Source organism: Paenibacillus sp. FSL W8-0194 (assembly GCF_037969745.1).
Classification (GTDB): Bacteria; Bacillota; Bacilli; order Paenibacillales; family Paenibacillaceae; genus Paenibacillus_AQ; species Paenibacillus_AQ cookii.
On record NZ_CP150205.1, the window covers coordinates 3064150 to 3294835 of the forward strand.

The 230686-nt window shown below is 53.4% G+C and carries 200 protein-coding genes, 2 pseudogenes and 1 riboswitch (1 of these 203 cut by a window edge); of the genes and pseudogenes, 40 read left to right on the top strand and 162 right to left on the bottom strand.

Annotated features, from left to right (window positions below; translation table 11 throughout):
• Window positions 1–772 carry the 5' portion of a LacI family DNA-binding transcriptional regulator gene (locus MKY58_RS13850; RefSeq protein ID WP_339320794.1) on the bottom strand. It extends 284 nt beyond the left edge of the window, so only the first 772 of its 1056 coding nucleotides appear in the window; its start codon is at window positions 770–772; its stop codon lies off the left edge, out of view.
• 200 nt (window positions 773–972) lie between these two features.
• Here MKY58_RS13850 and MKY58_RS13855 point away from each other — a divergent pair, with 200 nt between their 5' ends.
• Window positions 973–1461 carry a hypothetical protein gene (locus tag MKY58_RS13855; protein ID WP_339320795.1) on the top strand — a complete coding sequence of 163 codons (489 nt, stop codon included), beginning with the start codon at window positions 973–975 and terminating at the stop codon, window positions 1459–1461.
• Between the two features lie 29 nt (window positions 1462–1490).
• Here the strand turns inward: MKY58_RS13855 and MKY58_RS13860 are convergent, their stop codons facing one another.
• From MKY58_RS13860 to thrS, 5 genes are all read right to left on the bottom strand, one after another.
• Window positions 1491–2594, bottom strand: coding sequence for a DNA alkylation repair protein (locus MKY58_RS13860; protein WP_339320796.1), 1104 nt, complete (start codon window positions 2592–2594; stop codon window positions 1491–1493).
• A gap of 103 nt (window positions 2595–2697) precedes the next feature.
• Window positions 2698–4404, bottom strand: coding sequence for a thiamine pyrophosphate-binding protein (locus MKY58_RS13865; RefSeq protein WP_339320797.1), 1707 nt, complete (start codon window positions 4402–4404; stop codon window positions 2698–2700).
• Window positions 4405–4429: 25 nt separating this feature from the next.
• Window positions 4430–4894, bottom strand: a complete 465-nt coding sequence (locus tag MKY58_RS13870) for a DUF1259 domain-containing protein (protein WP_339320798.1) — start codon at window positions 4892–4894, stop codon at window positions 4430–4432.
• Between the two features lie 120 nt (window positions 4895–5014).
• On the bottom strand, window positions 5015–8893 hold the full coding sequence (locus MKY58_RS13875; protein ID WP_339320799.1) for a collagen-like repeat preface domain-containing protein: 3879 nt from the start codon (window positions 8891–8893) through the stop codon (window positions 5015–5017).
• A gap of 183 nt (window positions 8894–9076) precedes the next feature.
• Complete coding sequence (gene thrS, locus MKY58_RS13880) at window positions 9077–10990, bottom strand: threonine--tRNA ligase (RefSeq protein WP_339320800.1); 1914 nt, start codon at window positions 10988–10990, stop codon at window positions 9077–9079.
• Window positions 10991–11266: 276 nt separating this feature from the next.
• Here thrS and MKY58_RS13885 point away from each other — a divergent pair, with 276 nt between their 5' ends.
• Complete coding sequence (locus tag MKY58_RS13885) at window positions 11267–11524, top strand: hypothetical protein (protein ID WP_339320801.1); 258 nt, start codon at window positions 11267–11269, stop codon at window positions 11522–11524.
• Here MKY58_RS13885 and MKY58_RS13890 read toward each other — a convergent pair.
• The 15 genes and pseudogenes from MKY58_RS13890 to MKY58_RS13960 all read right to left on the bottom strand — a co-directional run bounded on the left by MKY58_RS13890 (window position 11503) and on the right by MKY58_RS13960 (window position 28010).
• Window positions 11503–11844 carry a DUF1801 domain-containing protein gene (locus MKY58_RS13890; RefSeq protein ID WP_339320802.1) on the bottom strand — a complete coding sequence of 114 codons (342 nt, stop codon included), beginning with the start codon at window positions 11842–11844 and terminating at the stop codon, window positions 11503–11505. The genes MKY58_RS13885 and MKY58_RS13890 overlap by 22 nt on opposite strands.
• Before the next feature lie 479 nt (window positions 11845–12323).
• Window positions 12324–13601 carry a Gfo/Idh/MocA family oxidoreductase gene (locus tag MKY58_RS13895; RefSeq protein ID WP_339320803.1) on the bottom strand — a complete coding sequence of 426 codons (1278 nt, stop codon included), beginning with the start codon at window positions 13599–13601 and terminating at the stop codon, window positions 12324–12326.
• Window positions 13602–13631: 30 nt separating this feature from the next.
• A complete protein-coding gene (locus MKY58_RS13900) occupies window positions 13632–14519 on the bottom strand; it encodes a carbohydrate ABC transporter permease (protein WP_212951020.1) in 888 nt (295 codons plus the stop codon).
• Window positions 14520–14534: 15 nt separating this feature from the next.
• A complete protein-coding gene (locus MKY58_RS13905) occupies window positions 14535–15425 on the bottom strand; it encodes an ABC transporter permease subunit (RefSeq protein WP_212951018.1) in 891 nt (296 codons plus the stop codon).
• 111 nt (window positions 15426–15536) lie between these two features.
• Entirely contained in the window at window positions 15537–17264 is a 1728-nt protein-coding gene (locus MKY58_RS13910; RefSeq protein WP_339325150.1) for an extracellular solute-binding protein, read from the bottom strand.
• Between the two features lie 163 nt (window positions 17265–17427).
• Window positions 17428–18768, bottom strand: a complete 1341-nt coding sequence (locus MKY58_RS13915) for a response regulator (RefSeq protein WP_339320804.1) — start codon at window positions 18766–18768, stop codon at window positions 17428–17430.
• A complete protein-coding gene (locus tag MKY58_RS13920; protein ID WP_339320805.1) occupies window positions 18753–20513 on the bottom strand; it encodes a histidine kinase in 1761 nt (586 codons plus the stop codon). The genes MKY58_RS13915 and MKY58_RS13920 overlap by 16 nt, the downstream gene beginning before the upstream one ends.
• Window positions 20514–20547: 34 nt before the next feature.
• Window positions 20548–20709, bottom strand: coding sequence for a hypothetical protein (locus MKY58_RS13925; RefSeq protein WP_339320806.1), 162 nt, complete (start codon window positions 20707–20709; stop codon window positions 20548–20550).
• A 62-nt stretch (window positions 20710–20771) separates the two neighbouring features.
• A pseudogene (locus MKY58_RS13930) lies at window positions 20772–20916 on the bottom strand (hypothetical protein); the annotation flags it as partial.
• Window positions 20882–21022, bottom strand: coding sequence for a hypothetical protein (locus tag MKY58_RS13935; protein WP_339320807.1), 141 nt, complete (start codon window positions 21020–21022; stop codon window positions 20882–20884). The pseudogene MKY58_RS13930 and the gene MKY58_RS13935, both read right to left, overlap by 35 nt.
• A gap of 550 nt (window positions 21023–21572) precedes the next feature.
• Window positions 21573–22148: an NADPH-dependent FMN reductase gene (locus MKY58_RS13940; protein WP_339320808.1), complete on the bottom strand. Its 576-nt coding sequence runs from the start codon at window positions 22146–22148 to the stop codon at window positions 21573–21575.
• A 1392-nt stretch (window positions 22149–23540) separates the two neighbouring features.
• Window positions 23541–24047, bottom strand: a complete 507-nt coding sequence (locus tag MKY58_RS13945; RefSeq protein ID WP_339320809.1) for a DinB family protein — start codon at window positions 24045–24047, stop codon at window positions 23541–23543.
• Between the two features lie 69 nt (window positions 24048–24116).
• Window positions 24117–25070: an acetamidase/formamidase family protein gene (locus MKY58_RS13950; RefSeq protein WP_339320810.1), complete on the bottom strand. Its 954-nt coding sequence runs from the start codon at window positions 25068–25070 to the stop codon at window positions 24117–24119.
• 36 nt (window positions 25071–25106) lie between these two features.
• Window positions 25107–26165, bottom strand: coding sequence for a hypothetical protein (locus tag MKY58_RS13955; protein ID WP_339320811.1), 1059 nt, complete (start codon window positions 26163–26165; stop codon window positions 25107–25109).
• 138 nt (window positions 26166–26303) lie between these two features.
• Window positions 26304–28010, bottom strand: a complete 1707-nt coding sequence (locus tag MKY58_RS13960; RefSeq protein WP_339320812.1) for an ABC transporter substrate-binding protein — start codon at window positions 28008–28010, stop codon at window positions 26304–26306.
• 655 nt (window positions 28011–28665) lie between these two features.
• Here MKY58_RS13960 and MKY58_RS13965 point away from each other — a divergent pair.
• Window positions 28666–29376, top strand: coding sequence for a G1 family glutamic endopeptidase (locus MKY58_RS13965; RefSeq protein WP_052147269.1), 711 nt, complete (start codon window positions 28666–28668; stop codon window positions 29374–29376).
• A gap of 102 nt (window positions 29377–29478) precedes the next feature.
• On the opposite strand, the gene MKY58_RS13970 is transcribed toward MKY58_RS13965, so the two are convergent.
• Window positions 29479–30372, bottom strand: coding sequence for an AraC family transcriptional regulator (locus MKY58_RS13970; RefSeq protein ID WP_339320813.1), 894 nt, complete (start codon window positions 30370–30372; stop codon window positions 29479–29481).
• A 124-nt stretch (window positions 30373–30496) separates the two neighbouring features.
• On the opposite strand from MKY58_RS13970, the gene MKY58_RS13975 reads away from it, so the two are divergent.
• Window positions 30497–31546: a Gfo/Idh/MocA family oxidoreductase gene (locus MKY58_RS13975; protein ID WP_339320814.1), complete on the top strand. Its 1050-nt coding sequence runs from the start codon at window positions 30497–30499 to the stop codon at window positions 31544–31546.
• Between the two features lie 59 nt (window positions 31547–31605).
• Here MKY58_RS13975 and MKY58_RS13980 read toward each other — a convergent pair whose 3' ends face one another.
• The 5 genes from MKY58_RS13980 to MKY58_RS14000 all read right to left on the bottom strand — a co-directional run bounded on the left by MKY58_RS13980 (window position 31606) and on the right by MKY58_RS14000 (window position 38566).
• Window positions 31606–33192, bottom strand: a complete 1587-nt coding sequence (locus MKY58_RS13980; protein WP_339320815.1) for a helix-turn-helix domain-containing protein — start codon at window positions 33190–33192, stop codon at window positions 31606–31608.
• A 23-nt stretch (window positions 33193–33215) separates the two neighbouring features.
• Window positions 33216–34967, bottom strand: a complete 1752-nt coding sequence (locus MKY58_RS13985; protein ID WP_339320816.1) for a histidine kinase — start codon at window positions 34965–34967, stop codon at window positions 33216–33218.
• Between the two features lie 148 nt (window positions 34968–35115).
• Window positions 35116–36627: an ABC transporter substrate-binding protein gene (locus MKY58_RS13990; RefSeq protein WP_339325151.1), complete on the bottom strand. Its 1512-nt coding sequence runs from the start codon at window positions 36625–36627 to the stop codon at window positions 35116–35118.
• Between the two features lie 94 nt (window positions 36628–36721).
• Window positions 36722–37612, bottom strand: coding sequence for a carbohydrate ABC transporter permease (locus tag MKY58_RS13995; protein WP_339320817.1), 891 nt, complete (start codon window positions 37610–37612; stop codon window positions 36722–36724).
• A 27-nt stretch (window positions 37613–37639) separates the two neighbouring features.
• Window positions 37640–38566 carry an ABC transporter permease subunit gene (locus MKY58_RS14000; protein WP_212950999.1) on the bottom strand — a complete coding sequence of 309 codons (927 nt, stop codon included), beginning with the start codon at window positions 38564–38566 and terminating at the stop codon, window positions 37640–37642.
• Window positions 38567–38795: 229 nt separating this feature from the next.
• Here MKY58_RS14000 and MKY58_RS14005 point away from each other — a divergent pair, with 229 nt between their 5' ends.
• Together MKY58_RS14005 and MKY58_RS14010 are read left to right on the top strand one after the other, a co-directional pair.
• Complete coding sequence (locus MKY58_RS14005; RefSeq protein ID WP_339320818.1) at window positions 38796–39617, top strand: alkaline phosphatase family protein; 822 nt, start codon at window positions 38796–38798, stop codon at window positions 39615–39617.
• Between the two features lie 19 nt (window positions 39618–39636).
• Window positions 39637–40590: a metallophosphoesterase family protein gene (locus MKY58_RS14010; RefSeq protein ID WP_339320819.1), complete on the top strand. Its 954-nt coding sequence runs from the start codon at window positions 39637–39639 to the stop codon at window positions 40588–40590.
• On the opposite strand, the gene MKY58_RS14015 is transcribed toward MKY58_RS14010, so the two are convergent.
• From MKY58_RS14015 to MKY58_RS14035, 5 genes are all read right to left on the bottom strand, one after another.
• Entirely contained in the window at window positions 40581–41072 is a 492-nt protein-coding gene (locus MKY58_RS14015; RefSeq protein ID WP_339320820.1) for a GNAT family N-acetyltransferase, read from the bottom strand. The genes MKY58_RS14010 and MKY58_RS14015 overlap by 10 nt on opposite strands.
• A 122-nt stretch (window positions 41073–41194) precedes the next feature.
• Window positions 41195–42688, bottom strand: coding sequence for a Na+/H+ antiporter NhaC (gene nhaC, locus MKY58_RS14020; RefSeq protein ID WP_339320821.1), 1494 nt, complete (start codon window positions 42686–42688; stop codon window positions 41195–41197).
• Between the two features lie 33 nt (window positions 42689–42721).
• Window positions 42722–43897, bottom strand: coding sequence for a MalY/PatB family protein (locus tag MKY58_RS14025; protein WP_339320822.1), 1176 nt, complete (start codon window positions 43895–43897; stop codon window positions 42722–42724).
• 11 nt (window positions 43898–43908) lie between these two features.
• Window positions 43909–44583: a PAS domain-containing protein gene (locus MKY58_RS14030; protein WP_339320823.1), complete on the bottom strand. Its 675-nt coding sequence runs from the start codon at window positions 44581–44583 to the stop codon at window positions 43909–43911.
• Between the two features lie 199 nt (window positions 44584–44782).
• Window positions 44783–46174, bottom strand: a complete 1392-nt coding sequence (locus MKY58_RS14035) for an MATE family efflux transporter (RefSeq protein WP_339320824.1) — start codon at window positions 46172–46174, stop codon at window positions 44783–44785.
• A gap of 409 nt (window positions 46175–46583) precedes the next feature.
• On the opposite strand from MKY58_RS14035, the gene MKY58_RS14040 reads away from it, so the two are divergent.
• Window positions 46584–46931 (top strand): VOC family protein, encoded by a 348-nt coding sequence (locus MKY58_RS14040; RefSeq protein ID WP_339320825.1) that lies wholly within the window; start codon window positions 46584–46586, stop codon window positions 46929–46931.
• A gap of 76 nt (window positions 46932–47007) precedes the next feature.
• Here the strand turns inward: MKY58_RS14040 and MKY58_RS14045 are convergent, their stop codons facing one another.
• Entirely contained in the window at window positions 47008–49599 is a 2592-nt protein-coding gene (locus MKY58_RS14045) for a beta-N-acetylglucosaminidase domain-containing protein (protein WP_339320826.1), read from the bottom strand.
• Window positions 49600–49833: 234 nt separating this feature from the next.
• Between MKY58_RS14045 and MKY58_RS14050 the strand changes: the two genes are divergently transcribed.
• Window positions 49834–50907 carry an SPFH domain-containing protein gene (locus MKY58_RS14050; protein ID WP_339320827.1) on the top strand — a complete coding sequence of 358 codons (1074 nt, stop codon included), beginning with the start codon at window positions 49834–49836 and terminating at the stop codon, window positions 50905–50907.
• 12 nt (window positions 50908–50919) lie between these two features.
• Complete coding sequence (locus MKY58_RS14055) at window positions 50920–52017, top strand: hypothetical protein (protein WP_339320828.1); 1098 nt, start codon at window positions 50920–50922, stop codon at window positions 52015–52017.
• Between the two features lie 55 nt (window positions 52018–52072).
• On the opposite strand, the gene MKY58_RS14060 is transcribed toward MKY58_RS14055, so the two are convergent.
• The 12 genes from MKY58_RS14060 to MKY58_RS14115 form a co-directional block, all read right to left on the bottom strand.
• Complete coding sequence (locus tag MKY58_RS14060; RefSeq protein WP_339320829.1) at window positions 52073–53101, bottom strand: LLM class flavin-dependent oxidoreductase; 1029 nt, start codon at window positions 53099–53101, stop codon at window positions 52073–52075.
• A gap of 18 nt (window positions 53102–53119) precedes the next feature.
• Window positions 53120–53356, bottom strand: coding sequence for a DUF896 domain-containing protein (locus tag MKY58_RS14065; protein ID WP_339320830.1), 237 nt, complete (start codon window positions 53354–53356; stop codon window positions 53120–53122).
• Between the two features lie 79 nt (window positions 53357–53435).
• Window positions 53436–53918 (bottom strand): Rrf2 family transcriptional regulator, encoded by a 483-nt coding sequence (locus MKY58_RS14070; protein ID WP_036713701.1) that lies wholly within the window; start codon window positions 53916–53918, stop codon window positions 53436–53438.
• Window positions 53919–54068: 150 nt separating this feature from the next.
• On the bottom strand, window positions 54069–54956 hold the full coding sequence (locus tag MKY58_RS14075) for a DUF3298 domain-containing protein (RefSeq protein ID WP_339320831.1): 888 nt from the start codon (window positions 54954–54956) through the stop codon (window positions 54069–54071).
• The gene (locus MKY58_RS14080; protein ID WP_339320832.1) at window positions 54953–55465 is read right to left on the bottom strand and encodes a sigma-70 family RNA polymerase sigma factor; all 513 of its coding nucleotides are present in this window, start codon (window positions 55463–55465) and stop codon (window positions 54953–54955) included. The genes MKY58_RS14075 and MKY58_RS14080 overlap by 4 nt, the downstream gene beginning before the upstream one ends.
• 115 nt (window positions 55466–55580) lie before the next feature.
• On the bottom strand, window positions 55581–57533 hold the full coding sequence (locus MKY58_RS14085; RefSeq protein WP_339320833.1) for an acyltransferase family protein: 1953 nt from the start codon (window positions 57531–57533) through the stop codon (window positions 55581–55583).
• Between the two features lie 172 nt (window positions 57534–57705).
• Complete coding sequence (locus tag MKY58_RS14090; RefSeq protein ID WP_339320834.1) at window positions 57706–58794, bottom strand: stalk domain-containing protein; 1089 nt, start codon at window positions 58792–58794, stop codon at window positions 57706–57708.
• A gap of 117 nt (window positions 58795–58911) precedes the next feature.
• Window positions 58912–61218 (bottom strand): Ig-like domain-containing protein, encoded by a 2307-nt coding sequence (locus MKY58_RS14095; protein WP_339320835.1) that lies wholly within the window; start codon window positions 61216–61218, stop codon window positions 58912–58914.
• Between the two features lie 255 nt (window positions 61219–61473).
• Complete coding sequence (locus MKY58_RS14100) at window positions 61474–62301, bottom strand: sugar phosphate isomerase/epimerase family protein (protein ID WP_339320836.1); 828 nt, start codon at window positions 62299–62301, stop codon at window positions 61474–61476.
• A gap of 15 nt (window positions 62302–62316) precedes the next feature.
• The gene (locus MKY58_RS14105; protein WP_339320837.1) at window positions 62317–63129 is read right to left on the bottom strand and encodes an arylamine N-acetyltransferase; all 813 of its coding nucleotides are present in this window, start codon (window positions 63127–63129) and stop codon (window positions 62317–62319) included.
• 298 nt (window positions 63130–63427) lie between these two features.
• The gene (locus MKY58_RS14110) at window positions 63428–64171 is read right to left on the bottom strand and encodes an SDR family NAD(P)-dependent oxidoreductase (protein WP_339320838.1); all 744 of its coding nucleotides are present in this window, start codon (window positions 64169–64171) and stop codon (window positions 63428–63430) included.
• Between the two features lie 54 nt (window positions 64172–64225).
• Complete coding sequence (locus tag MKY58_RS14115) at window positions 64226–64984, bottom strand: glucose 1-dehydrogenase (RefSeq protein WP_339320839.1); 759 nt, start codon at window positions 64982–64984, stop codon at window positions 64226–64228.
• A 222-nt stretch (window positions 64985–65206) separates the two neighbouring features.
• Here MKY58_RS14115 and MKY58_RS14120 point away from each other — a divergent pair, with 222 nt between their 5' ends.
• The gene (locus MKY58_RS14120) at window positions 65207–66112 is read left to right on the top strand and encodes a LysR family transcriptional regulator (RefSeq protein WP_339320840.1); all 906 of its coding nucleotides are present in this window, start codon (window positions 65207–65209) and stop codon (window positions 66110–66112) included.
• A 37-nt stretch (window positions 66113–66149) separates the two neighbouring features.
• A complete protein-coding gene (cls, locus tag MKY58_RS14125) occupies window positions 66150–67598 on the top strand; it encodes a cardiolipin synthase (protein ID WP_339320841.1) in 1449 nt (482 codons plus the stop codon).
• A gap of 47 nt (window positions 67599–67645) precedes the next feature.
• On the opposite strand, the gene MKY58_RS14130 is transcribed toward cls, so the two are convergent.
• On the bottom strand, window positions 67646–68890 hold the full coding sequence (locus MKY58_RS14130) for a stalk domain-containing protein (protein ID WP_339320842.1): 1245 nt from the start codon (window positions 68888–68890) through the stop codon (window positions 67646–67648).
• A gap of 223 nt (window positions 68891–69113) precedes the next feature.
• On the opposite strand from MKY58_RS14130, the gene MKY58_RS14135 reads away from it, so the two are divergent.
• A complete protein-coding gene (locus MKY58_RS14135) occupies window positions 69114–69698 on the top strand; it encodes a cupin domain-containing protein (RefSeq protein WP_339320843.1) in 585 nt (194 codons plus the stop codon).
• Between the two features lie 113 nt (window positions 69699–69811).
• Here MKY58_RS14135 and MKY58_RS14140 read toward each other — a convergent pair whose 3' ends face one another.
• The 12 genes from MKY58_RS14140 to MKY58_RS14195 all read right to left on the bottom strand — a co-directional run bounded on the left by MKY58_RS14140 (window position 69812) and on the right by MKY58_RS14195 (window position 80470).
• Window positions 69812–71242: a DHA2 family efflux MFS transporter permease subunit gene (locus MKY58_RS14140; RefSeq protein ID WP_339325152.1), complete on the bottom strand. Its 1431-nt coding sequence runs from the start codon at window positions 71240–71242 to the stop codon at window positions 69812–69814.
• 54 nt (window positions 71243–71296) lie between these two features.
• Window positions 71297–71932 (bottom strand): TetR/AcrR family transcriptional regulator, encoded by a 636-nt coding sequence (locus tag MKY58_RS14145; RefSeq protein WP_339320844.1) that lies wholly within the window; start codon window positions 71930–71932, stop codon window positions 71297–71299.
• A gap of 196 nt (window positions 71933–72128) precedes the next feature.
• Window positions 72129–72452, bottom strand: a complete 324-nt coding sequence (locus MKY58_RS14150) for a 2Fe-2S iron-sulfur cluster-binding protein (protein ID WP_036715632.1) — start codon at window positions 72450–72452, stop codon at window positions 72129–72131.
• A gap of 111 nt (window positions 72453–72563) precedes the next feature.
• Window positions 72564–73571 (bottom strand): LacI family DNA-binding transcriptional regulator, encoded by a 1008-nt coding sequence (locus MKY58_RS14155; protein ID WP_339320845.1) that lies wholly within the window; start codon window positions 73569–73571, stop codon window positions 72564–72566.
• A gap of 199 nt (window positions 73572–73770) precedes the next feature.
• Window positions 73771–75579, bottom strand: coding sequence for an LTA synthase family protein (locus tag MKY58_RS14160; protein ID WP_339320846.1), 1809 nt, complete (start codon window positions 75577–75579; stop codon window positions 73771–73773).
• A 160-nt stretch (window positions 75580–75739) separates the two neighbouring features.
• Window positions 75740–76432 carry a DNA alkylation repair protein gene (locus tag MKY58_RS14165; protein WP_339325153.1) on the bottom strand — a complete coding sequence of 231 codons (693 nt, stop codon included), beginning with the start codon at window positions 76430–76432 and terminating at the stop codon, window positions 75740–75742.
• Window positions 76433–76447: 15 nt separating this feature from the next.
• Entirely contained in the window at window positions 76448–77065 is a 618-nt protein-coding gene (locus MKY58_RS14170) for a DNA-3-methyladenine glycosylase 2 family protein (protein WP_339320847.1), read from the bottom strand.
• Window positions 77066–77100: 35 nt separating this feature from the next.
• Entirely contained in the window at window positions 77101–77919 is an 819-nt protein-coding gene (locus MKY58_RS14175; RefSeq protein ID WP_339320848.1) for a radical SAM protein, read from the bottom strand.
• A 44-nt stretch (window positions 77920–77963) separates the two neighbouring features.
• Entirely contained in the window at window positions 77964–78677 is a 714-nt protein-coding gene (locus MKY58_RS14180) for a 2OG-Fe(II) oxygenase (protein ID WP_339320849.1), read from the bottom strand.
• On the bottom strand, window positions 78670–79224 hold the full coding sequence (locus tag MKY58_RS14185; protein WP_339320850.1) for a methylated-DNA--[protein]-cysteine S-methyltransferase: 555 nt from the start codon (window positions 79222–79224) through the stop codon (window positions 78670–78672). The genes MKY58_RS14180 and MKY58_RS14185 overlap by 8 nt, the downstream gene beginning before the upstream one ends.
• Window positions 79214–79813, bottom strand: coding sequence for a bifunctional transcriptional activator/DNA repair enzyme AdaA (locus MKY58_RS14190; protein ID WP_339325154.1), 600 nt, complete (start codon window positions 79811–79813; stop codon window positions 79214–79216). The genes MKY58_RS14185 and MKY58_RS14190 overlap by 11 nt, the downstream gene beginning before the upstream one ends.
• 132 nt (window positions 79814–79945) lie before the next feature.
• Window positions 79946–80470 (bottom strand): cysteine hydrolase family protein, encoded by a 525-nt coding sequence (locus MKY58_RS14195; protein ID WP_339320851.1) that lies wholly within the window; start codon window positions 80468–80470, stop codon window positions 79946–79948.
• A 172-nt stretch (window positions 80471–80642) separates the two neighbouring features.
• Between MKY58_RS14195 and MKY58_RS14200 the strand changes: the two genes are divergently transcribed.
• Complete coding sequence (locus MKY58_RS14200) at window positions 80643–82130, top strand: spore germination protein (protein WP_339320852.1); 1488 nt, start codon at window positions 80643–80645, stop codon at window positions 82128–82130.
• Between the two features lie 23 nt (window positions 82131–82153).
• Here MKY58_RS14200 and MKY58_RS14205 read toward each other — a convergent pair whose 3' ends face one another.
• Window positions 82154–82522: a hypothetical protein gene (locus MKY58_RS14205; protein ID WP_339320853.1), complete on the bottom strand. Its 369-nt coding sequence runs from the start codon at window positions 82520–82522 to the stop codon at window positions 82154–82156.
• On the opposite strand from MKY58_RS14205, the gene MKY58_RS14210 reads away from it, so the two are divergent.
• Both MKY58_RS14210 and MKY58_RS14215 read left to right on the top strand, forming a co-directional pair.
• The gene (locus MKY58_RS14210) at window positions 82494–83240 is read left to right on the top strand and encodes a GerAB/ArcD/ProY family transporter (RefSeq protein ID WP_339320854.1); all 747 of its coding nucleotides are present in this window, start codon (window positions 82494–82496) and stop codon (window positions 83238–83240) included. The genes MKY58_RS14205 and MKY58_RS14210 overlap by 29 nt on opposite strands.
• Window positions 83230–84342 carry a Ger(x)C family spore germination protein gene (locus tag MKY58_RS14215; RefSeq protein WP_339320855.1) on the top strand — a complete coding sequence of 371 codons (1113 nt, stop codon included), beginning with the start codon at window positions 83230–83232 and terminating at the stop codon, window positions 84340–84342. Before MKY58_RS14210 ends, MKY58_RS14215 begins: the two co-directional genes overlap by 11 nt.
• 159 nt (window positions 84343–84501) lie before the next feature.
• Here MKY58_RS14215 and MKY58_RS14220 read toward each other — a convergent pair whose 3' ends face one another.
• Window positions 84502–85338: a metallophosphoesterase gene (locus tag MKY58_RS14220; RefSeq protein WP_339320856.1), complete on the bottom strand. Its 837-nt coding sequence runs from the start codon at window positions 85336–85338 to the stop codon at window positions 84502–84504.
• A 227-nt stretch (window positions 85339–85565) separates the two neighbouring features.
• On the opposite strand from MKY58_RS14220, the gene MKY58_RS14225 reads away from it, so the two are divergent.
• From MKY58_RS14225 to MKY58_RS14235, 3 genes are read left to right on the top strand one after another with little or no spacing between them, the layout of a single operon-like run.
• Window positions 85566–86582 (top strand): GTP-binding protein, encoded by a 1017-nt coding sequence (locus MKY58_RS14225; protein ID WP_339320857.1) that lies wholly within the window; start codon window positions 85566–85568, stop codon window positions 86580–86582.
• A gap of 25 nt (window positions 86583–86607) precedes the next feature.
• Window positions 86608–87600: a permease gene (locus MKY58_RS14230; RefSeq protein ID WP_339320858.1), complete on the top strand. Its 993-nt coding sequence runs from the start codon at window positions 86608–86610 to the stop codon at window positions 87598–87600.
• Window positions 87601–87620: 20 nt separating this feature from the next.
• Window positions 87621–88496, top strand: coding sequence for a TIGR03943 family protein (locus MKY58_RS14235; protein WP_339320859.1), 876 nt, complete (start codon window positions 87621–87623; stop codon window positions 88494–88496).
• A 63-nt stretch (window positions 88497–88559) separates the two neighbouring features.
• Here MKY58_RS14235 and MKY58_RS14240 read toward each other — a convergent pair whose 3' ends face one another.
• The 13 genes from MKY58_RS14240 to MKY58_RS14300 form a co-directional block, all read right to left on the bottom strand.
• Window positions 88560–89603 (bottom strand): acyl-CoA dehydrogenase, encoded by a 1044-nt coding sequence (locus MKY58_RS14240; RefSeq protein ID WP_339320860.1) that lies wholly within the window; start codon window positions 89601–89603, stop codon window positions 88560–88562.
• Between the two features lie 91 nt (window positions 89604–89694).
• Window positions 89695–90555, bottom strand: coding sequence for a 23S ribosomal RNA methyltransferase Erm (gene erm / locus MKY58_RS14245; protein WP_339320861.1), 861 nt, complete (start codon window positions 90553–90555; stop codon window positions 89695–89697).
• Between the two features lie 499 nt (window positions 90556–91054).
• Window positions 91055–91294: a glutaredoxin family protein gene (locus tag MKY58_RS14250; RefSeq protein ID WP_036709358.1), complete on the bottom strand. Its 240-nt coding sequence runs from the start codon at window positions 91292–91294 to the stop codon at window positions 91055–91057.
• Between the two features lie 15 nt (window positions 91295–91309).
• A complete protein-coding gene (locus tag MKY58_RS14255) occupies window positions 91310–91969 on the bottom strand; it encodes a nitrite reductase (protein WP_339320862.1) in 660 nt (219 codons plus the stop codon).
• A 33-nt stretch (window positions 91970–92002) separates the two neighbouring features.
• Window positions 92003–92827 (bottom strand): hypothetical protein, encoded by an 825-nt coding sequence (locus MKY58_RS14260; RefSeq protein ID WP_339320863.1) that lies wholly within the window; start codon window positions 92825–92827, stop codon window positions 92003–92005.
• A 70-nt stretch (window positions 92828–92897) separates the two neighbouring features.
• Complete coding sequence (locus tag MKY58_RS14265; protein ID WP_339320864.1) at window positions 92898–95336, bottom strand: heavy metal translocating P-type ATPase; 2439 nt, start codon at window positions 95334–95336, stop codon at window positions 92898–92900.
• Window positions 95337–95523: 187 nt separating this feature from the next.
• On the bottom strand, window positions 95524–95853 hold the full coding sequence (locus MKY58_RS14270) for a metal-sensitive transcriptional regulator (protein WP_339325155.1): 330 nt from the start codon (window positions 95851–95853) through the stop codon (window positions 95524–95526).
• A gap of 221 nt (window positions 95854–96074) precedes the next feature.
• A complete protein-coding gene (locus MKY58_RS14275; RefSeq protein WP_339320865.1) occupies window positions 96075–96929 on the bottom strand; it encodes a YitT family protein in 855 nt (284 codons plus the stop codon).
• Between the two features lie 54 nt (window positions 96930–96983).
• Window positions 96984–98204, bottom strand: coding sequence for a cation:proton antiporter (locus MKY58_RS14280; RefSeq protein ID WP_339320866.1), 1221 nt, complete (start codon window positions 98202–98204; stop codon window positions 96984–96986).
• Window positions 98205–98208: 4 nt separating this feature from the next.
• A complete protein-coding gene (locus MKY58_RS14285; protein WP_339325156.1) occupies window positions 98209–98703 on the bottom strand; it encodes a cation:proton antiporter regulatory subunit in 495 nt (164 codons plus the stop codon).
• Between the two features lie 194 nt (window positions 98704–98897).
• Complete coding sequence (locus MKY58_RS14290) at window positions 98898–99251, bottom strand: hypothetical protein (protein ID WP_339320867.1); 354 nt, start codon at window positions 99249–99251, stop codon at window positions 98898–98900.
• Window positions 99252–99439: 188 nt separating this feature from the next.
• Window positions 99440–101179: an assimilatory sulfite reductase (NADPH) hemoprotein subunit gene (cysI, locus tag MKY58_RS14295; protein ID WP_339320868.1), complete on the bottom strand. Its 1740-nt coding sequence runs from the start codon at window positions 101177–101179 to the stop codon at window positions 99440–99442.
• A gap of 63 nt (window positions 101180–101242) precedes the next feature.
• Window positions 101243–103060: an assimilatory sulfite reductase (NADPH) flavoprotein subunit gene (locus tag MKY58_RS14300; protein WP_339320869.1), complete on the bottom strand. Its 1818-nt coding sequence runs from the start codon at window positions 103058–103060 to the stop codon at window positions 101243–101245.
• Between the two features lie 221 nt (window positions 103061–103281).
• Between MKY58_RS14300 and MKY58_RS14305 the strand changes: the two genes are divergently transcribed.
• Both MKY58_RS14305 and MKY58_RS14310 read left to right on the top strand, forming a co-directional pair.
• The gene (locus tag MKY58_RS14305) at window positions 103282–103788 is read left to right on the top strand and encodes a DUF2243 domain-containing protein (RefSeq protein ID WP_339320870.1); all 507 of its coding nucleotides are present in this window, start codon (window positions 103282–103284) and stop codon (window positions 103786–103788) included.
• Window positions 103785–104585: a cytochrome c oxidase assembly protein gene (locus MKY58_RS14310; RefSeq protein ID WP_339320871.1), complete on the top strand. Its 801-nt coding sequence runs from the start codon at window positions 103785–103787 to the stop codon at window positions 104583–104585. Before MKY58_RS14305 ends, MKY58_RS14310 begins: the two co-directional genes overlap by 4 nt.
• 58 nt (window positions 104586–104643) lie before the next feature.
• On the opposite strand, the gene MKY58_RS14315 is transcribed toward MKY58_RS14310, so the two are convergent.
• The 7 genes from MKY58_RS14315 to MKY58_RS14345 form a co-directional block, all read right to left on the bottom strand.
• Window positions 104644–105183, bottom strand: a complete 540-nt coding sequence (locus MKY58_RS14315) for a superoxide dismutase family protein (protein WP_339320872.1) — start codon at window positions 105181–105183, stop codon at window positions 104644–104646.
• Window positions 105184–105312: 129 nt separating this feature from the next.
• The gene (locus MKY58_RS14320; protein WP_339320873.1) at window positions 105313–106560 is read right to left on the bottom strand and encodes an MFS transporter; all 1248 of its coding nucleotides are present in this window, start codon (window positions 106558–106560) and stop codon (window positions 105313–105315) included.
• Between the two features lie 159 nt (window positions 106561–106719).
• On the bottom strand, window positions 106720–107808 hold the full coding sequence (locus MKY58_RS14325; protein ID WP_339320874.1) for a Gfo/Idh/MocA family oxidoreductase: 1089 nt from the start codon (window positions 107806–107808) through the stop codon (window positions 106720–106722).
• 14 nt (window positions 107809–107822) lie between these two features.
• A complete protein-coding gene (locus MKY58_RS14330) occupies window positions 107823–108773 on the bottom strand; it encodes a helix-turn-helix domain-containing protein (protein WP_339320875.1) in 951 nt (316 codons plus the stop codon).
• 46 nt (window positions 108774–108819) lie between these two features.
• A complete protein-coding gene (locus MKY58_RS14335) occupies window positions 108820–109821 on the bottom strand; it encodes a Gfo/Idh/MocA family oxidoreductase (protein WP_339320876.1) in 1002 nt (333 codons plus the stop codon).
• A 188-nt stretch (window positions 109822–110009) separates the two neighbouring features.
• The gene (locus MKY58_RS14340) at window positions 110010–111104 is read right to left on the bottom strand and encodes a Gfo/Idh/MocA family oxidoreductase (RefSeq protein ID WP_339320877.1); all 1095 of its coding nucleotides are present in this window, start codon (window positions 111102–111104) and stop codon (window positions 110010–110012) included.
• A 30-nt stretch (window positions 111105–111134) separates the two neighbouring features.
• Complete coding sequence (locus tag MKY58_RS14345; protein ID WP_339320878.1) at window positions 111135–111881, bottom strand: sugar phosphate isomerase/epimerase family protein; 747 nt, start codon at window positions 111879–111881, stop codon at window positions 111135–111137.
• 121 nt (window positions 111882–112002) lie between these two features.
• On the opposite strand from MKY58_RS14345, the gene MKY58_RS14350 reads away from it, so the two are divergent.
• Window positions 112003–112890 (top strand): AraC family transcriptional regulator, encoded by an 888-nt coding sequence (locus MKY58_RS14350; protein ID WP_052146942.1) that lies wholly within the window; start codon window positions 112003–112005, stop codon window positions 112888–112890.
• An 86-nt stretch (window positions 112891–112976) separates the two neighbouring features.
• On the opposite strand, the gene pcp is transcribed toward MKY58_RS14350, so the two are convergent.
• The 6 genes from pcp to MKY58_RS14380 form a co-directional block, all read right to left on the bottom strand.
• A complete protein-coding gene (gene pcp, locus MKY58_RS14355) occupies window positions 112977–113594 on the bottom strand; it encodes a pyroglutamyl-peptidase I (protein WP_339320879.1) in 618 nt (205 codons plus the stop codon).
• 27 nt (window positions 113595–113621) lie between these two features.
• Window positions 113622–114377 (bottom strand): 5-oxoprolinase subunit PxpA, encoded by a 756-nt coding sequence (locus MKY58_RS14360; RefSeq protein WP_339320880.1) that lies wholly within the window; start codon window positions 114375–114377, stop codon window positions 113622–113624.
• Window positions 114371–115384 (bottom strand): biotin-dependent carboxyltransferase family protein, encoded by a 1014-nt coding sequence (locus MKY58_RS14365; protein ID WP_339320881.1) that lies wholly within the window; start codon window positions 115382–115384, stop codon window positions 114371–114373. Before MKY58_RS14365 ends, MKY58_RS14360 begins: the two co-directional genes overlap by 7 nt.
• Entirely contained in the window at window positions 115381–116094 is a 714-nt protein-coding gene (gene pxpB, locus MKY58_RS14370; protein ID WP_339320882.1) for a 5-oxoprolinase subunit PxpB, read from the bottom strand. The genes MKY58_RS14365 and pxpB overlap by 4 nt, the downstream gene beginning before the upstream one ends.
• Window positions 116095–116230: 136 nt before the next feature.
• Entirely contained in the window at window positions 116231–117067 is an 837-nt protein-coding gene (locus tag MKY58_RS14375) for a YitT family protein (RefSeq protein WP_339320883.1), read from the bottom strand.
• Window positions 117068–117307: 240 nt separating this feature from the next.
• Window positions 117308–118126, bottom strand: a complete 819-nt coding sequence (locus tag MKY58_RS14380; protein ID WP_339320884.1) for a L,D-transpeptidase family protein — start codon at window positions 118124–118126, stop codon at window positions 117308–117310.
• A 301-nt stretch (window positions 118127–118427) separates the two neighbouring features.
• Here MKY58_RS14380 and MKY58_RS14385 point away from each other — a divergent pair, with 301 nt between their 5' ends.
• Both MKY58_RS14385 and MKY58_RS14390 read left to right on the top strand, forming a co-directional pair.
• A complete protein-coding gene (locus tag MKY58_RS14385; RefSeq protein ID WP_036709337.1) occupies window positions 118428–119474 on the top strand; it encodes a permease in 1047 nt (348 codons plus the stop codon).
• 252 nt (window positions 119475–119726) lie between these two features.
• Window positions 119727–120662 carry an alpha/beta fold hydrolase gene (locus MKY58_RS14390; RefSeq protein ID WP_339320885.1) on the top strand — a complete coding sequence of 312 codons (936 nt, stop codon included), beginning with the start codon at window positions 119727–119729 and terminating at the stop codon, window positions 120660–120662.
• 89 nt (window positions 120663–120751) lie between these two features.
• On the opposite strand, the gene MKY58_RS14395 is transcribed toward MKY58_RS14390, so the two are convergent.
• The 16 genes from MKY58_RS14395 to MKY58_RS14470 form a co-directional block, all read right to left on the bottom strand.
• Window positions 120752–122323 (bottom strand): DHA2 family efflux MFS transporter permease subunit, encoded by a 1572-nt coding sequence (locus MKY58_RS14395; RefSeq protein WP_339320886.1) that lies wholly within the window; start codon window positions 122321–122323, stop codon window positions 120752–120754.
• An 83-nt stretch (window positions 122324–122406) separates the two neighbouring features.
• A complete protein-coding gene (locus MKY58_RS14400) occupies window positions 122407–123330 on the bottom strand; it encodes a YafY family protein (protein ID WP_339320887.1) in 924 nt (307 codons plus the stop codon).
• Window positions 123331–123835: 505 nt separating this feature from the next.
• A complete protein-coding gene (locus MKY58_RS14405; RefSeq protein WP_339320888.1) occupies window positions 123836–124036 on the bottom strand; it encodes a hypothetical protein in 201 nt (66 codons plus the stop codon).
• A gap of 147 nt (window positions 124037–124183) precedes the next feature.
• Window positions 124184–124771, bottom strand: a complete 588-nt coding sequence (locus MKY58_RS14410; protein ID WP_339320889.1) for a hypothetical protein — start codon at window positions 124769–124771, stop codon at window positions 124184–124186.
• 311 nt (window positions 124772–125082) lie between these two features.
• Window positions 125083–126516: an MFS transporter gene (locus MKY58_RS14415; RefSeq protein WP_339320890.1), complete on the bottom strand. Its 1434-nt coding sequence runs from the start codon at window positions 126514–126516 to the stop codon at window positions 125083–125085.
• Window positions 126517–127040: 524 nt separating this feature from the next.
• Window positions 127041–127994: a helix-turn-helix domain-containing protein gene (locus tag MKY58_RS14420; RefSeq protein ID WP_339320891.1), complete on the bottom strand. Its 954-nt coding sequence runs from the start codon at window positions 127992–127994 to the stop codon at window positions 127041–127043.
• A gap of 187 nt (window positions 127995–128181) precedes the next feature.
• Window positions 128182–130386 carry a DEAD/DEAH box helicase gene (locus MKY58_RS14425; protein WP_339320892.1) on the bottom strand — a complete coding sequence of 735 codons (2205 nt, stop codon included), beginning with the start codon at window positions 130384–130386 and terminating at the stop codon, window positions 128182–128184.
• On the bottom strand, window positions 130383–131708 hold the full coding sequence (locus MKY58_RS14430) for an ATP-binding protein (protein ID WP_339320893.1): 1326 nt from the start codon (window positions 131706–131708) through the stop codon (window positions 130383–130385). Before MKY58_RS14430 ends, MKY58_RS14425 begins: the two co-directional genes overlap by 4 nt.
• Window positions 131709–131727: 19 nt before the next feature.
• Complete coding sequence (locus MKY58_RS14435) at window positions 131728–133293, bottom strand: TerB N-terminal domain-containing protein (protein WP_339320894.1); 1566 nt, start codon at window positions 133291–133293, stop codon at window positions 131728–131730.
• A gap of 366 nt (window positions 133294–133659) precedes the next feature.
• Window positions 133660–134766: a DUF4179 domain-containing protein gene (locus tag MKY58_RS14440; RefSeq protein ID WP_339320895.1), complete on the bottom strand. Its 1107-nt coding sequence runs from the start codon at window positions 134764–134766 to the stop codon at window positions 133660–133662.
• Entirely contained in the window at window positions 134763–135299 is a 537-nt protein-coding gene (locus tag MKY58_RS14445; protein ID WP_339320896.1) for a sigma-70 family RNA polymerase sigma factor, read from the bottom strand. Before MKY58_RS14445 ends, MKY58_RS14440 begins: the two co-directional genes overlap by 4 nt.
• 171 nt (window positions 135300–135470) lie before the next feature.
• Window positions 135471–135908, bottom strand: coding sequence for an Hsp20/alpha crystallin family protein (locus MKY58_RS14450; protein WP_036709326.1), 438 nt, complete (start codon window positions 135906–135908; stop codon window positions 135471–135473).
• Between the two features lie 75 nt (window positions 135909–135983).
• Window positions 135984–136742: a class I SAM-dependent methyltransferase gene (locus MKY58_RS14455; RefSeq protein ID WP_339320897.1), complete on the bottom strand. Its 759-nt coding sequence runs from the start codon at window positions 136740–136742 to the stop codon at window positions 135984–135986.
• Window positions 136743–136888: 146 nt separating this feature from the next.
• Window positions 136889–137596, bottom strand: a complete 708-nt coding sequence (locus MKY58_RS14460) for a GNAT family N-acetyltransferase (protein WP_339320898.1) — start codon at window positions 137594–137596, stop codon at window positions 136889–136891.
• Window positions 137597–137875: 279 nt separating this feature from the next.
• The gene (locus tag MKY58_RS14465; protein ID WP_339320899.1) at window positions 137876–138928 is read right to left on the bottom strand and encodes an ABC transporter permease; all 1053 of its coding nucleotides are present in this window, start codon (window positions 138926–138928) and stop codon (window positions 137876–137878) included.
• Complete coding sequence (locus MKY58_RS14470; protein WP_339320900.1) at window positions 138925–139650, bottom strand: ABC transporter ATP-binding protein; 726 nt, start codon at window positions 139648–139650, stop codon at window positions 138925–138927. The genes MKY58_RS14465 and MKY58_RS14470 overlap by 4 nt, the downstream gene beginning before the upstream one ends.
• A 158-nt stretch (window positions 139651–139808) precedes the next feature.
• Here MKY58_RS14470 and MKY58_RS14475 point away from each other — a divergent pair, with 158 nt between their 5' ends.
• Window positions 139809–140441 carry a TetR/AcrR family transcriptional regulator gene (locus MKY58_RS14475; RefSeq protein WP_339320901.1) on the top strand — a complete coding sequence of 211 codons (633 nt, stop codon included), beginning with the start codon at window positions 139809–139811 and terminating at the stop codon, window positions 140439–140441.
• Window positions 140442–140453: 12 nt separating this feature from the next.
• Window positions 140454–141056, top strand: coding sequence for a class I SAM-dependent methyltransferase (locus MKY58_RS14480; RefSeq protein ID WP_339320902.1), 603 nt, complete (start codon window positions 140454–140456; stop codon window positions 141054–141056).
• A gap of 100 nt (window positions 141057–141156) precedes the next feature.
• Here the strand turns inward: MKY58_RS14480 and MKY58_RS14485 are convergent, their stop codons facing one another.
• The 7 genes from MKY58_RS14485 to MKY58_RS14515 all read right to left on the bottom strand — a co-directional run bounded on the left by MKY58_RS14485 (window position 141157) and on the right by MKY58_RS14515 (window position 148129).
• A complete protein-coding gene (locus MKY58_RS14485; RefSeq protein WP_339320903.1) occupies window positions 141157–142047 on the bottom strand; it encodes a nucleoside hydrolase in 891 nt (296 codons plus the stop codon).
• Between the two features lie 187 nt (window positions 142048–142234).
• A complete protein-coding gene (gene rbsB, locus MKY58_RS14490) occupies window positions 142235–143152 on the bottom strand; it encodes a ribose ABC transporter substrate-binding protein RbsB (protein WP_036709308.1) in 918 nt (305 codons plus the stop codon).
• 13 nt (window positions 143153–143165) lie between these two features.
• Window positions 143166–144134, bottom strand: a complete 969-nt coding sequence (rbsC, locus tag MKY58_RS14495; RefSeq protein WP_036709305.1) for a ribose ABC transporter permease RbsC — start codon at window positions 144132–144134, stop codon at window positions 143166–143168.
• Window position 144135: 1 nt separating this feature from the next.
• Window positions 144136–145617, bottom strand: coding sequence for a sugar ABC transporter ATP-binding protein (locus tag MKY58_RS14500; protein WP_339320904.1), 1482 nt, complete (start codon window positions 145615–145617; stop codon window positions 144136–144138).
• Window positions 145618–145868: 251 nt separating this feature from the next.
• On the bottom strand, window positions 145869–146267 hold the full coding sequence (rbsD, locus tag MKY58_RS14505) for a D-ribose pyranase (RefSeq protein ID WP_036709301.1): 399 nt from the start codon (window positions 146265–146267) through the stop codon (window positions 145869–145871).
• A gap of 1 nt (window position 146268) precedes the next feature.
• Window positions 146269–147147 carry a ribokinase gene (gene rbsK / locus MKY58_RS14510; RefSeq protein ID WP_339320905.1) on the bottom strand — a complete coding sequence of 293 codons (879 nt, stop codon included), beginning with the start codon at window positions 147145–147147 and terminating at the stop codon, window positions 146269–146271.
• Window positions 147140–148129 carry a LacI family DNA-binding transcriptional regulator gene (locus MKY58_RS14515; protein WP_339320906.1) on the bottom strand — a complete coding sequence of 330 codons (990 nt, stop codon included), beginning with the start codon at window positions 148127–148129 and terminating at the stop codon, window positions 147140–147142. The genes rbsK and MKY58_RS14515 overlap by 8 nt, the downstream gene beginning before the upstream one ends.
• 290 nt (window positions 148130–148419) lie before the next feature.
• Between MKY58_RS14515 and MKY58_RS14520 the strand changes: the two genes are divergently transcribed.
• Entirely contained in the window at window positions 148420–148632 is a 213-nt protein-coding gene (locus tag MKY58_RS14520; protein ID WP_212947582.1) for a DUF6366 family protein, read from the top strand.
• 115 nt (window positions 148633–148747) lie between these two features.
• On the opposite strand, the gene MKY58_RS14525 is transcribed toward MKY58_RS14520, so the two are convergent.
• From MKY58_RS14525 to MKY58_RS14555, 7 genes are all read right to left on the bottom strand, one after another.
• Window positions 148748–149620: an alpha/beta hydrolase gene (locus MKY58_RS14525; protein WP_339320907.1), complete on the bottom strand. Its 873-nt coding sequence runs from the start codon at window positions 149618–149620 to the stop codon at window positions 148748–148750.
• Between the two features lie 24 nt (window positions 149621–149644).
• On the bottom strand, window positions 149645–150196 hold the full coding sequence (locus MKY58_RS14530; RefSeq protein WP_339320908.1) for a PadR family transcriptional regulator: 552 nt from the start codon (window positions 150194–150196) through the stop codon (window positions 149645–149647).
• A gap of 130 nt (window positions 150197–150326) precedes the next feature.
• Entirely contained in the window at window positions 150327–151475 is a 1149-nt protein-coding gene (locus MKY58_RS14535; protein WP_339320909.1) for a hypothetical protein, read from the bottom strand.
• Between the two features lie 11 nt (window positions 151476–151486).
• Entirely contained in the window at window positions 151487–153124 is a 1638-nt protein-coding gene (locus MKY58_RS14540) for an extracellular solute-binding protein (protein WP_339320910.1), read from the bottom strand.
• A 55-nt stretch (window positions 153125–153179) separates the two neighbouring features.
• On the bottom strand, window positions 153180–154076 hold the full coding sequence (locus MKY58_RS14545; RefSeq protein WP_339320911.1) for a carbohydrate ABC transporter permease: 897 nt from the start codon (window positions 154074–154076) through the stop codon (window positions 153180–153182).
• 15 nt (window positions 154077–154091) lie between these two features.
• The gene (locus MKY58_RS14550) at window positions 154092–155003 is read right to left on the bottom strand and encodes an ABC transporter permease subunit (RefSeq protein WP_212947592.1); all 912 of its coding nucleotides are present in this window, start codon (window positions 155001–155003) and stop codon (window positions 154092–154094) included.
• A 329-nt stretch (window positions 155004–155332) separates the two neighbouring features.
• Entirely contained in the window at window positions 155333–155848 is a 516-nt protein-coding gene (locus tag MKY58_RS14555) for a PCYCGC motif-containing (lipo)protein (RefSeq protein ID WP_339320912.1), read from the bottom strand.
• A gap of 205 nt (window positions 155849–156053) precedes the next feature.
• Between MKY58_RS14555 and MKY58_RS14560 the strand changes: the two genes are divergently transcribed.
• The gene (locus tag MKY58_RS14560) at window positions 156054–156425 is read left to right on the top strand and encodes a metalloregulator ArsR/SmtB family transcription factor (protein WP_036709280.1); all 372 of its coding nucleotides are present in this window, start codon (window positions 156054–156056) and stop codon (window positions 156423–156425) included.
• A gap of 224 nt (window positions 156426–156649) precedes the next feature.
• Here MKY58_RS14560 and MKY58_RS14565 read toward each other — a convergent pair whose 3' ends face one another.
• Both MKY58_RS14565 and MKY58_RS14570 read right to left on the bottom strand, forming a co-directional pair.
• Window positions 156650–158326 (bottom strand): multicopper oxidase family protein, encoded by a 1677-nt coding sequence (locus MKY58_RS14565; protein WP_339320913.1) that lies wholly within the window; start codon window positions 158324–158326, stop codon window positions 156650–156652.
• A 525-nt stretch (window positions 158327–158851) separates the two neighbouring features.
• Window positions 158852–159445 (bottom strand): nitroreductase, encoded by a 594-nt coding sequence (locus MKY58_RS14570; RefSeq protein ID WP_339320914.1) that lies wholly within the window; start codon window positions 159443–159445, stop codon window positions 158852–158854.
• Between the two features lie 197 nt (window positions 159446–159642).
• On the opposite strand from MKY58_RS14570, the gene MKY58_RS14575 reads away from it, so the two are divergent.
• Window positions 159643–161085 (top strand): esterase-like activity of phytase family protein, encoded by a 1443-nt coding sequence (locus MKY58_RS14575; RefSeq protein WP_339320915.1) that lies wholly within the window; start codon window positions 159643–159645, stop codon window positions 161083–161085.
• A 121-nt stretch (window positions 161086–161206) separates the two neighbouring features.
• Here MKY58_RS14575 and MKY58_RS14580 read toward each other — a convergent pair whose 3' ends face one another.
• From MKY58_RS14580 to MKY58_RS14645, 14 genes are all read right to left on the bottom strand, one after another.
• On the bottom strand, window positions 161207–164212 hold the full coding sequence (locus tag MKY58_RS14580; protein WP_339320916.1) for a family 78 glycoside hydrolase catalytic domain: 3006 nt from the start codon (window positions 164210–164212) through the stop codon (window positions 161207–161209).
• Between the two features lie 200 nt (window positions 164213–164412).
• Entirely contained in the window at window positions 164413–166638 is a 2226-nt protein-coding gene (locus MKY58_RS14585; RefSeq protein WP_339320917.1) for a heavy metal translocating P-type ATPase, read from the bottom strand.
• Between the two features lie 185 nt (window positions 166639–166823).
• Entirely contained in the window at window positions 166824–167510 is a 687-nt protein-coding gene (locus MKY58_RS14590) for a hypothetical protein (RefSeq protein WP_339320918.1), read from the bottom strand.
• Between the two features lie 111 nt (window positions 167511–167621).
• A complete protein-coding gene (locus MKY58_RS14595) occupies window positions 167622–168011 on the bottom strand; it encodes a rhodanese-like domain-containing protein (protein ID WP_339320919.1) in 390 nt (129 codons plus the stop codon).
• Window positions 168012–168191: 180 nt separating this feature from the next.
• Complete coding sequence (locus tag MKY58_RS14600; protein ID WP_339320920.1) at window positions 168192–169955, bottom strand: ABC transporter ATP-binding protein; 1764 nt, start codon at window positions 169953–169955, stop codon at window positions 168192–168194.
• A 151-nt stretch (window positions 169956–170106) separates the two neighbouring features.
• Window positions 170107–171096 (bottom strand): hypothetical protein, encoded by a 990-nt coding sequence (locus MKY58_RS14605; RefSeq protein ID WP_339320921.1) that lies wholly within the window; start codon window positions 171094–171096, stop codon window positions 170107–170109.
• A 28-nt stretch (window positions 171097–171124) separates the two neighbouring features.
• Window positions 171125–172237: a hypothetical protein gene (locus tag MKY58_RS14610; protein ID WP_339320922.1), complete on the bottom strand. Its 1113-nt coding sequence runs from the start codon at window positions 172235–172237 to the stop codon at window positions 171125–171127.
• Window positions 172238–172395: 158 nt separating this feature from the next.
• On the bottom strand, window positions 172396–173862 hold the full coding sequence (locus tag MKY58_RS14615) for a HAMP domain-containing sensor histidine kinase (RefSeq protein WP_339320923.1): 1467 nt from the start codon (window positions 173860–173862) through the stop codon (window positions 172396–172398).
• 132 nt (window positions 173863–173994) lie between these two features.
• Complete coding sequence (locus MKY58_RS14620; protein WP_339320924.1) at window positions 173995–174969, bottom strand: DUF418 domain-containing protein; 975 nt, start codon at window positions 174967–174969, stop codon at window positions 173995–173997.
• Between the two features lie 19 nt (window positions 174970–174988).
• On the bottom strand, window positions 174989–176917 hold the full coding sequence (locus MKY58_RS14625) for an ABC transporter permease (RefSeq protein WP_339320925.1): 1929 nt from the start codon (window positions 176915–176917) through the stop codon (window positions 174989–174991).
• Window positions 176892–177665: an ABC transporter ATP-binding protein gene (locus tag MKY58_RS14630; RefSeq protein ID WP_339320926.1), complete on the bottom strand. Its 774-nt coding sequence runs from the start codon at window positions 177663–177665 to the stop codon at window positions 176892–176894. The genes MKY58_RS14625 and MKY58_RS14630 overlap by 26 nt, the downstream gene beginning before the upstream one ends.
• 172 nt (window positions 177666–177837) lie before the next feature.
• The gene (locus MKY58_RS14635) at window positions 177838–178827 is read right to left on the bottom strand and encodes a sensor histidine kinase (protein WP_339320927.1); all 990 of its coding nucleotides are present in this window, start codon (window positions 178825–178827) and stop codon (window positions 177838–177840) included.
• Window positions 178828–178829: 2 nt separating this feature from the next.
• Window positions 178830–179531: a response regulator transcription factor gene (locus MKY58_RS14640; RefSeq protein ID WP_339320928.1), complete on the bottom strand. Its 702-nt coding sequence runs from the start codon at window positions 179529–179531 to the stop codon at window positions 178830–178832.
• 167 nt (window positions 179532–179698) lie between these two features.
• On the bottom strand, window positions 179699–180610 hold the full coding sequence (locus MKY58_RS14645) for a LysR family transcriptional regulator (protein ID WP_339320929.1): 912 nt from the start codon (window positions 180608–180610) through the stop codon (window positions 179699–179701).
• A 196-nt stretch (window positions 180611–180806) separates the two neighbouring features.
• Between MKY58_RS14645 and MKY58_RS14650 the strand changes: the two genes are divergently transcribed.
• Entirely contained in the window at window positions 180807–181709 is a 903-nt protein-coding gene (locus MKY58_RS14650; protein WP_339320930.1) for a DMT family transporter, read from the top strand.
• Between the two features lie 202 nt (window positions 181710–181911).
• Here MKY58_RS14650 and nagZ read toward each other — a convergent pair whose 3' ends face one another.
• The 12 genes from nagZ to MKY58_RS14710 all read right to left on the bottom strand — a co-directional run bounded on the left by nagZ (window position 181912) and on the right by MKY58_RS14710 (window position 196681).
• The gene (nagZ, locus tag MKY58_RS14655) at window positions 181912–183243 is read right to left on the bottom strand and encodes a beta-N-acetylhexosaminidase (RefSeq protein WP_339320931.1); all 1332 of its coding nucleotides are present in this window, start codon (window positions 183241–183243) and stop codon (window positions 181912–181914) included.
• Between the two features lie 25 nt (window positions 183244–183268).
• Window positions 183269–184642 (bottom strand): voltage-gated chloride channel family protein, encoded by a 1374-nt coding sequence (locus MKY58_RS14660; protein WP_339325157.1) that lies wholly within the window; start codon window positions 184640–184642, stop codon window positions 183269–183271.
• Between the two features lie 114 nt (window positions 184643–184756).
• A riboswitch (Fluoride riboswitch) is annotated at window positions 184757–184818 on the bottom strand.
• A gap of 93 nt (window positions 184819–184911) precedes the next feature.
• A complete protein-coding gene (locus tag MKY58_RS14665; protein ID WP_339320932.1) occupies window positions 184912–187299 on the bottom strand; it encodes a helix-turn-helix domain-containing protein in 2388 nt (795 codons plus the stop codon).
• A 97-nt stretch (window positions 187300–187396) separates the two neighbouring features.
• Entirely contained in the window at window positions 187397–188275 is an 879-nt protein-coding gene (locus MKY58_RS14670; protein ID WP_339320933.1) for a carbohydrate ABC transporter permease, read from the bottom strand.
• A 12-nt stretch (window positions 188276–188287) separates the two neighbouring features.
• On the bottom strand, window positions 188288–189232 hold the full coding sequence (locus MKY58_RS14675) for a sugar ABC transporter permease (protein ID WP_339325158.1): 945 nt from the start codon (window positions 189230–189232) through the stop codon (window positions 188288–188290).
• A 164-nt stretch (window positions 189233–189396) separates the two neighbouring features.
• Entirely contained in the window at window positions 189397–191019 is a 1623-nt protein-coding gene (locus MKY58_RS14680; RefSeq protein WP_339320934.1) for an ABC transporter substrate-binding protein, read from the bottom strand.
• A gap of 244 nt (window positions 191020–191263) precedes the next feature.
• Window positions 191264–193027: an alpha-L-fucosidase gene (locus MKY58_RS14685; protein ID WP_339320935.1), complete on the bottom strand. Its 1764-nt coding sequence runs from the start codon at window positions 193025–193027 to the stop codon at window positions 191264–191266.
• A gap of 18 nt (window positions 193028–193045) precedes the next feature.
• A complete protein-coding gene (locus MKY58_RS14690) occupies window positions 193046–194233 on the bottom strand; it encodes a glycoside hydrolase family 88 protein (RefSeq protein WP_339320936.1) in 1188 nt (395 codons plus the stop codon).
• Between the two features lie 224 nt (window positions 194234–194457).
• Complete coding sequence (locus MKY58_RS14695) at window positions 194458–194685, bottom strand: sulfurtransferase TusA family protein (RefSeq protein ID WP_339320937.1); 228 nt, start codon at window positions 194683–194685, stop codon at window positions 194458–194460.
• A gap of 66 nt (window positions 194686–194751) precedes the next feature.
• Window positions 194752–195897, bottom strand: coding sequence for an MBL fold metallo-hydrolase (locus MKY58_RS14700; protein WP_339320938.1), 1146 nt, complete (start codon window positions 195895–195897; stop codon window positions 194752–194754).
• Window positions 195898–195915: 18 nt separating this feature from the next.
• A complete protein-coding gene (locus MKY58_RS14705; RefSeq protein ID WP_339320939.1) occupies window positions 195916–196311 on the bottom strand; it encodes a DsrE/DsrF/DrsH-like family protein in 396 nt (131 codons plus the stop codon).
• Between the two features lie 46 nt (window positions 196312–196357).
• Window positions 196358–196681, bottom strand: a complete 324-nt coding sequence (locus tag MKY58_RS14710; protein WP_339320940.1) for a rhodanese-like domain-containing protein — start codon at window positions 196679–196681, stop codon at window positions 196358–196360.
• 283 nt (window positions 196682–196964) lie between these two features.
• Between MKY58_RS14710 and MKY58_RS14715 the strand changes: the two genes are divergently transcribed.
• Window positions 196965–197801 carry a sulfurtransferase gene (locus tag MKY58_RS14715; RefSeq protein WP_339320941.1) on the top strand — a complete coding sequence of 279 codons (837 nt, stop codon included), beginning with the start codon at window positions 196965–196967 and terminating at the stop codon, window positions 197799–197801.
• A 184-nt stretch (window positions 197802–197985) separates the two neighbouring features.
• On the opposite strand, the gene MKY58_RS14720 is transcribed toward MKY58_RS14715, so the two are convergent.
• Together MKY58_RS14720 and MKY58_RS14725 are read right to left on the bottom strand one after the other, a co-directional pair.
• On the bottom strand, window positions 197986–198747 hold the full coding sequence (locus MKY58_RS14720) for an SDR family NAD(P)-dependent oxidoreductase (protein WP_339320942.1): 762 nt from the start codon (window positions 198745–198747) through the stop codon (window positions 197986–197988).
• Window positions 198744–199145: a MerR family transcriptional regulator gene (locus MKY58_RS14725; RefSeq protein ID WP_212947639.1), complete on the bottom strand. Its 402-nt coding sequence runs from the start codon at window positions 199143–199145 to the stop codon at window positions 198744–198746. Before MKY58_RS14725 ends, MKY58_RS14720 begins: the two co-directional genes overlap by 4 nt.
• Before the next feature lie 282 nt (window positions 199146–199427).
• Here MKY58_RS14725 and MKY58_RS14730 point away from each other — a divergent pair, with 282 nt between their 5' ends.
• The 7 genes and pseudogenes from MKY58_RS14730 to MKY58_RS14760 all read left to right on the top strand — a co-directional run bounded on the left by MKY58_RS14730 (window position 199428) and on the right by MKY58_RS14760 (window position 204418).
• Window positions 199428–200024, top strand: a complete 597-nt coding sequence (locus tag MKY58_RS14730) for a TetR/AcrR family transcriptional regulator (protein ID WP_339320943.1) — start codon at window positions 199428–199430, stop codon at window positions 200022–200024.
• A gap of 21 nt (window positions 200025–200045) precedes the next feature.
• Complete coding sequence (locus tag MKY58_RS14735) at window positions 200046–200507, top strand: DUF2269 family protein (RefSeq protein WP_339320944.1); 462 nt, start codon at window positions 200046–200048, stop codon at window positions 200505–200507.
• 36 nt (window positions 200508–200543) lie between these two features.
• Window positions 200544–200978 (top strand): DoxX family protein, encoded by a 435-nt coding sequence (locus MKY58_RS14740; RefSeq protein WP_339320945.1) that lies wholly within the window; start codon window positions 200544–200546, stop codon window positions 200976–200978.
• 32 nt (window positions 200979–201010) lie between these two features.
• Window positions 201011–201202, top strand: a pseudogene (locus tag MKY58_RS14745) (hypothetical protein); the annotation flags it as partial.
• Window positions 201203–201553: 351 nt separating this feature from the next.
• A complete protein-coding gene (locus MKY58_RS14750; RefSeq protein WP_036715464.1) occupies window positions 201554–202252 on the top strand; it encodes a response regulator transcription factor in 699 nt (232 codons plus the stop codon).
• Window positions 202249–203637, top strand: coding sequence for an ATP-binding protein (locus MKY58_RS14755; protein WP_339320946.1), 1389 nt, complete (start codon window positions 202249–202251; stop codon window positions 203635–203637). Before MKY58_RS14750 ends, MKY58_RS14755 begins: the two co-directional genes overlap by 4 nt.
• A 55-nt stretch (window positions 203638–203692) precedes the next feature.
• Window positions 203693–204418, top strand: a complete 726-nt coding sequence (locus tag MKY58_RS14760) for a hypothetical protein (RefSeq protein WP_339320947.1) — start codon at window positions 203693–203695, stop codon at window positions 204416–204418.
• 120 nt (window positions 204419–204538) lie between these two features.
• Here the strand turns inward: MKY58_RS14760 and MKY58_RS14765 are convergent, their stop codons facing one another.
• The 10 genes from MKY58_RS14765 to MKY58_RS14810 all read right to left on the bottom strand — a co-directional run bounded on the left by MKY58_RS14765 (window position 204539) and on the right by MKY58_RS14810 (window position 219987).
• Complete coding sequence (locus MKY58_RS14765; RefSeq protein ID WP_339320948.1) at window positions 204539–205900, bottom strand: extracellular solute-binding protein; 1362 nt, start codon at window positions 205898–205900, stop codon at window positions 204539–204541.
• 50 nt (window positions 205901–205950) lie between these two features.
• A complete protein-coding gene (locus MKY58_RS14770; protein WP_339320949.1) occupies window positions 205951–207309 on the bottom strand; it encodes an extracellular solute-binding protein in 1359 nt (452 codons plus the stop codon).
• A 176-nt stretch (window positions 207310–207485) separates the two neighbouring features.
• Complete coding sequence (locus tag MKY58_RS14775) at window positions 207486–208463, bottom strand: carbohydrate ABC transporter permease (protein ID WP_339320950.1); 978 nt, start codon at window positions 208461–208463, stop codon at window positions 207486–207488.
• 30 nt (window positions 208464–208493) lie between these two features.
• On the bottom strand, window positions 208494–209357 hold the full coding sequence (locus tag MKY58_RS14780; protein ID WP_339320951.1) for a sugar ABC transporter permease: 864 nt from the start codon (window positions 209355–209357) through the stop codon (window positions 208494–208496).
• Entirely contained in the window at window positions 209354–211810 is a 2457-nt protein-coding gene (locus tag MKY58_RS14785; RefSeq protein WP_339325159.1) for a DUF5696 domain-containing protein, read from the bottom strand. The genes MKY58_RS14780 and MKY58_RS14785 overlap by 4 nt, the downstream gene beginning before the upstream one ends.
• Window positions 211810–213963 (bottom strand): YIP1 family protein, encoded by a 2154-nt coding sequence (locus MKY58_RS14790; RefSeq protein WP_339320952.1) that lies wholly within the window; start codon window positions 213961–213963, stop codon window positions 211810–211812. Before MKY58_RS14790 ends, MKY58_RS14785 begins: the two co-directional genes overlap by 1 nt.
• An 18-nt stretch (window positions 213964–213981) precedes the next feature.
• On the bottom strand, window positions 213982–214890 hold the full coding sequence (locus tag MKY58_RS14795) for a carbohydrate ABC transporter permease (protein WP_339320953.1): 909 nt from the start codon (window positions 214888–214890) through the stop codon (window positions 213982–213984).
• Window position 214891: 1 nt separating this feature from the next.
• Window positions 214892–215881 carry a sugar ABC transporter permease gene (locus MKY58_RS14800; RefSeq protein ID WP_339320954.1) on the bottom strand — a complete coding sequence of 330 codons (990 nt, stop codon included), beginning with the start codon at window positions 215879–215881 and terminating at the stop codon, window positions 214892–214894.
• Window positions 215871–218855 (bottom strand): extracellular solute-binding protein, encoded by a 2985-nt coding sequence (locus MKY58_RS14805; RefSeq protein WP_339320955.1) that lies wholly within the window; start codon window positions 218853–218855, stop codon window positions 215871–215873. The genes MKY58_RS14800 and MKY58_RS14805 overlap by 11 nt, the downstream gene beginning before the upstream one ends.
• A gap of 13 nt (window positions 218856–218868) precedes the next feature.
• The gene (locus MKY58_RS14810) at window positions 218869–219987 is read right to left on the bottom strand and encodes an ABC transporter ATP-binding protein (RefSeq protein WP_339320956.1); all 1119 of its coding nucleotides are present in this window, start codon (window positions 219985–219987) and stop codon (window positions 218869–218871) included.
• A gap of 407 nt (window positions 219988–220394) precedes the next feature.
• Between MKY58_RS14810 and MKY58_RS14815 the strand changes: the two genes are divergently transcribed.
• From MKY58_RS14815 to MKY58_RS14825, 3 genes are all read left to right on the top strand, one after another.
• Window positions 220395–221129, top strand: a complete 735-nt coding sequence (locus tag MKY58_RS14815) for a hypothetical protein (RefSeq protein ID WP_339320957.1) — start codon at window positions 220395–220397, stop codon at window positions 221127–221129.
• Window positions 221130–221350: 221 nt separating this feature from the next.
• Window positions 221351–221701 (top strand): DUF2512 family protein, encoded by a 351-nt coding sequence (locus MKY58_RS14820; protein WP_339320958.1) that lies wholly within the window; start codon window positions 221351–221353, stop codon window positions 221699–221701.
• 266 nt (window positions 221702–221967) lie between these two features.
• Complete coding sequence (locus MKY58_RS14825; protein ID WP_339320959.1) at window positions 221968–222822, top strand: manganese catalase family protein; 855 nt, start codon at window positions 221968–221970, stop codon at window positions 222820–222822.
• 170 nt (window positions 222823–222992) lie between these two features.
• Here MKY58_RS14825 and MKY58_RS14830 read toward each other — a convergent pair whose 3' ends face one another.
• From MKY58_RS14830 to MKY58_RS14855, 6 genes are all read right to left on the bottom strand, one after another.
• Window positions 222993–223697, bottom strand: coding sequence for a DUF4274 domain-containing protein (locus MKY58_RS14830; protein WP_339320960.1), 705 nt, complete (start codon window positions 223695–223697; stop codon window positions 222993–222995).
• A gap of 100 nt (window positions 223698–223797) precedes the next feature.
• Window positions 223798–225462, bottom strand: coding sequence for a DUF6138 family protein (locus tag MKY58_RS14835; protein ID WP_339320961.1), 1665 nt, complete (start codon window positions 225460–225462; stop codon window positions 223798–223800).
• Window positions 225463–225657: 195 nt separating this feature from the next.
• On the bottom strand, window positions 225658–226719 hold the full coding sequence (locus tag MKY58_RS14840; protein WP_339320962.1) for a suppressor of fused domain protein: 1062 nt from the start codon (window positions 226717–226719) through the stop codon (window positions 225658–225660).
• 57 nt (window positions 226720–226776) lie between these two features.
• Window positions 226777–228024, bottom strand: a complete 1248-nt coding sequence (locus MKY58_RS14845) for an MFS transporter (protein ID WP_339320963.1) — start codon at window positions 228022–228024, stop codon at window positions 226777–226779.
• A gap of 918 nt (window positions 228025–228942) precedes the next feature.
• On the bottom strand, window positions 228943–229581 hold the full coding sequence (locus MKY58_RS14850) for an RNA ligase family protein (RefSeq protein WP_339320964.1): 639 nt from the start codon (window positions 229579–229581) through the stop codon (window positions 228943–228945).
• A 62-nt stretch (window positions 229582–229643) separates the two neighbouring features.
• A complete protein-coding gene (locus MKY58_RS14855) occupies window positions 229644–230603 on the bottom strand; it encodes an AAA family ATPase (RefSeq protein ID WP_339320965.1) in 960 nt (319 codons plus the stop codon).
• Between the last annotated feature and the right edge of the window lie 83 nt (window positions 230604–230686).

Sequence of the window (230686 nt, forward strand, 5' to 3'; positions counted from 1 at the left end):
CGATGCCCATCCGGTCATTCGCGGCAAAAACGGCATCGATGCTATCGAGATGGCGGGCGAAACGAAAGGCGGCCTCATATCCGCTCGTACGGCTGTAATTGCCCGTTTCAAGCCATTTGGCGGGGATCGCTTCATCCGGATCATCGCCTGGATTGAAAATGCCCGCTTCCGTCATCGCGCGTACGTATCCCTTAAGACGGTCGGCGCTGTTCGAGTATCCGGGCGGACCGTTCAGGAACGCGATACGGCGGTAACCCTCGTCAAGCAGATGCTTCACCGCTTCATAGGCGCCTTGTTCATGATCCGCATCCACTTCAAGAAAATCTTCGCCGGCAAAATGCTGGTTTACCAAACAAAACGGATGGTTCGCCTCCTTCAGCGCCCTTAGCGCTTTCCGCTCCTCCGGCGTATCCGTCGTTCCCAAAAGGATGCACGCGTCGATCTTTTGCGATCGAAACAACTCCGTGTAACCGTTGTCATCGCCGGGCTTGCGAAAAATCAGCAGCATATCGTAACCAAGCTCGCGAACCTGTTCCCCGATCCCGCTTAAAATCTCCGAAAAATAATACGTTGAAAAAATATGTACCTTCGGCACATAAGGAAGCACGACGCCGAGATTGCCGCTTTTTCTGCGGGCAAAGCTTTGGGCGATGGCATTGGGGTAATATCCCAACGTCTCGGCCGCCTTCAGCACTTTCACCCTCGTTTCCTCCTTGATGGGACCCACCCGGTTGAACACGCGGGAAACCGTTGCTTCTGATACGCCCGCCATGTCCGCAACCGCTTTTCGTGTGACGATACGGCATCACCCCCTGCATTCCACAAACAAGTTGTTGATAGTAAATCAAGCTGAAAAACTTTAATGTACGCGCGTACATTATCTCGTATTTTTTTCCAAATTGTCAAGGGAATTGTTTTCAATCGCAACAACCATATCGTTTGCACCGTCTGTTTCTTAAAGGAGGGGTGAACATGATCAAAATGCCCATTGCACTCTTCATATTGCTCTCTTTATTGGGATGCTCGTTCCAAGCCAACAACGGAGGCAAGACGACCGTTCGCGAATTGACCGGCGGCCAGCCGCCTGGAGCCTCGATACAAATCGGGGATAAACTCCACGACACCAAACTCGGCACCTACTGCTGGTCCTCCAAAAACACAAACACGTGCATAGACGCGGTCGGTCCGGCCGAACTCCTAAAAAACAAAAAGCCGGTCAAGGTAAGACCCGGCGCCGAAATCAAATTTGTGATGGATTACGAGCCCCTTCCGAACAAAATCCACCTGGAGCAAATTTCGGAAGGCAAGTACACGGAGATTGCCGTGAAAGAAAATACCTTCCGAGCTCCGACTCAAAAAGGAACCTACTATTATTCATATGGGGTCTGGTGGATGGATGAAAAACGGGAGCATGTTGCCCTTGGGGACGCTTTTTATGTTTTTGCATTGGAAGTCATCTAAATGCTTTGGCCCGTTCATTTCAATCCTAGTCAGGCATTGAGCCATAGAGTGTCTTCCGCGACCTCCTCGCCATTGACGACCAGCACGATGCGATGCTCCCCCGGATAATGGCGTCTTGTCGTCAAATCGGACCAGCCGTGCTTGCGCCGCCCTGTCAGCTCCGAACCGCCTGGGACGGTTTTATCCGATAAGAGGAACAATTTGCGTGGGGTTTGTCCGTTCGCCTTCACAAAATAAATGCCGTATTCGATCCTTAAGCGCGCCTCAGTTCCTTCCCGAATGCAAAGCTCATAATGAATCATACTGTTATCCCCAATGGATGCTTTCTTCGGCTCGACCGTAAGCACTGCCGACTGTACAAGCGTTTTCCCCTCACTGCTGCCGGAATAGCCAAACAGCCTCATGATGTCCGGCTCCGCTTTCCGGATCAACGTCCGGCAGGCATGCCTGACAATCCAATCCGTATCCGGATGGTTCCCGAGCCACGCTTTGGCCAGCCGAATCACGATGTCAGGATGGTCTTTGGCGATATCGTTCAAATTGTTGGCGACGCTCTTGCGGACATAAAGCGATGGATCTTCCTTCAGCTGCTCCAACACCGGCAGCACGGGGGAAGGATCCTTTTTGAATGGCGCAAGCGCTTGTCCCCACGGCAGACGGGGTCTGCAGCCTTCGCTCGCCAAACGTCTGACATGTTCGTTCGGATGTTGCGACCAGATCAGCATTTGGTTCATCATCCGCTGCGGATCGCGCATAATGAACGGTCTGACCGCAAATTCGGACGAGGACCGCTGCGTGAACCGCTCCAACGCCCCCATCGAAAGATCCCAATGTTGCGGATCCTGCCCGTACACTTCGACAAAGTCGGGAAAAAACAGGTACGGAAACCCGGTACATTCCTCGTCGATCGAAAACAACACCTCCAACGCAGCCGGATAAGACGCAGGCAAAAATTCGCCCAAAACGGTCGCGATTCGGCGGATTCTCGCTTTCAGCTCCAGACCCTCCCAATCATCGTCCATGATTGTTGCAACAAAGCCCCCGGCGTGAAAGGCCGGATATGCGGATCTGACCTTCTCTGCGAAATCTCCTAAAAACTCTCGATCGTACATCGCTTTTAACGCTTCAGCCAAAATTTTCTCCCCCGTCGTTCATAGGTTCCGCAAAAATGCGAACACCCGTTTTCGTTTACTATAACAAGAAACAAAACGGGTGTACAGTTTTGGTCTAAGTGAATTATTTTTTCAGTTTTTCCCGCTGCTCCAAATCGTTGCGCATGTTGCGCATGTAATCCGGAGCATCCATCGGGTCGCCCGCCATCAGCTCGATGATGCACATTTTGCTGGCGCATTCTTGTTCAGCGCGGGAGATCGCGTCATCCAGCTCTTGATTGGTTCGAACCGTAACGGCAAAAGCTTCCCCGCCGAAGGCTTCCGCAAGCTTCGTATAGGACCAGTTCGGGATGTTGTTATAGGTTTGGTTTTCGGTCTTTGCGTTCAAATATTTTTCGATCGTATATCCGTCATTGTTGAGCACGAAAATGATCGGCTTGCAGCCGTAATACAGCATGGAACTGATTTCCTGGGCCGTGAGCTGCAAGGAGCCGTCGCCCGTGAAAAGCAGGACCCTGCGCGAAGGGGCCGCAATGCATGCTCCATAGGCTGCAGGCGTGGCGTAACCGATCGATTGCCAAGCTCCCTGCCCGATAAACAGCGTGTCGCCCGGGAGCGAAACCTGACTCATGCCGTAATAAAATGTTCCCGTTTCCGCAATCACGATATCCCCTTCTTTGAGCATCCGTTGAAACCGGGGATAGTAGGAAGCCACCTGAAGCGCATCATCCGGATTGCCTGTAACGGCGTCGTACGGTCCGGGCCCTTTGGTTGGCGTTCCCGGCTGTTTCCACCCGATGTTTTGCAAAGCGAGCAACAGATCCTCCGCCATCACGTTGGGATATTCCGCGAGACCCACTTTAACCTTCGAGGGTTGAATGTCAATAAGCCGGAGCGGGTCCAGTTTGGCCGTAAAATTCGCGGTATTGCCGTCCGCCTCCACGAAGCCGGCTGCGATGACACAATCCGCGTTTTCCACGAGGCTGCGGACGTCCTGACGGCCGAAGGCTCCTCCATACATGCCCATAAAAAGCGGATGCGATTCGTCGAACGCGCTTTTGCCGTACAACGTGGACGCAACCGGCAAATTCAGCGACTCCGCAAGTTTGCGTACGTATGGTTCCCAATGGAACCTCATCGTTTTGACGTCCACTAAAAGGATTGCGTTTTGAGCCTGCATTAACATCCGGGTGATGTGATCGACGGCGGTCTGCAGCGCTTCGGGACTCGAATTGGTTTTCGCCGGGTTGGCTTCTTGGCGCATAACCACCGGCTTGGCGACCAAATCGTCGGCAACGACGAGATACACCGGTTGCTTTTTTTCCTTGGCGATCCGGATGGCATTCGGGATTTCCCGCATGGCATTTTCGGGCGTCAGTACGGCCGTATAGGCCGTGATTTGTTCATACATCTTGCGGAATACGTCATAATTGCCGTCCATTAACGTATGATGCATCAGCTTGTGCTGCTTCTGTGCCGCATCCGGCGGCGAGCCGACGATATGGATCACGGGCACATGCTCGCTGCAGGCGCCGGCAACGGCGTTGCAGGCGCTCATTTCGCCGACGCCAAACGTGGTGATGAGCGCGGACAATCCTCTGATTCTCGCATAAGCATCTGCCGCATATCCGGAGTTCAGCTCATTGCGTCCGTTAATGAATCGCAGTCCGGCGTACCGTTCGATCGCATCCAGCAGAGAGAAATTGTAATCTCCGGGCACGCCGAAAATGTCCGTCAGTCCCTCCTGCTTCAAACAGTCCAAAAGATATTCACCCAACGTTTTTGGCCGCATTGATTCTAGATCTCGGTTGTTGTGCTCTTGTTGTGCCATCGGCGATTTTAGGCTCCTTCCTTTTTTAGTGTCCGGCAGCTGCGTTAATCGCTTCTTTCACCGTCCTGGCCAGCGATTCGGCATCCCCCAGCGCTTGGAAATGCAGAAACAGGATACGCGGCTCTTCGCCGATGAGGTGGTTATGTAAGGCGGATATGTTGATGTTCCCTTTGCGGAGCGCATCGATGACGGGATTCACCTCGTTGCCGAGAAGCGCAAACTCCCCGATCACCGCCGTTTTATCGCCTACCTTTTCAAAGTTCGCGCCGAATGAAAGTTCGATTTCTTCCGGAGATAGCGGCACTCCCAAGTTTGAAACCTTGATATTTTTGCGGGTAATCCCTAATTTGCACACGCCGTTTTCATGCTTCAATTCCGTGTTAAAGACTTTGTCGAATACTTGGCAATCTGGCGTTTCAGCCCCCAGGACGGGGCCCGACGGGACGAGCAGCAAAAATGCAGCAGCCATGAACCAAAAGATTTTTTTCATCTTGTCCATTCCTCCAAGTTTGGGATTTTAGCTTATTGTTTTACGAAAAAGTGCAAAAAATCCCTATTGCTTTTGGCAATAAGGATTTTTTGCTTTTTTGCCTGACTCCCTCAGGGAGGGTCAACTTAATCGTATGATCGTAACATTAGTCGGCGTGGTGGTCGTGAGCGTTGCGGTTGCTAGCACGCCGAACAGCTGAATGCTTATGGTTGCCCCTGCAGGAACAGGCGTAATCACGTTTGTTTGGAAGGAAGTCGTGCCGACTGCGGGCGATATCGTTGAGGCCGGTGCGGCGCTTCCGTTGATTAGTATGCGGGAACTGACCAGCAAAGAAACGTTCAGGTTGATCGAATATGAAATATAATAGTTTCCTGCATTGGCGACGGTAAATGTATTATTGGCCGCATTTATCGTGATGCCTGGTCCGATATCCTGCGCGTTTGGGAACGATACGTTTGTTCCGCCTAAAATTACAGCGATGACGGTGCCGGACGTATTGGCCGCAAATGCGTGATTTTCGGTCACGCTGGTCCCTGTCGCTCCTGTAGCGCCTGTTGCACCTGTCGCGCCTGTTGCTCCTGTTGCTCCTGTTGCTCCTGTCGCGCCTGTTGCTCCTGTGGCACCTGTTAGCCCAGTTGCGCCTGTGGCTCCTGTTGCTCCTGTGTCGCCTGTTGCTCCTGTTGCGCCTGTAGCACCCGTCGCCCCTGTGTCGCCTGTAGCTCCTGTAGCTCCTGTTGCTCCTGTCGCGCCTGTTGCTCCCGTTGCTCCCGTTGCTCCTGTCGCACCTGTTGCGCCCGTCGCCCCTGTGTCGCCTGTAGCTCCTGTGTCGCCTGTTGCTCCTGTTGACCCGGTTGCTCCTGTAGCACCTGTAGCTCCTGTCGCCCCCGTTGCACCTGCCTCGCCCGTAGCTCCCGTCGCTCCTGTAGCTCCCGTCGCACCTGTATCACCCGTCACTCCTGTTGCTCCTGTCTCGCCCGTCGCTCCTGTTGCTCCTGTTGCTCCTGCCTCACCCGTTGCGCCCGTCGCTCCTGTGCCGCCTGTTGCGCCTGTCGCTCCCGTCTCGCCCGTTGCTCCTGTCGCTCCTGTTGCTCCTGTAGCACCCGTCGCTCCTGTAGCGCCTGTAGCGCCTGTTGCGCCCGTCGCTCCTGTGCCGCCTGTTGCGCCTGTCGCTCCCGTCTCGCCCGTTGCTCCTGTCGCTCCTGTCTCGCCCGTGGCACCTGTTGCGCCCGTCGCTCCCGTTGCGCCCGTTGCACCTGTGTCGCCTGTCGCTCCTGTTGCTCCTGTTGCTCCTGCCTCACCCGTTGCGCCCGTCGCTCCCGTTGCACCCGTTTCACCCGTTGCTCCGGTGGCTCCTGTAGCTCCCGTGGCCCCTGTGGCCCCCGTTGCTCCCGTTGCTCCTGTTTCGCCCGTTGCCCCCGTTGCTCCCGTTGCTCCTGTCGCACCCGTTGCTCCCGTTGCTCCCGCTGCGCCTGTCGCTCCTGTGGCACCCGTTGCTCCTGTAGCTCCCGTTGCACCCGTAGCTCCTGTGTCGCCCGTGGCTCCCATTGCTCCTGTGGCCCCCGTTGCTCCTGTCGCTCCTGTGTCGCCTGTCGCTCCTGTAGCCCCCGTCGCTCCTGTTGCTCCTGTAGCTCCCGTCTCGCCCGTTGCCCCCGTTGTTCCTGTCTCACCTGTAGCTCCTGTTGCTCCTGTGTCGCCCGTAGCTCCCGTCGCACCTGTAGCGCCTGTCACTCCTGTAGCTCCCGTTGCTCCCGCATCACCTGTTGCACCTGTAGCACCCGTGGCTCCTGTTGCTCCTGTCTCACCTGTAACTCCTGTTGCTCCTGTGGCACCCGTTGCACCTGTCGCTCCTGTGTCGCCTGTCGCTCCTGTTGCTCCTGTTGCTCCTGTCGCGCCTGTAGCACCTGTTGGCCCGGTTGCACCTGTCTCGCCCGTAGCTCCCGTTGCACCCGTGGCTCCCGTCGCACCTGTAGCGCCCGTTGCTCCTGTCGCTCCTGTCTCGCCCGTAGCGCCTGTTGCGCCCGTTGCACCTGTGTCGCCTGTCGCTCCTGTTGCTCCTGTTGCTCCTGTCGCGCCTGTTGCTCCCGTTGCACCTGTCGCTCCTGTTACGCCCGTCGCCCCTGTGTCGCCTGTAGCTCCTGTGTCGCCTGTTGCTCCTGTTGGCCCGGTTGCTCCTGAAGCACCCGTTGCGCCTGTTGCACCCGTTGCACCTGTCGCTCCTGTTGGCCCGGTTGCACCTGTAGCACCCGTTGCCCCTGTCGCTCCTGTCTCACCTGTAGCTCCTGTTGCTCCTGTGGCACCCGTTAGCCCAGTTGCGCCTGTGGCTCCTGTAGCACCCGTCGCTCCTGTAGCCCCCGTCGCTCCTGTAGCACCTGTTGGCCCGGTTGCTCCTGCCTCGCCCGTTGCTCCCGTCGCTCCCGTTGCACCCGTTTCACCCGTTGCTCCGGTGGCTCCTGTATCACCTGTAGCTCCCGTTGCACCTGTCGCTCCTGTGTCGCCTGTCGCTCCTGTAGCACCCGTCGCTCCTGTCTCACCTGTAGCACCCGTCGCTCCTGTCTCACCTGTAGCTCCTGTTGCTCCTGCTGCTCCTGTGGCTCCCGTGGCTCCTGTTGCTCCTGTGTCGCCTGTCGCTCCTGTAGCCCCCGTCGCTCCTGTAGCACCTGTTGGCCCGGTTGCACCTGTCTCGCCCGTTGCGCCTGTAGTACCCGTCGCTCCCGTTGCCCCTGTCGCACCTGTGTCGCCTGTCGCTCCTGTAGCACCCGTTGCTCCTGTTGCTCCTGTTGCTCCTGCCTCGCCCGTTGCTCCCGTTGCACCCGTGGCTCCCGTCGCTCCTGTCTCGCCCGTGGCGCCTGTGGCACCTGTTGCGCCCTTAGCTCCTGTTGCGCCCGTTGCACCTGTGTCGCCTGTCGCTCCTGTTGCTCCTGTTGCTCCTGCCTCGCCCGTTGCTCCCGTCGCTCCCGTTGCTCCTGTCGTTCCTGTGGCTCCCGTGCCGCCTGTTGCGCCTGTTGCACCTGTAGCACCCATCCCTCCCGTCGCACCCGTTGCTCCCGTTGCGCCTGTAGTACCCGTGGCACCCGTCGCACCCGCATCGCCTGTTGCCCCCGTTGCCCCTGTTGCGCCCCTGGCTCCTGTCTCGCCCGTCGCACCCGTCGCACCCGTTGCGCCCGTCGCACCGGTGGGACCCGTCTCTCCTATAGCTCCCGGCTCTCCCATAGCGCCTGTCGGGCCGGCAACGCCGGCCGCTCCCGTCGGTCCCGTGGCTCCTGCTTCACCCGTCGCGCCCGCTGCAGCCAGAAGCGTATAATCGGGCGAACTTCCCGGTATGCCTGCCGGCGAAGCCGCGTTAGCGATATACGTACTTCCATGAAAAGTAACGATTTGTCCCTGCGGATAAAACCGGCTTTGTTCAGGATCAAACGGCAGAATCCCGTAGAACCCCGCTCCTGTCGGCCCCGTCGGGCCAGTCGCACCAACTTGACCGGGATCGCCTGCCGGTCCGGCAGGCCCGGGTGGGCCAGGAGGACCCGGTGGCCCGGGCGGACCAGATACGCCGATTTCCCCGGGCGTTCCGGTGCCCCCAAGCGCAACCGAGGACAGAATGTCGGATATCGAACGCTGGATTTTCCTGATCAGATCGACCAACGTATCTTTGATTTTCCGTGAGACATGAAGCAGCAGGATCGTGGATAAAAGGTCATCCAGATTCTCCTGGAGGTTAATCAGAATCCCTGCTCCTGAAACCGGCACCGCCTCACACATCGTAATCGCCAGCTCTAGCGTCGATTGCAGACGGGCTTTGTCTCTGACGGGAAAATCGGAATCCGTAACAAAGATTTGAAGAAGCTTTAGCACGTCCTTCAAAGCCGCAATCGATACCGGATTTTGCCTGAGCAGCGCAGGAGGGACCGTTTGAAGCATGCGCAGCAAGAGGCCGATGAGCTTTTCGGTCTGCTGCCGGGTAATCGGAATGACACCGAACCCTTCATTTTCATTCATACTCATTTATCCCCCCCCTTTACGATCGATGCTCCAAAAGCTTGTACGTTCCATGCAGGGTATTTCGAAAACGTTTAAAACCAATCGTTACTCCACCCTATGCCGTTTGCCCAGAAAGGGTGACTCCCCTTTTTCCCGGCACAACCAAAAAAACGCTCCCCCACATGACGTGAAGGAGCAGTGAAATCCTTATTTTTTTGCAGCGATTTCTTCATTAATAATAGAGATGATCTCCGGGATGCTTTTTGCTCCCAGGTCGCCTGCTTCCCTTTTCCGCACGGACACGCCGCCGGAATTTTTTTCGTTTTCGCCGAGAATGAGCATGTAAGGGACCTTCATCATTTCGGCTTCCCGGATTTTATACCCCAACTTTTCGTTCCGGATATCGATTTCGACCCGAATGCCGGCGTCTTCAAGCGATTGTTTGACCTCGAAAGCGTAATCGACGTAGTTCTCCGACACGGGCAGCAGCTTCGCGTGAACGGGGGACAACCACAGCGGGAAGGCTCCGGCGTAATGCTCCGTCAGCATGCCCATGAACCGGTCGATCGAGCCGTACACCGCACGGTGAATGACAACCGGACAGTGTTTCTCGCCATCCTCGCCAACGTAAGTGAGATCGTATTTTCGGGGCATTTGGAAATCCAGCTGAATCGTGCCGCACTGCCAGCTTCGCTTGAGCGCGTCCAAAATGTGAAAATCGATTTTCGGCCCGTAAAACGCGCCGTCCCCCTCATTGATGCGGTAATCGATGCCGCGGCGGTCCAACACGTTTTGCAGCGCCCGCTCCGCTTCTTCCCAGAGCTCATCCGAACCCATCGAGTCCTCCGGACGCGTCGACAGCTCGATTTTGTATTCAAAGCCGAACACTTGATACATGTTGTCGATCAGCTCGATGATGCTGCCGATTTCCTCTTCGATCTGGCTCGGGAGCACGAACAGATGGGCGTCGTCCTGGCAAAACGTCCGTACCCGCAGCATGCCGTTCAGGGCTCCCGAAAATTCATGACGGTGCACCTGTCCGAACTCCGAAATGCGCAAAGGCAGATCGCGGTAGGAACGAAGCTTGTTTTTGAAAATCAGCATATGTCCCGGGCAGTTCATCGGCTTCAGCGCATATTTCGTGTCGTCGACGTTCGTGAAGTACATGTTGTCTTTGTAATGATCCCAGTGTCCCGATTGTTCCCACACCCGCTGGTTCATCATAAGCGGCGTCCGGACTTCGTCGTAGCCCCTTTTCCCCTGCATTTCCCTTGCGAAGTTTTCAAGCTCCGTGCGGATCGTCATCCCTTTCGGCAGGAAAAACGGCATGCCCGGCGCTTCATCCGAAAACATGAACAGCTCCAGCTGCTTGCCCAGCTTGCGGTGATCGCGTTTTTTGGCCTCCTCAAGAAAATGAAGATGCTCTTCCAGCTGTGCTTGCTTCGGAAATGCCGTTCCGTATATGCGCTGCAGCATCTTGTTGTCGGAATTTCCGCGCCAGTAGGCGCCCGAAACGTTCAGCAGCTTGAATGCCTTGATTCGGCCCGTGGATGGCAGATGAGGCCCGCGGCATAAGTCGAAAAATTCTCCTTGGTCGTAAATCGAAATGACCACATCTTCCGGCAGATCGCGGATCAGCTCCAGCTTCAGCGGATCTTCGAGCTCTTCAAAGATTCGGACGGCTTCCTCCCTGCTGACCTCCCGGCGCATGATCGGCAGGTTTTCCTGCACGATGTTAGCCATCTCCTTTTCGATCGCAGCAAGGTCATCCGGCGTTAAAGGCTTCTCGATATCGATGTCGTAGTAGAATCCGTCTTCGATGACCGGACCGATGCCGAGTTTGACCTCCTTTTCGCCATACAGCCGTTTGATCGCCTGCGCCATCAGATGCGCCGTGCTGTGACGGTAGATCTCAAGCCCGTCCCGACTGTCCAGGGTGACGATTTCCACCCGTCCGTCCGCTTTGAGCGCATGGTTCAGGTCGACGGGCTTGCCTTCGATTTTGCCTGCGATCGCTTTTTTCTTCAGTCCGATGCTGATGGATTCGGCGATTTGTTCCACCGTGGTGCCTTGCGGATACCTCCTTATCGAACCGTCTGGCAGCGTTACTTGAATCTCCATTGTTCTGACCTCCATTCCTTTGAATTGGTTTACGTTTGGCGACTTCAAAACTCCATTTATGAACGCAAAAAAACGCATCTCATCCTCAAGGGACGAGTGCGTTCATCTCGTGGTTCCACCCTAATTCAACCTGCCGTCAACCAGCCTCGGCCGCAGGCCAAAGTTGAAATTGCAGGTTCTCATTGGAATCCGTTAACGGGGATCAGGCGGTGCCGCTTACTGCCGCTCCGTGATGCAAAAGCGGGTTCAACGCCACAGCTACAAAGGGGTAACTTCATGCCGTTTTCAGGAGAAGCTTTCAGCCGGAACCTCTCTCTCTGGGCAGCTCGTGCAGGAAGTCATGTCTTTGATCAAAGCCAAATGTTGAATTATGGCTATAATCAAATCACAGACCGAAATAAATGTCAAGCCCTTGATTTCCGTTTGCTCCCAAAAAAAAAGCACCGCAGCTCGTCTGCGATGCAATCTTTGCGTCATATATGTGTTACATATTTGACGCTTTCAAATGATTTTTACAAAGCCGAAGAAGCTTGACCGACCCAGGCTTGCAGCTGCTCCGGATCAAAGCCTTGACCTTGGCGCAGCTTCAACGTTTTTCGTTCCGGCGGACCGTCAAAAAGGCCTTCCGGAAGATCGAGTTCGGTCGCATTAAAAATCGTAAAACTAACGGCATCCTTCGAAGTCGAAATGACCGCCGCATATTTCCCGTTTTTCAAAAAATGGGGCTTTTTGTACTGGATCCGTTCCTGAACGTCCGGAATGGCCTGACGAATAACCTCGCGCAGCCGGGCTGCCAATTCCTTTTGCCACGATTCCTTGATTGCATCAATAAAATCCGATACTTCCTGGCTCATATGATATTCTCCTCTGCTTAGGGAATATAAGTCCGTTCGGACCCTGTTCGTGCACCGAATCTGGATGGTTGCATAACTTCCGGGTTAAATATGCTCCCTCAAATTTGTTTCCATCGCCATGATGTTAGGATCATGACAGGTTTCTTTCCGATCCGACAGCTGACGCAGCTCAATCTCCGCTTCGCCCCGTCCTTTTGGAACGGGAGCCTTTTTCGCCCGCTCCAAGGGCTCAATCGACGCATCAAACGATTTTTTTTCAAAAAAATCATTAGACGATTCCATTTTCAAAGCGTTTTATTTATTTCGAGCAAACAGGACTGTTTCCTGCATCTCCCTGCGCCGTCTGTTCTTAAAAAGTTCCGGATATCCGGATGAAGGTCATTTGGCGCAAAGTCCTTCTTCCTTTGACACGGACGTCCTGGCCAATCCAAAAAAACCTACCGAACGCTTAATGCTCGGCAGGTTTCGATCTAAAAAATTTAATTCGCTTCTTCTTTTGCGCGGTACCTTTCCTTAAACTCCTGAAGACCGATGATCGTCCCTTCGACCCGGGATTGTTCCGCGGCGAATGCCATCAAATGGCTTTGAACCGAGGCATCTGCCGATGTCAAACCTTGGCTAGCGCCGTTTGTGCGCACGAGCTTCAGAAAATCCTTCACGAGGCGCAGATCGCCGCCGCCATGTCCGACGTGACCGCCCATGTCTTCAAAGGAGATGCGTTCGACCTTACCGCTGCCGAAATGGATGATTTCGATTTCGTTTTTCTCCATCGCTCCGCGGATTTCGCCTTTTGTCCCCATCAGCTTGATCGTGCGGCTGATATCTCTCGTGAACGCGCTCATCGTAAAAGCGGCCGTCACCCCGCTCGCAAACTCTAAATTCACGACCTGATGATCGACGACGTCGTTGTCGCAGTGGTACACGCATCTGCCATACGGCCCTTCCTCCAACGCTTTGTAGCGGGCGGCGTAGCTCATATCGTCGCTGATCGCCGACGTCGGCCAATTCGTGTCCTCTGTCAAATAGATATTGGGCGCATAATACAGGCACTCGTCCGCCGCCGGACATCCGTCCAGGCATCGCAGCGGAGCCCCCTCCGGCGCTTCCGAAGCCGTGAAATGGCTCAGCGAACCGAAGGAAGAAACCTTGACGCAATCCGAACCCGCAAGCCACAGCAATATATCCAGGTCGTGGCAGGATTTGGCCAAAATCATCGGGCTGGACTCGTCTTTCCGCCGCCAATTGCCCCGCACGAAGCTATGCGCCTGATGCCAATACCCCACGTTTTCATTGTGCTGGATCGACATCAACCGGCCGATCGCGCCTTTATCGAGGAGCTCTTTGAGCGTGCTGAAAAACGGCGTGTACCGCAAAACGTGGCAAATCGAAAACACGAGTCCGGCCTTGGAAGCCATTTCGCCCATCCGAATGCATTCTTCCGGATCAGGCGACATCGGCTTTTCCAATAACACGTGGTATCCCGCCTGCAGCGCCTTCATCGTCGGCTCGAAATGCTGTTTGTCCTGGGTGCAGATCAGCACCGCATCCGCGAGCTTCGGTTTCGCGAGCAAATCATCCCAATGCTCGAAGCACATCTCCTCCGCCAGACCATGCCTTTCTTTGAAGTTTTCCCTCCGCTGACGGACCGGTTCCGCGACCGCAACGACCTCCAGCTCGGCAGGATGCTGCAGCGCATAGTCCATGTAGTTGATGCCGCGAAGGCCCGCCCCGATTAATGCAACTCTAACCTTTTTCATCCGATAACTCCGCTCCTTAGCCAAATTCGCTTATTCTTTGACGCTTCCGACGGTCATGCCTTTAACAAAATATTTCTGCAAAAACGGATATACGACCATGATCGGCAGCGCCCCCATGAAAATTTGCGCCGTCTGCAGCGTTTTTTCGCTCAGGTTCTCCATCGCTTTGATCTGTTCGATCGATACCGAAGTCATCTGGGAATTGATCGACATGATGAGCGTGGACAAATAGGTTTGCAGCGGATATTTCTCCGGCGAGTTCAAGTACAAAATGCCGTCAAACCAAGAATTCCAATGCCCCACGATCGTGAACAACCCGATGGTCGCGATGGACGGCAAGGACACCGGCAAATATATCCGCCACAAAATTCTCCAGTGCCCCGCGCCGTCGATCGTCGCGGCCTCGTCCAGCTCGCGCGGAATGGTGCGGAAGAAGTTCAGCATCAGCACCATGTTCCACACGTTAAGCGCTCCCGGCAAAATCAAGGCCCAGATAGAGTCGATCAATCCCGTATTTTTGACGATGATATACGTCGGGATCAGCCCGCCGCCAAAAAACATCGTGATCGCGAAAAACCACACATATACCGTCCGGAATTTGAACTGGTCCACCGATTTCGACAGCGGGTACGCCGTCACGAAGCATAAAAACATGTTGACGGCCGTCCCCAGCACCACCCGCTCGACGGATACGCCCAGCGAACGGAAGAACTCGACTTTTTCCCCCAGGTAACGGTAAGCATCGAAGTTGAAGCCGACCGGCCAAAGCTTGACTTCCCCCGCCATGGCCGCCGTATTCGAGCTGAGGGACACCGAGAGGAGGTGAATAAACGGAATAATGCCGAGAAGCGTGATCGCCGTTAGCAGCACCGTATTGAATATGACGAAAATCCTTCTGCTGATCGTAGGTTTATGCATCTCTCTGCCTCCCGTTTAAAAGATCCGATAATTGTTGTATTTGTAAGCCGCGTAATAGGTCACGGACACCAGAACCAGGGAAATGACGGATTTGAACAATCCGACGGCGGCGGCCGGTCCGAACTGCTGGCTGAACATCCCCAGCCTGTAAACGAACGTATCGATGATATCCGCCCCTTCGTAAACGGTCGGGTTATACATGATCAGGATTTGTTCGAAGCCCGCATTCAAAATGCCGCCGAGGCTGAGCACCCCAAGCAAAATTAGGATCGGTGCCATGCCCGGAAGCGTAATGTGGATCATTTGCTTCCATCGTCCCGCACCGTCCACTTCGGCGGCTTCGTAAAGGGTCGCGTTGATGCCGGTAATGGCGGCCAGCATAACGATCATGTTATACCCCATCCCTTTCCAGACGTCGGACCCGATCACGATGCCGCGGAACCACTCGTTATCCAGCATGAACATGATCGGCTTCAGACCCATCGCCGCCAGCAGCCCGTTGACGGGACCGCTCAGCGAAAACAGCTCGATGATGACGCCGCCAAGCACGGTCCAGGACAGGAAAAACGGCAGGAACACGGCCGATTGGATGAACCGGGAAAACCAGCGCTTGGTGACTTCATTGAGCAGCAGCGCAAGGATCAGAGGGACGAGCAGAAACAACACCATTTTAATGACGGCGATCAATACCGTATTCCATAGCACCTGCTTGAAATCCGGCATATTAAAAACGTATTTGAAATTGTCGAACCCGACGAACTTCGAATGAAAAAAGCCGGAAAGCGGCTCGAATTGCTGGAATGCCATCACCAGGCCGGCCATGGGCCCGTAAGCATAAATGAGCGTGACGATCACGCCGGGCAGCAGCATGATATGAAGCAAATATTCCTTTTTCAGCGTTCTCACAGATGGACCTCCCCGTTCAAATCGTAAACGGGAGGAATCGCCGGCATCCATCAGGCTCCTCCTCCCGTTTCATCACATCATTCTGGATTGTCGCAGCATTCGCGCAAGCGATTATTTCGCAGCCTGTTTGCTGTACCAGTCGTTCACCTCTTGGGTGATTTGGTCTCCGCCAAGGGACTTCCAGCTTTGAACGAACTTGTCGAATTCGTCCAGGGAACCGCCCATAATGATTTTCGTGAAAGATTCCTGCATCAGCTTGTCGAGCTGGGCGCCTTTTTCGACTTGCGTTTCCGTCGGCAGGCCGAAGAATTCGTTGTTCACGAAAGCTCCGCTTTCCTTGATCTGCCGGGTCATGCCCCAGCCTCCGTCTTTTGCCGCGCGGCTGAAGTATTGGCCCCAGTTGACGCCTTTGGAGGCTTTTTCCGTGTTGCCTGCCAGATAATCCTGGGCTGCCTTAAAGACGTCTGCAACGTTTTTGTAGTTTTCATCGTCCAGCGTAATTTCCGTCTGCTTCGCATCCAGTGCCTTGTTGACTTCCGTATAGATCGTTTCGATTTGGGCCGGGTTGTAAATCCGCGGATTAAACCAGTTGTATACGTATCCGTTTTCCGCTTTGTTTTGCTCCATGTATTTCTTTTTGCCTTTTTCGATGTAGAAGTTGATCATTTTGATGGCGGCTTCCGGATTTTTCATTTTTTTGTTTACGGCATAAACTTTTCCGCTGCGGATTTTAGGCACCAGCGATTTGCCGGGACCGTCGAGACCCGGAATTTGAATCGCGATCCATTCCGCTTTCGGGTCTTTGTCGACGTTCAGGTTCAGCGGATAGTTCGGATACCACCATTCGCCGTACACGATGCCGACTTTGCCTGCCGTGATGTCTTCGACGGCCTTGTTTTCGTCCTTTAGCGCAAATTCTTTGTCCAAAATGCCGTCCTTGTACCAGGATTGCAGCTTGCCCAGCGCGGTTTTCACTTCCGGCTGAATGAGGCCCGGAATCAGCTTGCCGCTGCTGTCCTTGATCCAGGCGGACTGATTGTCGCCGATCGAAGGATATGCGCCGAAGCCGTTAAAAAATCCTCTCAGGTCGTATGCCCAGAAAAACAGGTTCTTTTGCAGGGATACGCCGTACGTGTCGTTTTGGCCGTTTTGGTCCGGATCGTTTTTCACGAAAGCTTCGGCAACCTTGTCCAGTTCGTCCATCGTTTTCGGCGGCTCCAGCTTCAAGTTTTCGAGCCAGTCTTTGCGAAGCCAGAGCAGCTGCGTCGACAGGAACGGATCTTCGAAAGCCGGAATCGCGAGCAGCTTGCCGTCCTCGGTGAACGTCTTCATGGCAAAACCGCCGTCGGATTCCATGTATTTCTTCAGCTCCGGAGAAGCGTAATCGTTATAAGCTTCGGTCAAATCGGCCAGCATGCCCTGCTTTTTCAGCTTCTCGAAGTTTTTCTGGTCAAGCTCCATAATGTCCGGCAAGTCGGCCGAAGCCATCGCCAGCGAGAACTTTTGCTCGAATTGGCTGGAAGGAACGGTCCACTTGTACTTGACTTCGATGTTCAGCATGTCTTTCAAATCTTTGAGGTAAGCGTTTTGGTCCGGCGTGATGCCTTTCGGCGTCCGCGGGTCTTCCGGAGGGTTGTAGCCGAGCACTTCCGTCACCGTGACGGTTTCGGGATATTTCCCGAGCGGCTCCGGCGGCGCGTCCGTGCTCTTTTTTTCTTCCTTGGAGGACGGGTCTGCAGCCGAGCCTGCCGTATCTTTGCCTTGGCTGGAGCATGCCGTAAATAACGAAAGCGACATCGTGACGAGCAAAATCATTTTCCATGGATTGATTTTTTTCATGTTCAACGCGTTTCCCCCTTTTGTTTATGCTGCGATTTGCAAGTGCTTTATGTGTTTAATTATAAATTTCAGAAGAAAACGCTATCAATTTTGAGTTTTTTACTTCCCTTTCACTTTATTTACCTTTTTAAAAACGATCGCTGCGAAACCGATGATCGGGCTCTCATTTGGCATTGCGGTATTCTTGGGGAGAGATGCCCGTCTTTTTTTTGAAAAAGGTCGTAAAGTAGGATTGCGAATCGAACCCGACGCGGGCAGCGATTTCGTTCAGTTTCAGGTTGGTGTGCATCATCAGATGCACGGCCGCTTCAAGCTTTTTCGATTGGATGTAGTCCAGCAGATTTTGCCCCGTCATCTGTTTGTAGTAGCGCGACAAATACGACGGGTTGAAATGCACTTTCTCCGCGATTGCCGTCAGGGATACGTCCCCGGACAAGTTGGCTTGTATGTAGTTTTGGATCTGGCCGATCACCCAAGATTTCATGTCCTCCTGCTTCAGGAGCGCCGGATCGTCCATGGCTTCCGGTTCGCTGCCGGCATGTTCGATATCGATGACGATCAGGTTTTGGCCGAGGGCAGCCCTGGAACGCAATACGCCCAGCAGCGTGTTGTATTGGCCGGAAACCGTCTCCCAGCATCCGCTTAAATTGCCCGATATGCCAAAAGATACGGATACGCCGATCAGGCTTTCGCATTCGTTCTGCACGAGCTCCAGAATCCCTTTCATATATGACGTAAATCCCCGCCAACGCTGCGGCTCCGAATCCGGCTGGGAAAAACGGGCAAGCAGTTCTTCGTGCGGCTGAAGCAGCCAAACGAGGACGCCTTCATCCAACACGGAGTGTTCGCATGCAATCGAATCGGGCAAATAGTTGCTGAAACCGTTTTGCACCGCCCCGAGCTTGTCCTTCGTATTCGGATCGTCGATTGAATCCAAGCTGCCGACGACAAAAAATGCAGGCTCGCTTACGCGAACTCGGAAGTCCAGTTCTTCATAGCGGGGGTCGGACAGCAATGCGGCCGCGGATTCCCCCTTCAAAAGCCTGCCGACCAGCTCGTTTTTAAGCACGGGAGCGGCGATTTGAAAATGCATTTTCGCCTTTTCTTCCCGGATTCTGCGGCGGTTTTCCTCATCGAGTTTTTGGCAGGCCGCTTTTACCGCCCCAAAGATCGGTTCGATGCCTTCCGTTTTTAAGATGTAATTGTCCGCTCTCTTGCGCAGGGCTTCCTGGACATAATCGAATTCGCTGTAACCGGTCAAAAAAATGATCCGGCAGTGCGGCCAATAATAGGCGATGTCGTCGACAAGCTGCAGCCCGCTTTTTTGGGGCATGCGGATATCGCTGACGAGAATGTCGAGTTTCATTTTTTTGGCGATGTTCAACGCTTCCGCCGCCGAGTAGGCTTTGCAAACATCCAGTTCGAATTCGGTATTTTCCTGGAAAAGCTGAATCAATCCGTTGACGATGACCGGCTCGTCGTCGACGATTAACAATCGGTACATGCTGCTGCCTCCTTCATGTTTTCAAGTACGATGACCAGATCTATTTTTAAGCCGCCATGCCGGCTTCTCGACACCGATAACCCGCTGTCCGGCCCGTATTTAAGCTTGAGACGGTTGTTGACGTTGATGAGTCCCGTGTTTTCCACTGCTTTCGAATCCATGGCGAGTTTGCCGCGCAGCTCCTCAATCATCCCGTCGGTCGCCAAATTTCCGTTGTCTTCGACCGTGACGCGCAGCATCCCTTCCCGGTACGCCGTGCCGATCAACACCTTCCCTTCCATCATGCCGTCCTCGAAAGCGTGCTCGAACACATTTTCGACGATCGGTTGGATGATCAGCCGCGGCACCGTGATCGATGGCGGAATTCCCGTCTCCTCTTCGTATTCGAAGGATACCCGGTTGGCGAAACGGATGCATTGAATGTCGCAATAATCCAGCGCATGGCGGTATTCCTTATAAAACGGAACCTCGTCGGACCCGCTTCTCGTAATGTACTGATAATAGCTTCCAAGCCGCTGGGAAAGCTCCGCCGCGCTGTCGGAATCCCCTACCTTGCACATCATGTAAATATTGAAAAAGCTGTTGTACAAAAAATGCGGATTGATCTGGGACTGGAGCTGTTTCAGCTGGGAATGCTGCAGCGCGATTTTCTGCTCGTAGTTTTCCTCGATCGAATTTTTGAGCCGCCGCGCCATATTGTTGAAGCTGTTGAACACGTAATGGAACTCGTCTTTGGTTTTTGATTCGATCGTAATATTGAGGTTGTCGGTTTCGATCATATGGAACGCTTTGACCAGCTTCGATAACGGCCGATGGATCATCACGTTGACCGAAAAGGAATAAAGGATCATCACGATGATCGCGATAATGAACAGCGTATAGAACCAGGTAATGAATTGGCTTAACGGGCGCGTAAGCTCATTTTGGTTCACGTACATGATCATGGATAAATGCAGGGAGCCGACGGCGCTTCGGGTGATAAAATAATTGACTCCGTTCATTTTTTTGAACTGCGGCGGTTCTTGATCCACGGATTCATCCGCCGTCAGTTTCAAAATCTCCTCCGATTCGTCCGCATTTTCCGCCGTCGTCAGCATCGTTCCGGATTCTTGGCTTCCGAGCAGCACTTCCGATTCAGGATACAATTTCGCGATTTCGTTTAAGGACTGCAGCAGCATGGGCCTCGAGATTTCGATATACGTCACGATGCTGCCGTTGTTTGCGCTTTCAATCAGGAAAATTCGGTTCCCGCTGCGGTAAAAGGAAGGCTTGGGCGTCACTTCGCTCAGCGACGTTATAAGCTTCATTTCCTCATTGGGCGTGCCCGTAACACCCGAGTTCATCGAGATGGTCTTTCGGATGGATTCCACGTATACCCCGCTGTTCACCACGTATTCGCTGGACGCCATGAGCGTAGACAGCCGGTCCCTGACTTGTTCGATCAGCTGCACTTCCTCGTAATCCCCCAGCAGGCTTCCCCGGAAGCTCAGCTTCTGCAGGTCTTTGTCGTTGATCAGCTGCAGCTGCAGATTGCGGATAAAATACATCTCTTTGTCGAGCTGTTTGGAATAAAAGGACGCCCCGGCCTGGGAGGAATTCAGAATGGCGTTTTTCGTGATAGACATGCCTTTGTAGTTCAGCCATATATTCATGGAAATGAGAGGAAGCAAAAATAAGATGAACACGATGACGATTTTTTGATAGACATACCATTTGGACGCTTTGCCCGCCGCTTGCAGCTTCATATGTACCTCCCGCTACTCCCTTGGATGATCGAATCTATTCATCTTTAGTATAATGCTTCGCAAAAAAAGAACCATCCTTTTGGATGATTCTTTTCCCCATGGGCTGATAATAACCGCCAATTGTCTTGAATTTCTGGGTTCCAAGCTTCACAATCTCCAGTTTTTGATTGATTTCAATCGTTTCCTTTGTCCTCATACATAAGCACTCCATTTCATCTTTTAATTGGTGTGCGCCGCCGGAAGGCGGCGTATCCTTATTTAGCTTGCAATTTGTCCTTTATCCGGCTTGATGTTTTGGATATAATCCGCTGCCTTCTGAGCCGCATTCGCAGCCGTACCGCCCGCGCGTAGTATAGTCAGAAGCTTGTTTATGCCCCGGTAAGGCTTTCCGGTGAACCAATTGACTGCATCTTGGCCAGGTTTCCAAGGCTTTCTCCAAGGGCTACACCATTGGCCAGCTGCTCCAAAATTTTCTCGGTTACGATGTCATAAACGGTTATTTTCTTCATCTTGAGGTCCTCCTGAATGGTCTAGGTTTTTTTGCCATCCACATGGGACATGGCCCCTGCAGGGCGTTTTTTTTCGCCTTTTGACGCGGAGCTTGGGAACTGGGTCATAGCTGACTGGTCAAGGGTACAAGCACAAAAAAGCTTTCCAACCACGCTTTCTATAATGGATGGAAAGTTTTTTTGCCCCTTGATCTGGCAGCTCGCCTACTTGGCTTCCAGGCGGATAGAGGGGCGCAGCCGGAGGCTCGGCCGCCTGGAAGTTTAGTAGGCTTGATCCTGTTACCATGTGGATGGCAAAAGAGAAAAAAAATTACAATCAAAAAAAAGAACCGGCACGCGGCCGGTTCTATCCATTCATCTTGGATACATCAATCAAAGGTATTAACTCTTCGGCAGGATCGGCGCACAGCCTGTCCCTCCGGCGGCGAAAGCTCATTGCTTGCTAAACCGTCCGACAACGATGACACTATGACATGAAAAAGCCTGCGCGCTCCAAATCTTAGGATTGGAGTGACGCAGGCTTTTGTATTAGGAAATGCGGTTATCTATCTTACCTGAAACCGTTCATGCCGTTTGCAGCTGCCTTTCGTACAGCCTCTTCCAGCTTCCCGAGCATGCCCTTCAGCCTCTCGTTCAGCTCCTCATCCATAATCTCTCCGCCCCGAAGCTTCTGATTGAGGAAAGGTACCGTGAAAGACCCGCCCTCCACCAAGTCAGCCGTCATCATCCTAAGTGTCATCAGCAGGGACTGATGCGCCTTCTCTCCACCGGTTTCCATCGGCGATCCGCTGACGACAGCGACGGGTTTGTAGACGAACTCTCCGGACGATACCAGCCAGTCGAGCGCATTCTTCAGAACGCCGGGCACGCCATGGGCATATTCGGGGGTGCTGATGATCACGCCGTCCGCCTGACGGATCGTGTCACGAAGCCGTGCCACCGAAGGGGCCGGGTCGTCTCCATCGATATCCGGGTTAAAATGGGGCAGATCTCCGATGCCTTCAAATATCGAAATCTCCATCGTTTCCGGCGCCAGCGGATAGAGGGCGTGAATCAGGCTCGTATTGGACGATTGTCTTCGGAGGCTTCCGGAAATCGCCGTGATCTTTATAGGACTTAAATTCAAGGGCATTCGTCCTTTCTCGATTTGACATTGGCGGGCGACCGCGCTTGCCCCAGTCGTCTATGACCATTGTGGCCGTAATGGAAAATTTGGTCAATACCGCGAAGCGTTTGTATCCTGTTACCATGCGGATGGCAAAAGCGAAAAAAAATGAAATAAAAAAGAACCGGAATCCATCCGGTTCTATCCAAGCAAAATGACTGGCTGATTCAATGTGCGCGACGATGACTACGCTGGGGGATCCGTACACTGCACTGCAGCTCCCCGCCCGGCTCCCGCGGGCCCGACCGCAGACAGAAAAGACTACAACGAGCAGCGGCTGGGATCCCGACAAAATCAGGACGCCGCGCTCCTATATTGCGTAATATGAACAAAGAAAAAAGCCACCAGTTAGTGGCTTCCCTAATAAACATATTTCCCTTCTCTGCAAATCTCCTTCAAAACTCTCCATAAGAATAAAAGAAGTGGCTCATCGGTCTCGCTCTCAAAAGACATTGAACTGTCCCACAAGAGAATCCACCCCTGACCGAATGTACGCAAATCAAATGAATGCATCGATGAAAGTATGTCTATAAAATTCCCCACAGTGAAGAGAGGAACACATTCTTCATACGCTGCTTGTTTCCCGTTATCATAGATGATTATCCAATCATGATTTTCGATGATGATATCCTCGATAAGATAAATTCTGTCCGGATTCTTATTCAAAAGAAAAAATCACCTATTTTAAAATCGTAAAAAATGACATCCAGAATTTTATTCATTAATTCTCTACCTATGGATGTCACTTTTTCAATTGGCAAAACGTCCTGCGCTAATTTCATTCGAAAAATGCCTCCTGCCGCCGGTATAATATGAGGTTAATTCGATATCAGGAAGAATTCCCCTGCTTCACACATTGTTGTTTTTAGAGATGTGCCCATCAACATGCTAATCGGCAATATAAATGGCTGAATAAATATGCTATTTTCCTACACTTTGATGTTGGTTTGCTAATTCTAACATTTTAACTGATCCATTCTCAGGAAAGGCAATACGGATGATCGCTGGCAGAAATACACCAAATGTGCAACAGTGGCCGCGCCGGGGGATCCGACGCTTCAATCCTTAATACAGCAAGCAAAAGTGTTATAGCGCTCCGTGCGGTGGGATCAGCGCCGGACAGGAACATAGAGCGCCTTGGCCGGTAGTGCTGTCCTGCCGGCATATGCGCTCTTGTTATCGGCCGAAGCCCTGCCGCAGCGGTGCGTACGGGCTCTTGGCTGGCGGACCTTTTCGCCAGGTTAGAGCCCGTAGCATGAGCCCTAAATTGTCTATTGTGAATTGAGGGGAATTTCTTTAATGAGATGCGCTGCCTGGTACCCGCGCGGTTTTCGGTACAGTGCTTGGGCGGAGTTACTGTTTGGCATACAAGTAATAAATGTAGTCGGTCATGACGGACGAATTCCCCGTTTGCCGCAGCATCGTGGAGATGTTGCCTTTGTGGTATGTCCCGTGCGTCACGATTTGCATGACGATTTCGGCCAAGCTCGTTTCGCGGCTGCCTGCATACGGATTGTTCAACATGACGCGTTTTTCCAGGTCTTCCTGCGCACGAAGGAAACGGGAGCACGCTTCGGACAGCCGTTTGAATTTCGTTTCCAGTTCCGGCAGCGAGCCGTTTTCAAGTTCCTCCCTGTTGGACCAGGAAGAATTCAGGGCATCCGCCATTTCCGTCCCTTGCAGCGTTTGGAACCAAACGTTGTCGACGATATAAATATGGGCCAGCGTTTTGGCGATGGACGGAAAACTGCTGGCGATCTCTTGCCGGTACAGCTCCTCCGGAATCTCCTTCAGGCGGTCCATGATCCGGGAAACCTCCCACACGTGGTAATCGTACATTTCAATGGCTGGATGCGTCATTATCGATCTCCTCCTTTATCTTGGGTTCATTTTAGCACCCGAAACATGACGGCATACTGTCATAGTTATTCAAGGAGCTGCCGTTTTTTTCGTGATGCGACCATGCGGCAAACAAGCATGCACACCTTTCACGCCGTTAACGATTTGGGTGATTCGAAGATCGATCGCGGAACTGCCGACCGCCATTGCTTCCACGCGATTCAAGCCGTATAATTCGCCCATCAAACCGAGCATGCCGTCCAAGGCTTGAACCGTCGCTTCGTTTAAATCCTCATGAAAACCAAACGTGAGCCAGCCGGACGGCGTGTTCGCCCGCGGATATGTCAGATGCATATCTGGCAAAAGATCTACGGTTACTTCAACCTCTTCCATCGGACATTCGATCGCTTGGCAGCTGACCTCGCCGTCCCCTTGCGCCGCATGCCCGTCGCCAATGACCAGATAAGCTCCGTCGACCGGAATCGGCAAAAAGATCGTACTGCCGCTGACGAGCTCTTTGCAATCGATGTTTCCGCCGCAAAAGCGGGGCGGCCAAGTCGAATGGATCCCCGTCTCTTCCGGCGGCATGCCGACGATGCCCATGAAGGGACGAAGCGGGACCGAATACGTCGCCCCGCCGATTTGGCAGCTTCCTTCCATTTTTTCCGGATCCAATGCCCAGTCCAGCGTTAGTTCCCGTTCATCCGTCAGATGCAGTTTTTGGTTTTGCCAGTTCGGATATTGCCCCGCCGACGTAAAACCGTACCTTCCGGGGACGATCCGCTTAAAGCGGATGGCGAGGGTCATTCCCCGTTTGGCGTGTTCCAGGAAAAAGGGACCGATCAAGGCATGCCCTCGATCAAGCTTATCCCGTCTGGCATAAGGCTTTTTCCGTTCGGCATAAGACTCCCCGACTCCCCAAGCCGCATCCGGGACGGCAAATCGGATCGTATCTCCGGAAGAAACGGTCAGGAGCGGAGGAACCTCTTTCGTGAAACTCCCGATCAGCGCTTTTGAGTTCAAATCCATCTGATGCACAACCATAGGATCGCCTCCAAGGAAGATGATTTTCGGCAAACGCTAAAGCCATTCCACGTCTAAACGGCCGGCAAAACGGATCTTTTCAACCGGGACATGATCTGCCCCGCCGTCCAAAATGGTCCTTACATCTTGAAGCGTATCCCGAAGGGGAATCCACTCCGCTTTTTTCTTGGTAAACGGCTCGGCGATAAAAAACGGCTGGGATAAATAAGCTTCCAAGCGCTCGCCCCGCTTGAACAAAGTCCTTTCGGAACCGGGAAGCTTTTCTTCGCCGCGAAACAGGACCAACGGCCTTAATTCGCGGTAACGGCGCATGAGTTTCCGGGCCTCCTGCTGGATGGATAAATGAAGCGGCTCGAGCTGCGCTCCCTCAAGCATCACCGACGTGGATGCGACGGGATCTATGGCGGGAAAAAGCCCTCTTGTCGTCAGTTCCGCGTCAAAACGCAAAAACGTATCCAGCGGTCCAAACGGCAGCTCTTCGTCCGCCGCATTGCCGCTCACGTCGACGAGGATGGTCGTAACGGGACGTATGCCGGCCGATTTCAGTTTCTCTTCGAGATCGAATATCCCGCCCGACAATACCATGGCGCGATCCGCTCCCAATACGATTTCTTTGCTTTTGGCGCATTGGAGAATCCGCTCATACACTTCGGCGGACGTGTTGCCCACGGCTTCGGCCTCTTGAAGGAGCTCGTCGATCCCTTTTGCATTTGCTTCAGGCTTCCAAAAGACGGTAGCGTAATCCGATGTTTTGAACCTGTAAAAAAGCTCCGCCAACAAGGCCAGCTGCCCGACATTTTGGCGCGCCACCAGACCGATGCTGCCGCCTTGGACCAAAGGAGCCAGTAAATCGATCACTTTGATTCCTGTCTCCAGCATGCCCAAAGGTCTTCCCCGAAGGATGAGTTCATCCATGGTGCATCCTGCAAGCTCCGCAAGTGCCGCAAGCGTCCGGACCTCGGCCCTTCCGACCGGGATTTTGCCTGTGCAAAGGTTGGACACGGTTGCCGGTCTGAGTCCCGCAGATCGTGCCGCCACCGTTAGGTTCGGAATTTTGGCGCGCAGCAGGGACACGTTTAAATAAAGATCTTCCATATTCCACCACCGCCTTACTTTATAGAGTAATTTATTTTCTTTATAAAGTAAATACATTTCTTTACAGTTATCCTCTACATATGAATGCAAACAAAAAAACTGCTCGATGAGCAGTTTTCGGAAGGTTATCAATCCATTTTAGTCATCCACCCACCAACGGATTGCATGGTAAAAGTAACCATTTGCCAGCCTTGCTTCAGGTCGGTCTTTAGCCTCGAATTTAATCCTTTTGTTGATGGCCATAAAAGTATCATATTGATACAAAAAGATGCAGGGCAAGTCGGTAGAAAGAATGCTTGCTGCTTCTTTATATATTTCAGCTCGTTTCTTGGGATTCATTTCTGTGTTCCCCCGACGTAATATTTCATCAAGGTCAGGGTTCTTATACCATAGAAAATTTCCGCCGTTAGGAGGAACGGATTTGGAAGCGAGAAAAATTTCTTGATCGGGATCCAGCGATGTTTGAACTTGGCCCACAAGAACGGCTTCGAATTTCCCTGGATTAAGATGTTGTTCAACCCACTTGGAAAAATCCATCGCTTTTAAATTCACTTCGATTCCGACCGTTCTAAAATATCGTTGTATCATCGCTGCACCGATTTCCTGAAGCTCATGATATTGCAGCTCGAACGAGAAGCGGTGACCGTTTTTAACTAATATCCCGTCTTTACCGGTTTCCCAGCCGTCTTCACGTAGTAATGCAACGGCTTTTTTAGGATCATAAGGATGGGAAACTGCCGAATCGCCTGGATCATACCAAGTTCCGGGCAGGAACGGCGAATTGAGGATTCTTCCTCTGCCGAAGAGTACCTTCTCGATCATCGCTTGGCGGTTCAATGCGTAAACCATTGCCTGCCTCGTTTTTGGCGTGGACCACGGAATCCATCGTTCTTTGAAATGGTCTGGATTATGGTTTAAACCTAAAATTTCATATTGTGGTCCCGGTGCGGCGTAGAACTCAATGTCATCATTATAATACGAAAATAAAATGGGACGAATGGCTTCGGCCGGCACACCGATAATAAAGTCAATTTCACCCTTAGCAAGCGCTTTGACTTGTGCGCCTACATCCGTGTATATTTTGTAAATGACTTTGCTCAAATGCGGTCTAGGTCCCCAATAATCCGGATCGGCTTCGAATAACAAGTATCTGTTCCGTTGGTACCCTCTCCATCTCCATGGCCCGTTCGTAACCGTTTGACGCGGGTCCAGGCCGTATGGATGACGATGTAATTTTTCGGGATGCACATCCTTTAATACATGACAAGGAAGCAGCTCCGTAGCCAGCGCATATTGAAACGGCGAATAGGGTTCACGCAAAATAATCCTAACGGTATGCAAATCCAGCTTTTCCATGTCAACTATTTTTTCGAAATCCATGTTGGCCGGAGAACCTGACAAGGGATTCCTGAGCGTTTCAAAAGTAAATATGACATCATCGGCAGTTACAGGCCTGCCATCGCTCCATCGTGCGTACTCTTTTAACTTCACGGTATATGTTTTTCCGAGATCGGATATTTTTAAAGGCTCTGCAGCAAGGGACCAGGGTTGGACAACCAAATTACCGTTTCGGCTGAAATCATACAATTTGGCAAAAATCCACTGCACGGCATCGCCGGAAGCAACGTCCTGCACATAGATCGGATTCACGCTTACGATGTCTGACAAACCTCCGAAAACGAAAGTTCCGCCATACGCATGGGCCACGACATCATCGCAGTCAGGTTCGGCATGCCTGTCCATTTTCAATTCCTTCATCGCTAAGGACGGATTACGATAGCTTGAAAAGAGGTCCTTGGTGAGTTTGGAAAATAGAGCGGGCAACCTTTTTTTCTTGTTTGTCATATCACCGGGATTCCCCCCCTTCAATAAATAGGCTGCGAGAGAAGCTGTTTGAAATATTATCGGTCTTTTGACGAAAATCCGTGAGAATAAAGTATCCTTCACCGATCAACAGCGCTTGCATCCAACATCCAAGTTTCGAAGAGACGCTACCTGTTTTTGAATACGAATCGCAGGAATCCCACAATCGACATAATGACGATCGCTATAAAAAGCAATACGACAAAGATACTTGACCAATTTATCGACATAACCAAAGGAACCTCCATTCTCACATCGTTCATTAACTTATATAACACGCTATTTCCTTTAAAGTTATAATTATAGATCGCAAGGATTTACACTTTCTGACCCAATTGAAAAAACCAATTAATTCGGAGGCTTGGGCCTGAAAAAAATGTATTTTTGAGCTGTTAGCCGATCCCACCCAATCAAAAAAACCGAATCGAAGAACCACTCTTCGATTCGGCTCTATCACGCCATTTGGAATGATGTGAATACTCCCTCCCCGCGTTCTGGCCCCGGCATTCAATAGCGTTTCATCCAACATGCCATCCAGGTTTGCAAGAAAACAAGCTTTTAATAACCTTCATTCCCCCACGCAATTCTTCTATCAGCACAATATGATAGATTATCCGACATAGAGGTGGTGGAATGATTGAACAAGTTTCATAGAGTGTGCAAAATCGCAAGGTCTGGCAAGCCCCGGTTAAACAGCTTGGGATGGGTTTCCGCCAATTGGAGCGGTTACGCCGTGTCGGGACGAACCAATGCCTTTCATCGCATATCCGCAAAATGGACGGTCCCCGTCGTGCGTCCCAGCTCCCAATCTACTTATTCATCCGCTTGGATCGGGATCGATGGTTTTGGCAATACGGACCTGATTCAAGTCGGAACCGGACATGATTACGTGAATGGAAGAGCCCAGTATTACGCATGGTGGGAAATTCTTCCCGACGTCATGACGCCGATACCTAACCCCGTCCAGCCCGGTGACCGGATGCATGCCGTCATCTCGAAAGTCAGAGGTTCGACTTGGCTTATTTATTTGCGCAATTCATCCCAAAATTGGACGTTCCGAACGACGAAACGTTATACCGGACCGCAATCCTCGGCGGAATGGATCGTCGAGGCGCCGCAGGTTGGGTCAAGCATATCCCGGATGGCCCGGATTTCGACGGTCAGATTTTCATGCTGCCGCTTGAACGGCCGCAGCCCGAAGCTGACGTCGGACGAACTCGGCGTGATGCTTCAAGGAGAGAATGTTACATCGATTCCGACGGCCCCGAACCGCGAGGGGGACGCCTTCCAAGTCAGAAACGCCGTAGGACGCTCATCGGGAAGCTCCACTTTGCAGAAAAGCTCATAGTTGGAATTCTATGTTGTACGGTCTGAGGACCATGCCATAAACCGGCCTACGCATGACGCTTGGCCGGTTTTTTCGTTTTTTTGCCCCTACTCCTTCCAGCCGCTATCCCCTTCCCTTTCTCGTTTGAGAGGGGGTGACCCCCATATACTTTTTATAAAGCTTCGTAAAATAATTCGGGTTCTCGCAGCCGACCTTCGCCGCGATTTCGGTCACCGAATCCTGGGTGGAATCAAGCAATCTCTTGGCCTCCTTGACCCTGCAAATGTTGACGTATTCGATAAACGTGCGGCCGGTCAGCCGCTTGAACAGCTTGCAAAAATAATAGGGGTTCAGATTAACTTGCCCGGCGGCTTGCTCGACGGTAAGTTTTTGGGAAAAACTCGCCTCGACGGTGCGGATCAGTTCCTTGAACCGTTCGCGGTTGGGAAAATAGTCCGTCTCCGGTTTCCATTCGTCCGTCTTCGGCATATACGCCCTGGCTAGCAGCGTAAACAGCAGATGCAACCGAGATTTGACGACCAAAGGATACGCCGGCGGTTTGGCTGCAAGCTCCCCGATAATGTCATGCAGCAGAGGCATGCAGCCGGCAGCCGATTCGTCCCGATCCGACAGTTTGACGGGAAATTGATTCCTCCCCTCCAAATACGGCGCGACAAATTGGGCATGCAGCGGATCGTGAAGCCAATCGTTAAACAAGGAGGCGTTGACGACGACGCAATCGTAATGGACGTCCCCTTCCGCAAGCGAGTAGCCGACGTGCAGGCTTCCGCCGGGAATCAGCAGAACGTCCCCTGCCTGAACGACATAAGGACGGCTGTCGATATGGAAGACCGCGCTTCCTTTTTGCATCGCCAAAAATTCGAAGTGTTCATGCCAATGCAAATATAAAATGGATTCTCCCGGCTGTACGGACGGGCAGCGGTTTTGGAACAGCTGGAACGGATAAGCCGGATTCTCAAGCAGGGTATCCTCCCAAAGTTCCTTCGGATAGGTCATGATTCGATCACCACCACAAAATCGGACTATTATTGCGCAAGAACGTATAGAGCCAACGGCAAAACCGCCAGTTATAATGAAGAATGTTACGATTACTATAGGCCAATTTAGGAGTGATCACAAGATGACAATCAAGCATCGGGTCGTCGTGGCCGGCTGCGGGAGCATGGCGAATACCTGGGTCGATTATGCCCTAAGCAGGGAAGATACGGAAATTGTCGGTTTGGTGGATATCCGTCCGGAATCGGCAGAGGCCATGGCCGAACGCAAAGGCTTGCGATGTCCCGCGTTTACGGATGTAAAAGAGGCCATTACGTCAACCGGAGCCAATCTGGTTTTCGACGTCACCATCCCGTCAAGCCACCATTCGGTCGGGATCGCGGCTCTTGAGCTGGGCTGCCACGTGTTTGCGGAAAAACCCTTGGCAGAGTCGATGCAGGATTGCTTGGACATCGTTCATACGGCGAAACGCACGGGGCGGACGCATGCCGTCATGCAAAACCGCCGCTACGATCCGCGCATCCGCGCATTCCGGAATCTCATTGCGGAGGGGACGATCGGCCGGCCGGGATTTATCGGGGCCGACTTTTTCCTCGGCCCGCATTTCGGCGGATTCCGGGAAGCGATGGCCAGTCCGCTGCTGGTGGATATGGCCATTCATACCTTCGACCAGGCCAGATTCATTTCGGGAGCGGACCCGCTGACCGTATATTGCCATGAATTTAATCCCCCCGGCTCGTGGTACGCGGGGAACGCCATGGCCATCTGCATTTTCGAAATGTCGGACGGGTCCGTATTCGATTACCGCGGCTCCTGGTGCGCCGAGGGAGCTCCAACTTCCTGGGAAGCGGCATGGCGCGTCACCGGGGAACGGGGAACGGCGATGTGGGACGGGCAAGGCGAACCCTTCGCCGAAGTGGTGGCTGACAAGGATCAGACGGGCAAATTCGTGCGGGATTACGAGCGGATTTCCGGCAAAACCGTGGAGATGAAACACACGTTCCATCACGGCTGCCTGGACGAAATGTTCGCCGCATTGGACGAAAACCGCAAACCCGAAACGGACTGCAGCGATAATCTCTACAGCATGGCGATGGTGCTCGCGGCGCTGGAAAGCGCAAAAACCGGAAACAAGGTGCGCATCGCGGAATGGATGAATGCGGTCCATCGTTAGAAAAAGCAAAAAAGGATCCTTGGCCTTCAGCCAAGGTCCTTTTGTCTGTTTTGCCGGCATCACACCGACAGCTGTCTGAACTGCTGCGGCGAAGCGTCATGCACTTTGCGGAACATTTTTGAAAAATGCGAAAAGTTGTGGTAACCCAACGCTTTGGCCACGTCGGAAATCGGCATGGAGGAGTTTGCGATCAAATCTTTGGCCAGCGCCATCCGCTCATGCAAAATGTAGTCCGTAATCGATTCGCCGACTTCGCGTTTGAACAGCCGGGATAAATACGCAGGATTCAAATGCACGTAGCTCGCCAGCTGCTCCCGGGTGATCGGCTCGTTCAAACGCTCTTTAATGTAATACTGGACCCTTTGAATGACGGAGTTGTTCTGATGCAGTTCATGATAAATGATGCCTGCCATATGGAGGGCCGACGCCTCCAGCTGCTCGAGGTTTCTTGGCTGGGCGTTCAGCAGGATTCCTTCCTGCTGCTGGAACAGCTCGTAGGCGGACAACCCGTTTTTATGAAGGATATAATGCACCATCTGCATAAATTCATGGCGGAATCCTTCAAGCTTCGCCAAGGAAAGCCCTTCCATCCCCTTCAACTCCGCGATGCGGCTTCGGATTTCCTTTTGAAGCTCCTCCAGCTTCCCCTGCTCCAAAAGAATCGTCCAGGTCGAGATCCGCGGGATCATCGTTTGGATCGGATCGGGGCCTTGCGATGCAAGGGAATACACTTGATTGGACTTGTTCAAATTGTTGTATTCAAGCTCCAGCAGCTGCTTGTAAGTGTCCGCGACCTCGTACAAACCGGAGCTTCTTCCAATGTAGCAGGAAAGATTGCATCCGAAATATTTATGGCAGTTCTGCACGTATTTTTCGCAGCGGGAACGAAGATCCGCCAATCCATCCTCCCCGGTCTCGCCTACGATGACGACCACGTTCACGCCCTGCTTCGTTTGAATGACCTCGCCGCCTCCGGCAGGCAGCAGCATTTCGGCCGCCCCTTTGCGTACCGCGTATTCCATGATTTCCTCGTCTTTGGTGCTGAACTCGCGCAGCCAGGATTCCACGCTGACGAGAACCGGAAGAAACACGGCATCCTTCAAATCCGACAGCTCATGTTCTTCCAGAATGCCGGCCGCGTTGTCGGGGGTGCACACGATTCTGCCCGAAAACAGGTCATTCCAAAACTTGTCCACGATCAGCGACTTTTTCTTCCGCCACATGTCATAATAGGGCTTGTACTGTTTTCGCAATTGATGCAATTCCCGCTCTTCTTCGATCGAAGCCAGCGCCTTGGATATCGTCTCCTGCAGCACGTCGAATTCGACCGGCTTCAGCAGGTAATCGAACCCGTCCAGCTGGATCGCCCGCTTCATGAAATCGAACGCCGAATGGGCCGTCAGAAAAATCGTCTCCGTTTCGGGCGAGATTTCGTTCACGCGTTCCAGCAGCTCGATCCCCGTTCCTTTCGGCATCTCGATGTCGCAGATCATGATATCGATCGGGGTCCGTTCGAAAACGCGCAAGGCATCCCTCATGTTGTACGCTTCATAGACTTCCGACACCCGCAGTTCCTGCCAATTCACCCCGCTCTTGATTCCCATTACCGCATAGATTTCATCATCGACGATCAATGCCTTATACATCCTTTGCTCCCCCATTTCATTCATCAATATGAAGTAAACTGTTCTACGGTCCGGAATGGAAGTATGATTCTGATTCGGGCCCCGCCGTCCGGGGCGTTATCGAATTCCAAGGATGCTTTTTGCCCGAAAATATGCTTCAGCCGGTACTGCACGTTCGATATGCCCAAATGCTGCCCGTCCCGATTGGCCTTCAAGCCTCCCGATTGAAGCTGGGACAGCACGTCCGCAGAGAAGCCGTTTCCGTTGTCTTGGATGACGATCTCCAATTGGTCCGAACCGATGAAACGGACTTCGATGCCGATATGGAACGGATGATCCATGAAATCAAACCCGTATTTGATCGCATTTTCGATGAACGGCTGGATGAGCAGCGGAGGGATGGCCGCCTTCTCCGCCTGTTCGGCGATGTGAAACGCATAAGTGATGCGCTCCGGGAAACGGACCTGCTGAATTTTGATGTAGCTTTCCATATGCTCCATTTCTTCGGCGATCGTCACGGCAACCTGATGGGTTTTGGTCGTAAAACGGAAATATTTGACCAGATTCATGCACATAAGCTGTATGACGCCGTAATTTTTGATTTCGGCCAAATTGTATACGATGTTGATCGAGTTCAATAAAAAATGAGGGTTGATTTGCAGCTGCAAATGTTTAAGCTCGGCTTTATGGGCTTTGATCTGTTCTTCATATACGCTGATTTTGAGGTCATGGATTTCGGCTGCCATGCCGTTGAACGTTTCGTTGATGATGGCAAACTCCTTCGCCTTCGATGAATGCAGGCGCGTTTCCCAGTCCCCGTGTTTGATCCGCCGCATCCCGCGCACCAGATTGTTCAACGGCTTTAATAAAATATCGTTGAGGTAGACCAAATAAATGATCAGCGTAATCAGTGCCGCAATGGAGATGAGGACGATGACCCTGCGAAAATGATATAAGTTTTTCAGCATCTGGGATTCCGGCACAAACGCGCTCAAGATGACGTCCGTTCCCTGGATGGGATTCATGACGACGACATATTTCCGGTCATCCTTCCGGACGACCTGATAGACCTCGTTTGCCTCGGAAGCGAGCGAAATATCCAGCCTATGCCGCCCGAGGGCCGCCGCGTTGGTGATCAATTCTCCTTGGCGATTGACGAAGCCGGCGAATCCGTCCTCCAAATGGATCAGGTCCAGCGGGATCATCAAATTTTCGAGCTGTACGAAAGCGCCGAGATAAAACCCGTCCCCCGCATCGACCAAACGGATCAGCGCAAATCGGTCCGGACCGTATTCGACCGCCTTCCATTCCCTGAAATATTCGCTTTCGGGACGGACGCTTTTGACCAGCTTTTCGATGGTCGTTTTGATCGATTCCAATTCTTCATAAGACGAGGTTTTGATCGGCGTATGAAACAGATCCTGTTTGTTCACCGAATAGATGAATTGCAGATCGACGCTTTTATCGAACCGGTGATACCTCGTAAGCGTATTCAAAATCCTTGCTTTGGCCAGGTAATACTCGTCCGTATGTTCACGCAGCTGCGAAAACGCAACGATATTCGGGTCTTCCAGGGCGATGTTGTACAAAAAATTCGTTTCTTTGTTCAGTGCCGCTTCGATTTGATGGGAATAAAGAATCATCGAGTTTTTGTTCGAATCGGCCACCTGTTCCCGGATCGTGTTGGAAGCATAATAGTTGTTGTACAGAAGCAGCGCCACGAGCGGAACCGCCACCGTAACGAAACCGATTATCAGCTTGAAGCGTAGCGAATGTTTAATGTTCAGCAGTTTCATCCACTTCCCCGGCTCTTTCAAAAAATAGTAGGATCGATCCCCACCTTTTGAGTATAGTGACATACGGAAAAAAAGGGAATCCCTGACGAAGGACTCCAATCCATAGTCCCGCCTTCGGAAATTCCCGATGTTGCGTCATCCGTTTCTGTTACTTGCTTTGGGTTTTGGCCCATTCGGCAAGCTGTTTTTCCACTTCCGCCTTCACTTTTGCGAAGCCTGCCGCATCGCGTTTTTTCTTCCACTTGGCGATGATCTCTTCCGGATCGGCTGCGCCCGATCTCAAAGTCGATCCGAATTCTTGCTCCACGTTGCTGATCGAGGCCAGCTCCGACTTCACGGGTTCCTGGTTGAACGCAAACCCGAGGGCGATGGAATGCTCCGATCTTTCGTTGAATTTCTTGAACTCTTCCCATTTGTTCGGATCCTCGTTGGCCCAAAGGTACGAATTGAACTGGTTGCCGAACATCCAACCGCCCGGATTCGGATATCCTTGGTTGTCCGCGTTGACGCCTTCCGGATAATCGATCATGTTTTCGGACTTTTTGACGTAATGTTTGCCTTCGATCCCCCAATCCAGCATGTTGAGCAGCTTCGGATCGGTGTAAAGCAAATTCAGGAACATCATCGCCCGCGCAGGGTCCTTGGAAGTCCGCGAGATGCCGAGCATCGCGCCTTGCGCGTCGCCGGTCGTCGTGAACGGCTCCGCCGTTTCCACCTGCACCAGTTCGACGCCCGCGCTTACGCTCATTTCCTTGTCTTTGCCCGGTTTCAACGATTGGGCCACCGCAAACGCCTTGCCTGCTTTAATCATGTTGACGCCTTGGTCCGCGTCGGAAGTCAAAATGTCCTTGTCGAACCAGCCGTTCTGATTCCACTGATGCATCCGTTTGTAGAAGTCGATGAACTTCGGATCTTCGAGCGTATCCACCACTTTCAGTTCCTTGCTTCCCCGCGGAATGGCAAGATTGGCGACGACCCCGTCATAGTTGGCCGCCTCCCAAATATTCGTGAATTTGCTGGATACGATCGGCGTCACGCCGGGTTCGTTCTCTTTGATCGTTTTGAATATCGCTTCCAGGTCTTCCAGGGATTTTACGCCGCTGGTATCGAACTTGTATTTGTCCACCAGCTTTTTGTCGAACAGAAAACCGAACCCTTGTCCGAACTCCTTTTTGGTCGGAAGCGCAAACAGCTTGCCGTCGATTCTCGAACCTTTGATAAAATCTTCGCCGAGAACGCCGGGAATATCTTTGCCGTATTGGGACATGAGCTCGTCGAGCTCCAAGTATTGCCCTTTGGCGGCATCCTTCGCGTAAGAGAACCAGCTGGCCGTAAACATCAGGTCGAACGGTTCGTTCGAAATTTTCATCAGGTTGGTTTTGTCGTCCCAGGACGCCCATTCGATCGGCTTGAGCTCGATCGTGGCATTGATTTTTTCGGTCAAATATTTGCTCATTTCATCCTGCACCAGCTGCAAATCTTTAGGCGCCGTGGCCGGATAGACGAGCGTAATTTTGTAAGGCTTCAGCCCCGCGTCCGAACCGCTTCCCCCTGCCGATGCGGAATCCGCCGGCTTGCCGGAATCCCCTTTGCCGCAGCCTGCCAAAGCCAGCATACTGCTCAGCATGATCATCAGAACCAAATGATAGGCTTTTTTCATGTTCACTGACGTTCCCCTCTCGATAATGGCTTTTGGAATTCATGGAGATGCATCGAAGACGTTTGTCCCACCCCCTCCTGCGTAATAAGGTATATCAACCTTTGACTGCGCCGCTCGTAATCCCGCTGATGTAGTACTTTTGGAAAAACGGGTAAGCGAACAATAAAGGGGCGATCCCGACGACGGCAAGCGCCATGCGGACGGTTTCCTGCGGCATTTTGGCAAGCAGTTCCCCGACCTGGGCCGTGCTGTTGGATTTCATCAAAAGATACTGGATATTCGTCAGCGTTTTGGTCATCAAATACTGGATATTGTACAGCTCCGGCTTGTCGATAAACAGCATGCAGTTGTACCAATCGTTCCAGTAGGACAGCGTATTAAACAGCCCGATCGTCGCCATGATGGGCAGCGAGAGCGGAACGACGATTTTGAAGAAGATTTTGAGCTCGCCCGCGCCGTCGATCGTTGCCGATTCGATGACCGACTCCGGAATGCTCGAAGCGAAAAAGCTTCGCATCAGCAGCACGTTAAACGCGCTCAACAGCAGGTTCGGGATGATCATCGCGAAAATCGTGTTTTTCATGTCGAACATGTTGACATAGGTAATGTACCAGGGCACCATGCCCCCGCCGAACAACATCGTAAAAAAGATATAGAAGGAAAGTGTGCGCCGAAACGGCAGATCCGGCCTCGACAGCGGATACGCAAACATCGCGGTGATCATCAGGCTGACGACCGTCCCGATGAGCGTGCTCACAATCGTGACCCCGTAAGCTTTGGCGATTTCCGAAAAATCGTTGAACAAAAACTGATAGGCCGCAAAGCTGATTGTGCTCGGAAACAAGGAATAGCCGTTTTTCAAAATGGAGTCCTCGCTCGAAATGGACACCATGAACACCAATAAAAAAGGAACCAAGGATGCGATGGTGAATCCCCAAAAAAACAGGTGGATCAAGGCAGGTCCGATGCGTTTCATTATGTTCATTTCCTCACTGTGTCTCCTCTCCCGGTCTTAGAATAAGGCATCCCGTTTGTTGATGCGTCTGACCGCCGCGTTCGCAACCAGGATGAGCACGAAGCAGACGACGGATTGGTAGAATCCCGCGGCCGTGGACATGCCGATATCGCCGGATTGAACCATAGCGCGGTACACGAAGGTATCGATCGTATTCGTTGTCGGAATAAGCGCTCCCGTGTTCATCGGCACCTGGTAGAACAAGCCGAAGTCCGACCGCAAAATGCCGCTGACCGCCAGCAGCGTCATCGTGGTGATGACGGGCAAAATGAGCGGGATGGTGATCCGGGTCATCTGCTTCCACTTGCTTGCGCCGTCGATCGTGGCCGCTTCGTAATATTCCTTGTCGATGCCGATGATGGAAGCGAAGTAGATGATCGACAAATAGCCGACGTTTTTCCATGCATTGACGATGACCAGGATGTACGGCCAGTATTTCGGTTCCCCGTACCAGGAGACGGCTTCCGCCCCGAACCATTTGATCAGCAGCCGGTTGACGAGACCGCTGTCCACGTTCAGGAAGCTGTATACCAGGTAGGCCACGACGACCATCGAAATGATATGGGGCAGCAAAAACGTGCTTTGGTAAAATCGGCTGATCACCTTATCCTTGATCTCGTTGATCAGCAGCGCGACAAAAACCGACAAAACCAAATTCAGCACGATAAAAACGAAGTTGTACAGAAAGGTATTCCGCGTGATGACGTACGCGTTTTCCGAATTGAACAGGAATTTGAAGTTATCGAGTCCCGCCCACTCGCTTCCCCAGATGCCGTCGACGTAATTGTAGTTTTTGAACGCAAGGATCACGCCGTACATCGGGATATAGTTGTTGATGAACAAATATACGACCCCGGGCAGCGTCATCAACAGCAGCCACTTATACTTTTTTAAGCTTCTTCGCAGATATGACGTATTCCTCATGTTCCAGCCCCTTCGCAGCATGTCATGTAAACCTTTTCATCCACATTTTATCTTGCGGTTCGTCCGGTTTACCACCATCTTCGTGACTTTCTGATGCCACGATCATGACTTCTTCCGAACATGCCCGGCGAGTTGGCCAGAAGTTATTGACAGCCTTCGCCGTACTCTATATGCTAGGGGTCATAATAACGCTTTCATTATATTTCATCCGAGGGAGGTATTTCGATTCATGGGCAGCAACGGAATTCAGCGGGTATTTATTTTGGGGATGGACGGGGCCGGAAACTTCATTCAAAACACCGAAACCCCGATCATTGACGCATTTTTGAAAAAAGGGGCGTACACCTACATGGCGCAGGCGCAATCGCCGACGATCAGCGCGGAATGCTGGGGTTCGATCCTTCACGGAGTAACGCCGGAAAAACATCAATTAAATAATGAAGTGGCCGCGACGGCTACGTTCCCTGCCGATTCCCCGTACCCTTCCATCTTCCGTTTGGCGCGGGAAGCGTGGCCCGAAGCGAAGCTGGCCGCCTTCTCCAGCTGGAGACCGATCAACAGCGGAATTATTGAGGAAAATCTAGGGATACATAAGGAATCGCTGCCGGATGCGGAACTTGTCGGCGCCATCGAATCCTACCTGGAACAAAACCGCGACGTGAAGCTGTTGTTCATGCAGCTCGACGAGCCGGATGCGGCAGGGCATAAATTCGGCTACGGCCCGGACTCCAAGCTGTACTTGCAGGCGATCTCCAAAAACGACGAATTGTTCGGACGCGTGCTTGGCGCCATCGAGAGATTGGGTCTGCTGGAGGACAGCCTCATCATACTCCTTACCGACCATGGCGGCGGCGGAGACAACAAGTACAGCCATGGCAGCGACCATCCGATGGATAAAAACGTGTTCTGGGGCTGCGTGGCACCCGGGGTTGAACCCGGCACGGAAGTATCGGGCTTGTATATCGTGGATACGGCTGCCGTGGCTGCGCATGCGCTGGGTCTCAAACGTCCGGAGAGCTGGGATGCCAAACTCCCTTCTTTCCTTCAATGAATAAGGACGGGAATCCGGCATGAGAAAATCACTTCATTTTAATTCGGACGGCAAATTTAAGATCGTTCAGTTTACAGATACGGAATTTTCGCGGGCAAGCGAAGAAGAAACGCGGATGAAGGCAATGATGGAAAGAATCGTGGAAGCGGAGAAGCCTGATCTGGTGGTTTATACCGGGGATGTGATCGCAAGCGGCGGAAGTCCGGATCCGGTACAGGCGTTCAAAGACGCCGTGTCCGTGCCTGAAGAGATGCAGGTGCCGTGGGCCGCCGTGTTCGGGAACCATGATTCCGAGGCGCCGAACATCACGCGCGAACAGCTGCACAACCTTCAGCTCGCCCATCGTTACTGCTACGCGCAGCCCGATCCGCCGAATGTCCAGGGAACCGGAAATTACGTGCTCGAAATTTTGGGGAGAGACCATCAGGCCGCGGCTGCGCTGTATTTTCTCGATTCGGGGAGTTACTCGCCGCTGGAACACCTGCGGTTAGGTTTTTACGATTGGATCCGCAGAAGCCAGATCGCCTGGTATACGGAAACCTCTTACCGGTTGACCGTCAGGAACGGAGGCTCCCCCCTCCCTTCCCTCGGCTTTTTCCATATTCCTCTTCCCGAATACAACGACGTTTGGGATTTTTCGGTATGTTATGGGCAAAAGCTCGACAAATATTGCTGCGCGCCATGGATCAACTCCGGCTTTTTTGCCGCCATGGTGGAAATGGGAGATATCATGGGGACGTTCGTCGGACATGACCACGGAAATGACTTCTGGGGAACGCTGCATGGTATCCGTCTCTGTTACGGACGCACAACCCGCAACGCTTATTTGGGTCAGCCTTTCCTGACGGGAGCGCGGGTCATTGAACTGACGGAAGGGCAGCGGAGCTTCGATACCTGGCTTCATCTTGAAGACGGTTCGCTTATACATGATCAGCCGGAACATCGGCCGGAGGGACGGGCGCTTCAGATCTGACCCTCACCAGGTTGGACCTCGTCTAAAACGTCTAAATCGAGTTCCATTACCAGACCTGGGACGGCGCCCTCGTTATCGATTTCCCCGTTCAACCGGAATCCAATGGCTTCATAAAGACTTTTGGCATGCTCGTTATCGGGATGAATGCTCAGATAGATGGTCTTGCAATCGTATTGCTGTTCGATATAACGAATCATGTGCAGGAGAAATCGTTTGGCGTAACCTTTTCCTTGGAAATTGCGGTCGATCATGAAGCGGTCGAGCCACGCGCTCCGCTGCTTACTGTCCGGCCATCCGTACATGGCAAATCCGATCATCGTATCGTTATCGTACAGGCCGACGGAGACGGCGTTCATCTCGTATAAGCACTCAGCCATCGAAAACGCGTTGCTCTCAATAAAACGCTGCTGTTCGGCTGAAACGGATAACGCTGCGGCATCGCTCCAGTTCTCTTTGGTAATTTCTCGGATGTGTAAACTCATGGGTATCCCTCTTTTCTTTATGTCTTGTCTATATACGAAATAGCCATGGAAAGGTGTCATCTGAACACTCCATGGCTACTTTTTGATCCATTCGTAACATTTATAAGGGCTCGGCTTTCCGGCTATGCTTTTTGCGCTTCGGCCGCATCCTTTTCCTCATACTCTTTCATCATTTCTTTTTGCTGCTCCGGCGACAACTTCGCGATCCCGAATCCGGTGAATCCCCAGATCGTTGCGAAAATGATTCCCGTCCAGCACAGCATCGCCCATGGCAAATACGAAAGCGTTGCTACGCCCAGCGTGCCCGCCATGTAAGCCCCGGCCGCCGTCCAAGGCAGGATCGGTTCGATGATCGTGGCCGAGTCTTCGATCGTCCGTCCCAGGTTTTTCGGATGCAAGCCGCGGCGGATGTAAGCTTCCCGCAGCATTTCGCCCGGCATCAGGATGGAAACCTGACCGTTGCTCGTTACCCCGATCATCGTCAACCCGGTGACGATCGTTGCTACGATGAGGGAACCCGTGGAACGAACGAATTTCAAAATTTTATCGACGATAAGCTCAAGCGATTTGGTAAGCGAAATCGTGCCCGCGAACGTGATTGCGCTGAAACAGATGAGCAGCGTTCCCATCATGGAGTTCATGCCGCCGCGGTTAAGCAGCTTCGGAATGTCGGGAATGACTTTCGCCGCATCGAAACCTTGAGCATGAACCATAGAAATGTCGAATCCGTTGAGCACGGAGCTGACGACGTCATGCAAATTGAAACCTTGGAAAATGAGCGCGTTTGCCATCGCAAATGCGGAAGACAACAGCATGACCGGAAGCGTCGGTTTTTTGCGGATCGAGCCGTACAAAACGATCAATACCGGAATCACGAGCCAGAAGTTCCAATGATAAATCGTGCTGAGCGTATCCATGATCGTGCCGACTTTCTCGGGAATTGCGACCCCTTCGCCGTTCGTGTTCAGGCCCGTAATGACATAGACGATCCCGGCGACGACAAACGATGGCAGCGTCGTATACAAAAGGTGGCCGATATGCTCGTACAGGTTCACTCCCGTGGACAAAGACGCGATATTCGTCGTATCCGACAGCGGAGACAGCTTGTCCCCGAAGTACGCACCGGCCACGACGGCGCCGGCTACGGCAGCCAGGTTGGCATCGAGTCCTGCGCCGACGCCCATAAACGCTACCCCGATCGTGCCCGCCGATCCCCAGGACGTCCCGGTACAGATGGAAACGACGGAGGTCACAAGAAATGCGGTAATCAGCAAAAATTGCGGGTTAATGATTTTCAGTCCGTAATAAATCATCATCGGGATCGTGCCGCCGACCATCCACGCGCCGATCATCAGACCGACGCAGATCAGGATGAGGATCGCCGGCATCGTTTTGGCGATTTTTTGCGAAATGGATTCCAAAATATCGTTGTAGCTGTATCCAAGCTTGATCGCGATGATGCCCGCGACGACCGTTGACGCGATGATCAGCGGCTCGGGCGGCAGCTCGAACATGACGTATCCCAAGCAAAGCAGCAAAACCATGGTGATGATCGGAAGCAAGGCCAGGAATAATGTCGGTTTCTTGATGGTTTTTACTTGTTTCGGCTCAGCCATTTTGTATTCCCCCTGGGTGTGATAAAAATCTGGTTAGTTTTTGCTTAAAGGATAATGTGCCGCCATGCGCTCCAGCGCTTCGCGAAGAAGCGGCCTTGGAGCCGCAACGTTGATGCGCACAAAACCTTCCCCGGCCTGCCCGAAGGATGTTCCGAAGCTGACGCTAACCCTGCTTTGTTCCTCTATCCACTTCACTAAATCGCTTTCATTCCGGATGCATGCCGTACAGTCGACCCACAACAAATACGTGCCTTCCGGTTTCATCACTTTCAACTCCGGCATATGCTCGGCCATAAACGACTCCGTAAACGAAATATTGTCGGTAATATATGCGCGAAGCTCCTGCAGCCAGTCATCGCATGCCGTGTACGCCGTCTCCAAAGCCGGTACCGCAAAAAACGTCGGATTGTGCATTCCGGCTTGCTGCAATCCATCCTTAAACCGTTCCCGCAGCCCGTCATTCGGAATGACGATGTTGGCGATTTCAAGGCTGGCGAGGTTGAAGGTTTTCCCCGGCGAAGTGCAGATGATCGAACGGTCCGCGATCTCCTCCGATAATTTGGCGATGATCGTATGCTCATGGCCTTCGTGGATAAAATCCGCATGAATATCGTCCGACACGATCAGCGCGTCGTATGTGATGCAAAGTTCTGCAAGGCGTTCAAGCTCTTTCCGCGTCCATACCCGGCCCGTCGGATTATGCGGCGACACCAGAAGCACCATTTTTACTCCTTGCTGCATTTGCCGTTCCATATCCTCAAAGTCGATTTCATACCGGCCGTCGACCAGACGAAGCGGGCTTTCCGCAAGCTTTCTGCCGTTGATCGCAACCGCTTTCGCAATCGGCTGATAAGCCGGCGTATGGATCAAAATCCGGTCGTCTTCGTTCGTAAACCTCTGGATCAGGATCGACACCGCCTGGACGATGCGGGGACTGAACACGATCCATTCCTGCGGAACCTGCCAGCCGTAAGCTTTGTCCAGCCAATGCTGCACAGCCTCAAAGTAAGGCGGAAACGGATCCGTATATCCATAAATGCCGTGCCGCGCCGATTCGACCATTTGCTCGACCACCTTCGGCGGCGCCTGCAAATCCATATCCGCTACGGAAAGCGCAATCATATCTTCGCCGTGCGCCTGGGCCATTCCGTCCCATTTGGCGCTGTTCGTTCCGAATCTGCTGATGATTCGATCAAAATCGTATGTCATGCTGTCACCTTCTATTTCAATTTTTGCAAATACCGGTAAACCGTCGGCTCCGAGATCGATAAAGACGCCGCGACTTGCGAAACGCCGCCTTTTAGAAGAAATACGCCTTGGTCGTTCAATTCCTTGACGATTTCGATTTTCTCCTTGGAAGACAGGCGGTCGATCGGAATCGTAATTTTGCCGAGCACGTTCGATATCATATGCTGCAGCAAATCGTCTGCATTGCCCTGCAAATATTCCTTCGATTGCTGCTTGTCCTCCTGGGGAGAATCGATGGCAGCCGGAGGAACCAGCGAACCGCCCTGCAGCACATGCTGCACCCATTCCGCGGCCACCTCCATATGGGTGACGTCGATGTTCAAGCACATCAGGCCAACCAAGGTGCCGCTGTCGTTTTTAATGAAATATGTCGATGACCTGAAGCTTTGCCCCAGCTTGCCGGAAGCTTTGTAATTCGCGATGAATTGCTGCTCGTGGTAGGCTTCGGTTTTAAGCAGCTTCAACACCAGGTCGGTAGAGGCGTCTCCGACTTTCCGCCCGGTAATGTGGCCGTTTTCGATAAAAATAATGGACCGTTCCAAGTCGCTGATATCATGGATGACGACTTCGCATTTCGGGCCGACGATGGCGGCGATAAATGAAGCGATGGGAAAAAACTTCTCAAGGTACTGCCGATTTTCGCTCATGGATCGATTCCGTTCCTTTCTTCCAGCGTTGAAAGATGTGTTTGCATTTAAATTATCGTTATAATAAATTATTATCTTGATAAGATTATATTATATTCATAAAACGGTTTCAATCCCTAAAATGCGAAAAGAAAAAACTCCGCGCGGTTGGCGGAGTTTTTCTGATTGATTAGGCTGATGAGCGGGAAAATAGCCCCCTTTAAATGGCAGCATTTTCGGTCGCATCGCGGTTTTTCGGATCCGTGGCGAACGTTCTGATCCACCGGAAACGGTTCACCTTCACCAAGGCAACGAAGCATTTGAGAATTTGGTCGCATTTAAGGCAAATGAACGTGATCAGCGGCGACAGCTCGAAGACGAAGGCGCAAAGCGCTGAAGCGGGCAGCACGATCAGCCACATGAATATAAAATCGTTGTACAGCACAAATTTTGTATCTCCCCCGCTCCGGACGATGCCGGTGAGTGCAGGCATTTGGTACGCGGTGCCGACGACCGTAATCGACAATACCGTCATGAAGTGGACCGCAAGCACCTTGGCGTCGCTGGAAATCGCGTACAAATCCATCACGTAATCTTTCGTAACGAAAAGCACGAGCCCCGTCGCAAGTCCGATGAATAGGTATAATAGCTGGAGCGTTTTGCTGTACGTTTTGATTTTGGAGACATGCCCTTCTCCGATCGTCTTGCCGATCACGACCGCCGTTGCGCTGGCCGAAGCGTACGTAATGACCGTCACGAGCTGGAATACGGTGGTGGCCACGCTGTTGGCCGCAATCGCCGCTTCCCCCATGTGCCCTAAAATGGCGGACTGGGCCCCCATCGCGCAAGCCCACAGCAAATTCGCCATCAAGATCGGTGAACCGATGCGCAAATACTGGCCGAACAACGGCTTGTCGATCTGGAAAAAATCCTTCAATCGAAGCATCAGCCTGCGATCGAAACGTTTGATGAAAATGACGACGATGACGGTTTCAATGATTCTGGCTGCCAGCGTGGCCGTCGCCGAGCCGCTAACCCCCATGCGCGGAAACCCGAAATGCCCGTAGATCAGCACGTAATTCAAACATACGTTGATGATCAGCGTGGATAAAGACACGATGAATCCGATCCGCACGATTTCGACGCTGCGAAGCGATGCGAGCAGCACATTGGTCACGGCAAAAAACACATAAGAAAAACAAATGATTCTTAAGTAAGCCGCCCCTTCTTCAATGACGCGCGTTTCATTCGTAAAAAGCGACATGCAGCCGTGCGGAAACGCAAACACGAGGATCCACATGACAACGCTGACAAAAAGCGCGATCCGCATGCCGATGCTGGCCGCTTTTTTGACGGCTTCCAGGTTTTTCGCGCCCCAGCTTCTGGCGGACAAAATGACCAGCCCCTCTGACGCGCCCATCACCAGCATTTGCAGAACGAACTGGATCTGATTCGCCAGCGCGACCCCGGACAACGCCGATTCGCTGTAGCCGCCCAGCAGCAAATTATCGGACAGGTTCACGCCGAGCGTAATGATGTTCTGCAGCGCGATCAGCAGCGTTAGCCTAAAAAAGTTTCTGTAGAACGAAGATTCCCGAACCCATAACGCCATAACATTCCTTCTTTTCCTCTGGATTTGACTTGCTTGACTGTCTAAAAGCATACCATAATCAGGCCGCAACGGCGGCTTGAAAATCCAAGCGAAAATCACAAAAAAATTCGGCAAAATTTACAGTCCTCACGGGCCGGGAAAACGCAGCAATCGATTTTCCACAAAGGTATCGGAGTCCGCCTAATCGTTGTTCTACTCGGCAGAAAATGGAAAACCTGCTCATCGGGTGATATAATGAAATACAAGCTCGAACGGATTTCGGACGGTATTTGCATAAGCATTAAGTTGACGCTGAACAACCCGCGTCCGGCAACTTGGTCGTTCGATCCGGAAAATGGGGCACAGAATGGGAAGCCGAGGTTGTCATTGACCGTAAGATCGGGAATAAAATCGATAGGAGGCGCTCGGCATGAAAGTAAAACGGATCGTCACGAATATTGAGGCAACGGATGTTGCGGAAGCCAAACGTTTTTATCAAGATATTCTCGGAATGGAACTATTGATGGATCATGGCTGGATCGCGACATACGGAACTGAGGAAACCATGAGGCCCCAAGTCAGCTTTGCTTCCGAAGGCGGGTCCGGCACCCCTGTCCCGGATCTTTCGATTGAAGTCGATGACGTCGATGAAGCCTGCCGGCGCATGCAGGAGGGCGGGTTCCGGATCGAATACGGACCGGCGGATGAACCATGGGGGGTCCGAAGATTTTATGTCCGCGATCCCTTCGGCCGGCTGTTGAATATTTTGGAGCACTGATGACCCTGCATCCGCAAACGAAAAAAGCACTCTCCCTGCATCCTTGCCGGATGCGGAGAGAGTGCTTTTTCCTATATCACGCGAGCCCCTTCGACGTTCTGACGCTAGGCAGCAGAAGTCCGCTGGTCCGTTCGACATAAATGCGGTTGCCGTACTGTGGAAGCGGAATGCCTTCGAATACGATCCGTTCCCCATCCGCTTCGGCCGGCTTCGATACCGCAATCGGCGCTTCGGCCTGCAACGATGCGAACAGCGCAATGACGTCGCCTTTTTTCACGCGCTCGATTACCACGTTCCCCGACGCTTCCAGACGAATGTCGGACGTCGGCACCTTCTCGGACATTTCCGGATAACGCTCGTCAAACAACTCGAAGCCGTAAATCCGGGTATGTCCGCTTCCTTCGATGCTCATCTGGGTAGGTTCGATGATCTGAAGCCGTACATACCGCGCCTGGACGTCCTGAGGCAAAATGCGATTGATTTCGTCGGCCCGGTTATCCGTCATTTCGTCGATGAGCGTGAAACTTTCGCCGTCTAGGCTGACCAAAATCCGGGCATGTTTCGTGTTCCAGTATTTCGACTCCCTGGCCTCCGGATGTCCGCAATTGATGATGCGATACTGCTTGATCGTCTTCGGCTCTTTCAGGTCGATCGTCAAATGCGGCCGGACCTCGGTCGAACACCATTTGCCGCTTGAGATGGTGCCGTCGATCGTTTTCGACGCATTTTCGTTTTCGTTCGCGCTGCTGGATGCGCTGGCCGTAACGCCCAATGACGATAAAGCGATGTTTTTCCGGTCGTACCCAAGCTCCGGAACAGGCTGCTCCGTTCCCGCTTGGACCGCCGTTTGCACGATCATGTCCGAAATAAACGGCTTGATGGCAAGGGTTCCCACATCCACGGCGAAGTCGAACGGTTTTTCCTCCTTCAATCGGTTCACTTTGCATTCGTCCATGGCAGCCAGCCGTTTGGAGGCCGCCTCGTTATGCTGCTCCATGCCGATCAAATCCCCGCGCCGCATGGCGTTCGCCGCGTGAATGGCATGTTGTCCCGCTTGCGCCATCAGCTTGAACGCGCGCAGGAACGGATCCAACTCTTCCACCAGATTCCGGTTGAGGCACTTCTCCCGGATCCGGTCCGCCGCTTGTTCCATGCGCTCGAACCGGGCAAGCAGCGCCGACGCAGGCCCGGAAATGTCCCGCCCGCTTTTGAAGCCTTCGCGCAAATCGGCGATGTCTTTTTTTGCGTCCCAGGACTCGTCAAAATAAAAATCCCCGCTCGCGCCGCCGTCGTCTTTCAGGTGGCAGCTGTTGGACGCGAAAATTTCCAAATCCTCCGCCACCTCGGGAGCTAGCGCTTTAAATGATGCGGAAAAGCTGCGTTCCGGATCAAAGGCGTCCGTATTCCAGTTGTGATCGGCAATGCAGAACAGCGCCTGCTTGGAAGCTTGCGCCTGGTTCATCGGATTGGCAAAAAAACCGTTGACGTTATCCAGGTCGGGGCTCAGGTTTTCGATTTTGCCCATCAAAATTTTCGAATCGCAATAGTCGTTGACCGGATAATTCCACCATACGGACAGGTTGCGGTCGGATCCGATCCGGCGTTTCGGCGCGTCATACTGCTCCTTCGAAATGTTGGACATCGTGGCCGCTCCCGTCCACATAATTTCGACGTCGTCATGCAGCGTTTCGACGAGCGGTTTGAAATACTCCGTCATGGAAGGTCCCCACGCTTCGCAATACCGGGTTCCGACGGTCAGCAAAGGCCGCACGTCGCCTTTCGGTTTCACGAATTCGCCGTCGATCCGGTTGATGAATTCCGCCTGCTGCTTGCCGTCCGCAGCCCCGACCAGATCGTCGAACAAGACGCCGAATTGACGCACGCCCAAAGCGTACAGCTGCTCCAGCTTCGCGATCGCGGACCGGAAATCATCTTCCGAAGAAAGGTCGATCGAATCCCCGGGATGGATGGTCCACACGAAATTCAAGTTGTTGGCATGTCCCGCCGCGGCAAGTTCGGCGATTTCCTTCGCTTTCTCTTCCGGATAAAGGTCCCGCCAATGCTTGCGATGATACGGGTCGTCCTTCGGCGCGTAAATATAAGAGTTCAGCTTCTGACGCCCGCCGAATTCCATCAGGTCCATCCGGTCCTCATGGCTCCATGGATAGCCGTAAAAACCTTCAATATATCCCCGGTACAAAATCTCCGGATAATCGACGATCCGGCAGGTTTTCAGGCGGCGGTTGTCCGACTGCTCCAGCATTTGCAGCAGCGTCACGACGCCGTAATGAATGCCGTCGGCGTCGCTGCCGACGACCGCGATTTGTCCGCAGCCCTCCTTTTCGCCGATGCACAGGGCATAAGCTTCTTTGCGTTCAGGGAGAACATCGGAAGCGTACTCCGTGGCTGACAGCCGGCCGGCCTGGCTTTTTTCGGCCAAAACGATTTGCGTTTGCCCGTCTTTCAGCCCGTCGGATACGGAATATGTAAATCCTTGGTCGCTTAACGCTTTTTGCAATTTAGGCAGCGTCGATTCCTTCAGCCCGGATAATACGGCGATATGCACTTCTTTCGTCAAAACCGCTTCCCCTCCCGAGGAAACGACCGATTGAGGAACGGGATACAGCTCGTACAATGGTTTCGAAACGTTGCTAGCATTTTTCGTCATGATGTGCTCCCCCAGCTTCTTATATATTCATCATATCTATTATAGCAATCTCTTTCTTGCAAACGCTACCGGTTAAACGGTAGATTTTCATCTTCATGTTCCGCCTAAAGCCCCTTGTATTGGCACCATTCACCATAATTCGGGACAAAATCCCATTTTCTTGGGACGGCTCAGCTATTTTCACGTATAATGAATGGAAGAAGATTGAAGAAGCCGAAATGGAGGACCTAAAGAATGGGATTGTTTTCTTTTATTCGCGGCCAGTTTATTGAAGTCATTGAATGGACCGACAACACCAATGAAATCGTTCATCAGTTTCCGGTATACGACAAAGCGATCAAAATGGGCGCCCAGCTCACGGTTCGCGAGTCCCAAGCCGCCATCTTCCTGAACGAGGGGCAAATCGCCGACGTTTTCGGTCCTGGCAGATACATACTCAGCACGGAGAACATGCCGGTTCTGACGGCATTAAAATCCTGGAAATACGCATTTAACTCGCCGTTTAAGGCCGACGTCTATTTTGTGAATACCCGGAACTTCACCGACCAAAAATGGGGCACCACCAACCCGATCATGATGCGCGATCCGGAATTCGGCGCCATCCGCATGCGCGGTTTCGGAAGCTATGCATTCCGCGTGCAGGATCCGGCGTTGTTTCTGAAGGAAATTTTCGGTGCCCAATCGTCTTTTACGGCCGACCAGATCGGAGGGTACCTGAAATCGGTCATCGTTTCCGGCCTTACCGACCTGATCGGCGAAGCCAAAATCCCGATCATGGATATCGCGCTTCATTACGACGAGCTGAGCGCCGCCGCCCAAACCAAGCTTGAGCCGATATTCAACGGCATGGGGCTGTCGCTCTCGGGATTTTTCATCGAAAACATCTCCCTCCCGGAAGAGGTCGAAAAGATGATCGACCGCAAGTCTTCCATGAATATTGCCGGCAATTTGGACCAATACATGAAGTTCCAGGCAGCCGAGTCGCTTCGGGAAGCGGCAAACAATCCGGACGGCGGGCTTGCCGGAACCGGCGCGGGCCTTGGTGCCGGCATGGCGATGGGCCAAATCTTCGGCCAGACGATGAACATGACTCCCGGACCCGCCGCTCCGTCTCCGTCGGCCCCGCCGGCCCCTTCCGCCGCGGAAACGTCGGAGCCTTGCGGTTCCTGCGGGCACGGGCTGAAACCGAGCGAGAAGTTTTGTCCGGAATGCGGCACGCCGAGACCCGAAAAGAAATTTTGCACGGAATGCGGCGGCGCGCTTGAACCCGGCATGAAATTTTGCCCGAATTGCGGCACGAAGGCGTAAAGGAGGACGAAGATGACGGTAGAAGCACCGATTCGTTTCCCATGTTCAGGATGCGGCGCGCAGATGGTGTTCGATGCCGAAAGCCAGCAGATGAAATGCACGTATTGCGGGCAGCTGGCGCCGATCGATCTTCCTGAAGAATATGAGGAGCCCGTCGAATACGAGCTGGATTTTTCGGACGAAAACGATGAAGACTTAAGGGACTGGGGAACGGAGCAGCAGATCATCAAATGCGAAAGCTGCGGCGCCGAGACACTGATTCCGGTTCAGCAGACGGCGCTCACATGCGCGTTTTGCGGTTCTCCCAAGGTGCTGCCCCAGGGCAGCGACGACAGCATCCGGCCCGAATCCATCATCCCCTTCCATATCACGAAGGAAAAAGCCAACGAGTTGTTCCTGAAATGGAAAAAGAAAAAGTGGTTTGTGCCGAACGCGTTCAAAAGGCAGCATACCTACTCCAACGTGACAGGAATTTACGTGCCCTTCTGGACCTTTGACGCCCAAACGCATTCCGATTACGAGGCTGAAGTCGGGACCCACCATTACCGGACCGAAACGCGGACGCGAACCGTGGACGGTAAAACGGAAACGTATGAGGAGCAGGTTCGTTATACCGTGTGGCATTCGACCAGCGGTTCGTACAGCCAATTTTTCAACGACGTGCTTATCCCTGCTTCCAGCCGCCATGACGACAGGATCATCGAACGGTTCGACGATTTCAGCCTTGAGGATCTGTTGCCGTACAAACCCGAATTTTTGAGCGGCTTCGTGGCCGAACGATATAACGTTTCCCTGCGCGACGGGTGGTCGGAGGCGAGATACCGGATCGACCAAGAGCTCGAAAGCCGGATCAAAAGCAAAATCGGCGGTGACGAAATCCGGAATTTGGAGATCGACACGGGGTATTATGACCAAACGTACAAACATATTTTGCTGCCTTTGTGGAATGCAACGTATACGTTCAAGAATAAAACTTACCATTACATGGTAAACGGCGAGACCGGCAGCGTCAGCGGCAAAGTGCCGCGCAGCGGATGGAAAATTACGTTTTTTATCCTCTTTTGCGCAGCCATTGCCGCGGGCATCATTTGGTATTTCAATCAATCTTAATCAATATAAAAAAAAGACCGGTCAGCGGGAAACATCCCGCGCCGGTCTTTTCGGTTTATGGCTTCATGCCCGTGATTTCCGCCACGATTTCGTACGAACGCAGACGGGCCTTGTGATCGTAAATGGCCGAGTTGATGATCATTTCATCCGCCTGGGTTTCGTCGAGGAACGCCTGCAGCTGGCGTTTGACCTGATCGGGATTGCCGATGATCGCGGTCGTGAGCCTGCTCATGACGATATATTTTTCCTGTTCGGTCCATAAGCCGTCCATCGATTTGACCGGAGGCGGCAGCTGTCCCGGCGTATTCCGGATCATGCTTAAAAATTGCTGCTGGAACGAAGTGGCGATAAACTCCGCTTCCTCCGTCGTATCCGCCGCGAACACATTGACGCCGACCATCGCGTGCGGCCGCTCCAAATCCTCCGATGGCTGGAACCGCTCGCGGTATTGCGTCAGCGCAGGGATCGTATATTCGGGCGAAAAATGGCTCGCGAACGAAAACGGCAATCCCAGCTTTGCGGCGAGCGCGGAACTGAATCCGCTCGAGCCGAGCAGCCAAATCGGCACCTTCTGCCCTTCCCCCGGAAATGCCCTTACGCGTTTGTATCTGGAATTCGGGTCAAAATATGCCCGCAGCTGCTCCAATTGCTCGGGGAATTCCGAGCCGTCGGCGCGCACATCGCGGCGCAGCGCCATGGCGGTTACCTGGTCGGTTCCCGGAGCTCTGCCGAGCCCGAGGTCGATCCGGCCTGGATACATCGCTTCCAGCGTGCCGAACTGTTCGGCGATGACAAGCGGCGCATGGTTGGGCAGCATAATGCCTCCCGACCCCACGCGGATCTTTTCGGTTCCGCCCGCCACATAGCCGATGACGACCGAAGTTGCGGAGCTGCCGATCCCCGGCATGTTATGATGTTCGGCCAGCCAGTAACGGTGATATCCCCAGGCTTCCGCATGCTGGGCGAGGCTCATCGTGTTTTTGAACGCCTCCGACGCCGTGCTGCCCACGGTTACCGGGGCCAGGTCCAAAACGGAGTACGTGATGTCGTTTAGCTTTTTGCTTTGAACACGTGCTGAATCCATGTTCTTCACCTCGATTCATTAATGGAGAAGCTTGCGCAATTCGTTGACTTGGTGCTGCCTTACCTTTTCGGGGGTCACGTCGTTGCCTTCCGGATCCACGATCGTGATCCCTTCAAAGGATTTGAGCACCTGCCCGCGGATTTCGCGCAAATAGTCTTCGCGAAGCACCTGCTGTTCCACGCGCTCCGCGTTCGTTAAGCCGACCTCGCGTTCTTTTTTGGCCAACTCGTTAATGCGCGCCAACGTCGGTATCATTTGCATTCCTTCTTTCTTTTCGCAGCCGGGATCCTTGGATGTCCTTTTGCATTATTATTTTTATTCGCGTATAGCTTTCTTAAATGACCATGGTATCCTGCACCCATGCCTTTAGCGATTCTAGTTTGCCCGCAAAACGTTCCGCCTTCATCTCTTCGGCCAAATCCGCTACGGTTTTTTTCTTCAGAACCGATTTCCAGGCATTTTCGGCCTCTTCCATCAGATCGGACAACAAGCAGCAGCGGTCCTCTTCCCTCAGTTCAAGCATGTCGCACAAAATCCCGCTCGAGGAATAAAGCGTCTGCTGTCCCTCGATCGCAAGATATACGTCGTAAATTCGAATCTCTTCGATCCGTTTCTTCAGCTTGAACCCGCCTTTGATTCCGGGCACGGAAGCGATCAGATCGGCGCTGACGAGCTTGCGCAGCAATTTTTGGAAATAGGTCGCCGAAACGCCAAGCTGTTGGCTGATCGCCTCTCCGGGAAGCACCGCTTTGTCCGGCAGCATATTCAGCAGTAATATGGCATAGACGGATTGCTCAACGCCCGTTTTCATGTGCATGAATAAAGTCACCTTGCCTCATCTTGTATAACATGGATATTGTTTATCCGCTTTATACATTATATACGATCCACCGTGTAAATCAACCCCGTCATCCCTGCACGACCCAAAAACCGGCACGGGGGAAACTCCCCATGCCGGTCTGTATCGCTATTTGATGTAATTACGGCTGACCAAGTCATTTGCAATGGCCTCGGTCGGAATCTCGAATTCCACGGAACCCATATATCCCGGAGCTACTTCGTATTTGTCGAAGACGATGACAAGTTTGCCGTTTTTATTGATGTAGAAGTTCTGATCCTTTTTGATCGCTTTGAATTCATCCGTCGGCAGGACATCGGAAGCGCCGTGCACCCAATAAAATTTGTCCGGATTGTCCTTCATCTGCGACTTCATCTGTTCTTTAATATTGTCGCTGATCAGCCGGATATACTGATCGTCCTTGAACAGCATCGGCAGCGTGATGAGGATCTGGTTCTTTTTGTCGATGGTGTCCAGCTTCAATTGCTCGGAAGAGGAGCCCGCGCTTTCGACGACATAACGCTCGATGGACAGGATTTCGTCCGTATCGGTTTTGATTTCGTAGCCGGCATCGACGTTCAGGTGGCCGCCGCCTTGTTTCTTCAATGCCTCGATTTCGGTTTGGAACTTGTCGAAGAGCGCTTTGTTTTCCTTCATGTATTTTTCGTTCAGCCCGCTCTCCAGCGCCTTATTGTCCAGATTCGTCACGGCGGGTACTTTGATATTCGCGCCGTAGTTTTTTTCTTCAACCACGTATTGTTTCAGCGTCAACACTTGGATGACCCGGTCCATGCCCGGGATGGCCGATAAAGCGTTCGCGACGGCGGGACTGGCATTAATCGTGACCAGGAAAAGCAGCGCCGCGGCGCAAGCGCTGGCAATCCATCGATATTTCACGCGTTTTTGCTTGTGGCTTCGCAAGGATGTATTGATGGCCCGATCCACGATCATGTCCAGCTCGTCCGGAATCGGGATGTCGTCGTACTCTTTTCGCAAATGTTCCATATGTTTGTTCATCTTTGTTTGATCTCCTTTGAGGGTTCGTCATCCATCTTGATCCGCATGACCCGGAGCGCCTGATACAGCCTCGTTTTGACCGTGTTCACGTTTTCGCCCAGCACGGCGGCCACTTCTTCGATTTTCATGTCTTCAAAATATCGCAGCACGATCACGCTTCGGTATTTCTCGGGAAGCTCTTCCAGCGTCCGTGTCAAATCGAAATTCGTATAATCGTCTTCCGCACCGGAAACATGCATTTCGATCGTTTCGTGATCCATCGTCCGTACCTTTTTGTTCCTGCGGAGAAAATCGAGCGCGGTATTGACCACGATGCGGTAAAACCAGCTTTTGACCGCTTCCGGATCCTTCAGTCCGTCGATATGGGTCATCGCTTTATAAATCGAATCCTGCACGATATCGAGCGCATCCTCTTTATTTTTCACGTAACTGTACGCGAGCCTGTACACATTTTCCTTATGCTCTTTAATGCATCGCGTCAGCAGCTTTTCCATTTTCCTGTTCAACATGTCATATTACCCTTCTCTGTTTGGTCGCTGGCGGGGAAGGACGTGATCCCCGTCCCCGCTTTACAGAAGCAAGACGTACGAAGGGGCGCAAAAAGTTTGGCGGTTGCGAAAAAAATTATTTTTTCCGCGCCAGAACGGCCTCCGTAAGCATGGAAGCGTAAAACGACGCACCGCTTCGTTTCAAATGCACGCCGTCGCGGTAGAAATAATCGTCCTTGCCTTCGCTTGCCGAATACCAGTCTACTACCGTCACGTTCCCGAATTCATTGGAAACTTCTGCAATATCCGCATTGACGGCATCCTGCCATTTCCGAGGGACGCGCGTATTCACCAGCAGGATCTGCTTGTCCTCTCCAAGCGATTGCAGCAGGGAGCGCAGTTGCTTTTTGCTAAAAGGCCCGTTGGTGCCGAGCTCGATAATGATCCGGTCCCCGAGCCGCCCCTGTTCTTTTAATCGGGCGACAACATCAGCGGCCTGGCGCATCTGCCGCCCTACTTTGCCATCCACGACGATGCCGGGAAGCTTTTTTTCCAGAAAAGGCGCCGCGTCCAGCATGACCGAATCCCCGATTGCGGTAATGCCTTGGCCGGAAGGTTGCGAAGCGCTCTCTGCCGGGTTTTCTGCCTTTTCCGGCGGCTGGAGTTCAGCAGACTGTTCTTCGTTGACTTGGGACGACGATGCATCCTGTGAAGGGCGGTCCGCAATCTGAGCGTCAACCGGGTGTTCATTTTCATTTTCGGACGCCGATTCCTCATGGGGTTGAACCTGTTCGGCCGGCGCCCCATCCGCTGCGACCAGATGCGCGGCCGGCTCGTGTGTATTCAGGGCAAAACGGCCCCAGGCCGCCGCTACCAAAACCGCCGGGACGATAACGCATAACATGACGGGACGTAAACGCCGTTTCCGGGCAAAAGACGGTTGATTTCGTTTCATATGGAATCCTCCTCTGCGCAGTGGTTCTTCGATATATTGATAGGAACATGCCGCCAGAAAAAAGCTCAAAAACAGCTGGAACAAGATGCGAAGGGCGTTGGCTCCTCCCGTATCGACCTCGGGAGTCGTTAATATAATGACGGGAAAATGCCAAATATAGAGGCTGTAAGATCGGACCCCGATCCAGCGCAAAGGCTTGCAGCCCATCGCTTGGCCGATCCGGCTTGCAGGATGCGCCAGGACCGCGATGACGGCCGCGGAAAGGGCCGCTATGCCAAGCAACCCTCCCCGGTACAGGAAATCGTCATATTCGCCCGTCCGGTAGATGAGTACCGCTAGCGCGACGAGTCCCAGAACACCGGCGATGTCCAGCATGACGCGGGCTCCTGCCGGCACTCTGTCGCTCAGCTTCCGGCTTGGCCAAATCACGGCCAGGGCAGCCCCCATCAGGAGCGCAAAAGCCCGGGTATCCGTTCCGTAATAAACCCGGCTCGGGTCCTCGCCCGGTGTGTAAATGCCGAACATAGCCAGTGCGGAAACGCCGGCCAATGCCGCAATCATGAGCGCCAGTTTGCCGCGCCGGGGAAAGATGTGCATACCTGCAATCAGCAGCAGCGGCCACGCCAGATAAAACTGCTCTTCGATGGCCAGCGACCAAAGATGCCCGATCGGCGAAGGCGGGCCGAAACTTTCGAAGTACGATACTTTATGAAAGATGAGCCACCAATTATTCGCATAAAATACGGAGGATAAAAAAGCTCCCTTTAAGCCTTGCAGTCTCCCGGGCTCGATGCATAACAGCCATAAAGCGACGAACCCCAGCATGGCAAGCATCGCAGGCAGCAGTCTGCGGGCCCTGCGGATCCAAAAATCGATGAGATTCAGCCTGCCCCGGCTTTGCCATTGCTGGATGATTTGATCCGAAATGTGATAACCCGAGATGACGAAAAAGATCCCGACGCCGATAAATCCGCCCTGCGCCCATTTGGCGTTCCAATGATAGGCCATAACGGCGATGACGGAAAATGCCCGTAATCCGTCGAGTCCGGGCATATACCGCTTGCCCTCGGGAGATCTTCGGGGCATCCAACCCCGTGGTTGTCGGTTGCTGTTCACCTTCATGTTGTCGATCATAGCCATTCATCCTAACCTTTCATTTGTTGTTCATAGACAGGACGCCGGGACATATGCGAAAAGTTGGTGGAATTAACTGGAACATCCATTAAATGATAAAAAAGGCATCCCGAACAGAGTTGCCGTCGGAATGCCTTTTGTTTTTGTAACGATTGGACGGGGGTTTGAGAAGTTACCGCTGAATTTCCGCTTTCAGAATTTCGGATACGAATTGAAGAGGAACGTAAAGCTTGTTTTGCTGAAGCACGGGCGCGGCGTTTAATGCTTTTGGAGCCGTTTTGGCGAAAAAGTACGCGTTTTGGCCCACGGTTACGCGCGTAAATTGTGCCCCTTTTCTCAGCTCGGCCGTTTTGGCGGACGGATTCCATTGGAGTTCGTATCCCAATTGCCAAGCTGCGTCACGCAAAGCCACCATCTCGATGCCGTGAGCATTTTTATATTTTGCGGTCTTTTTCAAGTCCAGTTTCCGGGCCGCTTCCGGTTTTGTTTTCAAGCCTGTTTTTCCTTTCAAGTCGAATCGAAACTCCGGCGAGCCGATATCCCCCGGCCCAATGCTGTATTTCGGGAACACGACGACCAGCTCGCCGTTTTCAATATAGAAGGTTTGCTCCTCGATCGTTCCTTTGTAATCCTCCAGGAAGTATTTATCGGGATCTTTTTTCATCTGCGCAAGAATGTCGGCATCAAGTTTCGCCTTGTAATCGTCCCCCAGCAGGTCGGAGAGCGTCACCCGCTCGGCTGCGGCAGCATTTTTCACGTTGTACGTATCGATCCGCGGCATGCTGGTTCCTCCCGTGAACCCTTCGGTAGTCACCACCAACGAAATGATGCCGGCCGGGGTTCCGGTGCCGTCAGACTTCAGGCTGTAGGTCATATACAGCTCGTACGGACGGTATTCGAGATGAGCCGATTTCGCTTTCGCGGCCGCATCTGCGGCACTTTTCTCCCAGTTCGCCAAATCTTTTTGGGCATGCGACAAAATGATGTCGTTCATTTCATCCTGATAGCGCCGGTCCAGCATCCCGGAGAGTTGGGGCACTTGGATGTGAGCCTTCAAATTCCCGTTTGCCGACTTCAATGTTTTCTCCTGTACCTTTACGCCTTTCGCTGCCGGGACTCCCGTTTTCATGTTAACCGCTGCCGGGGCAGGGGCTTGCACGGAAGCCATGGCATGGACCGGCAAACCCGCCGCGCTGATGCCTAGCATAGCCGCACATCCTGCCGCGGTTAACGCAATTTGTTTGATCGTTTTCTTTTTCATATCCTTTTGTCCTCCATCTCTCTATTCAAAGTGTCTTTTACTCGCACTCATGGGCTAGGACGAAGGAGAAGAGGCAAAAAGTTTGGAACAAAATAAAAAAAACGTCTCGCGACGTTTTCAATCTCCCCAGCGGACGGACGCGTCTCCCTTCCGATCATAGGCCTGGGCCCAATAATATCCCGGGGCCGTAATGCGTCTTGGAGCAAAACCGATCTCCCCCGACGGGGACGACACGTTTTCCGAGCTTGCGCTAAAGGAACCCGTGGCGGCAGCCGTGCCGTTGACGTATTTTCCCGCCATGTAGATGAATCTTCCGGATACTTTTGCGCCGCCGATCGCCTCCCCGGTTTTCAAATCCGCCACCTGCAGGGAAACGACCGCTTTAGAACCGTCATATTGCAGCTCCATGCCGGACACGATCAACGGTTTTAAGGAAGTATGTTCCGTTTTCGCTTTGATCGGGTCGCTTGGCGGTCCTTCGTTGCCGGAAGCGTCCACGGCCGTGATTCGATATACGTATTTCGTGTCGGGCAGCAGGCCAACGTCCCGGAAGCTGAGTTTGGTGGACACGCCAGCCAAATGCGCTGCGTCCAGCGGAAAGTTCGTGCTGGTGCCCCGGTAAATGCGGTACTCCTGAACGGCGGCGTTATCCGCGGCCGGACCATAGGCTAGGTCGATGCGCTGATAGTCGAACACGGCTGCCTTCGGCCCTCCCGAAACGGCCGTGGGCGGCTCGGTATCCGGCGGCGCCTGCCAAAAGACCGCCTCGGGTCCCCAGACGGAAGGAAGCCTCCGAAGCGAATCATAATGGTGCACGGCGATACCCCCGAAAGCCGGATTCCCTGCAAAAGCAGCGTACACCTTCTCCAGCTCCGCCTCCATATGCTGCCTTCCTTCCTCGCTAAAGCTGATCGTTTCGGGATCTCCGCCGTCGGCGATGTCTTTCGTTTCCACGCCGATCACGACGGAATACGGTTTCCCGATCTTATTGGCATACTCGATTTCGCCCCGCGCATGTTCGATGATCCCGGCCGTTCCTTCAGCCTGATCGCGATAGTCCATGATGGAGATGTAATCCAGCGTATCCTGCACATGTTCGGAAAGCGGTTTCAAATTACCCTTCCAATCTATATCCGTAGCATCCGCGGAAGTATCGAACCAGCGGGGAATGGCCGCCCCGACATGCAGGGACAGGCCCGAGGCTGTTTTACGGTCCATCAACGCTTGGAGCATATCCAAGTATTGCACCTGTACCGAAGGTTTACTGCTTTTGAAATCAGGCAAGCTGTACGGCTCGGTATCGATGTTGACCCCATCGAACCGTTCATGCTCGTCGGAGGACAAGTTGTAATTCAAGATCTGTTCGAACTCGGCTACCGCCTTCTCCCGATACCTTTCATAAGCCCCGAAATACGGAGGGGTCGTGCCGCCGGCAATCAAAGCCTGAACCCGATAACCGCGTTCATGCGCCCACCCGATAAATTGGCGGACTTCCGCGCGTTTGTCTTCCAGCATGCGAATGCCGTTATAATTGCCTACGGCCACATACCAGGTTCGGATCGGGTCTTGGCCGAACGTGTCCGTATCGGTCGACATCGCATCCAATACCGTCCTTGCGCCCGGGTTCAATATGAGCGGATAGGACTCGTTTTCCCATATCCATAATGCCCGGTCTTGGCTGTATACGTCTTGGGTTACCGTAGAAGACGCGTCTTGTTCCATTTCCGCGGAACCCCCGGCTTTGACGTATACGGTCGGGCTGAACCCGATGTTTCCGTTTACGTCTTCTGCCCTCGCTTCCAAGCTATTCACCCGGCCGGACACGGACCGGGTATCCCAAACCAGCGAATATCCCCTTAGGGACGGATTGGCATCCTCCCACTCCCCGCCATTGATCCTTACCTGAACGCGCGCGATAGCATTTTTGCCGGTAACCCCGACATCAACGGCAATTTCGCCCTCGGCTAACTCCTGCTCCCTGGGACTGATCACCTCGACCCGCGGAACGTTCGCCTGCGGATTGTCCACTCCGATTAGCAGGAACGGAGACCATACCATGTAGCGGGTTGCTACGTCCTTGCCTCTTGCCGCGAGTTCGATCGTACCGTCATGCTTCGAAAGGTCGATATCCGCATACCAGGTGCCCGCCTCCTCTCCTTCCATATGGGCGCTTGCGATCGAATCGCCGTTCATCGCGATTTCGATGTCATATACGCCGCTGTACGTTCCCGTCAAACGGGTGATTCCAGGGCCTAACGGTCCGCCGGCGCCGGGAGGGTCGATCGAAATCTGCGCAGCGGCCGTTGCCGACGAAGGGGGAATGCAGGAGAGTGCCAGAAACACCAACAAAACCAGACAAATTCCGAGTTTGGCCAACCCTTTTTTACGGGTCCGGATCGCTCCTCGTTCCTGCTCGGCTGCCATAAGTTCCTCACTCCTTTTCCCATAATGCAAACGGCGTTGAGACGGCAACTGAAGCCAGCGTGCGTGGTTGCGTTTAAGGCATTTGCCGCAGAATAAAGCGCTTACTTTTTCTTATTTTGGCCGACGCTCCGTTAGAACCGGATCCGACAAAAAAATAAGGAGCGGAACATCAAGTCCCGCACCTTTTCGCAAATACACTTAGACGTTGAATATTTCCAAAGCACGAAGCTCGGGCAAAATCCCGGACAAGCTTCCCTATAAATATTCCTGGACTAATGCTTTTACCCGGTTGATGCCTTCCCACATGTCGCCCGGCCCATCGTACACCAATGTAATCGGGCCCTCATAACCGCTGCTTCTGACCAGATCCATGCATTTCTTGAATTCCTCCTCGTCCGGTCTGCCCTGGCCATCCGTGATCGCTTTCGCATGAATGGATTCGCTTCGCGGGATCGTGGCCCCTAACTCCGCAAGCTTGCCTTCTCCGGCGAAATTGCCGAAATCCGTTGTCAATCCAAGCTCTTCGCCACAAATGTCAAGCAAGGATATGCAATTTGCCGCCGTGGAAGCCAAATCATGAAAATTCTCGGTAACGATTCGGACCTGCTTATCCGAGGCGTATCGGATCAGGCGCTTCAGCTGCGCCGCCGCCAGCCGGACGGCCTCCCCGTCGGCCGGATCCGCATCGCCCGCGATAATGCGAATCCGTTCGGCGCCAAGGGCAGAGGCGACGTCGATCCACTTTTTCATCCATTCCATATCGGCTTCCCTGCGCCGTTCGTCCGGGTTCGTGAGATCTCCGTAATCGGCCAGCAAAGTGTACAAACGGATGCCCGACCGAACGATAGATTCGCGAAGCTTATCAAGGTAAGCGGTGCTTGTCTCCGGAAGATGGAAATGGCAAAGCTCCATCGCCTGAAAACCGTTCTCGCGGAGCAAAGCAGGCAACTCCAGCAGCGAGATCGTTTGCGGCTGCTCATCCATCGCGGTGCCTTGCGTTTTAGCCTCCTCATCCCAATACGTCCAGCGGAGCGGGCCCAAATTCCGGTGCAAGCTCCAAGTCGTCAACGATAAAAACGGCATGCCTATACGCCTCCTTTATGGATGGTTTCCATCCTCTTCTTTCCGATTCAGCACGATTCCAAAATGCTTCAACAACGCTTGATGGTATTCCTCTGCCGATTGCGGTACCCATGATTCCACGCCGCCGGAACCAAAAATCCTGAACTCCTCCCCCGCTACCGTGCTCCTGCCTTCGGGGGTGCGGATAAAGACCATTGCGGATTGCGTAAAGATGGATTCGGGCGCATGTTCGCACCAATAGGAAGCCATCGCGTAATCCTGCAGCAGCTGCGGTTCCTCGGTAAACGAATACAATCGGCACCATTCCCCGTATTTCCATTCGCAAAGCATCCAGCCGAAAAACGGATCCCGATCCAAACGGTACCGTTCGTTTCCTGCCGGCTGCTCGATCCCTTCTGCCAGCAATAACGGGGTTACGGGTACGATGCCCCCGACGCCGACGTCGCATAAATACGGGCGGCCTTCCGCTTCGACCCTCAGCACATGATGCCGCCTCATCGGCGGCGGATTCGGTTCGTCGCGCCAAAACCGAGCGAAATAATGCGTCACTTTAAATCCGATCTCCTCCAGCAGCCATGCAAACAGCGCGTTGAGCTCAAAACAATACCCTCCCCGGCGGCGGGAGACGATTTTATCATGCAGATGTTCAAGCTTCAGCGACAAAGGCACGCCGTTGACGATGTCGAGGTTCTCATAGGGAACATGGTAAATATGGCATTCCTGAAGACGGGCAAGCACGGCCGCGGTCGGTTCGACCGCTCCGTCGTACCCGATCCTGTTCAAATAATCCGCCGCCCGCTTCGAAATGCCGGATACGTTATGATTCATACCGCAAACCGAACCTCCACTTTAATAAAAATATACGACCTACAATACTTTTCCATAAGTATATGACCATCTCCTCCCGGAAAGACAAAAACCAGCCGGGCAAAGATGCCCACGGCCGGTTTTATGTCATGAACCTGGTAATTCGCTTGGCTTGCTTACGACAATGCCGGATAAACAGCAAGAGCCCAAACCCCCGGCTTCAGGGAGGTTTGAGCTCTTTTTCACGTTTTGGCCTTGTTGCTGTGTCTTTCCTAATATTGCGGCTTCAGCAAGGCCGCCCGTTGGACCGGGCCCCGGATTACACCGCCGTATACCCGCCGTCCACCAACAGGCTTGTGCCTGTAATAAACGATGCGTCATCGCTTGCCAGGAACAGGACGGCTTTGGCCACTTCTTCCGGTTTGCCGAGGCGACCCATCGGGTGCAGCCCGACCAGATGCTGGGTGACCGCTTCGGTTCTGCCTTTGATCAGCGGCGTATCGATGTAGCCCGGGCACACCGCATTGACTCGAATGCCTTTGGCTGCATAATCGGCGCCCAGCGTCTGGGTGAGCAGCTTAACGCCGCCTTTGGCGGATGCGTATGCGGTGACGCCCGCTTTGCCGACGTGGCTGTGGATGGAGCCGCAGTTTACGATCGCGCCGCCATGGCCCTGCGCAAGCATTTGTTTGATCGCGTATTTGTCGCAGAGGAACACGCCGGTCAAGTTAATGTCGATCGTGCGCTGCCAGCTGTCGGAGGACAGCAGGTCGGCAGGTCCGTCCTGCGCGATGCCCGCGTTTGCGAACAGCACATCCAGCTTCCCGTATTTCTCAACCGTTTGCTCCACCATGCGAATGACGTCCTGCTCATTCGTTACGTCCGTTTTCACGAACAACGCATCAGATCCCGCTGCATTCAGTTCATCCGCCACCGCTTGACCGCGTTCCGAAAAATCGGCGATCACGACTTTTGCGCCTTCGGCGGCAAACATTCTGACGGCGGCTTCCCCGATGCCGCTTGCTCCGCCGGTAACCACGGCCACTTTATTTTCGAATTTCATTGCTCTCGCTCCCATCTTAGATTCATTTTAAAAACACATGCTCGAATTATTTTCTTACATCGCGGTAGCTCCGCCATCGATCACGAACTCGGCCCCCGTGCAATAGGAAGATTCGTCGGAAGCAAGGAACAGAACCATGTTCGATACTTCCTCGACCAAGCCGAATCGGCCCATTGGAGCCATCCGTTTGCCCAGCTCCGCTGCGGACATTTGGCTCGCCTGCGTCGCATAATCGCCCATCGCCGTATTGATGTAGGCAGGATGGATCGAGTTGACCCTCACGTTGGCCGAAGCGTATTCGACCGCGGCGTCTTTGGTCATGATCCGTACCGCCCCTTTGCTTGCGCCGTAAGCGACGTGCCCCGATGCCCCGGTCAAGCCGGCGATGGAGGAAGCATTGATGACCGAACCGCCATGTTCTTGCTTGGCCATGACCGGCATCACGTGCTTCATGCCGAGGAAAACGCCCGTCACGTTGATCGAAAGCATCCGATTCCACTCATCCAGCCCGATTTCGGCCAGCGGTTTAATGAAATAAATGCCTGCGTTATTGAACAAAATATCGATGGAACCGAACTGCTTAACCGACGCTTCAACGATCCGTTTCCAGTCGTCTTCGCTGCTGACGTCGTGTTTGAAAGCCGCGGCGCTGCCCCCGGCCTGCTCAATTTCCGACGCCGTTTGTGTTACGTTATCCAAATTGATGTCCGTGACGATCACTTTGGCGCCTTCCTGCGCAAAACGCAGCGCCGTCGTTTTCCCGATGCCTGCTCCCGCCCCGGTGATCAGTGCGACTTTTCCTTCCAATCTCATGCGATAACTCCCTTTCCGTCATGGCATTTATCAAAGCTTGTCTCCAAACGAAACCAATGAACGGCCTGAACATGCTGCAGCAATTCTCCAAAAGGATGTACCTCAGGCTTTACTTCTATGTTATCATCGATAAGGGTTCAATAAAATTTAAACATATTTAATTTGACTTAAGGCTAGCTTAAATCATATCCGGATATAAACTTACAAGGATCGGGTTGAAACATGCATATTGAAAAACTGGAGTATTTGGTCGAGGTCGCGAAAACCGGCTCCATCTCGAAAGCCGCCCAGAATCTTCACGTCACCATTTCGGCAGTCAGCCAGTCGATATCGAGCCTTGAAGAGGAATGGGGGGTTGCCGTTCTGAAACGGCAGCGCACGGGAGCCGTCCCCACCGCCGAAGGAGCCGTCATTATTAAAAAAGCGACCGAGCTGCTGCAGAAATACGACGAATTGAAGGAAGCCGCCCAAGGGTATTCCGAGCTGGTCCAAGGACGGCTGCGAATCGCAACGATTCCCGGCCCCATGCTGCTGCTCGAGCAAGCGGTGCTGGATTTCAAGCGAAAATATCCGAAGGTCAAAATCGAGATCGTCGAACAAGGTTCGCAGGATATTATCGACGACGTTTTGAACGACAAAACCGACCTGGGCTTCATCATTCTTTACAAAAACCGGCTGATTGAACATTTGGGGCTCGATTACGACCCGCTGCTCAAAGTCAAAATGGTTGCCGCCACCAGCATCCATTCGCCGCTCGCTTTCCAGAAAACAATTACGCCGGAAGAGCTTAAACGGCAGAACGTTGTGCTGTATAATGATGATTATGTGAAATGGTTTATGGATGATTTTCAGAAAAAATACGGGCCGGCCGATATCGTATACACCACGAACAACCGCGCATTGATCAGCCGCGCGTGCCTCACCCATTCGGCGGTTACGGTCGGGCTTAACTATTCGTTCATTTCCGAACCGATCTCCGACACCGTCATCCTGGATTTTGATTTCCCCCAGCAAAGTCCGGTATTCCTGGGAGTCATTCAGCGGAAGGAACATCATATTTCCGCGATTTCACGGCATTTTTTAGACCGTATCAAACATGATATTTCCGGTTTGCAAAACATGCTGTAAGCCGGAAGTGGCGTTAAAGCAGGAGGACAACGACGCAATGAACTTTTCTTCCCTCATTCTAGGATTGATCTTGTTTCTGAATTTTATTTTCGCTTTGGTCGTCGTGTTTAAGGAGCGCCGCGACCCTGGAGCGACTTGGGCTTGGCTGCTGGTGCTGTCGTTCATCCCGATTGCCGGCTTTTTGCTGTACCTGCTCTTCGCCCAAAACTTCAGGCATGTCCGCTTGTTCCATTGGGACGACCTGAAGAAAATCGGCGTCAAAGAGATTATTTTGGAACAGCTGGAACGCATTCAGATGGGCAACTTCCGTTTCTACAACGAATCGGCCAGCAAATACAGGGATCTCATCTACATGTATTTGAAAAACAACCACTCGATGTTTACCGAAGAAAACGCAGTGGACATCATTACCGACGGACAGGAGAAATTCGATAAGCTGTTCAAAGACATTCACGGGGCAAAAGATTATATCCATATCCAGTATTACATCATCCAAAACGACGTCCTCGGCAAAAAATTGATCAACCTCCTCACGCAAAAAGCACGTGAAGGCGTGAAGGTCAGAGTGCTTTATGACCAGCTGGGCTCGAGAAAGCTGACAAAAAGGTTTTTTCGCGAATTCCGGGCCGCCGGAGGGCTTGCCGAAGCGTTTTTCCCTTCGCGGCTGCGCTTGATCAACTTCCGTTTGAATTACCGCAACCACCGCAAGCTCGTCATCATTGACGGCGAAATCGGTTATGTGGGCGGGTTCAACGTGGGGGACGAATATTTGGGGCTGAATTCGAAGTTCGGCTATTGGCGGGACACCCACTTGCGGATCATCGGATCGGCGGTTTATGCGCTGCAGATTCGGTTTATTTTGGACTGGAACCAAGCCTCGCACCATCACGCCATTACATACTCGCCGAACCTGTTCCCGGAGGTGGCTCCCTGCGGCCGGATCGGCATGCAGATTGTCACGAGCGGACCGGATTCGGAGCTTGAACATATCAAAAACGGATACATAAAAATGATTTCCTCCGCGAAAAAAACGATTCACATCCAGACTCCTTATTTCATTCCGGATGCAAGCGTGCTGGATTCGCTGCGGATTGCCGTCCTGTCGGGCGTTGAAGTCAAAATCATGATTCCGGACAAGCCGGACCATATTTTCGTGTACTGGGCCACATATTCGTATATCGGGGAGCTATTGAAGGTAGGCGCTACCGTTTATCTGTACAATAACGGTTTCATTCATTCCAAAACGATCGTCATCGACGAAGAAATCGCTTCGGTGGGAACGGCCAATATCGATTTTCGCAGCTTTAAGCTGAATTTCGAAGTCAATGCCTTTTTGTATGATGACCGGATTTCGAAAAAATTGACGGAGATGTTCGAAGAGGATTTGCGCGTATCCCGGCAGTTGACGCTTCAGGAATACCAACAGCGCCCGAGATGGATTCGGATCAAGGAAGGCATATCGCGGCTGCTGTCGCCGATTCTGTAAGAAAAAAAAGAGCGGTCCCATGCGGGACGCTCTTTTTTTATAATGATTTATTTCATCTCTATGGACTCATTGATCTTCGCCCAGGCAGGCTGGCCGATCAGCCCCAAGCGCCAGAAAGCGACGCCTTTCAGGTCATACCGTTTGGCCAGGCCGATCTTGGTGTTGACGGTACCTGCGTTTTCGCTGCCGAACGAGATCCCGAGAATAAGCTTGTCTTTGCTGGTTTCCTTCAACGCCAGGCGGATGGCCTCGTCGACCTGCTTCAATGGTTCGGGGCCTTTTTCCTGTTCAAACGCATAAGCCATAATCACCAAATCGTCCGCCAGACCCGATAACGATTTGTAATCATAACCTGCATAGGAACTGTTCAGCGGATGAAGGATAAGCGTCAATTTCAGGCCAGCCGCGCGGGCTTTGGCGGAAAGCTTTTTCACGAATGCGTTGTATTCCGCTTTCACCTTGTTTTTGTCGCCGGTCAAACCAAGCCCTTCCAGATCGAGCGCAATGCCTTTAAACCCTTTTCCCGAGGCCGCTTCCACGATCTGCGAGGTGGTTGTCTCCTGAAGCGCCTGATCTTCCAGGTTTTTCGTCAATTCGCCGCTGGAATCCACGGAGTACACCATCAAATACGGCGACGTTCCTTGCTGCGCGGCATCTTGAAGGATCGATTCCGGCGTGACTTCGCCCGCAGCCTGCGGCCATTTATACTCCTTGCCCTCCATCGTGAATTGTCCGGAAGGATCGATCCGGCTCCAGCCGAAAGCAACCGAATCGAACGACGGGACGTATGCCCGTTCATCGAAAGAAGATAGCGCGTAAAAGCCTAGCGTATACATGTCTTCCTTAGGCGACGTGATCGAAACGGTTTGCGTTTTCTGATCCCAGGCGACCCCGGCCCCGAACTGCTGGCTAAAAAAGCTGAGCGGAATCATCGTGCTGCTGCGGATCGTTTGCGGGGCGTTGGCAAGAGCTACCGATTTCCCGTCGACCAAAGCTTGTTTGCTGCCGATGGTCAACACAACCTGTTTGGAGACCCCGTCCTCTTTTTTCGTAGCCGTGATTTTTTGTTCCTTCTGGTTCCAAGTCACTTGAATGCCAAGCGCTTCGGAGATGGCCCGGAACGGCACCATGGTCGTTCCCTTCAACACGGTCGGCTCCACCGGAAAAGACAGCGGGTATCCGTCGAGCATGATGCTGACCTTGCCTGCCGCCTTGGCCGCATCCGCGGGAATCGCGGAGAAAGAGCCTGCAAGCAAAACGGAGCTTAAAAGAATTTTCCCAATGATCTTCATATTCGGTTCTCCCATGATCTGAAATATAGTTTTGTTTGATTTAATAGAATGCTAGATTCACTATACCATGATCCGGAATACCATTTCCACCCAAAACAGGCAAAGCAGGGTTGTTCTCTGTTGCTTCCGTGATTCAGGGACATTCGCGGAGCCGCTGCATACAATACCCAGTAAATGCCCAATTTACATCGAAGGACGTGAAAATTTTAGCATGATCTCTTATATGGATTTTACATCCCCCTCGGCGCAGTTCTCCTATGATCTGAAAAACAATACATTTTTTCAAAAGGACGCCCGCAATTTCATAAACATGCTTTCGGTCAACCAGTTGAATACCCTGGGAAACGTATCGCTGCTCGATATTTATTTGAGCAAATCAAATGTGGTCGAACCCCATATCCACCAAAACGCCTCTGAACTGGTCTACCTGATTTCAGGCGCAGCCGTCGTCTCCCTGATCAATCCGTTTACGAAGAAACTGATCAACATACCGATAACTCCCGGGCAAGTCGCCAATGTGCCCCAGGGCTGGTGGCATTACGAAATCGCGACGGCGGACAACACGCACATTTTAGCCATTTTTGACGCCCCGGTTCCCGAATTTATCGGAGGGTCCGATCTGCTTCGGCTTACCCCGGCCGAAATTTTTGCCCACACGTACTGCTTGAACGAAGAACAGGTCAAAGCGACGCTGGCCCCGATCCAAGATACGGTGTTCATCGGGCCTCCCAACAACTGCACGCGCAGCCTCCCCCAACGTCAGGTAATCGGGAACCGGGGAATCATCAGCGGACATAGCATGGAATAGTTTAGAAGGATAGCATAAACCTATTGCTAGATTCAACGGACGAATGCTCTGAAGGATCGGTGCCCAAACGATGAAAAACCCCGCAGCCGTGGCTTTGGGGTTTTTGCGCTTATTTAGTCGTGTTTTACCGGAACCCGTTTCATAAACAGGCCGATCACGAAGCCGACCAGAGCGATGATCATGCCGAACTTAAAGGCATGCGATACGCCGGCCGTCAACGCTTCGATCGGATTCCCGCCCGGATGGGTTGTATAATAGCTCTCCTGCCCGGCCGACATGATGCTGACGGCAACCGCCGTGCCGATGGCCCCCGCCACCTGCTGAAGAGTGTTCATGATCGCGGTTCCGTCCGGATAATATTCACGCGGCAGCTGGTTCAAGCCGTTTGTCTGCGCGGGCATCATGATCATTGAAATGCCGATCATCAAGCAGGAATGCAGCACGATGATGAGGAAAGCGGCGGAAGCGGCCGTTACGCCCGAGAAAAACCACAGAGCCGCGGCTGCTACGATAAAACCAGGGAAAACAAGCCACTTCGGACCGTATTTGTCGAACAAACGCCCCATGAGGGGAGACATCAAGCCGTTCACGATTCCCCCGGGAAGCATTATGAGTCCGGCGTAAAACGCCGATTTTCCAAAACCGCCCTGCAGGAACAGCGGCAGCACCAGCATCGACGACAAAATGATCATCATGCTGATAAAGACCATGACGACGCCGACCGAAAACATCGGGTATTTGAATGCCCGCAGGTTGATCATCGGCTGCTTCATCCGCAATTGATGCCAACCGAACAAGACCAGTGCCGCGATACCGATGATCAGGGACGCGACCACCTTCGGGCTCGTCCAGCCTCCGCCTTCTCCGGCGCTGCTGAAGCCGAACACGATGCCGCCGAAGCCGATCGTCGATAAAATGATCGACAACAGATCGATTTTCGGTTTGGTGATGGTCGATACGTTTTGCATGAACAGGATACCGCAAACCAGCGCCAACACGAGAAAAGGCAAAGACAGCCAGAAAATCCAGTGCCAGCTGAGGTTTTCGATCAACAGACCCGCGATCGTCGGGCCGACCGCAGGGGCGAACATGATCACGAGGCCGATGATGCCCATGGCGGCGCCCCGTTTTTCAGCCGGGAAAATAACCAAAATCGTGTTGAACATCAGCGGGAGCATGATGCCCGTCCCCATGGCCTGAACGACGCGAGCGACCAGCAGCACTTCAAAACTCGGCGCCAGCGCCGCAATCAAACAACCGGCGATCGAAAAGATCAGCGCGGTAATAAATAATTGTCTCGTCGTAAACCATTGCAGCAAAAGGCCGGATACCGGCACTAAAATGCCCAGCGTCAGCAAATACCCTGTAGTGAGCCATTGCGCCGTCGGCGGCGAAATGTGCAGCACCTGCATCAAATCGTTTAATGCGACGTTTAATGCCGTCTCGCTGAACATCCCGATAAATCCGCTGATAAGCAGCGCGACCATGATCGGGATGACTTTGAATCGTTTGTCCGAGCTTGCTGCCGTTTGTGTATTTTGCATGGCTGCTTCCACAATCCCTAACCTCCATATGTCTGATTTCTATCTCTATTTATCTCAATCTTCTATTTTATGTCTTTCGCTTCTTGGGGGCGATTGATCCGACCGGCTGAGGTCCAGCAGGCGTTCCACCAGTATCCCCATATACTTGGATGCCGCATGGATCGGTCCGGTATCCTGCTTTGTCATGGCAATGATCAGCGAACCTTCCATCATGGACAAGACGACCGTGGCCGTCTCGGCGGCACGATCCGCATCAAGGCCCGCCGATTGCAGCCGCTGGGACAACATCCCGTGCCACTCATCGATTGTGTTCTGACAAGCTTCCCTAAGCGATACGCTGATGGAACACGTTTCCACTGCATTCCAGAAGCTGAGAGGGGCAAAACCCTCAAAATTCGATTTTTCGGCCTCCTCGGCCATCATTTCGATATGGTATTGGATCGCTTGGGCCGGATGTTCGAATCGTTCGAAAGCCTCCTGCCATTTGCCGGAAACCATTCGCTTAATCTGTTCGATGCATTCCCGCGCAAGCTCTTCTTTCCCTTCCGGAAAATAATAATAGAGCGAGCCTTTGGGGCATTGGCTTTCCTTAATGATTTGGTTCAATCCCGTTCCATGATATCCCTGCGCAGAGAACAGTCTGGTAGCTGTTTTCACGATGGCTTCACGCGAGTTTGCTTTGCCTGCCATGGAAGCGAGGCCTCCTTTCTTCAAAATTATAACGAACGGTCTACATATTATAAGGGATAGAAGGCCTTGATTGTCAACGATTTTCTTTTGCAGAAAATTTTCCGGAGGTTTGCCGGCCGCGTGCTGCCAATAAAAAACGGCTGCCTGCCCATTCGGTGGACAAACAGCCGCTTCATGAATTCATTTGCCATCTCTTTTAATCGAGCGGGCGCTTGCCGGCATCCATGCCGGAACCGGAAACGGTCATGACCGGCTTCACGGTCAGATCGCTATGTACGCGGATTTGGCAGGAAAGCCGCACGTTCGGCTCGTGGATTCCTTTGGTTGCGAGGATCGCTGCCTCCGCTTCGCCCATGGCGCCGGCGTCTCCTTCAAGGATCTCTACGCGGCAGGTCGTGCATCTCGCATTGCCTCCGCAGCGGTGCAGAATGTCGACGCCGTGATCCTCCAGAGCGAGTACCAGCTTTTGTCCGTCCGCCGCTTCAATGGTTCCTTTTCCTTCGACTTGAATCGTTGGCATGTGGAATCGCTTCCTTTCTTTCGTTAGATATTAAGCATCATCCCGAAGGGAATGATACACGAGTCTCTATTATTGCTTGACGGAAGGTATTTTTCAAGTGATGTCAATAAATCAGCTATCGATCCGGTTGTCGACATTCCGGACGGACCCGCGTTGAACCAGTTCAATGCCCAGCTTATAGGTCGCGTTGACCTCTTCCCCGTTAAGCATTTGAAACAGCAAATGCGCCGCTAAGGAACCGGCCTCGTGTTTGGGCTGGCGAATCGTCGTTAGCGGCGGATTCATGTAACCAGCCTGCTCGATGTCGTCGAAGCCGATGATCGAAATGTTGCCGGGAATCGAATACCCGCCTTCCTTCAATGCCGCCAGGCCGCCGATGGCCATTTCGTCGTTCCCGTAAAAAATCGCCGATGGCAATTCGCCCTGCATCATCATCGTCTTGGTGGCGCGATATCCTCCATCCCGCACAAAACCGCCGGTCAGGCGCCACTTCGTCTTCTCGCTTAAATCTCTCTCTTTTAATGCTCGGAGATATCCTTTATAACGTTGGCCATTGTCATACGAGTTTTGCGGGCCGCTGACATAAGCAATGGTTCGATGTCCCAAATCCAGCAAATGGCGCGTGGCGATATAACCGCCTTGTTCGCCGTCCACCAACACGTTCGCCAACCCGTCGCCCGTAAGCTCCCGGTCCATCACGACGATCGGAAAACGTTCCGATGCCGACTCCAGCAAAATTTCGTTCGGAATATTCTGCGCCAATACGATCGCCCCGTCGGCCCTTTTTTCGCGAAGAAATCGGACGGCCGTGGAGTCCTGGGCGCCGATGGAGCTGCAGGCGATCAGATCGTAACCGTTTGCAATCGCCACGTCTTGAATGCTCCGGATGAGCTCCGAATAATAAGGCCCGGAAAGATCGGTCAGGATCAGCATGATCGTGTTGGTGCGGCTCCGTTTCAAATCCATGGCAAAACCGTTTTTGCGGTAGTTCAGCTGCCGGGCTGCCTCAAGGACTTTCTCCTTCGTCTCTTTGCTTACTTTCGGGTCCCCGTTTAATGCATACGAAGCCGTCGAAAGCGCAACCCCCGCCAGCTTCGCCACGTCTTTTATGGTCGCCATTCGACCTCCTCCTTCCCAAATGACTTCGTTATGTATAGATTATGTGATTCATAAAAATGATGCAAAAAAACGCCTACATCCAGGGTTAATGATACCGGACTTAAGCGGTTTTTACAATGAAGTCGGGTTTCCCGACGAATCGCCCGCTCATGACAACAAACCCCGCCGATGCGGCGGGGTTGTCTCTGTCGATTGCAACTTAAAACATGAGATCCTTGGCGTATTGTTCTCCTTCAAGCAAATCGTATTCGACCAAGCGGTAATCGTTTAAGAGCGACCGCTGATCGGGGGTGAGCTGCGATATGATTCCCGAAACGCCGATCAGCACGTTTTTATTGAGCCCAGGTATTTCGGATTGCACCTTTTCGAGCAGTTTGTAATACGGAGGCAGCGCCTGTCCGCTCAGCTTGAACAACGTCGGTCCGATAAACGAAGGGCTGATGGTGCCGACGGAGCTTTTTCCGATATCGAAATTGGCCATATACAAAAGCTTCGTCTCATGCTTCAGCCGCGGATTTTGGTCCCAGCCTGCCTGGGCATAAATTCCGGAAGACAATGCCGGCAGATGGTCGCCCCAAAATACGACGATCGTCGGACGTTTGATGTTCTTTAATTCGCCGCTTAAATAGGCAACGGCTTCGTCGGTCAATTTCGTGTCGTGCACGTACGTCTCCATCTCGTCTTTATATTCCGGCTTCACGCCGCCGACCGTGATCGTGTTCTCGCCATTCAGGCCTTTCGTGAACGGAAAATGGTTTTGCATCGTCACGAGATGCAGAAAGGCAGGCTTATCCGACGATTGAAGCTGGCGAACCGCTTCCTGCATGGCATACTTATCCGTGATATAACCGTTCGGCGTAAACCGTTCCGCTTGCTGCAAATCCTTTTCGCTCGTAAAACGGTCGAAGCCAAGAATCGGATACACCCGATTTCGGTTATAAAACGTATCGTCAAACGGGTGAAGGGCTTTGGTTTCGTACCCTTTTTCTTTTAAAATGCTGACGATCGACGGAAGCGAAGACATTTTGACGATCCGCTGCTGATAAGGAATGGAGCCGTCCTTCAGAAAATACATCGACAAACCGGTTAACGCTTCGAATTCGACGTTGGCCGTATTCCCCCCGAATTCGGGAGAAAGCAAATACCCGGAAGGCGTTGCATGCTCATGCTGATGGATAAACTTCAGCGGATCTTCGCTAAAGGTATAAGTAGGCAGCCGGGTAGGGTCGAAAAAAGCCTCGTCCATGATATACAAAATGTTCGGCTGCTCCGCTGTCGGCTTCGCCGTTCCGCGATCCGGCAGGTTGCGGTATTTGGCGGCGATTTTTTCGATCGCCTCTTTGCTGTACCCTTCGGGCTTTTCCATCAGTTTCTGATTCAGATTGCCCGTAAAAGCATACACAAACCCGTTTTGCGCGTAATTCACCTTCTGGTTCCACGGAATATTTTGATAGTGCATGGAGGTTGCAAACGCGCTTTGCCCGCCGACCATTTGAATGAACCCTGCAATCATCAGGACGGATACCGCCACCATGACAAGGCGCAGAGGCAGCTGAACCTTGAGCTTGGGCAGCTTAAACGCCAAATACGCCAGCGCGGCGACGATGACGACCGCCACGATCACGGCTGCGGGTGAAATCATGCCATGCGTGATTTTGGTCATTTCCTTGGCGTTTTTAACCTGCATCAAATCCCACGGAAATAACGGTTCGCCGGTCGTGCTCAGCTTTTTATAATTGGCCACTGCCAAAATGCAGCATACCAAAAAAGCGAATAACGCGCCGGAATACACATTCGGAATGATCGCCGCAAACGTGAGCAGCACAAAAAAGAAAAACAGGCTCCCGGAAATATAAAGCCAATAAGATTGCGAAATCCAGGCCAGAACCCTTCCCAAACTCAGATTCAGGGATGCCGCCTGCATGATGAAATTCAGGACAAAACCGCCAAAGAACAGGGTGAGCAGCGTCGCTCCCAACCGCTTCGAGGGTTTAAACAATGGTTGCACTCGTATCCTCTCCTTACTTGACTCAGGCGGATATTATACTACATATTTCTTAAAAGCAGATTAAAAAAGAAAAAGACTTGCGCTTCAGATGACTGAAGGTCAGCCTTTACAAAAGGTGCTCCTTACTTTGTGTTTTGATGCATTTCAGCGAATTTGGCGGCTACTTCCGCTTCATCGCTCGGATTTGCTGCCTGGTTTCCGAATCAACGCGCGTCGACTCGATTATTTTTTGCAGCGCTTTGTTGTATGTAAAGTCATCGACCGTGCTGTTTTGCAGATAAGCCATTGTCGGAGCCGGCAGTTTTACGTAACACATCGATAATGCCCAAGCCACGGCCATTCGGACGTAATAAGCTTCGTGGCGGATCCGATCCAGGATGTGCAGCACGCGATCGATATAGGTTTCGTCGATGTAATAATTGAGCAGCATGACCACGCCAAAACGGATGTCGTATGCTTCTTCGGACCGCAAATAAGGCTGAAGAAAATCCCACACCAGCTCTTTGTTCGTTTTAGTGAATTTCAAGCCGGAGCAAAACGTATCGCATACCGACCAATTGTCGATTTTGGGGACAAACGCGGCGACATGCTTCAGCTTTTCAGCCGGTTCCGCCTTTACATGGCCTATTAAAATGCCCTGCAGCATTACCTCTTCAAAAAATTCGCCTGAAGCTTGCTGCAAATAAGACCGCCAGTCCCCGTTTGCAATCCCCTTCGCCAATTTGCGCAGCTCCGGAATACGGACGCCCAGCAAATTGGATATGCCCGGAATGAGGGATGAAGCAAATTTTTGGTATTCAGGTTCGGCCAGCTCCAGCAGCTTTGCTCGAACGACCGCCGTTTCCGTTTCCATCATGAACTTCCATCCTTACCTGTATGATATTTCCCATAAATAGATCGAGGCGACGGAACCATACGGCGAATAACGCCGCCGGTACTCGTCGAACTGCTGTTTGGACAACCCGTCAAGACCGTAGAGCTTTATCATTCCGCGCCGGATCGCCACATCCCCCCAGCTGACCACGTCAGGCCGCTGCATCGCATGAAGCAGCACCATTTCAGCCGTCCACACGCCGATGCCCGGCAGCGCCGTCAAGCGGCGGACAACTTCGGCGTCAGGGAGTTGAACAAGCTCATTCAAGTTAAACTCGCCGTTTCTAATGCTGCTGGCGATGCGATGGATGGATGCCGTTTTTTTCTCCGTCAAACCGCATGCCCTTAACTCCTCCGGAGACTCCATCGCTATAACGACAGGATCGATTCGCCCGAACCGGCGAAGCATCCTTTCCCAGATGGACTGCGCGGCTTTGACCGAAATCAGCTGGCCGACCACCGCCTGGCTTAAAGCTTGAAACAGATCCGGATTCGCGGGACGCTCCACTCTCCCCATCTTCTCCATCGCCGCGCCAAGTATGGGATCCGCGTTCTTTAGTGCTTCCGTTTCCGTCTTGCCGTATTGAAAAAACGCGGCATGTTGGCTCAACATATGCTTGTTCCCCCTCCCATCGCGGCTTTTGTTTATTAGGGTTCAAACCCCTTTTGGCTGAGGAACACTTGATCCTTCGGAAAAGTTCCGATGAACCGTTCATAGACGGTCCGGTATGCGCCGGGATCATACCATTCCTTATGCCCGATTTCCCCGTAAAGCCGCTCGATGCCCAGGCTTCTTGTCCGCTTTCCTCCGCTTCCGTCACCCATAAAATAATCGTCGATGCATATCCGGTCGACAAGGGGGCGTAATTTGGACGGAAAAGCATCCGTGCTCGGAAGTACGGGCGCAATCGTTGCTTGGGCCGGTACGCCGGCTTCCTTCAGAAGCTTCAGCGTCCTCAGCCTCGCTTCGATCGGCGGCGTTCCAGGCGTAAAATGGCGTCTGATGTCTTCCCTGTCCGTTTCCACGGTCATGCTGACCCTGACGCGATCCCCCAATCGAAGCAGCAAGTCGATATCGCGTTTCACGAGGGGACTCCGGGTCTGAACCAGCAAAAAATCCGGCGGCAGCTCCGCCATCGCTTCCAGCAAGGAACGCGTAATCCGTTCCGTCGCCTCCGCCGGTTGGTAGGGGTCGGTGCTCGAGGACATGAAAATCGTGACCGGTCCCCTCTTTTGAGCCCTGGCGAGCTCTTTCCGGAACACGTCCGCAGCGCCATGTTTGACATCCACCCACGTACCCCAAGCCTTTTCACGGAAGGTGGCTACGGGCATTCGCCGGACGTAACAATATGAACAGCCAAACGAGCAGCCCGAATACGGGTTTAACGAATGGCTGTAACCGGAAAGGAAGCCAGTCCCTTTATTCAGCATCGATTTTGGCGTTTTATATTCCAGCGAACAGGTCATGGCTTCTCCCCCCGGGTTCAATTCTCATACCTAAAGTTACCGTTTTATGTCGCATCATGGAAAATGACGCCCAAGCTGTACCTTGTGCCGGCCGTTACGGTGCCAACCCCATGCCGCAGAGAAGCCCGGTAATGTCCCCTTGCTCCTTGAACGGGACGGAAGCTCGTCGGGAAAATGACGCCGGCTCCCCGTTCCAGCTTGATCGCATGCCCACGGCTTTGCGCGCGCGGGCGCTGTTCGACCAAGAGAAACTCGCCGCCTTCATAATCGACATCCTTCCGGTTCAACGTCAGGAGCACCTGAAACGGAAAATATACCTCGCCGTACAAATCCTGATGCAGGCAATTATACCCTCCGGCTTCATATTTCAGAATGAGGGGCGTGGGACGGCGTTGGCCTGCTTCATGGCACTCCTCCAGGAAAGCGGAAAGCGTGCCGGGATACCCCGGCTCCTTGCCCAGCTGCTCCAGCCAGCGGTTGGCGGCAGCCGCCAGCGGCGGATAAAACGCCTCCCGAAGCTGCTGCAGCCGGCTGGGAAGAGGCGACTGAAAATACTTGTATTCCCCGAGCCCAAAACGGTATCTTTTCATATCGATCGTTTTTCTGTACACCTCTTCGGCAGGGTAGGACGCAATGAAGGCCTCGCATTCCTCCGGGGTCAGGACCGGCCGGAAAACGGCGAATCCCTGCTGATCCAAATCCCGGTGGAGAGCGTCCCAGTCCAAAGCCGCAACCCGTTCCGAAACCTCGTTATGCATGATGGGCAACCTCTCGAGTCCGGGAATCCGCGTACGCTTTCTCGATGGACAACAGCCGCGATTTCATCTCGAGCCCGCCGCGAAAGCCGGTTAAGGCTCCGTTTTTGCCGATGACGCGATGGCATGGGACCGACATGAGCACCGGATTGGCCCCGATCGCCGAACCAACGGCCCGAACCGCGGCCGGCTTGCCGATCGCTTCCGCAATGTCCGAATAGGAGCGCGTCTCCCCGTAGGGAATGGAGCGCAGCGCCTCCCAAACCGAACGCTGGAACGGGGTGCCGACCAGGTCGCAGGGAATCGTGAAGCGCACCAGCTTGCCTTCGATGTAATCCGCCAATTCGCTAACATAAGGCGACAGCGCCTTATCGTCCCGGATCAGCTTCGCCGGGCGCATATGTTTTCCCACCCATTCTTCCATTTCCTCATACGGCTTGTTAGCCGAACCTACGTAGCAAAGGCCGCGGGAAGTCGCTGCGAGATGCAGCGTCCAGCCTCCGTGTTCCAATACCGACCAATAAACAGGCCCTATCACTTCATTTTTCATCGAATGCGCCTCCTTGGGTCCATATCCCCGTTTCCATCATCCGTTTTCGATATTCGTAGGGGGTCATGCCGAATGTTCGTTTGAATAGCGAGATGAAATAGGACGGATTCGGAAGCCCGACGCTGCTACCGATCTCGGCTACGGACATGTTGGTTCGGGCGAGCTGCTCGCGCGCCTTATCCAATCGGATGCGTTGCAAATAGGCGACCGGCGTTGCGTTCATGATTTTTTTGAATGTCCGGTGCAAGTGGTACGGGCTCCCATGAAACATCTCCGCCAGCATATTCAGCGTTATTGCGCTGTCGTAATGCCGCTCCATGTACCGGGCGATCGCTTCGACCCACTCGCGGTCCGGCAATCGTTCGCCCGTCGGCTTGCACCGTTTGCACGGCCGGAATTCCTCCCGAATGGCTTCAGCCGCGGTGCGGAAGATCCGAACGTTGGCCCGGTTGGGGACCTTTGACTTGCAGGAAGGCCTGCAAAAAATCCCCGTCGATTTGACCGCGTAAAAAAACTTGAAGTCATAGGACGCGTCATTCCCGATGATCGCCTGCCATTTTTCCTCCGTCAGCGCCTCTTCTTTCGCCATGTTCATATTCGTTCACCCCTTCATCCAAAGTATACCCTCTTTTTCGTCCGGACGAAGGAATAACGGAATAGAAAAGCAAGATTGTGATATTCGAGAATCGTTTCGTTTTTTGGTTGGCACCCTTGGCCAGGTTCAGCAAAATTCGATCTCTGAAGCCTTTTTCACGACGGCAAACTCGCGAAACTGCCGGTTATGCAGGTCAATGATTTCTTGCGCTGTTTGGCCTCCTTGGCCCCATGTGCTGTGGGCATCTTCCACGACGGTTACGTCGTACCCCAGGTCCGCCGCCCCCCTGCTTGTCGCTTTTATGCATATATCGGTCTGGATCCCTGAAATGACAAGGCTGCGGATGCCTTGCTCCTCCAGGATCCGCTGCAGTTCGGTTTCATGGAATGAATTCGGCGTGAATTTCTGGATGACGTCTTCTCCCTCATGGGGCGCGATGGAAGGGTGGATCTCCCAATCCGGAGTCCCCGTTTCGAGCTGCTCGCCCGCCCCTTCGTTATGCTGCACGTAGATGACGGGCACGCCGCAGCTTCGCGCTTTGCTCTGCAAGTCTTGAAGCTTCAACAACAATGCATCCCCGGCATGAACCGGGTCGTTCTCCGGGAACATGCCCCTCTGTACGTCAATCACCAACAACGCTTGCGAATTCATATTGGTTTTCCTCCCGTGGGATTCCATATTTTTCGTGCTGAAGTTCCAGGTCTTCTATCATTTTAACAGGAACATACGTTCCTTACAATATCAACCTAACGCAAAACCTAAGGGAAAGATTCGGATGCATATTCGTCCCTTCCATGGGGAAAATATCCACGAGGTGTTGATTATGGGCGTTTTTCTGAATTTAAGGAAATTTTTCTTCACGCAAGGGAAAAGCTCGGAACAGGTGACCGCCAAACCCGAAAAAAACGAAAAGCCTTCCTTGAACCATATACTGGATCAGTTTAAGGACTGCATCGACTTTCAGCAGCGCACGTATCCCAATTGCCAGATCGATATCGTTTATCTCCCGTTCCTGGTGGGAGCGGAGCCGCTAAAGCGGGATATCATCGATCCCCTTTCCGAAGCCACCGAGGAGGAAGCGGAACAAATCTTTAAGCGTTCCCAATACAAGCTGACGGCCGACGCCAAGGAATGCGTCAAAGGAATCCTGGACGGCCAAGCCGCCATATTTTTTCGGGACCTGGTCTATCTCGTCGATATTTCCGAGCCCGTAGGCCGATCGATCTCCCAATCCGAGACGGAGACGGTCATTTCCGGCCCCCACGACGGCTTCGTGGAAAATCTGTCCCAGAATCTGGGCGTATTGCGTAAAAAAATCAAAAGCACGCATTTAAAAACCATCAAATTTGAGGTCGGGGAAATCGCCAAAACCGACGTGGTATTGGCCTATGTCGACCGTATTGCGGATCAAGACATGGTGGACGACTTAAAAAAACGGATTCAATCGATCGAATTCGATGCCGTCATGGATTCGAACATGCTGATTCAGCTGATCGACGAAAATCCGAACTCCGTATTCCCGCAGTTCATGACGACGGAGCGCCCGGACGCCATCGCTTCCAAGCTGATCGGCGGCCGCATCGTAGGTTTCGTGGACGGAAGCCCGTCCGCATTCGTGTGTCCTACCAATTTTTTTGATTTCTTCTCTTCGCCGGACGATTATTATCAACGCTGGCTGCTGGGGTCTGCCCTGAGGATTTTGCGGTTCATCGGTTTTCTCATGACGATCAGCTTTACCGCGTTCTACGTTTCCGTGACCACCTATCACTATGAAATGATTCCCCATACGATGCTTCTAAACTTGACGGAGTCGCGCGCAAAGGTTCCTTTCCCGCCGCTTATCGAAGCGCTGCTCATGGAAACGACCATCGAGCTGCTTCGCGAAGCCGGCGCAAGGCTCCCGACGAAAGTCGGCCAAACGATCGGCATCGTAGGCGGTATCGTGATCGGGCAAGCCGCGGTTCAGGCCGGGTTCACAAGCAACATTCTCATTATCTCGGTCGCCACATCCGCCATCGCATCGTTCACCATCCCAAGCTATATCATGAGCGCATCCATCCGCCTGATCCGGTTCGGCCTGATCATCATGGCCGGCGTCTTGGGAAATTTGGGGCTCATGATGTGTATCGGCCTTGTGGTGATCCACTTGTCGGGAGTCACCAACCTGGGAACGTCCTACTTGACGCCGCTGTCCCCAATGAACTTTTCCGATTTGCTGGACACGTTCGTTCGCGGACCTTTTTGGGGCCTTAGAAAGCGCCCTTCCATTTCGGATTCCCAAAACAAATCCACCAACAAAATGCGGAAATAAGGGTGAACAAAGTGAAAGAAAAATTAAACGTTTTCCATATCACCCTGCTCATTTTCATGACCGAAATGAACATCACGCTGTTCAGCCTCCCCCGCTTGATCGTCGAAAATATCGGCACGAACGGATGGATCGGCTATTTGGCGTTGTCCGTCATCGCTTCGTTTAATATTTTTCTGTATTGGCTGGTATACCGCATGGGCCGCGGCGCCTCCGTTTTTCAAATCATGGAGAGTGCGCTGCCCAAAGCGGTCATGTATCCGGTCTATTGGGCGCTGGCCATTTTTTGGATATTTACGGCTTCCTTCATCGGAAAAAAATTTTTTTCTTATATTCCAAATGCTGTCGTTCCAGACGACCAATCCGATGTTTATATTCCTGCTTTTCTGTTTCATGGTCTTCGCCCTCTTGATCAAGAATATTTACAATATCAGCAAAACGGCGACTGTATTTTTCTTCATGACCATATGGACGGTAGGGCTCACCGTGTATCAGTTCCAGGATTGGCAGATCGTCCGGTTTTCGCCGCATCTGTTTCAGCTTGCATCCCAAGGTCATTCATTTCGCAACTGGATGGAAGTGTACACCACTTTTATGGGTTACGAGCTCTGCATGTTTCTGTTTCCCCATGTCACCAAAAAGAGCAAATTGTTTCAAGGCGTGTTCATCGGGCACTGGGTGATTACCATTGCCCAGTTAATCGTCATACTGACTGCGTTCGGCTTTTTCAGCTTTCATCAAATCGAGTCGCTTTTATATCCCATCATCGATTTGCTGGATTTCATCGAAATGCCGTTCATTAACCGGATCGAAAACCTCGTGTTCTCGATGTTCGTGTTCGCCAATTTGATCGTGACGGTCATGTACTGTTTTGCCGCCCTGACCGCGATCAAGCAGACATGTCCGAAAGTAAAGCCGAACCGGCTCGAGTTCGTGATCGTGGCCATGGTGTTTTTTATCGGATACATCCCCAAATACTTGGGGCAATCGGAGCAGCTCTTAAGAAAAGTGCTGTACACAGAAACTTACATTGCTTTTGTCGTGCCGGTGGTGCTGATCTGCGTGCTGCTATATCTCAAACTGAAAGGAAAGGTGCCGAACAATGAAAGTTAAGCTCGTTTGCCTTGTCCTTCTCGTGGTGCTGACGGGTTGCACGGACGAGCATATTTTGGAGAAATCCGGATTCATCCGAACGATTGCCTATGATAAGGAGTCTGGTGAGCAAAAAGATTCCATGAGGGTCACGATCAGCATTCCGAAATCGAGTCACCAGGATGCCATCGTATATTCCGTCGTCGCCAAGTCCGATAAAGATGCAAAATCGCATTTTGACCGGCAAAACAACCGGAGGTTGGTCACCGGACAGCTTAGGCAGGTGTTATTCGGGGAAAAACTGGCCAAGGAAGGGATTTGGAAGCACCTCGATTCCTTGCGCAGGGATCCCATGATCGGCTCCAGAATGCACGTCATTATCGCGGAGGAGGACCCTTACCATATCTTGCTTCGCAATGACTACCCGCAGGGACCGACGGCCGGCGAATACATCGATACGCTCATCCGGACGGAAGCCAAAGCAGGCGATATCCCCGATTCCAACCTATATACTTTTTCAAGGGATTATTATGACGAAGGAATCGATCCGGTGACCAACATCATCAGGGAACAAAAGGAAAGCTTGATCATCGACGGCGTCGCCCTTTTTAAAGACGACAAATACGTCGGGAAGGTGGAGCCGAGCGACCGGATGTTTTTCGGGCTTCTTCACCATAACATTCATGCCGGCGATTTATATTTGAATTTGAAAGAAGATCACGATGATGGCGAGCAAGCTTCCCTGCAATTTCTAAGAAGCCGCCGCAAAATTCATGTCATCTCCTCATCCAAGCTGTTGCAGGGAAAACGATTGAAAGTAGACATAGACATTAAGGTTGAAGGTTCGCTCCTCGAGTATATCGGGGACCTGGATATGAAAAAACCAGCGGAGCAGCGCAAGCTGGAAGAAGAGATTCGGAAATCCATCCAAACGAAATGCCGTTCCTTGGTCCGCACGCTGCAGGAAAAACAAACCGATCCGCTCGGGATCGGTCAATATGTGCGCAATTCGCTTCCCGTTGGCGTATGGCATCGACTGGATTGGAGGAAAGTGTACGCGGACGCGGATATTTCGGTCCATGTCCATGTCCGCATCAAGGATTACGGAAAGCTGCAGCATTAGAATAATTTTTCGATACATGCCCTTTGACTACCAAAAAAGCAGAGCCTCGGCTCTGCTTTTTCAAGATATATGAAAGTATAACTTTCGAAGCAATTGTATGATTTTTTCCGAAAGAGCTGCTTTCATCAAACGGTTTCGATTTCCCGCTTCTTGCTACAATTACTTCATCTTGCTTAATGCCGGAACCGTCAGCGCCCGGTCTGTTTCCGTTCCCCGCGCATGCGGATTGGGAGTAAAATGCTTCATATGCCGGTGAAGCACCGCCGCAGCTTCCAGAACCTCCGGCCCGGCGACATCCACGGCCGAAATCCGGATCGCCTCGTTCCCGATCTCCACGATCCGAAAACCCGGCTCATCCAGGCAGGCCGACATTTGCACGAATGACCAGTCGTCCCGCTGCACGATCGAATCCATGTGCGTATGGCCGTTGAAATAAATGCCGATGCCTCTTTTGCGGTTCAGGATGTTCCACATGTCGATGCCCGGATGAATCGAGCCCTTTTCCCGCTCCGAACCGGCCGTCGTTCGGTATACCGGATGATGGCCGAACACAAGCAGCGGCTTTTCCCCGGACGCTTCAACCTTGTCTTCCAGCCATGCCAGCTGTTCGAAATCAAGCCACCCTCCCCAGTCGTTGAAATCCAATTCTTTGGCCGTATCCAGAAAAACCAGCATGGCTTCCTCGGTATCGAGCACGTGATAACGCTGCTGTCCCGTAATCTTCAGCACGTCCTCCCTCGTTTGCCCGTAGAGGTCATGATTGCCGAGCACGTGGACGAATGGTTTATCGGGCCGGCGAAGCATCGCGTACACCTCCTCCAACTCCGACGTTAGTCCAAAGTTGGTCAGGTCTCCAAGCGAAACGTACAAATCCGCATCCAAATTCAAAAACTTATCCAGCACATGCCGATAAAACGCGTCCCGGGCCTCCGCAAGCCCCGGAATCGACCGGTCGATCTCGTGATAGTGCAAATCCCCAAGCAATGCCAATCTCATATGGATCGCTCCCTCCGCTGATCAGGTTCAAGTATTTCTTCCCACTATATTACCGGCCAAGTGTTATGGGTCCATTAAGTTCACGGCCATGGTTTGTAAAAGACAACGGAAGCCTCCGCGAAACAAGTCATTAAATCGTAATCGTTACGTATAAATAAACGAACCTATTTTTTTGCATCCGATCCATGGATCCGTCATATTCATAGAATCGAAAGAGGTGGACGCTTATGCAAACGCCCGTCATCCTGCTCAGCGGTTTTCTCGGAAGCGGCAAAACGACCCTGCTGCTGTCCCTCATCCAAGAAAGCAAACGAAGGGGCCTTCGACCGGGCATCCTGATGAACGAACTGGGGAAACGCGACGTCGACGGCACCATCCTGGAAGAGCATGCCGACATACAAGTGGAGAAGCTTTTGGACGGATGCGTATGCTGCAGCCGCAAAAGCGAGCTTCCGGACAGCCTCGCTCTCCTGCTGGATCAGCAGCCGGACGTGATCTATATCGAACTTACCGGGGTCGCCGATCCGGACGAAATCAAGACGGCATTGCACGGCCCGGAATTTAGGGATTGCTTGAAACTGCATCATACGATTACGCTTCTGGACGCAGAAAACGCCCTTGAATACGCCAGCCGGTTTTCGGCGGATAAACAGCTCGTTCGAACGCTTCGCAAACAGCTGGAAACGGCGGATCTCATCACGGTGAACAAAAGCGACCTGGTATCCCGGGACATGCTCGCCAAAATCGAAAACATGGTCCGAAAGCATAACATGACCGCCAAATTGACGTTTACGACGTACAGCCGGATTCCTCTGCCGGATCTTTTGCAAGGGATATCGCCCAAGAAATCGAATTCGCATGCCCCAACGGTCGCCGGCGCCATCTCCAAGCCTGTGCAGGTTCACTCGGCGCATCCGGACGGACACCGCCATGGCTCCTCGGAAACCTCCGGATCGTTTTCGCGCGTCGGCACGGTCACGTTGACTTTTCCTCGGCAATACCCCGAGCGCAAGTTGTCCCGGGAGTGTTTGGAATCCTTTTTTCAAAGCTGGGGGGACAGCCTCATGAGAGCAAAAGGTCACGTCGCCTTGGATCAAGGCGGGCCGGTCCGGCTCGTTCAGTATGCGGGAGGCCGCACGTCGTGGGAGGATTCGCGTTATCCCGGTTCTCCCTATCTGGTATGCATCGGCATGGATTTAAACGAAACGCAGTTGAAAGAAACATGGGCCGCATTATTCCGTTAAAACCGACAGGAAGGAGCTTTGATCCATGACCGCACTTTCTCCCATGAAAATCATTCCCTTGCTTCTTCCTGCCGCCCTGCTGATCATCCTTGTCGTCATGTGGCTGCCGGAATATCAAGGACTGCTGAACAACGAATATGTCCATACGTTCAAAACGGGTTTCATCGGCATTTTATTGGAGGCCTTGCCGTTTATATTGGCCGGCGCGCTGTTGTCCTCCCTGCTTCAAGTATTTGTTCCCGATGAGGTCATTTCCCGCTGGATTCCAAAAAGGGCGATTCCCGGCATCTTGTTCGCGTGCGTGCTCGGGATCGTGTTCCCGGTTTGCGAATGCGGCATGATTCCGCTCGTGCGCCGCCTGATCCAAAAAGGCATGCCCGTCTATGTCGCGATCGTGTTCATTTTGTCGGGGCCGATTCTAAACCCGGTCGTATACGGAGCAACCTTCATGGCTTTCCGCAATCACCCCGAATTGGCCTACGCCCGGATGGGACTGGCCTTCGCGGCAGCGTTTCTGATCGGGCTGATCGTCTATTGTACGATAAAAAAATCGCCCATGCGCTGGTCGGCACAACGCGAAACGGGCGATATGGCGCACTCCCATGCCGTACGGGGAGGCAGATTGACGTCGGTATTCGTGCATACGTCGGAAGAGTTTTTTGAAATGGGAAAATATCTTCTGATCGGCTGTTTGCTCACCGCGGCGTTGCAGACGTTTATGGTCAGGGACAGCCTTGCCGCCATCGGCGGGCAGCCGCTGGGTTCTTATCTGTTCATGATGGGACTGGCTTTTGCGCTTTCCCTCTGCTCGACTTCGGACGCTTTCGTCGCTTCCACCTTTTTGCATACGTTCCCGGCGGGCTCCCTCGTTGCGTTTATGGTGTTCGGGCCGATGCTTGACTTTAAAAACGCGATGATGCTGATGGCGCTTTTCAAAACTAAATTTGCGCTGTACCTGTTTTTCCTCATCTTCGCCTGCGTGTTTATTGGCTCCGTTTTGTTATCGCCCTGGTTATAAGCTTCAGAGGAGGTGGTCCCGTGAACGATTCCAAAAGCATCCGCCTGCATTACCTGTTTCGGGCAGCGGTTCTGCTGGCGTTCGCCTATTATATATGGCATTTGACGAACGAAAACGCGCTCTCTTATTACGTTGCCCCCGCGCTTGCGCGCTGGATCAAGCTGTGTCCGATCCCCCTGGGCTTGATGGCGCTTAGCCTGATCATCCAGGCCGTGCTGGGCAAAAGCGCCATGCTTTGCAATTGCGACCACCGGCTGCCGGCTTCGCCTCTTGCAAGCGGCGCTTTATACGGGTTGTTCCTGTTCCCGCTCCTCCTCGGATTCGTCCTTCCCGACCGGGCCTTGGGGAGCGCCGCCGCCGTAAAAAAGGGCATGTCCTTTTCCTATAGCGCCGTCGAGCCTGAAAAATCCGTTCGCTTCGAATCGAAGGATCCTTATGCCCGAGAATTTACGGAGCTTGCGAAGATTTTGTACGAACTGCCGGTTATCCCCGTTTATCCCGCCATTTTCTCCGAGACGTTCGGCGCCATCGACATGTACAAAAAACAGTTTGAAGGCAAGGAAATCGCCGTATCCGGCTTCGTGTACCGGGATCAAGCGGGCGAGGACACCGGTCCGTTCGCGGTGAGCCGTTTCCTCGTCCAATGCTGCACGGCGGATGCGACTCCCTTGGGCATTCTGGTCGATCCGGTTCGGCAGCAGCACCTCCCGACAGATACTTGGGTGAAGGTGCAGGGGAAAATCCGCGTGGTTCCGCAGGATGGAAAAGAACTCATCCGGATCGAAGCTTCTTCCATCACGCCGATCGCCCAGCCGGACGCGCCTTATATCTACACCAGCGCCGATTCCGTCGAAACTTGGCACGAGCTGCAAAAGTTTGTAAATAAGGAGAAGTAACTCGCTTTTTTATGGCCTTTCAATCAAGATGGACAAAATAAAAAAACGGCTTTCGCCGTTTTTTTAAGCTCTTAGGAGCGCATGCTGGCAAGCCGTCTGCAGATCCCGCCATGCGCGGTTGATTTCCGTGTCCTCCATGCATGCCGCCAGTCCCAGCAGCGGGAACAGCCGCAGGCCGCAGCCAACCGAAGCTTTGGCCGCCGTGATGCATTCGATGGAGATTCGCTGTTCCATTTCGGGCGTCAGTTTGCCTTTTTGCCCCAGCTCTTCCCAAGATTTGTCCAGCACTCTGTAAAAGGCGTCCTTTTGATGGGCGAATTCCTCTTTCTGCTCCTCCAATTCGCTTAGGACGCGGTCATTGCCCCGCGCTTGCAGGTAGGATTCGGCCGCTTCCAGAAAATGATCCGCGAGCCCCATCGCAACCCCGGCAAACGACGTTTGCGCAAACGGCAAAAACGGATATTTGTACAAAAGCTCGTCCTCATGGGACCGGATCTCGGTGAACGAAAACGTCATTTCGTCCGGAACGAAAGCATCCTCCGCGATCATGCTGTGGCTGCCAGTCGCTTTCAGGCCGAACGTATTCCAATCCTTTTCGATTCGAACCTGGTCGGGACGCATGATCAGGGTAACGATCTCCGGCGCTTCGCCGGAATCCGCCGCCTGCTCCCGCTCAAGCACCGCATTCGCCGTAAAGGTCGTGGCGTACATGGAACCGCTGCAATATTTCCATCTCCCGTTCACGATGTAACCGCCCTCCACCTTTCGTGCCGTCCCCGTCGTCGCGCCGCTGCCTGCAATGACGGCATCGGGTCTCGCGTACACGTTCCGGCCGATTTCGTCCGTCATGAACGGCACGAAATAACCGCCGCCCGCTCCGATCGTGACAAGCCAGCCGAAGCTGCCGTCAATGCGGGCGCATTCCTGAAAAATTCGGATCGCTTCCGGAAGCGGTGTCATTTTCCCCTCCAAATCATCCGCGACGAACAAATGAAACAGCTTTTTATCATATATGTACTGAAGCGCTTCCGGCGTCATGCCGCCTTCCTGCTCCATCCGGTACGATTGCTCGCGGATGCGGCTAATCTCTTGCTGTGTAAATCCCATGCTTCCACCACTTTCGTATGAATGATATCTATTCTATTTTACCATGAACTCCAATTTGAAGCTGTTAAAAAAAGACGGGGAGCCCCCGTCCTCAAAAACAGCCGAACTTCTCTTTTTTGGCCTTCGGCCATCGAAACTTCGGAACATGCCGTACCATCGAGTCAAAAACGATCCCCCATTGATGCTCGGATAAAGATGCCACCGGCAGGTCGCCTCTTGCCCCCAGACTCCGTTTGACATGCTTGATTTGGGGGGCCGTAAATAGGCCTCGCAATGCCAAATCGACGGATAATCCCGGGTTTTTCAGCATATGTTCCGCCATTCCCCAAAAGATTGGATAGTCCTTCATCGGCACGATCGGCTTTGCTTTCCTGCTGATCGCCACCAAAGCGGAATCCACCTTGGGAGGCGGAGCGAAACTTTGTCTTGGAATATCTTTCACGTACCGGATGTCAAACCACATTTTCCAAGCGACGATATACGGATCTTTGGCCGTTTTTGCCGTAAATCTTTTGGCCGCGCCTTTTTCCATCACGATCACGCCTCTTTGGAATCCGCTCGAAGGTTTGCTGAGAAGTTTCTTCAAGATCGGCGTCGTAATAGAGTACGGAATATTCGAAACGACGGTAAAGGGTTCCTTGGGCAGCCGCATGTTCAAAATGTCTTCATGAATGACTTTCGTATTTGGATAGGGAAGGTTTTTTCGTTTCAAAATTTCGACGAACCTGCGATCGATTTCCACGGCCAAAACTCTTCCGGCCTTTTGGTTCAACATAGCCGTCAAAGCTCCCTTTCCTGCGCCCAAATCCAATACGGTATCCTGTTTGCCGACGTTGGCTGCATCTACGATATCCTGAATCGTTTTTTTGTGATGCAGCAAATGCTGCCCGGAAAAATTAGGCGTCTCCCAACTGCATATGTTTGTTCTGCTTTTATCGTTTTTCGAGATCATTAGGCATCTTCCCTTCTTCATGAAAATCACGGGCTTCCGCCTGCGATTCGAAGTAAAGGGATATCACCCCGTCCTTTTTGGACGACGGATCCATTGAAGCCGTCAGCAAATAAGGCCTGCCTCTGGTTCCAAAAAGAAGGAATGCATGCATAAAAAAAGAAAGGCAGAGCGACCCGCCTTTCTTTGCATTTCATATTCAAGAATATGGAATGAAGATTATTAAAAAAGGACAGACTGATCCCGTTTACTCCGTTTCACAAAACAGAGCCTTTGAACGTATTTAATTAACGGTTCAAAGTTGGGATGCGAAGTCTCATGTAATGCGTCATTTTTTAATAATCCTCCTGATTTGTTAAAATTCTTCACTATCTTATCATTTCTTATGCAGTCCGGTCAAACCCGCGGGTTCGTAAAAAACGGTTTAAAAAATAAAATACGGCCGGTTCCCTCCCGATCCGGGGGAAAGCGGCCGCGTTTCCAACGGAACAACATTCCGGACTTAAGCCAGCAATGCCGTTATTTCTTTAAAATGGTCGGCGAACCCGACAAACACCTGATCGTCGATCACGATCGTCGGGACCGTCTGCATCCCGGTGAGTCTCCTTACTTCCTCGGCATATTCTAGATTGTCTTCGCAGTTATATTCGATAAAATCGATCTGGTGATCCTTAAAATACCGCTTCGCTTGGTGGCAGTCGCTGCACGTGGAAATCGTATAAATTTGGACCGATTTTGCCATTTCCATTCACTCCTATCAGGCGTTTGGTGATACCGAAAATCCCGCGGCTTCCCGGATTTTTTCGAGCGTCATGCGGCGGACGAACTTGGCGAATTTTTCTTTTCCCTTGGCATTGGACTTATAGAAGTCGATAACCTTCATGATCGCCGGGATGATCTGTTCTTCTTTCAGTCCTTCCGCTAACAGCTCGGCGATGGCGGTTTTGATTCCTTTCGGCTCTCCGCCCACATAAATGCTGAATGTGTCCTTCATTTTAACGACCCCGATGTCTTTCAGCAGCGGTTCGCTCGTGCCAAGGGCGCAGCCGGCATAAGCAACCTTGATCGGAACCGGCGCCGCCATTCCGGCGATCGCTTGATGAATGGCTTGGGCCGTCGCCAGCCCGGCGTCTTCGGCCCCTTTGCAAAATTGGCAGGCGATCAACCCCTTGACGACGGCTCCCGCGGGACACACTTCCAGTCCGGCCTGCTGCAGCTGCTCTGTCACCTTTTCTTTTTCCTCCGCCGCTATTTCAACGTAAATCTGTCGGAAAGGCGTGATTTCAATATGCGCATCCGGGCCTGCAGCCGATGCAATCACCGTAAGCTGCTCCGGCGTAATGACGTTTCCGCCGACTTGGATCGGCGTGGATACGGCGATTTTCGTTTTCCCCGGCGTTTCTTTCGTCTCCATCATATTTGCTGCTCTCCCTTGCTATCCGCTTCTTTTTTATTTTGCTTCCACGACAAAAGGGACCGTCAAAACTTCGCCTTTGTGTTGAAATTGCCCCCAGATTTTATAGATGCCCGGATGCGGGAACATCGTTTTGAATTCGGCCGCCGGTCCCGTGGCTCCTTCATCCACGGGATGGACGTGAAGGTACTGTTCCGCATCGGCCGATAAGATGACCACGTGCCCGGCTGCGCCGAGGTATGGTTCCAGATCGTCGATGCCCTTCTTTGTATTCGCGTCGCGGACCGTGTAGGTTAACACGGTGTCGCTTTGCGCAAGATCGCTGCTGAGCGAAAGCTCAAACTCCCTGCCGTTCACTTCCCGTACCCTTTCGCTGTCCGGCACTAGCTTGCGGTGACCGGCAGGCGCGCCGTTCACCTCTACCCAGTCGCTCAAATTAACGGCAGCGTCGTCCTCCGTAACAAAATCGACGATCCATTTATATTTGCCGCCATCCGGGAAAGTCGTTCTGACCCTGAATATCCCATGGCCTTCATACTCGGGATGGATATGGGCAAAAAACGACAGGTCCCGGTTGACGATGATCAAATGGATCTGTTTTTCATGGCTTACTTTGAAGCGGCTTATCGGATTCCCGTCCCGATCCGTCGTTACGATTTGGATCTCCGTCTCCTCGCTTGCGTTTGGCGCGCCGTTCGGAAACTCCAAGCGCGCCTTATAATGCCCTGCCATGTTTTGGTGATGGCCGTGACCGCCGTGCTGATGTCCATGGGCTCCATGACTTTTATGCGCCCCGTTGCCGTGATGGTCATGCTGCTGATGCCGGCTGTTTTCATGATTCATGGCATGTTGTTCGCTCATCTTCAATCGCTCCTTTGTATTCGGATGGTTTGCATCATGGGAACTCGCTGCGAATCACGACTTATGCACATCAGTGGCGGATTTTCACCCGCTGCAGCCGGAGCGCGTTCAGCACGACCGACACGGAACTAAGCGCCATCGCCGCACCCGCAATCCAAGGAGCAAGCAGGCCGAGAGCAGCCACCGGAATGCCCAGCGTATTGTACCCGAGTGCCCAGAACAGATTTTGCTTGATGTTGCCCATCGTTTTGCGGCTCATATAAATCGCGTCCGGAATGCTGGACAAATCTCCGCGCATCAGCGTGACGTCCGCGGCTTCCATGGCAACGTCGGTGCCTGTGCCGATCGCCATGCCGATATCCGCCGTCGCAAGCGCCGGAGCGTCATTGATGCCGTCGCCGACCATCGCCACTTTTTTGCCTTGGGCTTGCAGCTTTTTGACCTCTTCGGCTTTTCCTTCCGGAAGGACTTCGGCACGGACGTGATCGATGCCGACTTCCGCCGCGATGGCTTTGGCTGTCCGTTCGTTGTCGCCGGTGATCATGATGACTTCGATCCCCATGTCTTTCAAGCGCTGTACCGCTTCTTTGGATGTTTCCTTAATGGTATCCGCAACCGCAACTAAACCTGCATAGCGGTTGTCGATCGCGGCCAGCATCGCGGTTTTGCCGGATTCCTCCAGGCGGGACATCAACGCGTAAGCATGGGAAGCCTCTACGCCGTGTTTTTCCATCAATCTGCGCGTGCCGACCAGCAGTTTTTTGCCTTCGACCTCCGCTTCGATGCCGTACCCCGGAATGGCTGCAAACGATTGCGTATCCGGCAGCTGAATGCCGCGTTCCTGAATTCCTGCGACGATCGCTTCTGCCAATGGATGTTCCGAGTTTTTCTCGGCGGCGCCGACGAGCCGGAGAAATTCCTGTTCGTCGCCTTCGGCCGCAACGTCGGTCAATTCCGGTTTGCCTTTGGTTACCGTACCGGTTTTATCCAGGATAATGGCGTCGATTTTATGCGTTTGCTCCAAATGTTCGCCGCCCTTGAAGAGAATGCCCAGCTCTGCGGCACGTCCCGAACCGGCCATAATCGATGTCGGCGTTGCGAGACCAAGGGCGCAAGGACATGCGATGACCAGGATCGCGATCGCTTTTTCCAGCGCTTCGGCGAAATTGCCGGGCGTCACGAAGAAATACCAGACAAGGAACGCCGCAATGGCGATGCCGACGACGATCGGAACGAAAATGCCGGATATGACGTCCGCCACCCGCTGGATCGGCGCTTTCGATCCTTGGGCTTCTTCCACGACCTTAATGATCTGGGCCAGAGCCGTTTCTTTCCCGACCTTGGTGGCTTGAACGCGCAGGACGCCGTTTTTGTTCAGGGTCGCGCCGATGACGGCGTCCCCGGATTTTTTCTCGACAGGCAGGCTTTCGCCCGTCAGCATCGATTCGTCCACGGACGATTCGCCTTCGATGACATTGCCGTCGACGGGGATTTTTTCGCCCGGACGGACCATCACAATATCGCCTGCGATCACTTCTTCAACCGGGAGAGTCATCTCCTGACCGTCGCGGATGACCCGGGCGGTTTTGGCCTGAAGCCCCATCAGCGATTTGATCGCTTCGGACGTCCGGCCTTTGGCAAGCACCTCGAACAGCTTACCCATGATGACGAGCGTGATCAAAATGGCGCTTGTTTCGTAGTACATGTTCGGACCGTGGTGCAGGTTGGCGCCCTTTGCGTACCAGTCGATCGTCAGGTACAGGCTGTAGAAGTAGGCGGCCGATGTTCCCAAAGCAACGAGGACGTCCATGTTGGCACTGCCGTTGCGCAGCGCTTTATACGCCCCGACGTAAAACGGCCATCCGATGTAAAACTGTACCGGCGTCGCCAAAACCAACTGAAACCACGGATTCATGAACAGGTCCGGCAGGTAGATCCAAGATGTAAACGAAAAGTGCGCAACCATCGCCCACAACAGCGGGATCGACAGAATGGCCGAAACGATCAATTTTCGTTTTTGCTTCCGGACCGCCCGGTCCCGGGTATCCGCATGTTCTTCCTCATCGCTTTGCGCGACCGCTTTGTAGCCGAGCTGCTTCACTTTCGACTGCATATCCGCGACCGAAACCTCGGCTGGCGAATATTCTACCGTAGCGGTTTCCAGCGCAAAATTGACGGAAGCGTTCGTTACGCCGGGCATCTTGTTCAGCCCTTTCTCGATCCGGTTGGCGCAAGCGGCGCAGGTCATGCCTTCGAGCTTGAACCGGGTGACTTCCTTGACGGTTCCGTAGCCCAGCTTTTTGATCGTCGCTTCGATGGCCTCATCGTTCACCTTATCGGAATCGTAGGTTACGGTTGCCCGTTCCAACGCAAAATTGACGTTGGCGGAGTCTACGCCCTCCATTTTGTTTAAGCCTTTTTCAATCCGGTTGGCGCAGGCTGCGCAGGTCATGCCGGTTATTTGTACGGTTTTCTGTTTTTGCTTTTTAAGAGCTGCTTCCAAAACCATCACTCCCTTACGTGCATCACGTTTAGTGTAACCATTTGAAAATCGTTGATTTACATTCGTTGTCGTTTCCCTTTCTTGACCTTAGTATACCCCACCACCCTATATTGAGTCAATACATTTTTACAATACCCCCCTAGCCTATTTTTGAAACATGTAAAAAGCCGCCTTGCGGCGGCTTATGCTTTTTTTACTTGATTAATTTATTCATCGTCGTCATCAATTCCGTGAGCACATCCTGATCGCCTTCCTGAATCCGCTGAACCACGCAGCTTTTCATGTGATGTTCGAGCAGCAATTTTCCAACGCCGTTCAAAGCGGATTGTACGGAGGCAATTTGGTTCAAAACGTCATCGCAATACGTATCTTTTTCAATCAACCCTTTAATGCCGCGGACCTGGCCTTCAATGCGGTTCAGGCGGCTGATCAAGCTGTTTTTCACCTTATCCGAATGATGGCTTTTCCGCTCCGAATGGTCTCCGGAGCACGCTTCGGCTTTTTCGTTCGTGTTTGGATCCATCATTTCCGGTACCGTATTCATGCATTCGCCTCCTTTACCCTAATAATACTATTATACTCGGCATGCCGCCGGATACAAACCGTTTCATGACGAAATATTGGCCTGCTCTTGCGTGAGAGCTCGTTTGCTTCAAATAGGGGCGAGAAAATCGCGTGAAAAAAAGCAAAGAACCCTGAATCTCGTTTCAGAGCTCTTTGCCGTGACCGCAATAATCCTTCGGTTTACCGCCTGACCTCCCGGACGGCCCGATTGATCCATAAAATTTCGGCTTTCGGATCCGAATGTCGGATGGCCGCTTTAAAACGGGGAATATCCAAAACATGGACGCTGTATTTCAAAACGAACCTCCGGTTCTCATCCCCATATCGTTCTTCGGATAGAACTTCGCCATCCATATTGATTCTCCGGCACACCTCATGGCGGAGTCGATCCGGCTTTGAAGCCATGACCCAGGCCGTTTTCCGAAAGCCCCACAACATCAAGGCCGATGTTTCGTAAGCCGCGATGCAGGCAAGGGCCGAATACAAGGTTCGTTCCCATCCCATCATCGCTCCTGCCAAGACAAGAACGGCTCCATGGCACAAAACGAACAAGCGCTTCGGGCCGAACGAAGCAGACGATCCGAATATCCTTGGCCGGATCCGGTCGCCTTTCTCCAGTCCAAGCGAATCCAGCAGCCCCCCCGATTTAACCGCAAGCCCGGCGCCGATGCCGAGACAAAACCCGCCAGCAAGCGCAGCAACGACCGGTTCGCCGCTAACCGCGGGTAAGGGCGCAAGCAGAAGCGCAGAACCCGAAAACGCAAGCAATCCGGGCAACACGCGGCGAAGCGCGGACGTTTTTCCCATGAACGCATACACCAGCAAAAGCGGAAGGTTGAACAGCAGCAGCAATACTCCGAAATGTCCTTCGGTATGGAACGAAACGAGTGCCGAAATGCCAGTCATCCCGCCTGCAATCATGTCATGGGGATGCAAAAACAATTCCAGGCCGACCGATGCGACAATGCCGCCGACGACGGACTGCATCACCGCATTCCTGCGTAAACCGAAACGAACGGAATTCTTCGAGCGCATCATCTTCCCTCCTTCAAGACTGGGAACATCACGATCCGGTGGCATCCGCAACGCTTAGAGCGCTTCTTCCTTCGGCGCCCGCCTGTCTTTGAATTTGAACCAACGGTTCATAAACGCATAGACATGCGGCGATTGCTTGGTGAGAATCGGGCCGAGAATGGCCAAAATCAGGACGTAGATCGCAGAAAACGGCTGCAAAATATCCATCAGTCCCCCGTCTTTCCCCAAATTGGCCAAAATGATGGAAAACTCCCCTCTCGATAAAATCGTGAGTCCGATATTCGCGGAGGCTTTCGGCGACAAATTCGCCGTACGGCCCGCAAGCATGCCTGCGCTGAAATTTCCGGCGAACGTAATGACGACGGCAGCCAGCGCAAGCCATACCGCATTCCCTCCCAGCGACATCGGATCGATGGATAAGCCGAAGCTGAAGAAAAAGACGGCTCCGAAAAAATCGCGGAACGGCATGATCAAATGCTCGATCCGCTTGGCGTGCTCCGTCTCGGCAAGGACCAGACCGACGAGCAGCGCCCCGATCGCTTCCGCGACGTGAATGGTTTCGGAAAAACCGGCAATCAGAAACAACGCCCCGAAAATGACGAGCCCAAACAATTCATTCGAGCGGATGCGCAGCCACTTGTTCAGCAGCGGGACCGCTTTTCTTCCCAAAATGATGATCGTCAGCATAAAGCCAAGCGACACGAGGGCCGATAACAGGACGCCGCCGATCGAGCTGGAATCGCTTAACACAAAACCGGAAAGAATGGAAATGTACACCGCGAGGAAAATATCTTCGAACATCGTAATGCCCAGAATCATTTCCGTTTCCGGGTTGGCCGTCCTTTTCAGGTCGACCAGCACTTTCGCCACGATAGCGCTCGACGAAATCGTCGTAATGCCGGCAATGACAAGCGCTTCCGCCACAGGGAAACCGCCCAGAAATCCAAGCAGCAGCCCGAGCGTAAAGTTGATGCCGATATAAATCGAACCGCCGACCACGATCGACCGCCCCGACTTGACCAACCGTCCGACCGAAAATTCAAGCCCGAGATAAAAGAGCAGGAACAACACGCCAATTCTTCCCATAAAATCGATAAACGGCGCGCTGTCGATAAAGCGGAAATCGAAATGCCACAGTTCCGTCGCATGGGGGCCAACCGCCATGCCGATTAATATATAAAACGGAATGACCGAAAAACGGAGCTTCGCCGAGATCAGTCCTCCAAGCGCGATAAGTCCGAGCGCCAAGCCGATTTCAAAGATCAAATGGTCCATCCGATCACCCGCTTCCGTTCATCAGGATTTGTTTGAACCGCTTCTGCTGCTCCCTTTCCCCTACCGCCACGACCGTGGCGTCGGCGCTGAGCACCGCGCCCGGACCGGGATTGACCAGCTTCCCTTTATTCTTATCGATCAGCGCGATCACCGACGCGCCGGAGTTTTGCCGGATATGGAGCTCGCCGATGGTTTTGCCGATGCAGCCGAAATGGGATTCGATCCGGTACCATTCGATCGTCAGATCGTCAAATGCCATTTCCACGCTTTCCAGCTGCTTCGGCTTATACACCATGCCTCCGATTAACGCGGCAAGCTGCCTGGCTTCCTGATCCTCCAGCGTCGCCACGAGCTTGCTTTGATCGTCATCCTCCCGCGAAAAATGGTACAGCTCCCGCCTTCCGTCGTCATGGATCACGATGACGATCCGGTCGCCGCTGGCCGTATCCATCTGATATTTCATCCCGATTCCAGGCAAAATAGATTCACGAATTTCCATCATATCATAGCCTCCTGAACGTTCGATATTTAGTTTGAGAAAATATTCACATAATCCGTAACCGAGCAAAATGCCTAGGATGCGGTTCTTTTTTCAGCCGGAAAAATTCGTGGCGTAATCAAAGAAACGCATGAAAAACAGGATCATGCTTGCTATTGAGGGTATAGGAAATAAACCGTTCAATGGAAGGCGTGTTAACCCACGTAACTCGAGGTAAATTTGACGGGTAATAGCAGAAGGTATCTTTTGCGAATGGAAATGGTCGGACGAAAAGGCAGACGGGGTCTAGGAAAACGCAGCAGCAAAAGCAGCGGGATCACGAAAACGACCGGCAGCGCCGAGGCCAGCATGATCAATCGTTGCATCAAAGAGGAATTTTTGCGCAGGACGGGTTTCGTTTGCGGATCAACTCGGCCGTGGACCGTCTCGGTCTCGCTGTTGTAAGCAGTGGATACTTCTTCTTCGAAGGAAACGGGAAAGGCGAGCATCTGAATGCAGCCAAGCAGAACGATAAGCAGCATGCGAAGTCTTTTGGTCAGTGCCGGCATCCTATCCCTCCCTCTTGTGAAAATTTCATATATATCGATTTTACCATAAAAGACAGTGCCGTTTCAAACCACGGGAGCAAAAAGTCGCCAGAAATTTTCGGGAGTTTGTCCATCCGCGGCGACAGAAAAAAACCAATGACCCAAACGCGGAGCCATTGGTTGAATTGGTTATCATGTTACGCGACCCATTAGATCGTGACGCTGTTTTGCTCATGGAATTCCTGCCCGTCGCGGACCTCCTGCACGTAGCCGGCGCGAATGACAAAATCTCCAAAATGCTCCCCAGGCTCCCGATTTTCGGCGTATTGGGCCAGGATCGGACGGAGCGAATCGAGGATTTCCTTTTCCCCGATGTTTTCTTTGTACAGCTTGTTTAAACGGTCTCCGGCGAATCCGCCGCCCAGATACATGTTGTATTTGCCGGGAGCTTTGCCGATAAACGCGATTTCGGCCAAAGCCGGGCGGGCGCAGCCGTTCGGACAGCCGGTCATGCGGATGACGATCTCTTCTTCGCCAAGTCCCGTTTCCGCAAGGATCTCCTCGATTTTGCCAAGCAGCGTAGGAAAATACCGTTCGGACTCGGCCATGGCCAAGCCGCATGTCGGAAGGGCCACGCAAGCCATCGAGTTGCGGCGCAGCGCCGAAAAACGAACGCCGTCCATTAAACGGTACTGCTCGATCAAGGCTTCGATTTTTTTCTTGCTTTGCGTTTTGACGTTGGCAATGATCAGGTTTTGGTTCGGCGTAATCCGGAAATCCCCGTTATGAACTTTGGCGATTTCCCGCAGGCCCGTCATCAGCGGGTAGTCTTCTTCGTCCTTCACCCGCCCGTTTTGGATAAACAACGTAAAATGCCAGCTGCCGCCGCTGCCTTTCACCCAGCCGTATCGGTCCCCGTTGCTGTCGAAGCGGAACGGTCTGGCCTCTTCCAGCTTCCAGCCGAGGCGCGAAGTCAGCTCATCGATGAACCAGCCGATGCCGCGGTCATCGATCGTATATTTGAACCGGGCATGCTTCCGGACGGACCGGTCGCCATAATCGCGCTGGATCGTCACCGTTTTTTCGGCCACGTCGATCACCTGCTCGGGCGTGCAGAAGCCGATGACCTTGGAAACTTGCGGGTACGTCTTCGGATCGCCGTGCGTCATCCCCATCCCGCCGCCGACGGCGACGTTAAAGCCCGTCAAGCGGCCGTTCTCCACGATCGCGATAAAGCCCAGATCCTGCGAAAAGACGTCCACGTCATTGGAAGGCGGCACGGCGATGCCGATCTTGAATTTCCGCGGCAAATACACGCGTCCGTATATCGGTTCCTGCTCTTCCTCGTTTTGGCTTGAAGCGACCTTCTCACCGTCCAGCCAAATTTCGTGGTACGCCGTCGTTTTCGGATCCAGGTGGCGGCTGATGCGGCAAGCCCAGTCGTAAACTTCGGCATGGATTTCCGATTGGTGCGGATTCGGATTGCACATGACGTTGCGGTTGACGTCGCCGCAGGCGGCAAGCGTCGTCAGCAGCGTTTCGTTCACTTCGCGGATCGTGTTTTTCAAGTTCCATTTAAGGATGCCGTGAAACTGGATCGACTGGCGCGTCGTCAGGCGAATCGAACCGCTGGTATATTGCTGGGCGATGCGGTCCAGCACAAGCCATTGCTCCGGCGTGACCACGCCGCCCGAAGCCCGTACCCGCAGCATGAACTGGTAAGCGGGTTCGAGCTTTTGTTTCTGGCGTTCGTTGCGCAAATCCCGGTCGTCCTGCATATAACTGCCGTGGTGCTTCATCAGGCGGTTGTCATCCTCGGGAATCGATCCGGTAATCGGATCATTTAACGTTTCGGTCAGGCTGCCCCGCAAATAGTTGCTGCGGCGCTTAATATCTTCCACGTCGCTGTGCGGGGCGCTGTTTTTCGACAACAGATTATTTTCAGACATCTATCTCGCATCTCCTCTCACGTCTTGTCGCACTGGCTAGCAGGAGCCAAATTACGCTTCCTGTCAGTACACATCCCTCTGATAACGTTTCTCCTGCTGCATCCGATGCAAATAGTCCGCTGCCTCCTCCTGGCTCAGGCCGCCCTCTTTCTCCAGGATCGCCGCGAGGGTGGCATGAACGTCATGGGCCATTTTCTTTTCGTCGCCGCAGACGTACACGTATGCCCCTTCTTGAAGCCATTCGTAAAGCTCCCGGCTTTTTTCGAGCATGCGGTGCTGCACGTAGACTTTTTGATCGGTATCCCGCGAGAAAGCCACGTCCATGCGGGTTAGCACCCCGTCTTTCAGCCAGCGCTGCCACTCGATTTGGTACAGGAAATCCGTGGCGAAATGCTGATCTCCATAGAAGAGCCAGGTTTTCCCCTCCGCGCCGGTCTCTTCGCGTTCGCTCAGAAAGGCCCGGAACGGAGCCACGCCCGTGCCCGGCCCGATCATGATGACCGGTGCGCCTGGATCCGCCGGAAGCTTGAAGTTCGGATTATGCTGAATGTAAACCGGCAGCGTATCACCGGGCTGAAGTCTTTCCGCAAGCTGCGTGGAGCATACCCCGTACCGGTCGCGTCCATGCGCTTCGTATTGAACCGCGCGCACCGTGATATGCACTTCGTCCGGCGTTGCCTTCGGGCTGCTGGAGATGGAGTACAGGCGTGCCGGCAGCTTGCGCAGTACGCTTGTAAAGCTGGCGGCCGGGATGCCCTTCAGCTGGTAATCCTGCACCAAATCAAGCAAATCCCTTTCCTCGATATATCGTTTGAGTTCTTGCTCATGCCCCGGTTCGACCAGCTCCTGAAGTCCCGGATTGGAGGTCAGTTCGGCGAACTGTTTGATCAAAGGTTTCGTCAGCACCGTAATTTCGTAATGCTGCAAAAGCGCTTTCCGCAGCGCAAGCAAATCCCCCTGCTTGTTGACCGTAATGGATTCTTCCGGGTTCCAGCCCATCGCCTCGATCAGATCATCGACTAGCTGGGGATGGTTTTCCGGATAGATGCCGAGACTGTCGCCCGGTTCATATTGGAGCCCGGAACCTTCCAGCGATATTTCCAGGTGCCGGGTTTCGCGGTCGGAGCCGCGTCCGTTCAGGTTGATGTTTTCGAGAATTTCAGCATGGAACGGATTCGTTCTCGAATATTCCGATTCGGTCTCGGTGAGAGCCGTGCCCGCGAGAGACGCGGCGGCCGAAGCCTGGGCGCTTCCCTCGCTCAATTTGCGGACGACGTCATCGATCCACCCGGCGGCTGCTTCATCGAAATCGACGTCGCAATCGACGCGCGGAACGATCCTGGTGCCGCCAAGCTCCTCCAGGCGCTGATCGAAATCTTTTCCCGTTTGGCAAAAAAATTCGTAAGAGGTGTCTCCGAGCGCCAGAACGGAAAACGAGACGCCTTCCAGCTTCGGCGCGCGTTTGCCGAGCAAAAATTCATGGAAGGAAATGGCGTTGTCCGGCGGCTCTCCTTCGCCGTGCGTGCTGACCACGATGAGCAGGTTCTGGACCTTTTTCAAATTAGCGGGTTTAAAATCGCTCATGGATGACAGCGTGACGTTCACTCCCTGCTCGGACAGCTTTTTGGACAATTTTTTTGCAAGTCCGCTGCAATTGCCCGTCTGCGAACCAAAAAGGATGGTCGCTTCCTTGGCGGGGATCGCTGCGCCAGGCGCCCCGGTCTGCGGCTGCGCCGCCAGCGCGATGCCTCCCGTGCCCTGCAGCGCCGTCAAATAACCGCTCAGCCAGCTGGCCTGCGCCCCTGTAAGCGTCGGCAGCAGCTGGTTCAATAGCTTTGTCTGCTCTTCATTAAATGGACTGTTTGATACTTGAAGCTCCAACCCTATCCCACCTCGCGTCGTTATGAATCCCCGAATTAATTCCGAGTAAATCTATCCACTTAATTCATACTTCCTTGAATCTATCACAGGCCGGGCATGAGGTCAACGAAGAATTTTCAGCTTTTTCCCAAAATTTCAGGATCATGGCGCGGAGCGTCTGACTCATGCTTTTCGTGGAAATAATGATATGACGAACGAGAAAACAAAAGGGGTTTATAGCGATGAATCTCAACCATGCCAAGCCGAACGGTTCGAATGGCGCTTCGGCTGCTTTCCGCTTCCGCAACATCGGCTCCGGCGCTTTGTTCGGTCTCGGTTTCGTCGCTTTTATCGACGAAACCGTATTTCATCAGCTGCTGCATTGGCATCATTTTTACGATAAATCGACGACGGGAGTCGGGCTCGTATCGGACGGGCTGTTCCACGCGTTTAGCTGGTTCGCGACGCTGGCCGCCTTTTTTATGCTCTCCGACCTTCGCCGCAAAAACGGGCTGAACGCCATGTCCTGGTGGGGCGGCATGCTCGCGGGCGGAGGCGCTTTCCAATTGTACGACGGCATCATCCAGCATAAGCTGATGGAGATTCACCAGATCCGCTACAACGTGGACGTGCTTCCCTATGACGTGGCTTGGAACGTAATCGCGGCGGCCATGATCGCGGCCGGCATCCTCTTGATCCGGAGCGGCAAACGCTCCCGTGCCGCAAGGAACGGCGGAAAACGGCCATGAGCATGGACGGTCCCCCGCTGAATCACGGAGCCGCCGGCGTTTGGGCTGCCTGCATCCTGGCTGCGGGGATGGCGGGCCTCGCCATCTTCTATGCCCTGGCCTTTATCCGGTCCCATCGACGGGGAAGGAGATGGCCGCCGCATCGGCTGATCCTCTGGTTGTCCGGCGCATCCACCGCCATCGTCGGGATCCTTGCATCTTCTCCGGCGCAAGCCCATTCCGGCTTCGTTGCCCATATGATCAGCCATCTCCTCTTCGGCATGCTGGCTCCTCTGCTGATGGCGCTGGCGCGGCCCGTCACGCTTTTGCTGCGTGCCCTTGACGTCACCCGTGCGCGGAAGCTTGCAATCTTGCTGAAAATGCCTCCGCTGCGATTCATCACCCACCCCGCCGTTGCCGGAATTTTGAATATAGGCGGGCTTTGGCTGCTTTACGCGACGGATGTATTCGGCAAAATGCACGCCAACCCGTTTTGCTATTTGGCCGTTCATGGACATCTCTTTATCGCCGGGTATGTATTTTCCTCCGCCATCCTCGGCAACGAACCGAACCCGCATTCAAGCAGCCATGTTTTGAGGGCGTTGATTCTTATCCTGGCGCTGGCCGGGCACAGCATCCTGTCCAAATACGTTTATGCCCATCCCCCAGCAGGCGTTCCCGCATCCGAAGCCGAAGCCGGCGCCATGCTGATGTATTACGGCGGGGATGCCGTCGAGGCGGTGCTCATCTTTTTCTTTTGCCGGACATGGTACGTTGCCGTGCGGCCCCGGCCCCGTCTTCCGCAGGTCAAAGGTTGAGGCAAACAAAAAGACAGCCGAACTGGTCGGCTGCCTTTTTTCTATTCTGCGCTTCAAACTAGCGGATGACCGAGCAGGCAATGCGCGCGCCGGAATTCCCCGACGGGTCCGTCACGTAGTCGTCCGCTTTTTCGTGAATCATCAAGGTAGTGCCCCCCGGTTTGAGCAGCGAGTTCGGCGCGCCCTTTTTCAGCGTTACCGTTTTGCTCTCCAGATCGGCCACGACGCTTCCGTCTTCATTGACGCGGAGGTTCAGCAGGTCGCCCGCATGGAACCCTTGCGGGTTTTTGAAACCATGCTGCTTGCCTTGCGGATTAAAATGTGCTCCCGCGGTCGTGAAGTCCGGCGGATCGCATTTTCCGTTTTCATGGAAGTGAATTCCGTGCTCCCCCGGGGGCAAGTTTTTCGCTTCGACGTGAATTTGCACCGCATCGGCTTTTTGCGTGATCACCGCCGTGCCCACTTCCGTCCCTTTGGAATCGATGATTTTCGTTTTCACTTGCATTTCTTCCGAGTGGGCCCATGCGGACGGGCTCATCGGCGCAGCCCCGAATACGAGTGTGCTCAGTACGCTCAGGCAGATCGCTTGTTTTTTCATTGTGCCTATTCTTCCTCCTGTAGATGTGTTTCGGTACCTGTTCACAGGTTGTCCTTTTTGCAGGAAAAAGATAACACCGATCCGATCAAAAAATGGCGCGGACGTTTCCACGATCATCCACCGGCATTTTCACTCGGCAGGTTTGGGCTGGGGAAGAATGCGAAACAGCACGACATACAACGCAACGCTTGCCAGCGTGCAGAAAAAGATGAACCCGAAGACCCCAAGCGGCGGGAGCCAAGTCGAAAGGAAAATCGTCGCCGGAGCGATAAAACGGCCCAAGGAATACTGAAGGTTGGATGCTCCCATGTACCGGCCTCTTGCGTCCGCAGGTACATATTTGCTAATGAAGCTTTCCGTAACGGGCGATCGGGACACTTCCCCCACCGTCATGATGACGACAAAAACAAGCAGCAGCCATACGTTCGTGGTAAAACCCATAAGAAACATCCCGAGACCAAACAGCACCGAGGATAAAATGAACACGTTTCGATCGCTCCAATGCTCGAACACCTTGGTGACCGGCACCGCCAACAGCACGAACAACAATCCGTTAAGCCCGATCATCAAGCCGAAAATTCCGGTGCTGTCCAGGGAATGCGACCAGCTCCCGAACGAGAACAACGGCTGTGCAGGCACGTATTCTTTGACGTACACCGCAAGATACATGTCCAGCTGCATAAAAGCGATGGTGACCATCACCCCCGCAATGATATACACCGCAAAGGGCAAATCCTTGAAAATAAGGCCGTAATTGCGGAACTGCCGTACGATCAGCGAGCCCATATTCCCTTTCTCGTTCGCGAGTTCCGCCGATTTCGGCAGCGTTTCGCGTATCTTCCAATAGATCGTCAAAAAGTACAGGAACGTGACCAGCGTGCAGGTCCACAGCAGTTCGGTGCGGTGATGGATGAAAAAGACGGAACCGATCGCCGGGCCGAACACCGCGCCGATGTTCCTGCCGGTTACGAACGTCGCAAACACCATTCGCCGGTCCTTTTCCGGCGTGACGTCCGCAACCATCGCCGAGCTGGCCGGCGTAAAAATCGAACCCCCGAGCCCGACCCCGATATACGCAACATAATCGAGCCAGCGGGAAGGGGATAATGCAAAAATCGCAAACATCACGGATTGAAGGATCGATCCCAAAAGCATCGCGGGGCGCCGGCCCAGCCGATCGGCCAAAAACCCCCCGAAAAGCCCGGCGAACATCCCGACGAGCGGCGGCACCATCATCAGCATGCTGGCGACGGATTTGCCGAAAGCTTCGCTGAAGTAAAGCGCAATGAACGGAAAATACATCCAAAAGAGCATGTTAAACAGGGAATCCCCAATCAGCCTGATCTTCAGGTTGAGGTCCCATTTGAGCCAAAGCATTGGAAATGTCCTCCTGGAATACGATTTGGAGTGAGATGTTGGGAAATAAGGAAGGAGTTTAAATATACCATAAATTCTCAGGATGACAAGAACATTGGATAAAAAAAGTCCGCGAAACCTGATGGGTCAGGCTGCGGACTGCGGTTTCGGACGCCGGAATTAACCGATGTCCGGAATATGGATTTCGACTTCCCTTTTCGTTTGCGAAGACCGCAAAATGCCGTCCAGGATCGCCTGGTTGCGCAAAATCTGCTCGCCCGGGATCGGCGCCGGCCCCCCTTCGCGGAGCGCGCGTACGAAATCTTTGATTTTTTCCTCGAACACGCTTAGTTTATGGTCGATCAGCGGAATGATGCTTTCGGTATGATGGCCTTGGATATCATGGAATATGGATACCGCGCCGACATTGCCGTCCCATACGCCTCCCCATGGGCCTCTGCTGCCCGGAAGCACCTTCATCCCCGCATCCGTTCCGAGGAACATGGTGGCGCCGAGCGTATCCATGTGCATCGCCCAGGAGGTTTTAAAGTTCAGCACGAGGTCGTTTTCAAACCGGACGATCGCAACGCCGAAGTCTTCGACGTCGAAGCGGGCCGCCTCCGGATGATATTTCGGGTTCGTGCCGAAATAGTTCGACGTGTAAGCCGACACCGTCAGCGGTTTGGGATACCCGAGCGTATTTAAAGCCAGATCGAGCGAATAACAGCCGATATCGGCCATGGCCCCGGCTCCCGCGATCTCCTGGCGGATGAACGTCCCGCCCGGCATGCCGCGGCGGCGTCCCCCGCCGGTTTCTACATAATAAACTTTGCCGAGCTGGCCCTTCTGCACCAAATCCTTGATCAGTCCCATATTCGGGTCGTAACGCGGCTGAAAACCGATGTTCAGCATATTTCCGGTTTGCTTTGCGACCTGCACCATTTCGACGGCCTGTTCGAGCGTGACCGACATCGGCTTTTCCAGTATGACATGTTTGCCGGCTCGCAGCGAATCGATCGTCGTCTGGTAATGGGCGACGTTCGGCGTGCAAATGCTTACGCCGTCGAGTTCCATTTCCAGCATCTTGCGGTGATCGTCAAAGCCTTTGGCCTGCTGCAAATCCCAGCGCTTGATGAACTCTTCCGCCCGTCCCGGCAAAATGTCGGCCACGCCGACGATTTCCACGTCTTCGATGCGTTTATAAGCGCGGACATGCTCGCCGGCAATGCCGCCGCTTCCGATAATCCCAATCCGATAAATCTTTCCCACGAAAGCCAATCCCCCTATATTTTCGCGTGTGTCATCCGATATTCCGTCGGCGTCATCCCGAATCTTTTTTTGAATACCGTATGCAAGTAGCTGCCGCTCGAAAACCCTTCCAGGCCGGCAATGACGTCGATCGGATCCTTCGTTTCCGTCAGCCGTTTGCAGATCGATTTCAGACGGAAGTCCTCCAAAATCTCGCTGAACGAGCGGCCGTCGCCAAGATCCCTGAGGATCCGCTGCAGCTGTCTGCTGCTGATATGCAGCTTGTCGGCGACGTCGTCCAAGACGATCTCCCCCGCCGAATTGGCTTCGATGTATTCCATGGCCAGCTGGTACCGGTAAGCCTTCATGTCCCTTGCGGGCAGCAGCGCCTCCATCGGCTCCGATTCGTAAGCCCTGACCGCGCGCAGCAAAATTTGGATGACGCTGTGTTTGATCGTCGTATACAGCCCGGCATATTTCATATGGGCCGCCTGATAAGCCTCCAGGAAATAAGGCATGGCCCGATGAACGTCCATGACCGGTTTGAGCGGTAATGTTTTAAGCTTTTCCATGCAATCCTGGGCTTCGGAGATTTCCCACGGATCAGCGGCATGGCGGGTGCGTCTGCCCTGGCCCTTTTCTTTTTCCGCCAGGTTGACGATATCGACATGGAGGCAAAGCTCATCCATTGCTTCCTCGGCATCCGCCTCCTGGTAATGCATTACGCCCGGTCCCGTCAAATAAAACATGCCCTCGCGCAGCGTGAACGGCTCCTGTTCCAGGATGACCATCCCTTTGCCGCGCGGAATAAAATGAAACTCGTATTCGGCGTGCTTGTGAAAAGACACCATTTTCCCCGGGGGAAACGTAATGAGGTGAAATCGCAGGACGCGAATCTCATAGTTCCCCCAATACACTTTCAGATCCAGCCGTTCCAGAGCGTCTGCGCGCTCCGTCATCATTTCATACGGAAAGTTGTTCATCATGAAGCACAGTCCTTGATTCCATATATTTTATTTCGGCACCTGAAATTTAAGCTTGAAGATCGGATATACGAATGCCGCGATGCTCGCGCGCCGATTGGTTCGCCGCCTCCATCAGTTTCGTCAATTCAAGGGCATACGCCACGTTCTCGTCGGCCGTCGTGTCGTTCTGGATATGGCCGACCCATTGCTGGAACGCGCTTTCACGCGGCCCCGGCACCGGAAGCTCTACCCAACCGTCGCGGTATTCGCTTTTCCGGGTCGTACGGATGAGAAGCTTTTCCTCAGGCGTGCCGTAGAGCAGCGTGCCGTCCGTGCCGTGAATTTCGATGCAGAACGGAGAGAAGCTGTTCACGAAGCCCGCTTCCACGATCCCGATCGCCCCGGACGGCGTGGACAGCGTCGCTACCGCGTTATCCTCGACTTCTTTGCCCGTAACGTAACCGTATTCCGCTTTTACCTCGACAGGCTCCTGCTGCAGGAACAAACGCGTCAAATACATCGGATGGCAGCCCAGATCGATGAGCGCTCCGCCGTATGTATCTTCCAGCTTGTAAAAATGGTCCGGCAGCCAGCCCGCAGTAGACCCGTTGTGGGACAAACGGACGCGTACCAACGTCACTTTTCCGAGGAGCTCCTGGTCGAGAATTTCGCGGATCGCCAGCGTGTACCCGTCATTCAGACGCGGCAGCGAAACCGTCAGCTTCACGTTATGGCGCTTGACCGCCTCCAAAATCTCGTTTGCTTCATGCAGGGTCGGCGCCAGCACTTTTTCCGTGAAAATATGCTTGCCGGCGGCTGCCGCCTTCAGCATCACGTCGCGGTGCATCCGCGTCGGAGCGTCCACGATCACGCCGTCGATGTCGTCGCGGCCGAGCATTTCGTCGAGGGATTCATGGAAGTCCACGCCTTGCTTGTCTGCGGCTTCCTTGCCCCGCTGCGGGTTTTCGTCCCAAACCGCGACGATTTCCGTGTCCGGATGCTCCTGGGCTTGTTTCGTATAATCCCAAGCATGCACGTGCCAATAGCTAATTTTACCCATTCTGATCATGTTCAGCCACCCCAATGTTTAATTTAAGGACATCATGCCATTAATCTATCACAGGAAATACCGACAATACAGTGTAACATTGCGACAATCAGCTTCAATATTGCGACATTGCGACGCAACGGCCAGGCCGTCCCGACGACAAAAAGCCCACTCTCTCTTTGATAAAAGGGTGAGCTTTTCCTATGAACCTATTTAAAATAGACCGTTTTGCCCGTGCGCGCGGATTCGTAGATCGCTTCCAGCACCTCGGTGACGACCAATGCCTGCTCCGGTTTCACCATCGGTTCGGTATCGTTCAGGATGCTGTCGATCCAAAGCCGGCATTCCCTTGCGGCCTGGCTCTCCGACTTGCCGTCGAAATAAGCGACGCCGCCCGTGTTCAGCTCCGGCAGCTTGGTGTACAAATGGCCCATCTCTTCGCCGTTGATCCGCAGCCCGTCGCGCATGTCCGCGCCCGCTTCGGTCCCGCACAGCGTCGCCTTCGCTTCGCCGACGTCCAGCGTATTCAGCGCCCAGCTCGATTCGAGGATGACGGTGGCCCCGTTTTCCATCGTGATGAATCCGAATGCCGAATCTTCGACGGTAAACTGCTCGGGATCCCACGGACCAAACGCGTTGGCGGCGTCTTTTTTGCTGCCGAGCTTATGGTATACGTTTCCGACGACGCTTTTGACCTTGTAGTTATCCATCAGCCAAAGCGTCAAATCGAGCGCATGCGTCCCGATGTCGATGAGCGGGCCTCCGCCTTGCTCCTCTTCGTTCAGGAACACGCCCCATGTCGGAACGGCGCGTCTGCGGATGGCATGGGCCTTCGCGAAATAGACGTCGCCCAAATCTCCGCGTTCGCAGATTTTTTTGAGAAGCAGCGAATCCGGACGGTAACGGTTGTCATATCCGATCGTCAGCTTTTTGCCCGTGCGTTTGGCCGTTTCCAGCATCGCTCTGGCTTCCTCCGAAGTTTTCGCCATCGGCTTTTCGCACATCACGTGTTTGCCGGCTTCCAGCGCAGCGATGGTAATGAACGAGTGGGACTTGTTCGGCGTGCAGACATGGACCAGGTCGATGCTTTCGTCCTTTAACAGTTCCTTGTAATCCGTATAAATCGCGATGTCTTCCCTGCCGATTTTTTTGGCGGATTCGACCGCCCGCTCTTCGATGATGTCGCAGAACGCCACCAGTTCCACGTTTTTGTTCGCGTTCAAATTCGGTATATGTTTGCCGTTTGCGATGCCGCCGCAGCCGATCACGCCGACGCGGAGCGTTTTTTGTTCCTTAACCGCCATAACCCGAGTCATCTCCTTCTGATTCATAATTTATAATATTTGTCGAAGGTATGCGAGGCTCGCCTTGATGCTTTCAAGCTGAGGCATCTCGAACTCCTCTTGTTCCACCGTGTACCACTGCACGCCGTAACGTTTGCCCGTTTCGACGATGGCCTTGAAATCCATGATGCCGGACCCGATTTCCGTGTTCCGCTTGTCCTGCCGGCTTTTCATGTCCTTGATATGCAGCACCGAGCAGCGTTCTTTCAGCGATTCGATCCAGTCGACGGAACGGAATCCCGCCGCCTCCGCCCAATACGTATCCAGCTCGAAAAACAAATGGTCGGGATCCGTGTGCCGGGCAAGCAGTTCGATGCCGGTGAGTCCGTCGAACTTCTCGAATTCGACCGCGTGGTTATGGTAGCCGAACCGAAGTCCCTGCTCCTTGCAGCGCTCCCCGATCCGGTTGAAGGCTTCCGCCGTCCGCTTGTAGCTGTCGGCGCTGCTGCGCATCTCCTCGGGAAGGCCCGGGCAAATAATGTAAGGGCTTTCGATCGTCAGCGAGTATTCGATTGTCCGGTCAAGATCGTCCTGCAGGTCGGAAATGCCGATGTGGCTTCCGGCGGCCCGGAGACCGTGAGCATTCAGCGCTTTTTTCAGTTCCGAAGCAGAGGTGCCGAAATAACCCGCGAACTCGACGCCGTCATAACCGATTTCCGCCACTTTGGAAAGCGTTCCCAAAAAATCGGCGCTTGTCAGTTCTTTAATGGAATACAGTTGAAGTGCTATATTTTCCACCGTCTTGCCTCCTCTGTGTCTCAATTCAAGGTAAGGATACCAAAATCGGCAGATTCGTTATACAATGAACCTATTCAAAAATATAAAATTTTTGTCATGGTAAAAACGAGGTGCTGCAGCGATGACCGAACCGTATTTCGAGTCCAACCGTTCCCAAGACGGGTCTGTCCAATATCCTTACGAAAGCATGATCCATTCCAGCCAAAACGGAAGCATCGTCGTGGACCCCCACTGGCATATTTATATCGAAATACTGTACTTCCTTTCCGGCAAAGCCAAGGTGTTCCTAGGCGGGAAAAGCCATCGGCTCGAAACCGGCGATCTGGTTCTGATCCACTCGCACGAAACCCATTCGATTTATTCGACGGAGGAGCCCGTTTCATACATCGTCGTGAAATTCGATCCCGAAATTTTGTACTCGACCTCGCGCACCTTCCTGGAATCGAAATACATCCTCCCTTTTACGCTTGCGGACGCTGGAGGACAGCGGGTGTTTACGGCGGCCGAAATCCACGACACGCCCATTCCTGGCCTGATCCGGGAAATCTATGAGGAATTCACCTCCAAAGGGTTCGGCTTCGAGCTGGCCGTCCGTACGCTGATCTGCCGCGTTTTTCTATGGTTTCTGCGCCGCACGCATCCCCAGCATTGGGGGTGGGAGGTTTCGCGCTCGCTGAATGACAGCGACTACCGGATGCTGCAGCAGGTTTTCGAATACATCGACTACAACTATATGAACGACATCAATGCGCAAACGGCGGCCAAACTATGCAATATGAGCTACAGTTATTTTTCGAGGCGCTTCAAAGCGATCATGGGCAAAACCTTCACCAATTACCTCAGCTACATCCGGATCACCGAAGCCGAAAAACTGCTGCTCACGACCGATATGAGCATGACGGATATTGCGCTTGAGGTCGGCTTTTCAAGCTCCAGCTATTTCATCCAGCAATTCCGTCAGTACAAAAACATCTCCCCCCATCAATTCCGCAAAAAAGGAAAAGCCTGATTCCAAGGAATCAGGCTTTTTGGGTATTCATATGTAACATGAACCTGCGAGCAGCAAGTCCCGCGTCGGCCGAAGAATAAAATGCATTAATTCAATATCGTCTGAATCATCGTCTTCAAACCCTTCAGCATCGTATCATGCGAGAGGGATGGCAAACTCGGCTTGCTTGCGGCCATTTCTTCCGATGCAGGAAAATGGACAAAACCGCCGATCATGGATAGCCGGTTCGTCCGGATATAATCGAGAAGCGCATACATCGTATTGTTGCAAATGAAAGTGCCCGCGGAATACGAAATCGAAGCCGGAATTCCCTGCTCCTTCATCTTCTCCACCATCTCGCGGACCGGCAGCAGGCTGAACAAGCCGTCCGGGCCTTCCGGGTTCACGCGTTCGTCGTATGGACGGTTCCCTTTATTGTCCCCGACGGAGGATTCCTTGGGCACCTCTTTCAGATTGATCGCGATCTGCTCCGGCGTAATGGACGTTCGCCCGGAAGCCAAACCGCAGCAAATGACCGCGTCCGGCCGGATCGCTTCCACGGTTTCCAATAACTTGTCGGCGCATTCGTCAAATACGACCGGCAGCAGCCGGGTATGGATTTCCGCCCCGTCGAACCGTTCCTTCCCAATGTCCTTCAGCAGTTTTTCCGTCGGGTTGATCGAATCGCCACCGAACGGTTCGAACGCCGTCACGAGTATTTTCATGGATGTTTCCCCCTGTATGTAAGTTGTTTATAAGGCCGAGACCCTTATCCCTTCCCGTTCCAGCGCACACCGCAGGCTGCCGGCAAAAGACAGGGCATGTTCGCCGTCGCCGTGGATGCAGACCGTGTCCGCCTCGATCGGAATGATCCGGCCGCTCGCAGCCGAAACGGCGCCTTCCCTAACCATTTGCAGCACTTGATCTACCGCCCGGTCCGGATCGGCAATCAATGAACCCGGCATGTTTCTCGGCGTTAACGTCCCGTCGTCCCGGTAAGTCCGGTCCGCAAAGACCTCCGATGCCGTGCGCAGCCCCATCGCCCTGCCCGCGGCAATCAACGCGCTGCCGGCCAGCCCGTACAGGATCAAGGATGAATCCGTTTCGTGCACCGCCCGGGCGATCGCGTCGGCCAGCCGCCGATCGGCTGCGGCCATATTATATAAGGCCCCATGCGCCTTAACATGTTTCAGCGTGCCGCCTTCCTGCTTAACAAATGCTTGGAGCGCGCCAACCTGGTATGTGACCATGTCGTAAACTTCCTCGGCCGACACCTCCATGGGCCGTCTGCCGAATCCCGCCAAGTCGGGCAGCCCCGGGTGAGCGCCGATGGAAACGCCGCTTTGGACGGCCATCCGGACGGTACACCGCATCACCGACGGATCGCCGGCGTGAAAACCGCAAGCGATGTTGGCGGACGTAATATACTCCATCATTTCGGCATCGTTGCCTAAGGCATAACGCCCGAAGCTTTCTCCCATATCGCAATTCAGGTCCACGCTTAACATCCGAACATTCCCTCCAATCTGACGTCGATCATGGTTTTGAGCCGGCGCAGGCCGCGTTCCCGTTCCAGGTACAATTGTTCCGCTTCGTCAAGGGAAACTTCGCGGAAGCGGATCGCGTCACCCGGGGACAACTGCGCGACTTTAGGCAAATCGGCGGAAACGACCTGCGCGATTTTCGGATAGCCGCCAAGCGTTTGCCTGTCGGCCATGAGGATGATCGGCTGCCCGTCGGCCGGCACCTGCACGGTGCCGTCGGCGACGCCTTCGGACAGATACTCCCGGGGAGTCCGCAGCTCGAGCCGGGGTCCCGACAACCGGTAGCCCATCCGGTCGGACTCCGGCTTGACGCGGTAGGAATCTTCGAAGAAACGCCGAAGATCCGCTGCCCGAAAATCATCGTATTGCCGCCCCCTCGTGACCCGAACGGGTTGATTCCCGCGGATATAACCTGGCCGGGGGGCCGCCGACCACCGCGCCGCCCGAAAAGAACCATGCTCCGCGAAATCGCGGGAACTCGCGGCGGGGCTGCCGAATCGGCCCGAATCTTTGTTATGCAGAACATCTCCCGTCTGCAGCGCCCTTCCGTTCAGGCCGCCGATGCCGGCTCGCAGATGCGTGCTGCGGCTGCCGAGAACTTGAGGCGCATCCACGCCGCCGGCAACCGCAACATAAGCGCGGCACCCGGATACGGGGCGTTTGAACGCCAGCTCGCTTCCCTGACGAAACCATACCGGCCGCCACATCGGAACGGGCGTGCCGCCGGATTCCGGCGATAAATCGGCGCCCGTGATCGAAACAAGCATGCTTTGACGGAAACGCACCAAAAAACCGGACCAAGTAACTTCGAGCGCCGCCTCGCCTTCGGCATTGCCGACAAGCCAGTTGGCGATCCGGTGGGCAAACCCGTCCATCGCCCCGGACCGGCCGAGCCCGTATTTGCCGTAACCTGTCCGCCCTAGATCCTGCACGGTAACGAGTAGCCCCGGTTTCAATACCTCGATGCTCATCTCCGTTCACCTGCCAGTCTGTCGTATTCGGAAACGCCGATCGGCCGAAAACGGATATACTGTCCGCTGTTCAACAAAACCGGCGGGTCCTGCCCGGGCCGAAACAAGGCGAGCGGCGTTCTGCCGATGATTTGCCAGCCGCCGGGCGTGTCCAACGGGTAGATGCCGGTCTGGGTTCCGGCGATCCCTACCGACCCGGCAGGAATGGACAACCGGGGCGTCCCTTTCCGCGGTGCGGATATGCTTGCCGGCATGCCGCCCAAGTACGGGAAACCCGGGGCAAAACCGAGCGCATACACCAAATAGTCCCGGCCCGAATGGATGCTGACGACCTCGGCTTCATCCAGCCCGTTCAATTCCGCCACATAGGCCAAATCCGGCCCGTGTTCGCCGCCGTAACAGACCGGAATGTCGATCACGTCCCGCTTCCGCTCCGCATGAACGCCGATCTGGTTCAACCGGTTCTGCACGAGGGATCTGACATGCTCGAATGCCGTTCCTTCTCCCGGGGAGCGGTTTAACCTAAACGGGTCATAATAAACCGTAACCACCGCAAACGAAGGAATGCATTCCACGAATCCGGGAAACGGATCGGCCTCCAGCAGGGACACCGCCGCTTGAACCTGCCGGTTCACGCCTTCGTCGATCGTTTCGCCGAATTGGATCAGCAGCGCAGTTTCGCCCAGCGGCTCGATCGCCATATTGCCCATGCCTTCCCGCCTCCTTTACATCAACGTTCATGAATCTATTTTAGAGGCAACCCGCGGAAATGCGCAATCATTGCCGAATAAAAACAAAAAAGGCTGCCTGCCGCAGCCCTTTCCCTTGTACGTGCCTGATTTATTTTTATTTCGCCAAGTCGATAAAACCTTCGCCGAACACGTCCCTGACGTCGTGAATGGTGATGAAGGCATCCTTGTCGACGGACTTGACGATTTTTTTCAACGTCGGGACCTCCTGTTTGTTAATGACGACGTACAGCACTTCCTTCGGCTGTTTCGTATAGTAGCCGTATCCGGGAAACACCGTTACGCCGCGCTCCATCACGGTATTGATCTCCTGAGCGATATGGTCGTATTCCTTGGAGATAATCGTGATCGCTTTCCGCGGGTTCAAACCTTCGATGATGAATTCCATCACTTTCGTGCCGACGAACAACATTACGATGGTAAGCATGAGGCTCTGCGCTCCGATGATGAAATAGGACGAAAACGCCACGATCAGGTCAAAAAAGAGCAGCGCGTAGCTGATATTCCAATCCCAATATTTATGGGCGATCCGCGCCAAAATGACGCTTCCTGCCGTCGTGCCGCCCGCGCGCACGATGAGTCCGATGCCCACGCCAGCAAATACGCCGCCGAAAATGGCGTTAAGAAGCACGTCGTCCGATTGAATCGTCCATCCTTCCGTCAAATGCAGGAACAAGGAGTTGCACACGATGGCGATGATGGTGTATACCGTCGTTTGCTTGTCCAAAAATTTATAGCCGACGATCAGCAGGATCGCGTTTAATATCAAATTCACCAGGCCCGGAGACCATTTGAACAAATAGTAAAGAATGATCGTGATCCCCGTGACGCCGCCTTCGGACAGGTCGTGAGGAATGACGAACAGATTAATGTCGAGCGCAAAAATGAATGAACCGATGATAAGCAAAAAAATGTCCGCGAGTTTTCTATTCATGCAACTGCCTTCCCTTGATCAATATCCGAAATTTTCAAATGTTCAAAACGCAACTCCCCTATTTTATAAGGGACGCCTGAGATACGTCAACAGAAAAAGGCCGGCCTCAGCAAAAAAAAATCCCGCAGCAGGCTGCAGGATGAAAAAAAGTTTCATAAACGGATCGGATCTTGGACATGGCTAGGCATAAAATAAAAAAAATCCGCGAAAAACGCGGATGAATGGGGGCATACCCGATCCTTATTTCGGCGATCGGATGGAAACCGTATTGGTCGTACCGTCCCATTGGACGGAATAACCCGACAGTTCCGAAAAATCTCTCAGCGGAAGCATCAGGGAGTTATCCCTGTACCTTGAGGCGGTTATCTTGACGGTTTTCCCGTTGACCGTCGCTTGACCCGTCAGCGCCTGATGCACGATCGTGCGGCTGCCGATTCGAAGGGTCGCCGTTTTCGTTTGGTTGTTCCAGAGCACCTCCCCGCCTAACAATTCGATGCAAGCCCTGAGCGGAATATAAATCCGGGAATCGTACAGGATCATATCGTTACGCAAATCCGCTTCCTTGTTGTCGATCAACAGCCTCCCCTCAAATTTCTGCTCGCCTAAGCGGTAACCTGAGTTTCGAGCGATCTCCTCAAACGAAAGCTTAGACGATGTGATAATGGCCATGGTGTGGAGCCGTATTTTGGGAAACAGCCAGTGAATATCGTCGTTATACATGCGGATGCATCCCGCGCTGACATACTTTCCGATGGAATTTTTGTTGTTGTTTCCATGGATCGCATATGTCGTTCCTCGCGTTCCGTTGACGTCCAGCCCGATCCAGCGGTCGCCGAGCGGATTTCTTGGATCTCCTCCCGGAATTTTTTCTTTGTAATACGGACGGTTTTTGATTTTGCTCACGATTTCAAAACGCCCTTCCGGCGTAAGCGATGCCGTTTTGCCGGTGGCTACGCGAAATTCCCTGACGAGGGAACCGTTTTGGAAAAATGCCAGTTTATTCGTTTTTTTGTTGACGATGATCAGATCGTTGCCCGCGCTTTGTGCGTCCGCTTGCACTGGCGGGGGGATGATCCAACCCAGTAACATGATAAGAATGATTGCTGCGAATGAGCGGTGATAAGTACGCAGAATCCGCAAGCCTCCTTTCATCCGGTGATTAATGCCATTATATGGGAGGGGGAGGGTGTCCTATCACTCTTAGATGGATTTTAATCCGGAATTGTTGCAGCGCGCTCGAAAAAGCTTGTCTATGAAAATTCAAATTGAATCTTTCATGAAAATGATAGATTTTCCTTGTCACGATGCAGCGGGAGGAATACAATATATAATTGTCCACTTCAAGAATGGAGGAAATAAGATGTCACCGATTCGTTCGATTCCGGGACGCCCTTCAAACAAAAAAACGGTTTGGATGGTGGGCCTGTTCGTACTCATAGCCGTCATCGGATTGCTTTACGTCAAATGGTGGCCTTATTATCACAAGGCGTTTTCGGCTGCCGACAAGCATTCCATCGGCTCTTCGATCTTAAATATGGAAGGGAACGGGCCATCCTGGGGCTCCGCCTTGCAATACGCGCAAGCTTATTTCAAATCCGTATGGAAAGCGGCGGTGCTCGGCATTTTGCTCGGTTCCCTCGTACAGGTGCTGCTGCCTACCGGTTGGCTCTACGAAAAGCTTGGGAAAGCGGGATTCAAAAGCACGCTGATCGCGGGCGTATCGTCCCTGCCCGGCATGATGTGCACCTGCTGCGCCGCACCGATCGCCACCGGCCTTCGCAAACGCAACGTATCGGTCGGAGCCGCGCTGGCCTTTTGGCTCGGGAATCCGCTGCTTAACCCGGCGACGCTGATTTTTATGGCATTCGTCCTGTCCTGGAAATTCATGCTCATGCGCATCGTGTTCGGAATCCTGCTTACGTTCGGCGTCAGCTATTTTGCCAACCGGTTCGCGGGTGAAGCCAAGATGCCCGAATCGATGGCGGCCCTGCCCGAAGACAAGGGGGATCAGGCTCCGTTCCTTGTCCGCTGGCTCAAAAGCCTCGGCATGATGCTCGTCAGCGTCGTTCCGGCTTATCTGATCGCCGTGCTGCTGCTCGGCGCCTTTCAGTCCACGATGTTTCCGGTCTGGGTCGGCGGCGGCATCGCGGCCGTTATCGTGTTTGCGGTCGTCGGCACGCTGTTCGTCATTCCGACGGCGGCGGAAATTCCGATCATCCAATCCTTTCTGGCATTGGGCATGGGTACCGGACCTGCGGCGGCGCTTCTCGTGACCCTGCCGGCCATCAGTCTGCCGTCGGTGCTGATCGCATGGAAGGCTTTTCCGAAAAAAGTGCTGGCCTTCGTCTCCGTGTCGGTCGTGGTTGCCGGCATCGTCAGCGGTTTGATCGGCGCTTGGATCCTGTAATCCGCAAACGGCATCATATCCGAGCCTAAAACATAAAAGGACCTTCGATGGAGGGTCCTTTTGTTTTTGATCCCGATCCACTTCTTGACAACGTTTTCATTAGGATTTATATTGAATTCAAAGTTAATACGATGTGAAGAGACGCGGAGACCACGAAATGCTTTTGTTTTTCAAAAGGTATTTTGTGCGTCTTTTTTTGTTTCTTCCATCGGCATAAATTCTTCAACCAATCCAAATACGAGGTGATCGATCATGGCCATTCATGAACTGAGTTTCAAATCATTTAATCAAAAGGACGACATTCGAGCCTGGATCTACACCCCCATCCGCAAACCGCGCGGAATCGTTCAGCTGGTGCATGGTTTCGGCGAGCATTCCCGCCGGTATCTCCACATGATTTTGAAGCTGAATGAAGAAGGCTTCGTGGTTGCGGCGGACGATCATGTGGGACACGGCAAAACGGCATACGATTCAGGCAACTGGAGCGATTGGGGCGCACACGGCTACATGACGATGGCGGAAGATGAGCACTCGCTCCGTCAACGGGTACAGGAGAAATATCCCGGCCTGCCCTATGTCATGTTTGGCCACAGCATGGGTTCCATGATCGCCAGATGTTATGCCGCCGCTTACGGAGAAGGGATCGACGGTTTGATTCTTTGCGGGACTTCGGGCGTGTTTCCGAATGCGGGCGAAGTTGCGAAAGTGTTGAAAGAACAGGTGGACCGGGGCAATGGAGAAGAAATCGATCCATCTTATTTGCAAAAGCTTCTGGGCTGGATGACGGAGCGCTGCGAAAATGCCTCCACCCCGAATGACTGGATCTGCGGCGATCCGGACGTCGTTGCCGACCATGCCCATGATCCGTTCAACAACTTTACGACGCCGCCCAATATCCGTTCGTTGTATTATTTTGTGATGATGATGGAAACGATCGTCGGTACGCAGTGGGCGGAAAAAGTGCCGGCATCCATTCCCGTTTACAATATCGCCGGGGATCAGGATCCTGTCGGCCAATACGGGGAAGGAGTCTACGCCGTTTCGAACTGGCTCGCGGAAACGGGTCATCAGGTGGAAACCAAGGTATATTCGGGTTATCGCCATGAAATCCATAACTATCGCGACATCCGGGACGACGTCGAAGATGGAATCATCGATTTTATCCATCGCGTGATCGGGAACAAATAGAAACTGCCCCAAAAAGAAGAAGCCTATGGCAATTGCCATGGGTTCTTTCTTTTTGGGACAAATTTATCCGGCGGCAGAGGAGCACCGGTTTAGGACACGGTCGAATAGCCGTAGTCTTTTTTCTCTTCCTTACGATCCGGTTCGGCTTGAACCTCCGGCGCGGCGCTTGCATCAAGCTTGGCTTTGCCCATCAGCAGCGAGGCTGCGCATGCCAGGAGCACCGGGAGCAGCGCCCAACCAAAGGTGGCGGCGATCGACGAGGACAACGCCTCCGATACCGAATCCAAAAGCGCAGCCGGAATGCCGGCACGCGTCTGCTCCGACAACAGCACGTGCGGATCGTTGACGGAAAGCGCATCCGGAACCCGGGCGCCTCCGCCGAACATCTGTCCCATCTTCGCCGAAAACGCATGGGTCTGGATCATCCCGAACGTCGTGATGCCCAGCGTCATGCCCAAGGAACGGAGAAAATTAAACGTGGAGCTGGCCGATCCCCGCTGGCGGTACGACAAACCGTGAATGCACGCGTTGCTCAGCACCGAAAATGAAGCGCCGATGCCAAGGCCGATCAGGATCATGTAAAACGTGACTTGAAGCCGGGACGAATCCGGGCCGAGCGTCGTCAGCAGCGCCGTGCCGGCCGTTAACACCAGAAGCGAGGAGACCATGATCGAACGGTAGGAAATCCGGTTCATCAGGCTGCCGCCCAATGTAGCCGTAATGACCGAAGATACCATCATCGGGAGCAGCACCATGCCGGAGCTGGTGGCCGAACCGCCGAGCACCCCCTGAATGAATATCGGGATGTAGACAGAGGCGGCAATAAACGCCGCGCCGCTAAAAAATCCGGTCAGGATGCCGGACGTATAGATCCGATTTTTGAACAAGCCGAACGTGATGATCGGTTCCTTCGCCTTCGTTTCTACGAACAGGAACGTAGCTGACAGCAGCACGAACCCTCCAAGCAGGCTTAACATCTCGGGCGAACTCCATGCCAGCTGCTTGCCGCCGAGCTCCAGCGCAAACATGAGGCAAACGACGGCTCCCAGGAAGGTGAACGCGCCGGCCCAATCGATCGGCTGCTTGGAATGCTCATGGGATTCCTTGTAGCATAACGCGATCATCAGCAGCGCCGCCAAACCGAGCGGCAAATTAATGTAGAAATTCCACTGCCACGCGATATATTCGGTAATATAAGCTCCGACCAACGGGCCGAAGATGCTGGAGATGCCGAACACGGCCCCGAACAATCCGCCGAGCTTCCCTCTTTTCTCCAGCGGGACGGCATCATACATGATGGTAAAAGCGATAGGCACAAGCGCCCCGCCGCCAATGCCTTGAACGGCCCGGTACAGCGCCAATTGGGTAATGGACTGGGCCGTGCCGCACAGGGCCGATCCGATCATAAACAATATGATCCCGAACACAAAAAAACTCTTTCGTCCATACATGTCGGACAGCTTCCCGAAAATCGGCATGCCGGCCATTTCCGCCACCATGTAGGCCGACGTGACCCAAACGAACTTATCCATCCCTCCGATTTCGCCCACGATGCTGCCCATCGCCGTCGCCACGATCGAATTGTCCATCGATGCCATGAGAATGCCGAGCAGTAACGCGGCGATGACGACCGGCAGCCTGCTTTTTTCTTGATGCTCCATATTCAGAACCACTCCTTCTTTTCTATTACGGTTTCGTTCTTGGCCTGAATAGAGCATACAAAAAGAAGTATGACAACGGCGTGTCATACTTCCCGATATTTTTCGAGCATGTTTTGCAATTGCTCCTTCACCGCTTTTCGGATTTCCGGCGGACTGACGACTTCCGCGCCAACCCCGAAGCTCAGCATGATCGGAATGAGCCAACGCAAGCTGCTGCGCTGCTGGTTCGTCAAAATGATGTCCAGGCATCCGTCTTCTCCAAAGCGCTTTTCCGCGCCGACGAAAAAATCGAGCGCCCTCGCCATGGCAGACGGCGCGATTCGGAGCACGACATCGAATACGTCCGCATCGGCCGGTCCGCTTTTTCGCCCACCGGATTCGATCTTCGGTTCATGGCGGTGATGCTGGAAATGTTCTCCCGTGACAGCCATGGACACGATGCGGGGCAGCTTGAATTCCCGGTAGTCGCTGCGCAGCCGGCAATAACCGTACAAGTACCAGGAGTCGTATTTGTACAAAAGATTGACCGGTTCGACGGCCCGTTGGACCCGCTCCCCTTTGGTGCTCACATATTCGAATTTCACCACAAGCTGCCGCCGAATCGCGTCATGAATCATCCGAAGCGTCTCGTTGTATGGGCGCCAGCTGCCGATATCGAGCGACATGCTTGGTTTTTTGGCTTCCTGGTGGACGGTTTGGAGCTTATGGATCGTCTCCTCGGCTTTCTCATCCTCAAATACCGTGGACATGCTGCGCAAAAGAGTCACGAGCGAGTTCACGTCGTAGGAGCCGAGCAGGCTTTTGTCCATTTTATATTCTTCCATGATCCCGTAACCGCCGTTCACGCCTTGATAGGAAACCACCGGAATGCCCGCCGCGCAGATGGTTTCGATGTCGCGGTAGATCGTCCGTTGGGACACGTTGTATTTTTCCGCAAGGGCCGAAGCCGACAATATTTCGTGATTAAGCAGCATGTAGATCATGGAAATGAGACGCTCAAGCTTCATGAAAGACCACCTTTTTTGATATGGATATACGATCCCCATGATCAGTCTAGCGTCCCGAGCCGCTTTTGTATAGAACAGAAGCAAAAAACGGTGGTGTCCGACTCCAAACTTCCCTTTAAAGACAGGCGCTCCAGGCAAGAAAATGCTGCTTGCAAAATGGCGGTGAGTTTTTTAGCGTTTGCCTTATTCAAACTAAATCCGTAGAAATGAAGAGTACGGTGGATATGAACTAGGTATGTGCCGGTTTTACTTTTGTGAATTTTTCATATGTTGTTTTTTTAACATATTAAGCGTCGCTATTCGAAATTCGAAGTCCTTCGCGTTCATGTGGTTGACCTAAATCAGGGTTGCCTGCTCCAGCCGATTTTCAATCGTGTAATCATATGTCTGGAAACATTTTGGTGGGGGGCTATTTTCGTTGGGATCTCGGGAAGCTTTCGTGGAAGATTCTCTGGGGCAGTTTTGGTGATACCGGCTGCTTCAGTCCGTTCACTTTTTCCTTTTTCTATCTCTTGTCTTTGAAGAAATCGTACTTGATCACAAAATCGAAGAGAGCCATAATTGCAATGGCTCCAAGCGGAATCATGAAGTAGGCCCATCGCGGATGATTCGGAATTTCACCAGGGGGTGCTTCAATTAAAAAACCATAAAGAACAAGGCTATAAATGACGGCCAGAACCATACCTGTTACGTTTCTATTTTTCATAGCTGCTTTTCACCTCGGATTCACAAAAATTCAAATTATTGTATTTTTTACCTAAGCATATTATAACATGGCGCAACAACAAGTGGATAAATTCTCCTGTCACGCCCCATTTTATTGAAGGATCGTGCCCTTTTGCTCATTCGTTTTTCAATGCGGATGCGCTAACAGTGGATTAAAAGCTTTAAGCGGTCCGCTTTGTAAAATCTTATCCACTTCCTCGTATCCAGGCGGGTAGGCGAAATTGTAACGTGAAGGAATTGCAAAAACATATCTATCGTTTTGACCCAATTCGCTCGGTTGGATAGCTGCTGCACCAATAAAAAATTCTTCCCGTCGAAGAGAGTCCCACTGATTGATCGTAAATACCATAATGGGTATATCCTGCCTTGGCGTTTGCGCGGTCCATCGAGGATCTCGAATCGAAAGGATTGGACCGGTTTCTGAAGTCTTTTTACTTGCGTTTTTGTCCATTGTGTTGCCTTCCCAATGACTCTTTACAATAGAATAACCTTTCCAGCTTTCGGGTAAAGAAAACTGAAACCCGTATTGTTTATTTGTATACACGATAGAGTCTGAATCCGAAGATGAAGGGGCTCGATCAGGGCTTTGAGTCGGCGTTTTTGTTGGTTGACTTGTGGCTTGCGTTGGTTGGGATTGAAAATGTTCATCATCTATATTCGTGCAACCAACGAATAAAATAATGGTGAAAAGAAATAGAACAAGCAATTTATTCAAAAAGTCACCATCCTTATTGGCTCATGATTTCTAAAATTACAGACGATAATGAAAGCGTTAAAGTTTGACCAAGTTTAAGATTATTTTTATGGTGCATATGTACAACACAAGATTTACTTTTTCCGCATTACTGCACCCGCAACCCGTACGCAACTTGAACGCGGCATATGAGTAAAACAGGGACACCCGGGAGAGCGGATGTTCCTGTTTTCATGAATGCACATACCGAAACGTTGATCATCATCGGTAGATGCGCAGTCAATCCCCCGAGATGAAGGAAAGAATGGGATCGACTGTGCGAACAAATCCAATCATTTCATGCCATCGTTTCGCAGCCCCCATGCGGCGATCCAGGCGACAGCCGCGACCGCAGTCGTGATGAAAAACGCGTCGGAATAAGCTCCGGTCCCCTCCCCGTACCAAGGATTAAAGAGATGCGCCGCGTCCCGCCGCGCCGATAAAACGGCTCCGATGAGCCCCGCTCCCGTTCCGGCCCCAAGGTAGAGCGAACCTTGGAAGATCCCGACTCCCGTGCCGACCTGATCTTTCGCCACAGCGCTGACGGCTGCGCTATTCGCCGGGGAGTTCAACAGCGCAAAAGCAATTCCCGCCCCTAATACGCCTACCGAGACAAGGACAGGAGAGTTTCCTGCAGCATAGGTCGACAAAAAGAATGTGGATACGCCCATCATACTTGCACCGGCAACGATCAACCGTTTCGTCCCTACCCGATCCGACATGCGGCCAATGACCGGAGAAAAGGCCGCGACGGCCGCTCCTCCCGGCAGCAACACCAGCCCTGCCTGGCCGGGGGAAAGCCCGTTCACCTCCACGACCAGCAGCGGAACGAATACAAGCACGACGAAATAGGCAAACATCGAGCACATTGAAACGATCAGTGCGCATACATAAACTCGGTTCGCAAACAGAACAGGCGGGACGAACGGATCATCCGCGGCATGGATACGCCAGACGAAGCAAATCAAAGCAGCAACCGATCCTGCAAAACTTCCCAACGACGATACTGAAGCAAACCCGGCTGCTTCCCCTTGAGTCACGCCAAAAAGCAAAAGCCCGACGGTCAGCCCAAGCAGCGCGCCGCCAAGAACATCAAACGGCCGCCGCTTTCCTTGTTGGGCGGCAGGCAGAAGGGACGGCAGCGCATACATCGAGCCGACGATAACAAGCACCGAAAGCAGCAGCGTGACCCAGAACAATGCCTGCCATCCCCACAGCTCTCCGACGGCGCCTCCAAAAATCGGTCCGCTTGCGGTTCCGATCCCGATGCTGCCTGCAATGATGCCGAAGGCACCGCCCCGTTTGCCAGGCGGCAGCACCTTCGAAACGACGACGACCGAAAGGACGGGAATGGCCGCCATCCCGGCTCCCTGGATCATTCTCCCCGCAACAAGAACGATAAGATTCGGGGCGAGAGCGCAAATCAGGCTCCCGGTCGCCAGAATGCCGACCGCAATGATAAATAGCTTTTTCAGATCGAAAAAATCCGACATTCTTCCGTACAAAGGGACCCCGATCGCCAAAATAAGCGCGACGCCGCTGACCACCCAGCTAATCCGGGCTTTAGAAGCTCCCAGTTGTTCGCCGATGAGCGCGAGCGCGGGATTTACCATATCCACCGTAATCGCCGCCACAAGAACGGATAATGCCAATGTCATGACGATGAGTGTTATTTTTCCTTGGCTGAGTCGTGAGAAAAGTGCTTCATCTGAATTGTTTTTAACCATTGGATTGCCTCCTAAAAAAAGAATTTTGTTTTTTAGGAGGCTGCATCCACTGCTTTCCTCGTCAATCTTTCTCACTCCTTCCTCTTGGTTCGCAATGAACCTGTCGGTTCAACAAAACTTGCAAACCTTCATTTTCACGCCAAAAAGTCGCAAAAAAAGACACCGAAGTTTCGGTGTCCATTTTACGTTTTACGTTTTTCGCTCAACATTTCACATGAACCAGCTGCAGCGTGAATTCACGCCGCATCAGGTTAACACGAGAGAGGCAAAAAACGTACAGACACCGTATTCGCAGATTTTATTGCAGCGCAGCTTAAAAATGGGCAGACGTATCCCGTCGAATGCAAATTTCCCGATTTTTTTACGGATAAATCGATCCAAACCGGTACGAATACAGATCTCATCGCTTTTTGCCTCCTTTCAACATAATTAAAGTCATTGTATCCGAAAGCGGTTAGGTACACAACCTTTGGAAAACGGTTTGCTGAAGGTCAGATTCCGGTTCATCTATTTTGACTTTCTAATTAGGACGAAAATTCGAGCCCTGCCCGGATCCATTTTTCAATGACCCCTTCTTCCAAAAATGGTGCGATCGGCTTCAGGGCCCCCATACCTTCTTTTTCAAAAGCTTGGCGAGCGCACGCTTCCAAAACCTCATCGCTTATGAACGGCGCAACAGGCAGAAGCACTCGGATACCGTGGGTTTCAAACGCCTTTTTTGCGTACTCGTCCAGCGTCTTATCGCTCATAAACGGTGCAAGGGGCGTTAACGCTCCGATTCCCTCGTTCTCAAACGCTTTTTCCGCAATTTCGTCCATTGCCTCTTCGCTCATAAACGGCGCGATGGGCGTTAATGCTCCGATTCCCTCGTTCCCGAACGCTTTTTTCGCGCATTCATCAACCGCCTCATCCGTCATAAACGGTGCGATGAACTTCAACGCCTCGATCCCTTCTGTCTCCAACGCTTTTTTGGCAAACTCGTCAATCGCTTCATCGCTCATAAACGGCGCAAGCTCCTTTATTGCTCCGATTCCTTCCGAAGCCGCCGCTTTTCTCGCGCATTCATCGATAAATTCCGTGCTGACGAACGGGGCGATCGCGGACAGATCATGAAGTTTAAACTTATGCTTCATATGGCTGAACACTTCATCGGCTTGTTCCGTTTTCAAGAGGGGCATCACGGCAGAGAAATCTTCGACGGAAATTTCGTTTTCCCGCAAAAATTCGGTCGTTTTGTTCTGGGCAATGTTTTGGACGATGTCCGCCCCCTTTTGATTGTCCAAAATTTGATCGATGCTGACCTCGAATATGTCCGCCAGCTCCGGCAGCTTCGAAATATCCGGCATCGTTTCGCCGCGTTCCCAATTGCTGACGGCCTGATAGCTGATCCCCATCCGGTCCGCCATCTCCATTTGCGTCATCCCTTTTTCTTTTCTCAGCCGGGCGATGTTCCTGCCGATTTTGACCATGTTAAACATGCGCTCACTCCTTTAAGGTTTTTACAACGTTAGTGTACCTGCGAAAAGCGGCCGGATATATAAAGCAGTGCTTGAGTGATCATTTTCGCGGGTTTCCAGCTTACTTCCGACGGAGCTATAAGAAAAAAGGAAAACCCGGCTTGACGGACTTTCCCATGGATGCATAATCTGACGCTTCTTTTTTATTTCATCGCTCCAGCACTTCACTCAAGCCCTGCTTGAGTCCTTCGACGTCAAGCCCGTCGACCGCAAAAGCCATGCGTACCAGCTCAGGCGAAACGAATTCGTCGTATTTTCCCAAATAGGGTGCTTCATCAGGCCCGAGCAGCAGCAACGGATCCGTGCAGGACGCGCATTCCTGTAGAATCTGCTCCAATAACGTCCGGCTGTCCGCTTGCCCGGCAACGACAAAATAATAAGGCTCCATCGGCACGATTGAACGCAGAGACAGGCGCTCTGCAAGATTGTTTTTGAGCAGCCGTTCCAACGTCCTGAATTGCTTGCTGCCGATCCACGGCAACACGAACAGCGAATCACCGCCTGCTGGGATGACGGGCGACTTCAGCAGCCCGCTTTCTTTCGCCAGCCTGCGCGCCCGTTCCAACCGGTTTACGGCCTGCGGCGACAGGTACGAATAAATGGCGGTGTCCGCGAGCACTTCGCGCATTTTCCGCACGACCAGCGTATGAATATCCCCTCCGCCGCCAAGCCACAACGTATCGACCTTGCCCAGCGCCGCTTTGACATAGACGGCTTTATGCTTCGTATCGACTTCGGTTACTTTCCACAATTTTCCCGCCAAAGAAAAACAATACCCCGGCGGCGGCACCGTCGTAATCGAGCCGATTTCCTCCGTGCCGTTGTAGACCGCATGCTCCTCGTCATCCTTGAATACGGCATAAAAACGGAAATTGTTGACGATTTTTTCTCCCGTCAGGCCGATGATCAAACTTTGCTGTTCCGTCCACTGAACATGGTCGGTTTGCAGCAAATAATTCAAAAACGTTTTATACGCAGCGGCCGGAATTTGCTTGAACGATGGCAGCGAAAGCACGTATGCCGCCAGTTCGGCCGGCGTTGCTTCCCCCATGCTTTTCAGGACGCTCATCGTCTGGTGGTATAAAAGCCCGATCGGCATTTTCCGGATGTCCAGCGGCTCCACCCACCGGTCGCGGACATACAGCTCGATCACGGCGATGGCGCGCAGCAGCGTCCAAGGCATTCGGGCCGGCAGCGGCGCGTCTTCGTCTTCCTCTTCCGGGCATACAAACAACATCTCCGACGGCGCGTCGTTCCGGCGGCCGGAGCGCCCCAGCCGCTGCACGAAGCTCGAAGCGCTGTAAGGAGCGCCAAGCTGCACCACGCGCTCGAGTTCGCCGAGGTCGATGCCCAGCTCCAACGTCAGCGTGGCTGCGGCCACGGCCGGACCTGGCCCGTTTTTCAACGCGGCTTCCGCTTCCTCGCGCAGCATGGCGGAGATGCTGCCGTGATGCACGTGGAAGACGTCCGGCTGATGGCGCTGGGCTGCCACCCTTCGCAGCTCCAGCGTCGTGAGTTCGGCATCCGATCGGCTGTTCGTAAAAATGAGCGCTTTTTTCAAATGGGTGCTGTCGTAGACGAAGTTATAGTAGGCTTTGCGCGCGTTTTGCAAATGCTCCGCCTGCTCCTCGTCCCGGGCGTCCGGAAACGAAAAATGCTCCACGCGCAGCCGAAGCTTGCGTCCGCCAGGCACCGAAACGGCCTCCACGGGCCGGCTGCCGCCTGCGCCAAGCCATGCTTTCGCCGCCTCATAGTCGCTTAACGTCGCGGACAAACCTACGCGCCTTGGCGAGCAGCCGGTCATTTTTTCGATCCGGGCGATTTGGCTGAGCACCTGAATCCCGCGGTCCGCTCCCATAAAAGCATGAACCTCGTCAATGATGATATACCGAAGATCATGGAACAAGGCGGGGATCGCGTTCGGTCGGTTCATCAGCAATCCTTCCAGCGATTCGGGCGTAATTTGCAGCACTCCCGAAGGATTCCGCATCAGTTTGGTTTTCTCCGTCTGCGACACGTCGCCGTGCCAATGCCATACCGGAATGTTGCCGTCCCTTAGCAGCTCCTTGATCCGTTCAAACTGGTCGTTGATCAGCGCTTTGAGGGGACCTATGTACAAAATCCCGACGGAAGCGGACGGGCGTTCGTGCAGCTCGGTCAAAGCCGGAAAAAAAGCCGCTTCCGTTTTGCCTGACGCCGTCCCGGCCGCGATCAGCATATGATGGTCGGAATTCATGCAGATGTTAAGCGCTTCGACCTGCGCCGGCCGCAGCGTGTCCCATCGTTTCCGGTAGATGAACTCCTGAATGAACGGAGCCAAACGGTAGAAGATATGGCTCGCGCCGCCGCTCATAATTCAAACTCCGCCAAAAAATCGTCCAAATCGTCTTGTTCCCGGCCCGCCGCCGCAGGCGCGGCCATCCGCTCGCCCAGCAGCCGGCTGAACGAGGCATCCGGATTTTGATGCAGCGTATGCAGCAAATCCATGAAGTCGCGCACCACTTCGCGCGGGGTCAGCAGCTCGTCCGCCCCCAGCCGCCCGACGGCCGTTTCCATGAATTGAATCAAATCCGCGTCGGTCAAAGCCGGGGTATAACCGAAATGCAGCCCGTGAATTCGCAGCAGCTTTTGCAGCAAAATCAAAATCTCCTCATGCGACAGCATTTCCAGCTTCAAAATCGGCCCGGTGTAGTTCCGGTATCCGTTTCCGGCAAACCTTCCTTCCACCAAGCGCGAACGCAGCGCCTCATAACTGAATAATCCGCGGCGTTCGTCCTCGACGAATTGCGGCGTCCCTCCCAGGAAGATGCCCAAATGCTCGGCTTTGCCCTGCATCGTGTCATTAAACATCGTCAGCAGCTTCTCATAATTGCTTGTCCGGGAAACGCTGTTCGATATTTTATAGAGATTGACGCCTTCGTCGATGAACAGCAGCAGCCCTTTGTAGCCGATTTTCGCCACAAATTCCGACCACAGCTTGATATAATCGTACCAGGTATCGTCATCGATGATCACGGCCACGTCGAGTTCTTTTCTCGCCTCGGTTTTGTTCGGGTACTCTCCGCGAAGCCAGCGCAGCGCCGCCTGCTTTTTCTCGTCCTCCCCAAGCTTGTATCCGTTCCAATAAGCCGCAAGCACTTTGGCAAAATCGAAACCGTGCACCAAATTGTGCATATGTGACGTCACCGCAAAAATCCGCTGCTCCACCTCATGGGCAAGCGCCGGATCGTCCGCGCGCAAACCGCCGGCCTGCATCGCCTCCTGCTGAATCGCCAAAATCCATTTTTGGAGTATCGCTTCGAGCGCTCCGCCGTCCGGCCGGGTCTTCGTGGACAAGTGGGTCATCAGCTCGCGGTACGTTGCAAGCCCTTGCCCTTTCGTGCCGACGAGTCTGCGCTCCGGAGACAAATCCGCGTCCGCCGTCACGAATTCCCGGTCCAGCGCGTAGTTGCGGATCGTTTGCAGCAAAAAGCTTTTCCCGCTTCCGTAACGCCCGGTAATCAGCTTCATGGCGGCGCCGCCTTCGGCAATGTTGTCCATATCCCGCAGCAGCGCCTCTACTTCCTGTTTCCTTCCCACCGCGATATGCTCCAGCCCGACACGCGGCACGACGCCCGCCGTCAAGGAATTGACGAGCGCGGTCGTCAGCCTTTTTGGTATTTTCAAATCCGTCATGTTTCCACCCCTTAAACAATTACGCTTTCTTCAACGCTTCCAGATATCCGCTATATTCTTCCGCAACGTCGTCACCGTCGATCACGAGATCGCCGATCGTCTCCATCGCGGCTTGATTTATTTCGTCGATCAGCAGCGCCGGCATCGATCCGTAAGTTTCGGCGATCCGCTCCAGCTCGCTGTATGGCATTCGAGATTTTAATGCATATAGGACCTCCAAATGGGCTGGTCCCAGTTGCTCCGAAAACGAGGTCCATTCCTCGTCCAATAAAGACGTATCCCATGCAAATCGTTGTGGTTCCATTGCAGGTCTCTCGGGGACTCGTTCGCTGCTGCTTTCCCGTTCAAAACCTTCCTCTGGCCCGCTATGTCCGGCATGATCATGTTCGGCAAGATCCGTTGGCGACACGGGAATATTTCCTTCCTCATTCCGTTCATGCGCCGGTTCGTCCCATTCCTCGATCGTCAGCATGCTCCGCACTTCTTCGCTGTCTTTTTGCAGCATGGCCAGTTTCTGCGTATCAATGGATACGGCCGGGACGGAAAGCTTTTTGGCGGCAAATTCCTTGTCCAAAAACCGCCGGATCAACGTCTCCGTTTCGCTTTTTAACGTGACTCCCCGCAAGCGTCCTTTAAAACCCGTCAGCTCCCGCAGCTTGTTTTCGGCGCACCGCACAAGCTGCGTGACGTAGTAGTGTAGCGGCGGGCATTTTCGGATCTCAAGGATCCGCATCGGAAATGTCCTTCCGTACGTTTCGGCATCGTACACGCTGCTTCGGAACAAATACCGCTCGATCTTTTTGCCCGTCCCCTTATAAAAGGTGTCGACGAGGCCTTTTCCCGTCGTTTTTTGCAGATAGGAGTGGACCAGCGCGATGACCTGAGGCGTGTATTCCTCCAACAATCCGCGGCCCTCTTCCGCATAAAATTTGCTTCGCCGCGCATCGTAATCCGACAGCGTCAAAATCTGGTCCAATGTCAGTAAAGCGGGATTTTCGCCCATCAACCTTTCCAGTTCCAGGTCAAACAGTTCTCCGGCCCAAGCCTGACCGGACCTTGCGAGAATGTCGATCAGCGGGACGTCCAGCCGATGCACCAGCACGAAGTCGCATACCCACTCGGCCAGATACTGATTCAGCTTCGGATATCGGTTTCCATAGGCATCCCAAAGGTTCATCATCTGCTCATATCCCTGCCGCGGCCGCTCCCATCCGACGCCATGAATCAGCTCGTACAGGCAGACGAAAATATAGGACAGGTCCGTGTAAGGAAAACGTCCGCTGCGGACTTCGCTCCTCCAGTAAAAATACCAGCGCCGCTGCGATTCGTTCATCTGCTCGTACGTCGGCCAGTAGCTCATGAACGGGACAAAAGGCGCCTGCTCCCCCGTCCGCTCCGCCATCGCCTGAGCCTGCTGCACAAAACGTTTTTCCTTCGATAGAGCCGCAACAAAAGGGAGCTTCCCTTCCGCCGGTTGCTCCTTCCTCTCCGGAATGCTCAACTCGCGTATAGGGCCGTTTTCTCCATTCGCAGGCGCGCTCAAGTCGATTTCCGCAAAATCCAAAGGCTTTTGATTTGAATTCATGAAACCATGCATCACCATTTCACAGAATATTTGTTCTCTTTTTTCATTATATATGAAAATGGCTTGGGGTGTAATTTTTTTGCCATTCTGTGAACTTTGTGCCGAACCTGTCCCTGGGAAAAGATTATCTCCTTCAAGCAGGTGTTGTATCAGGAAAAAGAAAAAAGCGCCTTTCATCGGCGCCAATTTTTCATCATTATTTATATGGGATGTTTGCATCCATCCGATCACTAGGAGCTTATCCTTCGTTTGTTTTTTCGAATTCACAGGTATTCTTCTTGATAGGAATCATTAGAAATCTATCGTTACTCCTGAATGATTCGATCCGTATAAACAATGTCATTGCTGCTGTCCCATATACTGCCTTTATTTCACCGGAATCCTAAACTCCAGTTCAGAAATGTACTGCTTCTCCCCGTTCCGGTAAATATATGGCTTGACGGTAACGGATTCCGGGATCGATTCAAACGGTTCGTAGCTGGACGAAAACAAATAATGATCACCTTCTCCGGAGCCGTTTGCACCGAGGTTTTTTTGAAGCCGCCCCTTTTCGTCGGCCAGGTCGTAGGAAATATCGATAAAATCGGACACCTTGTACTGATCCTGAATGGACTCTGCAATTTCCTTGATATCCTGTCCCAGTTCTCCCTTAATCTCCATTTCCAGCCGGGTCGTCACCGGCGAAATTGCCAATTTGGCTACTTTCATATGAATATGATCAAACACCTTCGACTCATCAGGCGTAAGCACGATGCTGTCGTTCGTTTTTTGGACCGGAACGTTAAACTCGTACGGCACGCTATCATTCAAAAAATGGATCACGAGTTTAAGTTCGAACTGATCCGGGATGTTCAAGCCGGGGGAATCCAGTCCATGCACCAGCAGCGAATTGGGAGCCTTGTCTCCCCCCGAGCCATATCCCATGCTGGTATTGATCAACGTGTCATTGACGTAAAAATCGATGGAGATATGACCCGCCCCTCTAGATCGGACGATTTCTTCGTACCAATTGTCGAGCGATCCTTGGCTTCCGCTGCCCCCGGCCAATTCTCTCGTCAAGACGAAGTTCAGCCGGCTGCCGTCGTAGACCACTTCAGACAAATGGAGCGTCACCCCGTTATGCGTCACGCTTTGGTTGGCGTCGATGGCATACCCTGCTTCGCTGGCTTTTTGAAGGCCCTTGTCCCCGGCCAGCTTAAACACGCTTTCCAGAAAAGGGATCTGCTTCAACGCCTGCGCCATAACGGGTGATACAAAACCGGAGCCGATAAGAATCAGGCCCGCAGCCGCCGTTCCGGCACAAATGACGGTGATTCTGCGGAGCAGGCTTTTCCTTTCCCCTGTACCCTGCTTCTCTTGCACGACATCATCCAATCTGTCGTAAGCTTCATCCATCCGTACTCGAATGGACCGCGGCAATTCCTGTGCCCGGTCTTCTTTCAACTGTTTCATCATTTCGTCCAGTCCGTTCAAAGCCGCACCTCCTTTGCAGCTGGTTCCTTCAATCGGCGGGATAACGCCATGCGCGCCCGGTAAAGCCTTGTTTTCACCGCTCCTGCCGACATTTCCAGCATGTCCGCAATTTGCTGAATCGTCATATCCTCAAAATAATATAAAATCACGATCATTCGCTGCGTTTCCTCCAACCGATCGACGGCATCGCGCAAATCCATGCGGAGATCCTCGACTGGAGGAACGTATGCGGCCTGCGGCGGCTCCGCCATCGAGACCGTCTTGCTTTTTTTGCGTAAAAGCGTGTTGCACTCATTGATTAGGATCCGGCAAACCCAAGTATTAAAGAACCGGGGATTTTGCAATGTCGGCAGCGCCCGGTAAGCCTTCAAGGCGGTTTCTTGCATGGCGTCTGCGCAGTCCTCGTCCTGTCTGACAATGGACTTGGCAATGTTGTACATTCGCAGCTCCACCCCCTTCATTATGGATATAAAAGCTTCCTTATCCCCTTTTTGCGCGCGAAGGACCTCGGATTCGTTCACATCTATGTTCAAACGGGGCGTCCCCCTTTCTTATTTTCATTCCGATGATTAGATGCGGCTTCCGATCGATCGGTCACAGCCTGATTCCGATTTTTTATGTTCCAACAAAAAAAGGCACAACCCTTAATAGGATTGTACCTTTCTATAACCACGGACGTCATGCGCCCATCGCCTGTTAGACCATCAGTGAAACTCAACGTCGATCTTTTTGCGGGCATCCCCTTGTTTTTTCATGTGGATTTCCAGCACGCCGTTTTTGTAGGAAGCTTTGACGTCGTCGGAGGAAACGTTCGCCGGCAGCGTCACCATGCGGTGAAAACGGCCCACGTAACGTTCCTGGCGGTGCATATGCTCTTCCTTAATTTCGTTCGTCCGGTTGATCGTGCCGCTGATCGACAGCATATTCCGTTCAATGTCGATGTCTACGTCCTCTTTTTTTTCAAGACCCGGGATATCGCATACGGCAACAACCTCGCTACCGGTTTCGTACACGTCCACGCTCAAATTGCCGAGGTTTTGGCGCATGTTCCGGAAGGCCGGGAAATCCGCATTCAAAAAATGGTCCATCTCCCGTCTCATTTGATCGAGATGGCGGAAGGGCTCGTAAGGAACTAAAGGCATTTTTGCTGCATCCTCCTTCTTCATAGTCAAGCTTATTTTTACCGGAGAAGGAGAAATTATGCTCTAGATGGAACTCTATTTTCGGAATAAGTATAATCCAAAGCCCAGGGTATCCCGCCCCCACTGCAAGTAGGTTCTCCTCCATGACCGGATTCGTTCCAGCATGGCATCCCGGTCGGGATCATCCGGGTGTTCATGGCAATAATTTTCGATCGATGAGGAATAGAGCCATTCGTATTCATCCCAATCATTTTCGTCCGCCACATAGGACCAAAGCGGAATCAATCCCAATTCCTCGGCAACCTTGACATTGTCTGCATGGCTTTTCAAATCCGTTTCCGATGCTCCACCCAGCGCCTGCAGATATTCCGCACTTGGACGCTGTTTCCAGTATCCCTCACCGATGAAGATGTACCCGTCTTTTTTCACAAGACGTTTCATGTGTTGCAGAGTGGATTCCAGTCCGCCCAAGGCATGCGTAGAACCGATGCAAACGGCTAATTTAAATTCTTCTTGTTCAAAATTTCCGACGGCTGCACCGGCGTCATCGATAATAAACTCTATGCTGCCATCAGGTATTCTGCTGCTCGCTTTCTTTTTTGCTTCGTCAATAGCTCCACCGTATAATTCAATAGCGACCCCTGAAATTTTGTGATTTTCCACCAGACGGATTAGCAGTTCACACTTCCCTGCCCCAATGTCCAGCACCTTATCTTGTGGATTCAGCGGTACCATTCGTATGACGTTCATCATCTTCGTTTCGTTGACAGGGTTACTAAATGCATGGTTTCTGTGGGCAATATTTGAAAATCGGTTTCGATCCAACGAGGGCATTCTCCTTTTACAATTGAATGTGGAATCCGTGATTTGTTCCCATGATTAAAGGATAATAATAAATCGTATGAATGCAACTCGTTCTTTTAATGACGCTGGGCACGCCTCCGCATTGAAGGAACCGGGATATTATCGTTATAAACATCCTAGCTGAAATTCAAATCCATACCGTACTGTCTTAATTTCAACTTACCCGCTACAGCTTGAGAAGCAAAATTATTCCAAGCCGTGCTGTATAAAGCCATCCGCCCCTCATTTTGGATCTCGGCCGCCCAGGCTGCCGCTGCCTCCATCCCGTAGGATCTGCCGCGAAAATCCGGAGCGGTGTGCAGACTCGCTTCAGCAGCAATCGATGAGCTTCTGGCGCTGCTGCACAAAGATACGGCAGATTGATTTTGTACGACCGCGAAAGCAGGCTGTCCAAGGATCACATCATCCACGAAATCAGAAAAATACGGTTCTAAAAGTTCGATATTCCTCTGCGTGATTTTTATGGCTTGTGTTGAACGCCCTCTCATGTCAGGAAATACGTAAGCCGGTCCCAGGTAGACCTGTTCCACGGGGCTGTCCTTACTTAAAATACGTATAATATCAGCTATATTAACCCGATTTGGAGCGTGCAACCACGGCGCTTTTTCGACAAACCGTTCCAGTTCGTTTGTAACGTCTTCATCCACTGTTTCATGGTACCTTACAACAAGACCTTGCTTGGTGATCCCCATGAAAAAACGGGGTGCGCTCTTCGCGCTTGGTTCGTTTATCGTGGTCATGCGGCCATCCTCATTGTGGTTAAAAAGGACGTTGGCCTGGACTTCCATAAGTTCATGGTCTGACTGCAGAAATCGATGATTCAACTCGGTACCCCTTTTTTGAGGGGAAAACGCTGGTTTTTGGGCTAGTAGGCGCGATCCCCTGCGATAAATTTTGCCCCAATCCTTGTGTTCTTCATCAGACCACCCCTATCAAAATGTAGAAAATTCCCATGAAAAATTCGCTGGAACGCATCGTCCAGAAATTTCTTCAACAGTATATATTTGACCTTCCTTGATGTCAACGGATGAAATCGTTGGGCGCGAACCACCGTTCCGACCAGAATCCCTCCGCAGGCGTTCGGATCGCCGGACAGCCCGCCGTCATTTTCTATATAGGAACGCTAGCCGCCTCAGGTTTAAACCGATGAACAACGCGGCAAACAAAAGCAGCACTCCAACATCCACCGCGATTTCGCCAAACCCGAGCCCTTTGTACATCACGCTTTTCAGCGCATCGGCCGCGTAATAAAGCGGCATGATCCTGGCAACGGCTTGAACCCACGAGGCCATTCCGTCCAGCGGAAAGATGCCTGCAAAGAAAACCTGCGGAATGATGACGATCGGAATGAACTGCACCATCTGGAACTCCGAAGCCGCGAAAGCCGAGAGCAAGATGCCAAGCGAAAGCGCCACGAATGCCAGAAGCAGATTGACCAGTAGCACGTACCAGATGGAACCTGCCAGAGGGATGCCAAGCACCAGCGTACCGAACAAAACGACGATGACCGTTTGCAGAAACGCAAACATGCCATATCCCGCCAAATAACCGGCGATAACCTCACCCGGGCGCACCGGGGTGGCCATCAGGCGTTCCAAAGTTCCCGACGTGCGTTCCCGCAGCAGTCCGATACCCGCAATGAGAAACACAAAAAAGAAGACAAAAAATCCGATCAGGATGGGACTGAGCGTATCAAAATAGTTCGTATCCGCGCCGCCATAAACATATTCCGTCGTCATGGCTACATGCGGCGCCGCAGCCTTTCCTTTCTGCAAAGCGGCTTCGGCAAGCGAGGCGGCCGCCTGACTGATTTTCATCCGGATCGCTTTGGAAACGGCTGGATCGGTATTTTTCAAAATCAGGTGGATCGCCCGATCCTTCATCACCATCACGGCGTCCAGCTTATCTTTTTCCAACGTATCCTTATCGGTCTGATCATAAGAAATCACGGCCATGCCCTGATTTTTGATCGATTCGACGATTTGCGCATCCACGTTGACCGCGCCGATTTTTACGTCGGAACCGCCCCCGGTATGCTGAAACAAATAATTCACCAAAGACAATACGAGCAACGGGGCCAAAAACAGCAGCGCGAGCGTTCGTTTATCCCGGAGCAGCTGCTCGCAGATTCTTCGGACAAGCGCCCGGATTCTCATGGACGGGCACCCCCTGCCAGCAGAAACACGTCTTCCAAGCCGGCGGCGTTGTACTGCCGTTTAAGCTGCTCCGGCGTGCCTTCCGTCAAAATGCTGCCATTTCGCACCATCGCCAGCCGATCGCATTTTTCCGCTTCGTCCATGACATGCGTCGTCACGACGATCGTCTTCCGTTCGGAGGATCTCAGCCGAGTCAGCTCCTGCCAAATCGATTGTCTCAGTTCAGGATCGATCCCTACGGTCGGTTCATCCAGGATCAGGACCGAAGGGTCATGAACCAGGGCAATCGCCAGCGACAACCTGCGTTTCATCCCGCCGGAATAGGCCGATACTTTTTTGCCGAGCTCTTGGGACAGGTTCACGAGATCGGCCGCATAGCTTATCCGCTGCTTTTGCTCCGCTTTGCCCATCTTGAACATCGAAGCAAAAAACTTCAGGTTCTCTTCGCCCGTCAGTTCGCCGTACAGCGCATCCGATTGAGCCATATAGCCGATATGCTGAAGCATGGTAAGGTTGGGCATCTTCGTCCCGAGAATATTCACCGCCCCTTCGTCCGGCACATCCATGCCGACCATCATTTTGATCAGCGTCGTTTTTCCGGCCCCCGAAGGCCCGATCAGACCATAAATTTGCCCTTGCTCCATGTTTAAGTTCACTTCGGACAGGACGGTCTTTTTTCCGAAGCTTTTGCTGACCTGGCGTACACTTATAGTGGTTTCCATGGGGAAAAACCTCCCTCAGATAATGAACATCGCGTTGATTATCTTGCACGCCTTTATTATAATCAGGGCATACCGAACCCTCAATAAACAGAAATACGGAATGTGACCCTTAAACGGCAGGTTCGCTAAAAGTGTTCATTATAAAGGAGGGAATCGATTTGAACGAATCGACGGACCGGCGGGTCGTCCGCACGAAAGCGGTCATTCGCGACGCCCTGACGGCACTCATCGAGGAGAAAGGATTCGAAGCGTTAACCGTTAAAGACATCACGGCCCGGGCGAACATTAACCGCGGGACATTTTATCTCCACTACCGCGACAAATACGACCTGCTGGAACAAAGCGAACAGGAACTGATTGAAGGCATGGTCGCGATCATTCGAACGATCCGCCCGTTTAATCTGGATGAGCTGCTTGCAAAGGATGAACCCGTCCCCCAAATCGTCGAATTAATCGAATACATGAACGGCCAGGCCGATTTTTTAAAGACGATCCTGGGGCCTAAAGGGGACCCGGCCTTCCATTCGCTGGTCAGGTCCATGATGTCGAAATATCTGTTCGAAAAAAACATCGTCCCCCTCATCAAAAAGGAAAACGCCCTCGTGCCGACGGAATATCTCGTGGCGTACATCAGTTCCGCGCATTTGGGCATCATCCAGGAATGGCTCGCGCAAGGGAGAAAGGAATCGCCGCGTGAATTGGCGCTCATCATGACGAAGCTTTCGATGAAAGGCCCGTTATATGCCGCAGGGGTCTTTCAGGCAATGAAAAAGGCCACGGACGGCACATAGGAGGCGTTGCTTTTGGAAAAGCAAAAATTAATCCGCAAGTTTGACAAGCAATCGGCGATGTACGAACAAAACACGCGGAAGCGGATGTTGGGCGAATGGCGGAAAAAGCTGCTGCAGGGCGTTTCGGGGAACGTGCTGGAAATCGCCGTCGGGGCCGGAGCCAATTTTCCATTTTACAATATGGATCATATGCGGCTGACGGCCGTCGATTTCAGTCCGATGATGCTGCAAAGGGCTCGCCGGATTGCGGAAGAGCTGCACATCGAAGTCGATTTGGCGGAAAGCGACATAGAAACCCTCGACTTTCCTCCTGATTCTTTTGACTGCATCGTCTCGACCCTGTCGTTATGCGGTTACGATGATCCTGCCAAGGTTCTGGGAAAAATGAGGAAATGGTGCAAACCTGACGGCAGGATTTATTTGATGGAACACGGGCTTGGAAACAATCCCTTCTTAAAATCGGCGCAGCGGCTGGTGAACCCCGTTGCCCGCCGCATGTCCGGGTGCCACTGGAACCGGAATATCGAACGGTTGGTGCTGGATTCGGGGCTCCGGGTCGAACGCATGGAGCGATATTGGGGCGGCATCATTCATTTGATATGGGCAAGAGCGTAAGCATCCAAAACAGCAAAAGCCGTCCATGATCCAATGGATCTGCTGGACGGCCCGGGATCCTGCTTGAAATGGACCAGAATAAATGATGTTCCAAGAGTAATCAGATCATGCGCTCCAACGTCCCCATAAACCAATTCCGAAACGCTTCCTGGTCAATCCCCGTCGCTGCCTGAAGGTTCGGCTCGCCATGGACTTCCATCGTCATGCCGATGGCCGGCCCTTCGGTCACGACTTTTACGCATTTCGGCTCGACCTTGAATATTTCCGGGTTCGTGATGTAGGTAATGGCGCACATGTCATGCATCATGACCCCATGTTCCATATCGCCGTCCCGGTAATGACCGAAGGTAGCGGCGAACATTTCGGCCGATTTGTTGCTGTGTTTTGCCAGTTCGCTGCTTCCGATCAACGCTTTTTGGGTGACGTCCAAACCGATCATGACCAGGTCCAGTCCCGATTCGAATACGATTTTGGCGGCGTGCGGATCGGCCCAAATGTTGAATTCGGCCGCGCTGGTCACGTTCCCGCCGCATAGCGATCCGCCCATGAATACGATGCGTTCGATTTTGTTTTTTACCTGAGGGTACATCAGCAGCAGGACGGCCACGTTGGTCAAAGGCCCGATCGACACCAGCGTCATTTTTTCGTCCGAAGCTTCAAGCAAGGAGCGCATCGCTTCGACGGCATGCTCAGGCACGACCTGCTGCGTGCTTTCGGGAAAATCGTACCCGTCCATGCCGGACTCCCCGTGCACGTCGGTGCTGACCGGGGCGATGACGAGCGGTGTTTCCATGCCGCGGGCCACCGGTATCTGTTGTCCGAAAAAATCAAGGATCTTCAGCGTGTTTGCCGTCGTTTTGCCGATATCCACGTTTCCGTGCAGCGTGGTGATTAATCGGATATCCAATTCGTTTCGATAAAAGGCCACTCCGAGCGCCGCCGCATCGTCGATGCCCGGATCGGTGCTTAGGATTACAGGAATTTTTGCCATTTTGTTCCCCCCTAGAATTCGGTGATTTCTCAATTGCATTCGATCTGGAACCAGTCCACACGGACGTGTTCAAGGTTAGCTCATATGTACGCAAAGGTCAATCGGGAATGCGTTTACAAACATGATGATGAAAAAGGAGGAAAACCACCCTGCGGGCGATCTCCCCCTCCAAATCTTTATGCGGCGTTTATTCCTTCGTCACCAGTTTCAGCGGCGCCGGAATGGATTTTTCCACCGTTTTGCCTTGAAGCACGTCGTATGCGGCTTGAACGGCCATCTGGCCGATCAGATCCGGCTGCTGCGCCACCGTGGCGGTCAGTTTTCCGTCCTTGATCGATTTCAGTGCATCCTCGTTGCCGTCGAAGCCGACGACCGGGATATTTTTGCCGGAGCTTTGGATCGCTTCGATTGCGCCAAGCGCCATTTCGTCGTTATGGGCGAAAACCGCCTGCACTTCAGGATGAGCCTGCAGCAGGTTTTCCATGACGTTCAAACCTTTGGTCCGGTCAAAGTCCGCCGTTTGTTTGGCGACCACGTTCAGGTCCTTGTCCGCGACTTCATGGAAGCCTTTGCCGCGTTCGCGGGTCGCGGATGCCCCGGCGACGCCTTCGAGTTCGACGACCTTCGCGCCTTTGCCAACCGTTTTTTCGATAAATTCGGCGGCCATCCGTCCGCCCTTCACGTTATCCGATGCGACCAGGGCTTTCACGTCCCCTTTGTCCGCGGAACGGTCCAGCGTGATGACCGGAATGCCCAAACTGTTGGCCGACTGCACCACCGTCGAGATCGCGGCGGAATCCGTCGGGTTGATCAGCAGGACGTTGACGCCTTTTTGCATCAGGTCATCCACGTCGTTGCTTTGTTTCGCCGAGTCGTTTTGCGCGTCGACGACGATCGTTTCCATGCCGTGTTTTTTCGCTTCGGCCACGACGCCGTCCTTCAAGGATACGAAAAACGGGTTGTTGAGCGTGGAGACGGACAGGCCGATTTTGATATGCTTCAAATCTCCGCCGGTTTTGGGTTTAGCCCAGCCGGGCGGTTCCAGGGAACAGCCCGTGGTCAATATCAGCAGAAACGCCGCCAGGATTAACGTTAGCTTTTTCATATGATTCTCTCCCTTATGCCGATTTCTTCCGGTCGATGAGCACGGCGATCACGATGACGATCCCTTTGACCACCATCTGATAGAAGGACGATACGCCGAGCAGGTTCAGACCGTTGTTCAGAGTTCCGATAATGAGCGCGCCGATGAGCGTGCCCACGATGCGTCCGCGTCCGCCGGAAAGGCTTGTCCCGCCCAGAACGACCGCCGCGATGGCGTCCAGTTCGTAAGAGGTACCGGCCGTCGGCTGCGCCGAATTCAGACGGGAAGTCAAAATCGCGCCCGCCAAAGCCGAAAGCAAGCCAGCCAAAGAGTAAATCATGATTTTAACGCGGGATACCTTAATGCCGGATACGATGGCCGCTTTTTCATTGCCGCCGATGGCATACGTTTTGCGGCCGAAAGCCGTTTTATGAAGCACGATCCACAGAATCGCGAAAGTAATGATCATCGTAATGGCCGGAACCGGAATGCCGAATTGGTAACCGCGGCCGAACAGCTGGAATGTCATGCTGTCGCCCAGACCGGTGATCGGGTTGCCGTCCGTGTAAACTAGCGTAAGTCCTCTGAAAATCGTCATCGTCGCCAGCGTGGCGATAAACGGCGCCATCTTCCCTTTCGTGATCATGATGCCGTTGATCATGCCCATGACGCCGCCAAGCAAACAGCCGATAATGATGGCCAAAACCGGATCAAAGCCGGCCACGAGCATATTGGCAACAAAGGCGCTGGACAGCGCCAGAATGGAGCCGACGGACAAATCGATTCCGCCTGTCAAAATGACGAACGTCATGCCAAATGCGATCAAGGCGTTAATCGATACCTGCCGCAGCAGGTTAAGAATGTTAAGCGGTTCCAAAAAGCTTGGATTCAGAACCGATACGATAATGATGAGAATGATCAGGCCCAGCAGCGGCCCGAGCTTTTGCGTGATTTGCGAAAACTGGAAGCCTTTGGCCGTTTTTGCTTCATTAAGTGTTGTCATGTTACTGTCCCCCTGTAGCCAGCGTCATAATTTTTTCCTGCGTTGCTTCGTCTTTGCTCAGTTCTCCCGTGATATGTCCCTCGTGAACCACCACGATCCGGTCGCTCATGCCGAGCACTTCCGGCAGTTCGGAGGACACCATGATGATGGCGACGCCATGTCCGGTGAGTTCATTCATCAACTGGTAAATTTCGCGTTTGGCGCCGACATCGACGCCCCGGGTCGGTTCATCCAAAATAAGGAGCCGCGGTCCGATGCCCACCCATTTGGCGATGACGACCTTTTGCTGGTTCCCGCCGGACAGGTTTCCTGCCGCCGTTTCCCGCGAGTGCGTTTTGATCTGCAGCCGCTTGATCAGCGCATCCACGAAGGCGCTCTCTTTTTGCGAGGATATGAGACCTTTGGTTGTAAACCCGCTCAAGCTCGGCAGCACCATATTTTCGCGTACGGAAAAATCAAGCACCAGCCCTTCGTCCTTGCGGTCTTCCGTAATAAAACCGATCCCCAGCTTCACGGCGTCCACCGGTTTGCGGATCACCGCTTTTTTGCCGAACATCCGGATTTCGCCGCTGTCGAGGCGATCCAGCCCGAACAATGCCCTCATGATTTCGGTTCGTCCCGAACCCATAAGTCCAGAGAAGCCGACGATTTCGCCTTCGCGGACCTGGAAGCTGACGTCCTGGAACAATCCTTTGCGCGTGGCATGCTCCACTTCGAGCACGATCTCGCCCGGGTTCGGATTTCTTGCCGGGAACCGTTCGGTCAGCTCTCTGCCGACCATTTTTTTCACGACTTCGTCGAAGTTCGTGTCCGGAATATTTTTCGTATCCACCGTTTTCCCGTCGCGCATGACCGTAATCCGGTCGCAGATGGTGAATATTTCCTCCATCCGGTGCGAAATATAAACGATGGAAACACCATCTTTTTTCAGGGATGCGATCACTTCGAACAGCTTCTGGATCTCCCGTTCCGTCAACGCGGACGTCGGCTCGTCCATGATAATGACCTTGGCGTCGGAAAGCAGCGCCTTGGCGATTTCGATCATTTGCTGTTGGCCGACCGAACATTCGCCCGCTTCAACGTTGAGCGGAATGTCGACGGCAAGTCTTTGAAACTGCTTCTTGGCAAGCGCCTTCATCTCTTTATATTTTAGAAATCCGACCGGGGATGACATTTCCCTGCCGATAAACAGGTTGTCAAGCACCGTCATATCCGGCCAAACGTTCAGCTCCTGGTGGATAAAAGCGATTCCCTGCCGTTCCGCTTCTTTCGGATTCGTGAAATACGTCTCCTTGCCGTCGATGAGGATCGTTCCCTCGTCTCTGGCATGCAGCCCGGTAAGAATGTTCATCAGGGTGGATTTGCCTGCGCCGTTTTCCCCCATCAGGGCGTGAACCTCGCCTTCGCGCAGGTCGAAGTCGACGCCGGACAGCACTTGGTTGCTGCCGAAGGCTTTATGGATATCTTTCATTTGGATCTGCATAAGGGCTCCTCCTTAAAGTTTTGGCGAAGCAAAAACTTGCTTCGTAAGCATAGGCTTAGTTTTGGCGAAGCAAAAACTTGCTTCGTAAGCATAGGCTTCGTTTTTGCGAAGCAAAAACTTGCTTCGTAAGCATAGGCTTCGTTTTTGCGAAGCAAAAACTTGCTTCGTAAGCATTAGCTTAATTTTGCGGGGCAAGGCTTCCAGAACGGCTTCGCAACGCCCCGCGTCCGGAAGCCAAGCTCCAGGCTTTTTTAGCCGAAATAAACGCCTGCCTGCAAAATGACGTTCGCAAACGGCTTTGCCTCGCCGGTCCGGATGACGGCTTTCGCTTTCCGGGTCCGCTCCTTAAATTCCTCGTGCGGGCAATGCTCGATGGCGCAGCCGGCGAATTTGTTTTCTATATAATGGAGCGCTTCGGGATTATCGGTCCCGATTTCCTCCGCGATGACGATTTTTTCGATTTCCATGTCGGATGCGACCGCATTGACGGTTTCCTCGAAACTTGGCGAGCCGAGCGTCAGCGCCAGATCGATTTTGGGGACGCCGTCGGGAACGGGAAGCCCCACGTCGGCGATCACGATCGTGTCGGTATGGCCCAGGTCGGCCAAAATTTTTGAAATGTGACTGTTCAAGATGCCTTGCTTTTTCATGTTACAATTGCGCCTCCACTTCTTCGCGATAAGGCATGCCGCCTTGGGCCCCGAATTTCGTGACCGACAGGGAAGCGGCCCGGTTGGCGAAACGCACGCTGTCGTAAATCGGTTTCCCTTCGGCCAGAGCGACGGCAAACGCGGCGTTAAACGTATCTCCGGCGCCCGTCGTATCCACCGCCTCCACTTTATAAGAAGGCACGAGCACTTCCTTTTCGCCGTCGAAATAACGGACGCCACGGCTGCCTTCCGTAATGAACAGCTTGTTCGGATATTTGCGCAGCGCTTCGGAAACGCTTAAATCGGAGAACAAAACCGTTACTTCATGCTCGTTCGGCGTAAGGTAGGCCGCGTTTTCAATGAGCTCCTCCGGCACCGGACGGGCAGGCGCGGGATTCAGCAGCAGCGGTATGCCCTGTTTTTTGCACAGCCGGCTGACATGCACCACCGTTTCCTCCGGAATTTCCTGCTGGATCATGACCATATCGGCTCCGTCGAACGCAGACAACGATTGGTCGATATAAGCGGGCGTTACCTCGTTATTCGCCGCTTTCACGACGACGATGCTGTTGTCCCCTTCGGCCAGCACGATGTGGGCGGTTCCGCTTTCCATATGTGTAACCGGTTCCACATGATCGATAGAAACATGGTTCGCTTTAAAATTGTTTAAAATGATGTCTGCGTAATGATCGTCTCCTACGCGTCCGATCATCGTCACATCGGCTCCGAGCCGCGCCGCGGCTACCGCCTGGTTGGCGCCTTTGCCGCCGGGAACCGTTTTGAAGCTTTCGCCGAGAACCGTTTCGCCGGCTCCCGGGCGCTTCGACGATGTGACGACGAGGTCGATCGATGAGCTTCCTACCACAATGATTTTAGCCATACTGCTCCACCTTTCTCGTCGTATCCCGCTCCGTGAACGTAACGGGCATTTGTATCGTTTTATTGTCTACGTTTTCATTTTCGATCAATTGAATCAAAAGGCTTGCCGCCGCTCTTCCCATATCGTACGCCGGCTGCCGGATCGTCGTCAGCGAAGGCGTCAGCAGCGTGCTCAGCGGAATATCGTCAAAGCCGATGATCTGCACGTCGTCCGGAACCTTTTTGCCCAGCCTGAGCGCCTCATGCAAAACCGCCGTCGCCACGATATCGTTGCTCGCAATGACGCCGTCGGTGTCGGGATGTTTCTCGAACAGCTCCTTCGCCCAGGTCCCCGCTTCCGTAAAGGAATACGAAGAGGTATGGATGACGTTGAAAGCAATCCCTTCGTTCGACAGCACATCGATCGCTCCCTGGTAGCGGTCCTGCGCCGGGCGAATATGCTTCGGCCCCTTGATCACCGTGATTTTACGGCTGCCGCGGGAAAGCATTTCCTGGGCGGCAATCCTTCCGCCCTCCCTGCCGTCCGAATAGACGGATGGGCGATTGTCCGCCGTCCGGTCGAGGAACACCACCGGAATGTCAAGCTTCCGGTATGTATCGTTATCCGGATGGTTCGTGGAAGCGATGACGCCGACCACGTTGTTTTGGACGAACGTCTGAATGTAATCTTTTTCTTTTTTCCTATTTTCATCGCTGTTCCCAAAGATAATCCGAAAATCGTTCGCCTGCATCTCATCCTCCACCCCGCGCGCAAGCTCGGGAAAGAAGGGGTTGGTGATGTCGGGCAGCAGCAGGCCGATCAGCCTGGACTTTCGTTTATACAAGGATCTGGCGACCTCATTCGGCGTGTAATGCAGTTCCCGGATCGCGGTTTCAACCTTCCTGCGGGTATCTTCATGGACATAACCTGTTTCATTGATCACGCGCGATACCGTCGCTACCGAAACCCCGGCATGCTTAGCCACATCTCTTATCGTTGCCATCTCTATTTATCACCTCAATGTGGAACCGGTTACACATATAAAATAGCACAACCCGATTTTTTTGGCAAGCATGAATTCGCATACAAAATACGGAAACGCAGCTGAAAAGCACAGGATATATTGGCGTTATATGATTATTGGGAACGAACCTTTATCACACGGTGACAGATTACTCCTTACATTATATGTAAACCTCTGATAAAATTAACCATGTTCAGTTATTATCCGCTGCCCTCCCTCGGTTTTTCCGGATGGGGCCGCCTGGAATCTTCACTAGGAGGAGGTCCGAAATGGATTCCCGGAATGAAAGACCTGAAGAAACAAGGGAACGTCTGAGGCAGGAGGAACGAAAAAACAACCCTTTCGGGGCGTTTGGCGACGGAATCAACCGCGCCGAACATGGAAGTTTAACCGATTTGACCGGCGGATTAGGATGGAAAGGCACCGGTGTTATCCTATTGGTTCTGGTCATAGGGTATGTCATCTATAATATATGGTTTTGACGAATCGATCGGGCGGGCGATGACTTTGGATCAACCATTGGACAGCCTAAAAAAGACCCCTGGCAAGTTACCGCTCAGAGGGTCTTTGTCGTTCATCACGAGCATCCGTGAGATGTTATGCCCCCGATAAATGGGAGTCCAGCCATGGCAGCAGCACCGGAAGCACATGCCGCGCTTGCATCGAGCCCGTATGATCGAGCCCATCCAAAATCCGCACGTCCCATCCCGCTTGCGTCAATTCGCCTTTGCGATGAACAAGCGGAGATACGATATCGACCGTGACGTTTCCCCACTTCTCCCCGTACTCGATGCGATCCTTGCTTCCCGCAAAGCAAAGCCGCGGACAGGTCAGCCGGGATTGAACCTTCCGGTCGTCGAACCCCCGCAAATGTTCGTAAAGCGTGACAAACTGCCTCGTCTGTTTTTCGCTCATGGACACTTCGACGTTGGACCAGTCGTATTCCTCGGTGGTTTCTCCCCATTCGGCCGCTTGCGCCGTTTCGCTCGGTTGGTTGCCGGAAGCATTGGACAATGACATTTGATGCGTCGCGTTCGTGACTTTCAGCATTTCGCCGTACGGGCCATCGATCGGTGGATATCCTCCCATCACCAATGCCGTGAGCCGGTCGGTGCGGATCGCAAGCTGCAGTCCGCTGAGCGCCAGCCAGGAATAACCGTAATAAGCAAAACGCTCCGCTTCCGCCGCATCGGCAATCCGCAGAAAATCGGCGGCGATGTTTTCCGGGGTTAGCGTGTCCGGCTTTGGCGCTTGAAGCACATGCCCCTCGTAGTCGAAAGCGATGACGCGATATTTTCGGCTTAGTTCCGCTATAAGCGTGCGTCCGAGCGCCGGATCGGCTCCCCATTTTCGCATTTCATCCGCTTGCGGCCCTTCGACCGGAACCGGATTGACGGGCAGCAAAATAGCCGGTCCCTCGCCTTCCATAACGACATCGATCCGGCTTCCATCGTGCAATTGAACGTTCATCTGTTAACCCTCCCCATGATTGGACTATTCCCCCAGAAACCTGTATTTTCCCGCTTCTAGCTTGGTAATCAAATTCAACGTGTTGGACAACTCGCTGCTTACATAGTTTTCCCAGAGCCCCGTCAGCTCCGGATGTTTGGAAGGTTCGGACGGCATTTCCTCCGTAGGCAGCGTGCGCAGAAAGGAAGCCGACTCCTTCAAAGCGGATGCCCGGTCCGAGAGCAGACGAATGACCTCCCCCCTCGGCAGCATGTCCATAAAAGCGATCCCGACGGCAAACGTCTGGATTTCGAAGCTTTGCAGCGCCGATCGAAGCAGGGATTCGAACTCGGCTTTCCCCTCCTTCGTGATGCTGTATTCCGTGCGCGAAGGCCCGAGCTTGACGTGGTTCCCGGAAGCCTCCGCACGTGTCAGCCCTTGAACCTCAAGCTTTTCCAAGGCATGGTAGATCGATCCCGGTTTGACGTTCGTCCACGTCTCGGCCCGCCAAGAGGTCAGGTCGTTGTACACTCCGTAGCCATGGCTGACACCTCTTCGCAACATGGAGCCTAACACAAGCAGTCGTACCGTTGACATCCGAAACGCTCCTTTCATTGATTTCGCATAAATCATAACGCAAAATAGATAACTAGTCAAATTTGAATAGATAAAAAAGCGCAAAAAAATGTCCCCCAAAATCAAAGCGATGACTTTAGGGGACACAGATCTATGCCCATTCGATTTGAACGTTTTTGCCTTGCGGCGAACCTTCAAACTCCAGAAATACCGTCTGAGTTTCGGCGTCATAATCGAACGTGACGTCCTCTCCGTCCGCGGACGCCCGCCGCGGCGGATGCGGCACCCAGGCCCGGGTGCTGACGCGAATCCCTTCCGGGGATTCCGCCGTCCAATGCAACCCCCCCTCCGAATGGATCTCCTTCCGGATTCTGGACGACGCGGCCAATATCCGCGCCTGCCCCCGATTGCCGGCATCGTAATCCAAATCGTAAAGCAGCACATTGCCGTTCGGCATCAGCTCCAGGCGTGTGGCCAACGACAATCGGTCATCGAACAGTCGAACAAACGATCCTTCCAGCACCACGGGGTCCGCACAGCCGGTTTCGTCAAGAAGATGGGCGATGCGGTAAGGCCCCCGCTGGATGTCGAGCAGGCGGTTTTCCTTGAACTCCGCCTCTTCTCCGCGGAAAGCCAGCGCTTCGGGGCTGACGATCCTCCACTGGGCATAGTTGATCAGGCTATGCGTCGGGATGTAAAAGCGCACGGTCCGGCCATAGGTCGCAAGCGCGTATTCCTTCATGGCGCTGCAAATCCGGTCCAACGCCCGGTAATACATCGCCGCTTTCAGCTTGGAAGCCCGGTATTGCGCGTCATGGGAGGCATGGGGCGGAATCCATTCTTCCCCGTAGACGTTCAGCCACTCCCGTTTGAACGCTTCGGAATAGCCGGCCGCCGCCCAAAATTCCGGCTCCTCCATATGGATCGCCTCCACGCCGGCATCGATCGCTTTTTGGATATGCGCAGACAGATAATCCGCAAAAGAAACGGTAGGCACCATGTAAGGAACGTCCACGTTATGAAGCAGATGCTTCCCGGAGCGGTCCGTCTGGGCTTCGTCCCAATGATTCCGGCCGTCGAACCGGCCGTACAAATAATCCTGATAATCGCCCCAAGCCACGCCCGTCATCAAATGTACGGTATATCCGGCTTGTTTCCAGCCGGCGATGCGTTCGGGCAAATCGTCCGAAATCCCGTACACCATCACAAAATCGGTGCGCAGATCGTATTTCGGCCCGTAGGGCCTGGCTTCCTGGAATCCCGTCCACTCCGGAGCAGCCTTGGCTGATCGTTTCACCACCGTTTTCCTCCTTAGTTCGGCATGGCGAGCTTGACGACTTCCTTCCCTTTCAGCTCCTCGTTCACGAACTTCATCGCGTCGTCATATCCGGTTTTTTTGATCTGATCGCGAAGATCGTTAATGACCTTCAGCGCCGCATCGTCCGATTTGGCGAAAATCGCCTGCTTCCACACGTCGCCAACTTGGTCCATGGAAGGTTTGAGCGCTTCCCAACCCGGCGCTTTCGTGATGACGTCGCCGGGATTAAAGGCGGAGATGACGCTGATGCCGTTCGGCCGCAAAATTTTGCGCGCGTTGTCCATCGCTTTCAAGCGTTCCTGATCCGCCCAGATGTCACCGCCGCCCACCGAGTTGATGCGGTCCATTCCCGTCATGTTTTCGAGGCCGATGCCGATGCCCTCGTTTTTCTTCACTTTCCCGGTCGTATCTTCGTAAAACTTGTCGAACCATTCCTTTTTGGCTACCGGTTTGCCGTCGACCTTTTCCCAATGCACCCCTTCGACACCGTATCTTACGAGCATGAACCCTTCGTCCGAAGCCAGGAAATCCAGCAGCTTGAGGGCGGCGTCGACGTTTTTGGCCTTTTTCGTGATGACCGTCACGTTGTTGCCCTGGATCGAAAGATCCACCGGGCGGTTCGGCTCCGCCCCGGCTCTTTCGAGCGGACCGACCGGCACGTAATCCGAGCCCGGATGGGACTTCACGTAATCCTTGGACGCATCGAGAATGGCAGGATAATGCGCGGCTAATACCGCGATGCGGCCTTGCTTGATTTTTTCGTTCGCGATCGGGTCCGTTTGGGTGAACGCTTCCGGATCGAGCAGGCCTTCGGCGATCAGCTTGCGGTAGTATAACGTGTAATCTTCATAGGCTTTGGTGAAAAAGACGTTTTCGAGCGAGCCGTCGCCTTTGTCGACGTAGCTGGTGCCGTAAAACATGGTACTCCCGATGCCCACGGCCCATCCGTCATGGAAGCCGCCCAGCGGCAGTACCGGCATGCCGTTTTCGGTAAGGTTCGCGTCCTTGATTTTTTTCAGGAACTGGTACAAGTCCTCTTTCGTTTTGACCGATTGCGGATCGACCCCGATCTTTTCCGCGATGTCCTTGCGCACATAAAAGCCGTAAAGCCAATCGTTGACGTCATTCCCCGTCGCCGGATGGTTCTGATACAGCATGTATTTTTTGCCGTCGATGCCTCCGATCGCTTTTTCGTAAAGCGCCGGCGGAACGTTCTCTTTGGCGATCGCCTTGGCGAGGTTCGGGTACTTGTCGATTTTGTCGGTCAGATCCACCAATTGTCCTTCCTTGGCGGCTTTGATAATTCCGTCCAGTTCGCCTCCCCATGCGGGTCCGGTATAAATGTCGGGCAAATCCTGCGTCGCGAAAATCTGGTTGACCTTCTCCACCTCGCTGCCTTTCGTATAGTCGATCTTGATTTTGATCCCCGTTTTTTCCTCGATGGCTTTCGTGACGGGCGTCGTATCGGTGTCCGGTCCGGACGAACCGTTCCAGTTGTTCAGGATCGTCAGCGTCACGGCGTCCCCGTCCGCGGAATCCCCTCCTCCTCCTCCTCCGCATCCGTAAAGCAAGCTTGTAAGCATCAAGACCGACAATAGTGAACCTACCGTTTTCATACGAAATTTCGCCATATAGACCCTCCCTGAAAATGATTTGATATGATCAAGTTCCATGAAGGAACCTGCATCAGCCTTTTACCGAACCGATCATGACGCCTTTGACGAAGTACTTTTGCAGGAACGGATAGACGCATAAAATCGGGAACACGGTAATGACGAGCAGCGCCATGCGCAGCGATTCCGGCGTCGCGCCGGCCATGTTGACGTTGACGGTTTGTCCGCCCTGCTGGGCCGCTCTTTGCATCGAGGAGGACAGCGCCTCGGCTTCGGTCAGCATCTGCTGCAGCAGCGTTTGCACCGGAATGAGGTTTTTGTCCGAAACGTAATAGGCTCCCGTAAACCAGTCGTTCCAGTGCGCTACCCCAATGAAAAGCGATATCGTCGCGATGACGGGACCGGACAAAGGAATGATGATGCGCATGAAAATCTGGAAGTCGTTTAACCCGTCGATCCGCGCCGACTCCTCGATCTCTTCGGGGATGCCCTGCAGGAACGTCCGGATAATGACGATATGCATGAAATTGAACAGCATCGGGATCACATACACCCAGAACGTGTTGATCAGGTGAAGCTTTTGGAGCGTAATGAAATAAGGAATGAACCCGGCGCTGAAGATGGTCGGCAAAAAGATGTAGAAGGTAAAAAAGGTGCGTCCCGGCAGCGTTTTTTTCGATAAAGCATAGGCCATCAGCGTGCATAATAGCACGTGCAGCACCGTTCCGATCACCGTCCGCAAAATCGTGATTTTGTAGGCCTGCCAGATTTGCTTGTTGTCAAAAACCTGGGCGTAGTTGTCCAGGGTGAATTTCCGCGGGAAAAAGTACAACGCGCCCATCATCGAGTCTTTGCCGTCGTTCAGCGAATAAATGAGGATGTAAATAAACGGATAAATCATCAAAAAACCGAACAGGGTCAAGAGGATGTAATTCAACAGATTGAATACGGAAAAACGATGCGTTTGCATACGGCTCCCCCTTCCTTAAAACAGCGAGACGTCGCTGACTTTGCGGGCAATCCAGTTGACGGTGACGATCAGCACCAGCGCGATGCCGCTCTGGAACAATCCGACGGCCGCCGCGTAACTCAATCTTCCCTGCTGGATCCCCGACGTAATGACATGCACGTCCAAGACGCTGCCGATATTCGCGGTCGCCGGTCCGTTCAGGAGAAGCAGCTGTTCGAACCCTGCGCTCATCAAGCTTCCCGTCGCGAGAATGAACAGGATTACCGCGATGTTGCGAATGCCCGGAAGCGTGACGTGCCAAATTTGGCGGAAGCGGCCCGCGCCGTCGATTTTGGCGGCTTCATATAGCTGCTGGTCGATGCCCGCGATGGCGGCCATGTAGATAATGGAGTTCCAGCCGATGTTTTTCCAAATGTCGGAGCCTAGGATCAGTTGATAAAACCAGGTGGTGTTATACATGAATTGCACGGGCTGCATGCCCATGGAGGTTAAAAGATCGTTGACCGGTCCCCCGTACATCGACAGCAGGCGCTGCATCAACGTAACGACGACGATCCAGGACACGAAATAAGGGAGGTAAGATAGCGTTTGGATCGTTTTCTTAAACTTCAAATTGCGGATTTCATTGAGGAGAAGGGCCAAAATGATCGGCATCGGAAAACCGACCAGCAGCTTCAGCAAGCTGATGACGATGGTGTTCCGAATGATCGCCCCGGATTGGTAGTAATCGAAAAACTGCTCGAAATATTTCAGTCCCGCCCAGGGACTGCCCGTAAAGCCGCCGACGAACGTAAAATCCCGGAACGCGACTTGAAGCCCGTACAAAGGCACGTAAGAAAAAATGAAAAACCAAGCGATGCCGGGCAGCATAAACAGATAAAACAATTTGTGGCGCCATACCCTTTTCCAAAGCAAAGATGATTTCATGAACCTCACCTCTCTTCTTGATGGTAAAAGAACCAGCCAAAAGATATGTAAGCGTTTGCATTATGTGCATATGCCTGATTCCCGATGATCCCGTTTCCCCCCTTCGCGCTGCTGTCCCGGGCACCGCTTGCCGTTCGCCTATGATTCGGTGCAGCCGCGGTCCCGCATGTTTCTGTTACCTCGCGATAACCGTCTGTTTTTGCCGGGCGTTTCTGCGCTGTCATTTACAGACTTTGGAATTATAATATAATATATATTTGTTATATTCAATATATTGTTAACAAAAAAACGCAGGCTTTTCGCCTGCGTCGCATGACAAAACGATTCCATTACATCACTTCGGGGGTTGGTGTCGGCGGGGCATATTGACCCGTTGAGTAGGTTTGGTCGATGATCGAACGGATTTCCTTTACCGATTTCCCCTGCTTGCTCAGCTCCGACACGGTCATGGCCGTCTCCACGCATACCCCGCAACGGGTGCCGTGATCGTCCCATACGACGCTGCCGTCGTCCGGGTTCACTTCTTTGATAAAACAGTTTAAGTTGCTTTGATGCCCGGCGCTGTCGCCGCAGCCGCAATAACAAGGAATCGACTTCAATATTTCCTTGACCTCGCCCGCCGTGCTGTATGCCGTTTTCAGCATCGGATCAAGCGGGTCCAAAAACGTCGGAAGCTTGTCCAATCCCGCCGTTTGCTCCTGCAGGTCCCCGTTTGCGGCCACGATCTGATGCGCGCCTGCATGACGATCCTGCGGCTCGGCTTCTTTGGCTCCGCAACCGGCCAGCAGCATGCTTGAAATGACGACGCCAAGAACGGTAATACGTGTTTTTTTGCCCAACATCATCTCTCCTCGTTTTTGGTTCTCGCAAAAGCCGATCTTTGAACCTCGTAACCGGGCTCATATTTCGCCTTTCGCGAAACCGGAATCTCCGCCTTTTAAAGACGGCGCAGCGATTACGCTTGATTGTAATCATTTCGTTTAAGCATTTCTTTTGCTATAATTGGGATCATAAGCTTAACACGCAAGCCGATAGAAAGGTGATTATCCAATGGAACCGTCCATCAACCCGATCGAAGAATGCGATGCAACCTGCATGGGCTCGGAAGCCGAACTGAACCGGATCAAGGAAGGACTGATCGATGATCAGGCCGCCTCGCAGGTCGCGGACTGGTTTAAGGCATTTAGCGATCCCACCCGCGTGAAGCTTATCGATGCGCTTCTGCAGCGGGAATTGTGCGTGCATGACCTTACGGTGCTGCTCGGCATGGGACAATCCGCCGTATCCCACCAGCTGCGTTATTTGCGAAATTTGCGCATCGTTAAACGCCGCAAAGAGGGAAAAACCGTCTATTATTCGCTTGACGATACGCATATCGAACAAATTTTCGTGCAAACGCTGCAGCACACCCAGCACGGGTAAACTTCAAAGAAAGGCCCTCCCGGGATCGGCGAGGGCTTTTTTTGCTGCAGATTTTGCCAAAAAATGCGCCGTTCCGCCCTATTATAAGCGAAATCGGTAAAAATGAAATGGCGCAATCTTGAATTTTTCGCGATATTTTTCCGCAAGGTTTGGAAGAAAAAGCAGCCTGATTCCTGGCTTGGGGGCATGAACGACGCCGCTTTCGGGAACCCGGCTGCTTTGTCTTATTCCGGCATATTTCCGGCATTCGGATCCGGTTCGAACGTGTTGTTAAAATCCGTGTATTTCAGCTCCGTCACCATGCCTGCCGCTGCATGATGCAGGTCATGGCAATGGAACATCCAGTCGCCGGGATTGTTGGCTTCGAATGCCACGACGTAATCTTCGCCGGGTTTGACGTTCAGCGTGTCTTTATATTCCGCCGCTCCGCCGAGCGGCGTTCCGTTTTTGCTCAGCACCTGGAACGTATGCCCGTGCAGATGCATCGGATGGTCTTCGCCGGCCGAAGAGTTTACGAAATGGACCTTGACCTTATCCCCCGTTTTCACTTTAACCGGATCGGTGTCCGGAAACACTTTGCCGTTGATGGTATACACCATCTCCCCGTTGCGGCGGCTCGTGCCCAAGTCCATCGTATATTCGAGATTGTACTGATCGTTTAGCGAAAATTTGCCTTTCTCCGGCTTCCCGTATTTCGTCATGTCGACCGTTTCCAGCATTTGGGCCGAATCGTCCTGCTCCTGTTCTTTCTGCGAAGATGGCGCGTTTTCGTATTGGATCGCGATTTTCATGTTGTTGGCAACCGGGTTATCGCTATGCTCGTCGAGCAGCCACGTTCCGGGATGGTTCGCTTCGAATTCGATATCGTACCGCTCCCCGGGAGCGATGGCCAGCAGTTTGTTTTCGACCCATTCCGGATTCGCTATCCGGTTGCCGTCGGTTGCGACGATCCGGTAACGATGTCCTTGCAGATGCAGGGAATGGCTCATATAACCGGCGTTAACCAGCCGCAGCCGCACGATATCGCCTTCCTTGACGATCAGCGGCTCGGATGCCGGGTACGTTTTGCCGTTGATCGTATATAAATCGTACATGCTCATGTCGTGTCCCATGGATGCATCGCCATCATGGCCGCCGCTCATGTCATGTCCCGCCGATGCGCCGCTTTCGTTCCCCGCACCCATGTCCATTCCCTGCATATCGTGGTCGTTCATGTCCATGCCCGGCATGTCCATTCCGTGCTCATCATGTCCCGGCGACTCCGCCTCATGGCCGCCGCTTTCCGCATCCATGCCGCCGCTCATCCATTCATCCAGCACCAGCGTGTAATCCCGGTCGATGACATCCTCTTCGCTTTCGACGACAAAGGAACCGTAAAGCCCCATATCCACCTGCTTGACGCTATTCTGATGCGAATGATACCAGTAGGTTCCCGGTACCGTCGCTTTAAAGGCGTACGTAAAGCTTTTGCCGGGAGCGATGGCATTTTGGCTGACGCCGGGGATTCCGTCCATCTCGAAAGGCAAGGGATATCCATGTACATGCAGGGAAACGGGAACCTTCAGCGTATTTTTGACCATAATCTTGACCATCTCCCCCTGCTTCACCCGGATTTGGGGACCCGGCACCGAATTGTTGAACGTCCATACCGGCAGCTTGCGGCCCTGTCCCGCATCCAGCATGCTTTCCTGCGCCGTCAACGTGACTTCCCGGCCGTCCGCCTGGCTTGGCTTCACCGTCTCCGCCGCACCTTGGGTCAACGCCGTCCCTGCTGCCGGTTGATCGGAAACGTGAGCACCGTGCATGTCCGCTTGTTTGCCTTCAAAGCAGCCTGCAAGGATCAGCGGCAAGGCGAACGTCCCGGCAAATAACGTTTTTTTGATTGCTGCAAATGTGTTCATGCCGAACACTCCTCCTTCATCTTCATGCTCTTCCCTAGTATATCCAGCAAATATGTAGAAAGATGGGATTCCGTCTTCACATTTGCTACACATTTTCAGCTAACGTTGTTTTATCCAAACCATTTTGCTCGACGGCTTGTTATGATGAAGAGGATGAACATTGTGGAGGGAGAACATGAAGATGAACGCCAAAAGGCACTGCGATTCGGACGAAGACATGTTTCGGATTGATTGCAAAGCCGTATCGTTAAGGGAAGCATGCGATCGCGCTTTTGCGCCATCTACCTTCCAATCGGGTCATACAAAAATGCGGTTTCCGTTTTCGCGGAAAAATCGAGATTGACGGGGAAGATTACAATGATTACCTTGTTGAAAAAGGTTTTTGGAACCGGCAGGCTTGAATGGTTCCGGAGAGCGGTCCGTAGAGTTCCAGAAGGATTCGCCTCTCTTCCGTTGGGGTAAAACGCCAAAAATCCGCGCCAAAGCGCGGATTTTTTTATGCCTTTAGGGTTTGATGCTCCCATGTTACTTTTGAAGCGGACCGGCCTCGTCGACCCATACCGTGAGTTCTCCGAACGGCTTGCGTTTTCCTTGTGGCGCCTGTTTTTCGACAGGTACTCCCAAATAAATGAAACCCAGCACTTTATCTTTTGCGCCAAGCCCGAAATGCTCGTTCATCTTGGCGTGGTATGTCGGGGCTCCGGTTCTCCAGATGGCGCCAAGGCCCAATCCGTGGGCTTCGAGCAGCATGTTTTGAATGGCGGCGAATACCGCGCCGTATTCTTCCAGCTCAATCACTTTTTCATGCTCGGCAGGCGTCACGGCTACGGTAATGATCACCGGCGCCCGAAACGGTTTGGCTCTGGCCGCTTCGGCCGCGGCCGCTGCTTCCGGCGAAGACGGATCGGCTGCGGTTGCGAGCGCCACGTCCGCCAAAGCTTCCCCAAGCACCTTCCGTCCTTCGCCCCTCAGCACGAAAAAGCGCCAAGGTTCGGTCATTTTGTGGTTGGGGGCCCAGGTGCCCGCCTCCAAAATTTGCTCGATCTTCGAAACCGGAATCTCTTCTTCGGTGACTTTCCCGATGCTCCGGCGCGTGCGAATGGCCTCAGAAATGTTCATCTATGCGTTCCCTCTCTCCAAATAAGAATCTTTCTCAATGACTACATTGTATCAAAAAATCAATTGCATTGCCTGTGTAATGGGAGCTGGTCACATTTTACCCTGCGCAAATCTCCCGATAACGCCTCGTTAACAAAACTTCAATACAATGACCATGATACATATATTTCAGCCATCATTCGAAAGGGGTCAGTTTCATGACAAAAAAATGGTTCGTTTCCGCCATCGCTGCCTTGGCGGTCGGTTCGGCGCTGCTTCCGTCCGCCCATGCGGCCGCTCCGGAAGTAAAATATTCCTCCAACGGACAAGCCTTCACGCCGTCGACGCCGGCCGTTCTGCAGGACGATCGCCTTTTCCTGCCTTTGCGCGACGTCGCCGATCTGCTCGAAAAATACGTGGATTGGGATGACGCAAGCAAAACGGCTTTGTTTTCCGATAAACCGAAGCTGACGGGGAAATACACGCTTCATGAAAAAGATTTGGCGGAAGGCGTCAAATTCGGCGTCGGCTCCTCGCTGACCCATATTCCGGGCGACCCGGACAACGTCTTTTACACCACGGCCGACCGCGGCCCAAACGGCGAAATCGACGTTGACGGCAAAACGCGGCGCACCTTCCCGCTTCCGAATTACACGCCTTCCATCTACAAAATCCAGTTGGAGCAAGGGAAGATCAACATCCTTGAAACCATTCCGCTGAAAATCAGCGGCAAAGATCCGGTGAACGGAACGGACAAAATTACGGGCCTGCCAAACTTGAAATCCCGCGACGAAGTACCGTACGATAAGGCCGCCCAAAACGTCATTCAATACGATCCGTACGGCCTCGACGTCGAGGGGTTGGCTTATAATCCGCAGGACGGCACGTTCTGGATTTCCGACGAATACGGCCCCTACCTCGTGCAGGTCAAACGCGACGGCACCCTGCTGCAGCGGATCGCCCCGAAAGGGATCGACCCGGCATTAAACACGGCCGCGCTGCCGCTTAAGGACAACCTGCCTGCCGTATATTTGAACCGCCGCCAAAACCGCGGCGCGGAAGCCGTAGGGATTACGCCGGACGGCAAATGGATGTTCATGGCCATGCAGAGTCCGCTCCGCAATCCGGACAAAAGCGTGGACAATTCGCGTACGCTCCGGATTTTGAAAATCGATCTCGCAACATTGAAACCGGTCGCCGAATATGCCTACATCACGGAGGATGCGGGACAATTCAAAGATTTGAAGCAATCGGACATTGTCATTTCCGACCTGGTTGCGGTCAATGAGCATACGCTTCTCATCGACGAACGCGACAAAAACGCCGGGGACGCGGCCCAGCTGAAAAAAATCTTCGCCATCGACCTAAGCAACGCCACGAATGTTCTAGGCAAATACGATGACGCCTCCCAAGCAGGCAAAACGCTGGAACAGCTCAGCTTGACCGAGCTGCGGCAAATGGGCGTTCAAACGCCGGTCAAACGGACGGTGCTGGATGCCGTGGAGTTCAAGTACCCGAACGAAAAAATCGAGGGCATCTCCCTCGTGGACGGACATAAGCTGGTCATCGTCAACGATAATGATTTCGGCGTCAATGACCCCGGCTCGCCAGAAAACGGAACCGACCTCTGGACGTTCGAGCTGCCGTACGACATCAAATAAACGGATATCCTCGGCAAAAAACCGCCTCCCGACGCTAACGGGAGGCGGTTTTTTCATGCATCAGACGGATCGACTATGCGGAATCGGTACAATCGCCGCTTTTTCCGCCCAGACACCCGATTCAACGAAACTCAACCTTCATGTCGTATCCTTCCGGCGCGACCGTCCGGATTTGAATATGCGGCGGCGCCGAAACGGCAAGGATCAACCGATCCGTTCCTTCGGTCCGCCAGGAAACGTCGATGCGCCCGCCATCCGGCAGCGGCACGGAACCCGAGGCTCGTTCCAGCCCGCATGGCTGAGGTGCCACCCTTACCGTGGTCCAGCCGGGGTTCGCGCCATGAACGCCAAGGATATAGGCTCCGAGGAAATAGGCCGGTCCGGCGGACCACGCATGGCAATGGCTCCGGGTCAATATTCTCGGATCCTTGAAAAATCCGCTCCACGGGTACATCTCCCAGCATGCCGTCGCGCCGTTTTCGATCATGATCCCATAACTCGCGCGCATATCGTCGACCATGACATCCAGCCGTCCCATCCGGGCCAAGGCTTCGTAATAAAAGAATGACATGAACGGGCTGCCGATGTTGACGAAGGACGGCGGCGGCTGAAGAATATGGGACGCAATTTTTTCCAGCCTTTCCCCATCCGCGATATCGCATAAATAAGCTACGACATGCGTCTGGGCGCTCAACGTCCCGGAGAAGCCGCCATCCCGGCGGATACAGTCGGCATATGCCTGCCGCGCCTCATCCCAAAGGTGGATGTTGATCGAGGTTTTCAGCTTGTCGGCTTCCTTCCGGAAACGCGCGGAGCCCTCCTGATCGCCGGCAATGGCCCCTATTTCGGCCGCATGGTTCAACGTCCGGCATAAAAACATATTTTGCGGGGCGACCACCCCTTCGTTCGGCTGCTCGAACGGCGCCCAGTCCAGAAGATTCCAGCCGTCAAACGAAAACAGCCCGTTCCCGTCGATATGCTTCAAATATTGCTCCATCGCGAGTTTGACGTGAGGCCAGATCCCGTCCAGGAATTCCTCACGGCCATCGTACCGGTAATATTCGAGGCACGCCGTCACCCAAAAAAAGGTCCAGTTCGGAATGACGCTGTTCCAGCCGCTCGGCACTTGATCTGCGTACAGCGGCGTTTGGAACTCCGAACCCGGCACAAGCTTCAGGCAGCGCTCGACGATTTCTTTGGCGCCGAAGGCATAGTAGCCGACCAACGCTTCATTTCGGGCATCCCCGACCCAATAGGCCTGCTCGTACGCAGGGCAATCCACGAACGTGTCCTCCATGCATAGGCGGGTCGTTTCGCGGCTGATCCTCCATATTTCATTGAGCAGCGTATCGCTGCTGCGGAAGCTACCGATGTTCGCCACCGGATAGTTGCTTTGGATCATTTTCACCTCGAACAGGCGGACGGGCCGGCCAGCTCCCCGCACGGTCAGCGCCAGATAACGCAGCCCCCTGCGGATCAAAGACGTGTAAGCCTGCCTGCCTTCGCGGCAGCGGTAACGTAGCGTATTATCCAGCTGGTAGGTGTGCTGCCGCCAGCCGTCCTTCATGAACTCGAAGCCGTACAAATCGATCACGGTGCCGCTTGCGGCGTCCAGCTCGAACGAGATGTAGCCTGACAATTCCCTTCCGAAATCGATGACGATCTCGGTATCCCTACCCGGAAGCACGGGAAGAACGGCGGCGTCCGCGCCTGCAATCGCGGCGAACTGCAAAGAGGCAGGCATCCTCTGGACCGCTTCGTCCCTTTTCCAGACGCAAGAAGCAAAAACGTCGTTTCGGTTTATGAACGGAGGTTCCACCGGCCGAATCCAGGCTGCGTACGGCTGCAGGTCGGAAGCGGACGCGGCCGTCCGAACCGTTTGATAGTCCGGATGTTCGCGGTTCAAGGATCTCGTTGGCCGGTGATCGATTATAGCCACCGCATCAAACGGGCCGATCAAGCTGAACTCGGACGGATCGGGTTGCGCACCCGATCCGCCGGCCGCTGCTCCCCCGGCCTTCATGGATTCACCCGCATTTTGATCAGCCGTCGATTTCCCTGCCTTCGGCATGTTTACGGCCTCAAGCCTAAATGGCGAAGCGCAGTCGAAGCCGAGATGAAAGCCATGCCCGTGGCTCACGCCGGTAACGTCCATCAGGAGGAGATGTTCCCCCGCTTCCAAGGTTATCGTTAAATAACACTCGGGAGCCTCGCCGGTAAATTCCTCCGGCGCGCACTCTTGTCCGTCGACGAAAATGACCGGATCGATGCGGCCCGAATCGGGAAGGCCGATCGTAAAGGAAGCCGCTTCGTTCAGGATGACCCGTGTGGCCAAATAGCCGCAAAAAGCGGCATTGTTGGCATGCTCCCCGCTGTTCGGCGACATCATGCCGTATAAATCGATGACCGCGCTCCAAGCGGGCGGGCGCACGCCGCTCATGCTTTCCACCCGTGACGGATAAACGGTCTCCTCCGTTAAATAAGGAATGTCCCTCGGCACCAGCTTCGTCCACGGCTCCACGCCAACGGGGCCAATGACCGAAGCCTTCTCCCAGTCACTGTCGTCATACGCGGCCGTGGTCCACCGATCATCCCATTTTGCGGCATCGATGATTTCCGTAAAAGCCATTTGGCAGGAAATGCGCGAGGAATTCGGGTCATGCCCCCGGTGAATTGCCGTTTTCCAAGAGGAATCGGTGACGATGCTCCATTCCTGCGGATGCGGACCGCAGGAATCCAGGCTGGATTCCAAGCCGGACTCCGCATTCCGAATGTCCAGTTGGACCAAAAGTCCTCCGCGCCCGCGGAGGTATTGGAACGTGGATATGCCGTAATGCATGACCAGTACGGCGATGACCGTTTCTTTTCCCGGTTCCAGCAGATGACCGATCTCATATTCGTCGTAGGACCAGGCGAAAGGCCAGGAACGCACGGGCCCCCGTCCAAGCGGCTTGCCGTCGATGTACAGTACGTATCGGGAATCGGCGCTAATGCGGATGCTGGCGGATTGTACGGAATGCCGCGCCTTGAAGGCGCGCCGGAAGCAGCGCCATTCATTCCTCGGACTCGGTTCCCCGCTTCCCCAGATCCATTCGGCCTTCCATTCCGGATTCGCGGTTTGATTCATTGCGATGTTCCCCCTTACCCATCTTCCTTTTTCAGGTTCATGCGATTCGAACACCTCTATTATTCATGAAAGCCCTTCCGGAAAATAGGGGGATTCGGATCAATAAAAGGGGGCATTTTGCAACAATAAAAAAAGAACACCCGGTCTCCCTTGGAGAGACGAAGCGTCCTTTCTGCGATCTTCGAATGATTTAAAAACTATTAAGCTTTTGCTTTCAGCACCCGCATCGCGTTCAGCACCGCCAGGAGCGTAACCCCGACGTCGGAAAATACGGCTTCCCACATCGTTGCGATTCCGAAGGCGCCGAGCAGCAGGAAGATAGCTTTTACGCCTAACGCAAAAATGATGTTTTGCCATACGATGGCGCGCGTGCGTTTGGCAATCCGGATGGCGGCCGCCACCTTGGAAGGCTCATCCGTCATAATCACGACGTCCGCCGCTTCGATCGCCGCATCCGAGCCGAGGCCGCCCATGGCCACGCCGATATCCGCGCGGGCGAGCACCGGCGTATCGTTGATGCCGTCGCCGACGAACACGATTTTTTCTTTCGGGGATTTCCGGGCGTCCAGCTTTTCGATCTCCTCGACCTTATGATGCGGCAGAAGTTCGGCATGGATTTCGTCCAAGCCAAGCGAACGGCCGACGGCATCGCCGACGGATCGGGCATCTCCCGTCAGCATCACGGTCGTTTTTCCCATCTCCTTCAAGGTACGGACCGCCTCCGCCGCGTCCTCTTTCACCTCATCCGAAATCGTGATATACCCGGCATATTGCCCGTCTAGGCCGATATGAACGATCGTGCCCGCCGTTTCCGGTTTTTCATAGGGAAGGGCTTCCCGCTCCATAAGCTTCGCATTCCCTGCCCATACTTCCTTGCCGCCGACCTTCACTTGAACGCCATGGCCGGAAATTTCGTTGTAGCCTTCAATCCGCGTCTCATCCAATTCCTTTCCGTACGCCGTACGGATCGATTCCGCGATCGGATGGGTGGAATGGTACTCGGCATGCGCCGCTATTTCCAGCAGCGCCGCTTCGTCCAGCCCTTCGAGCGCCGGATGGATGTTCGTTACCTTGAACGCCCCTTTGGTCAGCGTTCCGGTTTTATCGAATACGACATATTTGACGTCGTTCAACGCTTCGAGATAGTTGCTTCCTTTCACCAAAATACCGGATTTCGATGCCGCCCCGATGCCGCCGAAAAAGCCGAGGGGAATCGATACCACCAGCGCGCACGGACAGGAGATGACCAGAAAGATCAGCGCCCGGTAGATCCATTCGGCAAAGCTCGCCCCTTGGATGAAAAGCGGCGGAACCAGCACCAGCAGCAGCGCTACGATGACGACCACGGGCGTATAATATCTGGCGAATTTGGTGATGAACTTTTCGGTAGCCGCCTTTTTGCTGCTCGCGTTTTGGACCAGATCCAATATTTTCGAAACCGTCGATTCCCCGAAATCCTTGGAGACTTCAATCGTCAATACGCCGTTTTTGTTGATGAACCCGCTCAGCACCTCCTGGCCGGCCCCAACGCCGCGCGGAACCGATTCCCCGGTTAATGCCGACGTATCCACCATCGAGCTGCCTTCGACGACGATCCCGTCCAGCGGAACCTTCTCTCCGGGCTTCACTACGATATGATCTCCGACCTGCACTTCCTCGGGAGACACGCGTCTCGTATCGCCGCCCGTTTTTACGTTCGCATAATCAGGCCGCAGGTCCATCATGGCGCTGATCGATTTCCGGGAACGGTTTACCGCAATCCCTTGGAACATCTCGCCCAGCTGGTAGAACAGCATGACGGCGACGCCTTCGGGATATTGCCCGACGCCAAAAGCGCCGATCGTCGCCAGCGACATGAGAAAATATTCGTCGAATACCTGTCCCCGCAACAAATTTTTCACCGCTTGAAGGACGATGTCCCCACCGGCAACGACATAGGCGACCAAAAAAATCGCCAGTTCGATAAAAGCATTCGTCTGCAGCAGCATCCCGGCAGCCGTCAGCGCCGCACCGACGAGCAGCCGCGCGGCCATGACCCTGGTTCCGCCGCGGCTATGGTCGTGACCGTGGGAATGTCCTTCCTCCCCGTGCGCTTCCGCATGGTCATGCCCGTGTGCGTGATGGTGCCCACGTTCGTGAGGATGACCGTGTCCGCGGCTGACGCCTGAAGATGCGCCCTGCTTCGTTTGGGGATCCAAGACGTTGATGTGCGGCTCAAGCTTTTTGATCTTATGTTTCACCTTGGACGCCAACTCATCGTCTTCGCCGTAGGCTTCATAGGTCAGCGTTTGCTTGACGAAATTAACGGAGCAGGAGGCGATTCCCTCCATCTTTTTCACGCCGTCTTCGATTTTCATGGCACAATTCGCGCAATCCAAGCCGTCCAGCACGAGTTCCCTTTTCACTCTTCCGGTTGCTTCAGCCATCGCAATGCCTCCGATCCAATCTGCAAATATAATATGAGCATATGTTCATGTATTAAACTTGTTAAGCACATTATATTCACTTCGCCGGGACGATGTCAATGAAATCGAACCTAAAATAGCTAGCATGAACCAAAAAAGCCGCGTTCATACGCGGCTCATGCAGAAATATAGAATTATATTCGGGTTTAGGTGCGATTCGTTTTCCTTTTGAAGTCGAACATGATTTTAACGACGAGGGAAAGGACCATGATGAACATCAGCGACAGCTGCCAACCGGTAAAACCCAGCCAAAAAGCTTCATCCGGGGCGGCGCCAAGCAGCGAAGCGGCAAACATGCCGATCGCCAGCCACAGGACCGAAACGATGAAATGATACCCGCTGAACAACCGCTCCCGCTGCCGGAACTGGTAGGCGACGATGGCGGCGGCAACGGCCGCCGAAACGATGTCTGCCGCTCCGCCGCGGCCGGAAAAGACGCGAAGCAAGTTCCATATCCCGTCTCCTGCGGCTAGCCAAGCCAATGCGGTATTGGCATAAACCGCCCATGGCCTGCGGTATTTCAGGCATTTGTACGCCGGAATGAGGAAGGCGACCACCGCGGCCAACGCCATCCCTTCCGTCCCGCCCGTGTAATACAGGAGAGACAACGGCGAACGAATGACGCTTTGGATATCAAACACGATGACGCTGAACTTCCAGACCAGGATGCCGATCAGAAGGGCCGTCGTAAGATCGTCCATCACGGGCTTGCGAACGGCAGGATCCACGCGTCTGGCAAGCAGAAAAGGCGCCAAATAGCCTAAAACGGCAGAGGCTGCCAGCATGAGCAGCGAAAATTTCAGCATGAAGGGGCCGATCATGACAACTTGCAATGGAATGCTCCTTCCCGTATGGAAAATAACACCGGGCGTGCAGAAGGCATCGACTTGTCCGGCACGTCAAAGAAAAAACCCGGCGGAGACGCCAGGTCATCTGCATCGGCCTTACGAGCGGCAGCAAACGCCGCAGTTCCAAACGGCTTGATCGTTGCTCGGCGCATAGATCCGCAAAAAGCCGTACCGCTTTAGCATGCGCGCCGCTTTTTTGATCTGGCGGCTGTTCTCCGCCAAAATCAGCACCGGTTCATCGGACGTTAATTGCGAATGGTGAACGTAAGGCAATCTTCCGATGGAAATGTTGATCGATCCGGGAACATGGTGCTTGATATAATCGGCCGCGTCTCTCACGTCAAGCATTTGCAGGTCCTGCCGGTTCTCTCGTTGCGCCTGCAGTTCTTCGGGACTGATGAAGGTCAATCCGTTCACCGGCCGCAGCTCTCTTACGGCCCATAAGCCAAACGCTGCGGCAAGAACAGCGAACAATACCCACAGCATCGATACATGTTCCTCCTTTTACCGTAGATGTTCATCGTCAAAATAAACCGAGCGCCGTCCCTGTGGTGGCCCGATTTATGCAGAAAGATTCGTATTTCGCGGAAATAGTTCAGCTCGTTAACCATACCCTTTGGGGTATAGACCGATTATAAAATCCATCTTGGCAAAAGTCAATCATGATCAAACCTCGTCCTGAAGGACCGTTTCCGCGATCCGGAGCTGCTGGTTGGCAAACTCCCTGTACATCGGATGGCTTTCGACGAGTTCCTGATGCGTTCCCCTGCCCGTAATGCGTCCTTTTTCGATAAAAAGGATCTGGTCCGCATCCACGACCGTCGACAGCCGGTGGGCAATGACCAGCGTCGTGCGTCCTTTCATCAGGTTTTGCAGCGCTTTTTGCACGAACACCTCCGACTGGCTGTCCAGGCTTGACGTCGCCTCGTCCAGCATCAAAATCTGCGGGTTCCGCAAAAGCGCCCGGGCGATGGAAATCCGCTGGCGTTGGCCGCCGGACAGTTTGATCCCGCGTTCCCCGACTTCCGTTTCGTACCCTTCGGGCAGCTCGTCGATAAAAATATCGGCGTAAGCCATATGGGCAGCTTGTTTAAGTTCCTCATCGCTCACGTCCCGGTCCATGCCGTAACATATGTTATCGCGGATCGTCCCCGCGACGATCGGACTTTCCTGGGGAACGTAACCGATCTGTTTGCGCCAGGACTCCAGCGAAAATTCGCTGACATCCTGCCCGCCGACGCGAATCGTGCCGCTGTCCGGGAGATAAAAACGCTCGATGATCGAAAACAGCGTCGTTTTGCCGCCTCCGCTCGGGCCGACGACGGCCGTCACCTTCCCCGGCTCCAGCGTGAAGCTGATATCATGAAGGACGGTGTCGCCTTTTTCGTACGAAAAATAAACATGCTCCAGCTGAATCGTTTGGACCGGGCCGGTCAACGCCTTGCCAACCTTGACGTTTTCCTGGCGGTCTTCGAGAATGCCGACGATGCGTTCCGTCGCACCGACCGATTTTTGGAGCTGCGTGAAAAACATCGTAATCTGGTTCATCGGCATGATGATCTGCACCAGGTACAAAATAAACGCCACCAGGTCGCCCGCGGAAAGGGCGCCGCTGGAAACCCTCATTCCCCCGTATCCGATGATGAGCACCATCAGGCCCATCATGACGAACGAAATGATCGGCCCGATGAAAGCCTGGATTTTCCCTTCGCGGATCCCGAGTTTCAGCAAGCCCGCAATCGCCTTCGCTCCCATGGCGTTTTCCCGTTCCTCGGCGTTCGAAGCTTTGACGAGTCGGATTTCGGACAACACCTGATTCAGAATCGTCGTAAAATCGGCCGTTTCGTCCTGCAGCCGGCGCGAAATATTCAGCATGACCCGTCCAAGCGGAACGAGCACGGCCGCGGTCACGGGAATCGCCGCCAGGATGATCAGCGTCATTTTCCAATCGAGAAGGAGCAAAATGACGATCGCCCCGACCATCGAAATGACCCCGTTAAAAAATCCCGTGACATGCTCGGACACCAGCCCTTTGAGCACGGCCGTATCATTGGTCATCCGGCTGATCGTATCGCCCGTGCGGTGATTGTCGTAATAGGGAATCGTCAGCTTCAGCAGCTTTTGCCACAGCCGCTCCCGCAGTTTGGCGACGACCTCCTGTCCAAGGCGGTTCAACAAATAAATCGATATCCCGCCCGAGATGGCGGAAGCGACGAAGCTGGCGATCAGCATGGCGATTTGGGACGGTTTAATGCTGTCGGCCGTAAAACTGTCGACAAGCCCTTTCGTAAACAGCGGAACCACGAGGCTGACCAAAGTCGAAATGACGCTGAGCAACACCGCCACGGAAAGCATCCAAACGGAAGGTTTGGTTTCGCGAACCAATCGGACGAACGCTTTCCAGTTTCCCTTTTGATAACCCTCATTCATACGATGATTTCCCCTATCCGAATATTCTTTTTATGATCCCAATCCGATTATACATATATTTCCTGATGAAGTCATATTTCGGGGCGCGTGTCGAATCCGCAACTTTTCAGACAAAAGCAAAAAGACGCGGACTATTTTCCGCGCCTTCGTTTCAGGATACGAACAAGCTGTTGACTTTCAGATCGATGGAATCCCAAAAGGACTGGATGTCTTTTTTGAGCGGTCCCTGCATGCCGCCGGTTCCTTTTTCGTAAATCACGTCGTTGTTCCGGTTTATGGCGTCGAGATACTTTTCCACGATAATCGCCGTCTTGGACTCGGGATGGTCGCTGACGAAGGTTCGGTAGCTTTTTTTCACGTCCGGCAGCAGCTTTAACGTCCGGTCATCGATGGCGTCATAGCGGAAGTCGGTCAGATACGTATCCAGATAAGATTTGTACATCTGCAAAACTTCTTTCGCCCGGAGCCCTTGCGGGTGCTCGACCAAATAATATTCGGCTTTGAGGATCCGGTCGCCGAGCTCTTCCCTCGATACCGCGATCGCCCCGTCTTCGATATAGTTTTTCTCCGAATCCATTGCTTTCAACGCCAAGTAGCTTCGGATATCACCGGAGACATAACGGCTGTATCGTTGCAGCTTTTTGTAATCGACCTTCCAGTAAAACATGCCTTCCGTATTGCCAAGGGCCAGCCCTCCCGCCATTTGGTCCAAAAGCCACTGCTTGAGCGTATCGTCGCCTTTGATGTTGTCTACGTTCATCGGGTAACCGATTTCGTTCATTTTTTGCGCCGTTTCGGGCTTTGACAGCATCGTATCGAAGTTGTCGTTCAAGCTGGGCAGGTACCGGTCATAAAAATGCTCGAGCTCCAAAATGAGCCGGTCCGCCTGCTCGGGCGTCGTTTGCGGCATGTTGTCGTCCAAAAATCGAATCGTCTCTTCCGCATCCTTCGCCTGCGATGCCAGCAGTTTGAATTGCTCCAGCACGTCTTCTTTCGTTTCGGCCGGCTCCCCGGCGGGAGGCTGCTGTTGTTCATGCTGCCCGGCAGGCGTTTGAACCGTAACCTTTTGGGGACTGCCGCAGCCGCTGACGGCGATCATCAAGGAAATCCCCAGCAGCAGGTGAACGCTTTTCCGTTTCAACCCCCTTCGCCCCTTTCCATATCTCTAGTCACTTAAACCGATATATCTCTGTCATCAGTTTGGTTCTTTCCGTCGTCAGGTTCATCTCGGGATGTTCCTGGCTCACCATCAGCCGATCCCCGTCAGGGCTCCAAATCAGGATGCTCTGCAGGTTCGGGTATAACGACACGAGGGTCGTATGGCCCGTCTTCGCATCCATCACATAAAGGCCCGAGCCGCCCCGCTCCAGGTTGAACATCGAATAGGCCAGCTTGGAACCGTCCGGCGACCAGGCGATTTGCCTGATGAGCCGTCCTTCCGTCAGCCGGGTCGGCTTTTCGGTTGCACCTGTCCCGACAAGCTCAAGCGTATTGGCCTGGTCCCCGGTTTCTTCGGCGACGGCAAGCCGGGAACCGTCCGGCGATACCGAAAAATCGGCCGCACGGGTCCGAATCAGCTCAGGTTCCCCTTCCGCTTTCGGAAACCGTGACTCTTCGATTACGATCCGCAGCTTGTAAAGGTTGTTGTCCCTGTCGATGAAATACCCCGTGAACCGGTTGGGATCTTTCGGGTCGGGGACCGCTTCCACTTTGATGACGTCCTGGCCGTCTTTCAGCTTCATCACGGAAGCGACATGACCGTCCAGACCGGCGACGGCAAGCCCGTCGATCTCCGCGAACAGGTACGCCCGATCGCCCAGCCAAGCGCCGCGCACGTTGCCGTTCAGGCTGGACTCGTTTCCGTTTAAAGCTTGCAGCGGAATCTTTTTTAGGCCATCCGCGTAAACGAACGAGGCTTTCATCTGATTGCTGACGAACAACATGCCGCCCCCCGGCGAAGGATTGACCGTCAAAGCGTCTTGAACCCCCAGAGCCCTGTCCGGGTCCTTCTCCTTGACGAGCGAATGGACATATAGCGGTTCTTCCATCCACTTCGGTTTTTGCGAGGCAATGATTTCCGTATCCGACAGCCACGCGAAGCCGTAAGCATCTTCGAGGCGGACGATTAGCCCGAGCTCGATCTTGCCGGTTTCCTCGCGGATCGGAGGGTTTTTGACGGTGACGCGGGCGCCGCCGTTTTCGCTGCATCCGGCCAGGATCGCTAGCGAAGCGGCCATGGCCGCAACGACCTTGGCGAACTTCCGCCCGGCGTTTTTTTTCATTGCGGCCCCCTCCTTTCCCGTTCTCTGCCGGATCGCCCGGGCTTCGATCTGTTTCGAGTATACCGAACAATCGTTTCGAAAATATAATCAAATGTTTCTAACTTGTATCCGTTTTTGAACTTTTATAGCCTGCTTCAATCCCGCCGGAAACATCCGGGTCAATGCCTTCGGGCCAGCGGAAACGTGACGATAAACGCCGTCCCTGGACCGTCGGCAGGCGTTTCGATCCCGATCCGCCCGTCGTTTTGCAGCGTCAGCTGCTTGACAAGGGCCAGTCCGAGGCCGCTGCCTCCCGATTTTCGCGCACGGTCGTGATTTACGGTGTAAAACGGTTCGAAGACCAGATCCCGCTGTTCTTCCGGAATGCCGACTCCGGTATCGCGAATGCGCACCACCGCGTCCTCCTCCCCGGCTGCATTCGAGACCGTCACCTCCCCTTGGGCGACGTTATATTTAATGGCATTATCCAACAAATTGACGAAAATATGCGTGAGGTTGTTGCGGTCGCCGACAATGACGGCGGGCTCAAGCCGCTGCCGGATCGTGATGCCGAACTGTTCGGCTTTACCCTTCATTCTTGCGCACACATCCGTCAGCAGTTCCTTGAGATCAACCTCCTCCGGATGATGGTCAAACGCATATTTTTCCGCGGCAGCCAGACGGAGAACCCGTTCCACCAGGTCGTACAGCCGCCCCGTTTCCTTTGTGATCGATGCATAGGCATCCTGGATCAATGCGGGATCGTCCGGGTACAGATGCAGCAGGTCGGCGTACGCGCGGATCGATGTCAGCGGCGTTTTGAACTCATGGCTGATGTTATGGATAAAATCCTTCTGCCGCTTTTCAAGCTGGCGCAGCGTTTCCAGCGTCTGTATCAGCTTTTCCTGCTCTGCGTGCAAGGACAGCACGTTCGCTTGGATGGCCCGGTTCATCTCGAAAATGCCGCCGCTCAGCTCCCCGAGCTCGTCTTTGCGCTTGAGGCTCGGTTCCGCCAGGTAATCCCCGCGCCGGATCCGCTCGGTCGCATTTTTCAGCGCGTGAATGGCATTGGCCTGCCTGTTCATGTAGATCCATCCGAACATAAACGAAACGATGAGCACCGCCGCTCCGGCGAACAAAAACAGCCTCAGCATGCTGCGGTAAAAAAGTTGTTGGCTGCCGACAGAGGTTTGAAAATGGACGACGCCAAGCTGCTGTTGATCGCTGACGACCGGCGCCAAATAATCCAGCACGTCCCCTTGAATTTCATAGGCGATTTTATTTTGCAAGGCAAACGGCAGCGTACGCCGCACATCCGGTTTTTCGGCCATAATCAGCGAATCTCCGTTTGCCTTGCCGTTGGCGTCATACAATATGACCCGCATCCCGCTGACGTTGCCAAGCTCGCGCGCCAAAGCCGGCCCCTGCAAACGCATGAACGCCTCTTTGTCCACCTGCGTTCCCGTGACGTACATTTGCAAGATCCGGTCCTCCGCTACAGCCGCCTGCTGTTCCATCGCATGTTCCATCTCCCGGCGCTGGTTATTGGAGATGCCCTGCAAAACCAGAAAACTCAGCAAACCGATCGCAAACACGAGCAAAACGGCCAAAAACCCCGTTAATTTCCACTTTAAGCTGAAGCGCATGCCAAATCCTCCGCTATTCTCTTCGGTCCCCCGCATCCTAAAACGATGCAAAGGCGACAGTTGATCTAAGATTAGCGGAGAAGCGGCATAATTTCAATGGCAGGAACCGGGCCCTTGGCACCCGGGGTTCAATCAAGCTTGCTTGGAATAATGCGGCGGAATTTTCCCGTAAGTGCCGATCCGCCACACCCATTCCAGCGGTCCCATGGGAAAACGGCTGAGCCACAGCGTGCTGAAAATGGCTTGGATGACCAAAATTTCGATGGCAATCATGGCCAATATCAAATAGTAGGCCTGGCCGCTCAGGTTCAGCACCGCATCCATCGTCAAAATCAGGACGGTTTGCATGATGTAATTGGTTAACGCCATCCGGCCAAGCCGGTTCAGCGGCATTAGCCACAGCTTCATGAACGGCAGCTCCAGCAGGAGCGTCAGCGTCGTGACGTAAAACACGTCCTCGGGCAATCCTCCGGCCACCATCGCGATGTCGACCAAACCCGTTGCATCAACGATCCGGGATTCCGCCCATAATCCGAGAGGAATCAGGACAAGGGAGAGGATCATGGCGACGATCCATCGTTTTTTGTGCTGCCGCACGTCTTCAAAAATTTTGTTTTGCCCTGCCCACAACCCGAACAGGAACATCCCCAGGCTGATCCCGATCGGTCCGAGCCAGCAGGCCGAAAGCAGGAAAAGCACGCCGATCGACAAATTGGCGCCCGGTTTCAGCCGGTAAAGCGGAAGCAGCAAAAATCCTAAAATCGCGTAAATCAGCAAAGCTTCGCCCGGTTGAAACTGATGATGCACAAGGCCGAACACGAGCAAAACCAGCAGCCTGCGCACGAACAGCACGTTCGCCTTCTCCCCTCTGGCCCGGGCCCGGGAAACGAACAGATAAAACCCGAGCCCGAACAAAAAGCTGAAAATCGTATAAAAACGGCCGTGCACCGCATCGTTCACAAACGTCAGCAGCCCTTGGTCGAGACGGCTCCAAAACCCGTATTCCGGCGGAACCGGGACGTAGGGAACCATCTGATAAATATTGATGAATATGATGCCGACAAGCGCGAATCCGCGCAAATAATCCAGCGTGTCGATTCTTTTCACGAACATGAAGCTCCTTTCCTTACACCATCACCCTTTTCAGTTTTTGAATGTACCGCGAGCTCACCAAAACGAAATATACGGCTTGCACGACCAGGAAAGCTGCCGAAGCCAGCAGCACGGGCTGGTTCACGTCATCCAAATCGAACCCTTCGCGCACCCGGTTGAGCACGACCAAGGTTTGGACCGCCGATACGAAGATCGGCGTGAAAAACAGCACCGCAATTTGCACGGTCGAAGATTTGCCCATCTCGCCGGACTGCAGGCCGATTTTGGACATGGCGTTATAGATTTGCTGGTCCTGCCTCAGCTCGGAATGCAGCTTGAAATACAGGAAGCTGGCCGAACATACCGACAACAATGAGGCGATAAAAACGCCGACGAAGCTCATCATGGCCGTCGCCTGTTCGTGCTGGGCGTACATTCCCCCGCGGGAAGACAGCAGGTTCGCCGATTCTCCGCTTACGTTCCGTTCATAGGCCCATTGTTCGACCTCCAGCCCGACCTTGTATTCTTTGTCGTTTCTGCCCGGCGGCGTTTGACCGGACCAATCGGGAACCATATAAATGTAAATGGTATAGATCCAATAGCTTCGATCGGCCGGGATCTGCTTGACCAATCCGTCATAGAGGGCGGAACTCACGACGAGAAGATTGGTGCCGGTCACCGGCGAAACCTCTTTTTGCGTACGGATTTCCTTGACGACTTCCAGCCCGGAAGACGGATTTTTCAGCTCGATCGACGAGCCTGCGGACCAGTCCGGGTTATTCCGCGCTTCCTTGTCGGACTGCACCAGGACGGCTTGTTTCCCATCGAGCGCATCGATCTGTTCAAGCCCCAGCGCATCAGCAATGCTTTTATACACTTCCTCCGACATGACGGTAACGGTGCCTTTTCTTCCAGAGGCTGTCGCAACATAGGATTCGGTTTTGAATTTTTCATAAGTGATGCCTTTTTCTTTCAGTTTTTGGTCGACGGTTTTCAATCCGCTTTCGCCTTGCGCAGGGTCGCTGACATAATACCGGAACGGATAAGGATCTTCGTGGTACATGTTTTGGGTGCGGACATTGACGGACATGACAAATGCCACGGCCATGCAGCAAATGGCGGTAACGACGGTCACCATGAACAAAATGACCGCGTTGTCCTTGATTTTATAGGCCATTTCCGAAATCCAGATCAAGTTCGTGCCCCGCCAGGTCAAACGCCGGCTTTTTTTGAGCATTCGGAACACAAGGACGGTAATTTGCGTGAAAAAGAAATACGTGCCCGCAATCCCCGTTGCCGCCGCGACGGCCAGGCTTTTGTCGACCGTGACATACCCGGCAGCGAGCAGCAATACCCCGAACAGGGAAATCCAAACCGAAACCTTCGGCTCTTTTTTCGGTTTGCTCCCGCCCTTCAGCAGTTCGAGCACGCGGCTCTGGTTGATAAACAGCAGCGTAAAAGCCGATATGACCAGAAACAGCAGCAAAAACGCGCCGACCGTCAAAAGAATCGCTTTGGCCGGAAAATAAAGCCCAAGCTCCTCGATCCCGATCATGCGGGCGCTAAGCGTCAAAAACAGCTTGGACAATAGCAGCCCCGCCAACATCCCGGTAACGATCGACAACGCCCCGATAATCATGTTCTCGACGAAAACGAGTTTGCTGAGCTGGCCCTGGGTCGCTCCCAAAATGGTCAGCAGGCCGAATTCCTTGTTCCTGGCTTTCAAAAAGGAGCCGATCGAATACAGCACGAACAGAAACGCAAAAATATAAATGACGTATTCCATGATGAGCATGACCATCTGCACGTTGGAGCCAAGCTCGGTTTTATCGATATCCGGATGGAAGATGAACAGCGCATACGTAAAAAACACCATGACCATGAAGCAGCTGCTCAGGAAATAGGCAAAATACGCGCGCGCATTCCGCTTGACGTTGTTAAACGCGAATTGAGGAAAGCTCATGAGCCTGACCTCCCAAATACGAAAGCATGTCGATGATTTTCTGGAAAAAGGCTTGCCGGCTTTCGCCCCTGCGAATTTCCCCGGAAATCGTTCCGTCCTTGATGAACACGACGCGGTGGCAGTAGCTGGCTGCCTGAGGGTCATGCGTGACAAGCATCATCGTGACGCCGTCGTCTTCGTTAAGCTTCTCCAGCGTCTGCATGACGATCTGCGAAGAATTCGAATCCAGCGCCCCCGTCGGTTCGTCCGCCAGCAAAAGCGAGGGTTCCGGAATGATGGCGCGGGCGATCGCGGCGCGCTGCCTTTGCCCGCCCGAAATTTCATACACCCTTTTATTCAAAATCCCTTTGATGCCAAGCCTGTCCGCGATCGCTTCAAGCCGGGCTTCCATCGATTTCAGGCTTTGTTTGTCCAGCGTCAGCGGAAGGACGATGTTCTCCGCCACGGTCAGCGTATCCAGCAGGTTAAAATCCTGAAACACGAATCCGAGCTCCCGCCTGCGGAACAAAGCCAGCTCCTTTTTCTTTAAGGCATGCGGGTTGCTGCCGTTAACCAGCACGGTTCCGGAGCTTGGCGCGTCGATCGTCGAAACCATGTTCAGCAGCGTCGTTTTCCCGCTTCCCGAAGGCCCCATCACGCCGACGAACTCCCCTTTTCGGATGCTTAAGTTCACGTCCGTCAAGGCGCGGGTCGTTACTTTGCCCGGATATACTTTGCTGAGTCCCGTCACTTTTAATATTTCGGTCACAAACATCTCTCCTTCTGGGTTCTCTTCTCTCTATGTATCTCACTTTATAGCATGACCGGCTTCAAAACCATGGATTCTCCTTACCCGAACCTTAAACCTTTGTAAGGTTTTGTTCGAACCGGCCGAAGGCGGCAAAAAAAAGAACGCTGCACGGATGCAGCGCCCTGATGGCTCATGCGGTTTTAAACGTAAACCTAACGGTCGTTCCTTGGCCGGGTTCCGACTCCAACTCCACCTTGTGATCGAGCTTGCGGCATACTTCCCGAACGAGAAACAGTCCCATGCCCGTCGATTCATGGTATTGCCTGCCTTGATTTCCCGTAAAATAGGGATCGAACACCCGTCCCAAATCCTCTTTGGCGATGCCGATGCCTTCGTCGCGAATTTCAAGGACGGCATGCGCTCCCTGCTTAAAGGCATGAAACGCAACCTTCTTGCCTTCGCCTTCCGAATAATTGACGGCATTGACGATGACTTGCCCGAGCACGAACGCCAGCCACTTGGCGTCGCTGATCACGGCAAGGCCAGGCGGGATTTCGATCGCCGGGTAAACCTTTTTCCGAATAAACCACTGCCTGTTTTCGGCGACGGCTTTTTCGACCGCTTCCGCAAGCGGCATGCCCTCCACCTTGAAGTCCTGCTCGAACTTGTCCAGCCTCGCCGTGTATAATGCCATCTCCAGCCCCTTTTTCAGCCGGTCGATTTCCTCCTGCAGTCCGTCCGCGATTTCATCGTCGAGATCCAGATCCTGCAGCGTGAGCTGAATGACGGAAACGGGCGTTTTCATCTGGTGAATCCAGCGGTTGATGAACGCGGTATGGTTATCGAGCCGCTGCTGCGTGCCGTAGAGCTCGTCTTTGTACAGCTGGAATTGATGGCGAAGCATATCGCTCACCGCCTCGGCCATCGGCGCTTCGCCCAGCCGGGTAAGCGATTGGTCCATGGACTGCTGCGGAGACTCCAGCCGTTCGTACAGCTTCCGATGGGTGTAGTAGCGGTAAGCCAAATATAGCGCCAGCACGACGAAGCTCAGCAGCGCCCCATAAAACACGGTGGACCAAGAATGGTCTTCAACCGCCAACCAATACCACAATCCGACGATCAACATTTGCCCGGCATAAAAAAGGATTAAGGGCAGCTGTTCCCGAAAAAAAAGCTTCATCGTCATTGCTTTCCTTCCAGTCTCAGCATGTATCCTGCCCCGCGAACCGTCTCCACGGGATCATCAAACCCAAGCTCCTTCAGCTTTTTGCGGATTCTCGTAATATAGACGTTCAGGGTATTGTCGTCGATAAAATGCCGGTCTTCCCACATAAGGTCCAGCAGGCGCCCGCGGCTGACGACGCGATCCGCTTTATTCATAAGCGCCTCCACCAGGACCGATTCCTTTTGCGTAAGCTCTACCGACTGCCCCTCGTAAGTTAACATGAACCGCTCAGGGTATAATACCAATCCCGACGCTTCCACCGTCCGTTCCTCGGATTTCGCCGAATAAGAGCCGTATGCCCTCCGCAAATGGCTGCGGATCTTGGCCACGACGACCTCATAATGGAACGGCTTCGTAATGTAGTCATCCGCTCCGTTTTCAAGCGCCATCACCTGATCCATTTCGCTTTCCCTGGCTGATATGAACAAAATCGGGCACGTCGACAGCGTGCGGATTTGGCGGCACCAATAAAAGCCATCGAACATCGGCAGGTTGACGTCGATCAGGACCAGGTGCGGCCGCACGTCCCGGAAATCGTCCATCACCTTGGCGAAATCTTCGACCGTAAAAGCCGTATAGCCGTATTTTTGGATATGCGTTTTCAATAATGACGCGATTTTCGCATCGTCTTCAATAATGAGAATGTTTACTTGATCCACCGTTTCATCTCCGTTTCAAGCCGTTTCCCGTCGCTTTTGGATTTATGCGTACGCTGATCCGTCAACGCTTCCTATCATATACAAGGATCGGAAAAAATCCAACCCGGCGGGATCGCAAAACCGGACAGGATCGATGCCCGGCATATCGCCGGGCTGCATTCAAAGCATCACCCATCCGATCGCAAGATGCCAGTCTGGGGCGACGGCTGCCATCCGGTCAGCCACTCTTTGGCGCAGCGGATCAGCTTTTTCGTTGCCGGGGCCGTGTTTTTGGCCGAGTTCAGGGCGATCCCGAGCGAACGGAAGCTTTGGTCCTCCAGCTCGAGCGCGACGATCCGGTTGGTTCGTCCCTGCAAAATCATTTCCGGCAAAATGCTGATGCCCAGCCCGTTCTCCACCATGGCGATGATGGCATAGTCGTCCGAGGCCTGAAACGGGACGGGCGGCTTGATCCGCCCTTTCCGCAACACGCGGCGCACGTCATAATCGCTGCCCTCCTTCGGCATAATAAACGGTTCGTTCGCGATTTGGCCGTAGCGGACAAACGGCTGGTTCGCCAGCGGATGGTCCGGCGGCATGACGCACAGCATCCGATCCTGCCGCAGCGGGATGATGCGGAAGGAGTCCATCGTCGGCAGCGAAACGAATCCGAAGTCGATTTCCCCTTGCAGCAGCCACTCCTCGATTTCATGGTAATCGCCTTCGAACAGTTTGAGCTCGATATGAGGATGCTGGCTTAAAAAACTTCTGATGATCCCCGGCAGCCATTGCACGGAAATGCTCGTAAACGTGCCGATTCGGATCGTCCCGGTTTCGATCCCGTTAATCAGGGCCACCTCCTGCTTCAGCTGCTCCTGTACCCGGAGCATGTCCCGGATATAGGTCAGCACCCGCTCCCCGTTGTCCGTCAGCTTCACCCCGGACCGGCTCCGGCTCAGCAAAGAAAATCCGAATTCCGTCTCGAGGCTCTGGACCGCGTGGCTCACGCCCGACTGCGTCAAACCGAGCACCTCCGCGGCTTTCGTCAAGCTTCCCAGATCCACGACCTGCTTCAATATTTCGTATTTTACGAGACTCATCGCACTCACCTGTTCCCAGCAAAATAAGGCTGAAATTTTACATGAATTTTCCTCATGTTTAGAATGATAAACATTCAATTTTCTTATTTTACGATACCATTTATACTGATTCAGGCACAAGGGAAACCGATCGGGTAATGGCATTCGTGCCGGCCGCCAACCTTCATTTTTGACGTAAAGGCAGAGAAATGGGAACATGAAACAATACAAAGCGGATTTGATCATTTTACTGGTGACGTTTTTTTGGGGAACCTCCTATTCGTTCATGAAAATCGGGCTCGATACGCTGGCTCCGTTCAACTTGATCGCGCTGCGGTTCGGCGTCGCCTTCATCGCGGCGGGCATTTTGTTCCACAAAAAACTCCGGCGCGCGGACCGCAAGGCCGTTCAATACGCGCTGCTGCTCGGAACGCTCCTTTTTGGCGTATTCGTCTGCATCATCTTCGGACTGCGAAATACATCGACATCGAACGCCGGCTTCCTGATGAGCATGACGGTCATATTCGTCCCCGTGCTGACGGCGCTGTTCCTGAAAATCAAACCGGACAAGAGGCTGGTCGCCGGCATCGCGGTTGCGGTGGCGGGCATCGGGCTGCTGACGTTAAAGCCGCATGCCGCACTCCAATCCGGGGATGCGCTGTGCATTCTTGGCGCATTGTTTTTTGCAATACATATCATCGTCACCGGCCGCGCGGGGAAAAAAGCGGATTCGGTGACCGTCGGCGTTCTGCAGCTGGGATTTGCCGCGCTTTGGGGCGCCTTGTTTTCGTTTCTTTTCGAGCAGCCCGAACTTCCGAACACCGCCGCTAGCTGGCTTTCGATCCTTGCGCTCGGCATTTTGTGCAGCGCGGTGGGTTTTGTCCTGCAAGCGATCGCCCAAAAATATACGTCCCCGACGCATACCGGCCTCATATTTGCGCTGGAGCCCGTCGTCACCGCCTTTTTCGGGATCTGCTTCCTGAAAGAGACGTTGACCATGCAGGGCTACATCGGAGCCGGGCTTGTCCTCGCCGGCGTGGCCGTATGCGAACTGGACATTCGGAAGCTGCTCGTTGGGCGCAAAAGGCCCGGGAAGTCGTCGTATCATCGGGCGGCTTAAGGATATCGTTCGGCACGGTTATGCAGATCGGCGCGGCGATTCCTTGTCCCGAGAACATTTTAGCGGAAGCAAACAAGCCCTGCCGGGTGCAACCAGCACCGGTCAGGGCTTTTATGTCGTTCGGCCGCGGGCGAACGGCAGTCGCGTACGTAAACCGCAGCGGCCGTTTTTTGACTTAACGTCGATTTTGATCCGTCCGCGATTATTTCCGCAAACCGTATGTTTGAAGCAGCGCCGTCAAATCCTTGTTGATGCTCTGCACATCCGGGCCGGATGCCGGGCGGTCGGTCAATCCGTACGCCTGCTTCAGTTTGAGAATCGCGTAAACCCGGTTGTTCAGCACGTCCTCCGGAATCGTTCCGTCGGCTACCGCTTTTTTCAGGGCGCGGATCGCTGTTTTTTCTTTCTCGACATCATGCCCGACCAAAACGATGTTGCCTCCGGCCAAAATCGCCTCTACCGACGCTTTGCCGATTTCGTAGTTTTTTTCGATCGCGCCCATCGTCATGTCGTCGGAGATGACCACCCCTTGAAACCCGAGCTCGTTGCGCAAAAGATCCGTGATCACTTTTTTAGAAAACGAAGCCGGGTGATCGGGATCAAGCTTCGGCATGAGCAGATGCGCGATCATGACCACATCGGCCTTGTTTTCGACGGCTTCCTTGAAGGGGATGAGCTCCAGCTTCCGGAGGCGGCTCAAATCATGGTTCACGACAGGCAGTCCGATGTGGGAGTCGACCGAGGTGTCCCCATGCCCGGGAAAGTGCTTGACGACGGGAACGACGCCTTCCTTCCGAATGCCCTCCATCGTGGCGATGCCGAGCCGGCTGACCACGTCCGCCTGGTTCCCGAATGAGCGGTCGCCGATGACCGGGTTATTCGGATTGCTGTTTATGTCCAGCACGGGAGCGAAATCCATGTTCAGCCCGAAGCCAGACAACTCGCGCCCGAGCACGGCGCCGATCCCTTGGGACAATGCCTCGCTGTTCTTCGATCCGATCGCTTTGGCGGTCGGCACCTTTGCGAACTCCTTCGGCATGCGCGTCACGCGTCCGCCCTCTTCGTCGACGCTCATCCAAAGCGGCACCGGGTTCGATTGGTTGGCCGCCTTCAGGTCATTAAACAATTTCAGCGCCTGCTTGGCGTTTTCCATGTTGTTTTTATAAAAAATGAAGCCGCCGACATGATAGGATTCGATCAGCTCGCGGGTTGCATCGTTTGCTGCGGTGCCGTCCATGCCTACAAGGACCAGCTGCCCGATCTTTTCGTCCGTATTCATTTTCCCCAGCAGCTCAAGCGCCGGATCGTTCGGGACTTGATTAACGCCCCCCTGATCGTTCCCGCCGTCCTGGCCGTTTCCTTTCGAGGCGCCGGAGTCTTCCGAAGCGCCGCCGCTCCCTTGCTGTGCTTGTTGGTTCGATGTGCCTTCCCCCGGTTTGGCCGGTTGAACCTCATCCCGGTTCCCGCCGCATCCGGCCAGCAGCATGACCGCCAGCAGCAAAGCCAAACCGGTCTTCCCTAATTTTTTCACCATTCAAGGCTCCTTTCGAAAGCAGATATCATCGTCGAACTTCCCCCGTGTCATCCTTCTCGTTACCGTTCGGCATATCCTCTTTTCCGCCTTTTTGTTCGCGTCCCTGGAACAGCAGGTTTTTCCGCGATGCCAGCGTCGTTCCCGGCGGCACGGCAATCCAGTGGCTTTTGGCGGTTCCGATGCGCTGCGAGGTGTAAATTCCACTGTATCCTGCAAACAAATAACTGATCAGACAAGCGATAAACATGTAGATCGCCCCGTCCGCCCCAAAGAGCTCGATGCCCATCAAAAAGCAGGCGATTGGGGTATGAGTCGCGCCGCAAAACACCGCGATAAAACCTAACCCGGCCAAAAACGGCCCGTACATTTGAAAGACGTCGGCCAGCGTATGGCCCAGCGTAGCCCCGATCGCAAACAGCGGCGTCACTTCGCCCCCCTGAAATCCGGCGCCCAGCGTCACCGACGTAAAGATCAATTTCCACAAAAACGCAAAAACAGGCACGTCCCCGCCAAACGAATCCGTAATCAGCGGGATGCTGAGACCCAAATAGGCGCGGGAACCGGCAATATACACAAGGCCGATGACGATCAACCCGCCTGCGGCGCTCTTGAGCGCCGGGTTCGAAAACGCTTTGGCGAACAGCTTTTTCAGCGCATGCGTCAGCTCGCTGAAACAGATGCTGGCAAGCGCAAACAGCAGCGAAGCTGCCGCGACTTTAAGGAGTACGATCAAACTAAGCTCGGGCGCGACCATGTGCGGGTACTGGACATGCTCCACTCCCCATAGACGGGTGGTGACCAGGTGGCCGACGAAGCTGGCCGTAAAACAAGGGATGAGCGCTTCGTACCGGATCAACCCGATCGCGATCACTTCCAGGCCGAAGACCGTTCCGGAAAGCGGCGTGCCGAACACCGAGCCGAATCCGCCGCTGATTCCGCACATAAGCAGAATTTTCCGGTCGACCGGTCCGACCCGGGTCCACTTGCCAAATGCTTCGGCCAGGCTTCCGCCCATCTGCACCGCCGTTCCTTCCCGGCCGGCCGAGCCGCCGAACAAATGCGTCACGACGGTGCCGAACAACACAAGCGGCGCCATCCGCAGCGGGATGGTTTCGTTGCCGTCATGGATTTGCTCGAGAATGAGGTTGTTGCCTTTGGCGCTGTTTTTTCCGATTTTCATGTACAAATAGCTGACCAAAGCGCCGCCGGCAGGCAGCAAATATAAAAGCCAAGGGTGCGATTCGCGGGTGTCCGTCGCGTATTCGAGCGCCAGCAGGAAAAGGGCCGAAGCCGATCCGCTTAGGAGGCCGACCGCACCTCCGAGCCAAATCCATTTGATAAAACTCCGGAACAATGCCGCGTGCAAAAATTTCGGACCGCGGCGCCCGTTCGCATGCATCATCTTATCCATCATTTCTGTTATGCCCCTTTTGTTCAACAATATGTATAATTTTTCCTGGCGCGCCGGGCAGGAGCATGAAAATAAACAGACTCCTACCAGTGCGCACGTTCATCACCGGTAGGAGTCATCAGCCTTTTCAGGCGGTTATGGCGAACTCCATCGCCTTTTATTCACTTGTTTCATTGTATACGAACGGATCGTTTTCAGTCAACAGAAAGCCTGCTTCCGTCCGCTGCCTTTTTAAGACGCTGAAAAGTTGGCTTCGGTTACCCCGCGTCATCGGCGTACGAAAGCATGTTTTCCCGGTATTTGCCCGGGGTGACGCCTTCCAGCTTCTTAAAGGCCCGGATAAAAACGACGTCGCTCGTATATCCGACCATCTGCGCGATTTGGGCATTGGTCAGGTCCTTGTCGCCCATATGCTGCTTGGCAAGCTCGATTCTTTTTCGGACGATCGTGTCGCTGAGATTTTTCCCGCTCTGCTTCTTATAAAAGGTCGAAACGTATTGCGGCGTCATGCCGAAGCGGTCGGCCACCATGCCGAGTCCCATGTTCGGGTCGGTAAAATGCCGCTCCACGAACGCCTCCATCTCCTGCAGCAGCTGGGAGCTGTGGTCGGTCCGCTCGGTGACGAGCGACTCGGCCAGCAATTCGTAAAGCTTTTTCGTCCGCTTATGCATGCCTTCCGCCGTTTCGTACGAAAAAATATCCTTGACCAGATCGATGTCCGGCCCCAAAATGTCATGCTGATCCGTCCCCGTCGCGTTGATGATTTTCAGGAACGTGCTCGTAATGTTAAAGAACAGGCATCGGCCGATCTCCGGCGTAATGCTGCCCGATTCGAAATTCATCGCGTAGATCGTATCCAGCAGCTTTAGGACGTTTTCCGTGTCTCCGCTGCGGACGAAGTTGATCAGCTGCACCTCGATGTCGATCGGGTAATAATAGTGGGCATGCACGTTTTTGATGTCCTGGAAATAGATGATCGTGCCGCCGCCCCGGATGATGCGGTATTCGAAGGCCGCCACCGCCTCCGCATAGCTTTCCCCGATGCTTTTCGCTCCCGAGTGGGGAAGCCCTGCGGCCACGGTAATATCCATCTTGAAGCGCTGCTCGATGACGGTTTTGAGGGACTCGCACATCTCCGCGATCACGCGTCCCGCTTCCCCGGACAGTCCCGTATCGAAGTTGTTCAGGAAAGCCACCCGATCGCGGTCGAGTTCGACGGCAAAAGACTTATGTGGACTTGGGATCATATCCGTTCCGATATTCGAGACGATAAAGCGCGCAAGCGCCCATTGTTCCTCGCTTTGCTCCGCATTAAATCCGGCGATGCTGTCAAGCTGCACGACGATGACCGAAAAGTAATCGCTTACAAATTCGATGTCCATAAACCGCAGCGACTGTCCGCCTTTCTCCGACGTATCCACGTCCATCTGTCCGCGAAGGAGGCGCGACAGGTAGTTGGAACGGATCACGGGAGTTTGGCGGGCCAACAGGCTGCGCAGGTTTTTTTCCTCGTGCAGGGAACCCTCGATCGTCTGCAAAATAAAATCGTATTCGTTGACGGACGGCTTGCCGCTCCAGTTTTTCCCGCGCAGGATCGCATTGACCGCTCTCCGCAGCGGGCTGTAATTGCGGTATGTAATCATGAACGCGGCGGACATGCCGACGGCCAGGCACAAGGCGAACAGGATGACGGCCCATTGCTTGATCAAAATGACCTGCTGCATGAACACGCTTCTCGGCGTAACCAGGACGTATTTCCAGCCTTCCTTTTTGGAGGCGGTATACGAAACCATCTTTTGTTCCCCGTTCAAGGTCTGGTTAAACAACCCCCCGCCGCCTTCGATCCGGGACAACAGCTGGGACGGGAGAGGCTCCCGGTCCGTCGCCATGATCGTCCTGCCGTCGCCGTCCACGACATAGATCGAACTGTCGCTTGCGGACTCGATCTGCGCGAACATTTCTTTGATCTGGCTTTCGTCGATCAATGCGACAAAACTGCCTTTAATGTCTTTCCGGTCGCGTCCGGGAAGGGATTGGGCGAACGTCACGACGTTCAGCGGACTTTTGTCCAGGCTTTCCGTCGGATCGTATTCCGCACGACGGAGCAGCGTCGCGGTAGGAAGATATGCCATCGTGTGGAAGCTTCCCAGCATCTCTTCCCGCCACTGCTCGTAGGATATGCCTTGATAGCTGTAATACATGTCGTAAAACTTTCGCGAATCCGTCATGAGGCCGGACTTTAGAACGAGATCGCTATTTTCGAAATAAACGTAATAATCCAAAATGAAATTCGTGATGTTCCCGGGGCGGGACATCGTATTTTGCATGAACTCGATAAACTTGTAGCGGTCCGGGCTGGAGGGATCCCCGCTGAGCTTCAGCAAATATTCCAGCTTCGGATCAAAAATGATTTGCTGCGCCAATTTTTCCACTTCGTTCAATTTACCGTCAAGGGACAGCTTCAGCTGCTCCAGCATCGCCTTATTGGACCGGTTGGCCCCGTTTTCGAGGCTGGCTTCGACCTTGGTGTACAGAAAGGCGCCCATTGAAACGGGTATAAGCAAAAGAACGAGATTCGAGATCAACATCGTCATCCAAACGCTTCTCAGATTGGATATCCCCAGCGGACGAAGCAGCCATTTCAACAAGCATCACCCCTACCTTAATTTGCATTATGCAGCTTACGCAAAAATGAACGATTACGTACATTATAATGCAAGCAGTAAGGGCCGGTCACCCGTTTTATTCTTTAATGGCACCAATCAAAACCCCTTTGACGAAATACTTCTGCAGGAACGGGTACAGGCAGATGATCGGCAGCGTCGACACGATGATCGTCGCGTATTTGATCGTCTCGCCGATGGCGTATTTATCGTCCGCCGCCACCCCGGTCGACATCGAATCCGTGGAGTTTGCGATCAAAATTTCCCGCAGGACGAGCTGCAGCGGGTACATGGTGCGGTCGCGCAAATACACCAGCGCCGAAAAATACGAATTCCAATGCCCTACCGCGTACCATAAAATCATGACCGCGATAACCGGCATGGATAACGGGATTACGATCCGGAACAGGATGGTCATCTCCCCCGCCCCGTCGATTTTGGCGGATTCCTCGAGGGAAACGGGCACGCCCTGGAACGCGGTTCTCATAATGATCAGGTTAAACGTAGATATCGCTCCGGGAATGAGCAGCGCCCACGGCGTGTTCATCATGCCCAGCTTATTGACCAGAATATAGTTCGGAATCAAGCCGCCGCTGAACACCATCGTGATGACGATGCCGAACATGAGCATATTTTTGAAGTACAGGTTCCGGCGGGAAAGGACGTACGCTCCGAGCGCCGTCATGAACAGGTTGATCGCCGTCCCGGCCGCGACGTAAAATAGCGTGTTCCTGTAGCCGCTCGTGATCATCGGGTTATCAAAAACAGCTTTGTATGCGTCCAGATTGAACCCAAGCGGCTTCAGCAGCATGCCCCGGTGTTGGATGAAAGCGGACGCCTCGCTGAGGGAGGCAAACAGAACATACAAAAACGGGTATAACGTGACGAAGCAAAGCAGCAGCATCAGGATCGTGTTGACGACCCCGAATATTTTTTCGCCGGTTGTTTGTGCGCCCATCGTTTGGCCTCCTTACCACAATTTGTTTTCGGATACGCGTTTGCTGACGGCGTTTGCCGAAACGATCAGAATCAAGCTGATGACCGAGTTGAACAAGCCGACGGCCGTCGTGAAGCTGTAGCTCGCCTCCAGTACCCCTTTGCGGTACACGTAAGTGGAAATGACATCGGCCGTTTCGTAGGTGAGCGGATTGTAAAGAAGCAGCACCTTTTCGCTGCCGACCGAAAGCAGATGGCCCATGTTCAGAATCAGCATGATGACGATCGTCGGCATGATGCCCGGGATCGTAATATGGAAAATCTGCTTCCACCGGCTCGCGCCGTCGATTTTGGCCGCTTCGTACAGCGTCGGGTCGATGTTGGCGATCGCCGCCAAATAGATGATCGAACCCCAGCCCACGCCCTGCCAAATGCCGGAGGATACGAAAATAAACCGGAACCAGCCCGCTTCCTTCAGGAAATCGATCGGCTCGACACCGATAAAACCAAGAAGTTGATTGATCAAGCCGTCGCGGCTCAAAAAGTCGAACATCATCCCTGCCACCACGACGATCGAAATGAAGTGGGGCAGATAGGAAATCGTCTGGACGAACCGCTTGAACATCATCTTGCGGATTTCGTTTAACAGCAGCGCCAAAATGATGCCGGCCGGGAACCCGAAAATCAGGTCGTACACGTTCAGGAGCAGCGTGTTTCGGATGAGTCTCCAGAAATACACGCCGTTAAAAAAGCTGTCGAAGTGCTTGAACCCGACCCAAGGGCTGCCCCAAATGCCGCTGGCCGGGGAATAATCCTTAAAAGCGATTTGCAGGCCGTACATCGGACCGTAATGAAAAATGACGTAATAAGCGATGACCGGGAGCGCCATCAAATAGATGACCCAGTTGCGGCGCAGATCCTTTCGGATCGTTTGGGCGGTGGAGAGATCGTTTTTGGGCTTGGCGGAACGTTTGTTCATCGGCTTGTTTTTGCTTATCTGCCACATGCTTATCCCTGCCTTTCTGTAGGATTCCGGATGAAATAGGAGGCTGATGGTAAGTGCGAAACGAATTGTCTTCCCCTATTTTTAGAAAAGCCGGGGGATGAGCGTTCATCCCCCGACCCTGAATCGCGTTCATGCCATTAGCGTTTGTTGAACCGGTCAAGGGCTGCCTGCTGGATCTTGATCGCGTCTTCGATGCCCATAGCCTCGATTTTCTTCACATATTTATCGAAATTATCGAGCGGTTCGGCGCCCATGATGAATTTCAGGAACATTTCGTCCCGGTACGTATTGATGTCCGTCATGATCGAAGCGTATTGCGAGCTTTCGTCTTTGGTCGGCGTCACGAGCGGCATTTTGCGTTCGCCGGTCGGCTGGGACCAAATTTCGAGCGCTTCGCGCTGGTTCGGCAGCGCCAGGTACTGCATTTGAAAATCGTCGCTGAGCACGAACGGCGCGCTCCACGTCGAGCGGTTATGCTTCGCGAAGGATTGCTGCAAGCTTACCCCGCTTGGCGGGTTCAGGACCTCCGGCAAAAAGACCGGTTTGCCGTTTTCCATTTTGTAAGCTTCGCCTTCCTTGCCGTAGTTAAACAGCAGGTTTCCTTTTTCGCCGTACGCGTAATCCAGCCATTTCACCGTTTCGATCGGGTTCGGGTTGCTGGTCGAAATCGCCGCCCCGATGCCGTTCGTCGCAAAGTCCTTTTGGCCCCAGATCGCTTTATCCCCTTTGTTCAACACCGGATAAGGAGCCGCCACCAGATTGAACGTCGGGTCTTTATCCTTCATCAGGTTGGCGTATTTGCCGATGCCGCCTCCGTTGTAGGTCGGCGCCGCGCCGAGCTGGTTGCCCGTCATTTTGGCATCGAACAGCTTGTCGTTCGGCGCCGCGAAGTCCTTGTCGAGCAAACCTTCCTTGTACCATTTGTTCATCGTCGTCAAAAATTCTTTGTATTCCGGCTGGATCGGACCGTATTTCACCTGGTTGTCGACCTGGTAGAACCCGTAGTTGATTCCCCAGGCGCCAAGGAATGGCGCGTCGATGCCCACGTCGTCTTTCGTGAAATACAGCGGGATTTCGTCCGCCTTGCCGTTGCCGTTCGGGTCTTTTTCTTTGAATGCCTTCAGCACCGTATACCATTCGTCGATCGTCGTCGGCTTTTGCAGGCCGAGCTTATCCAGCCAGTCCTGCCGGATGGCCGGCCCGTAGAATACCCGGACTTTTTCGCCGCCGCGGAAAAACGGGAACATATACAAGCTGCCGTCATCCGTCGTCACTTGCTTTTTCCAATCCGGATGCTCTTCCAGCAACTTCTTCAAATTCGGCGCATATTGATCGATCAGATCGTTTAATTTGATGATTTTGTTGTCCTGGATCGCTTTTTCCGGTCCGCCCGGATAGCCGATCCATGACGTCTCGATGACGTCGGGCAGCTTATCGGATACCATCATGAGGTTGAACTGCTCGGCTGCCTGCGCTGCGTCCGTCGGCGGATGCTGGAAATCGACTTTGACGCCGGTAATGTTTTCAAGCTCTTTGTACATGCCCATTTCGGCGTACGTTTTCATTTGGGCCGCAGCCGCAGAGTGCATGCTTACCCAATACGTCAGATGCGTAAGCTTTGCCGGTTCGCCCGATTTGCCTTCCGCGGAAGTCCCCCCTTTTGCTTGATCTCCTCCGGAACTGCTTCCGCATGCCGCAAGCGATAAAACCAATGTGGCCGCCAAAAGCGCAGTCCCGATTTTTTTGCCTCTTTTTACCATGTAAGCGCCTCCCTTTTGATCGTTTCTAAACTATCCGGAGCTTGGTTCATTTCGTCCAGCCGGTATCCAAAGTATAGGGAACGCCCCCGCCGGCAAGATACTGGAAGTTTTTCATAAACCTTATATTTTCGTAAGATTGCGGACTGACGATTCTTATTTTTTTCAGCCTTTTTTTAATATTAAAATTGTACAGAAACGCGTCAAACCCTTGTCGGGACGGCGTTTTTGAGGATCGTGAAATTCGTCAGCCGTCCACCCGAACCAGCCTCAACGCCCGCAGCTTGACCGCATCGGCGTGCCAAATTTCCGTGAATTTCGGCGCCGGATCCTTCAGCCTCGACGAGAGCAACGTCAACGTATGGACGCCCGCCTGATCCCAAGTAAATTGTCCCATTCGCGACAGCACGGCCGTATACGGATGCTGGCACGAAGGCGAATCGGAATCCGCCAAATCTTCCCGGGGATCCACGGCGATCACTTGACCTGCCGATTCCAGCAGAATCGGTTCCGGATACAGTCCGTTCCATTCCTGATCATGGCGTTTGAAGCTGACCAGCAGCAGTTCGTAGGTTCCCGGCTTCACCAGCTTAAACGTCCATTCCGCGCCCCGGATGTCGGGAATGCCCGCTTCTTCGTCGGCTTCCCGGACCAGGCTGATTTTGGCATGCGGCACTTCCAGCTGGAATACGCCGTCCGGCATCTGCATCAGGGTGCGGTCGAAGTCGTTTTCCCCTTCAAGCTCCAAGACGACGACGGATACATATTGATCCGCGGGCTCGTCAGGCAACCGGATTTCGAGCGTATGAAGCTCCAGCTCCTCATCGTAGGCCTGCTCGAATTCAAGCTCGGTACGGCTCTGATCGGCCAAGCAGTAGGCGCGCAGCACCCGGTTCCGGATTCCGCCGAGCCGCAGGCCGTTAGCCGGCCATTTATCGTTGTGGACGTGTAGATAGACCCGCCCCGGCCGGGTGGTCAACGCCCCCCATTCAAGCTCCACGGGAAAAGGGCTCCCGTCCGTTCCGTAGATGGCCTCGGCATTTCGGTCGGTCCATTCCCCAACCTCTCGCAGACGTTCCGCGGAAAGCTCAGGAATCGTGCCTTGTGGCGTCGGGCCGACGTTCAGCAGCAGGTTTCCGCCTTTGCCGACCACGTTCACGAGCTTTTTGATGAGCGAATCCGCCGTTTTCCACACCTGATCCTTGGTGGTATACCCCCAGGACTGGTTCAGCGTCATCGGCGTTTCCCACGGCCGGGTATCCTCCCCGCTCATGCCGATTTCATTGTCGCCCTTGGATACGAAGTCTCCCATGCCCATGAAATGGGACACCCGGGAGTTGATCAGGCAATCGGGCTGGAGGCTGCGCACATGGCGGACGATGTCCTTGCTGTCTTCTTCGGACAACCCTCCGGCGGTGTCGAACCAAAGCAGCCCCACCCTGCCGTATTCCGTCAGCAGCTCCTTCAGCTGGGGTTTCGCTTTGCCTTCGAAATATTCCGGAAAACGCTTCTCCTCCAGCTTGTAATCCCAAGTATTGTTATGCTCTTTATGCAGCGCATGCGGGTGATGCCAGTCGATGACATGCGAATAATAAAAGCATAAGACGATTCCCGCTTCTGCGCAGGCTTCGGCCAATTCCTTCAACGGGTCGCGGCCGAACGGCGTGGCGTCCACGATGTTAAACGGATCGGCTTTCGAGCCGTACATGGCGAAGCCGTCGTGGTGTTTGGCGGTAATGACGATGTAACGCATGCCCGCTTCCTTTGCCAACGCCACCCACGCTTTCGCGTCAAATTCGGTCGGGTTGAACCTTTGCGCCAGCTTCTCGTATTCGCGGACGGGCGTTTTTTGCGCATACATGATCCATTCGCCCTGCGCGGGAAGCGCATACAATCCCCAGTGGATGAACATTCCGAACCGGGCCGCCGTCCACCATGCCGTTCGCGGGTCGCGCTGCGCCGTTCGGTTTTGTTCTTCCTGGCCTGTGCTGCCTGCTTTGCTTATGCCCATGATGTTCACGCTCCTTTCCTACCAGTACGGCTTCCAGTCTCTCGTGACCCGGACAAGCGCTTCGTGCATGTAATAATCGCCCCAGATGCAGCATTCGTCGACGCCGTTGTTCCCCGGTTTGCTGTATACCGCATGGAGCAATATCCCGTTCGACTCCGGCACTTCCGTCGTCATGTAATTTTCGATCAAGGATTCCAGAATCTTTAGCGCGGCATTTTCGTACTTCCGCTTCAGCGGTTCGGTCAACGGGAGATGCGCCGCGGTTTCCAGCAACCCGCAGACGGCAATGGCGGCGGCAGAGCTGTCCCTTTCTTCCGGCCCTTCGGTAAAGATCAAATCCCAGTAGCAGACAAAATCCTCCGGCAGCCGGTTCAGGAAATAATTCGCGATTTTCGTCGTCAAATCGAGGAGTTCCGTTTCCCCGGTGTAGCGGTAAGACAGCGGAAAGCCGTAAATTCCCCAGGCCTGCCCCCGCGACCAGCATGAATCGTCGGAATAGCCTTGGGCGGTCTTCCCGTATTTCGGGTCGCCCGTTTCGGCGTCCATATAATAGGTGTGATAGCTGGAGGCATCCTCCCGAATGAGATATTTGGCCGACATGCGGACATGGGAAAGGGCGGCATCGTAAAATTTCCGGTCCCCGGATTCTTCGCTGGCCCAATAAAGCAGCGGCAAATTCATCAAGCAGTCGATGATCATCCGGCCGCGCTGCCTCGGATCGTCCAAATTGCCCCAGGCCTGGATGATGCCCGCTTTGTCCAAATAACGGATATAAAGAAGCTCGGCGGCGTCCAAAGCGATCTGCTTCGCTTCTTCGTTTCCGGTCAGCTTATACGCCGATACGCAGGAAAGCGTATACAGAAAACCGAGGTCATGCGTATTCGTATACCGCCGTTCTTCGATCCGCTGCTTGTAGCTGGACAGCTGTTTTTCCGCCGCTTGCCGGTATCTTTCGTTTCCGGTGGTCTCGTAAGCAAGCCACAGCATTCCCGTCCAAAAAGCCGGCGTCCACTCCGTATTGCCGACCTGCCGATAAACGTTGCCCGTGCTGGCTTCGGACGGAAAGGTGTCGATGAACGTTTCCAAATTGCGGTCGATTTGACCCAAAATAAAAGACAATGCCTCTTCGCACCGTTTTTTCGTCAACCGGGGCGCGTCGTCATACCTGCCGGCGGCCAGGATTCCTTCGTCAATGACTTGCTTCATGCGTGCACTCCTCCCAAACATTCAATTGGTGTTCGGATCAAATTGTAGCCAGTACGAGCGAAACGGGCAATCTTTATCTTTTTGGATGCACTGCCGTTTTTACTCCATGCGGGCGAGGGGTGAAAAAAAGTCGATGCCCCTTAAAAATCGTCGGCACAGAAAAAAAACGTAAGGCCGGCCGCTTGCGAATCAAGCGCCGGACTTACGTTTGACGTCCGAACGGTTTATTTTTTCTGAATCCAAAAAGTCAAAACTCCGTTCTCTTCCCGGCTCTCCAGCAGTTTATGCCCCGTGGAGTTGGCCCAAGCCGCAAGGTCGTTTCGGGCCCCTTGGTCGGTTGCCTGCACTTCGAGAATTTGTCCCGACGCAAGCGCGTCGATCGCTTGTTTCGTTCTGACGATCGGCATCGGGCAGGCTAAGCCTTTGGCATCCAGCTGTTTATCCGCGTTCATCAATTTTCCTCCTTAATAAATGGAACTGAAAATATATCGGCCTTAACGATCATGCAGGTTCAACGATCAATCATGAACGGCACAGCGGTTCGGTCCGGTCTCCATCTCGCGCTGCGTCTCTTCGTCGGGGCTGATTTTCCCCATGTTGGTCTGGCGTATTTCCCGGTAAGCATGCGGCTGCGGCGGCAAATGTTCCGTCACCGTCTGCCGGAAGGTTTGCTCGTCTTCTAGCTTGAGCCCGGGGTTTTGCCGATACAAATCGCCCAGCTTGGCCGAAACCGCCCCCGTCCGGTCCATCTCCGCAACCGTGCCGAAATGGGCGGGCAGGACGATAAGCTCCTCAGGCAGGCCGCTATACAGACCGTATAATGTGTTCCGCAAATCTCCGACCCAATCTTCCGCTTTCCCGGCGAGATCGGGGCGGCCGATGGAAGCGACGAACAAAATGTCTCCCGTCAACAGATATCGATCATCCACCAGGAGCGTCGTGCTGCCGAGCGTATGCCCGGGCGAATATATCGGTCGGACATCCGTATGGCCGATTCTTATGTCTCGTCCTTCGGTAAGCGGAAGGTATGAAAATACGACTTCGTCCGCATCCTGCGGCGGAAGGAAATAGGATGCGCCGGTTCGCCCCGCAAGTTCACGCCCTCCCGAAATATGGTCGGCATGCAGATGGGTATCTACGACGTGTTGAATGCGAATGCCCCGTTCCCTTGCAAAATCGATATAAGGCTGCGCCATGCGGGCTGCATCGACCACGACGGCTTCCCCATCGGAAACGATCATGTACGACAGGCATCCTTTTCCGAGGCGGTTAAATTGGTATACTTCCCCGCCGTTTTTCAGGTCCCCGGCCTTCACCGGCACCAGATGTTCGCCCCACCGCTTCATCCCGCCTTCCAGGTAATGCACCTCGCTTCGTCCCGCTTCCGCGATTCGTTCCGCGATAAACCTGGAGGAGCCTTCCTTGGCGCACACAACCAGCAGCCGCTCGCCTGCCGGGATCCGGTTGAGCGCAGGCTCGACGCTATCCAGCAGGTCGAAATACGGAATGTTGATGATTTCCAACGCTTGTCCTTCGATTTTCCAATCCTTAAATTCGGTTTCGTTGCGCACATCCAGTACGAACAGCTTCTCCTGCCGGGTGATGATGCGGCCCAACTCATCAGGAGTCATGTTGACCGGTAAAGTTTGTGGATTGCTATCCATCGCATCTCCCTCCAATGGTTAGAACGACAGGCTGATGTTCGCGTCTTTGGCAAAATCGATAAAGCTCGCCGCCCCGCCAACCTCGGTTCCTTCGATCAAGTCCTCGAGCTTCAAGCCCATGACGTCCATCGTCATTTGGCAGGCGATGATTTTGACGCCGAGCTCCCGCGCCATATTCACGAGTTCGGGAATCGGGGGGACGTTCGCTTTGGCGAAGCCGTCCGCGAAATGTTCGGTGCCGGCCGGCATCGGCAGCTGCCGCATCGCCTTTCGATGAATCAGGTTCAACCCTTCAAAGGTAAAAAAGATGCCGACTTCGGCGTCGCTAGCGGCGGCCGCGGTTGCGATATTAAAAACTTTGTAAGCGTCGAACATGCCGCCGTTTGCCGCGATGATCGCTACTTTGTTTCCCATGTTTTGTTCCTCCCAGTACTGGTTTTTAGTGCGCATCGTGCGCAATTTAATTTCGGACGACTTCGCCTTTCCAGCTCAGCATGCCGCCGGACATATTTTGCAGTTTCCGGTGTCCGTGAGAAGCCAGAAATTCGCAGGCTTGCCGGCTCCGTCCGCCGCTGCGGCAGATCAGGATCGCGTCTTTGCCGCGCTCGATTTCGTCATGCCGAACTTCGAGCTGGCTCAGCGGGATCAGCTTCACGCCGGGAATGTGGCCTTCCTTGTACTCATCCAACTCCCGGACGTCAATCAGCTGGACGTCTTCGCGGCCGCTTCGCAGCAGCTCTTCCACATTTTCGGGCATAATCTCCGTCCAAGTTTGGTTTGACATTCGGTGAACCTCCTTTCCGCTAAATACCCACCGGGGTATAATTTGATGATAAAGAAAAACGTCATGCGACGTTTTTATCAGGGTCTTCTTTTAACAACTCATGCTTTATATACCCCCATGGGTATAATTCTAACCAGTCTTTCTAGCCATTGTCAAGCGAGACCTGAGGAAGAGATCCGACTTTTTGCTGGTGAAAACGGACCGGAACTCGATATAATGAGGATATTCATTGGAGTTGAACCATTGACCCGATCCCTATTTTAACTAAGGCGGTGTAATCATCATGAACGCAATCGTAAGCAAACCTTGGGTGCTCGCCCGCATGTACGAACCGGATGTCACGATCGTGGACTGCAGATTCGAACTCGGAAAACCCGAAGCCGGAAAAGAAGCTTATGAACGAGAGCATATCCCCGGGGCTATTTACCTCGATTTGGAGAAAGATCTTTCTTCCCCCGTGCGCGAGCATGGCGGCCGCCATCCCTTACCCGACCCGGAAGAGCTCAGCCGTACTTTGGCCAAAAACGGGATCACGCCCGAAACGCGGATCATCGCGTACGACGATCAAGGCGGCATGTACGCCTCCCGGCTGTGGTGGCTGCTGAAATATTTGGGGCATGGGCAAGCTTTTGTCATGAACGAAGGTTTCAGTGCCTGGAAAGCTGCGGGTTATCCGGTGACGGCCGATCAGCCGATCCGAGTGCCAGCAAGCTACAGCTACACGCTGCATCCTGAGCTGCTTGCGAGCATGGAAGACGTGCGCCGCGCGGCAGGCCGGGATGACGCCATCGTCATCGATTCCCGGGATCCCCGGCGCTACCAAGGTTTCGATGAAACGATGGATCCCGTGGCCGGACACGTCCCGGGCGCCAAAAATAAATTTTGGAAGCTTCTCTTGGACGAACACGGCAAGCGGATCGATGTTTCGCGGCTGCAGGAGCATTACAAAGAATTTCCGCGGGACAAGGAGATCATTGTCTATTGCGGCTCGGGCGTATCCGCCTGCCCGAACTTCATCGGGCTGAAAGAGGCGGGATACGAAAATGTGAAGCTGTATGCGGGAAGCTGGAGCGACTGGATTTCATACAGCGAGAACCCGGTGGCGACTGGGGAAGAGTAAGAACCATAAACCCGCACCGGATGCGGGCCAGGGCAGCGCCAAGACGCCGTTGGGCCGGGGGGGCCGGGGGGGCGCAGCCCTTTTTGGACAATCAAAGAAAAACTCGCCGGAATATCCGCGAGTTTTCTTTTTTATGCCCGTGCGCAGCCGAAGCAACTGTTGCATGGATCATATCTGTTGAAAGTTATTCAATCATATGTTTCGTGGCCTGATACATATTTTCCGTGTACAGATCGATTTCGTCCCTCGACATGCGCAAGCGATCTGCGGAAGTGCCGTATCCGATTTCGGTTTTCCCCTCTTTCAATCCTTCAAAAATGCCGTCTGCAAAGGCGTCCAACGGTTCCCCGTGGACATGCAGACCCGCCCCGCCCAAATCCGTATTCACGGCCGGAGGAGCAATTTCAATGACTTCGACCGGCGTTTCGGAAAGCTGATGTCTCAGGCTCATGGTGAACGAATGCAGCGCCGCTTTGGTGGCCGAATAAATCGGAGCAATCGCAAACGGAGTAAAAGCGAGCCCCGATGTGACGTTCAGGATGGCCGCATATTCTTTTGCCGCAAAAAATGGAGCGAACAGCATGGAGAGATGGAATGGCGCATCGATGTTGGTCGTGATTTCTTGGCTGAAATAACTCCAATCGTTTTTCGCATCCGCTTTGAGCACGTTAAACCGTTGCTGAATGCCTGCGTTGTTCACGAGCACGTTCACTTCCGGATAGTTCGCGGTGACCCAATCAAACAACGATGCCCGCTCGGATTCGATCCCTATGTCGCACACGCGAGTAATAAGGCCGGGAAGTTTTTCTTCCGCAGCTTGAAGCGCGTGTTCGCGGCGTCCGCAAACGATCACTTGGTTTCCCGCTTTAATAAAACGTTCCGCAAAAGCGAGCCCGATTCCGGTACTTCCGCCGGTAATCAGTATGGTGTTTCCCGATAGTTTCATCTTGCTTCCTCTTTTCCATTATTTTTTTGCTTTTCCGCCTGGATACGGTTGGTATACCTTGCAATTTTCAGATCGATTTCATGGAGCGATGTTTCCATCAATGAAATTTCGGCCAGCACGGCTTTTTTATGTTCCTTCATCATGTCAAGCCGGAGTTGGGTGGTGTGATCCCCCTCGACGACCCAATCCACATATTGCTTGATTTTTTTGATTGGCATGTGCGTGTTTTTTAAATAAATCACGACTTTAAGGAGCGTCATTGAATCTTCCGAAAATAACCGCCTCCCGGCCGCATCGCGCTCGATTAATGGCAATAGTCCTTTTTTCTCGTAATAGCGGATCGTGGATTCCGGAATATCGAATTTGGCTGCAGCTTCACTAATGGAATAATACTTCATTTGGAGTCCTCCAAATTTTTATCTTGATTCTGTCGACAGGAATAGGATACGACTTAAACCATGGTTTAAGTCAACACAAAATTATGTTCGGCCAACAGGCGGTTTATCCCCATGCACGCCAAAAAATATCGCTTATAGTCGCGACCTCGCCGCAGACAGCAATCGAAGAAAAGGTCGAGATTGGCAAAAAACTATTTACAAACCAACGGTCGGTTTTTATAATAGGCATAAATCGAAAATCAGAGACGCAAAAAACGATTACCATTCACGGAGGGAAAGACGTTGAAACAAGAAGAGCGCAGACAGCAAACCACCAGACTTCTGCTGGATACGGTCAAAGAGCTGATCCAGGAAAAAGGATGCCATGCGATGACCATGAAGGATATCATGGATCGATCGGGCTTGTCCAAAGGGGCGATCTTCCACTATGTGAAAAGCAAGGATGAAATTTTTGCATGGGTGCTCCAGGAGCGTCTGGAAGAAACGAATACGCAATTTATGAACGAAGTGGAACTAGGCCGCCGGTCTTTCGAGGAGCCTATGCGGAAAATCGCGGAAAGCATCCTGCAATACGAAAACGCCCAGGACGTGACGAACAAAGTGCTGCTCTACTTGCTCGGCAAGGAGGATCAGCCCGTCATCGCGGAAGTACTCCAACAATACTATGAGAGATCCATGGAATTATCCAAGCAGTGGATCGTGACCGGCCAAAGGTACGGCGTCATTCCGGCATCGGTCGATGCGGACAAAACGGCGGATATGTTCGTCCTTCTTACGCTCGGCTTGCGGGTGCGCTCCTCCATCCCGTTGACGGCTGCTTCTTTCAAAGGACTTGATTTCACATCCATGATTTCGGATATGTTGCAGTCTCGAAAATAAAAAGCGAAAGGTGGAACCATCATGAATCTATGGTTAACGCTTCACCTGCTCGGAGTCGTATTATTCGCGGGAAACATCATTACGGCGGCTTTTTGGAAGGTTCGGGCGGATTTGACGAAAAACCCTGCAGCCATCCATCATGCCGTGCAAAACGTCATGCTTGCCGATTATATCTTTACGATTCCGGGTCTGTTCCTCGTGATCCTTTCCGGCAGCATCATGGCGGCCCGCGCGGGATTTTCCCTGGCAGGATTTAACTGGCTCACTTTATCTCTCGCCTTGTTTGCCCTGACCGGCGTCATCTGGGCGGCGATCCTCATTCCCCTGCAGCGCAAAATGATAAGAACCAGCGCCGGGTGCATCGAAAAAGGAGAGATTTCCCAAGCGTACCGGAAAGCGTCCCGTTCCTGGGCCGTATTCGGCATTGCCGCTACGCTGCTTCCGATCGTCATTTTATACCTCATGGTCATGAAAGGGTTCTAAGTTGGGATTGACCACATTCCTGAGGAGGTTGTACGAATGCTGCCTTTTTATGTGCTGGTTGCGGCTTTTCTGTTGTTCAAGGGTCTCGGCCTGATCGGATTGGCCTATTTTGAAGGCTGGCATGCTTCACTTCAGGCGGCAGTGGCCGTCATGCTGCTCCTCACGGCTTCCGCGCATTGGGGGACCCGCAGGCCGGACCTGATCCGCATGGTTCCGCAGGTATTTCCCAGACCGGATTGGATCGTGACGGCCACCGGACTGCTGGAAATCGCCGGAGCCGTCGGCATCTTGATCCCTGCCGTCTCCAAAGCGGCTTCGATCGGATTGGCGGTGCTGTTTATGGCCATGTTCCCCGCCAACGTGCGCGCGGCCAAGGAAAAATTAACGATCGGCGGGCGGCCCGTACCCAAGCTGTTACTCCGAACCGCGCTGCAGCTTGTTTTTATTGCGGCGGTCCTTCTGGCCGGATAAAAGTCCGGCCCTTCGGCCAGGATGGCCTTGTTTTGGATAATTTGAAAACAACGTCCCCATTTTTAGGAGGCCATTCGAACTGCCGCGAAGAACTGGGGTATGCCCAGCTTGCGGCGCATGGATTCCGGATCATTACGCCCTCCCGCCCGGGTTACGGCCGCACGTCTGCGGGGCTTGGCCGATCGCTCATGACGGCATACGATGCTTACATTGGACTGCTGGACCCCTCCTTCAAATGCCCCCGGGCCAATACATAGGCTGTCGAAAAAAATATTTTCGGCAGCCTTATTTTTTAAGCGTTTGTTGATCATTTGCCTATTTCGCTAACACTCGTTCAAGTTAATATAACAAATCGCTACCACTTCGTTTGGTTTTATTGTAAAATATAACCACGCATGAATGAAAGCGTTTACTAATACATATAAACGAAGGATTAGATATATCTTTTAAAGGACATGTTCCATCAATTCATCCCCTAGTTTTAGCATATGACGCCCTTTTGGCGGTCCGGGTTTACCCTTTTTCGAGTATGTTTGATTCCGCTCAAATGAAAAAGAGTTCTAGGAGGTTACAGGATGAACATCTTGATTGTAGAAGACGAAGCTTCCGTCCGGGACATCTTGCAATCGTATTTTCTCAATGAAGGCTGGAACGTGCACATTACGGGCGACGGCCGGGAAGCCTTGAAGCGAATCCAGCTTTTGAAGCTGGACTTGGTCGTGCTGGACCTGATGATTCAAGGGCTCCCCGGCGAGGAAGTGTGCCGGAGCATTCGGCAGGTATCGAACATTCCGCTCATCATGATTACGTCGAAAGCCCGCGAAGCCGATATGATCAACGGCCTGAACCTGGGGGCGGACGACTACATCACGAAGCCGTTCCGCATGAAAGAAGTGATTGCTAGAATCTATGCCTTGCAGCGAAGAATCACCCAGCTGAACAAAAGCGGACCTAACGTGCTCTATTTTAACCGCCGCCGGCTGATGGTCAATTTCGAATTCGAGGACGTGTATATCGACGGAAAACCCGCGAACCTGACCGCGACCGAATTCCGTACGCTGAGCATCCTTGTCAAAAAACCCGGGAAGGTATTCAGCAGGCATGATTTGTCCTACGAGGTGCAGGGTTACCGTTTTATTGGCGACGGGCGCGTCATGGACGTACATATCCGCAACATCCGCAGAAAAATCGAAGAGGATCCCAAAAACCCGCAGTACATCGTCACCAAGATCGGCTCCGGATACAAATTTACTTTCCAGCCGGACGAAACATGAAAAAAACGGCATCCTGGACGATAACCACCCGTGCATGGCTGTTTTTGGCGATCCTCTCCCTGACTGCGGCCGCTTCCATCGGCTCCTATATGGTCCTGACGCAAATTTGGAGCAAGCAGCTTGCTTCGTTTAAACAAAAATACGCCGCCGAGCAAAGCCACCATCTGCTTTATACGCTGCGCGAACGGATGAAAAGCGGCGCGGATCGCAGCGAAAGCATCAAAATACTCGAAGATGCGTCGCGCCATTTCGCGGTCCCGATTCGATATGTCGGCGAAGACCGCCAAACGATGATCCTGGATTTGCTGGACCCGGCATGGCTGTCGCGTCCCAGCCTTTTTTCCATAGAGGCTCCGCTCGTCTTGGACGGAGAAATCGACGGTTATCTCATTTCCTATTACGATACGGCCGAAGGCGCGTATTCGCCTGCCATCCGGCAGCTGGAAGAGCAGCTCGAGCGAAGGGGCCGGACGGTGCTCATCTTGTTTGTTAGCGCCGCTTTCGCGGTGTCCCTCTTGGCCTCTTGGCGCTGGAGCCGAAACATATCCGCATCTTCCGACGCGGCCGAGACGATCGTAACGAGCAACCAGCTATCGCCGATTCCCGTCCGCGGCACGAAGGAGATCCGGGTTCTGACGACGACGATCAACCATCTCATCGACCGGTTCGAGCGCCATGAATCGTGGCGCAATCAGCTGATGCAGGATCTCACGCATGAGCTCAGAACGCCGCTGACAGCCGTTTTGTCGCAGCTGGACGCGATCATTGACGGCATTTACCCGCTTACGGCCGATCAAATTCAGCGCATCCTTGTTGACATTGAACGGCTGTACCGTCTCGTGGAAGACATGGAGAAGCTGTCGGAAGCCGAAGGCGCGCAATTCGAATTGAATAAGCAGGAGGTCAATTTGTCGCGGATCGTGCAAGGCATTTACGAAGGTTTTTTATTCCTGACCCGGGAAAAAAACATCCGTTTCGATTACGTGCCGTCCAAAACGCCGTGCTACCTGCAAGCCGACCCGGACCGGATCGCGCAAATTCTGTCCAACGTCATGTACAATGCCATCAAATATACGCCAAGCGGCGGGAAAATCGAGGTGGGCGTCGTTCATGAAGAGGACTCGATCCTCGTCTTCTGCAAAGATACGGGCATGGGCATTCCCGAAGAGGAGCTCGGCCGGATTTTCGACCGCTTTTACCGGGCGGATAAATCCCGATCCAGGGACAGCGGCGGCCTAGGGGTCGGTTTGAGCATTGCCAAAGCGCTGGTCGAGGCCCATCAAGGCAGCATATGGGCAGAAAGCCAAATCGGCAAAGGTTCGGTCTTCTGGATCAGGCTGCCGGTGCAGCAATCGTTTCAGCTCGATTCGTCCAAGCCGGCCTGAACCGCAGGCTGACATTCCGCTTAAATTTTTCGTCCCCAACCCAAAGGAGGTCGCTATGCCGATCCTGGAAGCTTGCCGAACGTTCAGAAGGCATCCCTATATTGTCCTGCAGCCCTTCCTGATCGACGCCATTTTGCTGGTCGTTCTATACGGCTCTCAAGCGTCGCAGATCCAATCCCAATGGAGTTCCCGGGTCATGCTGGGCATGGGAATTCCATCCGTTTTTCAGCTGTTTTCCCTGCCGTTCACCTGGTTTATGCTGGTCGCGGCCCTGTTATGGTCATTCGCGCAGGGAGGATACATCCGTACGCTCGATGCGGCATGCCGAGGTTCGGAACTTCCGGTTTCGCAGATGATGCGCGCGAACTTGCGTTACGGACTTCCCTTTCTGCTGCTGCAAGCCGCGATTATGCTTGCGGCATCGGCGGCGTCCACCCTGCTGATCGTCATGTTTGGGGCGATCGGCTCGGGGGCCGCCCTGCTGTTTTTGATCGTCTTTCGGATTTTGTTCGTATATTTGGAATTTACGATCGTCACCGATCGCGTTCCTTTCGACGCCGCCTTCCGCCGGGCTTTTCAGACCCTGAAGCAGCATGGGCCGGCCTCCGTCGGGATGGGCGTTGCGATTTTGGCCGTTTCGGGTCTGGCAAGCCTGGCCGCCAACCTGTTCACGAAGCCGATACCGCTTATGCTGATCCTCATCGTGTACGATGCGGTCATGACCGTGCTTCTGCTGGCGCTGATGCTCACCTATCGCGAAGCCCGGAGATATGAAGGATAAGCGTCGCAGCCGTTTTTGTGGCGGTAAAACAGAAAGTCCCGCTTCCGTTTTCCGGATGCGGGACTTTCTGCGGTTGCTTTTTTTCGGCCGGCCATTTGAACTTTTAAAGATTCATGCGGCTCATGATTTCCCTTTCGAGGATTTTGCCTCCTGAATCGCCTTTTCCGCTTTTTCCGTCTGCGTTCTCAGAAACTTCTGAATGTCCATGTCCGACTGCAAAAACTCCTTGACCGCGTCATCCAGCTTCACGTACGAATCCCAAGGGCTGCTTTTGGCCGGCGGCGGCGTAAAAGGATATTGGAAAAACGCGTTAATGTTTTTGCCTTCGTACCTTATATTGTCCTGAGCAAATTGCTCATTGATCGTTTTGTCCCCCGTGATGACGGACGGCGTTCCCGCCCGGGCAAGCGTCGCCTGATATTCCGGCGAAATGCTTTCAAGGATCCATTGAAATGCCGCTTCCTTGTGCTTGCTGAACGCATTGATCGCGAAAATCTGCGTATTCGGCGTCGGCGCCGTATTTTCCTGGCCGGGAAACGTGGGTACGGGGACGATGTCCATTTCCTGCTGGAACTCCTTCGCTTCTTCGTCGTTCCCCCCGAACCATGTGAGATATCCGTGCCAATCCACATGCATCGCGACCGTTTTATCGCTGAATCCGCTGACGTTTTCATCGTACATGCCCGGTATGCTGTATATTTTTTTTAACAATTCCATATACTTCGTGAATTCCGGGTGTTTAGATAACAGCACTTCGCCTGTATCGGGATCGGTTAAAGTGACGGATAGCTGCTTCAGGGGGAACGTATAGCTTCCAAATTCCAATCCCCTGTAATGCACCCCGTTCCGTTCGGCGGTCATTTTTTTCGCCATCTCGATCGCTTCATCCCATGTCATATGATCCGAAGGATATTCAACCCCGAACAGATCAAAAATTTCCTTGTTGTAATGAAGGCCGATGACGCCCATCTCCTGCGGAATGCCGACCAACCGGCCCTGTTGGTCCCTCGATCGCACTTGGGCCAGTATCGCCGGATCGATTTGGCTCAGATCGACTCCGTATTCTTTCACCATGTCATCCAGCGGATAAACCATCTCCAGTTCTTGAAGCGGTTCTTGGCCCGTAAACGCCAGCACGATATCCGGAACGATCTGCGAAGCGTTAAGTTCCTGCATATTTTCCACGGTACCGTTCCAATCGACATGCGTCACCTGGATATGAGGCAGCTTTTCCTTCATATAATTGCCAATGCGGGAATTAAAGTAATCTTCGCCCCAAGGCGTGGCTACAAGCAGTTCAACCGGATCCTCAGGAAACGTCTTCACGGGCGCCTCCTCCTTGGGCTCCGACTGCTCTTCCGTCTGCGTCTGCGGCTTCGGCTCGGGCACGGCTTCCTGCGCCGTACCGCCGGTGCAAGCCGTCATCCACAACAACAACAGCAAACCGAGCGCTCCGTGAATCCAAGATCGCTTATTGCCCACTCGTATTCCCCCTCATCCGCGATTATTTTGGGAAAGACAATGACCGCGCATCAATTCTGCTGCTTTTTCTCTTTCACGATGATGGCGTAGTCCTCATCCATCTTGCGCAGGAACGTTTGAACGTCGTTGCCCGAAGTCAGGAACGGTTTCACCTGCGAGCCGACGTAGTTGGTTCCGTAGAGCAAAATGTCCGGCCCGTATGGGCTGTACAGCGCCGGTTTGGCCTGCTGCAGCGAATAGATGCCTTTGATGTTGAATTCCCGGCCATTCAGCGTATCGGCGGCGAACTGCTCCAATATGCCCTGATCCGAAGAAACCGAAGGGATGCCCGCGCGGGTCATGCGGATTTGCTGTTCATCCGTCAGCAGGAATTCCAAGAGATCCATCGCTTCGTCAATATGTTTGCTGTGCTTGTTGATGGCGATCGTCAGCGGCAGCGTGGACGGTCCGACGCCCGGCAGATCCGGCCAGCTCGGGAAGCTTACGACGTCATAATCCAGCTCCTCCGGATAATAAGGGATCGTGTTGGCAATCAGTCCAAGGCTCATGGCCACGTCGCCCTTTTTGAAGTCGTATTCGATGTCGGGCTCCCAGTTCCCCGGAATGCTTGCGATTCGCTTCGTTAAGTTCAGAAATTTCGCGAATGCCGGGTTTTTCGAAAATTGGGGTTCGCCCGTCTTCGGATCGGTACCGTTCGCGGACAGCTGCGTCATCGCCTGGGACAATGAATTGGTCGCCAGTCCCCGGTATTTCACGCCGTCCCTTTCCCCGGTAACTTTGCCGGCAAGGTCGATCACCTCGTCCCAGGTCATCCCGTCGACCGGATAGTCCACGCCGAATTTATCGAAAACGGCTTTGTTGTAATGCAGCGCCACCGTCACGTCCTCGATCGGCACGCCAAGCAGCCTTCCTTGGCCTTCCGGATCCCGGGCCCGAAGCGCATCCATGATTCCCGGCCTGATTTTGTTGAAGTCGAAGTTCCGTTCTTTCAGCATGTCGTCGAGCGGCAGCAGCATGTCTCTTTCCTTCAAAATGTCGAAGCCGTCCGTCGTCAGAATCAAATCCGGCATCACATTTTGGGCGAACAGTTCGTCAAAGGACGCCGCATCCGCGAATTTGCCCGTCGGCTCAATGTCGATATTGGGGAATTTCTCCTTCGTCCCCGCAAGGATGCGGCTTTCGACCTGCTCCTTGCTCCAAGGCGCCATGAAAATCAGTTTGATCGGCTCATGATTTTCTTTTTTCTCTTCCGGCTTTTGCTCCGCCGGTTGACTGGGGGCTTGCTTTGCATCGGGCGGGGCCTGCTCCTTCGCCGCCGTGTCGGTCCCCGAACCTCCGGAGCCGCATCCCGTAATAATGAGCGCAAATGCTGCAAGTATCAAGAAAAAAACATTCATCCGCTTTTTCATGACCGATTCATCCCTTCAACATGGATTCACTGTATACCTTTTGGCATTTCATGAACTGATTGAATCGCATTGGATCTTTGAAACCTCCAGTTTGACCGGCAGCCCCCCTTTCTAGATTCCGTTCATTCGGCGAAGCCCAGTCCTCCATGCTTTCCTTAGGCATCCGCATATGCCCGTTATTCAACAAGCCCCGTACGCTCGACGCTTTCGACGAAATAACGCTGCGCAAAAAAGAAGATGAGAAGCGGCGGCAAAAGCGCAAGGAAGCTGGCCGACATTTTGATCGCTTCCACCAGCACCAGCGCGGTTTCTTCGTTCCCGAGCATGCTCGTAATGCTTGCATCCACCCGGGACATCTGGGTCGAAAGCGGCACCAGCGGAGATTGGCCGAGGAACATCCGCGGATAATAGGTGTCGTTCCACGTCCATACGAAGGAAAACAGGGAAACCACAAGGATCGCGGGTTTGGCCAGCGGAAACATCACCTTCCAATAAAATTTGAAGCTGCTGGCGCCGTCGATTTTCCCCGCTTCCTCCAGCTCTTTCGGCTGCGTCGTATAAAACTGCCTGAAAATGATGACAAATAACGCGCCTTTGATCCCGAAACCGAACAAAGAAGGCAGCACCAGCGAAAACAGATGCCCTTGCAGCCCCAGCTTCGTGTACATGATGATCATGGGCAGCACGATGACCTGCGGTGGAATGATAAACGTGACGACGAGCAGCACCGTCAGCAGCTTTTTGAAAGGGAACTGCATCCGGGCGAGCGCGTAACCCATCAATCCGCAAGCGATGACATGAAATAAGGCAACGACCGTGGAAATGCCGACGCTAACCAATAAGGACTCCACGTAATGAAGCGCCTGCCAAGCCGTTTTTAAGTGGCCTAAATAAACTTCGTGGGGCACCCAGGTCACCGTCGGATCGTTCAGGTCCTTCTCGTTCATCACCATCTTCACGAGCATTTTCAAAATGGGGTTCAAATAAATGTAAGAGGTCACGATCAGGATCCAGTAAATAAACAGCTTGAACAACAACCCCCGGTTCACTTCCCGGCCGAGGATGACGTATCGGACCGTGTTCAGCTTGTCGCGGGCGATCCTTTTTTTAAGCGCAGACGTTTTGGACTTGATCGTGTTGATTTTTCCAATCATTTCGGCCCCTCCTCTCTTGCGGGATCTGCATCACCGGTAGCGGCGGCTGCGGTTCATTCTCAAAAACAGGAGCATGATCAGGCTCAGGAAGCAAGCTATAACGACGAAATAGATCCAGGCCAAAGCGCTGTTGTAGCCGTAGTTCCCCGTATTGATCAGCTCGATGATCGGGTTGTACGGGAACGTGAACATGTCGACCACCGTATAAATCAGGTTCAGCAAAATGAACGGCGACATGGCCGGCAGCGTAATTTTCCAGAACACCTCCCATGGGGAAGCGCCGTCGATCCGCGCCGATTCGTAGCTCGATTTCGAGATGGTCTGCCTTCCCGCCAGGAAAATCAGAATCTGCACCCCGGAGTACCATAACACCAGCACGAACCGGTTCAGCACGTCCATGACCGGCTTCGTCCAGGAGCTGTCCCCCAAAAAATCGAGCAGGTATTCCCCGATCGAAAACCGCTCCAAAAAGCCCAGCGTTCCTTCACCCTGATTCACGAATTCCGTCAACACATATCCCGAGGTAAAAATGATCGGCAGGAAGAACACGACCCGAAACAAAATCCGTCCCGGAAAATTCTGATTGAGCATGATGGCGATAAATAATGAAAAGACGATGATGACGGGCACCATGATGACGATCTCCTGAAAAAACGGGATAAGGTTATCGTAAAAGGCCGAACTCCCGAACAAAATTTCCTGATAATATTTCAACCCTTGAAAATCGTATTTGAGGCCCGTCGGCAGCACCGTCACTTTATGCAGGCTCATATACAGGGAGAAAACTAGCGGAAAGGCCATGAACAACAGGAAGCCGAGGACCCAGGGAGCAACGAACATCAGCGCTTCCAAATTCCGTGAAGTACGAGATTTGATTTTGAACTTGCCCATCATGATCTCCCCCCATGAACGACGGCAAAGTCGCCGGCTTCGACCTCATAACCGCTCCCGTGATATGGCGATTCGTTGTAGTTCACGACGATCCGTTTCCCGTTGTCGTACGTCGTCTCGTACACGCCTGCGGCAAGGGAACGATGGCCGACGATCATCCGGTCCTGCACGTCTCCAAGCGCTTCGTTGAACCGGCCGTACTGCTTGGCGATTTCTTCCGACCAATCCTTATAATGCGTGCTGTAATAGTTGTAAAGCGAACGCGTCCCGATCAGGTCTTGCGAAGCCGCATAAGTCAGCATGAAACTCGGGATGGAGCCGTACTCCAGGTTTTTCAGCAAATATGTCGTGTAGTTGTCGGCGGTATTGGCAAACGTCGATGAATACGGGATCAGCCCATGCAGCGCGATTTGCATAAAAGGCACCGTTTCGTCGACGAACAGATCGAAGGAATTTTCGATCGGCAGGCCGTCCAGGGCATCAACGTATTTCCAGGCATACGCATTGGCGCCCTCCGCCCTGACGGAGCCCAGCGTTTGAACCGCTTGATCGAACAGCTGCTGCTGGATTCCTTTCACTTCTTCCCGCGTCGCTTTGTGACGTTCATTAAAATCGCTGTTCAACAGCGAACCCAGCCCTTCGCCAAACGTTAATCCGTCGGCCCCGAGCGATTTGAATTTGTCCAAGTCCCTCCGCAGCACCTTTTCCATAAAACGGGGGCTCACGAGCGTCTTTGACGTTTCGTTTCTTCCTCCATACTTGATGACGACCGATCCCAGGTCCTGCAGCCCGTCCCGGCTGGAACGGAACCCGTCGCGACCCGTGTTGTTGAACGTGTACGAGGAGGCGTCCAGCGTCACGTCGTGGCCTTTGACATGGGCATATTCGATGAAATGACGCATTCCTTCTTTGCCTCCGATGCCTTTGTCGACCGGGAAATGCCCTCCGAAATCGCTGATGCCGCCTTTTTGCCAGCCGGCGTAGGTGACGGCCATTTTTTTGACTCCGATCGCCGTCAGTTCGTTGACGATTTCTTCGGCTTCCGATGTCGTTGTCAGAGCCTCGTAAGAATCCCACAGGAACCCTTTTTTGGAATCGGCCCCGAGCAAATAAATCGGCAAACGGATGGAACCGTCATCCGGCGTCGCCCGTTTCAGTCCGTCTTCTTCCATCAAAACCTGGCGGTAACGCGCTGCCATCCCGACGTAATCGGGGGAGCCTGCGTCCAGGAAATAATACCGGATCGACCGGTCGCCATGTGCGCGTTCCTTGTTGAAGGTCTGGAATCCGTTTTGCTTGCGTTTATCGGTCGGCTGAAAAAAACGCTGCCTGTACGTAAACTCGGCCGTCGCCCAGTTGTACTGGTTCATCGATTTGGACGGGGCCGCAAGCACGTTGGCGTATTCCGCCCCGCCATGAATGACGGCCAACAACCCCTGACCGCCGGCCTTGATGCCGAATACGGGCATGCGAACGGGCTGACGAATGGAAAGGGATTGGTTGTTGTTGCTGAAGGCGTAATCCTCCCCGTACACCCCTTCGAAATAAAAATTGTTGTTTGGCGGCCGGTCCTTCCGAAACTGGATCAGCGTCCCCGGACCATCCGGTATCAGGAGGTAGCCATCCTCCCGGTCCGACGTATAAGCGCCGAGGAAGGGATATAAGCGAAGCGCCGCAATGCGCGCGTTTTTATCCTTTTTTTTCGTGCGCGACTCGTATTCGGCCATCTCCTCGCTGCTTTTCCCGTCCTTAAAGCCTTCTTCCATGATTTTCGTTTCGATGCTGTCATCCTTCAGGCTCACTTCGATCGGAATGGCGAACCCGATGTCGGGCATGTCGAACGTAAGCCGGAAACCCGAATCCGTGATCTCGAACCGTTCGATCGCCGCTTTCTGATCCTTGACGTTCGTTTCCTTGATTTGGTCTTTCCGCACGTTAAACTCGACGTATTTGATGAACACCGGCGATTGCATATGCTTTTTCCAGGTGTTCGTGTTATCCTTGTCGTTCCAGCCGTAAGCATCCGGAAAAGACCTCCACACTTGGCCGCTGCGTTTGTCCTTGACGAGGAAATGCCCCGTTTTCGGGTCGACGTACAGCCCAAGATAAGCATTTTCGCTTGCGAGCCGAAAGGCATCGTCGTCCGGAAACAGGGAGCGGTAGCTGTTGCCGGCCGTTTGGCTGCTGCGGCCCGTCGAGGTTTTGTTGCCGGACGCCCCCACTGCGTTTGCATCTTTCGTTTGGGAAGGTTCGACTATCGTCCCCGTACCGGATCCCCGGGCGCTTTCGGCGCTGTTTTCCCGCTTCGCATCCTGCTCCGAATCCGTTTTGCCCGCATCCGCCTCGTTCGGCGTCTTCGTCTCCGCGGCGATGGTGTACGTGACGATGCTTGCGCTTGTCATGGCCGCTAGGAGCGTCAGAACGAAAAGCCGTTTCCACTTCGCCGGCATCCGCATCACATCGACACCTCCTGATATATGGTATAGAAGAAGTTCTGCAGCTCGGAAGACAACCCGGCGATGATCGAGATCAATACCCAGGCGATGATCATCGCAAACGCGGTCAACAGGATGTTCCCTACCGTCTCGCCGACGCCGTAATTTTGAAGCGACTGGATCTTCCAGAAAAACAAACATCCGCACCAGATGAGCATCCCGGCCTGGAAAAAGCCGTAGATCGACGATTCGCTGAGCGTCATGATGTTGGACACGGCGGCCAGCGGCAGCCCGAGAATGACGATCGGGAACAGCGCATAGGAGCTGCCGACAAACACGTCCTTAAAGCGCGCCTCCCCCTGCCTGATGCTGCCGATCAAATAATTGCAGACGACCCAGGTCAGCCAAGTCACCGCTCCGGTCATCAGGAAGCTGCCGCTGCGTTCGTTGCTGGGAACGGGCATGAAGGTGAAACTTGTGTAATATTCCTTCGCCAGGAGCACCAGCGTTACGAACAGAAGCAGAAGGAAAGCGCTCAGGTAACCTCCTTTTTGCCTGTACCTGAGATCCGTGAACCCGTCGATCGGGTGCCTTAAAATGGTAAATGCATGCCTCAGCTGGACCAGCAGCTTGTTTTTGCCCAAAAGCCCCCGCAATCTTTGGCTTCCCTGCGTTAAAAAACGCATCCTTTTCTTGCTGCGGTAAAAGATCCAGATCAGGATGGCCGCAGCGAAAACGGTATTGGCCATGACGGAGAAATGGCGCTGGAACCACTGCAGGCGCAGCTGCCAATACGAGTCGGAATATCCGCCGACGTCCCCCGACAGCTTGAACAGGCGAAGCGCTTCTTTGTAATCTTCCTTGTAATACGCTGCTTCCGCGAGTCCCTGGTAGGCCGGCGAATACAACGCGTTTAACCTCAGCACCTCCCGCCAGACAGGTTCGCTTTCGGCATATTTTCCTTCCTGGGATAAGCTCGTCGCCTTATGCAGCAGCATCCCGAACTCCGTGGGCTTCAGTACGTGGATCAGGTTTTGGGAATCGTCCAGCACGAACAGTTCGTTGTTGGAATTGGTGTCCACCGCGACCGGGCTTTGGCTGATACCGAGCTGCGGAGACCCGATCGTCACCGGTCCCGTCCAGAAAAACAGCAGTTCCCCGTTCGGGCCGTATTGCGTCACCGCATTGGACACTTTATCGATCGCGACCAAATTTCCGTTGCGGTCCACCGTGATGTCGGTCAAACCGGACTTCTGCACCTCCTGCTTCGAATCGGTTTGCTGCGTTTCCGCCGCCTGGCTCCGGTTCCTGAACCTGGGCTCGATCCCGAACTTTTTGTCCTTCCATTGGTTTTCGCCGCGGATATTCAGCTTCTTAACCTGCTCCTTATCCGTCGCGGACACCGTATAAATGAACCCCTGTTCGTCGATGTGGATATTGCGTATGGTCGAAGGCAGCGTCCGGACCTGGCGGCTGAGCTGCTCTTCCGTGTAAAACAGCTTGCGTACGATGTCCATCAGCGATACTTCGGTCATGTTCGTGCCGTAAAAGCCGTAAAATCGGCCTTCGGGATCCAATTGGATGATCCCTTGATAACTGCCGTTGCTGATGACGTACATGAATCCCCGGGCATCGACGACAAGGTTCGTCGGTTCGTAGTGAAAAGATTCGTCGATGAAACGCGACTCGGGACGCCCGTACTCGGCAAGCAGTTCGCCGCTCGCGGAAAGCTTCAAAATCCGTTTGTTTCCCGTATCGGCGACGTAGATCGTCCCGTCCGAAGCGACGAAAACGCCTTGAGGCGACTTCATGCCTTTTGCGGTAATTTCGCGCAGAAATTCTCCGTCCCGGTTCAGGTGGACGATCCGGTTGTTGTCCGTATCCGCGATATAGATTTCGTCCTTGCGGTCGATGAACAGGTCCTGCGGCCGTTTGAGCGGCGAATATTCCAGGCGCTCCGCGCCGTTTTGAATCTTCTTTTTATAAATTTTGTCCCCCACGACGGTGGATGGGTAATAGGCTGCCTGGCTGGGGATCCTCCGGTCGTAACCGTCCTTGCTGAAAGTCATGTAGGGCGGTTCCGCCGCGGCCGATTCCGGTAATAAGGCGGCGGTCAAAATACAGAGAATCGTCAACATATAGATCAGCCGTCGTCCGGCCCTTCGCTTTTCCATGATTGAACCTCCGTTACCCTACTTGATGCCCGAATGGGCCATCGTCTGAATGACTTTCCGCTGCGACAGCAGGAAGATGATCAGATTCGGCATAAAAATGATTAAAGACGCTGCGGCCGCAACCCCTTGCCGCGCCACCGTATTCGCCAGGTTCGATGTAAGCGATTCCACGTAAAACGGCAGCGTCTTCATCGCGTCGTCCTGCATAAACAGCGCGGATGTCTCCGAATTGCTCCAAGCGGTTTGGAACGACAAAATCGTTATCGTCGCCATCGCCGGCGTGACGATCGGAAGGATGATCCGGACGAGAAGCTGCCACTCGGTGGCTCCGTCAAGCTTCGCCGCTTCGAGCAGCTCATCCGGCACCTGATCCATAAACTGCTTCAGCAAAAACACGCCGACGGGCAGGGCCAGGATCGGCAGTACATGCCCCCAATAGGTATTCATGATGCCCAAGGACTTCACGACGATGTAACGCGGAATCCCCATCGTTTCCACGGAGATCATTATCGACAGGAGAATGACGCCGAACACGATTTTGCGCCCGGGAAACGGATGTTTTGCCAGCGGATAGGCGCATAAAGCGCCCAGAATGACCATGCCGACCGTGGATAATAAAGTGACGACGATGCTGTTGAAAATGAACCGGGTCACCGGCAGAAACGTGTCCTGCGTCGCCTGAAGCAGGTCGGTAAAGTTCTGCAGCGTCGGCTGGCGCACGAAAAACGTCGGCGGAAACAGGAACAGCTCGTGCAGCGGCTTGAACGCATGATTAAAAATAAAAACGAGAGGCAAAAGCATGAATACGGCAAGCAGCGTCAGCAGCAAAAGCAAAAAGATTTGCGTTTTGTCCATGCTTCGGAAATCGCTCCGGTACAGGGACCAGGTCCGGGCCATGGACTGCCGCATTTTGTTCAGTACCGCCATGTTATTCATCCTCCTTCGGCCCGAGCAGCATCCACAGGAACCGGCTGAGCAGAATCGTAAGAATGAGCAGAACGATCGAGATGGCGCTCGCATAACCAAGCTCGAGCCGCGTGAACCCGAAATCCTCGATATGGTTCATGAAAAGCTGTCCCGAATAATCCGGCGTCGGGTTCATCCCGGACAGCTGCGTTCCGATGCCGCCGGATTTTAACGTCCCGACGATCGCCATGACCGCGGCGAACAGCATCTGCGGTTTCATCATCGGAATCGTAATATACCAGATTTCCTGCAACCGGCTGGAAATGCCGTCGATCCTTCCCGCTTCGTACAGCGTCCGGTCGACGTTCAGAATGCCGGCCAGGATGGCCAGGAACCCGAGGCCCATGCTGGACCAGATCGAGACGACGATCATGATTCCGAGCAAATAGTCCTTATCGATCGTTAAAAGCACGGGCTGGTCGATCAAACCCCATTTCAGAAGAAAGCTGTTGATATATCCGGTGCGGTCCCCCGTAAACATGACCTGCCATACGACGACCATGGCGATCCCTCCCGTCAGGGATGGCGCATACATCGCAAGCGCGTACCAAACGCGGAGGGTGCCCGGAAGCTGGGCGATCAGCCAGGCCAGGACGAAGGCCAGGACGTATCCGATCGGGCCTACGAACAATGCAAACTTGAAGGAGTTCGGTATGACATGCTGCAGGAAAATGACGTCCTGCGAAAATAAGTTTTGGTAATTCATCCACCCGGCCCATTTCGGGAATTCGATCGAGTTGAAATACGTAAAGCTGAGGGCAACCCCCGTAAAAACAGGAATGATAATAAATAAACTGAACACGACGAGGAAAGGCGCGATAAAGAGATAAGAAAGCCGGAATCTCCATATTTCTCTCATCTTGTCCTGCAGCATCCGGCCGAGACTGCCCTTCAGCTTCGGGCTCCGTGCAGCTGCCGGCTGCCGTACGACCCGGGTCGCTTCATTCGACAAGCTGATCCACTCCTTCCCAAGGTTGATCCATCCGCGGAAGATCCAGCGACTTCAGCGGTTCGCCGTTCGGCCCCGTAATCCCGAATTCCTGCTGCTTCCGCGCGAGCTCGCGGTTGATTTCCTTGATCGCTTTTTCCAGCGAAATGCGAGGATTTTCCGCGTCGACGACCGTCCGGTTCCAGGCGAACCCGATCTCGCGATCCGTCATATACCCGCCCGGCACTTGAGGGACTTCCTTGGTCCACTTCCACTGCTCCAAAATGACGTTCAGATCCTGCGGTTTCCACGGCATCTGCGCGAAAGCCTGCACGTTGGCCGTGTTCCAGCGGAACGTTTCCCCGTAATATTGCTCGAGATTGAGCCCAAACTCCGTCTGGATTTCGGTGGACATATACCACTGGAGGAATTTCCAAGCTTTCTGCTGCTTTTCCGGAGCACTGCTCTTGAACAGCATCGCATTGGTCGGATTGGCGCCTCCCGACCAGCGTACCACGCTTCCGTCCTCCCGCTTCGTCCCCGGAATCGGGGCGATCGCCCAATCGTTGGCGATTTCCGGCGCGGCCACGAGCAGCTGGATGTACATATTGAAATCGGAAATGCCGATCGGAATGTCCCCTCGCCTAAACTGGTTGTAAAAGCTCTGCACGACGCGCTCCAGCCCTTGGACGTTGTAGAAATCGGTCCACATTTTGTACGACTTGAACGCATCGGGCGTATCCAGCCCCGTTTTCAACCCGTTCGCCGTATACAGATCGACGTTGTTCTGGAACAGGATCGGCGTATAATCCGCGGGATCCATGTAGAAGTTGTAATGGTTCTGCAGCAGCGTCGGCAAGATCGCGTAGACGTCGTCCCACGTTTGCGGCACCTTCAAGTCCAACTGATCCAAAATGTCTTTGCGGTAAAACAAAACTTTGAACCGGACCGTTTCCGGCACTCCGTAATAACCGCCGTCATAAAACAGCGGCTGCAGCATCCCCGGATTATACGCAGAGAAAAACTCGTCCGCGCCGGGCAGCTTGCTTAAATCAAGCGCCGCGTTGCGCAGCGCCATGTCGAACGGAACGTTGGCCGGAACTCCCAAAGCCACATCGGGCATCATGCCGGATGCATTCGCCAAGGTCAGCATTTGCGGATTTTGGATCATGTTGATATGCACCTTGATCCCCGTCTCCGGCGTAAACCGGTCATTGACCAGACGCTGCAGCTCATCCACGTAGTCCCGTCCCCAGACCATCCAGACTTCGAGAACGTCGTCGTCTTGGGCTTTCGTCGTCGAACCTTTTCCGAACGAATAAAACAAGGATTGGAGCATACCGCCCGTTTTTTGCCAAAAATTAGACGTCATGCCGGGCAACTTCGCGTCCAGAGGAGCGACGAACAGCTGATCCAGCTGCAAAGGGCTATCCGCCAGGAGGGAACGGTTCGATTCGAGCGATTCCTGCACCGATGCGATGCGCTCCTTGGCGTAAGGAATTTGGTTGGGTTTATTCAGGATGCTTTTGAGATCGGCCGCCCCGTTTTTCAACATTTGCGTCACGTTATCGGTTTTCGGATTGATGCTTTTCATTTGGTTTTGCAGGAAAACGAATTGTTCGCGGATCCGTTCCAGCCGTTCGATTAACCCCGGAATATCATTTTCGACATTCCAAACCCTGTATTTGTCTTCCCGGTTGCCGGTGGCCATCCGAAGCTCCAGCAAAATGGACCGCAGCTCTTTGGATATATGGTCCATTTCGATCATCATGGGCATGTAGGGCTCATAATGAGCTTCCATGGCCAGCGTATGTCTGCCCTTTGTTAGGTGAAAAACGAACGGAGCCCCGTCCGAATCCGCTAACGTTATCCCCTTCCAACCGGAATCATAGGGAAAACGAACGGTTTTCATTTCCTGAAAGGGAATTTTGCCGTCAATGTATAAACTGCGGAATACCGCCATGTTTTTCATGCTGTTCTGATTGGCCCGCACGGCCAGCTTATACAGCCCGGTCTCCGGCACGTCGATCGTCCAGGCGACCGATTGTCCGCCCTCCATCCACCTTGAACCTCCCAACGTGTTGTAGGCGATGGAGCCGATCGATTTGGGATGCGACGCGGGATCGCGGTCATACACGTTTTGAATGGAGGTCGAATTTTTCTGGTCGTAAAGTTCCGCCTCGACGACGATAGGAGCTCCCGACCGAACCCCATCTGCAGGATACGACGCTTTCGCTTTTGCATACGAAGGCATTTCCTCGGCCGGCTTGATCGTGATCCCGTGCAGCGCAACGGGCTGCTGCAGCACTTGCAGGCGGATCGTGTTTTTCCCCTGTTTCAAATGCCACTGGAGGGGAAGGGCGTAAGCTCCGTTCGATTCCCGTAACGCCGTCTTTTTCCACCCTGACACTTCTTCCACTTGGGCGCGCAGCTGGTTTCCGGACTCGTCGTACCGCTCTCTGCCGACTTCGCGGTAGTAACGTTCCAGCACGATCGATCTGGCTTCGTTGAACGGGTACTCGCCGTTGACAAAGACCGATAGCAGAACCGGTTGGCGGTTGCCTCCGTCGCTCACGGGCAGCGGGTAATAGTCGGCCCAAATCTCATACAGCCCTTCCCGGGCCACCTCGGCTTCGTATTCCACCCAACCGCGTTGGTTCGGCCAGACAAGCGCATCGGATTTTCCTTCGAAGGTTTCGACGCGCAGGTCGGCGTCATCGGATTTGGCGGTGAATGCCGAAGCGGGCAGCGTTTGCTCGGATGTCCCCTTCGATACGCCAGCTTTTTGCCAGGCTTGGAGCCGTTCCAAATAGTAGGGTTCGATCGTCTCCACTTCGGCCGGCATGGCAAGGTCGGACGTTTTCTTGCTTTGCTGCGGTTCGGCAAATGCGGAAGGCGATTGGCTGTAAGGCTGCGGTTTAATGAGGCTGACCACCGCTGCCAGCAATAAAACGGCGATGATGGAGCGTTTTCTCCACCTGTGCTTGTTGAGCTTCACGTCTGCAACCCCCTTATTTCGTCAGGAGCATTTCCGTATCTTTGTGGAAAAACAATGCCTTATCCATATTGATCGCCGCGGTAACCAAACTCCCGTCATCGCAGCGGATGCCTTCGTTCGCGCGGATGACCAGCCTGCGATCCTGCTTGATGTCAATATGGTAATAACGGTCAGAGCCGACGAATTCGTTGAACTGCAGGACGCCGGTAACCAGGGATTTCGAGGAAGCTTCGATCCGGTGCGGTTCAAAGCTGATATGCTCCGGGCGTATCCCCAGGATAATCTCCCGGTCGATCATATGGAGCGACCGCAATGTGCTCGCTTGCGCGGGAGGTACGGTCAAATCAAAGCGGTTCGTATAAAATTGCAGCTCCCCATCCAGCTCCTGGAGCTTGCCTTTGATGAAATTCATCGGGGGATTCCCGATAAAGTTGGCCACGAACATATTCACGGGTTTGTTATAGATCATTTCGGGCGAGTCCACCTGCTGAATGATCCCCCGGTTCATGACGACGACCCGATCCCCCATCGTCATCGCCTCGATCTGGTCATGGGTGACGTAGATCGTCGTTACTTCGATTTTGCGGTGCAAATTGATGATCTCCGACCGCATCTGCACGCGCAGCTTCGCATCCAAATTCGAAAGCGGCTCATCCATGAGAAACACCTGCGGCGTCCGCACGATCGCCCGGCCTAACGCCACCCTCTGACGCTGTCCGCCGGACAGTTCCCTCGGCTTCCGGTTCAAAAAATTTTCGATTTCAAGCACGCGGGCCGCCCGTTTGACGGCAAGGTCGATTTCATGTTTGGGCAGCTTCCGCAAGCGAAGGCCGAAGGCGATGTTTTCATACACGCTCATATTCGGATACAGCGCATAGTTTTGGAAAACCATGGAAATATCCCTGTCCTTTGGGGGTATATCGTTGACCAGCTTGTCGCCGATATAAATTTCGCCGTCGGACACGTCTTCCAGACCTGCCAGCATGCGCAGTGTCGTGGACTTTCCGCAGCCCGACGGGCCTACCAGGACGATGAATTCCGTATCCTCCACGGTCAAATTGAAATCGCTTACAGCAATCTCTTTGTATTTTCCATACCGCTTGTAAACCTGATTGAATAGAATGTTGGCCACTGGCGATCCCTCCCGATTACTGCCCATTATAAAGGGGAGGCTGTTAATTTGGTGTTAATAAAGGTTTAAGCGATTTTATTTTGGAACATAAAAAGGGGCCGTTTTCGGCTCCCCAATAAAGGCTTATTCTATTTGTGAAATGCTGATCGGCAACGATGCTAAAAGGCCGAAATGGGGCTGAACATAAGCCTTTCATTTCATGTGCTGCAATGTCTGTCCGGCGGTCCCGCCTTTTGCCTGGACGTTTATCATAGAATTAAAAATTCCGATGAGCAGGCAACTTCTTCCGGCCGGATTTCGTATATAATGGGAGTCGACCGAAAACGTTCCCTGCGGCCATCTCCGTCAAACCGTTTTCCAGGTCTCTCGGCATATATCATTTTCATACTCGAAAGGATGCTTTAATCATGAACAAATGGACGGCTTTATCCCTATCTTTGGCGCTGTGCGCATCTTTGACCACCGCTTCCCTCGCTGCAGGCTCCGTCCCGGCGAAGGCTGCGGCAGCCAAAGAATGGGTCAAATTACCGAATCAAGCCACCTATTACGGAGAAGTCAAAAACGGGACTCCGGATGGGCTCGGAACGATTCAATGGGGCGAAGGCAAGCAGTATTCCGGCGCATTCGTCAACGGCAAACGGGAAGGCTCGGGAAAATACATCAACGAATATGTCGACGAAAACGGCGAGAAACATAAAGTCGTGTACTCGGGCTCGTGGAAGCAGGACAAAATGAGCGGCAAAGGGACGCTTACCCACAAAGTAACCCAGGAAGACGGCGCGGTCCGATGGAACGAAGTCCAAACCGGCACGTTCAGCGGCGGCGTTCTCCAAACCGGCTACAACGTCATCCATGCGCTGGCGGATCCGGATTACAGCTTCACGTACAAAAGCCCAAAAGAAACCTTAAACATCCTTGGGTCCAACAGCAACATGAAAGCATCATTCAAAAAAGGACAGGTATTCAGCGCCGATTACCGCAGCGGCTCCCTTCACCACTACTACACCGTTTTCCCGGCCGACAATCAATCGGAGCAGCGGAAATACGATGCGGCCCTGAAGTATTTCCAAAGCCATGCCTCCAAATTCAATCCGATCCTTGACGAATTCGAGCGGTTGTCCAAGCAGCTGCCGCTGAAATAATCGAAGCAGGATAACCTTTATAAACGCTAAAAAAGCTGTGCCTATCATAGGCACGGCTTTTTGCATTACGGGCGGGGCGGCATGCCCCCGGATGACAAACCGTTCGGGCCATCCGTCCCTCTATAGCGGAGTACCACAAACCGACAACGCTGTTTCAAGTCGATTCAACGGGTTATAAATGTATCAGTTGGGTAACCTAATTTTCAAAAGGAGTGATATTGATGGAAAAGCTGTTGGTGAAACTGGTGGTTCACGGCGTCATGATTACGGCTCTGATTTACCTGATGTCGAACGCGACCCTCATGTCGGCGCTGCTGGCCGCTCTTGGCATAGGCATCGTTGCTTACCTGCTGGGAGATCTCCTGATTCTTCCAAGAACCAGCAACATCGTCGCAACCATCGCGGATGCAGTATTGGTTTTTGCCATGCTGTGGATCATCGCCGATGCGGCCGATTGGACGCTGAACCTCACGGAAATATTGGTGATCACCGTTTTGGCAGGAGTTTTTGAGTACTTCTTCCATATGTGGCTGCTGCGGGACCATACCCCGGTTCGCAGACAGCGGGTCTAACCTGTGACGAAGGCTAACGGAGCCCAAAGACGGTCAATACAAGAATAGCGAAAGGACTCTCTGGCTTTGTGCTAAAGGGTCTTTTCGCTTCTTGTATTATTTTTCGCAATGGGTTGGCCTAAGTTTTTTTGTAGAGACTGGCTCGTCTCAGATTTTTTTCAGATGAGGACGAAGGAAAGGATTACCTGCCCCATTAGCTGCATGAAACCGGCCGCATTGAATGAAACTGAAGGCATACAACCATTTTAGGAAAGCGGGGCATCGCCATGTATTTCTACAAAGAAGATTTGATCAACCTGATCGTACCGGATAAACCGGATCCTGCTGCCGCTAAGGTCCTGCAAGAAACGCTCGGCGGCCGTTTCGGCGAGATGCGGACCATGATGCAGTTCTTTTTCCAGAGCAATAACTTCCGGGGAAAAGACACCCAGTACCGGGATTTGATCCGGGGCGTGTTTTTGGAGGAAATCAGTCATGTCGAGCTTGTGCAGCATACGATCAACCAGCTGCTAACAGGGGCCGGAGCTCCCGGACCGGGCAATGCCGGCATCGACGAAGCGCCGCTGGACGAAGCGATCAAACATGCGAACCCGCACCATTTCATCATGGGGGCTCAAAGCTCGCTGCCGGTCGATGCGGCGGGAAATCCATGGATGGGCAATTATGTATACGACCATGGCAACCTGGTAGCGAATCTGCTCGACAATCTCGTGCTGGAATCGACGGGCGTGCTGCAAAAATCAAGGATCTATGAAATGAGCTCGAACAAAACATTCCGGGAAACGCTGGCTTTCCTGATCGTCCGCGACAATGCCCATCAAAACGCATTCGCCAAAGCGCTCGAAACGCTTGGAGTGGAGTGGGGCAAGCTCTTCCCGGTCCCGAATTACGATATCCATAAATATCCGGAATGCAAAAAATATGTGGATATGGGTTTCCATAACGCCCAATTCAATTTCCGGCTGGACGCCACGAGGATCGGCGAAATTTTCAGCGGCCAAACTCCGAGCCGAAACGGCGGTAGTCTCCAAGTCGTTCAGCCGCCCGAAGGCTTTCCGGTTCCAAATTTGCCGGAGCTTCCTAACGAGCACAGCCCCGGAATTCGCGATCTGAACGCCTAAGCCGGTTCGGGGAACAGGAGATCGGAATCGCTGAACGTATCGGATTTGAAACGGATGAAGCAAACTGCTGCCGTATTCATCTGAAGCAAAAGAAAGCCGTGCCATTATAGGCACAGCTTTTTTTTCGTCCTGCTCCATCGAAGCAAAAGGGAACCCTTCCAGCAGTCCTTTTATGTTTGAGCGGATGCCCCTTTTTTCTGCAGCCCTTCGGCCAGCCGCCGCCAAAGCCGGTATTCCTCGTTGTGCGACCATTCCTCTTCGTCCATGTCGAGCCAATAATCGGCTTCCATCAGTTCGTACATATCCAGCAGCGTAATCTCGGCACAAGCCGGATTTTCGTAAGCCGCAATCATCGGCTCCGGACCGTCATCCCAGTTGTAGCCGTCCACGACGGCATGGATCAATTCCGGCGAAGACAGCTCCCGGATCCGGCTGCACATGTCGTCGATCGACTCTTCATACAAAATGCCGTCCACGATCTCCTGTTCCCGCGGATCCAAAGTTAGCCGCACCGCCCCTTTGGTGCCCAGGAGCAGGTCCGCCATCGTTTTGTTCCTTCTTGCCTCATTCCACGCCGTCCCCAAAATGCCGTGCGGAGAATCCAGACTCGCTCCGAATTCGAGCAGCAGCTTGACGGTCTCCGCCTGCTCAAATTTCACCGCTTTTTTTAATGCGGTATCGCCCAGCTTGTCTTCCGCCTCCAAGTCCACGCCTTTCTCCAGCAAAAGCCGGATTCCCTCGGCGGGCATCCGGTTCGTGATGCAGAGCATCAGCGGGGTTCTTCCGCGGGCGTCCCGTTCGTTCGGATCAAGCAGATTCACGGCGCTGCGGATGGCGTCAAGTTCCTTCGTTTTGCTGATTTCCGTCCAGTCCATTTCCTCGTTCCTCTTTTCGTTTTCTTCCGTATGGATGCAATCCTGTTCCAGGCAGGAAACGTTTGAAATCCCTCTGCAGGCCCCTCTTCCGCGAGCGCTTTTAGGCCATCCACTCCGATATCCGCAAAAGCTTGTCCTTTAGCGGCGGCGAAGCTTTTTTGGCAGTCTGCGCGAGTTTGACCGGGCTGCCAAATATTCGGTACAACACCGCTTCGCGCTGATAGCCTTTTATGGTTTCAAGTTCGGCCAACAGCGCGTCCGCCTGCTCCGGGCTGGCGATCGGGGCGGATTTGACCGGCTTTGCGGATTCGCTTCCCCCGAGCAGGATCGATACCCATACCGGCATCGTTTCGACCGAGAGCCCATGGGCTTCGATAAAAGCGTCCGCATAACCGTCCTGCATGGATTGATGCTCGGCGTCGACAAGCTTCATATATTGTTGCACCAACTCAAAATAGGCATCGCTGCATAATCCAAGCCCGAACACCGCATAAGTGCCCGGCATGACGGACTTCTCCCCCGGCTCCACGTCCCGGTACCAAGCGAACTCCTCCATCGCCAGCCCGGCGTATTCCGCCAGCCGCGGATATAGCGCAGGATAACGAAGCGCATTTCCGAAAAATTGGTGCAGCCGGGACTTGGCCAGTTTGGGAAGCGGCAGGAAATGTTTTTCCTTGCTTTTGAGCCCGAATCGATATCCTTTCGGAAAACCATTCTTCAACAGGTCGATGAGATATTCCAGCGCTTCGGCATAGGCTTCTTCCTCTTCGGACAAGATACGGATTTCGATCGTCTGCAGCACGTCGTTGGCTTTTCCTTGGAACCGCCCGCTCCGGCGCATGCTCTCGAATCGTCCGCTGCCATGCGCCAAAAACGCTGCCGCCTGTTCCGACCCGAGCTGCACGGCAAGTTCGAGATACTGCTGCCGGGTATCCGGATCCAAGGTTCCGATCTCCTGAGCGGCATACAAAAAAAACTCCAATTCGTCGGGAGCAGGCTCCCCGCGCCCGTCCGCCTCCTGCAAAACCCACGTCATGCCAAAGTCGCCGGTCCGCTGAAAATAACGAGGCAAAAAACGTTCCTGCGCCCACTCTTTGAACGCCGACACGCATTCGGCTTCCCATCCGGCCGCCCGCCCGCGGTTTTCCCGCAATTTGTCCCTGAGGCGCCGGATCAGCGGCTCGACGTTTTCCCGCTTCTGCTCGAACAGATCCGGGTTCAGAAGCAGGCGCGCAAAAAAGAATTCATCCTCCTTCGCCGGACGCACCGGGAGATCGGACAGGATTTTCGTTTGGATGAACGCATCCAGACGCTGCCGGAGCCGAAGACGCTTCGCCTCGTTCACCAACACCTGCGAAAGCCGCAGCACATGGTCGTCCCGGTCAAATTCCAACACCAGCTCCAGACGATAATCAAAAAACTGAGGATCATAAGGGCCATCCAAAAAAATACGGTTCATCCGCTCAATGAAAGCAGGGAAAACCTCGTCCGCAAGAACCTCGTCCGTCAGCTCTTGAACGTAAGAGCCGGCCTCGGATTTATACGCGTCGTCGCTCCATTCGAACGGTTCAAAGACATCGACATGGATGCGTCCGTATCCGCCGCCACCCTTCGGTTTTCTCCAGGCGACCCTCAGGTAATCCTTCATGCCGGCCTGCAGGCTCCTTGGTTTGGGAAGCTCTCCGATTCTCCGGTTTTCCCGTTCATAAATTTCCGTTATTTGATGCCATACATCCTGCAAAAAAGCTTCGGCTGCCTGGTTCAACGTCAATAACCCTCCTTTGCGATGACCGCGGTTTCTGGCTAGGCGAGCGATCCCGGCGTTCAGAAGACCGCGACTTCAAATCGGGCGGAGATCGCGACGCTCCGTTAGCTTCGTAGAAAAAGGCCGTCGGATCATCCCCCGTCATCGGTTTGCCTTCCCCGGAACACGCTTATTTTCCGCTTGCCGGGGATTTCGTCACCCGATCGTCTCCACGACGTTCCCGTCCTGATCCTTAATGTGCGTTTTTACGATTTGAATCGCGATGTTTTTTAACGCCGGAAGCTCGATCGTATTTTCTTTAGGAAGCAAATTCAGGCTAAGCTCCGTCACGGTTTGCTCGTTCAAGGAAATGCGGAGCTCCCCGTCTTCGAACGCGGCGGCCGCTTGTTCCCCCGGTTCAAGCACAACCCTGACTTCGGGCCCCACCAAGGTTAAGCTTTTCCCTTTCAAAATCCGGCCGCGCAGCAGCTTGCCGACGATGCCGGCCTGCTTGGCGCCGAGGCCGAGAACCGCCGGAGCCGTCCTGAACAGCCCTTTTTTCCCTGGAGTCCAGGACAACTGGTCGACGTAAAGGAACCCTGTATTGGATCCATCTTCCTCCATGCCTTTCTCCACCGCTTCCGTGACGGCAGGCATCTTGAGGAGCGACTCGCGCCCCAAATCGGTGATGTACTGCGGCATGTACGGAAGTCCGGCGGCAAGCACCCCCAGCGTGTTCCAGGTTTGCATGGACTCGAGCTCATCTTTCGTGATGCCTACCATCTGAATGAATTCCACACGGCCGTTCGGCGTCTCAATGGCGGGAAGCTCCGGATCATGGACAAAAGCGAGCGCCGTGAGCTGCGTGTCGGAACCGAGGCAAATCGGACCGTTTGCGTCCAAATAATCCCCGGATCGGAATACGTTGCCGCTATTAAATACGTATCGTCCCATGTTTTGCAGCAGGTTCAAGGCCCAGGTCGGTGGTTCTTCCTCTTCCGGGCTCCGCGCAAGGCGAAACGTTAATTCGAACCCGTATCCGCTGATTTCCGCGTCTTCGGTTTCTTTTTCGTACAGCTCCGAAAATCCGTATGTGACGATATGCCAATGAGGAACGGGCTTCTCGCTCTTATAGGCGCTAATGCCGTCCAAAGGATCCTGCCCGCCGAGCATGAACGGAAGAAGCGTTCCATAATGTTTTGGCTCCTGCTCCCCGTAAATGTTCGTCAATTGCTGTTCGATGGCATCCCAGCCGGATGTATTGTTTTCTTCGCTCATAGGTGGTACCCTCCATGTCCTTTTTTGGTTATCGTGCCGTTTTCTTTTTAGTTTCGTTTATTGTTCGAGTGCGCGTTCCTTGCGAATACGGTCTCCCCGATGGTGCATCAGCATCAGCAGGACGGAAGCGGCGAATGCCGCTGACACGATCCAAATCGGAATGCGCGGATCCAGCTCGTAAGCCCAACCTCCGATGATGCCTGCAGGCGAAGTCAGCAGCAGGATCAGCACCGACAGCATGGAAAATACTTTGGCCCGTTTCTCGTCGTCAATCGCATTTTGTACGGCCGCTTCCAAATAAGGAGAGCTGATCATCAATCCGACGGCTGCGAATACGGTGCTTAATCCAATCCATGCCAGGTTGGAAGTCGGCAGAATGACCAGCATGACATTAGATAAGACGGATAACGCAAAACCCGCCATCATGGCCCGGTTTGCGGCCTGTTCCGGGATTTTGGGCATAAGAAGCCACAACGTCAGCAGCATGATGACCGACGACACCGCCGGAAACAGGGATATCAGCCCGCTGTCGACATGCAAATAATCGGCCAAATACAGCGATAGATACGTCGTTTTCATCGTCGCTTGGAAGTTAAACAAAATATAAATGCCAAAAATGAGCAAAAGCGGTTTGCTGGCAAAAATATCGCGGATCGCCCCGCCGTAATCGATCAGGCTTTCTTTCAGGCCGAGCTCCCGCGTTTCCCGCATCTTGCGCAAGCCGATTTCCGTTTCGCGTGTCGTCAGGTGGCGGCCGACGAACTGAAAGGTCATCATCAGAAACGCCAGCACGTACATGATCCTTACGCCGGGCACAAGCCCAAACCGGTCGACGAGCAAGCCGCCAAGCGGAGCAAACAGTCCGCCGATGACGCTTATAATCTGCAGCAGCGTAAACACGTAGGTTCGATCGGAAGGTTTCGTATCCTCCACGACCAGGCAATAAAACGCGACATGGGGGACGCGCTGAAAGCCGTTGATGATCGCCGCGGCCAGGAAAAACCACACATTTTGCGATACGGCCCATAAAATGGTCGCAAAGCTCCAGCTCAGCAGATCGAAATACAAAATCGCGGATTTTCGCCCCATCCGGTCGGTTAAATACCCGCTGATGAAGGACGAAAACACTTGGACGACGAGACCGATGGTGGTAATCCAGCCGATTTTCGTCTCGGAAACGCCAAGGTTATGCATATAAAGCGTTGCATATGTACCAAACATGCTGTAAGGAATAAGAAAAAAGGGCTCGAACGCAAGGCATCCCCTGCTGTTCCCCTGCAAGCGGCTGAACCGTCGGCGCGACATACATTTCCTCCGAATCTTTGATGGTATCCATTCCTTTGATATGCTGATCAGGGCAATTTTCTTCGGGGCTTCTTCGGCTGCGGCGGTCTCCATGCCACCAGAATGCCCGCTTCTCCCAAAATCCTGTTGATCTCTGCGAAGGGACCGTCCCCTGTTAGTTGTGCAGCCAGAAGGCGGTTGCTTTCCCGCTTGCAAGCAGTGCTCTCAACTTTTTCAAGGACACTTCCATGATGTCATGGTCTCCTTCATGATGCCGTTCTCGAGATATTCATAATAACCCGCACTTGTGATCCGAATGCCCGTCGATTCGAAAAAAGCGCATCCGATCTCAAGGGCTTCCAGCGGACCTATATGGTCCGTGTGATAAAAAGCCGCCCCCGTACACATGAGACCATCTCCTTTCCAAGAGAGATGCGATTCTTTGAATTTCCTATGTATGTTGCAGCTTCAATCGAAAGAAACGTTTCGATACTTTTGTGCACTTGGGTAAATGTCGCATTTGTTTGGGTACCCCGTACGGCTATAAAGCTATGAAACTAAAAAATCAGGAAATCGGAATCCCTATTGCCCATTGGAAGATGAATAGAAGGAAGGGGGTTCCATAGCCTGATTATGTATTAGTATATAACCTTTGCGCTGCTGCATCAATTTTCCGGACGTGAAACGGCTTTAAACAATGCTTTTGAACTAGAATGTTTAGTAGATTTCTCCTAACATTCGATTTTCCCTGTACATGATGATGATAACCGAATAAACGTCTTTAGGCACGGAATTTTTAGGATTGCTCCCATCGTATGTATAGTACTGCCGGGTGTTTCTTCAACTCGGAAAATCTGTCGGATGAATTACATGATCAACACGCCTTTCTTTTCTTGAATTGTAAACCGCTTATCCCGTTGCTTGACCTAGCTGCTATTTTTACGGCGATGGGGCCAACCGATTGGGTTCGACCGGCTTGCTTAACCAATGCTCGTCGGTTTGCACGTGGTTTTTGCGGACGAATTTGGCCGCGCTTTGCTGAAAATCCTCGTATCGGAACGCGGACGCCAGCCTTACGACGTACCCTTCCTGCTCTCCGCCGCAGCGGGACAGCTTCGTGTAACAAGCTTTAGCCGCTTCTTCGCTCCATATCCCCCTGTACAATACCGGAACGGTCGACAGCCCAAGACGCGCCGCCCAGCTTTCCGTTTCGTCCCAGGAAAGGCATACGTTGCGCTCGTTCCATACCGAAAACAGCATGAAATACGACGGCAATGATACATATTCAATCGAATGCTTGGCATAGACGTTTTCTCCGCATAACCGGTAGCCCTCCGGTATCAAATACCGGATCCCGCCATGCAGCGTCTTGACCAAATGCCGCGACGGATGATCCTTGCTGTCAAGGGATCTGGCATGGATGCCATCGGGATACATCGTCGTGTTTTCCCCATCCATTTTTTCGGTAATGACCACTTCGCGGCCCGCAAAATGATCGGTGTTCCGCAAAATTTTGTCATCGTCGGTATAGCTTCTCGACCACGGCAGATGCATCGTGCGCGGGTATTTTATTTTCATTTCGTTCACCTCCCGTGATGTGATAACGCCAAGCGGATGCGCTTCAAGATCGCGGCGCACGCTTATTTGGCAAACGTGTCGGCTTCGGCGAAAAAATAAAGCTCCGCCAGCACGTCCTCGCCGAGCAGGTGGTAAATCCTCGACGCTCCGGCATCGCCGCCATGCAAAATATCCATATGGAAGCTGACCAGATGGACGACATGCAGGACGAATCCTTCGTCATATCCGAGCTCCTGCAGCACATGCGCGGCGATGCTCGCCGAGACATGCTCGTGCCCGTAATACGAGTAATAGCCGCGGGATGCTTTCCATGCTTTGCTGAACGGCTTGCCTATGTCATGAAACAATGCGGCCAGCTGCATGGCGAGCAAATGCTCACCTTCGTAGCAGGCGTTCAAATATTCCAGCACGGCATACGTGTGCTCCGACAACGTCTTGGAATGATGGGGATTTTCCTGGTCGAAGCCAAGCATCATGCGAAAATGCGGATACGCCGACAAATACGCAAAAAGCGTGTCATGATCCGGCCGGCTGTCCAGCAGCTGCTCCAGAGTCCCGCGCCGAAGTCCCGTTGCCGAGGGAAAATGCACCAAATGCAGTTTCTCGAAACCTTCGCCTGCGGCGGGGAATTCGAAACTTTTGGCGTATTTCTCCAATATCCGCTCGCCAACCCGGCGTTTCCTTGCCTGATCGCGCTGCGCGGCCACTTCATACGGCGTCGTCAGCACATGGCATTCCACCGGCACGTCCCTGAATCGTTTCAAAAATTTCAACCTGCGGTCGCGGCTCACGTTCGTGGCGTCAAAAATGACGTTTCGTCCGGATTCGAGCGCCTTCCCGATCTCCGAAAAAGCTTCATCAAAGACCAAGTATGCGTTTTTTTGAATCGTATCGCTGCCGAACAACCTTTCGCGGATGGCGTCCGTCGCAACCACTGCGGCGCGCTGGCGTTTGCTCAATTCTTTCGCGTAATGGCTTTTTCCGCTGCCCGGGAGGCCGACCAGCATATGAATCGTGCTCATCGTTATCACCCCCTTTCGCGCACCTTTTTCCGGTGCTTTCTTTTATACGCGGTCATCGGCGGTTTTGTTTCATGCGGATTCCG

What these genes read in the sequence shown, in the direction of transcription:
- MKY58_RS13855 (WP_339320795.1), top strand. Translation starts at nt 973, where the DNA reads ATGATCAAAATGCCCATTGCACTCTTCATATTGCTCTCTTTATTGGGA.
- MKY58_RS13865 (WP_339320797.1), bottom strand. Translation starts at nt 4,404, where the DNA reads ATGGCACAACAAGAGCACAACAACCGAGATCTAGAATCAATGCGGCCA.
- MKY58_RS13870 (WP_339320798.1), bottom strand. Translation starts at nt 4,894, where the DNA reads ATGAAAAAAATCTTTTGGTTCATGGCTGCTGCATTTTTGCTGCTCGTC.
- MKY58_RS13875 (WP_339320799.1), bottom strand. Translation starts at nt 8,893, where the DNA reads ATGAGTATGAATGAAAATGAAGGGTTCGGTGTCATTCCGATTACCCGG.
- thrS (WP_339320800.1), bottom strand. Translation starts at nt 10,990, where the DNA reads ATGGAGATTCAAGTAACGCTGCCAGACGGTTCGATAAGGAGGTATCCG.
- MKY58_RS13885 (WP_339320801.1), top strand. Translation starts at nt 11,267, where the DNA reads ATGCCGTTTTCAGGAGAAGCTTTCAGCCGGAACCTCTCTCTCTGGGCA.
- MKY58_RS13890 (WP_339320802.1), bottom strand. Translation starts at nt 11,844, where the DNA reads ATGAGCCAGGAAGTATCGGATTTTATTGATGCAATCAAGGAATCGTGG.
- MKY58_RS13895 (WP_339320803.1), bottom strand. Translation starts at nt 13,601, where the DNA reads ATGAAAAAGGTTAGAGTTGCATTAATCGGGGCGGGCCTTCGCGGCATC.
- MKY58_RS13900 (WP_212951020.1), bottom strand. Translation starts at nt 14,519, where the DNA reads ATGCATAAACCTACGATCAGCAGAAGGATTTTCGTCATATTCAATACG.
- MKY58_RS13910 (WP_339325150.1), bottom strand. Translation starts at nt 17,264, where the DNA reads ATGAAAAAAATCAATCCATGGAAAATGATTTTGCTCGTCACGATGTCG.
- MKY58_RS13915 (WP_339320804.1), bottom strand. Translation starts at nt 18,768, where the DNA reads ATGTACCGATTGTTAATCGTCGACGACGAGCCGGTCATCGTCAACGGA.
- MKY58_RS13920 (WP_339320805.1), bottom strand. Translation starts at nt 20,513, where the DNA reads ATGAAGCTGCAAGCGGCGGGCAAAGCGTCCAAATGGTATGTCTATCAA.
- MKY58_RS13925 (WP_339320806.1), bottom strand. Translation starts at nt 20,709, where the DNA reads ATGAGGACAAAGGAAACGATTGAAATCAATCAAAAACTGGAGATTGTG.
- MKY58_RS13935 (WP_339320807.1), bottom strand. Translation starts at nt 21,022, where the DNA reads ATGAAGAAAATAACCGTTTATGACATCGTAACCGAGAAAATTTTGGAG.
- MKY58_RS13945 (WP_339320809.1), bottom strand. Translation starts at nt 24,047, where the DNA reads ATGACGCATCCAGCCATTGAAATGTACGATTACCACGTGTGGGAGGTT.
- MKY58_RS13950 (WP_339320810.1), bottom strand. Translation starts at nt 25,070, where the DNA reads ATGGTTGTGCATCAGATGGATTTGAACTCAAAAGCGCTGATCGGGAGT.
- MKY58_RS13955 (WP_339320811.1), bottom strand. Translation starts at nt 26,165, where the DNA reads ATGGAAGATCTTTATTTAAACGTGTCCCTGCTGCGCGCCAAAATTCCG.
- MKY58_RS13960 (WP_339320812.1), bottom strand. Translation starts at nt 28,010, where the DNA reads ATGACAAACAAGAAAAAAAGGTTGCCCGCTCTATTTTCCAAACTCACC.
- MKY58_RS13970 (WP_339320813.1), bottom strand. Translation starts at nt 30,372, where the DNA reads ATGACCTATCCGAAGGAACTTTGGGAGGATACCCTGCTTGAGAATCCG.
- MKY58_RS13975 (WP_339320814.1), top strand. Translation starts at nt 30,497, where the DNA reads ATGACAATCAAGCATCGGGTCGTCGTGGCCGGCTGCGGGAGCATGGCG.
- MKY58_RS13980 (WP_339320815.1), bottom strand. Translation starts at nt 33,192, where the DNA reads ATGTATAAGGCATTGATCGTCGATGATGAAATCTATGCGGTAATGGGA.
- MKY58_RS13985 (WP_339320816.1), bottom strand. Translation starts at nt 34,967, where the DNA reads ATGAAACTGCTGAACATTAAACATTCGCTACGCTTCAAGCTGATAATC.
- MKY58_RS13990 (WP_339325151.1), bottom strand. Translation starts at nt 36,627, where the DNA reads ATGAAAAAAGCCTATCATTTGGTTCTGATGATCATGCTGAGCAGTATG.
- MKY58_RS13995 (WP_339320817.1), bottom strand. Translation starts at nt 37,612, where the DNA reads ATGAACATAATGAAACGCATCGGACCTGCCTTGATCCACCTGTTTTTT.
- MKY58_RS14000 (WP_212950999.1), bottom strand. Translation starts at nt 38,566, where the DNA reads ATGAGGAATACGTCATATCTGCGAAGAAGCTTAAAAAAGTATAAGTGG.
- MKY58_RS14005 (WP_339320818.1), top strand. Translation starts at nt 38,796, where the DNA reads ATGGGCAGCAACGGAATTCAGCGGGTATTTATTTTGGGGATGGACGGG.
- MKY58_RS14010 (WP_339320819.1), top strand. Translation starts at nt 39,637, where the DNA reads ATGAGAAAATCACTTCATTTTAATTCGGACGGCAAATTTAAGATCGTT.
- MKY58_RS14015 (WP_339320820.1), bottom strand. Translation starts at nt 41,072, where the DNA reads ATGAGTTTACACATCCGAGAAATTACCAAAGAGAACTGGAGCGATGCC.
- nhaC (WP_339320821.1), bottom strand. Translation starts at nt 42,688, where the DNA reads ATGGCTGAGCCGAAACAAGTAAAAACCATCAAGAAACCGACATTATTC.
- MKY58_RS14025 (WP_339320822.1), bottom strand. Translation starts at nt 43,897, where the DNA reads ATGACATACGATTTTGATCGAATCATCAGCAGATTCGGAACGAACAGC.
- MKY58_RS14030 (WP_339320823.1), bottom strand. Translation starts at nt 44,583, where the DNA reads ATGAGCGAAAATCGGCAGTACCTTGAGAAGTTTTTTCCCATCGCTTCA.
- MKY58_RS14035 (WP_339320824.1), bottom strand. Translation starts at nt 46,174, where the DNA reads ATGGCGTTATGGGTTCGGGAATCTTCGTTCTACAGAAACTTTTTTAGG.
- MKY58_RS14040 (WP_339320825.1), top strand. Translation starts at nt 46,584, where the DNA reads ATGAAAGTAAAACGGATCGTCACGAATATTGAGGCAACGGATGTTGCG.
- MKY58_RS14045 (WP_339320826.1), bottom strand. Translation starts at nt 49,599, where the DNA reads ATGACGAAAAATGCTAGCAACGTTTCGAAACCATTGTACGAGCTGTAT.
- MKY58_RS14050 (WP_339320827.1), top strand. Translation starts at nt 49,834, where the DNA reads ATGGGATTGTTTTCTTTTATTCGCGGCCAGTTTATTGAAGTCATTGAA.
- MKY58_RS14055 (WP_339320828.1), top strand. Translation starts at nt 50,920, where the DNA reads ATGACGGTAGAAGCACCGATTCGTTTCCCATGTTCAGGATGCGGCGCG.
- MKY58_RS14060 (WP_339320829.1), bottom strand. Translation starts at nt 53,101, where the DNA reads ATGGATTCAGCACGTGTTCAAAGCAAAAAGCTAAACGACATCACGTAC.
- MKY58_RS14065 (WP_339320830.1), bottom strand. Translation starts at nt 53,356, where the DNA reads ATGATACCGACGTTGGCGCGCATTAACGAGTTGGCCAAAAAAGAACGC.
- MKY58_RS14070 (WP_036713701.1), bottom strand. Translation starts at nt 53,918, where the DNA reads ATGCACATGAAAACGGGCGTTGAGCAATCCGTCTATGCCATATTACTG.
- MKY58_RS14075 (WP_339320831.1), bottom strand. Translation starts at nt 54,956, where the DNA reads ATGAACAAACATATGGAACATTTGCGAAAAGAGTACGACGACATCCCG.
- MKY58_RS14080 (WP_339320832.1), bottom strand. Translation starts at nt 55,465, where the DNA reads ATGTTGAACAGGAAAATGGAAAAGCTGCTGACGCGATGCATTAAAGAG.
- MKY58_RS14085 (WP_339320833.1), bottom strand. Translation starts at nt 57,533, where the DNA reads ATGATCGACAACATGAAGGTGAACAGCAACCGACAACCACGGGGTTGG.
- MKY58_RS14090 (WP_339320834.1), bottom strand. Translation starts at nt 58,794, where the DNA reads ATGAAAAAGAAAACGATCAAACAAATTGCGTTAACCGCGGCAGGATGT.
- MKY58_RS14095 (WP_339320835.1), bottom strand. Translation starts at nt 61,218, where the DNA reads ATGGCAGCCGAGCAGGAACGAGGAGCGATCCGGACCCGTAAAAAAGGG.
- MKY58_RS14100 (WP_339320836.1), bottom strand. Translation starts at nt 62,301, where the DNA reads ATGCCGTTTTTATCGTTGACGACTTGGAGCTTGCACCGGAATTTGGGC.
- MKY58_RS14105 (WP_339320837.1), bottom strand. Translation starts at nt 63,129, where the DNA reads ATGAATCATAACGTATCCGGCATTTCGAAGCGGGCGGCGGATTATTTG.
- MKY58_RS14110 (WP_339320838.1), bottom strand. Translation starts at nt 64,171, where the DNA reads ATGAAATTCGAAAATAAAGTGGCCGTGGTTACCGGCGGAGCAAGCGGC.
- MKY58_RS14115 (WP_339320839.1), bottom strand. Translation starts at nt 64,984, where the DNA reads ATGAGATTGGAAGGAAAAGTCGCACTGATCACCGGGGCGGGAGCAGGC.
- MKY58_RS14120 (WP_339320840.1), top strand. Translation starts at nt 65,207, where the DNA reads ATGCATATTGAAAAACTGGAGTATTTGGTCGAGGTCGCGAAAACCGGC.
- cls (WP_339320841.1), top strand. Translation starts at nt 66,150, where the DNA reads ATGAACTTTTCTTCCCTCATTCTAGGATTGATCTTGTTTCTGAATTTT.
- MKY58_RS14130 (WP_339320842.1), bottom strand. Translation starts at nt 68,890, where the DNA reads ATGAAGATCATTGGGAAAATTCTTTTAAGCTCCGTTTTGCTTGCAGGC.
- MKY58_RS14135 (WP_339320843.1), top strand. Translation starts at nt 69,114, where the DNA reads ATGGATTTTACATCCCCCTCGGCGCAGTTCTCCTATGATCTGAAAAAC.
- MKY58_RS14140 (WP_339325152.1), bottom strand. Translation starts at nt 71,242, where the DNA reads ATGCAAAATACACAAACGGCAGCAAGCTCGGACAAACGATTCAAAGTC.
- MKY58_RS14145 (WP_339320844.1), bottom strand. Translation starts at nt 71,932, where the DNA reads ATGGCAGGCAAAGCAAACTCGCGTGAAGCCATCGTGAAAACAGCTACC.
- MKY58_RS14150 (WP_036715632.1), bottom strand. Translation starts at nt 72,452, where the DNA reads ATGCCAACGATTCAAGTCGAAGGAAAAGGAACCATTGAAGCGGCGGAC.
- MKY58_RS14155 (WP_339320845.1), bottom strand. Translation starts at nt 73,571, where the DNA reads ATGGCGACCATAAAAGACGTGGCGAAGCTGGCGGGGGTTGCGCTTTCG.
- MKY58_RS14165 (WP_339325153.1), bottom strand. Translation starts at nt 76,432, where the DNA reads ATGGAAACGGAAACGGCGGTCGTTCGAGCAAAGCTGCTGGAGCTGGCC.
- MKY58_RS14170 (WP_339320847.1), bottom strand. Translation starts at nt 77,065, where the DNA reads ATGTTGAGCCAACATGCCGCGTTTTTTCAATACGGCAAGACGGAAACG.
- MKY58_RS14175 (WP_339320848.1), bottom strand. Translation starts at nt 77,919, where the DNA reads ATGACCTGTTCGCTGGAATATAAAACGCCAAAATCGATGCTGAATAAA.
- MKY58_RS14180 (WP_339320849.1), bottom strand. Translation starts at nt 78,677, where the DNA reads ATGCATAACGAGGTTTCGGAACGGGTTGCGGCTTTGGACTGGGACGCT.
- MKY58_RS14185 (WP_339320850.1), bottom strand. Translation starts at nt 79,224, where the DNA reads ATGAAAAATGAAGTGATAGGGCCTGTTTATTGGTCGGTATTGGAACAC.
- MKY58_RS14190 (WP_339325154.1), bottom strand. Translation starts at nt 79,813, where the DNA reads ATGGCGAAAGAAGAGGCGCTGACGGAGGAAAAATGGCAGGCGATCATC.
- MKY58_RS14195 (WP_339320851.1), bottom strand. Translation starts at nt 80,470, where the DNA reads ATGAATTCGCAAGCGTTGTTGGTGATTGACGTACAGAGGGGCATGTTC.
- MKY58_RS14200 (WP_339320852.1), top strand. Translation starts at nt 80,643, where the DNA reads ATGGGCGTTTTTCTGAATTTAAGGAAATTTTTCTTCACGCAAGGGAAA.
- MKY58_RS14210 (WP_339320854.1), top strand. Translation starts at nt 82,494, where the DNA reads ATGTTTATATTCCTGCTTTTCTGTTTCATGGTCTTCGCCCTCTTGATC.
- MKY58_RS14205 (WP_339320853.1), bottom strand. Translation starts at nt 82,522, where the DNA reads ATGAAACAGAAAAGCAGGAATATAAACATCGGATTGGTCGTCTGGAAC.
- MKY58_RS14215 (WP_339320855.1), top strand. Translation starts at nt 83,230, where the DNA reads ATGAAAGTTAAGCTCGTTTGCCTTGTCCTTCTCGTGGTGCTGACGGGT.
- MKY58_RS14220 (WP_339320856.1), bottom strand. Translation starts at nt 85,338, where the DNA reads ATGAGATTGGCATTGCTTGGGGATTTGCACTATCACGAGATCGACCGG.
- MKY58_RS14225 (WP_339320857.1), top strand. Translation starts at nt 85,566, where the DNA reads ATGCAAACGCCCGTCATCCTGCTCAGCGGTTTTCTCGGAAGCGGCAAA.
- MKY58_RS14230 (WP_339320858.1), top strand. Translation starts at nt 86,608, where the DNA reads ATGACCGCACTTTCTCCCATGAAAATCATTCCCTTGCTTCTTCCTGCC.
- MKY58_RS14240 (WP_339320860.1), bottom strand. Translation starts at nt 89,603, where the DNA reads ATGGGATTTACACAGCAAGAGATTAGCCGCATCCGCGAGCAATCGTAC.
- erm (WP_339320861.1), bottom strand. Translation starts at nt 90,555, where the DNA reads ATGATCTCGAAAAACGATAAAAGCAGAACAAACATATGCAGTTGGGAG.
- MKY58_RS14250 (WP_036709358.1), bottom strand. Translation starts at nt 91,294, where the DNA reads ATGGCAAAATCGGTCCAAATTTATACGATTTCCACGTGCAGCGACTGC.
- MKY58_RS14255 (WP_339320862.1), bottom strand. Translation starts at nt 91,969, where the DNA reads ATGATGGAGACGAAAGAAACGCCGGGGAAAACGAAAATCGCCGTATCC.
- MKY58_RS14260 (WP_339320863.1), bottom strand. Translation starts at nt 92,827, where the DNA reads ATGAGCGAACAACATGCCATGAATCATGAAAACAGCCGGCATCAGCAG.
- MKY58_RS14265 (WP_339320864.1), bottom strand. Translation starts at nt 95,336, where the DNA reads ATGGTTTTGGAAGCAGCTCTTAAAAAGCAAAAACAGAAAACCGTACAA.
- MKY58_RS14270 (WP_339325155.1), bottom strand. Translation starts at nt 95,853, where the DNA reads ATGGATCCAAACACGAACGAAAAAGCCGAAGCGTGCTCCGGAGACCAT.
- MKY58_RS14275 (WP_339320865.1), bottom strand. Translation starts at nt 96,929, where the DNA reads ATGCGCTCGAAGAATTCCGTTCGTTTCGGTTTACGCAGGAATGCGGTG.
- MKY58_RS14280 (WP_339320866.1), bottom strand. Translation starts at nt 98,204, where the DNA reads ATGGACCATTTGATCTTTGAAATCGGCTTGGCGCTCGGACTTATCGCG.
- MKY58_RS14285 (WP_339325156.1), bottom strand. Translation starts at nt 98,703, where the DNA reads ATGGAAATTCGTGAATCTATTTTGCCTGGAATCGGGATGAAATATCAG.
- MKY58_RS14290 (WP_339320867.1), bottom strand. Translation starts at nt 99,251, where the DNA reads ATGCCGGCACTGACCAAAAGACTTCGCATGCTGCTTATCGTTCTGCTT.
- cysI (WP_339320868.1), bottom strand. Translation starts at nt 101,179, where the DNA reads ATGTCTGAAAATAATCTGTTGTCGAAAAACAGCGCCCCGCACAGCGAC.
- MKY58_RS14305 (WP_339320870.1), top strand. Translation starts at nt 103,282, where the DNA reads ATGAATCTCAACCATGCCAAGCCGAACGGTTCGAATGGCGCTTCGGCT.
- MKY58_RS14310 (WP_339320871.1), top strand. Translation starts at nt 103,785, where the DNA reads ATGAGCATGGACGGTCCCCCGCTGAATCACGGAGCCGCCGGCGTTTGG.
- MKY58_RS14315 (WP_339320872.1), bottom strand. Translation starts at nt 105,183, where the DNA reads ATGAAAAAACAAGCGATCTGCCTGAGCGTACTGAGCACACTCGTATTC.
- MKY58_RS14320 (WP_339320873.1), bottom strand. Translation starts at nt 106,560, where the DNA reads ATGCTTTGGCTCAAATGGGACCTCAACCTGAAGATCAGGCTGATTGGG.
- MKY58_RS14330 (WP_339320875.1), bottom strand. Translation starts at nt 108,773, where the DNA reads ATGATGAACAACTTTCCGTATGAAATGATGACGGAGCGCGCAGACGCT.
- MKY58_RS14335 (WP_339320876.1), bottom strand. Translation starts at nt 109,821, where the DNA reads ATGATCAGAATGGGTAAAATTAGCTATTGGCACGTGCATGCTTGGGAT.
- MKY58_RS14340 (WP_339320877.1), bottom strand. Translation starts at nt 111,104, where the DNA reads ATGGCGGTTAAGGAACAAAAAACGCTCCGCGTCGGCGTGATCGGCTGC.
- MKY58_RS14350 (WP_052146942.1), top strand. Translation starts at nt 112,003, where the DNA reads ATGACCGAACCGTATTTCGAGTCCAACCGTTCCCAAGACGGGTCTGTC.
- pcp (WP_339320879.1), bottom strand. Translation starts at nt 113,594, where the DNA reads ATGAAAATACTCGTGACGGCGTTCGAACCGTTCGGTGGCGATTCGATC.
- MKY58_RS14360 (WP_339320880.1), bottom strand. Translation starts at nt 114,377, where the DNA reads ATGTTAAGCGTGGACCTGAATTGCGATATGGGAGAAAGCTTCGGGCGT.
- MKY58_RS14365 (WP_339320881.1), bottom strand. Translation starts at nt 115,384, where the DNA reads ATGAGCATCGAGGTATTGAAACCGGGGCTACTCGTTACCGTGCAGGAT.
- pxpB (WP_339320882.1), bottom strand. Translation starts at nt 116,094, where the DNA reads ATGGGCAATATGGCGATCGAGCCGCTGGGCGAAACTGCGCTGCTGATC.
- MKY58_RS14375 (WP_339320883.1), bottom strand. Translation starts at nt 117,067, where the DNA reads ATGAATAGAAAACTCGCGGACATTTTTTTGCTTATCATCGGTTCATTC.
- MKY58_RS14385 (WP_036709337.1), top strand. Translation starts at nt 118,428, where the DNA reads ATGTCACCGATTCGTTCGATTCCGGGACGCCCTTCAAACAAAAAAACG.
- MKY58_RS14390 (WP_339320885.1), top strand. Translation starts at nt 119,727, where the DNA reads ATGGCCATTCATGAACTGAGTTTCAAATCATTTAATCAAAAGGACGAC.
- MKY58_RS14395 (WP_339320886.1), bottom strand. Translation starts at nt 122,323, where the DNA reads ATGGAGCATCAAGAAAAAAGCAGGCTGCCGGTCGTCATCGCCGCGTTA.
- MKY58_RS14400 (WP_339320887.1), bottom strand. Translation starts at nt 123,330, where the DNA reads ATGAAGCTTGAGCGTCTCATTTCCATGATCTACATGCTGCTTAATCAC.
- MKY58_RS14405 (WP_339320888.1), bottom strand. Translation starts at nt 124,036, where the DNA reads ATGAAAAATAGAAACGTAACAGGTATGGTTCTGGCCGTCATTTATAGC.
- MKY58_RS14415 (WP_339320890.1), bottom strand. Translation starts at nt 126,516, where the DNA reads ATGGTTAAAAACAATTCAGATGAAGCACTTTTCTCACGACTCAGCCAA.
- MKY58_RS14420 (WP_339320891.1), bottom strand. Translation starts at nt 127,994, where the DNA reads ATGTTTAACATGGTCAAAATCGGCAGGAACATCGCCCGGCTGAGAAAA.
- MKY58_RS14425 (WP_339320892.1), bottom strand. Translation starts at nt 130,386, where the DNA reads ATGAGCGGCGGCGCGAGCCATATCTTCTACCGTTTGGCTCCGTTCATT.
- MKY58_RS14430 (WP_339320893.1), bottom strand. Translation starts at nt 131,708, where the DNA reads ATGACGGATTTGAAAATACCAAAAAGGCTGACGACCGCGCTCGTCAAT.
- MKY58_RS14435 (WP_339320894.1), bottom strand. Translation starts at nt 133,293, where the DNA reads ATGAATTCAAATCAAAAGCCTTTGGATTTTGCGGAAATCGACTTGAGC.
- MKY58_RS14450 (WP_036709326.1), bottom strand. Translation starts at nt 135,908, where the DNA reads ATGCCTTTAGTTCCTTACGAGCCCTTCCGCCATCTCGATCAAATGAGA.
- MKY58_RS14455 (WP_339320897.1), bottom strand. Translation starts at nt 136,742, where the DNA reads ATGCCCTCGTTGGATCGAAACCGATTTTCAAATATTGCCCACAGAAAC.
- MKY58_RS14465 (WP_339320899.1), bottom strand. Translation starts at nt 138,928, where the DNA reads ATGAGAATCCGGGCGCTTGTCCGAAGAATCTGCGAGCAGCTGCTCCGG.
- MKY58_RS14470 (WP_339320900.1), bottom strand. Translation starts at nt 139,650, where the DNA reads ATGGAAACCACTATAAGTGTACGCCAGGTCAGCAAAAGCTTCGGAAAA.
- MKY58_RS14485 (WP_339320903.1), bottom strand. Translation starts at nt 142,047, where the DNA reads ATGGCAAAAATTCCTGTAATCCTAAGCACCGATCCGGGCATCGACGAT.
- rbsB (WP_036709308.1), bottom strand. Translation starts at nt 143,152, where the DNA reads ATGAAAAAGCTAACGTTAATCCTGGCGGCGTTTCTGCTGATATTGACC.
- rbsC (WP_036709305.1), bottom strand. Translation starts at nt 144,134, where the DNA reads ATGACAACACTTAATGAAGCAAAAACGGCCAAAGGCTTCCAGTTTTCG.
- MKY58_RS14500 (WP_339320904.1), bottom strand. Translation starts at nt 145,617, where the DNA reads ATGCAGATCCAAATGAAAGATATCCATAAAGCCTTCGGCAGCAACCAA.
- rbsD (WP_036709301.1), bottom strand. Translation starts at nt 146,267, where the DNA reads ATGAAAAAGCAAGGCATCTTGAACAGTCACATTTCAAAAATTTTGGCC.
- rbsK (WP_339320905.1), bottom strand. Translation starts at nt 147,147, where the DNA reads ATGGCTAAAATCATTGTGGTAGGAAGCTCATCGATCGACCTCGTCGTC.
- MKY58_RS14515 (WP_339320906.1), bottom strand. Translation starts at nt 148,129, where the DNA reads ATGGCAACGATAAGAGATGTGGCTAAGCATGCCGGGGTTTCGGTAGCG.
- MKY58_RS14520 (WP_212947582.1), top strand. Translation starts at nt 148,420, where the DNA reads ATGGATTCCCGGAATGAAAGACCTGAAGAAACAAGGGAACGTCTGAGG.
- MKY58_RS14525 (WP_339320907.1), bottom strand. Translation starts at nt 149,620, where the DNA reads ATGAACGTTCAATTGCACGATGGAAGCCGGATCGATGTCGTTATGGAA.
- MKY58_RS14530 (WP_339320908.1), bottom strand. Translation starts at nt 150,196, where the DNA reads ATGTCAACGGTACGACTGCTTGTGTTAGGCTCCATGTTGCGAAGAGGT.
- MKY58_RS14540 (WP_339320910.1), bottom strand. Translation starts at nt 153,124, where the DNA reads ATGGCGAAATTTCGTATGAAAACGGTAGGTTCACTATTGTCGGTCTTG.
- MKY58_RS14545 (WP_339320911.1), bottom strand. Translation starts at nt 154,076, where the DNA reads ATGCAAACGCATCGTTTTTCCGTATTCAATCTGTTGAATTACATCCTC.
- MKY58_RS14550 (WP_212947592.1), bottom strand. Translation starts at nt 155,003, where the DNA reads ATGAAATCATCTTTGCTTTGGAAAAGGGTATGGCGCCACAAATTGTTT.
- MKY58_RS14555 (WP_339320912.1), bottom strand. Translation starts at nt 155,848, where the DNA reads ATGATGTTGGGCAAAAAAACACGTATTACCGTTCTTGGCGTCGTCATT.
- MKY58_RS14560 (WP_036709280.1), top strand. Translation starts at nt 156,054, where the DNA reads ATGGAACCGTCCATCAACCCGATCGAAGAATGCGATGCAACCTGCATG.
- MKY58_RS14565 (WP_339320913.1), bottom strand. Translation starts at nt 158,326, where the DNA reads ATGAACACATTTGCAGCAATCAAAAAAACGTTATTTGCCGGGACGTTC.
- MKY58_RS14570 (WP_339320914.1), bottom strand. Translation starts at nt 159,445, where the DNA reads ATGAACATTTCTGAGGCCATTCGCACGCGCCGGAGCATCGGGAAAGTC.
- MKY58_RS14575 (WP_339320915.1), top strand. Translation starts at nt 159,643, where the DNA reads ATGACAAAAAAATGGTTCGTTTCCGCCATCGCTGCCTTGGCGGTCGGT.
- MKY58_RS14580 (WP_339320916.1), bottom strand. Translation starts at nt 164,212, where the DNA reads ATGAATCAAACCGCGAATCCGGAATGGAAGGCCGAATGGATCTGGGGA.
- MKY58_RS14585 (WP_339320917.1), bottom strand. Translation starts at nt 166,638, where the DNA reads ATGGCTGAAGCAACCGGAAGAGTGAAAAGGGAACTCGTGCTGGACGGC.
- MKY58_RS14595 (WP_339320919.1), bottom strand. Translation starts at nt 168,011, where the DNA reads ATGCTGTGGGTATTGTTCGCTGTTCTTGCCGCAGCGTTTGGCTTATGG.
- MKY58_RS14600 (WP_339320920.1), bottom strand. Translation starts at nt 169,955, where the DNA reads ATGAATGAGGGTTATCAAAAGGGAAACTGGAAAGCGTTCGTCCGATTG.
- MKY58_RS14610 (WP_339320922.1), bottom strand. Translation starts at nt 172,237, where the DNA reads ATGAAAAAAAACGCCGGGCGGAAGTTCGCCAAGGTCGTTGCGGCCATG.
- MKY58_RS14615 (WP_339320923.1), bottom strand. Translation starts at nt 173,862, where the DNA reads ATGCGCTTCAGCTTAAAGTGGAAATTAACGGGGTTTTTGGCCGTTTTG.
- MKY58_RS14625 (WP_339320925.1), bottom strand. Translation starts at nt 176,917, where the DNA reads ATGAGCTTTCCTCAATTCGCGTTTAACAACGTCAAGCGGAATGCGCGC.
- MKY58_RS14635 (WP_339320927.1), bottom strand. Translation starts at nt 178,827, where the DNA reads ATGAAGCTTTTTTTTCGGGAACAGCTGCCCTTAATCCTTTTTTATGCC.
- MKY58_RS14645 (WP_339320929.1), bottom strand. Translation starts at nt 180,610, where the DNA reads ATGAGTCTCGTAAAATACGAAATATTGAAGCAGGTCGTGGATCTGGGA.
- MKY58_RS14650 (WP_339320930.1), top strand. Translation starts at nt 180,807, where the DNA reads ATGAAACAATACAAAGCGGATTTGATCATTTTACTGGTGACGTTTTTT.
- nagZ (WP_339320931.1), bottom strand. Translation starts at nt 183,243, where the DNA reads ATGGTGAAAAAATTAGGGAAGACCGGTTTGGCTTTGCTGCTGGCGGTC.
- MKY58_RS14660 (WP_339325157.1), bottom strand. Translation starts at nt 184,642, where the DNA reads ATGCATGCGAACGGGCGCCGCGGTCCGAAATTTTTGCACGCGGCATTG.
- MKY58_RS14670 (WP_339320933.1), bottom strand. Translation starts at nt 188,275, where the DNA reads ATGGGCGCACAAACAACCGGCGAAAAAATATTCGGGGTCGTCAACACG.
- MKY58_RS14675 (WP_339325158.1), bottom strand. Translation starts at nt 189,232, where the DNA reads ATGAACAAACGTTCCGCCAAGCCCAAAAACGATCTCTCCACCGCCCAA.
- MKY58_RS14680 (WP_339320934.1), bottom strand. Translation starts at nt 191,019, where the DNA reads ATGGTAAAAAGAGGCAAAAAAATCGGGACTGCGCTTTTGGCGGCCACA.
- MKY58_RS14685 (WP_339320935.1), bottom strand. Translation starts at nt 193,027, where the DNA reads ATGGGCATAAGCAAAGCAGGCAGCACAGGCCAGGAAGAACAAAACCGA.
- MKY58_RS14690 (WP_339320936.1), bottom strand. Translation starts at nt 194,233, where the DNA reads ATGAAGCAAGTCATTGACGAAGGAATCCTGGCCGCCGGCAGGTATGAC.
- MKY58_RS14695 (WP_339320937.1), bottom strand. Translation starts at nt 194,685, where the DNA reads ATGAACGCGGATAAACAGCTGGATGCCAAAGGCTTAGCCTGCCCGATG.
- MKY58_RS14700 (WP_339320938.1), bottom strand. Translation starts at nt 195,897, where the DNA reads ATGGATAGCAATCCACAAACTTTACCGGTCAACATGACTCCTGATGAG.
- MKY58_RS14705 (WP_339320939.1), bottom strand. Translation starts at nt 196,311, where the DNA reads ATGGGAAACAAAGTAGCGATCATCGCGGCAAACGGCGGCATGTTCGAC.
- MKY58_RS14710 (WP_339320940.1), bottom strand. Translation starts at nt 196,681, where the DNA reads ATGTCAAACCAAACTTGGACGGAGATTATGCCCGAAAATGTGGAAGAG.
- MKY58_RS14715 (WP_339320941.1), top strand. Translation starts at nt 196,965, where the DNA reads ATGAACGCAATCGTAAGCAAACCTTGGGTGCTCGCCCGCATGTACGAA.
- MKY58_RS14720 (WP_339320942.1), bottom strand. Translation starts at nt 198,747, where the DNA reads ATGAAACTATCGGGAAACACCATACTGATTACCGGCGGAAGTACCGGA.
- MKY58_RS14725 (WP_212947639.1), bottom strand. Translation starts at nt 199,145, where the DNA reads ATGAAGTATTATTCCATTAGTGAAGCTGCAGCCAAATTCGATATTCCG.
- MKY58_RS14735 (WP_339320944.1), top strand. Translation starts at nt 200,046, where the DNA reads ATGAATCTATGGTTAACGCTTCACCTGCTCGGAGTCGTATTATTCGCG.
- MKY58_RS14740 (WP_339320945.1), top strand. Translation starts at nt 200,544, where the DNA reads ATGCTGCCTTTTTATGTGCTGGTTGCGGCTTTTCTGTTGTTCAAGGGT.
- MKY58_RS14750 (WP_036715464.1), top strand. Translation starts at nt 201,554, where the DNA reads ATGAACATCTTGATTGTAGAAGACGAAGCTTCCGTCCGGGACATCTTG.
- MKY58_RS14755 (WP_339320946.1), top strand. Translation starts at nt 202,249, where the DNA reads ATGAAAAAAACGGCATCCTGGACGATAACCACCCGTGCATGGCTGTTT.
- MKY58_RS14760 (WP_339320947.1), top strand. Translation starts at nt 203,693, where the DNA reads ATGCCGATCCTGGAAGCTTGCCGAACGTTCAGAAGGCATCCCTATATT.
- MKY58_RS14770 (WP_339320949.1), bottom strand. Translation starts at nt 207,309, where the DNA reads ATGAAAAAGCGGATGAATGTTTTTTTCTTGATACTTGCAGCATTTGCG.
- MKY58_RS14775 (WP_339320950.1), bottom strand. Translation starts at nt 208,463, where the DNA reads ATGATTGGAAAAATCAACACGATCAAGTCCAAAACGTCTGCGCTTAAA.
- MKY58_RS14780 (WP_339320951.1), bottom strand. Translation starts at nt 209,357, where the DNA reads ATGATGGGCAAGTTCAAAATCAAATCTCGTACTTCACGGAATTTGGAA.
- MKY58_RS14785 (WP_339325159.1), bottom strand. Translation starts at nt 211,810, where the DNA reads ATGCGGATGCCGGCGAAGTGGAAACGGCTTTTCGTTCTGACGCTCCTA.
- MKY58_RS14790 (WP_339320952.1), bottom strand. Translation starts at nt 213,963, where the DNA reads ATGGAAAAGCGAAGGGCCGGACGACGGCTGATCTATATGTTGACGATT.
- MKY58_RS14795 (WP_339320953.1), bottom strand. Translation starts at nt 214,890, where the DNA reads ATGGCGGTACTGAACAAAATGCGGCAGTCCATGGCCCGGACCTGGTCC.
- MKY58_RS14815 (WP_339320957.1), top strand. Translation starts at nt 220,395, where the DNA reads ATGAACAAATGGACGGCTTTATCCCTATCTTTGGCGCTGTGCGCATCT.
- MKY58_RS14820 (WP_339320958.1), top strand. Translation starts at nt 221,351, where the DNA reads ATGGAAAAGCTGTTGGTGAAACTGGTGGTTCACGGCGTCATGATTACG.
- MKY58_RS14825 (WP_339320959.1), top strand. Translation starts at nt 221,968, where the DNA reads ATGTATTTCTACAAAGAAGATTTGATCAACCTGATCGTACCGGATAAA.
- MKY58_RS14830 (WP_339320960.1), bottom strand. Translation starts at nt 223,697, where the DNA reads ATGGACTGGACGGAAATCAGCAAAACGAAGGAACTTGACGCCATCCGC.
- MKY58_RS14840 (WP_339320962.1), bottom strand. Translation starts at nt 226,719, where the DNA reads ATGAGCGAAGAAAACAATACATCCGGCTGGGATGCCATCGAACAGCAA.
- MKY58_RS14845 (WP_339320963.1), bottom strand. Translation starts at nt 228,024, where the DNA reads ATGTCGCGCCGACGGTTCAGCCGCTTGCAGGGGAACAGCAGGGGATGC.
- MKY58_RS14850 (WP_339320964.1), bottom strand. Translation starts at nt 229,581, where the DNA reads ATGAAAATAAAATACCCGCGCACGATGCATCTGCCGTGGTCGAGAAGC.
- MKY58_RS14855 (WP_339320965.1), bottom strand. Translation starts at nt 230,603, where the DNA reads ATGAGCACGATTCATATGCTGGTCGGCCTCCCGGGCAGCGGAAAAAGC.